The organism is Acinetobacter sp. WU_MDCI_Abxb74 (genome assembly GCF_025513915.1).
Taxonomy (GTDB): Bacteria; Pseudomonadota; Gammaproteobacteria; order Pseudomonadales; family Moraxellaceae; genus Acinetobacter; species Acinetobacter calcoaceticus_C.
In genome coordinates this window covers 1-230686 of sequence record NZ_JAHPRP010000003.1, presented here as the reverse complement: position 1 = coordinate 230686, position 230686 = coordinate 1, and the positions used below count along the sequence as shown (strand labels likewise).

Here is a 230686-nt window from a genome sequence, read left to right as displayed (position 1 = left end):
ATGACCTTGGAAATGACTGGAAGCTTAATGCGGGTGTGCAATATTTAAATGGCAAATTGCATGGCTATGCCGTAGAAGCAAATGGCATTCAAAATGACGGCGAAACTATAGGCCGCAATTACAATTACCGTGAATTAAAGTGGCAAGATACCGATGCACAAATTAACCTAACAGGTAATTTCCAGCTTTTAGGTTTAGCACATACCTTGGTGAGTGGACTCGAATACGAAAACTATGATTACAAGTCATATATTATTCGTTCAAGTGGAGATATCGGCAGTTACCCTATTAATATTTATAGTCCAGTTTTAGGACAACCTTTACCTGAACTTAATAGCGTGGCTACACATGACCGTGAAAATTTAAAAACAACTGCCCTTTTTGTACAAGACCAAATCGATTTAAATGAACGTTTAAGCGCGCTATTAGGTTTACGTTTTGAACACTATGAACATGACTATAAAGATTTTCGACCAGATAAACCAAATTGGAACATGAGTCATAATGCCTTTATTCCTCGTTTAGGGTTAGTTTTTAAAGCCCGTGATGATCTTTCCATCTACAGTAATGCTGCAAAATCTTTTAAACCAAACACTGGCGCTAGTCATAGTGGCGAAGGCTTTGATCCAGAAGAAGGCATGGCTTATGAGCTAGGGTTTAAATGGCTAGCTCTCGACAATATGTTGTCGATTGACTCTGCTATTTTTTATGCAGAAAAAGAAAATGTCTTAACGGATGATCCTTTATACCCAAATCAAAATAAAAAAGTTGCTGCTGGTGAAGTTCGCAGCCAAGGTATTGAATTAAATATTGCAGGGCAAATTACGCCTGCTTGGAAAATTATTGGTGGATATGCATATACAGATGCTGAAGTGACTAAAGACAACACTTTGCAAAAAGGAACGTCTTTAGCCAATATTCCAAAGAACAGTTTTAACCTGTTAAATATTTATGAGTTTCAGGATGGTCCTTTACAAGGTTTAGGTCTAGGGGTTAATCAAAAATATATTGATAAGCGTGCAGGCCAAACAGCAAATAGTACCTACACCATGAAAGGTTATGCAGTTACCGACTTAGTTTCTTACTATCAAGCAACACCAAAACTTCGTCTTAACTTAGATCTGAAAAATATTTTCGATAGAACTTATGATGAAAGTGCCTTTAATTTATATGCATACCCAGGCGAACCACGTACTGTTCAGTTTGGTATGAGCTATACGTTCTAAAATAAATGCACCATTTCAGTTATTGAAATGGCGCATCAGATTTATGCAGATTTACGTGAATTCACGCGACCTTTTACCACAGCTGTAATATTGCCTTTGGCATAATTTAAAAAGACGACTAGTGGTGAAAGTTTCGGATTTGGCTTTTTGCCTTTACCAATGGTTTTAAATTGAGCGGCATACCAAATAATTTCCATGATTGCCATTTTATCGACAAAAGGTAGACCTGTCTTAATAGGTTTTACTGCATAGCGTACGTCCTGCCCTGCAATTAAACGGTCTGTTAAATCAGTCTCAACTGCAAGCGGACGCGCAATACCAATAAAATCACAAGCCCCACTTGCAAGTGCTGCATTCATTCCTTCTACAGTACGAAAACCACCTGTCACCATGAGTTTACATTTAACGTGTTGGCGGATCTTTTCAGCAAAATCTAAGAAATAAGCTTCACGCGCAATCGTACTTGTCTTGCGCTTGTCAGCTTTAGCCCCTGCCATTGCAGGTGCTTCATAGGTGCCACCTGAAATCTCAATTAAATCAATGCCAGCATCATCAACTGCTTTAAACACTGAAATTACATCTTCTTCGCTAATTCCACCACGTTGGAAATCGGCAGAATTCAGTTTGACTGAAATGATAAAATTCTCGGAAGTTGCTTCCCGAACAGCCTTATAAACTTCTAATAAAAAGCGGGTACGGTTTTCAACTGAACCACCCCACTGGTCGGTACGCTTATTCGTTAAAGGTGATAAGAACTGGCTAATCAAATAACCATGCGCACCGTGTAATTGCACTCCTTCAAAACCTGCTTTTTCACAAATACGAGCAGCGGTTGCAAATCGATTAATGATATCTAGAATTTCATCATGAGTTAATTCACGTGGCGTTCCAAACATAGTCGCTAAAGCTGGGCTAAATGGTACTGCTGACGGCGCAACAGTTTCTTTATTTAATCCTTTTGGACACTGACGCCCTGGGTGGGACAATTGAATCAATTGCACCATTCCATATTTTTTACCTAATGCTGCCCACCCTTTTAAGCGCTCTAAATCACGTTCGGTTTCAATAACAACAACACCGGGTTCATTTTTTGCGGCTACATTGACCATGACGTTGCCTGTGATTGCACAGCCAAGCCCACCTTTTGCCCACGCCCCATATAAGCCTAAATGCAAGTCATTTGGTTGACCTTCATAATTTGCAAGCGCCTCACTCATTGCACCTTTAATAATTCGGTTTTTGAATGTGGTATTGCGAATTGTGATGGGTTGGGCAATCTGGTTCATGGTTAACCTCTTTTTTAGTTTTTTAGAGCAATTGCTCTAATTTAGACGAGTTATAGGGCATGTCAAGTTATAATTGATAGCTGACAATAGCATATGTCAATTTCAAAAAACATAAAAATATGCAACTTTTTGCATAAAATGCATAAATAAAATATTCCATTTAAAAACAATAATTTAATATTTTATTTTAAAAGCTTGCTTTAATTAATTGTCTTGTATATTCAGTCTTAGGCTTAGAAAACAACAGTTCTGTTTCCTGATATTCAACAACTTGTGCACGGCGCAACACCATAACTTTATGGCACAACGATTTGACTATATTTAGATCATGACTAATAAAGATATAGCTCAAATGTTCAGTTTTCTGTAATTGTCGTAAAAGTTTAATGATGGCTTTTTGCGTGGTTCGATCTAATGCAGAAGTGGGCTCATCCAAAATTAAAAGTTTCGGTTGAACGACTAAAGCTCTTGCCAAAGCAACCCGTTGACGTTGTCCTCCAGAGAGTTCGTGTGGGTAACGATGTTGAAAATCTTCAGGCAGTTCAACCCTCTTGAGAACAGATTTAACTTGTTCTTGAATTTGACTGTTTAATACTTCTTTTACTTTTAAACCTTCAGCAATAATCTGCCCAACCGTCATTCGAGGGTTCAAACTACCAAACGGATCTTGGAATACAAGTTGAAAATCAGATCTCGCCAAACGTAAAGCTTTGGGAGCCAACTGATTCAAATCTTGTCCTAAAAAATTAATCCGCCCTTCACTTTTAATGAGCCGCACTAAAGCCAGAGCCAAAGATGACTTTCCAGCGCCACTTTCCCCAACGACTCCAAGTGATTCACCTTGAGCAAGATCGAAGCTCAAACCTTCTATTGCAGTCACATAGCCCTGAACGCGATTAAAAATACCTTTTCTAATTGGAAATTGCACGCTAAGCTGTTGAACAGACAAAACATTCTTTTCTATTTCAAGAAGTTCTGCATTGCCAAAATCATGTTCTAATAATTGCTGTGTATAAGCGGTTTTAGGATTTGCAAAAATCTGGCTAAGCTCACCTTGCTCTACAACACACCCACTTTGCAATACAACCAGTTCATCGGCATATTGACGTACCAAATTTAGGTCATGGCTAATTAAAATAAGTGCCATTCCATATTTTGCTTGTAAAGATTTTAATAATTCTAAAATCTGGATCTGTAAAATGACATCAAGTGCTGTAGTCGGCTCATCAGCAATTAAAATTTTGGGTTGCAGTGCCAATGTCATGGCAATCATGACACGTTGCCTTTGACCACCAGAAAGCTCATGCGGATAGCGTTTTAAAATCTGTTCTGACTCACTTATTCCAACATCTGTGAGTAACTCAATGACTTGTTGTCGAACATTCTTTTTAGTCAAACCTAATAAAAAAAGGTTTTCCCCTACAATTTTTTCAACCCGATGTAGCGGATTTAACGCAGTAGCAGGCTCTTGAAAAATCATGGCGATTTGTCGACCACGCACATTAGATTGAGCTTTTTCATCTAGCTCAAGCATATTTTGGGAACCAATCCAAACGTGACCTGTTATTTCTAATTTCTCTTGTAGTAGCCCCATGATTGCTAAACAGCTAAGTGATTTACCTGAGCCACTTTCCCCAACAATAGCCAGTGTTTCCCCTTCACTAAGCTGCAAATTAAGGTCTTCTAACAAAATCTTTTGATCTAGCGTTTGAATAGAAAGATGTTCTACTTTTAATAACGTTGGAGCTGTATTTAAATTATTTTCTTGGGTCAAAAGCATCACGGGCAGCCTCCCCAATATAAATTAAAAGTGAAAGAACAATAGCCAAACTAAAAAAACCTGAAATCGCTAGCCATGGTGCATCTAAATTATTTTTACCTTGGAGCAACAACTCCCCTAACGATGCTGCATCGGGTGGTAAGCCATAGCCTAAAAAATCAAGAGCAGTTAAAGCGCTAATATTAGTGGTTAAAATAAATGGTAATTGGGACAAGCTCGAACTGATTGCATTCGGCAAAATATGCTTAAAAATAATAACGCGGTCAGTCACTCCTAACACTTGAGCGGCGCGAACATAATCAAGCTGACGAGCTTTCAAAAACTCTGCTCTGACAATCCCCACTAAAACTGTCCAGCCAAAAAATAACATAATGAAAAATAGCCAATATACATTGGGTACAAACATGCTGACCAAAATCATGACCATAAATAGCATGGGTAAGCCATTCCAGACTTCAACCAAACGTTGTCCCAATAAATCTACCCAACCGCCATAGTAACCTTGAATGGCACCCACAGTAATGCCAAATAAAGCAGAACAAAAAGTTAAGGCCAAACCAAAAAGCAAAGATACCCTTAAACCATAAAGAATACGGGCAAAAACATCTCTTCCCTGATCATCAGTTCCTAACCAGTTTTGCTTGGTAGGTGGTGACGGTACAGGAACTGCCAAGTCTAAATTGGGAGTTTGATATGAAAATTTAATAAGTGGCCAGACTGCCCATCCTTGAGCATGAATAAGTTCTTGCACAGCTGGATCTTTATAATCAGCCTCTGTTTCAAACACGCCACCAAACGTCGTTTCTGGATATGTCTTAAACACGGGTAAATAATAGGAATCTTCATACTTCACAAGTAAGGGCTTATCGTTAGCAATCAGCTCCGCAGCTAATGACAAAATCAGAATTAGACTAAATAAAATAAAGCTGGCCCAACCTAATTTATGTTGTCTAAAACGTTGTAACCGTGTGCGCACAATCAAAGACATTATTTGCCTCCTTGTGCGTCAAAGTGAATTCGAGGATCAATCCATTGGTACAGCACATCACAAATGAGACGTAAAATTAGACTAAATAAAGTAAAGAAAAATAAGACACCAAAAATAACAGGATAATCCCGCTGGACAATTGCTTCAAAGCCTAATAATCCGACACCATCTAAATGAAAAATAATTTCTACAAACAGGTTACCCACAAAGAAAATACCCGCTAACACCTCTGGTAACCCTGCGAGCACGACTAAAATAGCATTACGAAATACGTGTCTATATAAGACTTGTTGACCATTTAACCCTTTTGCATAAGCAGCTAAAACGTAGGGTTTATTTAATTCTTCTAAAAATGAATATTTAGTTAAATACGTTAAACTGGCAAAACCACCTAATACCATCGTAATAAGTGGCAAAGTCATATGCCATAAATAGTCGGTAACTTTGCCCCAAAGACTGAGTTGATGAAAATTATCTGAAACAAGATTTTGTAATGGAAACCATTGAAAATAAGAGCCGCCTGCAAAAAAAACAATCAACAAAATGGCAAATACAAAACTGGGTACAGCATATCCCACCACAAGAACTAAAGAAGTTGAGCGATCAAACCATGAACCTTGTTGTCTTGCCTTCTTAATACCAAGCGGAATCGAAATTAAATAAATCAGAAAAGTACTTATCAGCCCCAGCGAAATAGAAACAGGCATTTTGTCCCACAACAATTGCACGACTGGTTTATCTTTAAAAAAACTTTGTCCAAAATCTAAAGTTAAATAGCCTTTTAACATGAGAAAAAACCGTTCAGGAGCAGAACGGTCAAAGCCATACTGCGCCTTAATTTGCTCAACCATTTCAGGGCTTAAACCTTGAGCACCTTGATAATAGGTCTCTGTACTTAAGGCACGCCCGATTCCCAAATCGCTTTGTGCCTGATATATTGCTTGCTCAACTGGTCCACCCGGTGCAATTTGCACAACCACAAAGTTAATCAATAAAATGACAAATAACGTAGGAATAATTAAAAGAAGTCGCTTGAGAATATATGAGCCCATATAACAGGATTTCCTTTATGGCAGGTGCTTTTTATTGTTGATGTAAATATTTAGCAACTTTTTTGGCTTTGTTTGCATCACTCCACCAATAATCTATTCCAGACGAAAGTGCTGGTTTAGTTTTAGGTTGTTGATACATATTCCAATAAGCATACCAGTTTTCACCTTTACCATAGGTCGGAATTTGATAATAACCAGCCCTCAGCAATCGATCGAGAATACGAGTATAAATAATCTGTTGTTCACGATTTTTACTGGCAACGAGTTTAGAAATAACTTGATCTATTACCAGATTACGAATACCCGCATAATTGTAATTTCCATCTTGAGCTGCGGCGATGCTCCCCCAAAACTGAGTTTGTTCATTACCCGGATTAAGAGATTGCGGCAGATTCATGGTGGTCATATCAAAATCATAACGGCGGGTGCGCTCTAAATATTGCGGAGCGTCGACTTGACGTAAATTAACTTGAACACCGAGTTTTTTAAGATTACGAATAAAAGGTAAAAGTGTTCGTTGTTTACCATCTTGCTGAATTAAAAACTCAAGCTGAACTTTTTTTCCTTCTGGCGTAAATAATTGCCCTTCTTTAACTTTATAGCCAGCCTGTATAAGTAATTGCCGTGCTGTTAACAAATTCTGACGGTTGAACCCACTCGCATCCGACACTGGATATTTCCAGTCGGCTAAAACACCTTGTTGTATGAGTGGAGATAACTTAGGCAATAACGGTTTTAACAACTCTAATTCAGTTTTTGAAGGTCGACCCGTTGCTGCTAATTCACTATTTGCAAAATAACTTTGAAGGCGTTGATATTGACCATAAAACAAAGCTTTATTCTGCCATTCAAAATCATAGGCGTAAGTTAAGGCTTGTCTAAAACGAATATCATTTAAAGGTCTTCGTCGTGTGTTAAAAACATAACTTTCAGTGGCAATCGGGTTGTGGTGACGAAACTTATATTGAGCAACCAGTCCTGCTTTTACGGCTGGAAAACGATAATCTGTTACCCATTTTTTAGGGTTAGTTTCTTCATGCAAAGTGTATTGCCCAGATTTGAATCCTTCAAAAGCAATATCCCAATTTCGATAATAAACATATTTTAATCGGTCAAAATTATAACGCCCTTTATTAATAGGCAAATCTTTTGCCCAATAATTTGGGTTCCTTTTATAGAGAATACTTCTACCTGCATCAACTCGTTCAACCACATAAGGTCCCGAGCCAACAATTGGTTGTAGAGTAATTCGGCTAAAATCTCTTTGTTGCCAATCTGCTTTTGAATAAATCGGCAAGGTTGCCAAAATGAATGGCATTTTAGAGTTGTGCGTAGACTTAAAACTGAACTTTACTTGATGGGCATTTATTACTTCTGTTTTTGCCAAATCAGCAAGGTACATCTGCAAACCTAAATTGGACTTACTCTGATATGCATCAAAGCTAAATTTAACATCTGCCGCAGTGACTGGCTGTCCATTACTAAAACGCGCCTTAGGATTTAAATAGAAAGTAACAGACTGCGTTTTTTCTGGATCATAAGTAACTTTCTCTGCCAAAAGAGGGTATAAAACCCCGACCTCATCTAGCGACTGGGTCATTAAAGTATCAAAAAGATAATTAACGCCTTCTGTCGCATTCCCCTTTCCATTCATACTATTGAGGTTATCAAAAGTTCCTTGAGCTGCCTGACTTAACAGGCCACCTTTAGGGGCATTGGGGTTTGCATAAGGCATAGCCATCATTCTTAAATATTTAGGCTTGGAATGAATCGCTATATATGCGGTGGTTTGCTGTGCAGAAAAAACAGCATGAGAAACGACACTGAGCCCGACTAGCAGGCTCAGTTGAAAGTATGATTTATACATAAGTTGCTAATTATTTTATAAATTAGGCACTTTAATGACGTCGCCAATGCGAAGCTGAGTAGAAGGTGTCAAATCATTCAGCTCAGCCAAAAAATTGGTTTCTAAACCATATTTGCTGGCAAGGCCAATTAACGTATCACCACGCTTCACTTTGTATTCCACAACAGTTTTTGGAATCACAATACTTTGACCGCGCTGTAAATTAGCACTCGCCTTTAATGCATTCATTTCAGCAAGTTCACGCACTGAAATGCCTGCACGGCTCGCAATACTATTTAAAGACTCACCAGATTTAACAGTATATCTTTCAGTGTTTTTACCAGCCGCAACTGTTTTAGTTGACGACTTAGTATCAACTTTCGCTGTTTCAACTGTAGCCAAATCACCTGTTAGCTTTAAACGTTGCCCTACACGAACACTACTGTTACGCGAAAGACCATTTAATGCGGCAAGGTAGTCCAACTGCAAGTGGTGACGGTTAGCAATATTACCTAAGCTATCACCAGATTTGACTGTATAGGTCTCTGGTATTTCTTCTTTCGTATTTTTAGAAGGTTTACTTGATGCTTCTTCAACCGTACCTGTGAGTTTTAAACGTTGACCAGCACGTAAACCAGCACTACGAGACAAACCATTTAAGTCAGCCAAATAGCCTGTTTGCAAGTTATATTTACTCGCAATCGCATTTAGGCTGTCCCCAGACTGTACAACGTATTGTTCCGGTACCCTTAGACCAGCAGGCACTTTTAAAGTTTGCCCAAGCTGTACATAACTACTCGTTTTTAAGTTATTTAACTCGGCTAACTCAGCTAGGCTAATTTTTGATTTAGTTGCAATACTCGATAAAGTATCACCACGCTGTACTTTATAGCCTTCTGTTTTATAAGAAACACTTAGCGTCGCTTTCTCAGATTTATTAGACGTCTTAGTTTCAGCAACTTCATCTACCGAAATATCTTGTGTAGGCACATTAATTTTTTGGCCTACCATCAAGTTACTGCCCGCAGTTAAACCTGGAGTTAATTCAGCAAGTTCCTGATTAGAGAGCGCATAACGATCTGCAATCAATTTAAGGTATTCACCACGCTTCACAGTATAGCTTTTAGTTGCAATGCGTCGTGCAGCCTGAACTGCTTTCGGCTCCGCTTTCGCAGTTGAGCGGCTATTCTTCGGCTCTTTCAACTGTAGCTTTTGCCCAACAAATAGGCCATCGCTCACTGATAAATCGTTATATTCAGCCAATTGTTTGACTGACAAATTAAACTGATTAGCAACACCACTTAAGCTGTCGTTAGCCTCCACTACATATACATCTGGTTTAGCCGTACTTTTCGAAGTACTTTGAGTTTCTTGTGGTTTCGCATCATAGAGATAAAGACTAGTTCCTACAAACAAAGTCTTTTCTGGATCAATCTGGTTCCACTTAGCCACATCACGCCAGTTCACACCATTCTTCATGGCAATCACGGCTAAAGTATCACCTGGCTGAATTGTATAAGTACTACGCTTACCTTTAGGCTGTACAACTACAACATCAGTATCAGTTTTGATATAAGGCTTATCTTTATTACGTTGCCCATCTTCAGAGCTAGCTACAGTCGCATCTTCAGCTAAAGTTTTTGGATAAGCAAAACCTCTACTTACCTCTTTACCTTGTTGCTCTGCAACTGACTGGCTCGTCTGAATTGCGGTTAACCTAATTTTGCCATCATAAGGATCGACAATTTCAGTTCCTTGCGGCGCAATTGCTTTTAATTCAGCAACGACTTGATCTTTCTCTGCTTGAGTTGCTTGCGGTTGTAAAGCTTGATCTACAGTTTCTTTTGCGCCTTCAGCACGAACTGCAGCTAAAATCTTTTCACGTTCAGAAGCCGAAATTGGTGGCTCCATTTTAACAGGCTGCTTAATATTAGCTGCATTAGTGACAGCTACAGGGATACGCGGCGCACTCGGTACATCTGCCGATGCGGCAAAGGCAGCCAACGCATCTGAACCACGTGGTGTAGATTTTGAAGTCGTTGAACTATTCTTCACAGGTGAAGACGGTTTAACTGGCTGAACTTGCGTTGTAGGAGTTGTTTTTGTTGTTACTGTAGTCGAAGGGCTAACCGTAGGTGTAGACGGCGAAGTTACATTTGCCCACCAACCTGAGCCACCACCCGTTTTTTTCCCTTTTAATTTATTATCAATTGAAGGACTTAAATCTGCTGGAAGCAAAATACGCATTGGACTTGCAGGGTCCACTGCTTCACCACGATATCCTGGGTTTAATGCATAAAGTTCTGAACGGCTTAATCCTGCTACAGAAGCAATTTCATTTAAAGTTAAAGGCGCAGATAAAGTCACTTCACGGAAATGGGGTCTATTTGCAATAGGCGGTAGTTCTACACCATAAGCTTTTGGATTTTTAATAATTTGAGCAACAGCTAAGAAACGTGGAACATAGTTCATCGTTTCTTGAGGTAATTTTAGTGACCAATAGTCAGTTGGTAAACCCGCAGCTCGGTTACGGTTAATCGCCTGTTGAATACGTCCCGGGCCAGCATTATAGGCAGCCAAAGCAAGTTCCCAAGAACCGAATTGATTATAGAGGCTTCCTAAAAATTCATAAGCTGCACGAGTCGACTCAACCACATCGCGGCGCCCATCATACATACCTGTTTGCTTTAAGCCATAAATACGACCAGTACTTGGAATAAATTGCCATAGCCCTGCTGCTGCTGCACTACTTGTTGCAGCTGGGTCATAAGAACTTTCAATTACGGGTAATAACGCAAGTTCAGTTGGCAGTCCACGGCGCTCAGCTTCTTTCACCGTATGGTACAAATAACGACTGGCACGAGCACTCAAGCGATCGAGGTAAGGCTGACGAGAAATAAACCAGCTACGCTGAGCTTCAATACGTGAATCCCAATGATTCAAGTCCATTTTGAAACCAACAGACATACGCTTCCAGACATCACCGTGCTTTAAAATAAGCAGACGATCACCTTCTACAGCACGCATATCAGTTGCTGAAAGTAGGTCTTCTAAAGAGTCAAGACTACTTGCATCTAAATAACCTGCACCACTGACCTGTTTCGATTTAGAGGTTTTTGCAGATTGCGGAGTCGATGAACAGCCTGTTGTAATACCCAACGCAGCTAAAGCAGAGCTAAGTACGGTAATTTTGAACAATGATGCCGCAGATGGCTGCCACACAAATGTGGTTGGTTTATACATAAAAACTTCCAAACAACTCGCGTAATATTTTTTGGGGGTCTGCCGACAAACCCTAGGTCTTCGATGCCATTGTAGTAAAGCGTGCAAGATAGACAAGGCAATAAGTTAATGTCATTTGCATGGAAATGTTACAAGAAATTAAAAAAACCTTGCTTTGTTACGATGGAACCGAACTTTTTGCGTATACAATACACCATATTCAGTTCTTTTTCTTTTAGTTTAGGTTTCGATTTATGTCTCAAACAATCACACTGTATGTTGATGGTGCATGTCGCGGCAATCCGGGTTTAGGTGGTTGGGGCGCATATGTCATTACCGAGCAGGGTGAACATAAATTATTTGGCGGTGAACCGGATACAACCAATAACCGCATGGAGCTCACTGCTGCGATTGAAGGCGTTGCATTTTGCCCAACCGATGCTCATTTAATTATCTGGACAGATTCAAATTATGTGAAGCAAGGGATTACTGAATGGATTCATGGCTGGAAAAAGAAAAACTGGAAGGATGTAAAAAATCCTGACCTTTGGCAAAAATTAGATGCTGTCTGTGCAGGTCGAAATATTGAGTGGCATTGGATTAAAGGCCATGCTGGACATGCTGGCAACGAAATGGCCGATGAGCTTGCAAATATCGGAGCTGATCAAACTGCACTGCAAAAAAAAACAGTTCAAGCGACGGCCCTACAAGATATAAAAAAGCCTGAACAGGATTGGTTACTTGATGACCCCTTTGGGTTTGATATGACAGAAGTAACCGAAGAAGATAATATTGATCTTGAACAGCCTGAAGAAGTTGAGATGATTATTGTGGACGAAAAAGTTATTGAAGTTGAACCTACTGAGTCAGAAAGTAAGCAACCAATTAGTAATATTCATCCTCAAGTTGTTGTGACCGAAGCCAAACTAAAATTACAAGGGCCTCGACAACTGATTCTTGATACAGAAACCACTGGTTTTTATTTTCAAGATGGTGACCGCATTATTGAAGTGGGCGCCATTGAAATGATTAACCGGAAGCTCACCGGTAGCTCGATTCATATTTATATTAACCCGCAAAAACCAGTGGGTGACTCAGAAAATATCCATGGTATTAGTGATAATTTCTTAAAAGATAAACCGCTCTATGCAGAGATTGCCGATACGCTTTTTGATTATCTAAAAGGCGCAGAGATTATTGCCCATAACGCAACCTTCGATATGAACTTCCTTGATATGGAGTTTAGACGCGCAGGCCTTCCCGCGCTTTCTGAAGTATGTGAGGTAACAGATACGTTAGCCTTAGCAAAAAGCAAACATCCTGGACAAAAAAACTCGCTTGACGCCCTTGTCAGACGTTATGAAATTCCAGCACGTGACCGTACTTTCCACGGTGCATTACTCGATGCTGAAATTCTTTCAGATGTTTACCTAGCAATGACAGGTGGGCAGGTTTCTTTTGATATAGATGCCTTATCTCAAAGTGAAAATAGCCTGAACACAGCAAATAAAACCAGAGTTCAAATTGAACTACCCGTTATTCTTCCTTCCGAAGAAGAGCTAAATACACATGAGACTTGGGTCAAAGAATTTGAGAAAAAACATGGAGAACCTTGCCTTTTTGCAAAATAAATTTTTGATTCTTTAGCGTTTTTAGCTTTTCCCCTTTGTAAGTTAAGTTATATTAGTCACATAGATTTTTAGCTCAAATTACCGAGCACTACGAATATAACAATTGATTTTTTTGCAAAGGGGAACGTTTATGTCTGAGCATACTTCGATTCATTTCGATCCAACAGCTTTACTCATCATTAAACATGAAATTGATCGTTCAATAAAACTGGTTGAAGGCGCAGTAAGTACTTTAATTGAGGAACAAACACTCCCTTTTGGCATTGATGATGCATTAGAACAATTTAAGCAATGCACTCAAGTCCTCCGTTTAATTGATATCCACTATCTTGCAAAAATCACTCAATATTCAACTGAGCTGATGCAAAAGATTATTGCCAAGCCAACGCAAATTAACACCAATGATGTGGTTGCGCTGAGTGAAGGCACGACCATGGTAAAACGATATATTGATTTTATCTGTCTGCGTGAATTACAAGTCCCTCAGTTTCTTCTTAATACTTTAAACAATTTAGAATTAGCTTTAAATAAGCCCCTGACATCTTCAGGACAAGCAATTGTTCCATTAATTGCAAATACTTCTCTTGAACTTCCTTTACCAGAAGTATTCATTAATGAAACAACTCAGTTTATTCATCAACTTTATAAGCTATCTCTACATCAATTTTTAAACAAGACAGAAGCTAATCATAATTTTCAAGCTTTTAAACTGATTGGTACTTATTTGGTTAGCATGGCAAACCATCAGCTAAGCCAACAATATTGGCAACTCGTAAATTATGCTTTCGACCATATTGATAACCTGCTTTTAAATGATTCACGCCTACGTGTACTCATTAATATTGAAAGTTATATTGGTCAGTTCTTAGCAAGTCCTGAAACTTTTAAGCCGGATTTGGCTGCACTTGCAGATATTTTAAGTATTGTTATCGCTCAAGAAGATGAAGTTGCGCACCATATTCGCAGCCAACTCCATATCGGTAAAGAAATACCTACAGACACTCAATTGCTCGTTTTAAGCCGTCATCTTTATGGGCCTGACTTTGACACCATGCACACAGTCAGCCAATTAATATTGAGCGAAATGAACAAAGTGCGTAATGATATTGAATATAACTATCAAAATATGTCGCCTGAAAAAGCACAGCAATTACAAACGAGTCTTTTGCAATTAGCCTATACATTTAAACTGCTTAATCTTGATGAAGCTGCATCTGAACTTTCTCAACAAGCGAGCAGTTTAAGTCAGCTCAATATATTAAGTAATGAAAACTATGCTCAGCAGCTTATGGACAGCATTTTGTCGGCCATGAACTCAATTGGTATTTTGGTACGCCAATATACATCTAGTCGTTTACAGCTTAATGTGAACAATACAAATATTTCTTTAGATCGCCTTGATGAGGCACATCAAGCCTTACTCACAGAGACAAAAAATTTAATTGATTTTATTTGTCAGAGCCTTACGTTGTATGCAAATGATCCTACACAAAATATTGAAGCAATTGCAGGTTCATTAAAAGAGCTGGCGGGTGCAGCAGAATTTCTCGGAAGTACAATTCAACAAGAGGCTTTACTTCAAACTGCTCAATTTGTTCAACAGCAACTTGAACAAAACCAGCCTTTTAATACAAACCAAATTCACTGTATTTTTAACGTATTAGCAGGCCTTGACATGTTGGTTGACAATTTAAAAAATAAACAACCTGTTCTACAATCCATGTTTAATGTAGCATTGTCGAGTAGTCAACAACTTCAAAAAAAGGCAGCTTAATGTCTGAATTATCACTTGCTTATATTTTCCATCATCAACAATTACTGGTTGATCAAAACCTTCAACTACCCAAAGTCGAAAAGTTAGCAAGTGATTTACTTTTCACTCATGATGAGCAGGTCATTGCACGTGACTTACTTGCTGAGGAACCTATCCCTGAAGGCTTACAATTAGTTCCAATTCGCCAACTCATTACAAGTTGGTCGAAAGAACAGTTTTTGCAAGCAAGCCGAGCTGTTCAGTTACTTGAATGGCGACGCAATCATAAGTTTTGTAGTCACTGCGGACACCCGACAGAAGTTCATCCAACTGAATACGCAATGGTATGCCCTTCTTGTCGCTATCACCAATATCCTCGCGTAAACCCGTGCATTATTACCGTCATTACTCGAGGTGATGATGAAATCTTACTGGCAAAGTCAGTCCACAATAAAACCAACATGTATGGTTTGATTGCAGGCTTTGTTGAAGTGGGTGAAACTCTAGAGGAAGCAGTACAACGCGAAGCTTTTGAAGAAGTAGGCCTACGACTCAAAAATGTTCAATATATGTCAAGTCAACCTTGGCCTTTCCCAAGTAACCTTATGGTTGCGTTTAGAGCAGAATATGAGTCTGGTGAAATTAAGCTGCAAGAAGAAGAAATTGCAGATGCACAATTCTTCAAAATTGATCAATTACCTGAAATTCCATTTAAAGGTAGTATTGCTCATTCAATGATTATGCAGATTACCCAAGCTGGGTAATCTGTTGTGTTTTAAGCGATACTCTCGTTTAAAACACTTCCTCAAGAAAATGCAAAATAGTTCTTTTAGTCCTGAAATAATGACTAATGAAACTAGAAAGGCTGGCCAAAATTGTAATATGGCCAGTTTTAGGAATCACGGCAATATGGCTGTGATTTCCACTTTGCCTTAAAGCGCGATCCAAATCCAAAGTATTTTCTTTACCGACAAGCTGATCATTTTCAGCCATGAGTAAGTAATGTTTAATACTATTTTGATTGACGAAATAATATGGCATCACTTCTTGATAAGAAATACTTTGGTCAAAAGCATCTTCGGCCATCGGATCGCCCTTATAGTCAAAATGATATGGGCCAGCTAAACCAAAAATCGCTTTAATATTGCCCAAACATTGAATAGTGTTTGGTTTTGGGTGATAAACAGCAGACATCACATTAAATGCCCCTGCTGAGTGTCCCATAAGTACAATATTTTCTGTAGAAATTTCCAGTTTTCCTTGGTTTTGATGCAAATAATTCAATGCCTGAGTCAGGTCATCAACAAAACTTGGGAAAATATTTTTAGGTGCTAACTGGTAGTTAATAACAGCAACGTCATAGCCTTCTTTGGCAAATGTCTCACCAATAAAAAGATAATCTCGTTTGTTACCATGCTGCCAAGCTCCACCATGCACAAAAACAATGAGAGGTTGATGAGTTAGCTTTTTAACAGATCGGTAAATATCCAAACGGTGGCGAGGCTTTAGACCATAACGAATATTTGGAACCTGTTCAAAACCATCTTTTGGCGTAAAACGGTTTAAAGCAAAACTCCCCAAATCATACAGGCGGAACTCTTTATAAAGACTTCGCGCCTGTTCAATTCTGCTTTGCAGTTGTTCAATCAGATTCATATATTACTGTGCAGTCGAAGCAGGAGCTGTTTGGTCAGGATCAATTGCAACAGGTGTTTGAACTGTTGGCTGAGCAATGACGTTATTAATAATCGGTGTAGTCGTTGTGCTACCCGCACTCGCTGCTGGTGCAGGCGCCAAATCAATATTATCAATTAAAGTGACAATTTTGGTGACGTTACCGACGTTTTGTAAGACGCTATTTAAATCATTAATTTCAGCTGTATTTAAACGCCCCATTACATAAAGCACGCCGTCTTCGGTATGTACCAGAACCTTACTATCAGAAACCACAGGTGCCTTCATTAAAAGGGCACGCGTATTTGCTGTTACACCTGCATCTTGCATGATGGTGTTATAGCTGACTTTGTTACCCACCGTAATATAGTTATGTACAGCTTTCACATCACTCATGGCTTTAAGATTATCTTCTGCCAATTGTTTTAAGTACGGGTCTGGAACTTGGCCAGTTAATAAAACTGTACTATGGAAGCTTTCGATATTAATACGCGACTGCTTGAAACGTTGATCAAGTTTATAAATATTGATATTTGCTGTACGTTTAATTGAAGAGTCAATGAATACTTGGCCTAGACTACGGACACCACTATCTGTGCCCACTGGAGCTGTGCCTGTTCCACCAGAAATAAAACTTGCGCAACCTGATAAACTTGCGACACAAAGCATTGTTACAGCAATACGTTTTAACACTCCACCAGACTCCTATCAATTTCTTGGCTTGATCATAAAGCATCAGACTTAAATTTGCTCAAAAGAGTAATGAACTCTTAATCCAAAGTAAATGCATTTTCGATCCATTGCAGATCATAATGGAATTTTGAAAAGTCATGCTGTACTGTTTTTGCAATTTTCTGTGGAAAATCAAAACAAATCACATCAAAACGACAATAAAAATCCTGATAAGATGGATAGCGCTGTAAAAAACGCATCGCAGTTTTGATAATTTTCTTCTGTTTTGTCCACGTTACCATTTCACAAGCCTGCCCATAATTTCCTATAGTGCGTGCTTTTACTTCAACAAAAACTAACTCTTGCCCTCTTTTGACGATTAAATCAACTTCGCCACGGCGTGAATGGTAATTACTTGTGACCCACACATAGTTTTGTGCTTGTAAAAGGTTCAAAGCCGTTTGCTCTGCCCACTTCCCCAATTGCTGTGCTAATAACATTTTTATTTTCCCCAATTAAAAAGCATCTCTACATGTCTTTATACGTAACTTATTTTCTTAAATTCATTCGCCCTATCAAATCTGAATTGAACAAATGAAAATCAGATCACCTTCGAAAAGCTCAAGCTGGCAGACATTGTTCACGCCCAAATCATAATTTCGGGTAAACTACCCCATTAAAATTGTTTATCTGTACGGAGTAAAACCAAATGAGTGCTCAGTTATTTGTTGTAGCCACCCCAATCGGGCACTTAGATGATATGACTTTCCGTGCAATTGATATTTTAAAATCAGTTTCTATTGTAGCTGCCGAAGATACTCGCCAATCTGCACAATTATTTAAACACTATAATATATCGACTCAACTTACTGCATGTCATGATCACAATGAAAGTAATAAAATTGAGCAGTTAGTTCAAAAACTACTTGCCGGCGATAGCGTTGCGTTAATTAGTGATGCAGGTACACCGCTCATTAGTGATCCAGGGTTTAAATTAGTCCGTGCTGCTCAAGAGCATGGCATTAGAGTCGTTCCTGTACCAGGTGCATGTGCTGCGATTGCTGCTTTAAGTGCGGTAGGTTTACCGAGTGATCGTTTTAGCTTTGAAGGCTTTTTGCCATCTAGAGCTTCGCAACGTATTTCTCAATTAGAAAAACTTAAAAACGAAACCCAAACCTTAATTTTCTATGAAGCACCCCATCGTATTTTAGAGTCTGTTAAAGATATGGCTCAGGTATTTGGTGAAGACCGTCCTGTAGGGTTTGCACGTGAAATTACTAAAACCTTTGAAACCATCAAAAAAATGACGTTAAAAGATTTGGTCAGCTTCATTGAAAATGACCATAACCAAGAAAAAGGTGAAATTGTAGTGGTTGTGGGTGGTGCAGCTGCAAAAACAGATCTAGAGCAAGAAAAACTAGATGAGCTTTTAAAGCGCTTACTTCAAGACTTATCTGTTAAAGCAGCATCTCAACTTGCTGCCGATTTAACAGGCATTAAGAAAAAAATCGCTTATCAACGCGCGCTTGAATTAACTCAAGCTTAGTTAAAAATTAAGCATGGTGATGACGAATAGTCTGTGTCATCACCATGCCAAAATTTTGCATAATAATATTAAAGATAAAAACAACTTCAAAACTGGAATAAACTTTATGGCTTTTAAAAATACCTAAACGCTATCTCAATATGTGTTTTGCTGACTCCACAATAGTCTCCGTCAGTGCATCTAACTGTCTAGACTGCCTTTTCCAATGGTGCCAATATAACGGGATGTCGAGCTCAGCTTCGGGTATAACATCCAGTAAAGTTCCATTGGTTAATAAAGATTGCACCTGAAGCTCAGGTACCATGCCATATCCCAAACCCAATTGAATCGCTTTTACAAAGGCATCTGTAGCAGGAATAAAACTGTAAGGATAACTCTGCAAGGACAATCCATAATATTTCAGTAATACCTCTGAATGCATAAGGTCTTTATGGTTAAAAATGACTGCAGGTGCATTTCTTAAAGTTTCTCGGTTTACGCCATGTTTAAACCAGTCGGCAGCAAATTCGGCCGAAGCCAACATTTTATAACGCATTTTCCCCAGCGGTTGAGCTAAACAGCCTGACATGACCTGCTCTTCTGCCGAGATACAGGCGTTGACTTGTCCAGTTTCTAATAAAGTATGAGTATGAGATTGATCATCAATTTTTAGTTCTAAGACTATTTTTTCTTTAAAAAGCGTTTGCTGGATGCTAGGTAAAAGCCAAGTGGCTAACGAATCTGCATTTGAAGCCAGAGCAATTTTATAAAATTCCGATTCAGATGATTTACCCATCAAACCTTGTAATAAGTTTTGCTCCATTAATCGTGTATGACGTAAATGCTGTAGTAGCGTTTGCCCAGCTTGTGTGAGTACACATGGACGACCACGTATAATTAAAATTTGGCCTAAATACTTTTCTAAGGCCTGCACACGTAAGGATACTGCCGAGGGCGTAATATATAAATGCTCTCCTGCCGCATCAAAACTTCCTGCTTCTGCTACTGCAAGAAAGGCTTCACATTGTTTGCTATCTAACATATCAAACCTAAATATTTTTTAGCCAAACCTAAATATTCTTAATTTTACTTATTTCTTAATAAAAAGTCAGATAATTCCTACATCTGATTTTTTCACCTTATTGTTATGTTCTCTCTTAGTATATTTTTTAAAGGTTTCGGTATTGGTAGCGGACTTATTGTAGCAATTGGAGCTCAAAATGCTTTTGTTTTAAAACAAGGCCTTAAACAGCAATATGTATTTTGGTTATGTTTAATCTGTGCGCTCTCCGACTCGATTCTAATCGCTTTTGGTGTATTAGGTTTTGCCGAAATCATGACCGCATCACCGATCTTAATTACGGTCGCTAAATATTTAGGGGCAACGTTCTTATTGGTTTACGGCGCGAAAGCATTCTACGCGGCCTTTAAGTCCACCCAAAGCATGGAGCTTGGTAGCGGTCAAAAACAGACTCTAACTCAAGCACTAGTGACCTGTCTTGCCTTTACTTGGCTCAACCCACATGTCTATTTAGATACCATTGTTCTGATTGGTTCAGTGGCAACCCAGCTAGAAGACAAAATTAGTTTTGCTTTGGGCAGCATTGTAGCCTCGTGGATTTTCTTTTTCAGTTTGGGCTATGGTGCAAGATTATTAAAACCGTTATTTACCAATCCAAAAGCTTGGAAGGTTTTAGACTTTATTATTGGTTGCGTTATGTGGAGTATCGCAATATCACTACTCATCTAGTTCATTTAAAACAGCAAAAAGTACCATGTTTGAATGGTACTTTTATGCACTCAAAACTATGCTTCTGAGCCCAACACCAGTTTTGACTGTTTTCTTTCTTGCTGTGACTGTTTTATAACAGCATAGCCAGAAGATACGCCCAAGTACGCAATGACAAAGGCAACAAATAAATCAGGAAATACACTACCTGTTCCAAATACTCCAACCGCCGCTAGAATTACCGCAACATTGGCAATAGAGTCGTTTCTGCTGCACAACCAGACAGAACGCATATTGGCATCTCCATCACGGAATGCGTAAAGCATAAGCGCGACAGAAACGTTAGCAACTAAAGCCATCACGCCAATTGCGCCCATCACCATAGCTTCGGGTGGAACACCATGAAAATATGACCAGACCACTTTTCCAATGACAAAAATACCAAAAGCTGCCATCGTTATTCCTTTCACTAATGCCGCCGTTGCACGCCAATATAAGCTCATCGAAAGAACGACTAACGATAACGCATAGTTCGCTGCATCTCCGGCAAAATCTAATGCATCTGCCCACAGTGAAACTGATTGGGCTTTATAACCCCCAAAAATTTCTACCACAAACATCAATGCATTAATGACAAGTGCAATCCATAACGCTTTTCTAAATCGTGGACTCACTTTCTTTGAAGGAGAACATGTCGAAGCACAACCACATCCAGCCATTTTATTTCCTCAAGAACTCTTTTATAGTGATTAGAAACCCTTGAGTAGCTCCAGAGTCAAGCCTTATGAATCTTTCTATTGGTCAATTATCAAAAAAAGCGGATGTTCCAATTGATACGATCCGTTATTACGAAAAAGTAGGTGTACTTGATCGTATCCAACGTTCAGAAAATAATTATCGTGTTTATACTGAGCAAACACTGGGTGACCTATTGTTTATTAAGCATTGCCGCGAACTCGATATTTCACTCAGTGATATTAAAACGTTAAAAGAAATGAAAACTCAGCCTAAACAGGCATGTACAAAAATTGATAACTTAGTAGATAAATACTTAAATGAAGTATCAGAAAAAATTGAACGATTATTGCTTTTAAAGGAATCTTTAATTGATTTAAAACAGCACTGCTCTACCAATCGAACAGTAGATGAATGTGGGATTTTAAAAGAACTGCAAAGCTCTCTTTAAATCTATTTTGATAAATTCATACAAATAAAAAAGCACCACTCATGTGATGCTTTTTAAGATTAATGGTCGCTATGTTCATCTGGGGGAACTTCGGTAATTCTCCCACCCCGAGCTAAAAATGCGGCGATTTCATCTTCCAGCGCTTGGCGCTGTTTCTGTTTAGCAGTTACAGTCAGCGTTTCTGCCTCAGCAAGATCAGTATCACTCATACTGCCTGCTTCTTCATCAGCCGCACCGCTTTCAGCTGCTTTCGCTTCATCTTCATCTACAGCAGAATCTTCTGCATCTTCATAATCATTGATATCTGACATTTCACACTCCCCAGAATGATTTTATTGCATCATTGCTATGGTCCCAAGACCTCAGAAATTTAGCAACCTCTTTGCATTTAGCAAAGAGCCAATTTGGTCAATTACGTATCTTTTATAACCAAATTGGTAATGATATATAAATGATTGTTCAAAAATTATCTACTGGCATTTAATTCGCTCAGTAGAGTATAGGCCCAGTAAATATTTTAATGCCTATAGCGGGTACTTTGTAAAGCCCCTAAACCATTTGCTTGTTGCATAAATCGCTCTTTTAAAGCAGGAGTCTGCTCAACCTGCTTAAGCCCCATATTGCGAGCCCAAACTATTGGAAATAATTCACTACTTTCAAGCCAACCAATTGCCGACATGCTATGCATCATTGCATCATTCTGACCTTTACGGCGATGCTCATAACGCATTAAAGTTTGTTCATGAGCCCATGCACCACGGTTTAAATCGTGAAGCAACACATCACACAGCACTGCTGCATCCAGACAGCCGATATTTACCCCTTGTCCAGCAAGTGGGTGAATCACATGTGCAGCATCACCAATCAAAGCTAAGCCTGCTTTTACATATTGTTTTGCAGCACGAGCTTTCAGCGGAAATTGTGCTCTAGAACGAACTTCTAACACCTCACCCAACATGTGTTGACTTTCTTGAGTTAAAAGCTGCATAAAATCGGTATCGTTTAAAGCTGAATATTCATCGGCATAATCATCTGGTAGTGTCCAGACAATTGATTGCCAGTAGCCGTTTTCAGTTTCTTCAAGACTTGCCATAGGTAAGTATGCCAAAGGTCCTGTAGGTAAGAAAATTTGACGGGCAACATAATGATGAGGTTTTGCAGTTCTAATGGCACAGCTAATCGCTGCTTGTTTGTAATCCAGTACATCGAGGTCAATAAAAGCCTGTTCACGAACAAATGAATTAGCACCATCTGCACCAATAAGCAGTTTAGTTTTAAGCGTAGTACCATCTGCCAATTGAATATGCCAACATCCAACACCCTGCTCAATACGAGTAACACGAACTTGGGTACGGTAATCTGTTAATTGCTCTAACATTTTTTGTTGAATGGCAACATTTAATACACTCGGCTCTACCATAGAACCCAAGGCTTGCTCAGGCATCGGTCTTTGTTGCGACTCTTGGCCAAAATTAATTTCACCATAGCCATTAAGATTCCAGACTTGCATGCCTGTATAAGGCATTTGGCGCGCAAGATCATCCCAAACATTTACCGTTTTAAGCAAATGAATGGTCGCTTGGCTAAGCGCCAAAACACGTGGATTCATCACACTTAATGTTTTCTCAACATCAAGTACAGGAGCCGCATCAAGCACTGTGGGTTGTACGCCACCTTGCGCAAGTAATAAAGCAGTTAAACCACCAACCAATCCACCACCAACAATGACGACATCCAACACTTCACTCATGCTTTTAACCCCATTGCATAGTTAGCCACCAATGGTTTTACACCCGGAATGACATCAAATGCAATTAATCCTGTATTACGAATTAATTTTAATAATGGATTTTGGTTACTAAAACCACGAACGACTGTGTCACAGAACTTAATTACTCGCTGCTGATCTGATAATCGAGCTTGTTCATAAGCAAGTAAGTTATCAGGGGCACCTAGATCATCAGAACTGGTTAACTGATTCACTAAATAACGCACTAAAACATCTGCATCACGTAGGCATAAATTAAAACCTTGTCCTGCAACCGGATGAATTGTATGTGCTGCATTCCCCATTAAAATAACGCGGCCAACAGCTTGTTTATGGGCAAGCACTTGTGAAAGTGGATAACTAAAACGCTTACCCGTTTTTTCAAATTTACCCGCTCGATCACCGTAGGTTTGTTGCAAAGCACTTAAAAAGTGTTGGTCATTTTCTTCACCTAGCCATTCATTTTCGGTACCTTTTTTCACAGGCCATACGACCGAGCGGCGGTACTCACCAGGCAAAGGCAATAAGGCTAAAGGGCCTAAAGCACTAAACCGTTCAAAACCTACCTGCTCATGCGGTTTTGATGTCTGAACCGTAGTGACAATTGCAACCTGATCATAATCATGGACATCCACACCAACGCCAATTGCCTGACGACAAAAAGAATCGCGTCCATCAGCCGCAATTAATAATTTTGACTCAAGTTTTAAGGTTTCTTCACCACGTTGAGCTTCAATATGCACTTGTTCAGCATCTTGAGTTAAAGCCGTAACTTGTACGCCATCAATCAGCTCAATCAAAGGTTGTTGACGCACTTGAGTTAACAGAACACGACCAAGCCAAGCATTTTCAATCACTTGCCCAAAGCTTTCAACTTTTTCTTGCTCTGCGATTAAACGTGCTTTACCAAAACTGCCTTGCTCAGTAATGTGAACTTGTAAAATTGGAGTAGCATGTTGCTGTAATGCATCCCACAACCCTAGCTTCTGATAAATCTGTACGCTACGACGTGATAAAGCCGTATTACGTGCATCAAAACTCGAATGGTAAGGGGCAACATTTTGATCATCATAGTTTGGGTATTTCACAGCTTCTAATAGCTTTACCGCAATATTGGCCTTCGCCAGCATGAGCGAAAGGCTCAAACCAACCATACCCCCACCTACAATAATCACTTGTTGTTGCATCGAGTTTTGCTCCTTGGGCGAATACGTTTAATTATGCTTTAGCTTGCGCCATTAAATGTTCAATATCTGCAATATCTTTAACTACATTAGCAGTTAAAACTCGTGGCCCTTTCGATGTTGCGACCACATCATCTTCAATACGAATACCGATACCACGCCATTTTTCATCTACAGTTTCATCATCTGGCGCAATGTATAAACCAGGTTCCACTGTAATAACCATACCCTCTTCGTATTGACGCCAGTCTTCACCTTTTTTGTAAGATCCAACATCGTGTACATCCATACCTAACCAATGTCCTGTGCCATGCATATAAAACTGACGGTATGCTTCGGTTTGGATAAGTTCGTTAACTTCGCCTTTGAGCAAACCTAAATTAACTAAGCCTTCAGTTAAAATTTTGACTGCAACTTCATGAGGTTCACGGTAAGAATTACCAATACGAACTGCGTCAATGGCCGCATATTGGGAAGCCAATACAACTTCATATAATGCTTTTTGCTCAGCACTAAATTTACCATTTACTGGAAAAGTACGGGTAATATCCGAAGCATAGAATTCATATTCACATGCAGCATCAATCAAGACTAAATCACCATTTTTTAATGGCTTATTATTTTCAACATAGTGCAAAACACAAGCATTCGCACCACCGCCTACAATACTGTTATAAGACGGGACACAACCATTTTTCCCAAAAATATAATTGAGTTCAGCTTCAAGAGCATATTCCATCATTTCTGGGTGTACCGTTTGCATCGCACGAGTATGTGCCTCGGCACTAATGTTTGCAGCAATTTGCATTAGCTCAAGTTCTTGTGGTGACTTGACCAAACGCATTTCATCAACAATACGGTCGAGCTGGAGCAATTGAGCTGGAGCACTCTCATGTCGGTGTTCGTCATCTGCTTTTTTAATCCACTGACTCACCCGCGCATCAAACGCAGCATTGTGCCCAATTCGATAATAAAGACGCTCTTTATTTAATAATTTTTCAATAATCTCTTCATCAAGCAAATCAATTACATATGCTTCATCAGCATCATAGTCTTCAACTACACCATCAACTCCAGCACGAAAACCATTCCAGATTTCCATCTCACGATTGCGTTCACGGCAAAAAAGACTATAGCTATAATCATCGTCCTCGAAAGTTTCAATGACAGCAACCGCCTCAGGCTCAGCAAAGCCCGTCAAATAGAAAAAACTACTATCGGCGCGGAATTTATAATCCGCATCACGATTACGGTACATTTCCTCACGCGTTGCAATAATTGCAATACTGTTTGGACCCATTTTTTCTGCCAGACGGTCTCTACGATGTCGAAAATCAGCTTGAGGCAATTTCATAATGATCTACTTGATTTAGAATTTTAAAGTTAAAAAATAAAATACAACCAATAACACATCGCCTCAATTAACTTGGGCGATGTGGAGTAAACATTTCTACAATAGTTTGTTCTGTATCTACAGCAGCAGATTTAATTTTTGCATGAAAGTTTTTCAATAAAGAACTTTCAGATACAGTGATTTTTTTTCTACCAATAGACAAGCTTACAGGTATTAAGCGTACAAATTCATACAATTCTTCGTAACTGCTTTCACCTTCCTCATCATTATCAGAGTCTTCAAATTCAACTGCTGCAATATCTTGAAGGTTCTCAATCAACTCACGTTCATCATCACGAATATGACCCGATGCCAACCCAAAACCTAATACAACACCTGCACACCAATCTGATAAAGCTTGCACACGCTCTTGAAGTGGGTGCTCATCATCAGGAAGCATCGGTAAGTAATCTAATTCATCATCAGATATAGCGTGAACGACATCTTCTGCTTCATCAGTTAAAAGTACTAAAGCATCTTCACTTAACGCTGGCACATTAAGGGTTGTTAAAATTTGTGACCATTCTTCACGCGTTGGCGCTTCTGTCACACAAACAATACCTGTTAACAAACCATGTAACTCACTAGGGCTTGAAATTTCTTCAATTCCTTCAAAATGAGCGTTCCAATCTGTCCAGCCTGAAATATCGTCTTGCATTCGTTTATCCAATCTCTATACTTTGTATATATTACCTTTGATTGCAATTCTGTGCGACCTCGTTATGTTAGAACAATTACAGCGGCTACAAGCGCATATTAGCGTATTAAAAACACGCTTACATCATTTAGAGAGTGAACATGCGACACTCTCAGAAGCTAAAGAACTGGCTGAAACAGAGCATCACGCACAAGTTGTGCAAAAAAATAGTATTATCACTAAAAAACAAGAGGAAATTGAGTCGGTAACTGAGCAACTATCTCAGTTAAAAGGTCAATTTCAGCAGTTGAATCAGGATGCTAACACACTTGCTGAACGTTATAGCCGACTAGAAAAAAGCACGACTGATTTAAAAAATCGTTTTCAAGAAATTCTTGCCGAACGCAATGAATTACGTGTTGCAAAAGAAAAGTTACAAGCCCACCAGCGTCAAACCCAACAGGAGCTTCATGATTTACAACAAGATCGTGATCGTTTGTTACAAAAAAATGAGCTTGCTAAATCAAAAGTTGAAGCCATTATTCAACGCTTAGGAATTTTAGGTACTGCCCAAGATCAGCATACTCAAGAAATTCAGCAACTTGCCCATCCAAACGCTGAAACTGGTGAGGAGACCCAATCATGAGTGAACAAGTCATGGTAGAGCTTAGGCTGATTGAGCAGACCTTTAGACTCGCGACTACTTTAGATAAAAAAGATGAACTTGAACGTGCAGCAGAACTTCTCAATGAGAAATTTAATGAAATGCGCCGTAGTGCTCCACGTGTTGAGCACAATAAACTGGTCATTATGGTTGCTCTACAATTGACTCAAGAAGTACTAAGCCTTAATAAGTCTTTGCAAGAATACACTCACTGTGAACGTTTACTGCAAACGATATTGGATGATGTTGAACAAATTGTTTAATAAACTATCCATAAGAAAACGCCTTGCTCTATGAATAATAGATGCAAGGCGTTTTTTATTGAGGCTATCTAGCACATTGAAATTTAATTTATGCTTGTGAGTGTACAAAGCTTCATCAAACGCAAACTAAGTTTACAGTTCCAGAGGTTTAGGTGATTGCCAACAGGGTCAGATCGGTTATACTTAACTTGTCTCTGGGATGTTCGCCAGCGGGTCTATTCCCCTGCCGATACTTAAACTTATGGATGTGTTCTGTATATTTAGAGTGTATGCCTACCTTCGTGTAGGAAACCCAGCAAGTATACGTCGCGTCCACCTTGAACTCATCGGGTTCAGGGTAACGACACATGCAGCGGCATCTTCGGAGCATTTAGTTTTAACTTTAAGAAAAATTCAAAATATTTATTTTAATTTAGCTTTTCATACAGACCTTTCAGTCTAAAATTTTCTTTTTAAACATTAAATTGCAGCTTATATATTTAATTTATTCAACTCTCTCTAATTTTATTTTTATTAAGACACTCTTCATACCAACCTGTTTGAAAATCTTCTATTGCTTTTCTTTTAAAGAAATCTGTTCTAAATACTTTGACAGAGTAAGCTGAATTAATTAAATCTTGATAAAGTTGTTTTGCTTTTGGATCTTCGAGACCATTCGCTATCTGTTGTAAGTCTTGAGATGGAACTTTTTGTTGACGTGCCTCCATCACAGTATAAGCAACTTCTTTCACCACATTACAAATCTCGGGATCACTTACGTTTTCGTTGGCGTGACAACTTAAAGACAAAAAACCAAGAAGAAACAATTTAAACTTCATGACCCTACCTTATTTTTTATAGTTTAAAACTAATGACAGAATTTAATTATTAAAAAAGAAATAGAAATTTCTAACTATTTCTTTTTAAAAGATCACGCTGGATTAATTACGTAAAAATAAATAATAAGCCCACCTAATATGGTTGAAGCAATTGTTAAGTATGTACCGACTGTATTAAAACTCTGTAAGAATTTCAAGATTTCCATATCTAGAACCCCCTAAATTAGCGACTATAAAGACAAAATGAAATTTATCACAACTTAATAATGCCAATCAATTCACATTTGTCGGATTTTTTGAGACTTAAAACATCAATTGGCTTATTGATTACAACTAATCGCAAAGGCTTCTTTGTAGTAGTCAGTTGCACTCTTCAAATCTGACAACAATTTTTCTTCGGTATAAGGTTTGGGTGAAATTTTTATTAATGCGGGCATATATTGGGTTTTATAAACTTCCGGATAATCATGGCACAAGATTTTGACTTTAACCTCTTGTGGTGTTTTCGGATTATCTAATTGATCTAGAAATTCTCCGATTTTACGGTCAGACTCTTCAAATTGAGCTTTATAGTCAACTTCAGCAGCTTCAGGCTCTGCTTGTTTTGTGCACCCACCAAGTAGCAATACGGCGCTTATTGTAATGGTTAAAATTTTTAACTTCATAGGCTTAACAATTTCATATTCATCTTTTTAAATATTCTTAACTCATTAAATGTAAATAAATACTGGTAATACGTAAAGAAATAGAATGTTTTATCGTTAAAAGAAGATCTATTACCTCTGTTTAAGGCAATTAACCAAATAAATTTAATGTTATCTTCCAATTACTCTTCTATTTCCATAAAGCTATAAAAAAATAGGTATAATTTTGCACGACTGATCTCAAATCTTTGTTAAATTTACATATGAATGAACTTAGTTTTATTAGAAAAAATTTAAGATCTAAAAGACGCTCTTTAACTCTCTTTGAGCAAAAACAAGCTCAGCTTAATGTTCTCCATCATTTAAATACACTTGCTATTTTTCATACATCAAAAAAAATTGGTTTATATTTACATGCCTTTGGAGAAATCCATACCGACCTTCTCATAAAGTTATGTTTTCAAAAAAATAAACAAGTTTATTTACCTATGATTTGCTCTATGAATCAACGTTTAGTTTGGGTAAAAATATCTAGAAACCAATATTTAAATCGACGTTTTTCTCATCATCCATTGGGCATGAAAGAACCCATGACAACTCGAGGAGAACATGTATCAAAAATTGATTTACTGTTGATGCCACTTTTAGCTTGTGATCAATACGGTACGCGTATTGGTATGGGAGGCGGCTATTATGACCGCACATTGGCAAGTGCAAAACATAAGCCTTATCGTTTGGGTGTAGCCCATCAATTTCAATTTATTGAGCATACTTTAAAACGTCAAAGTTGGGATCAACCCTTAGATGGCTTACTAACTCCACAAAACTTTTATTATTTTAAAAGATGACTTTTATATAAAAATAATAAAATTTATTATGAGTGTTATTTTATTTTTACACTCTATTAAAAGCATAAAAGCAACCACCCTAAGGATAGTTGCTTTTACGTGACAGACCGTTTACCAAGTAATGTTAACACGCTTATTTAATGCTCAACATTAAATAAGTTTTGCATTATTGTTAACCATATACTGCTTATAAATGGCATAAGAAAATGATTATTTTCTACCCAAACGCCTTTTTTCTTATATGAATATTTTATAATTATTAAGCTAAATTACTTATCCTTTCTACAAAATTTTATTCTTCTTAAGAATTAATCCATTGATTCATAATATTTTAATAAAAAAGTTGACCAAATTAGTCATTTTTTCCACATTTTCTATTGAAAGGCCCTTGTAATTTTTGAAATACACATCACTATAAAAACATGGCAACCTCGTTGTCACTCATTAGGAGTGCCCATGTCTGAACTTATTATGAATGAAAAAACTGACTTAGAGCCTCAGGTTCCAAGTGTATTACCACTTTTAGCGTTACGCGATGTAGTGGTCTATCCACACATGCAAATTGCGTTATTCGTGGGTCGTGAAAAATCGATCAATGCAGTTGATGTGGCTCGTAACAGTGACAATTTAGTATTTGTAGTTGCGCAAAAAGATTCGCTTACAGAAGATATTGATCACGATAACCTTTATCAGTACGGAACTGTCGCTAAGATTGTTCAGGTCGTAAATCATGAAAATGATGAAAACTGTATCAAAGTACTGATTGAAGGGTTACAGCGCTCTAAGCTTGAAAAAATTATCGATGAAGATAGCCATTTGACTGCTGAACATAGCTTAAGTCCAATGACAATTGACGTAGATAAAGCTACCCAAGAAACTCGTTTACAAGAGTTACGTACTTTATTTGCTCAATATGCTGAAGCAAAATTACGTAATGCACGTGAACTGGTTGCAGCTGCTAATAAAATTGAAGACTTACTACAACTTATGTTCTTCGTGGCAACACGTGTGCCTCTAAATATTGAAATTAAACAGAAGTTTTTAGAGTACGATGAGTTTGAAGCACATTTGCAAGAGCTTATGAGTTACTTGGTGAATCAATCTGCTGAACAGCAAATTGAACAAACTTTGCATGACAGCGTAAAACGCCAAATGGAAAAAAACCAACGTGAATACTTTCTAAATGAAAAAATGAAAGTCATTCAACGTGAACTTTCTGACATGAATGGCGGTGCAGAAGATGACGTTGCTGAAATAGAAAAACGTCTTGCTGAAGCTGATTTACCTGAACACGTACGTAAAAAAGCTGAAGCTGAGTTCCGTAAGCTTAAAGCAATGCAACCTGCATCTAGTGAAGCGGCTGTTGTACGTAACTATCTAGAAGTAATTTTAGATACGCCATGGAACAAAGCGAGCAAAGTCAGCATTAACCTTGCTAAAGCTCAGGAAATTCTTGATACAGATCATTACGGCTTAGATGACGTTAAAGATCGTATTGTTGAATACTTAGCTGTTCAGTCACGCGTTAAAAAACTCAAAGGCCCGATTCTATGTTTAGTAGGTCCTCCTGGTGTAGGTAAAACTTCACTTGGTGAATCAGTTGCAAAAGCAACAGGTCGTGAGTTTGTTCGTATGGCACTCGGTGGCGTACGTGACGAAGCTGAAATTCGTGGTCACCGTCGTACTTATATTGGTGCGATGCCAGGTAAAATCGTACAGTCTTTAACAAAAGTTGGTGTGAAGAACCCTCTGTTCTTACTCGACGAAATTGACAAGATGGCACAAGACTACCGTGGTGATCCAGCTTCTGCATTGCTTGAAGTGCTTGATCCATCACAAAACAGTAAATTCAACGATCACTATTTAGATCTTGATCTTGACCTGTCTGAAGTGATGTTCATTTGTACTGCAAACAGTATGAATATTCCTGAAGCATTGCTTGACCGTATGGAAGTTATTCGTCTACCAGGTTATACCGAAGATGAAAAAGTGAACATTGCTGAACGTTACCTTGTTCCAAAAGCGATTAAGAACAACGGTCTACGTCCAAAAGAGTTAACAATTCATGAAGAAGCAATTCGTGATATTGTTCAGCGCTATACACGTGAAGCTGGTGTACGTAGTTTAGAACGTGAAGTGTCTAAAATTGCGCGTAAAGTGGTAAAAGAAGCCGTAAGTAAAAAGTCTAAAAACTTACAGCTTGATGTTACCTCTACCAATCTTCCAGAATACTTAGGTCCACATAAGTTTGACTTTGGTATTGCAGAAGATGAAGCGCAAGTAGGACGCGTAAATGGTCTAGCTTGGACATCTGTAGGTGGTGAGTTACTTACCATTGAAGTTGCAGCTGTAAAAGGTAAAGGTAAATTCATTACTACCGGTTCACTCGGTGATGTCATGAAAGAGTCTATTACTACAGCAATGACTTTAGTACGTACACGTGCCGATGAGCTAGGTATTGAAGCTTCTCGTTTTGAAGAAACTGATGTACACGTTCATTTACCAGAAGGTGCAACACCAAAAGATGGTCCATCTGCTGGTTTAGCGTTAACCACTGCCCTTGTATCAGCATTTACAGGTATTGCGATTCGTCCAGATATTGCAATGACTGGTGAAACAAGTTTAGGTGGTCGTGCAATGCGTATTGGTGGCTTAAAAGAAAAACTTCTTGCAGCACACCGCGGTGGAATCAAACTTGTATTTATTCCACAAGATAACGTTCGTGATTTGGCAGAAATTCCAGCCAATGTTAAAGAAGGTTTAGAAATCAAAGCTGTAAAAAGTATTGATGACATCTTGCCTTTAGCATTAGTGTCAATGCCAAAACCTTTACCAAAAACACCGATTGTAAAACCGGTGGAAGGTTCAAAAGCAGCACGTCACTAATTAAAATGTGAAAAAAGAGAGCTTCGGCTCTCTTTTTTTTGTTACACAATTTGATTGAAAAATATCCAACCATCCTCATAATAGGTATTAAGAGTATTTAATTAAATTAAGTATTCTTCGTTATCTATTCTTTTATAGATAGCCTTGCTTTTATTCTCTATGATCATCTGAACTCCAGACAGATGATCATTTGATCGCAGTCCAACATCGTTTTTTGGACTGCGTTTTTTATGCCTATTTACTACCACGAACTTATCTTTTCCTCAGGTATAATGCCCAAGCTGTTTTGAATGAATAGATAATATGAAAATTCGTATTCTGACCATTGGTCAAAAAATGCCTGCTTGGGTTCTCACTGGTTTTGAAGATTATTTCAAACGCATCCAACCTTTTGTGCAAACTCAAGTCATTGAACTTCCTATGGCCAAACGTGGTAAGAATGATTCAGAAGCAGATATTTTAAAATATTGCCAAATTGAAGGCGAAAGTATTCTAAATGCGTTAAAACCGAATGAAACTTTAATTGCTCTAGAAGTAGGTGGTCGAGAACTTAGTACAGAAAAGCTGGCTGACACCATGAAACAATGGATGCTTGAAGGCAATGATGTAGTACTCGCAATTGGTGGCCCAGATGGCCTGTCAGATCAAGTACGCAAAGCTGCTGCATGGCATTGGTCACTCTCAAAACTAACCATGCCTCACCCTTTGGTACGTGTATTATTAATTGAGCAACTTTATCGGGCGATGACTATTAATCATAATCACCCCTATCACCGTGCATAAAAACAACAACCGTTTCATTTTAGGAACAATCCGTTGAAATCAGGATACTTTTAACATGCTCTGATTTTGGCATAATGACTATTATTCTGCTTTTCAACTCAGGTGTAATGCAATGGAACTACAAACCCTTCCTGGACTGTTTATTTCACATGGTTCACCCATGCTTGCACTTGACCCAGAACAGGTAGGGCCTGCTCTACATCGTTTAGGTACAAATCTTCCCACACCAAAAGCAATCATTGTGATGTCTGCACATTGGGAGAGTAAAGCACTTGAAGTGTGTATTTCGACTCGTCCCGAAACATGGCATGACTTCCGCGGTTTTCCTAAAGAGCTATACGAAATTCGCTACAGCGCACCGGGGCAGCCAGAGCTCGCCGAAGAAATTTTAAAACTATTGGCAGATGCTCATTTTGTTGCACATGCGAATAGTACTCGTCCTCGTGACCATGGCGTATGGATGCCTCTATTACATATGTATCCTGACGCAGATATTCCTGTGGTCGAAATTTCTTTGCCAACAAATTTAAGCGCACAAGAAATTTATCGTATAGGACAGACTCTCGCGCCTTTACGCGACAAACAAATTTTACTCATTGGTTCAGGTAGCATTACCCATAATCTTGCAGAGTTATCTTGGCAAGGAGACAACTCTAAAGTTCCTGAATGGGCTTCAACTTTTAGAAATGCTGTCGTTAATAAACTTACACATCAAAATTATGATGGCGTACTCGAATGGCAGTCATTGCCTTATGTAAAACGTAATCACCCAACCCTTGAACATTTTGCACCTTTGTTTTTTGCTATGGGTACAGGTAATCGCTTTACGATTGTTCACAGCAGCTTCACAATGGGCTCACTAGGCATGGATATCTATCGTTTTGATTAATTATTAGCAAATACCCCGTTTTTCGGGGTATACCATTATTTTTGTTGAAAATTAGAATAACTTACAAACTTATACATTTTAAAAACCGAAACAATCAAATGTTTACATTTTCTTTTTTTAAGAATGTTTTAAGCTTACTGCTGTTGTTTTTTTACTTGAAGTTTTTAAATGAAAATTAAATATTTAATTCTTGCGTTATTACCTTTTTCTTTGATGGCGTGTCAAACAGTTACAAATACTCCAGCTCCGATTGTATCTGAGCAACAACAAAACCTTGCAACCACTTTAGGTGAATATGCTTGGACTTATCAAAATGTAAAAGCTTCTAAACCCCTTATTCTTAACTTTAATGCAAACGGTCAACTAAATATTAATACAGGTTGTAACGGTCAGGGTGGTACTTGGAAGGTTGAAGGTAACCAACTTGTTACCTCTAGTCTTGTTTCAACTATGATGGCTTGCCAAGATGACTTGATGAAGCAAGAGCAACTCTCTACTAGCCTCTTTAGTGAAGCAAAATTACCAATCGAAATTAGCAACAATAATGGTCAGGTGATTTTAAGCGTGACAGATAAAACTGGTCAAAAGCACATTTTCCAAGGTCAAAAAGCAGTTAATACTCAAGCTTTAACAGATTATTCTTGGTCTTATCAGCCTGAAAATACAAAAAAACCAATCGTTCTTAACTTTACCAATGACCGTTTATCTATCGCAACAGGTTGTAACCGCCAAGGAACAACTTGGAAAGTTGAAAACAATACGATTGTAACGGCTGACGTAATGTCAACTATGATGGCTTGTGAACCTGCTTTAATGAAACAGGAACAATTCTCTAGCAGCCTCTTCCAAAAACGTGCGATTCCATTTGAACTCAATACAACAAATGTTGATCAACCAACATTAACTGTTGTTGATGCGCAAGGTCAAAAATATACTTTCACAGGTAAAATGACACCTGAAGCAAAATATCAATCTGAAGGGAAAACTGTTTTCCTAGAAGTTGCTCCACAAACTAAATCATGTACTGGTGTAGCACCACAAACATGTATGCAAGTTCGTGAAATTAAATATGATGACAAAGGTGTTAAAACTTACGCTGACAAAAACTGGTCATTATATTATGGTCAAATTGAAGGTTTTGAACATAATCCAGACCAACGCGTAATTTTACGTGTAAAACGTTTTGAAGTGAAAAACCCAGCAGCAGACCAATCTAGCCTAGCAGATGTGTTGGATATGGTTGTAGAGCAAGAGTTAGTTAAAAAACCTAAAAAATAAGTTTTTAGACTAAAAAAATCCGATGCTTATGCATCGGATTTTTTATTTCTATTCTTAGAAAATACCTTGAGCAAGCATTGCATCAGCTACTTTTACAAAGCCTGCAATATTGGCACCATCAACATAGTTAACTGTACCGTCTTCTTTGGTACCGTATCTTACGCAATTGGCATGAATGTCTTTCATAATTGCATGTAGACGCTCATCGACCTCAGCATGTGTCCAGCTTAAACGAATTGCATTTTGAGACATTTCTAAACCAGACGTTGCTACACCACCCGCATTTGATGCTTTTCCTGGTGCATACAAAATTTTAGCTTCAATAAAGTGTTCAACAGCTTCAAGTGTAGATGGCATATTAGCACCTTCAGCGACACAAATTACGCCATTTGCAATAAGCGTTTTAGCATCTTCACCTGTTAATTCATTTTGCGTAGCACATGGTAAAGCAATATCAACAGGAATATGCCAAGGCGTTTTTCCTTCAAAATATTCAAAACCATGTTTAGAAGCAAACTCAGAAATACGGCCACGTTTAATGTTTTTAAGATTCATGACTTCAGTAAGCAATTCATCTGTAAAACCATTTTTTACATAAACTGTTCCGTTAGAGTCAGACAAAGTAACAACTTTTGCCCCTAAGAACATAGCCTTCTCTGCCGCATATTGCGCAACATTACCCGAACCAGAAACAGAGACTGTTTTGCCAACGAAAGACTGCCCACGTGCTTTTAGCATTTCTTCTGCAAAATAAACCGTACCATAGCCAGTTGCTTCTGGGCGCATTAAGCTACCACCAAATGAAATTCCCTTACCAGTAAAGACACAAGCGGTGTCATTACTTAGCTTTTTCATCATGCCTGCCATGTAACCGACTTCACGCGCACCGACGCCAATATCCCCTGCTGGAATATCAGTATTCGGTCCTAAATGACGGTATAGCTCAATCATTAATGCCTGACAGAATCGCATAATTTCAGCATCAGATTTACCTTTAGGATCGAAATCTGAACCACCTTTCCCCCCACCCATTGGTAAGGTTGTAAGTGAGTTTTTAAAAGTCTGCTCAAAACCTAAAAACTTTAAAATTGATAGATTGACCGATGGATGGAAACGCATTCCACCTTTGAATGGACCAATTGCTGAATTGTATTGAACACGGAAAGCTCTGTTAACTTGAGTCTGACCTTGATCATTCATCCATGAAACACGAAATTGAATAACTCGCTCTGGTTCAACAAGACGCTCTAACAATCCCTGCTCTGCATACTCTGGATTTTTTTCAATAAATGGCCACAAACTCGTCATAACTTCTTCGACAGCTTGCAAAAATTCAGGTTGATGCGGATCACGCGCTTGCACGTAATTCAGGAATTCATTCAGATTGTTGTATTTCAATGCACGGTCCTCAGCATAGTCATGAATTAAATTGGTGCAATACATTATTAAATGCATCATTTAGCAGCAAAATATTAAATCTCTTTCCATCAATTTTAACAATAGTTATTTTAAATTATTTTATTTAGCTTAATTATCAAAAACTTATTCTTAGGAAAACTACTCAAAGATAAGAAATAGTAATTTAACTCTTCACTTTTATTGATCTATTATTGTGCAATATTAGCTACATTTTAGGTCAATTAAAAACCCGATAAATTCGTTAAAATCCATTGACCTTACTTAGGTTTTTCTTCATTATCGCATCGTTTTAACCGAGCTATTTGCCCACTATGAATTCATCTATTTCTCTCATACGCGAGATTGATGCGTTATTACCACAAACACAATGTGGTCTATGTGGACATCGTGATGGATGTCTACCCTACGCAAAGTCGATTGCTGAAGGTGAAGAAGCAAATAAATGTGTTCCAGGTGGACAACCTGTTGCTGATGCACTCGCAAATCTACTCAATCGTCCTCTATTAACCGCTGAAACTAGCGTATGGCCTGTACAAACGGATGGTCGTCCACAGCGAATGAAAGCGATTATTCGTGAGGATGAATGTATTGGCTGCACCAAATGTATTAGTGCTTGCCCTGTAGATGCTATTATTGGCAGTGGTAAGCTCATGCATACCATTTTGACCGACTTATGCACGGGTTGTGAGTTATGCATTCCACCTTGTCCAGTAGACTGCATTGATCTGGTTGAAGACACACAAGCCTTACCCAATGAACAACAGCGTGCCGCAGAACAAAATGATTTAAGGCAACGCTACTACTCACATATTCAACGTGAAGAAAAGCGTCGCAGTCACCGTAAAGGGCCTGTGATACGTGCTGAAATTGATACTCAACTGTTTGCGCAGTTTTCTCAGGCACATGATGAACTACCTTCTATTGAACTCATCGAAAAACCCAAAGAAGCTGTGTTAACTGATGCGAAAACTACAATTGAGTTAGCCAAAATCCGCACCCAAATTAAGAAACTGGAAAAACAGCTCGATGTGCGTGAAGACGCAAAAAAACGTCTTCAACTCGAAGAACTACAACAGCAACTCATGCAATTACAGGAGGTCTGAATGGCTGTCAAAAATATGACGAAAAAGCAGATTCAAATTTTCTTTGAACGCCTTCGCGAACAACGGCCGTCTCCTCAAACCGAGTTAAAATACTCATCCTCTTTTGAGTTACTCATTGCAGTTATGTTGTCAGCTCAAGCCACCGACGTAAGTGTGAATAAGGCAACTGATAAACTTTACCCAGTGGCGAACACGGCTGAGAAAATCTATAACTTGGGCGTAGATGGCTTAAAGGAATATATTAAAACAATTGGTCTTTATAACGCTAAAGCCGAAAATGTCATTAAGACCTGTAAGATTTTAATGGAACAATTTAACGGTGAAGTTCCAAGCAACAGAAAAGACTTAGAGGCCTTGCCAGGTGTGGGGCGTAAAACCGCAAATGTTGTTTTAAATACAGCTTTCGGACAACCGACTATGGCCGTCGATACGCATATTTTTCGAGTTGGAAATCGAACTGGCTTAGCCGTAGGTAAAAATGTACTTGAAGTTGAGCACCGTCTAATTAAGGTCATTCCTAAAGAATTTATTTTAGATTCACATCACTGGCTCATATTACACGGCCGTTATTGTTGTATAGCTCGTAAACCTAAATGTTCTGAATGTGTGGTTGCTGATGTTTGTAATTGGCCTGACCGTTTTGAATTTGGCGCGCAAAAACAAATTGCCATTAAAAATATTGAAACTTAAAAGTATGGTTGGGTATGTTACCTATACCCAATCAATCTTACTTTAGACGCTTTTTCTGATTACGCTCTTCTTTCGCTTGTTTTTGTACCTGCCTAAGCATTTTATAGCTCTGATAACCCAAAAATATGACGAGTGCCAGACTTAGCAATACCACCAAAATCAATATGATTTTCATATTGTTCTCCTGCACTGAATGAAAGAAAAGAGCCCTCATAATGAGAGCTCCTTGTCACAAATAATATTTTAATTATTTGTCTAAAATGTTAAATAAATCTTTTTGCACATCTTCAATTGTACGTAAACCATCAAGCTTGTCATAAGTCGGGGCATTCTCACCAGATGCAGCACGGCTTTGATAGAAACCAACCAATTGTTCAGTCTCTGTATGATAAGACGCTAAACGTTTACGAATCGTTTCTTCTTGATCATCTGGACGTTGAACAAGGTCTTCACCAGTTTCATCATCTTTACCTTCCACTTTAGGTGGATTGTAAACTGTATGGTAAACACGGCCAGAAGCTGGATGCTGACGACGACCAGAAAGACGTTGTACGATTTCTTCATCAGGAACATCAATTTCAATCACGTGATCAATGCTAATCCCTTCTTTTTCCAAAGCTTCAGCTTGTGGAATAGTACGTGGGAAACCATCGAAAATGCAGCCATTTGCACAGTCAGGTTGAGCAATACGTTCTTTTACTAAACCGATAATAAGTTCATCTGAAACCAAACCACCAGATTCCATTACACTTTTAGCTTTTAGACCTAATTCAGTACCTTCACGAATTGCAGCACGGAGCATATCACCGGTTGAAATTTGTGGGACATTGTAGCGCTTACAGATCAACTGAGCCTGAGTCCCTTTGCCTGCCCCAGGTGGTCCGAGTAAGATAATGCGCATAAAAAACATCCTCATTTAAAACAATGAATGTGAAGCCTGGCAGAAAAAGTCTCGTTAATCTTCAATAGATTCTGCCCGACGTCGAATTATAAGAAAGCCACAAACAAATGTATTGTACCAGCAATAAATCCGGTTACCCCACCTAATACAATAAGAATCCACTCATCCTCCTGAAATGCAGGACGCAATAAATTCTGAAACTCTTTTGGTGTCAGTTCGCGAATACGCTCTTTAAACATTTGAAAAATCTTCTGTGCCCGGCTTGCGTTTAGTGCAGGGTCACATACGGGTCCCATCGTAATTTCAATTGAACGATCAATCAAGTCCGTCTTTAATCTTGCGTACTCTCTTGGCCCTAAAGAAAGCTGTAAAGATGTACGAACTAACGGTGTTTCCATAATTTCGTTAATATGACGCTTCACAATGCGGCGCGTCTTGTCTTTACGCGGCCCATACATCATTTCAGTCATAATTGATTTTAACGTAATCAGATCTTCAGTTACTACGCTTGAAAACACATCAGAAACTTCTTCTTGACGCTTCATAAAAGCACCTTGGACATTATAAGTCCCAATTCGAAGTACTGGTACAATCCAAGGGAACTTACGATCTTTTGTTAACCTAAAAATCTGTGGGTAACGAATATAATGTGGTTCAAGAGGGTTAAACACCATCCAGATTGCAATCCAGTTCGTTAAAAAACCCCAAATCGCAGCCCAAAACGGGACTGTCCAGTGCCAAGGTACGACAAACCAGACAATCATTTGGAAAATACCAAAGAACATTCCAATTAAAGCACTAATATGCCAAATAAAGTTGATTTCTTTTTGTCCAACCTTTAAGAACATGCGTACCATCAAACGGCGGTCACCTTCCATCTGAGTCACGACCATTTCACGCATATTAACCAGTGACTCGACGTTCATGGTCAGCTCAGTCACTAATTCTCTTAATACACCTGGTAATTGTTTATGTGCCTGAGCATAAATACGGCGTTTAATCGAATAAGGTAAGTTTTCCCAAAGCACAGCATTACGATCAATCATGACTTCATCAATCAGATGCTCAAGTTCAAACCCAACCTGCTCACCAATAATGCGTGCCATATCTTCAGGATCCATTGCTTCTAAAAATTCACGCAATGAACCTAATTTAGATAAAGTATTGTCGGTAATAATGCCCGAGATACGCCCGGCTTTACGTGGCACAATGCCTTGCCAACCGACTGGTAATGGACCTAAGTGGAAACCCCAAAATTTGATTGGGTAGAACACCATTTTTAAAGCCATCCATACGTGTGCCCATGTGACAAAGGCAGTAACTGGAATAATACTTAAAACGGCCCAAAAATCAGGTCTGTGTAAAAAGGTCTGCCACAATCCACTGACGTACTCTAACATGTAAGACTCTCGTATTTATTTGTGCTCTGCTTATGGCGAGTTAACGATAAACTGCTTTGTTTTATAAACCAAAACTTAGAGAATAAGAAAATTGAATTTGTGGTTTAGTATCTGCGGCAACATTCCCATTTTGGTCAGTCAACTTTTCCGCTGCACCAATACCCACACTAAAAGTACTAATTCTTTCTGAATTCAACAATACATATGCTAAATCGACACCAGCGCCTAAACGGGATTTATAATCTCCATCGACCTCTTTACTATCGAGATGCCCAGCATAAAAACCGATATAGTAACCATTTTTATCTGTGCCGGTAAGATAATAAGGATATCGAAACCCGACTTGGCCACCAGCAGTTTTGTCACCATTCAAAAAAGCGCCAACTTTTGCATAGGCAATACCATAAGGGTTTACCCATTCGCCGTTTAGATGTAATAGTTTTTGTGTAAAACCTGCGCCCACATTCCACGTAGATGCTGTATGTCCTGCTAATTTTGCTTCTGGAAGAAACGAATAGTCTTGAGCATGAGCCCAACTACTTACCGTCAAAACTGCAAGTAAGGGATAAATTTTTCTCATTATTTTCTCCATTTTCCCTAATCGTATTGTGAGAACAACCCTATTCTATTGAATGAGAGACTTTAACAGAATTATTTTGCTTCTTATATACAAGTATCTACAATTTTATTGTCTGCAAAGTCAAAACGTATCTTATTAAAAGGCAATGAAACTTTGAAAATTATGCAATATTTTAAGCGCTCTTGCGTTAGAATAAGCAGCTATTTTTCTACCCTATGTCATTAAGTCGATCCTTATGAAGCAGCACTTTCCTTTAAAAGATATCCAGCAAGAAAAGCGCATTTATCGAGGACGAATCTTTTTTGCCGTAGGTCTGGTTATCATTTGCTTATTAGTATTGATTAGCCGATACGCTTACCTACAAATTTTTCACTACGACGAATTCTCTACCGCATCTGACAAAAACCGAATTCGTTTGCAGCCACTTCCACCTGCTCGTGGTTATATCTATGACCGAAATGGTGTGTTACTTGCAGATAATTATCCTGTTTTTACAGCAACTTTAAGTAAAACAGATGTAGAAGATGCCGACCATGTTGTTGAGCAGCTACAGCCTATTTTAGATCTAACACAAGAAGATATTGATCGTTTCAAAAGTCGTATAAAAACTGCTCGAAAAACTGAACGTGTCGCAATTAAACTTAATCTAACCGAAGCCAATATTGCCAAGTTCAGTGAAGCTAAATATAAATTTCCCGGCGTAAGAATCGAAACACAAATGACCCGTTATTATCCGCATGGTGAGTTATTTGCTCATGTGATTGGTTATGTAGGGCGTATTAACGATAAAGAATTAAAAAGTATTGATAAAGATTTATATGCTGGAACCAACCTGATTGGAAAGATTGGCGTTGAAAAAAGCTATGAAGATTTGCTACACGGAACACCAGGTTATGAGTCTGTTGAAGCAGATGCCCACAGTAACATCTTGCGCCATTTAGGCCGTAAAGACCCTACGCGCGGGAATGACCTCTATTTATCTTTAGATTATGGTTTACAAGCAGTTGCGTCTCAACAGCTCGCAGGTCGTCGTGGTGCGATTGTCGCCATTGACCCTCGTACTGGCGAAATTTTGGCTTTAGTATCCAGTCCAAGTTTCAACCCTAATTTATTTGTGACTGGTATTAACCATAAAGATTATAGTTCTTTACGTGATAGTTTAGATCAACCGCTTTATAACCGTGCTGTACAAGGTGCATATCCACCCGGTTCTACCATTAAACCAATGGAAGCGATGGGGGGTTTACACTACGGTATTGTAAACTGGTCAACAGCAATTTCTGACCCAGGTTACTTCCATTTACCCGGAGATTCTCATAAATTCCGCGACTGGAAAAAATCTGGTCATGGCATCGTGAACATGCATAAAGCCATTATTATGTCATGTGATACCTATTTTTATATTCTTGCCCATCAAATGGGTATTGATCAAATGAACCAATGGATGCGTCAATTTGGGTTCGGTCAAAAAACAGGTGTTGATTTACCAAGTGAAAGTGAAGGTCTTTATCCAAATCCTGAATGGAAAATGCGTACTCGCAAAGCCAAATGGATGAAGGGTGAAACTATTTCTGTAAGTATTGGTCAAGGTGCGTTTACAGCTACCCCTTTACAACTTGCTATGGCGACTGCAATTACAGCCAATCATGGTTCTCATGTCACACCTCACGTTTTACGTTCAACTCATGGTGCAAAACCATTTACCGTTCGTAATGCGCCTGATGGCAAAATCAATTTCAACGGAACGGATGAAGACTGGATTCAAATGCGCGATGCCATGGTTGATGTAATTCAATCAGGTACTGGCCGAGGCATTCGTACACCTCTCTATCAAATTGCAGGAAAGACAGGAACTGCGCAGGTTAAAAGTATTGCACAGGGTAAACGTTACAATGAATCAGCCCTAAGCGAACGCCAACTTGACCATGGTTTATTCGTTGGCTTTGCACCAGCTGACAAACCAGAAATTGCGATTGCCGTGATTTGGGAAAATGGTCGTCATGGTGGTTCTGCAGCCCAACTTGCAAAACCTATTTTTGATTATTGGTTATTAACTCGTAAGAAAAATCCGATTCGACCAGCAAATCATCAAGTTAATGGCGGATTGATGACCGCAGGAATTAAGCCAGGTGAACTCTCAAACGGCGGGGAAAGCTCTAGCCCAGCACCAGCCACCTCAACCGCGCCTGCAGTATCAACACCACAAGCTACACCAGCTCGCTCTGCAACGAATGAGGTTGAGGATTAATGAAAAATCAATTACGTATTATTGGTGGCGAATGGAAAAGAAGAGTACTTCCATTTGCCAGCATTGATGGATTACGCCCAACGCCGGACCGTGTACGAGAGACTCTATTTAATTGGCTCATGTGGGATATTCAAAATACCCAAGTTCTTGATGTCTGCACAGGTTCAGGTGCTTTAGCTTTTGAAGCTCTGTCACGTGGTGCCGCTTCTGTTTATATGATTGAACCTGATAAAACTCAAGCACGTTTTTTAAAAGATAATATTCAATTATTAAAAGCTCAGAACTGTCATTTAATCAATGCAACTGCACAACAAGCTTTACCCCGCTTAAAAGAGCAATTTGATGTTGTCTTTTTAGATCCACCTTATAGTCTTAATTTATGGCAAGAGCTTGCCGAATTAGCAGACCCTCTCATTAAAACCAATGGTTATATTTATGTTGAAGCTGACCGTGATTTGTCCCAACTTCAACTTCCTACTACTTGGCAACAAGTCAAAACAACCAAAGCCGGTACAGTTCACTCAGGTCTTTATCAGAAAGTAGCTAAATAAAAAGGTAGCCTAAAGCTACCTTTTACCTATGAAGTTATAACTAACTCAATCCAATAACAGCAACAATTGCCGCACAAGCACCTACAATTTTTTTGCCATAGGGCACATATCGTGTAAGCACAGCACCCAATGCTAGTCCACCACAGTAAATTAAAGCCATAGCTGTGACCATACCTGCAACCAAAGCAATAATATGCCCTGCATGCGATAATTCGACGCCATGAGCCATACCATGAAAACTTGCAAGCAAAGCAGCGGCGATAGGTAAAACACGATTTGATTTTGTCCATAGCGCAATTGCTGTCACAACTAAAGAAGCAACAATCCCATATTCAGCAACATTTGCAGGTACTAAACCTTGAGCACCGATTAAAAAGCCTACAATTAGGGTAACACTCAAAGTAATGATACCCGCAATTTTCCATTGTTTAGCTGCTGACCAGAGTAAAACGCCAAAAGCTAAGGCCATGACTAAATGATCTAAACCAGTAAATGGATGAATAAAGCCTGCCATAAAACCCGAATGTGCATGGTCATGCCCCGGGTGTGCCATTGCAAGTGTAGGTAACAATGCAAGGAGCCCTATGCCCCATTTTTTAATGAAGTCCATAATCTCTCCTTAAGCTTTAAACAGCCCTTGTTTCTCAATAAATTGAATGATTTCTTCAAGACCATCTTGTGTTTTCATATTTGAAAATAAGAATGGTTTTTCTCCGCGCATGCGCTTTGCGTCTTGATCCATCACATCAAGGTTTGCACCGACCATTGGCGCAAGGTCAGTTTTATTAATAATCAGTAAATCTGACTTGGTAATGCCTGGGCCACCTTTACGAGGGATTTTTTCTCCACCCGCTACATCAATTACATATAGCGTTAAATCAGAAAGTTCCGGACTAAATGTAGCAGCCAAATTATCACCACCACTTTCAATAATAATGAGCTCCAAGCCTTCAAACTTTTCACATAAATCATCAATTGCAGCCAAATTAATTGAAGCATCTTCACGAATTGCAGTATGTGGACACCCACCTGTTTCGACACCAACAATACGATCTGGTGACATGGCCTCATGACGAGTTAAAAAATTGGAATCTTCTTTGGTATAAATATCATTCGTCACTACAGCCATATTGTATTTATTACGCAAAGCAAGGCATAAATTGAGCGTAAGTGCAGTTTTACCCGAACCTACCGGACCACCAATTCCGACCCTTAATGGACTACGTTCTGTCATGATTTTTATCCTTTTATTTCCTAAAATTAAGATCTAAATAACCGTGAATATTGTGTTTCATGTTGCATACTCAACATGGCGTAACGAGGTAAAGCACTACTCAATTGCTCATCTTTAAGTTTTAAGGCTTTCTCTATCGCCTGTGGTACCAAACCATGCAAATGCCATAAAATTCTTTGTCCAGCCATTTGCCCTAAAGGTACGGTTTTTACCGCAGCCAAAACCTGATTTTCTAGAACAGTAAAAGTGTAGGCTGTAAGCACATCAGCGTCTTTAAGCTCAAGTCGACCACAGAGCTGTGCATAGACAGGCACAAAACCAAACTGCTTTTTAACATCAACAGGTTTTTTTAAAACATCTCTAATCCACGCATTTAAAGAAAATGCCAACTGCTGAGACTCTGCCAAAAGCTCTTTACTTTCTCGGCTTGCTCTATATAAATTTGCCCAAACCAAAAATTGATCTTGATCATCATGATGCTGCATGAGACGTTTCAGTACTGGTAACTCAAACCGCACTAACAGCATTTCAAGCACTTCTTCGAAATAAGAAATTGCCGAAGCTTCATCGTGTATTAAGCCAATATCAATGGCTGTTTCTACACCTTGTGAATAACAATATGCTCCGACTGGTAATGCCGTAGAAGACAGTGTCAGTAACTGAAGTAATTGCGCTGCGTTATGAATGGACATGGTGCAAAGCTTTGATTGGGCTTAAGCGGTGGTCATGGCTATGCTGCGCATAAGCACCACTTTCAGGCTCAAATGGATGATCAGTTTCTGAAACTGTAAGCCCTAGCCCTTCTACCATTTCTGCAAGAACATGATCAGGTTCAAAATATAAAGCAGTAGGCGTCAGCATTAATGGCACATGTCTGTTACCGAGGTGATAGGCTGCTTTAAGCAAATCAAAATCGTTTGCAGCAATCACTTGCATTAAACGTTCAGGTTTAGCATCAACACGTAATATGTCGCCATCATTCGTCGCAATATATGAGCCACTCCGCAAAATGCCTGTACGCGGTAGATCAGCGCCCACATCTATGCCATTGGCTAAAGTCGCTCGAAATCGTGATTTTTGACGTGTATCAAAAGTGAGTTCAACCGTTTCAAATGTCTGATCAGGAGAAATGTGTTCAAGACGTTGGGTATAAATTTTCATGTAGCTTCTCTCTCCTTTATTTATTTTTTGCATTGCCATCTACATATAAGCGGATGGGAAATATCTTCATAAAATTAACTAAAACAAAAAATAACGCTGAGCCATTGGTAACACTTCAGCTGGTTCACAGGTTAATAGCTCTCCGTCTGCCCTCACTTCATAGGTTTCAGGATGAACCTGCATGACTGGACAATAAGTATTGTGTTTCATATCAGCTTTCGTAATTGCACGCGTATTTTTACAAGGGCTAATCAACTTTTTTAGATTTAGCTTTTCAGCAACTTTTTCATCAATCGCAGCTTGAGATAAAAAGGTAATACAAGTGTTATGCACACCACGCGGATAAGCGCCAAACATTGGACGGTAATGCACTGGTTGAGGTGTCGGAATTGAAGCGTTAATGTCGCCCATCGGTGCTGCTGCAATCATACCGCCTTTAATAATCATGGATGGTTTCACGCCAAAAAAGGCTGGCTTCCACAACACTAAATCAGCTAGTTTTCCAACTTCAATCGAGCCAATTTCATGACTTAAGCCATGCGTAATTGCTGGGTTAATTGTATATTTGGCAATGTAGCGTTTAACGCGATTGTTATCATGAAACTCGTTATCGCCCTCTAAAGGACCACGTTGAATTTTCATTTTATGAGCAGTTTGCCAAGTACGTAAAATCACTTCCCCCACGCGACCCATCGCCTGAGAGTCAGATGACATCATGGCAATTGCGCCTAAGTCTTGCAGAATATCTTCAGCTGCAATCGTTTCACGACGAATACGACTTTCTGCAAAAGCGATATCTTCAGCAATTGCTGGGTCTAAATGGTGGCATACCATGAGCATATCTAAATGTTCATCAATGGTATTAATCGTATAAGGTCGTGTTGGATTGGTCGAAGACGGTAAAACATTACTCTGTCCAATCGCTTTTAAAATGTCTGGCGCATGTCCACCACCCGCACCTTCAGTATGGTAGGTATGAATCGTGCGATTTTTAAATGCAGCTAAAGTCTCTTCCAAAAAACCGCTTTCATTTAAAGTATCTGTATGAATCGCCACCTGCACATCAAACTCATCCGCCACGCTTAAGCAGTTATCAATGGCTGCTGGTGTTGAACCCCAGTCCTCATGTAACTTGAGCCCAATCACTCCAGCTTTAATTTGCTCTCGAATTGGATCTGGTAAACTTAAATTACCTTTACCTAACAGACCAATATTCATAGGCAAATCGTCAATGGCCTGTAACATGGTAGCAATGTGCCAAGGTCCCGGAGTCACTGTCGTTGCAGAAGTTCCCGCCGCAGGTCCTGTGCCACCGCCAACCATTGTCGTTGTACCAGACATAAGCGCAGTTTCAACTTGTTGAGGACAAATCCAGTGAATGTGAGTATCAATACCACCTGCTGTTAAAATCTGCCCCTCACCCGCAATAACTTCTGTTGCTGCGCCTAAAGGAATCGTAATGTCGGGTTGAATATCAGGGTTTCCAGCTTTGCCTATTTTCCAGATTCGACCATTCTTTAAGCCCACATCAGCTTTAACAATTCCCCACCAATCCACAATTAAAGCATTGGTAATGACCGTGTCTGCGACTTGATCGGCCAAAAGTTGTGACTGCCCCATCCCATCACGGATGACTTTTCCGCCACCAAATTTAACTTCTTCACCGTATGTCGTTAAATCTTGCTCAACTTCAATAAAGAGCTCTGTATCAGCCAAGCGAATACGATCACCCACTGTTGGACCAAACATCTCAGCATATGCACGACGTGACATTTTCATAACTTAATACTCATCTCTTTCATTATCGTTGTTATGTCTAATCCAACTTACCCATGACTCGGCCTGCAAAGCCATATACTTCTCGCTTACCCGCTAAAGCAACAAGTTCAATTTCACGACTTTGTCCCGGTTCAAAACGTATCGCTGTACCTGCCGCAATATTTAACCGAAAGCCTTTCGCTGTTTCACGATCAAACTGTAGTGCATCATTCGCTTCATAAAAATGAAAATGTGAACCCACTTGAATAGGCCTGTCACCAATATTCGCAACCACCACTTTTAAGGTTTCCCGTCTAACATTGAGTTCAATATCTGTATCTGGAGTAATGATTTCGCCCGGAATCATATGCCTCTCCTTTTTATATTTATAAAATCGGTTGATGAACCGTGACTAACTTAGAACCATCAGGAAAGGTTGCTTCGACCTGAACTTCTGCAATCATTTCAGATACTCCGTCCATGACATCTTCGCGCTTTAATAAAGTTGTACCGTAATGCATTAAGTCACTGACCGTCATACCGTCCCGCGCACCTTCAAGTAAAGCTGCTGAAATAAAAGCAATAGCTTCCGGATAATTCAGTTTTAAACCCCGAGCTTTACGGCGCTCAGCGACGAGTCCTGCTGTAAAAATGAGTAACTTATCTTTTTCTGTTGGATTGAGTTCCATATCTCTTTCCTAAATAGCATTTATATTCTTTAAGCAAAATACGTGCTCAAAAATAGCTTACTTGTTTTAAATGCTTTTTAAATACGCAATTTAACGTAACTTAGGTTTTCCAAATTCTTGGAAACTCCTCTTCCAAATCAAGCCAGTAACGTCTTAATCTTGCTCGTATAGCTGCAAATGCGTCATGACAATTTCGGACATCATTTCCCAAAAAACGAGCAGAAACCACATCATCCAATAAAGTTAATGTGACAGGTGCTTGCATGCGCATCATCAATTCTCGAATGAGTTCTAACTGTTGTTCTAAATAAAATGATGAACGATATTTTTCGGGAGCGACTGCCCAAAAGCTTCCCATTACTGCTTGATTGTTCATACCTAAACATGAACTAAGCCAACGGTCTTCTCCTTCAAAACACAATGTATCTGCAACCAACAATTTGTGTTCTCGCCACAATTTAAACTGGTTGTGATAACTACCCTGAACAAAGCGCTCAGCACGTGCCTGCCGCCCAAGTACCAACATATCCCACCCAATAAAACTTGCAGCATGATCAAGATGAATATGAGTTTCTGAATGCGCTAAAGCACCATCAAACAGCATCGTTTCTTGTGGAACCCACTCTAAAATAGACTGATCTTTCACATGTAAATGGATATGCTGAAAAGCTTGCTTTCCATTGGTTTTGTACCATTTGCCCGCTCCAGGAGTAGTTACTACTGCATGAGCTTGATCTTTGGTTTCAATTTCAAAAGTAAGATGATCTCCTCCTGCAATTCCTGCGGGTGGATGAACAATAATGGCATGACACACACCTGTTCTTTCAGGCCAGAGCATTTTTTGCACCCTAACAGGGCCATGATGTTTTCGATGACTCATTATGGTGCGTGAATTTTCAAAACAAAAACCGAGCTCAAGTTGTGCATACCAAAATGGTGCTGAAGAATTTTTTGGAAATGGTTGTGCCTGATTCATTCTGGTTCATATGTTCAAAATAAGTGCTTAAACTTATAAGCAAAATACGCACCAAATATAAAAATAAGCCGACTGATAAAATTAGATACAATTTTTCGATTTTAATGAGCTAAAAAATCATCAATGTCTAACATAAAAGCACAGTAACTTATGGAATTGTTTATACAATAGCGCCCATCGTTGCTTCCATACTTGCTCTCCATGAAACTTTTTTTCGTGTTAACCCCACTTGTCTTTTTAACTGGGTGTATTTTTGGCCAATCTAGTGAAGTCAAACGTGCAGAAAAGCTCCTGCACAATTTCGAATGTAAAAATGTTGAGACGAGTCAACTTGCAACAAGCTCGATTAATTCTTATTACCAGCAATCTCTAGCAGTAAGCAAAGAAAAAGCAACTTCATACGTAGAGAGCTACAAAAATGGTGAAGAATTATTCGATATGCCACTGGATGAAGTTCTAAAACAACAATACCAACTTTATAAAGCAGCGTGCGATTCCTTAGGTGGAGTTTCTTCGCAACCGTAATTCATAAGGTATTCATTAAATCATTTTAGTGAATACCTCCTTCTTATTTTCGTTTTAATAATTATTCAAAATTTACTCACTTTACCTTTTGTTAAAATTAAATTACATACTTAAACTTTTATTAAGCTCTCATATTTCATAGCCTATTTATTGATTTTTTATTTATTTTCCGAGGTTTAGATCATCATGAAAAAAACATTATTATCAGTTGCACTTGTAAGTACCCTTCTTGTTGCTTGTAGCAAAAATGAAAATAAAGCCGACACGACAACACAAGCCTCTGCTCCGGCACAAACTACTGACGCCAACAACAATGCAGTAGATACCACACATACAGCTGAAAATTCACTAGATTGGGATGGTACATATAAAGGTACTCTTCCATGCGCAGACTGTGAAGGCATCAAAACTGAATTAGAACTGAAAGATGATAAAACCTACGAGCTAACCGAAACCTACATTGGTAAAGGTGACACAAACCCGTTTGAAACCCATGGTACATTTACTTTTGACAAAGATAATACTTCTGTCATTACCTTAGATGATAAATCACAAAACCGTAAATTCTTTATTGGCGAAAATACCGCAACTGCTTTAGATATGGAAGGTAAAAAAGTTGAAGGTTCTTTAGCTGAACACTATGTATTGAAAAAATAATTTTTTTAATGATAAAAAAACCCGCTCATCTGAGCGGGTTTTCTTTTGAAATCAATTCTTAGTGTGCTGCGAATTGGTTCATTGTGTTTTTAGCATCATCATGTGCTTTAAGTGCGTTGTCACCAGAGAAGATTTCTTTATGATCATCACCGATATCAGAACCCGCCATTGCTTGGTGTTTCACACAAGCGATGCCACCACGGATTTCTTTACGTTGTACGCCAGCAACATAAGCCAACATACCTTCAGAACCGAAGTAACCTTGTGCAAGCTCATGTGTAGAAAGAGCAGCAGTGTGGTAAGTCGGAAGTGTAATCAAGTGATGGAACACACCCGCTTCACGAGAAGCATCTGCTTGGAATGTACGAATCTTGTCATCAGCATCAGCAGCTAATTCAGTAGCATCATACTCAGCGCTCATTAATTTGGCACGGTCATAAGCAGAAACGTCTTTTCCTTCAGCAACCCAACGGTCATAAGCTTGTTGACGGAAGTTTAAAGTCCAGTTAAATGATGGGCTGTTGTTGTAAACAAGCTTCGCATTTGGAACAACTTCTTTAACCCGGTTAACCATGTGAGCGATTTCTTCTACGTTTGGAGTCGCAGTTTCGATCCAAAGAAGGTCAGCACCATTTTGAAGGCTAGATACACAGTCAAGTACAACACGGTCAATTTGAGTGTCAGCACGGAACTGATATAAACCAGAAGGTAAACGCTTAGGACGGTGTAATTTACCATCACGTTTGATCAAGATTTCGTCTTCTTGAGCATCAGCAATATCAATTTCAACAGTGTCTAAGAAACCGATGTATTGAGAAGCAATGTCACCTGGCTCTTTAACCACTGGGATTTTTTGAGTCAAGTCAGCGCCTTCAGAGTCAGTACGCGCAACGATAACACCGTCATCAAGACCCATTTCTAAGAATGCATAACGTAATGCATGGATTTTAGAGATGAAATCTTCATGTGGAACAGTTACTTTACCAGCTTGGTGACCACATTGTTTAGCATCAGATACTTGGTTTTCGATTTGAAGCGCACATGCACCAGCTTCAATCATTTTACGAGCAAGTAAGTAAGTCGCTTCTTCGTTACCGAAACCAGCATCGATGTCAGCAATAATTGGCACAATGTGAGTTTGGAAACCGTCGATTTGAGCAGTGATTTCAGCAGCTTTAGCAGTATCACCAGCTTCGTTTGCTTTTTTAAGCGCACGGAATAAATCGTTTAATTCTTTTGCGTCAGCTTGACGTAAGAAAGTATAGATTTCTTCGATTAATGCAGGTACTGAAGTTTTTTCGTGCATAGATTGGTCAGGAAGTGGACCAAACTCTGAACGAAGAGCAGCAACCATCCAACCAGAAAGGTAGATATAGCGACGCTCAGTAGTACCGAAGTATTTTTTGTTCGCAATCATTTTTTGTTGTGCGATAAAACCGTGCCAGCAACCTAATGATTGAGTGTATTTGCTAGAGTCAGCATCATAAGCAGCCATATCACGACGCATAATCGCAGCTGTATATTTAGCAATGTCTAAACCAGTTTTGAATTGGTTTTGCATTTGCATACGTGCAGCATCTTCTGGGCTAATATCGCGCCAAGTGCTACCGAATTTTGCTTTTAGTTCGCGGATTGCATCAATCGCTGTTTGATATGTAGTCATGATATTGTCCTGTATTCATTTTAGGATTTCATCGATTAAAGCCTAGAGTCATGTACTTAAATTTCTTATGACACCAGCTGCTTCTTCATGAACACAGCTTAGACTTAGCCAATCAATTAATCCAATATCCTTTATTAATCTTCAGTATTTATTTAAAAAATGTACCGATAAATCGATATTATAGATAAAACAAAAAACCTTAACACTTTGTTTATAAAAATAAAATTATTCTAAAGGAGTATAGAGTTTTATTCTAAAAACTTAGTAAGTCTTATTTTTATACAATTTATGAAGTTTTTTCCACCCATTTTTAACCTTAAAAGTCAATTGTAAATTAGGCTATTTTTGCCAATGTAAAAAGTCAATTTCCATGCTAGAAAGTAATAAGTTATATATAAATATATTCTATTTGTCACCTTCATACTTAAAAATGTAGCAAAGATAATAAAATCGAGCCTTTGAAGTACTTTTTACCCCTACTTAATTCCTACAAAAAATGTCGTTTTTCTCATCATTTTTTCACACAATAGTTATTAGATATGGCATAATTTGAAACAATTTCAGGGTTTTATTTTCGGTATTTTTTTTATGAATCTGGAGCGAGTAGATCTTAATCTATTAATATATCTTGATGTACTTCTTCGTGAAAAAAATGTTACACGCGCAGCCGAACAACTTGGGGTAACTCAGCCTGCCATGAGTAATATTTTACGTCGCTTACGTAATTTATTTAATGACCCTCTTCTTATCCGTTCTTCTGAAGGGATGACTCCAACAGAACGTGCTCTTGAATTACAACCTCGTATTCGTGATGCGCTTGCTGATCTCTCCATGATTTTGGAACCCCGTACCGAATTCCGCCCTTATACAAGTAATCGTGTTTTCCGCATTATGACATCGGACTATGCCGAGGCAACTTTAGTTCCTCGTCTTGTTAAAGCGCTCCGCTCTGAAGCTCCAAACGTTGTTCTTGATTTTCTTACACCAAGTGATGTGTCTTATAGAGACATGGAACAAGGTAAAGTTGATCTCGCAATTAATAGATTTAATGAAATACCGCAAAGTTTCCATCAGGTTTTAGTTTGGCGTGATAGTTTCAGTTGTATTCTTAACGACAAACACCCTGCTGTAACTCATTTAAATTTAAAAAGCTATTTAGATGCACAACATATCTGGGTTTCTAAAACAGGTATGGGTGTCGGTTTTGGCGTAAACCCTGATAAACAAGGTGGTTTAGGCTGGATTGATCAGGCATTAGAACGTATTGGTCAACGTCGTAAAATTTCTGTATTTACTCGTCACTACCAAATGCCAGCGTTACTTGCTCAAAACGTAGACCTTATTGCCACATTACCAACACGAATGGCACGCCTACAAACACAGAATCCCAAACTACTTATAAAGGATCCTCCTTTTTATATTCCAGAGTTCGAACTCAAAATGGCTTGGTGTCCATTGTTACATCATCACCCTGCTCATCGCTGGCTGCGCCAACTTATCTTATTTGTTGCTCGTCAAATGATTGAAGAGGAAAACCGTGAATTTCTAACCAATAATTCACAATTTTCTCACTATTAAATAAATTTTAATTTAATTGTCGATTTCAGGCGCTGAGCAATCAATCTGATTACCTCAGCGCTTTTTTATGTTAAAACAATAGTCATAATAATGATGAATCTCAGGTGATTTGTGAGTCTCTTTCAAAATATCATTATCATCGTACTGCTCATTATCGGAGCGGGCTTTTTATCTTTAACTGAAATTGCACTCGCTGGTGCCAGAAAAGTTAAGCTAAAAATTCTAGCCGAAGCGGGTGAAGAACGCGCTCAACAAGTACTAGATTTACAAGAACAATCTGCTGACTTTTTTGCAGCCTCTCAAATTGGCCTAAATGCAGTTGCGATTTTAGGCGGTATTTTGGGTGAAGCTGCTTTTCGTCCTTATTTCGTGACTTTAGTTGACCGTTTCTACGCAGGTCCCTGGACACAAACGATTGGTTTTGCCCTATCCTTTACTTTAGTGACATCACTCTTTATTTTATTTGCCGATCTTATGCCAAAACGTTTGGCTATGATTGCACCCGAAAAAATTGCAATTAGTGTTATTAACCCAATTCAGGTTTTTATTAAGGTTTGTAAACCTTTAGCTTGGGGAATTAACGCAATTGCCAATCTGTTATTCCGTTTATTTAAAGTGAATACAACGCGAGAAGACAACATTACTTTTGATGATATTTCAGCAGTAATGGATGCAGGTGCGCAGGCAGGTGTACTTCAAAAACAAGAACATCACTTTATCGAAAATGTTTTTGAATTAGAAGAACGCAACGTACCTTCCAGTATGACAACACGTGAAAATGTTGTTTATTTCACCTTAAATGAACATGAAGATAGCATTCGCCAAAAATTAGCAGAGTACCCTTATTCAAAATTTTTGGTATGTAATGAAAATATCGATCAGGTCATTGGTTACGTCGACGCCAAAGACTTCCTTGTTCGTATTTTAAATAATCAATCTCCAACGCAATTGAATGAAACAACCATTCGTACGGTCTTGATGATTCCTGACACTTTAACCCTATCAGAATTACTTGATCGTTTCCGCTCTACCAAAGAAAAGTTTGCGGTTGTTATAAATGAATATGCGCTTGTCGTGGGGGTTATTACCTTAAGCGATATTATGATTACGGTTATGGGCGATTGGGTAACCCCAATTGAGGAAGATCAGCAAATCATTAAACGTGATAATAATTCATGGTTAATTGATGGCAGCACACCAATTGACGACTTAAGACACGCACTTGAAATTGATGAAATGCCTGATGAAGAAAATTATGAAACATTAGCAGGCTTCATGATGTACCGTCTACGCAAAATTCCACGTCCAGCAGATTTTGTGGAATTCGGTGGATACAAGTTTGAAGTAGTCGATGTCGATAATTTTAAAATTGACCAACTCCTTGTAACTCGAATTTTAGAACAAAGTGAAGTACATTCATCAATTGATGAAAACTAATTTATATTAATTTAAATACCTCACAATTTTATGTGGGGTATTTTTCAACCTAAATAAATTTTTCATATATATATAATAATTATTTTAGATTCATAAATTCAATTTGCTCTTTTAATCTAAAAATAATATTATTTAAATTATCAATTATATTAAATCTTAAATACTGAAAAATAATAGAATAGTCTATATATCTTAATTAACATAAAGCGATTAGATCCCCATTTACATTATCATCAAACTTTTGTAACCTAGCCCAAAGTCAGTCTTTAAATGGTTCTTCTTCTCATTTCACCCATCAAAACATGTATAACTAAAAAAAATATCATATAATTTTTATTTTTATAAAGCCTTTATAATCTATTATTATGAATTACATTTATTATATGCTTACTATAATCCAAATATATATGTTCAGTATTTCTTCAAAATATACCTTTCCAACTGAATATATATTAACCAAATAAACTAAATATATTATTTGTCTTTTTGATAAAAATTAATAAGAATAACCAAGGTCAGAGTTTTGAATAAACTTGTTCAGTAAAACTATAGGCAAAGGATTGATTGTATGCTGACATTACTTGGTGTTGGCATGATTTTGTGCTTCATGTATTTAATCATGTCCAAACGTTTAAGCCCTATTATTGCTTTAATTCTCATCCCATTTATTTTTTCTCTTATTGCTTGGGGCCTAGGTCACTACTTTGAAAGTTTGAGTCACATTGAACTCAAAGGTCTCAGTGAGATGATGCTAGAAGGCATCAAAAAATTAGCGCCAACTGGCGTAATGCTTTTATTCGCAATTTTATATTTTGCCTTAATGATCGATGCAGGTCTTTTCGATCCACCAGTTAAATGGATTTTGAAAAAGGTTAAAGGTGATCCTTTAAAAATCACAATGGGAACCGTGTTTTTAACCACAATGGTTTCTTTAGACGGTGATGGCTCAACAACGTATATGATTTGTGTGGCTGCAATGTTGCCACTTTATCAACGCTTAGGAATGAATACACTCATCATGACTGCACTTATGCTGTTATGTAGTGGTGTAATGAACCTAACACCATGGGGCGGCCCTACAGCTCGTGCTGCAAGTGCACTACAAATTGACCCAAGCCACATTTTCGTACCAATGATTATCCCTATGGTCATTAGTATTGGTTGGTTATTTTTCTTGGCGTACCTATACGGTCGTTATGAGCAAAAACGTTTAGGTGTTATTGAGCTTGAAACTCACCATGGCGACAATATTACCGTATCGAAAGATCCTGAAGCGACTCGTCCACATTTACGCAAAGTAAATATGGTGCTTACCATCATTCTTATGATTGCTTTGATTAAAGGCATTTTGCCTATGTCTGTGTTGTTCATGATAGCGTTCTGTATCGCAATGCTTATTAACTACCCTGACGTTGATATGCAGAAAAAGCGCATTGCAATGCATGCAGATAGTGTCTTAGCTGTTGTGGGCTTAATTTTTGCAGCAGGTATTTTCACAGGAATTTTATCTGGTACAGGTATGGTTGAGGCGATGTCTAAAGAGTTCGTCGCAATGATTCCTCCAAGCATGGGTCCATATCTTGCACCAATCACAGCTTTAGTCAGTATGCCTTTGACTTTCTTTATGTCTAATGATGCATTCTTCTATGGTGTTTTACCTGTTCTTGCCGAAGCTGCTTCACATTATGGTATTAGTGCAGAAGAAATTGCCCGTGCCTCGATTATTGGTCAACCAGTCCATTTACTATCACCTCTTGTACCATCAACCTATTTGTTATGTGGTCTTGCTAAAGTCGATTTTGCAGATCACCAAAAGTTCACTTTAAAGTGGGCATTTATTACTTGTATGGTTCTTATGGGTACAGCGCTAGTTATTGGTGTTTTCCCTTTGTTCCATTCACTTACATAAATTATCAGCAATAAAAAAAAGCCCCAAATGGGGCTTTTTTTTATTGCTCTACATATTCAATTAAGTGATCTAACACAATGTGAAAATGCAATGTAATGTCTTCTTCTAAAATTTTATAGGCATTATCAAACTGAACCATTGGCCAACCTTCTTTCCAAAATGGAAAAATATTGTGTAGGCTCTCAGTCACGATCGCATCTTCACGACTAATCGCTTGAGCAACTTGAGCTAAAACCTGAGCGGTTTCTGCCCCATCCATAGCTAAATAATCAAGACCACGTGCTTTAAAAATACGGATACGGTCTTTTTTATAACGAATCTTTTTCGCCTGACCTGAATTCAAGCCTAATGCCAGCGTAGCCGCTTCTACAAACTTTTCTTCAAAGTTTGCACTCAATGCAACTAAAGCCTGTTTATGTGCTTCTTGACGCCCAGCTTTCCCCCCATTACGGATAATCTCATTTGCTTCCGTATCTAGCTTATCTTTTTTCATAGACTGTAAAATGTCTAAAATTTCGATATCGCTTAGAGATTCAGGAGATTGCTCAAACATAGGAGTCCTTATACATACAACTAAAGGCATATTCTCTCATAAAAGCACTACTAAAGCAGAGTAAAATTTTAAATAGCCTATTATCTTGACTATTTTTATAGTCCTAACTTCATAGACTACACTCATAAAATCAAATAATTCTTTGGTTATAATTTTAATTATTTGCCAAATTAATTTTACCCTGATAATATTATTTTACCCAGATAAAAATATACGTCTAAAATGAATACTAAAATCACCTATACTGCTTTCACTGGAAGCACGCTTATTGCGAGTGACTCCCTAGTTGAACTTGCAAAAAAACTTAAAAATCTTCCGAAACCAACGGAAAATATTCTGATTTTTAATGATCAAACAGGTCAACAAATTGATCTTGATCTTTCTGGTACGGAAAAAGAATTTCAACAACGTTATGCTGAACCGGAAGAAATTAAAAAAGTTGGACGACCTAAACTCGGAGTAATTTCTCGTGAAATCACTTTACAGAAAAAACATTGGGATTGGTTAGATCAACAAAGTGCGAGTGCATCAGCAATAATTCGTAAGTTAATTGATAAAGAGTTAAATAACCCAAATTCTGAAGGTAATATTATGCTCGCTAAACAAGCCATCGACCGTTTTATGTCTTCCATGTTGGGTAATATGCCAAATTACGAAGAAGCAACACGCGCCTTATATCAAGGCGATCGAGATATATTTTTAAAGATGATTCAGAGCTATCCTAAAGATTTAAGAGAATATTTAACTTTAAAAACTCAAAGTATTTTCTAAACCCAATAAAAAAACCCGCTTACGCGGGTTTTTTCAAAATCAATCCAGCCTATTAAAGACGGACTAATTCCACAACTTTTTCAGCTGCCTCTTCAACGGTTTCAGCAGTAACTTCTGTATCTGTGCCTTCCACAGCCGTAGTGATAACCACAACACCTGTCTCACGCAATAAAGTAATTTGCTCAGCAGTTAAGTTGGCTTTTGCAATCGCAACTACACCTTGTTGGATCAATAAACTTTCTAAAACTTGAGCTTTCTCGATTAACTGTGCAGAAATCCCAATCACCGCAGGCTTTTGACCCAAACGTGCAGCACGATCTTCAGCAGTTACAGGGTTGCTATGTGCAGCCCACTCTACCGCAGACTCAACCATACCCGCACCAACCGTTACATTGCTTAAACGATCAATGAAAATAAATGAACCTGTGTATCGTGAATCTTGATATTGATCAAACACGACTGGCGCATCAAACTCAACAACAACGTCTGCAATTGCATTTAATTCAAGCTCTTCCACCTGAGTATGCTCAAGCGTATTCACATTCACACGATAGTGAATGTTAGTCACTTTTGCAGGAACAGTCTGTGTACCAATCTTAACGTTGTACAACTTGCCCTTCACAAGTGGGTGTTCATTCATCCACACCACTGAAGCACGAACACTGCGTGAAATTAATGGCTGTTCACCTGCACGTACTAATACATTGCCGCGGCTAATATCAATTTCATCATTCAACGTTAATGTAACCGCCTGACCCGCAACAGCTTGATCTAGATTTCCATCAAATGTTACGATTTCTTTAACTGTTGAGCGCTTACCTGATGGTAATGCAACAATTTCATCACCAACATTGATTTTACCTAAAGCAACAGTACCAGCGAAACCACGGAAATCCAGGTTTGGACGGTTCACATATTGAACAGGGAAACGAAATTCGCGTTTGTTTGATTCACGACTAATTTCAACTGACTCAAGAATGCTCATCAAGGTTTGACCCTTGTACCAAGCTGTATGCTCAGAAGCATTTACCACGTTATCGCCATTTAAAGCAGAAATCGGTACAAACTGAATATTGGCTGGATGACGATCACCTAATTGGTTCACAAAATTATCATATTCAACCTGAATTTCGTTAAAACGCCCTTCAGAGAACTCAACTAAATCCATTTTATTAATGGCAACAACAATATTTTTAATACCAAGTAAACTTGCAATAAAAGTATGACGACGAGTTTGAGTTTGTACACCATAACGCGCATCGATCAAGATAATTGCAAGATCAGCGGTTGACGCACCTGTTGCCATGTTACGGGTATATTGTTCATGCCCAGGTGTATCAGCAATAATAAACTTACGCTTTTCTGTTGAAAAATAGCGGTAAGCCACATCAATGGTAATACCTTGCTCACGCTCGGCTTGTAAACCATCTACAAGTAACGCCAAGTCTGGTGCATCACCGGTAGTTCCTACTTTTTTACTATCACGCGTTACAGCTTGCAATTGATCTTCATAAATCAATTTTGAGTCGTAGAGTAAACGTCCAATTAAAGTACTTTTACCATCATCTACGTTACCGCAAGTCAAAAAGCGCAATAGGTCTTTTTGTTCATGTTGCTTCAAATAGGCCAAGATATCTTGACTGATTAATTCTGATTGATGAGACATTGCTCAAACTCCACAAATTTAGAAATTGTCTTAGAAATAGCCTTCTTGCTTTTTCTTTTCCATTGAGCCCGCTTCATCATGGTCAATCATACGACCTTGACGCTCAGAACTCGTGGCTAAAAGCATTTCTTGGATAATTTCAGGTAACGTATCTGCTTCAGACTCAACTGCACCAGTTAATGGATAACAGCCAAGCGTACGGAAACGTACAGACTTCATCTGTGGAACTTCACCCTCTTTTAAACGCATACGCTCATCATCAACCATGATTAACGTACCGCTACGCTCTACTACCGGACGAACAGCAGAGAAATAAAGAGGGACAATTTGAATATTTTCTAAATAGATATATTGCCAGATATCCAACTCAGTCCAGTTAGATAATGGGAATACACGAATACTTTCACCCTTATTCACTTTACCGTTGTAAAGATTCCAAAGTTCAGGACGCTGATTTTTCGGATCCCAACGATGCTTACTATCACGGAATGAATAAACACGCTCTTTCGCACGTGATTTTTCTTCATCACGGCGTGCGCCACCAAAAGCAGCATCAAATTGATATTTATCCAAAGCCTGTTTCAAAGCTTGGGTTTTCATAATATCTGTATATTTTGAGCTACCATGATCGAATGGATTGATTCCAGCTTCGCGACCTTCTTTGTTCTGATGAACGATTAAATCAAAGCCATGCGTTTTTGCCATGTTATCGCGAAATGAAATCATCTCTTTAAATTTCCACCCAGTATCTACATGTAATAATGGGAATGGAAGTTTAGCTGGATAAAATGCTTTTAACGCAAGATGAAGCATTACCGCCGAGTCTTTACCAATTGAGTAAAGCATTACCGGATTTTCAAATTCAGCAGCCACTTCACGAATAATATGAATGCTTTCAGCTTCAAGTTGCTTGAGATGTGTGAGTCTTGATTCAGTCATGAACACGTCCTTCTCTATCCATTTTGCCCATAAAATCTAGAAGTGGTATTAAACCGCCACCTAGAAGACCATGTGGAGGAACGAGTGCCATAACAACTCCAATTTTTTCGTAATAGATAATCCAACCACAAGCCTTTATATGGCTTATAGCATTAGTTATGCATTATAGTGATTTAAAACCGATTTCTTTTGCTTGTTTTTTCATATTGATATTCGATTTCATCATATACATGTAATATGCTGATTCACTTGCATAACTTGGCAATCGTAGCTTGTATAGCCAACTTAAGCAAATCATGATCTACTCTTTAGATTTCTCTAAAAACCATAAAAAAAGAGAAGCCTTAATAGCTTCTCTTTTGTAAAACATAATCTAATCTTAGAAACCGAACATTTTACGTTCTAATGGAATTTCAATTCCAATAGATGCGCCTGCATCATTACCTTCTAGATCTGAATCACTTACCCAGCCATTAATTTTTAATGGAAGATCAGGCTTGATGAAATGTGTCCAAGTTAAATCAAGGGCTTTAATTTCATCGTCTTTAGGGAATGCTTTATTAATTGCCCGGTCAGATTGGTTAACCTTAACCACCATTGCTCGACCACTCAAACGGTTCATGACATCAAAGCGGATATCACCACCCACTGAATACATTTGCCCATCACCACCCATCGCGTGGCCTAATGGGTAACCATGCTGGTAATAGCCATCTTTATAAGTTGAATGAGCATAAGAGATACCTCTTACATCACCATTAGTACGTGTATCTGCCCATTCTGCATAAAGTTGATAAGGCAAGTTATTGTAGCTAGATGAATAGTCCACACCTGCTAAGTACATTTTCTTAGAAGGCAAACCGCCCGCCTCATCTTCACCTACATATTGTCCATATATACTGACTGGAACTTGGAATAGCGGTTGTAGTAATAAGCGACCATCAAAGCCAGCAATTTGGTTTGATGGATCTGCTTCACCAGTTCCACCATTATCTTTATTGCCGACAAATGCATCCCATAAAGAACTAAAGCTTTCAGGACGTCCATCCCCACCCCATTGAATAGCACGCGATGCGCCTAACTCAATATATGGCAACGGTTGTGCAGTTACACGCAAGCCAATTAATTTAGCATCAGGGACTGCTTTATAGTCATCTAATTGACCAGCAAAAGCTTGATATTGCCAAGGCCCAATCCAAGATAACCATTTTGTATCAAAAGCATTTTGTACAGCACGTTGTGCCGTTACACCATAAACCGGACGGCTAGCATCACCACGAATTAAACTACCATCATGGCCAGGACCCCACCATGTTGGAATTTGACCTGCAACTACCCACTGATTCCAAAGTTTACCAGCAACATATGAGCCTTCAACATTCACATCTTGTCCATTATCAATTTCTGGATCTTTTTCTGCATTTACTCGGATTTTTGCATCCCAGTTTTCACCACCTGCATTAAACTCTAAAGAACCTTGATATTGAGCTTTTTGGTTATCACCGAATGCTTGAGGAACATTTTTAGAATCAGTCTCAGCAAAAGCGCCTACTTTAACTGTATTGTTATCTGCTTTTAATGCATTAAGAACGGAATTAATAACTTTTTGTTGAGCTGGATGAGACACTTCTGCCCGAGAGAGTGCTCGATGAATTTCATCACCACTTAACGGCCAAGTTGAAGTGCTAATATTGATAACACCTTGTTGATTCAACCAATTTAAGTCTGTACGTAAGTCCTCATTATTTAGCACTAAACCTTGTGCAAAAATAGTGGATGAAGCAGTTGCCAATATTGCAATCGAAAGTGTTTTTCTTAGAAACATGCCAGCCAATTCTCAAAGTTATTTATGAGCAACACCTTAAATTTTTTATCTCAACTTTGCAATTGTTAAACTGTGCAATTACATTTTTTAACGCTATCTTAAGATTAGTGTAGATAGGTAAGTTTTTGAGATATAAAGGTAATAAAAAAGGCAGTATAAATACTGCCTTTTTGCCTTTAGAGAAGATTAACCTTCTTTACGGCGCATGTGAGGGAATAAAATTACATCACGAATACTTGGTGCATCGGCAAATAACATAACTAAACGGTCAATACCGATACCTTCACCAGCTGTAGGTGGCAAGCCATACTCAAGCGCTTCAACGAACTCTGCATCGTAATGCATTGCTTCATCATCACCAGCATCTTTCTCTGCAACTTGGGCTTGGAAACGTTCAGCCTGATCAATTGGATCGTTTAACTCGCTGAAACCATTTGCCAATTCACGACCACCGATGAAAAACTCAAAACGGTCGGTAACATGTGGATTGTCATCATTACGTCGAGCAAGTGGAGATGTTTCAGCTGGGTATTCAGTAATAAATGTTGGCTGACGAAGTTTAGTTTCAACAGTCTCTTCAAATACGATAGTTTGAAGCTTACCTAAACCAAAACCAGGCTTAACTTGTTCTTTTAATTCTTCACGAATAAATTGAGCAAGGAACTCACGATCGCCCACATTTTCTGGCGTAAACTGTGGGTTATTCTCTAAGATCGCATCAAACATAGAGATTTTTTTGTATGGCCCTTTGAAGCTAAATACTTCACCTTGGTAAGGCACATCAGTTGTACCTAAAATATCCAAGGCCAACTTTTCAATCATATTTTCAGTTAATGCCATCAAGTCTTTATAATCAGCGTAGGCTTGATAAAACTCGATCATCGTAAATTCAGGGTTATGACGTGTTGAAACACCTTCGTTACGGAAGTTACGGTTAATTTCAAACACACGCTCAAAACCACCAACAACCAAACGCTTTAAGTACAGCTCAGGTGCAATACGCAAGAATAATGGCATATCCAAAGCATTGTGATGTGTTTCAAACGGACGTGCAGATGCGCCACCCGGAATCACATGCATCATTGGCGTTTCAACTTCCATGAAACGTTCATTGTTTAAAAATGCTCGAATACCTGCAACAACTTTAGCGCGGATTTCAAAAGTTTTACGTGTTTCTTCATTCACAATTAAGTCAAGGTAACGTTTACGGTACTTAACTTCTGTGTCATTTAAGCCATGGAATTTATCTGGTAACGGGCGAAGCGATTTCGTTAAAAGCTCAAAGCCTTCAAGATGAACATATAAATCACCTTTTCCTGAACGTCCGATATAACCTTCAGCAGCAATAATGTCACCAAGATCTAGACCTTTAATGGTCTCAAGAATATCTTTTGGTAAACCTTTACGGTCAACATATAACTGAATACGACCTGTCATATCTTGAATAACCATGAAAGAACCACGGTTTAACATGACACGACCAGCAATTTTTACATAGACATGCTCAGCGCTTTCAATTTGTTCTTTCGACTGATCTTTAAATTGTTCTTGTAGATCAGCAGCGTAATGTTCACGCTTAAACGTATTCGGCCAAGGACTCTTTCCAGTTTCCTTCGCAACATCTTGGATTTGCTTTAATTTGGCATGACGCTGTGCAATTAAATCGTTTTCGGAAATAGTTGGTTCAGAAGTCGATTGAGCGTTTTGTTGCGTCATCTCTGCCTCGATTAAGTAAAAATTAAGTGCTATATCTTAACAGATTGCGGGAGTTTTTCGAATGATTTCAATCAAACAAAAATGAAAAAAGACAATTTTATAGAACCAAACACTACTTTTTAAAGGCAAAATGACTTAGACCAATCGCTAAGATCATTTTTTAAAGCATTTAGTAAAATATAAAAAAATCCAAATAACCTCGATATTCAAAAGGCCCTATTTGCCTTTTATTTTATCAATGAGATTGTGTAGTAAATAATGAAAATTCTATTTTTACATGGCTTGGATTCTTCTCGTGAGTCGACAAAGTTCCATGCCATTTTACATCCTGAAAAATTTTGTATTGACGTCGATTATCGTAACTTAAGTTATGCATCTGTTGAGTACTTCTACCATCAGGTTATTCAGACGATCAAACCAGATCTGTTGGTGGGCCATAGCATTGGAGGCTATTGGGCGCTAAAAACTGCTGCTCAACATAAATTAGCTGTTATTGTGGCGAATCCAAGTCTTACACCTAATTTTCGGGAGGACTACCCTCAACTTTCTGAAGAAGAACTCATTCTCTCTAATCCTAAAATGGCCTATTTAGAATTAGGAGATGAGCAACTTGATATGTATCAGGTTCAAGAAAAACTTGCTCCTTATATGAATATTGAAACTTTTGAAGGTGGGCATCATCGCTTGGCCTATCCTTCGCGAATTAATGATCTGATTATAAAAATTTATAAAAAATATTTGGCTTAGACTTACTATAGTTTGATTATATAAAACTGGTGTATATGTGAGTAAAAGAAGCTCTATTTTGCTTCTGCCATTTTTTTAACCACATCAAAACCCTGAACAAAGCCACTTTTCAACATGCCCATATATTCAGGTAAGGTGGCCACTTCAACTTTTAGAGCGGTTATATTATCTTTTTGGGTTAGAAAATATTTTTCTAAGGAACCACTCCACCCTTTAACCTCTTCACTTTCTAAATCCTCCTTACCCTCCTTAATCATTCCTAAATGTTTAAAAATCAATATTTCCGGTTTTTGCATTTGTTCAATCGTAGAAACCATTCCATTGCCTTCACCGTCAAGAAAATAAGTTTTACCACCAATTTTCCAGTCGGTACGCATGGTGGAATCCGGTGCAAAGAATTTCGTCCAAGCGTTATATGTCTCGCTATTCCAAAGTATGTCCCATACTTTTTCTATAGACGCCTCAATTTCCACTTCATATACTAAATTTTCCATATTTCACTTCCCTGATTTATACCGTCTTAATGACAGCAAATTTTAATTTTCGGTTTTAATAATGACATTCTGTCACATCATAGTTTGTTGTTATTTAGCTTTCGTATGAAATGAATCTTTAAATTATGAGGTGCTCTTTATTTCAAGATACTTTCACAAATAAAATTAATTATAAGAATGCATTAGTTATTATTCGTTTATGGCGAAGTTTTGCCTAAATAACCAGTTATTTGTCCTAACCTGCCATTCATCTTTACTTACGAATGATTAAACTCCGTTATTTACTTTACTTTGAATGTAGAACTGCGTAAAAATTTGATATCCGATCAAAGGCACATTGGTTATTATTGACCGGATCGTAGTTACATTATTAATAGATGGAATAGTTTTACTGAAAGGCAGCTTTGAGCAAACTTATCAGTGCGGAGAGTCTCATGAAAAAATATCAATGTATCGTTTGTGGATGGATTTATGACGAAGCGGAAGGTTGGCCACAAGACGGCATTGCAGCTGGAACAAAATGGGAAGACATTCCAGATGACTGGACTTGCCCTGATTGCGGCGTTTCAAAAGCTGACTTCGAAATGATCGAAATCTAAGAACGTAAAGTAAAAAGGCCATGATCGACATGGTCTTTTTTACGAATATTACCCATCACCGTATTAAATAAATAATTCTAACTCTGGAGAAAAAAATGCATCCTATCGTCATTATCGGATCAGGCATGGCGGGTTATACCTTAGCACGTGAGTTTCGTAAGCTTAGCCCAGAGCAAGAACTTGTGATGATTTGTGCGGATGATGCAGTGAACTATGCAAAGCCAACATTATCAAATGCATTTGCAGGTAAAAAAGCACCAGAACAGATTCCATTAGGTGATGCTGCTAAAATGGGTACTCAACTCAATATGCGTATTGAGCCTTTTACTTTTGTAAAAGAGATTTTAGCTGAACGCCATGAGCTTGTTCTAGAGAAGGATGGTGTAACGTCGACGCAACCCTACTCAAAACTGATTTTAGCCGTGGGTGCTAACCCAATTCGCCTTGCAATTGCAGGTGATGGTAGCGATGACATTCATGTCGTGAACTCACTGATTGATTACCGCACTTTCCGTGAAAATCTAGCTCAACGTAAAGACAAACGTGTAGTTATTTTGGGCGCCGGTTTAATTGGTTGTGAATTTGCCAATGACTTACTTCATAGTGAATATGACATCACTGTAATTGATTTGGCTCCTCAACCATTGGGTCGTTTACTTCCAGCACATATTGCTTCTGCATTCCAACAGAACCTTGAGGAAGCTGGAGTAAAATTCGCTTTAGGAACCACGGTTGAGAAAGTCAGCAAAGTTAATAATGGCGAAGATTATGCGATAACCCTCGCAAACGGACAAACATTGGTTGCTGACCTTGTTCTTTCTGCAATTGGCTTACAACCAAATATTTCACTTGCTAAAAGTGCAGATATTCAAACCAGCCGTGGCATTATTACCAATGGTTTACTGGAAACAAATCAAGCAGACATCTATGCAATTGGGGATTGCGCAGAAGTAAACGGTACCTTACTTCCATATGTTATGCCGATTATGCAACAGGCTCGTGCCCTCGCAAAAACACTCAGTGGACAACAAACTACCGTTCATTACCCTGCTATGCCCGTTGCAGTAAAAACTCCAGCGGCTCCGCTTACAGTATTGCCTGCTCCAGTTGATGTAGAAGTGAACTGGGAAACAGAAGAGTTCGACGATGGTATGCTTGCCAAAGCAATTGACAATGAAGGAACATTGCGTGGTTTTGTATTGCTAGGTGCAACCGCAGGTAAACAACGCTTAGCTTTAACAAAGCTTGTTCCAGATCTTATTCCAGCCCAAGCATAAGGTTTGTATCAGGAATACTCACTTAGAGAGTATTCCTTTAAGGAATGAATAACATGAATAGCGCTTTACAGTTTAACATTTCACCGTACACATCTTTCATGCAAGAAACCAAAGTCAACTTAGGCAATGGAATTGAATTACATGTAGAAGTGGGCGGAAAACCAGAACATCCAACCATTTTGCTGATTATGGGTCTTGGTGCCCAAATGATTTTTTGGCCAGATTTCTTCTGTAAATCGCTGATTGATCAAGGATTTCGTGTTATTCGTTTTGATAACCGTGATATTGGCCTTTCTTCAAAAGTACGTCATGAGGGTAAACGGTTAAATACTGTCAAATTGATGGGCCGTTTTGCACTAGGGCTAACTAATCAGGGTGCGCCTTATACTCTGCATGATATGGCAGATGATGTATCTATGCTCATTGACCGTTTAGGCGTGAACAAAACGCATGTGATTGGTGCATCAATGGGCGGGATGATTGCTCAAATTCTTGCAGCAAAATATCCAGAAAAGGTTGAAAAATTAGGGCTTATGTTTACAAGTAATAATCAGCCTTTTTTACCCCCTCCTTTTCCTAAGCAACTTTTGAGTTTAATTGGTAAACCTGAGTCCCGTGATGAAGAAGGTATTGTTAATCATAGTTTAAAACTATTTCAATTGATCGGTTCACCTGGTTATCTCAACCAGATTGAAGCAATACAAACCGCACGTAAGCTTTATCAACGTAGCTATTATCCTGCTGGTGTACTTCAGCAGTTTTTAGCAATATTATGTACAGGCTCCTTACTTCAACTGGACCGTAAAATTAAGCAACCTGCTTTAGTCTTACATGGCTCTCGCGATCGTTTACTTCCACCTAGCCACGGTAAGGCTGTAGCAAAAGCAATTCCCGGTGCTAAGTTTGAATTAATTGATGGAATGGGGCATGATATCCCTGCACATTTTATTCCACAGCTTAGCGGTTTATTTGCGCATCATTTTAAATCATCAGACTAGGACACTATGGCTGCATTACCCTCACTAAGACAGCTATCATATTTAGTTACGTTGTCGGAAACTTTGCATTTTACTGAAGCAGCACGCCGCTCTTTTGTCACTCAATCGACGTTATCAGGCGGCATTATGGAGCTTGAACGTTTATTAGGTGGCGTTCTAGTAGAACGTGATCGTCAGAATGTGCGTTTAACACCTTTAGGTGAACAAGTCGTTGCTCGCGCCCGTGTACTACTAGCAGATGCTCAAGATTTAATGCGTTTGAGCCGTGAAATGAGTGAACCGTTAACGGGTGATTTGCATTTGGGTGTTATCCCAACCATTGCACCTTTTATCCTGACACGGTTACTTAATGAAGTGCATCAACAGTTACCTAAAATTCAGCTGCATTTGCATGAAGCACAAAGTGAAAAAATTGTAGAGCGCCTAGAACACGGTAATCTAGACATGATCGTTCTTGCTCTACCATTTGACACGAGAGGTCTAAAAACCGCTGAAATTTCGAAAGAAAATTTGTACCTTGTATGTAGTAAGCAAGATACGAATGCTCTTCAAGCAAACTCTCTAGATGATCTTGATTTATCAAGATTAATTTTGCTTGAAGAAGGCCACTGTTTACGTGACCACGTTTTAAGTGCATGCCCTATCGGTGAGCGTAAAAACGATAACCGCTTAAAAGCAAGCTCTTTACCAACATTAGTTGAAATGGTTTCTTCTGATTTAGGCTTTACGCTTTTACCAGAAATTGCAATTGAAAATAGTATGATCAAGTTTAATGATCAGATTACTGCAAAACCAATTGAAGATGCACCGAGCCGTACCTTAGCACTAGTGACTCGTAAGAGTACGCCATTGCAAAGTGAGTTCGATGTCTTACTGCAAATTATGCAGAAAATCACGATAAGATTACATGAATAAAAAAAGGAGTCTTCGGACTCCTTTTTATTTTATTGAGGGGTTAAAGAAGCCCACTTAAACACCCAAGCGGATTGCATATTCAAACTATTATCAGCAATAATTTTTTCTCTAATAATTTGTGCAATGGCATAGTCATTTGCAGGGTCTACCATAACTCGTATTCCTTTAGTCGTTGCACTGGTTACAACTTTGTACCCTTTCGCCTCTAACTGCGACTGAACCGTACTTGCCTTACTTTGATTAGTGGCTAATGCAACTTGTACCATCCATTTCTTTTCACCATTTTCCAAAATTTCTTTAGCGACAGCGGCATCAAGTTGCTTTTTACCGTCAAATTTTTTCTTTTCTTCTATTTTCTTAGTGGGAACATCTTCAATTTTCTTTTGGGCTAAAAACTCATCTTGTTTTGGTTTTCTTTTTTGGATGAGTATTTTTTTATTTTTCTCGGCATTTTTGTTAGCTTTAACATTAGAAGAATTTACAAAATAAGGATATATCGCTTGGTCATCAAACCTTTGAAATACGATGATATCCCCATAACACTTCTGATCTGCATAGGCGGTCACTGGTATTATCCCCAAAAGTATTTTAATAAGTAAACTTCTAATAAAGCATTGCATCTTATTCATTTACCAAAGTTAAGTATATTTAATGCGGCGTATTAAAGTAGATTTCTTGTGATTTGTATATTTTTAAAATTCAATGTTTTATGTAAAAAATCACATATTTTCAAAACATATTGCAGTGCTTCAAATTATTATCGTTTATCCAGCAACCATTTAGAAAAACTAACTAAATTACTTTGAATTTCAAATAATTAAAAAAGCCGACAAAATGTCGGCTTTTATTTAATCTTGTGAGTTCATTATTTAATAATTTCCAATAATGCCCTTTGAGCATTATGCAATTTTTCACCCTCTGCTGGCTCAGCACGAATCCAAGTACCATCACCTTGTAACAGCCATGCCTGTTGATTATCTTGTAAGTAGTTCACTAATCCTTGTTGATAAATACGTTTTTTCAACGCAGGGTCTTCAACAGGGAAACACGCTTCAACACGATTAAATAAATTACGGTCCATCCAGTCTGCACTTGAACAGTAAATACGTGCATCACCATTATTACTAAAATAATAAACGCGAGTATGCTCAAGGAAACGTCCTACAATTGAACGCACTCGAATATTTTCTGATAAGTTAGGCAAACCCGGACGTAAACAGCAAATCGAACGGATAATCAGGTCAATCTGAACACCCGCTTGAGAAGCTTCGTACAATTTATTGATTAACTGGACTTCGGTTAATGCATTTACTTTAACAATGATTTGAGCTTTACGTCCTGCTTTAGCATTCGCAATTTCTTCATCAATAAAGTTAATGAGCTGAGCATGCAAGGTAAATGGTGCATGTAATAGCTTTTTCAATTTCGCCATTTTGCCCATACCGGTCAATTCTTGGAATATACGGTGTACGTCTTCACACAGATCTTTATCCGTAGTCATGAGACCATAATCCGTATAAATTCGGGCATTCATCGCATGGTAGTTACCTGTTCCTAAATGAACGTAACGCACCAGTTTATTATTTTCACGACGTACCACCAAGATCATTTTGGCGTGAGTTTTATAACCGACTATGCCGTAAACAACGACTGCCCCAGCCTCTTGTAAAACGTTTGCTACTTCAATATTTGATTCTTCATCAAAGCGAGCACGTAATTCAATAACTGCAATAACTTCTTTTCCGTTACGCGCCGCTTCAGCCAAAATTTGCACAATTTCAGAATCAGCACCACTACGATATAACGTCTGCTTAATTGCTAATACTTGCGGATCACGTGCAGACTCGCGTAGCAATTGAATAACCGGCGCAAAAGATTCAAACGGATGATGCAGTAAAATATCCTGTTTTTGCATTGCCGAGAAAATACTCTCGGTCTTTTTAAATACTTTAGGCACAATTGGGGTATGCGAGTCATAACGTAAATGAGGACGCTTAAAATTTGAAACCAGACGAGCTAAGTTTACCGGACCATCAACTTTATATAATTGCTCATCGGTTAAATCGAACTCTTCAAGTAAGTACTCATAAATGTGCTGTGGACAGTTATGGGTCACTTCCAAGCGAACCGCACGACCGAAACGACGAGAACTTAATTCACCTTTTAATGCTTTAGCTAGGTCTTCAACATCTTCATTCAATGCCAAGTCTGCATTACGTGTAACACGGAATTGGTAACATCCAGTTGCTGTCATTCCCGGGAATAAATCAGACACATGCTCATGGATAATTGCCGATAACATCACGTGATGTTCTTTACCGCCCGTTAATTCATCAGGTAGTCGTACAACACGAGGTAATGAGCGTGGTGCAGGCACAACAGCTAAATCGATTTGACGGCCAAAAGCATCTTTACCTTCAAGGGTAATAATGAAATTCAGGCTTTTATTAACAAGTCGAGGAAATGGATGTGCTGGATCTAAGCTAATTGGTGTTAGTACAGGTGCAACTTGTTCCTGAAAATATTTTTTTACCCAAGCAGACTGGGCTGGAGTTAGCTCACCACGACGTAAGAAGCAAATATCTTCTTCACGTAGCTTAGGTAAGATTTGCTCATTTAAAATACGATATTGACGCTCAATCGCTGCATGAGCAGTTTCAGATATTTTTTGTAAAACCTGTCTAGGAGTAAGGCCATCAGGGCTACGACTTTCATTGCCTAGAGAAAATTGCTCCATTACTCCTGCAACACGAATTTCAAAGAACTCATCGAGATTACGTGAAAAAATGAGCAAGAAATTCATTCGTTCAAGCAATGGATGTAAAGGGTCTACCGCTTGTTCCAATACACGTAAATGGAAGTCAAGAATAGACAATTCACGATTGATATAACGGTCATTATAACTATATTCTATTGGGGTCGTTGCTGTAATCGCTGTATTCATGTCTAACTCTATTCTCTATCCAGCCAAATCTCTATGAACCAGTATGCTGCAAAAATATGACAATTTGGTAAAAACTAAAAAATTAACACATCTTTAAAACAGCATTATTCAGGAATTTGGGTGCCATTCATATAACGTAAAATAACGCGTTTTCTATATTGTAGTTTATGATCATTGCGGTGATCTTGATAATATTTCGGATCAGGCAATAATGCAGCTAAAAAAGCAGCTTGTTCGCGCGTTAAGCTTTTAGCACTTTTCCCATAATAATATTGAGCGGCTGCTTCAATACCATACCGATTTTTACCGAATTCAACTGAGTTCATATACACTTCAAGAATTCGACGTTTTGACCACATCCGCTCCATCATCCAAGTCGCGACTGTTTCTTGGCCTTTACGAATAAATGAACGTTTATTGTATAAAAACAAGTTCTTTGCAAGCTGTTGAGACACGGTAGAACCGCCAGCAACAATCTCACCCTTTTCATTATTTCGCTCAAGAGCAAAACGAATACCCTGCCAGTCAAAACCATGGTGATGAATAAACTTTGCGTCTTCGCCCGCTAAAATCGCATGTTTGAAATTGTCGCTAATATCATCATAGTCGCGCCATTCATGAATGATCGGCTCTGATGTATCAGACCAATAATCAATTCGCATGAACATGGTCGTATCCACTTCATGTGTCCGCCACCAGACCAAACTCGAAAAAATCCAAAGTTGAATAAGGAGAATCGCCCCAATAAAAATTAACAACACGCGAACAATAAAAGCTTTCATGTTCGTCCTGATCTCCTGTATTCAACTTTTTTCATGTTAAGCTGTAAAGCATGTTCATATATAACAAAAGCATAGCATGACTCAATATCAGCCTCCGCACATTAATCGTAAACTCAATGTACAAAATTGGTGGCTGACCGCCCTACTCATCGCAATCAATGTAGGTTTGTTTGTCTGGCAAATTGCGACTGGTGTCGATATTAGTGACCCAGCCATGAAAGATGCCATTCATTGGGGGGCTGATTTTACACCACTTACTTTTTCTGGGCAGCCCGAACGTTTATTTACCAGCATGTTTTTTCATTTTGGTTTAGTTCATCTCATGCTTAACATGTGGGCCCTCTATATTTTCGGTAATGTTGCTGAGTCACTATTTGGCCGCTTCTATTTTATTGGGATATACTTACTCGCTGGCTTATTCGGTAGCCTTTTAAGTAGTTATATGACCATTCAAAATGGACATGAATTACTACAACATTTTGACCAAAGCTTACTTCCTCATGTCAGTGCAGGCGCATCTGGTGCTGTGATGGGTTTAGGTGCTGCGTTAACAGTTCTTTCTTTATTTCCCCCTCTGCCTCATCAAGCCTACATACTTGATAAAAAAGCATTATTAATGATTATGGCAATCAACCTTATTTTTGGTTTTGTCGCAACTGGCATTAATAATGCCGCGCATATTGGCGGCATGGTTATTGGAGGATTTCTTGCACTGATGTGGTACTTAAGCTATGTCAGCAAGTTTAAAAACACACTCAAAATTTTAGGTCTTTTAGGTGCGGTTTTAATTACAGGTGGTTTTTATATGTACTGTGTACAACTCAATTCACCTTTACTTCCGTTATGGCATGAAATCATCATCCAAAACCCCGGCATTATTCCTTAAGTTACAGCTGGTTTAATTCTCTTAAGCTTTGTAAAGGTGGTAAGTTGCAAAGATAACCGAGTCGATAACGACCAATCAAAGCACAGACCAGCATCATGCCAAGCGGTAAAATTAGCCATATTTCGAAATGCCACTGTATTGCCATATTCATTTTATAGCTTGCAATAGCACTAATTACTTCTGCGAAACAGCAGGCAACTATGCCTGCTAACAATCCTAAAAACCCTATCTCAAAACTAAGCATTTGCTTCATTTTGTTTTTTGACAAACCAAATGAACGTAATAAAGCAACTTCACGGCGTCGCTCATCCATTAATAGATTTAAACATGCAACAAGAACTAATACGCCTGAAAACCCAACTAATGCTGCCAGTACAGTCACAATTTTGACCAAAACATTCATTAAGCGTTTTACTTCATCTAAAATTCGATCAACATCAATAAATACCGTATTCGAAAACTGCTGAATGATATTAATCATTTTTGGTTGATCTAGCTTAGGTACATAAAAGCTACCCAAGTAACTTCCAGCATTTTCATCTAACGTTTTAGGTGAAAAAATAAAGAAAAAGTTAGGGCTAAAACTTTCCCACTCTACACTTCGGAAGTTAATAACTTTGGCCTGTAAAGTGCCTTCCGGCAGACTAAAGCTAAGCTCATCCCCGATTTGAATGCCTAGGCTTTCAGCCGTTTTGCTTTCAACAGAAACTTGCCCCACTCCATTAAACTGAGTTTGACCTTTTGTAATGGCATTGTCATTCGGCAATTGATTCGATTGCGTTAAATTTAACTCACGACGTAAAGAATTATTTTGTTTTATAGCTTCTTCCGAAAAAGGTACATCATTCTTTGCCAATAATCGGCCACGGATATTTGGATATAACTGCGTGCTTTGCCAACCATTTTGTTTCAACTGTTGTTCAAAATCTTTTAAGTCGAATGGCGGTAACCCATAAACAAACTGATTAGGTGTTCCTTCTGGAAGTTGTTGCTGCCAACGCTGTAATAAATCTGTTCTTAATACACTTAACACTGTAATGAGGCTTAATCCTAAAGCCAGAGCAGTAATTTGTAATGCACTTTGAGACGGAGAGCGAATATAAAAAGACAACCGATTTTTCATCTTTTTTAAGCTATGAAGCAATAACCAAACAGCGGTGTAAAGAAAAATACAAAGAACGATAATAGCAACCAAAACCAGAATGCTGAGCATTAAGTTTTCGCTCAACACCAAACTAAAAACAATCAGGCTGCTAATACCGGCAAAAAACATAAAGAATAATGATTTTCGAGATTTTGCCTGTTCACGAATAACCCGAATAGGCGGTGTATTTAAAAGCTCCCAAATACTTGGCAAAATAAAACCGAGCAGCACAATCACACTCGTAAAAATAGCGATTGGTAAAGGTCCAAGTAAAAGCGGTATTAGCGAAAAACTTAATTCCAGCTGAGGAATGAGTTGTAACATCAGTTGGAGCAGGCCATACCCCATGACTAAACCTAATAGACTACCCATCACAATCGAAATCGCACTAACAATAGACAGTAGTCCAATATATGCCCACAAGATTTGGAACTTACTTGCTCCTAAACATCTGAGAAGCGCAATGTGATCTTGGTTTTGTTGAACATATCGTTGACTCGTTAAAGCGATGGCAATACCACACAATAAAATTGTTAAAATATTGGCCAGTTGCAAAAAGATATCTAAGTTTTCAAGTGGGCGTAATAATCTACTATTTGATTCACTTGCATCACGTAAACGCAAGCCTGCCGTTTCATCTAATTCTTTATTTGTAGTTTGATGCTGCTGTTTAAACTGCTTAGAGAAAGCTTGAACCTGTTCAGAACTACCTGCCATTAATAAGCGGTAATCAATTCTGCTTCCTGTCTGAATTGCATGAGTTTTAGCAATATCAGCTTGATGAATAATAACCGTGGGAGAAAAGCCAGAGAAACCTAACTCCTGATTTGAATCACGCACAATCACGCCACTAAAACGGAAGGTGCCATCCGCAATAGAAACAGCATCACCAAGTTTTACTTTAAGTAAATCAGCAGCCCTTTGACTTAGCCAGACTTCACCAGATTGAATTGCTTGCGTCTTTGGCTCAATTTCTAACTGTCCTCTTAATGGAAATAAAGGCTCTATTGCTTTTACATTGACCATAACAAACTGATCTTGGGTATGAGCCATAGAACTAAATAGAGTGACCTTAGTTTGCTTTAAGCCAAGCTGCTCTGCCCTTTTTTTCCAAGACTGTTCAATAGGTTCATTATTTGATAAAACTAAATCAGCACCCAACATTTGCGAAGCTTGCAAACTGACAGCGTTTTTAACTTGGTCATTGCTAAATTTCAGAGCGGTTGTTGCACTGATCGCAAGCGATAGAGCAATTATGAGCAGATATAATCCACCTGTGCGGAAACTTTGTAGTAAAAGTGGTTTTAGAAGATTGCGCATCATTTAACCACCCTGTACTGTCTTTAGTCGGCCGTCGTCTAATTCAACATGACGCTGACAAAGGGTTGCTAGATTACGGTCATGGGTCACCAAAATCAGAGTCGTACCTAACTCTCGATTTAAATCAAAAAGTAGACTCTCAATTTCTTGTGCTGTCTGACCATCTAGGTTTCCAGTCGGTTCATCAGCAAAAATAATTTGTGGTTCTGCAATCAGTGCTCGTGCAATTGCAACACGTTGCTGTTCTCCTCCAGATAAGACTTTAGGTGTTTGTTCAACCTGACGACTAAGTCCCACTCGATGTAACCAATCTAAAGCTTTTTTCTCTGCGGTTTTATAATCGAAATCTTTACGTAACCTTAGGGGCAACATCACATTTTCAAGCGCACTCAACTGAGGTAAAAGTTGAAAAGACTGAAATACAAAACCAATATGTTGCATTCTAATTTGAGCGCGTTGTTCTTCTGTTAGCTGATGAACAGCTTGACCGCACAACCAAACTTCACCTTCAGACGGTTGATCTAAAGTCGCCAAAATTCCCAGCAAGGTCGATTTACCTGAGCCAGAACGCCCCGTAATTGCTACCTGTTCCCCTTCAAAAATCTCTAAATCGATCTCTTTTAAAATCGTAAACTGATTTTGGTTAATCTGAATAGTTTGTGTAACTTGATGGGCAGCAATGATGGGTTGTGGCATGATGTAAAAAGTCCTATGTATTCAGAATCAGAGTCGAAGTACAAATGTATAAATCTTTTTTGATTGGTTCTAAAAGCATCATGCTCATCTCGTTGAGTATGTTACCTATGCTTGTATCGGCGAAAACTATTTTAATTTTAGGAGATAGTATTAGTGCCGGTTACGGAATTGATCCCAAACAAGGTTGGGTACAATTGCTGCAAAAACGTTTAGACCAACAGTATCCCAAACAGCACAAAGTGGTCAATGCAAGTGTTAGTGGAGAAACAACCAGCGGCGCTTTAGCCAGATTACCTAAGTTATTGCAGACCTATAAGCCTAATGTGGTCGTGATTGAATTAGGTGGGAATGATGGTTTACGTGGGCAACCCCCTCAAATGATTCAACAAAATCTGTCTCAACTGGTTCAATTAAGCCAAAAACAAAAAGCTAAAGTTATTGTTTTTGGTATGAAAATCCCGCCAAATTATGGAACTGCGTATAGCAAAGCTTTTGAAAATAATTATAAAGTTGTCAGCCAAAAATATCAGGTGAAATTACTGCCATTTTTCCTAAATGGTGTCGCAGGTCAAAAACAGCTTATGCAAAATGACTTGATTCACCCAAATGCACAAGCACAATCAAAACTAGTTAATTTGGCTTATCCATACATAAAAGGTGCCCTATAGGCACCTTTTAGTTTTAAGAATTATTGCTAATATGATTAGAAATCAAAAAAAGTAACTTCGCCAGTTTCTAGCGAATATTCAGCACCAACAACAATTAATTTACCTTGTGCAATTAAATTTTCTAGCACAGCCGAACCATGACGTAATTGATTTACTGAAGCAAAAACGTTTGAACGTACTGCATGGCATGAAAGTTTTTTCAAATCATTTTTTAGATCAGTTTGCATCAAAATTTCAACTGAAGGTCGAACACGGTTCACAATCGACATTAAGTTTGCAGAGGGTGGTTGATCAGGATTCATCAACGTATCAATTGTTGCTTGAATCGCGCCACAATGACTATGTCCTAATACCACAACAACTGGGCAGTCATAACGCTCTGCTGCGAATTCAACACTACCTACTTGTGAAGGTGCAACGACGTTACCCGCAACACGAATTACGAATAAGTCACCAAGACCTTGGTCAAATACCATTTCTGCTGGTACACGAGAATCAGAACAACCTAATACAATCGCAAACGGATTTTGATCCTTTGCCATTTCAGCCCGTTCATGATGCGATAAGGTTTTTGCAAGGGAAGTATTTCCATTTACAAATCGTTGATTACCAGCTCTCAGACGATCTAAAACTTCTTGCGCAGTAGGCATTTTATATTTCCATTGTTTTTTCAAGGTTGGAAATCATTTTAATGTGTCAAATTTTGAATGTCACTGACAAAAAATTAAATCCTTTTCCATGAAAAATTTTAAAAATACGTCCTCTACTTGAATAGAGAATTTACTGCACATTTGCTACTGTTTAGCGAAAAAATAGACATACTTTGGTTCTCGGATTGACTATAATTTTTGTCCTTTTGATCATTGGGCAAATGACTCATTGGCAAAGTTTTTCAATAATTTTCAAACTCGCTTATGCCTCAAGGATGAAATCTTATGACAACGCTGTTTGTATCAACCAAAACTACCCTAAAAAAAACAGCTATGGCACTTGCCTTGGCCTGTAGCCTTACAACAATAACAGGTGTTTTTCAGACGCAAGCAGCTGATACGATAGATATAAACTTTCAGAATATTTTACAACAAGAGCGCAGTTGGGCAGGTTTACAAAGTAAAAGTTTAAAAGTTGGTGATATAACTTGGTCATATAGTGAAGGTGGGTCTGCCACTAAACCCACTTTACTCCTTATTCATGGATTAGGAGGGAGTCGTGATAACTGGAACCGTGTCTCTCGTTATCTGACAGCAAATTACCATGTCATTATTCCTGATTTACCTGGCAGTGGTGAAACCTTAGTTACACAAGACTTTGATTATTCAGTGCCTAATCTTGCCGAAAAATTACGTCGTTTTGTTGAAGCTGCAAATTTAAAAGGCCCTCTTCATATTGCTGGCCACTCACTTGGCGGTTCAATTGCCTTACTCTATGCTGGACAATATCCATTTGAAACCAAAAGCCTATTCTTAGTTGATAGTGGCGGTATTTTCCGTTCAGCAAATACAATTTATCTAAAAGATCCTGCTTACCTAAAACAACTTTTAGTATCTAAAAAGGGTGACTTTAACTATTTATTAAAGCAAACCATGTTTAATCCTCCGTTTATTCCAAAAGAATTTTTAGAAGCTCAAGAAAAGCTGATGATTAATCAGGCACCTCAAACTCAAAAACTGGTTGATCAACTTATTGCACTCAATAAAGTCTACACGCCTGATTCATTTGCAGTTCTCACCAAGACAATCGATGCACCGACACTAATTTTATGGGGTAAGCAAGATAAGATTATTAATGTCGAAGTCGCAAGTGAACTAAAACGACTTTTAAAAAATGCCCAGCCTCCAGTTATTTTAGAAAATGTCGGCCATATGCCGATTTTGGAAGCTGAGCAGTTGGTTATTCAACAATATGTACCGTTTTTACTTAAAGTAGAAACAAATCAGTCTTTAAGAACGACTACACCTTAAATAAAACTTCGGACTTGTGAGACCTTATGTCTACCCAACCGCTTATAGAAAAACTCATTGAAGCTCATCTTGATTTTTTAGATGAAGAATTCGCTCAGCCCCATGTTATCCAACAAGAATTTGAGCAATTTTATCATTGGTTGGGTAGTCGGCAACTACAACACCTCTGGACCTTTGAACAAATTCAGCAGCTGATTCAAAAGCAGATTTTAGACACCCCTGCTTCTGATTCCCTGCTTGAACAAATTGCAGAACATATCCGCTTTGCATTGATTCACCCAACCAATGACACTACAACAATTGAAGATGTTATTCCTGTTTTAACAATTGACGGAATTGCGCAATACGTTGCAAGTAAAGAACAGCATCGTAAAAAAATCATTAAAACGATTGTGAATAATCCTGCATTTTCAGCACTTTTGACTCAACTGATTCAACAAACAATGCATGACTATTTAGATGAGTCGATGTCAAAACGTGTGCCGGGCGTAGGGCGCTTTATGAAAATGGGGAAATCTGTTCTGGAAACAGTGACTGATTCAAATCTAGACGACACGATTAATCATTATTTGCAAAAGAATATTTTAAAGCTCAGCCAAATGAGTGAGCGTGTTTTAAACCAACATTTTGACAATGATAAGCTCTACCATTTTCAAGCAAATGTTTGGCATAAAGTTAAAACCATGCCGCTTTCTGTTTTAAAAAATTATGTAGAAGTTCAGGATTTATCAAAAACTGTGGGTTTAGGACATGAGATTTGGGATCACATTCGCCAAACTTCTTATTTGAAACAACAAGTACATGATGGTATTTACACGTGGTATGTGCGTAATCAGGAACATAATTTTGACTTGTTACTTCGTGATCTGAATATAGATGAAAGCTTAATTCAACATGAACTGACTCAGTTACTTGTTCCCGTATTACAGCAATTAGTTGCAACAGGGCATTTAAGACGACGTGCTCGTGTTTACCTAGAGAAATTTTATTATTCTGAAAAAGCATTAGATATTTTAAATAACAAAGGCGCTTAAAGCGCCTTTGTTATTACTATGGATTAAAATGAATATTTTAGAGAAGCGTAATAAGCACGACCTGGCTCATTGTAAGTTTGGCTAATCGAATTACTGTCTCTTAAAATTTGTTTATCAAATAAGTTGCTTACACCAATACGGGTACTAATATTGTCTGAAATTTTATAACCCATATTAATTCCAGCGGTACTATAGCTTTTTACAGTGCTTGGCTTAATCGCAGAATTTGATCCACCTGAACCAATGCCAGATTCGATTCTATTTTCGGCAAACTGACGTGATTTTTGACGGCCATATTGAGTGAAAACAAAATTCACATCTAACTGATCTGTAATGTCGTAATCAAAGATTGAGTTAATTGTATAGTTTGGAACCAAAGATAATGGATTACCCGTTTGCTTATCTTTCGAGTCCATCATATAGGTAAAGTTATTGGTCCAACGAATATCGCCAAAGTCTAGTCCCAAACTTCCTTCAAAACCTTGAATTAATGCTTTAGGCGTATTTTCCCATCGTAAGATATTCCACTTGGTATTGGTCACAGCTCCTGTATTTGCATTGGTGCTTGAGCCATCGACTGTTCCAACAACATTCGTTCCTGCCACAATCTTATCTTTATAGTCATTACGGAACCAAGTTAAGCTTGCATTCACAATATCTTTTTGGAACTGGATGCCTAATTCTTTGTTTACCGAAGTTTCAGGTTTTAAATCACCATTACCTTGTAATAAACAACGCGAATCAATATTGGCTGGACAACCATTGCCGTTTGTACTGAGTAAGTACCCTTCGGCATTTTGATACATATTCGGTGCTTTATAAGCTTTAGCTACTCCACCTTTTAAAGTGAAATAATCATTAAGTCTTTGAGTAATGTTTAAGCTTGGGCTCCAGTTAGAACCAGATTTACTATGGTCGTCGAAACGCAAACCTAACACGGCATCAGTGCTGTCGGTGAGTTTCAAGTTATCTTCGATATATGCAGAAGCAATACGTGATTCCATTTTACTGCGATTGCCTTTAGCTAATTGATCGCCATAACCTGAACCGCTGCTATCTGTACCCTGATTTGTCGAAACATTATCTTTAAATCTGTCTTCAACCCATTCAGTACCGAGTGTTAATACGTGTGGTACATAATACTCAAGCGGAATATTGGCTTCACCATTCAACCGAAGAGTTTCTAATCTTGAAGTGGCTTTATCATCCAGATTATTAATTTTTCCTTCTGTGCTGCCGCCAAGACCTTCAGGAAGACGTTTATTATGAGTCTTATCATATTGAGCAACTAACTTGCTCTTACCCCAAGACCAGTCCCCTTCATGGGTTAATGCATAGCTATCGCGGTACATCGTATTGGTTTCTTTACCAATAAGTTCCGAGAGAATTGCATCTGCTTCAGCATTTGCATTTAACTGAGAATCGCCAGAATAAATATTACCTTGCTTGCTAGATGAAACATCAAGTAAGACGGTTTGCTGATCTGTTGCTTGCCATGCTAAGCGTCCCGAAATATCTTTATTTTTAACGCCTTCACGCCCAGCGGCTGTACTTCCAATTGATTTATTAATATCAACATCATCAGATTCTGTTTTATTGTAATTACCATATAGACGGTATGATAGAACATCTTTAATCAGTGGCCCACTTACATTAAAACCAACACGATTTGATGAACCTTCTTTAGAATCTTCGGGTTGTGATGTATAAAATTCTACCGAGCCATGGGTTTCGTTAGTGACTTTTTTAGTAATGATATTGACTACACCACCTGCCGCACCCGAACCATATCGAGCTGCCGCTGGTCCACGTAAAACTTCAATAGATTCGATTGCTTCTGCTGGAACCCAGTTTGAATCACCCCGTGTATCACGCTCTCCTTTCCAACCATAACGAACTGAATTACGAGAGTTAATCGGTTTTCCATCCACTAAAATGAGCGTATTTTCAGGACCCATTCCACGAATATCAATTTGTCTATTATTACCACGCTGCCCCGTTGCGCTATTGCCTGTTAAATTGACACCCGGCATACGACGCACATAATCAGAAATATCATTACGAACTGGTAGTTTTTCTAAATCTTCTTGGGTGATCACTGATACACCGAGCGATTGCTTTACTTGCTCTTCAGCCGTTACAAAAATTGTTTCCAATTTCACAGGTTCAGCAGGCTTTTCTAATGCTTGTTCAGCTTGTTCTTGCTCATTTTTTGCAGCATAAGCCATAGACATCATACTTGCCAGTACTGAAACAGAAAGTACTGACTGGATAATACGCTTCGACATAAGTATTCCCAATATATTGATTTATTAAACATCTCTCATTTTAAGTTCCGCATTGTAACAAATCTAAATAAAATTACAAATGATATTGATAATAATTATCATTATTTATATTGAATAATAAAAAAGCCTCAAATCGAGGCCTTTTTATTTCACTTTTCAAATAATTTGATTATTTGAAATAAGCACCTTCAGCTTGGGTATGGTCAGTTTCATCAACCACACGTTGTAGCTCAGGAATGTTCTCTTTCAAAGTCGTTTCTACACCTTGTTTTAAGGTAACGTCAATTGCAGAACATCCTTGGCAACCACCACCAAATTTCAAGACAGCTGTTAAACCATGTTCTGGATTATCTTGTACTTCTACCAAGCTACAATTTCCGCCATGCCCTGCAAGACCCGGATTAATTTCTGCTTGAAGAATGTAAGTAATACGCTCTTCAATTGACGCATCTGGACCAACTCGTGGAACTTTAGAGTTTGGAGCACGGAAAGTTAACTGACCACCAAAACGGTCCTTGTTATAATCAATTACAGCATCTAAAAGGTAAGGAATAGATGGTGCATCAATATATGCAGGGAAATCAGGATAATCCTGTTTATAATCCGTCGGGATCACTTCTTCTGGTGCACTATATGCCATACAGCATTCTGCACGTGGCGTACCCGGATGTTCAACAAAAACTCGAACGCCAATTCCCGGAGTATTTTGTTTCGACAATAAATCGTGCAAATACTCTTGTGCAGATGGTGTAATCAAAAGGTTTGGAATTTCTTCTGCAACAGCAGTGTTGGTGTTCTCAGTCGACATAACAATATTCCTCAAGCTGATGCCTTTATATTAACTGAAGATGAGGTAGATTGAAAAAAAATCAACTAAATTTGTCGGATTTATACACAACAGGGTTTCAACTTAAGTTTTTAATGGCATTATTGGGCTCAGTATTGATCATTTTTTAAATATTTCTTATGTTGCATTTGCCGTTTAACCATACCATTACCCTTATTATTATTACGGTCATTGTCTCTTTACTTGCTTTTAGCAACCAAAATGTGATGAATCGACTTATCTTTTGGCCACCAGCAATGCAGCGAGGTCAATTTGATCGTTTCATTACCCATGGCTTTATTCATGCAGATGGAACCCATCTACTTTTTAACATGATCACCCTGTTTTTCTTTGGCAGCATTATTGAAAGTTTTTACCGCCAATATTTTTATGACATGGGTTTTGTATTGTTTTACTTAGGTGCTTTGATCTTTGCGATTTTACCTAGCTATTTACAACATAGAAATGATACAAACTGGGCAAGTCTAGGCGCCTCTGGTGCTGTTTCCGCTGTTTTATTTGCCTATATTTTATTCCAGCCATGGAAACTGATTTTTGTATTCTTCATTCCCGTTCCTGCGATTATTTTTGCTGTTTTATATGTAGTGTACAGTATTTGGGCGGGCAAACGTGGCAATAGTCATATCAATCATAGTGCTCACTTGTGGGGTGCAGCTTACGGGGTCCTTGTAACCATTTTGATCGAACCTAAAGTGATTCCACATTTCTTAGATCAACTGACTCGTATTCCGTTCTAAGTCAAGCATTCAAAAAAAGCCCGTAATGGGCTTTTCTTTTTTTCTCATTTATTTATCACCATAAATTCTCAGTCTTTTTTCTGATTTTCTTTGATCTTTTCCTTGTTTTGATTGCAAAAACCATCTGATTAAACTCATGCCAATTCTTTTAATAATTCAGATGATACAATGAAGTACAAAGCAATTTTATCTAGCCTTTCCATTGCCTTATTTAGCTTATCTTTGGCTGGGTGTAATGACAACGATTCACAAGAAACTGGTGTAAGTAAGCCACAACAGCCCAATATATTATTTATTATGGCCGATGACTTAGGCTATTCAGATTTAGGAGCTTTTGGCGGGGAAATTCATACACCAAATATTGATAGCCTATCTCAAGAAGGCCGTCTTTTAACTGATTATCATACTGCCCCAACATGCTCACCAACACGTTCTCAACTCATTTCTGGTACTGATCACCATTTGGCTGGTATTGGTGCAATGGCTGAGCTCACGCCAGAACATTTGAAGGGACAGCCAGGCTACGAAGGGTATTTAAACGAACGTTCATTATCGATTGCACAAGTGCTGAAAGATAATGGCTATCGTACTTATATCAGTGGTAAATGGCATTTAGGGTTAACCCCTGAAACCAATGCACATGCGAAAGGTTTTGACCATTCATTTACATTATTACAAGGTCTAGATCACCACTTTAAGCAAGCGCCAAGTGCCTTTAAGCGAAATTCAACATATACAGAAGATGGGCAAATTGTTCCTGTTTCGGCATTGCCTGATGACTTTTTTTCGACTAACTATTTTACCGATAAATTACTTAGCTATTTAGACTCTGGTAAAAGTAGTGGAAAACCCTTCTTTGCCTATGCAGCCTATACCGCACCTCATTGGCCAATTCAGGCACCTGCTGAGTATCGCGAACGTTATCGCGGAGTTTACGATGTTGGTTACGATGCAATTCGTAATGCGCGTATCGCACGCCAAAAACAGCTTGGCATTATTCCTGCAAATTTTGATGCAGCAGAACCAATTTCCACTCAAAACACCCCACAAAAATATGGAAAATGGAATGAATTAACAGCCGAGCAAAAAGCACTTGAAGCCCGAAAAATGGAAATCTATGCAGGTATGGTAGAAAATCTAGATGCCAACGTGGGCCGGATTATTCAATACCTAAAACAAAATAATCTTTATGACAATACCTTAATTTTCTTTGTTTCAGACAATGGTGCAGAAGGTTTTGTACGTGGAGGATACGGCAGTGAATCTGGCTTTGATAACTCTGTAGCAAATGTAGGTACGCCGACTTCGTATCACTATATTGGACCACGTTGGGCTGAGGTTAGTGCTGCGCCATTCCATTTATGGAAAGATACAGCCGGTGAAGGTGCAACTACTGCTCCTGCTATTGTGAAATTACCAAATCAGAAAAAAGCAGAAGAAACGAATCATAGCTTTGCATCCGTGCTCGATGTTTTCCCAACTTTACTAGAATATGCTCATATTCCAGTACCTCAAGGCCAATATAATGGCCGTACTATTAATACGCCATCAGGGATTTCATGGAAGCCTTTGCTTGAAAATAAAACAACTACGATTCGCCCCGAAAATTTTAGTTTTGCCGATGAGTTACATGGCAGTAAATATGCAAAACAAGGCGAGTGGAAAATTGCACTTCAAGGGCGCCCTGAATTAGGTACAGGAACTTGGGAGTTATACAACATTAAAACAGACCGAGGTGAAAGACAGAACGTTGCTCAGATTTACCCAGCTAAAGTCCAAGAACTTTTATCGGTCTATCAAAAATATACTGAAAAGAATGGTGTGCAGGAATATAACGCTAAATGAGATTAAAACCATTTTTAGTTACCACCATCAGCCTGTCTTTTATGGCGGGCTGTAGCCAACCTTCACAAGTTTCTGAACCTGTATCATCGTCTCAGAAACAAACTTCTTTAGCTGACTTAGCTTCTATTGAAAAGTGTAAAAATTACACAGGACTACCTCAAAGTTGGCTGAAGAAACCCACTGCTGGAATGGTTTTAATTGCCGATGGGAATTTTAATTTTGGTTCTGAGAAAGCCTATCCCGATGAACTTAATTTTGGAAAAAAGCAAAGGGAAGTTAAAGGCTTCTGGATTGACCAGACTGAAGTCACCGTTGCTCAGTTTACAAGTTTCGTAAAAGCAACGGGCTATATCACCGATGCCGAAAAACAAAAGCAGGCCGCAGTTTTTTCACCAGACCCTGATCATCCACAGCAATGGTGGCAGCTAAAGTCAGGTTATACATGGAAAACTCCAAACGGGAGTAATGGTGCCGTAGCAAACCCTAATGAACCTGTGCGATATGTGAGTAAAAATGATGCTGAACACTATGCAGTTTGGCTTGGACATGATTTACCAACAGAACTAGAATGGGAATACTCAGCTAAAGCAAATTCTCAAACTGATACACCATTACATCAAGCCCCTACCGATGAACACCAACATCCACAAGCAAATTACTGGCAAGGTGAATTCCCTTTTCAAAACCTAAATCAAGATCATTTTAAAGATGTTGCGCCTGTTGGATGCTTTGCACCAAATAATTTTAAGCTATTTGATATGATTGGAAATGTGTGGGAATGGACCTCATCTCCCTATCAAGGTGCTCATGACCAACATATGGGGAATTATGCTGATTTAAGACAACAACAGATCTCAAGTACTCAATATGTAATTAAAGGCGGATCTTTTCTTTGCGCACAAAATTATTGTTCACGTTACCGAAGCAGTAGCCGCTATCCGCAAGACTTTGATTTAGCAGCAACTCATGTTGGTTTTCGAACAATTTTACGATCTCCTTAATTTCTTCTTAATTCCACTAATTAAAGATATTTTTTAACCAAAATTAGGTCGAAAAATAATCAAAATATTTCTATAGTATAAAAGAGAATGATAAAAAAGTGAGAACATGATGAAAAAACTACTTCTTTGCGCGGCAGCCATTTTCACAATGTCACTGTCAGCCTGTGCCGTTCACACCCCAGATGGCAGTATTGTAATTGACCCAGATTCACCTTACTACGGACAACCTGGAGGCTTTTGCCCACCAGGACAAGCGAAAAAAGGACGTTGTTAGTTATTGCCTCTTCCAAAGCAATTTTAAAGTTGCTTTGGAAAAGTAGATTTTAATAAAAGTGATGAATTGAATACTTCAGCGGAGGGCTTCAGCCCAAAAATAGTTGGGATGAAACTAGAAATTATGGTGTATAAAAAACACCATATCCCCAAGATTTTTAAAAGACAATCTTATGTTGCCTTCTATCTAGTTTCACCCCAATTCTTTCTTATCTCATTCGACTCTTTTTATTTATTAATAAAAAAGTCTATTTCTTGCTCATCTTTGTATCTATTCATTGATACATTTTGAATATTTTACCTACAGGTTAAATCTGTAAGATTCGCTTAATACAAAATAAACATTTGTGTAACGTAAGTCTATAAAAATGTTCTAAAAATGTGAAAAAAAATGAAGCTAAAATGAGATGGATTTATCATAATAAAACCCTATTTCTAGTTACATCACAAAAACAATCAATTTTATTTTGTCAGTTATTGCCACCCGTTTCCTTTGGCTGGCATAGATAATGTATACATCTGTATATTAACCCAGTCGTATAACGAGATATTTTATGTCCAGCACAAGTCAAGTCGAAGGTCTACAATTTCCAGTACACGCCTCAACAAAAAAACAAAGTACATCTCTTACAGGCCAAGAGATTTTGTCAGAGGCTTTATCTGTCGTAGATAATAAAACTGCGCAACAAGTGCTGAATGAAAAAAACTGGCGAAAAAACTACCCTATATATTTTAAAGCACTTGTTAAACAAGGGATCTCTAATAGTAGCAACCCCATTACTATTGCTAAGCAAGGTTTGCATAAGGCTCACCATATTTTTGACTTTTATCGTGATAGTAAACACTACCTTTTAAAAGATGCGGTTCATATTGCTTCATCTACGCCTCTTCATACAGTAAAACTTAAAGGTGAAAGTGAAGCAGCACCAGAATGGTATGTTCCTTATAAAGGACAAAAACTCAGTGGACAAAGCTTGCTCGACCAAATTCAGCGTTGGGAAAATGCAGGTATTATGGAATCGAGCCATGCACAGGCTTTACGTGAAGCCATAGCCCACCCAGAATGGTTTGATTTATCTGACCGTACTATGGTGCTGTTTGGTGCAGCTTCAGAAGCAGGTCCCCTACCTTGGTTAGCCAAATGGAAAGCGAATATAGTTGCTGTCGACTTACCAAACTCACGTGTCTGGGGTAAAATTTTAAATACGATTCAACAAGGAAACGCAACTCTCATTGCACCATGTGTTGAACCAGTTGATTCATCAGCAAAAGTTTCTGAACTAAAAGATAAATTGGGTGCAAATTTACTAACTCAATTACCAGAAATTGCGCAGTGGTTAGTTCAGTTTCCACAAAAATTAGATTTAGCTGCAATTGCGTATTTAGATGGTGAAAAGCATGTCCGTGTTTCCATGGCAATGGATAGCATCATGCAATTTGTAAGTGAACATAAGCCAGATACAAGCCTTATGTTTATGTGTACGCCAACCGATGTTTATGCGGTTCCTAAAGAAGTTGCCAAAGCAGCTCAACAAAAATTTAAATCACGTACAAAAATACAAAAAATGGCGGTGAAAGGTGTTTCCGCTCTTTCGCTCAATCGTTTTTTTCAAGCGCCATATCAAGACTTAATTGCTTGTGAAAATGGAAAAACTTATGGCATTGCCGACTGTCTAGTTGTTGAGCAAGGGCCAAATTATGCCTTGGCAAAACGCATTCAACAATGGCGTGCTATTTTGGCCCGCCATCAGGGACAACAGGTAAGTATTAATATTGCGCCATCTACAACGACTCACTCTGTGACTAAAAATCCATTGTTAAAAGCTGCTTTTAATGGTGCAGAGCTTTTTGATGTAGAAGCATTTAGCCCTGAAACGACCAATGCCATTATGGCGGCAATCTGGATTCATGACTTAAGAAATGAGTCTTCTGTAGCAAATCCTGAAACTGAGCTTGACCATCCGCTTGAGCTCATGATGGAAGGTGCCAACCACGGCGGATTGTGGCGTGTTGCTTATTTAGCAAGAACTGCCCTGCCTTTTGCTGCAATCTATGGCTTTGCAACCGAAAAACTACCTTTTGGGAAATCATCTAAAAAATAATGATATTAAAGCCCAATTCTAGAATTGGGCTTTTTTCTGTGTTTATCTATTTATTTTGAAAGTGTGATAGATATTTCTGCATTTCATCAGGTGGCACCATACCGCCTCCTGTCGCCCATATCACATGGGTTGCCTGTTGTAGTTTCTCAGCTGATAGTTGATGTAAAGCCAAATAATCAGGACTCGTCTGGACATAGTATGGCCCCATCATTCCTGCCACCGCAGAAGGCTCAAGTTGAATATTTTCGGTTTGATTTAAAAGTGCAATGAGCTCATATAAACGTTCATCATCAATGGTGTAGTAGCCATCAATTAACTGCTGCATAGCACGTCCCACAAAACCTGAAGCACGGCCTACTGCGAGCCCATCTGCGGCAGTTACGTTATCCAGTCCAATATCATTCACTGAAATCTGATCATGCAAACCTGTATGGACACCCAGTAACATACATGGCGAATGGGTGGGTTCAGCAAAAATGCAGTGAACATGCTCACCAAAAGCAAGTTTCAACCCAAAACTCACACCACCAGGGCCACCACCAACGCCACACGGCAAATAAACAAATAATGGGTGTTCAGCATCGACTGTAATCTGTTTTTGCTCAAATTGCTGTTTTAGGCGTATTCCTGCAACTGCATAACCTAAAAATAATGTTGTTGAGTTTTCATCATCAATAAAAAAGCAGTGCGGATCTTGCTCTGCTGCTTTTCTTCCCTCTTCAACAGCGACTCCATAGTCACTAGCATATTCCACAACATTAACGCCCAGTGAACGTAGTTTATCTTTCTTCCACTGCCTCGCATCGGCAGACATATGAACAGTTACTCTAAAGCCCAGTTTGGCACTCATGATACCAATCGAAAGCCCTAAATTTCCTGTAGAACCTACCGCAACTTGGTACTTAGAGAAAAACGTTCGAAATGAATCTTGATCTAACTTACTATAATCGTCTTCCAACTTGAGAAGTCCAGCCTCAATTGCCAACTTTTCCGCATGAGCCAAGACTTCATAAATACCACCACGTGCTTTGATTGAACCAGAAATAGGTAAATGGCTATCTTTTTTCAGCCAGAATGTTCCACTCAACTGCACTTGTTTTGTTGAAGATAGTGCTTGCTGCATATGGGCAATTTCAACGATCTCTGATTCAATTTTTCCATGTTGTGCTCGAGTTTCAGGAAAAACCTTTGCTAAGTACGGTGCAAAGCGCTCTAATCTGGCTTCTGCTTCACTTACGTCCTCTGCTGTGAGCCCAACTTTTTCTAAAGCTTCTTTTAAAGGATAGCAATGTGGTGTAAACCAAAATATCTCTTGATAATTCTGCAATTTTTCAATAAGTGGGAATTGTTGTTTTAGCTGATCTATTTGAATCGCATCCATAATCTATCCTGATATCAAAGCTTTAAGCCTAGCCTCTAAAGCTGCTTGATGCTCTATAATGACTTGTTAATTTATAGTTGAATGTACATGAAAATAGACTGAACATTAAAAAGAAACAAATAAAAAAGCCACTGTGAACAGTGGCCTTAATTTTTTAAATGCTTTTATACAAACTGTAAGAATAACCAGTACAAACCGCCTGACAAACAGATTGTTGCAGGAAGTGTAAATACCCATGCAGATAAAATTGTTTTAACTGTATTGAAGTTTAAGCCTGATCTATTCGCTACCATGGTACCTGCCACAGCACTGTTTAAAACGTGTGTTGTTGAAACTGGCATACCTAAACCGTCAGCAGCTGCAATCGTACTCATTGCTACAAGCTCAGCAGACATCCCCTGACCATAAGTCATATGATGTTTACCAATACGCTCACCTACAGTCACAACAATACGTTTCCAGCCAACCATGGTGCCTAAGCCAAGTGCCAAAGCAACTGCTACTTTTACCCAAGTCGGAATATATTGTAAGAATGAATCTAGGCTGCTACGGTATGCTTTCACAAGTTTTTCTTGTGACTGGTCCATTTTCGGTAGTGCATTCGCTTTATCCAGACGTTTAAACGAAGTGGTGCTTAAATACATGTCATTACGAATTTCACTAATTGCAGCTTCTGGAATATCTTTTAAGTTGTTATAGCTAGAAACACGCTCACCCAAATGATCAGTCATGCTTGCCAATGCAGGCATTACTTCCGGAGTTTGCTGTTTAGTTTGAATATATTTAGTCAAAATAACACGTGCTTTTTCATCGGTTAATTCTGGCTGATTTTGATTCAAAAATACGGCAGTTTGAGAAGAAAGCTGATGGAATGATTGAACTTGTTGTGTATCAAGGTTTTTATTTAATGAATAAGCCAAAGGCACCAGACCAACCAAAATCAGCATGATGAGACCCATACCTTTTTGACCGTCATTAGAACCATGTGCAAAACTTACACCTGTACAGGTAAAAATCAAGATTGCACGAATGATTGCTGGTGGTGGTTTATTCCCTTCAGGTGGCTGGAATAATTCTAATTGGCGTTTAAAAATAGTTTTAACCAACAAGAATACAATCGCTGCAAAAGCAAAACCAATTAAAGGTGAAAGCAATAATGCTTTACCAACTTTAATCACCTGATCCATATCAACACCACTGGTTGTTACGCCAGTCGATGCACTCAATAGATGGTTCATAATGCCCACACCCAAGATTGAACCAATCAAGGTATGAGAACTAGAAGCAGGAATACCCAAGAACCAAGTACCAAGGTTCCAAAGAATTGCAGCAATGAGAAGCGCAAAAACCATTGCGAAACCTGCACCGCTACCCATGTTCATAATCAATTCAACAGGCAACAATGCAATAATGCCGTAAGCGACTGCGCCGCTTGCAACCATTACCCCAAGAAAATTACAAAAACCTGCCCACATGACTGCAACTGGTGCAGGTAAAGCATTGGTGTAAATCACTGTTGCTACTGCATTTGCAGTATCGTGGAAGCCATTTACGAACTCAAAGCCTAATGCAATCAAGAGTGCTGTAGATAAAAGAATAACCGAATAAAGACTCAAAGGCGGTACGTGTGCTAAATCAGCACTCACCTGAAATCCAATATAAATAAGCGTTGCAACAATAATCGTCAGAAACACCGGCATAAAAAACTTAGGTGTCGGGACATGTACATTCGTCGATTTGACTTGCAGGTTTGCCGCAAGTTTTGAATCCGAAACAGGGGGTAGATTAGAATTCATGCAGACGGTAAGAGGATAGAAAAATCCTCTGTATTCTTAAATTAAATTATGACAATTATATGACAAAGCGGCGCCTGATGAAGTCAATTTTTCATATTTTGACCTCATTTGATGCACCTTTCCTCAATGCAATTTATTTTTTTATTAAAATACAATAATTTAAATCAATTTATATCTTCCTTATTTATGATTATTTTTAAAGCAAAAATATCTAAAAAATTACCTGTATGATTATTTTTTAAACAGCTTAATTGTCATAAAATGGAATATTGAAGATGAAATATTTCAATATCATGATCATTTTATGAATATTTGATGAAAAAACGCCCTATTTTTTATCCGGACACACTTTTTTTAACGAGTAATTTACGGTGAATGGTGGGTCGTCATAGATCATCATTTGTGCTGCTATTCTGTTACAATAGCGCCGCATTTTTAAATTCGTATATATAAAGGTCAGGGTTTTCTATGTCTACGCTTGCCACCCTAAAAGCGCTTCTTGCTAAACGTATTTTGATTATTGATGGCGCAATGGGAACGATGATTCAGCGCCATAAATTAGAAGAAGCTGACTATCGTGGTGAGCGTTTTGCCGATTGGGCACATGACTTAAAAGGTAACAATGACCTGCTTGTTTTGACACAACCTCAAATTATTCAAGGCATTCATGAAGCTTACCTTGATGCTGGGGCAGACATTATTGAAACCAACAGCTTTAACGGCACACGTGTTTCTATGTCGGACTACCACATGGAAGATCTGGTTCCTGAAATTAACCGTGAAGCAGCACGTTTAGCAAAAGCAGCTTGTGAAAAATATTCAACGCCAGACAAACCTCGTTTTGTAGCAGGCGTACTTGGTCCCACATCGCGTACCTGTTCAATTTCACCGAATGTAAATGATCCGGCATTTCGTAATATTAGTTTTGATGCGCTAAAAGAAAATTATATTGAAGCGACTCATGCACTGATTGAAGGTGGTGCAGATATTCTTCTGATCGAAACTGTTTTTGATACTTTAAACTGTAAAGCTGCCATATTTGCGGTTAAAGAAGTGTTTAAGCAAATTGGTCGTGAATTACCGCTCATGATTTCAGGGACCATTACCGATGCATCTGGTCGTACCTTAACAGGTCAAACTGCCGAAGCTTTCTGGAACTCTGTACGTCATGGTGACTTACTCTCTATTGGTTTTAACTGTGCCCTTGGTGCAGATGCCATGCGTCCTCACGTTAAAACTATTTCTGATGTCGCAGATACCTTTGTTTCAGCGCATCCAAATGCAGGCTTACCAAATGCGTTTGGTGAATATGACGAGACTCCTGAACAAACAGCTGCCTTCTTAAAAGAGTTTGCAGAAAGTGGTCTCATTAACATTACGGGTGGATGCTGTGGTACGACTCCAGACCATATTCGTGCCATTTATAATGCAGTCAAAGACATTGCACCTCGCCAAATTCCAGAAACTGTGCCTGCTTGTCGTTTAAGTGGTTTAGAACCTTTTAATATTTATGACGACTCACTTTTTGTAAACGTGGGTGAACGTACGAACGTTACAGGTTCAAAAAAATTCTTACGTTTAATTCGCGAAGAAAACTTTGCCGAAGCTTTAGAAGTTGCACAACAACAAGTGGAAGCTGGTGCCCAAATTATTGACATTAACATGGATGAAGGGATGCTCGATTCGCAAAATGCGATGGTGCATTTCTTAAACCTTGTAGCATCTGAACCTGACATTTCACGTGTGCCAATCATGATTGACTCATCGAAATGGGAAATCATTGAAGCAGGTCTAAAATGTGTACAAGGCAAACCCGTTGTTAACTCGATTTCCTTAAAAGAAGGTTATGACGAGTTTGTCGAAAAGGCTCGCCTCTGCCGTCAATATGGTGCTGCGGTTATTGTTATGGCCTTTGATGAAGCGGGTCAGGCCGATACCGCTGCACGTAAGCGTGAAATCTGTAAACGCTCATATGACATTTTGGTCAATGAAGTCGGTTACCCTGCTGAAGATATTATTTTTGACCCGAACGTGTTTGCGGTTGCAACAGGAATTGAAGAACACAACAACTATGCTGTGGACTTTATTGAAGCAACTGGCTGGATTAAGCAGAACTTGCCACATGCCATGATTTCAGGTGGTGTATCAAACGTATCATTCTCGTTCCGTGGGAATGAACCTGTTCGTGAAGCGATTCACTCTGTGTTCTTATACCATGCCATTAAACAAGGCATGACCATGGGGATTGTAAATGCCGGTCAAATGGCAATTTATGATGATATTCCTAAAGAACTCAAAGCTGCGGTTGAAGATGTTGTTTTAAACCAGAACCAAGGTGAGACTGGTCAGGCAGCTACAGAGAAATTACTCGAAGTCGCTGAAAAATATCGCGGACAAGGCGGTGCACAACGTGAAGCTGAAAACCTCGAATGGCGGAATGAGCCAGTTGAGAAACGCCTTGAATATGCGTTAGTGAAAGGTATTACTACCTACATCGACCAAGATACTGAAGAAGCACGTTTAAAAGCTAAACGCCCATTAGATGTGATTGAAGGCGCTTTGATGGACGGTATGAACGTGGTCGGTGACTTGTTCGGTTCAGGCAAAATGTTCTTACCACAGGTTGTGAAATCTGCACGTGTCATGAAGCAAGCTGTGGCTTGGCTCAATCCGTACATTGAAGCTGAAAAAACAGGCAGCCAGTCTAAAGGTAAAGTCCTGATGGCAACTGTTAAGGGCGATGTACACGATATTGGTAAAAATATTGTGGGTGTTGTACTCGGCTGTAATGGTTACGACATTGTTGACCTTGGTGTGATGGTACCTTGTGAGAAAATCTTACAAACTGCGATTGATGAAAAATGTGACATTATCGGTTTGTCGGGATTGATTACCCCATCTTTGGATGAAATGGTTTTTGTTGCTAAAGAAATGCAACGTAAAGGTTTTAATATTCCTTTATTGATTGGTGGTGCTACGACATCGAAAGCACACACAGCAGTAAAAATTGATCCTCAGTACCATAACGATGCGGTGATTTATGTTGCAGATGCTTCACGTGCTGTGGGTGTTGCAACTACCCTGCTTTCAAAAGAAATGCGTGGGAAATTCATTGAAGAGCACCGTGCTGAATATGTCAAAATTCGTGAGCGCTTAGCCAACAAACAACCTAAAGCTGCAAAATTAACCTATGCAGAATCCGTTAAAAACGGCTTTAAAATTGATGAAAGTTATGTTCCTGCAAAACCAAACCTTTTGGGAACTCAAGTCTTAACAAACTACCCGCTTGAAACATTGGTTGAATATTTTGACTGGACGCCATTCTTCATTTCTTGGAGCTTGGCAGGTAAATACCCTAAAATTTTACAAGATGAAGTGGTTGGCGAAGCTGCAACAGATTTGTACAACCAAGCACAAGCAATGTTGAAAGATATTATCGACAACAAACTTTTTGATGCCCGTGCTGTATTTGGTATGTTCCCTGCTCAGCGCACTGACGCTGACACAGTGAGCGTATTTGATGAAGTTGGTCAAAATGTTACGCATACATTTGAGCATTTACGTCAACAATCAGACAAAGTAACAGGTAAACCGAACTTGTCTTTGGCCGATTACATTCGTACTGACCGTGAGCAACAGGACTACTTGGGCGGATTCACTGTATCGATTTTTGGTGCAGAAGAATTAGCAAATGAGTACAAAGCCAAAGGCGATGACTACTCTGCAATTTTAGTTCAGTCGTTGGCTGACCGTTTTGCAGAAGCTTTTGCAGAACATTTGCATGAACGCATTCGTAAAGAGTTCTGGGGCTATAAAGCAGATGAACAGCTCAGCAATGAAGAACTGATTAAAGAGAAATATGTCGGTATTCGCCCTGCACCGGGCTACCCTGCTTGTCCAGAGCACTCTGAAAAAGCGGTGTTGTTTGACTGGTTAGGTTCTACAGATAAAATCGGCACTAAACTGACTGAACACTTTGCAATGATGCCGCCATCTTCAGTAAGTGGTTTCTACTATTCGCACCCTCAAAGTGAATATTTTAACGTGGGTAAAATCTCTCAAGACCAACTTGAAGATTATGCAAAACGTAAAGGTTGGACACTCGATGAAGCGAAGCGTTGGTTAGGGCCGAATTTAGATGATTCGATTGTCTGATTTAGAGTCCTTTTAATCTCCTCTACCCCCCTCTTTAAAAATAGAAAATAGAGAGATGTCATGTGAGTAAATGAAATACATGACATCTCCTCTCTTTGAAAAAGGAAGGTTGAGAAGGATTAAATTGATATTCAAATAAAAAATATATAATTTATCTATTAAATATTTTTAGAAAACTTTCAAATGGCAATAATTAAAAAATTTGAGTTAGCAAGCTTAGAATCTATTTGTAATATTTTAGGTAATACAGAAAATGGATTAACAGGTAGTCAGATATCTAAATATTTATCCGAATGCGATATCTATGACCCCCAACTTAATTCCACCAAACGGAAAAAATTGTATGATGCTCTAGAACAGAAACAAAATAATGATAGATGTTCAAATAATATAATCAGCTTTATTCAACATGTAATGAAACCATCAAGACACTTTGATAACCAAGAATGGTTTCTAGATATGCGTAAAAAGTTAAATTTTGTACTTTCATTTGAAGGTTTAGAATTAGAAGAAACAGGATTAATAAGACAAATAAAAGCTACAACCACCCTATCTGAAGCAGAAGCGCGAGCACAGCAATTAAGAAAAACTCTTATGGATAGAAAAATTCATAATGATGTTCTTCATTTTTGTAAGGCTGAATTATTAGTTGATAATTATTTCCATGCCGTTTTTGAAGCTACAAAAAGTATTGCAGAGAAAATTAGAATGAAAACAAATTTGACATCTGATGGAGCCGAGTTAATAGATCAAGCATTTTCCTTCAAAGGTAAAATTCCTTATTTAGCGTTAAGTTATTTAAAAACTGAAAATGATGAAAGCGAGCAAAAAGGTTTTATGAATTTATTAAAAGGAGTTTTTGGTACTTTTAGGAATACTACTGCTCATGCTCCTAAGATTACATGGAATATTAACGAACAAGATGCTTTGGACATTTTATCAACTATTTCATTAATTCATAGAAAACTAGATAAAGCACTTGAGCCTAAAAAAATGTACGAAGGAAAATGATAATGCTGCCCAACCTCATACTCAATAACTAAGCTTATTACGGAACAATAGAAATTATAATAAAGTTAGGAGTTAGCCTTTGTCGACAAAACTTTAATCCTAAAATTTGCTTACGGCATAATGTTTGCCATAGCTACTGTTCTGTATCGGTCATATTGTTACGTAAATCACGCGATGGAAGTTTTAGGCTATTGTTATAAGGCTGCATCTCTACTCTCTTATTTTTAAATATTCTTTTAAGAGTCTTGGCATAATATCTGCCAGAGAATAACAATGTACGAAACATCATTATAAACACAACTCAACTCTTTTTAGGCGTAATCTTTAGCTCAGTTGGACTCGGCTATTTTCTCTATGGAAAAAAGCAAAAAATGACTGTGCCTTTTACTGTTGGTTTAGCTCTAATGATTTTTCCTTATTTTATTGAAAGTAATGTCTTACTCAGTGGCATTGGTACTTTGCTATCCGTTATTCCCTATTTTTTACGTTTTTAAAGTTATTTCTTAAATGATTTGAATTTCCTCAACTCTTAAGTGATGCATCATCTCTCGAATGAATATAAAGTAGATAAAAATATAAGCTGATTTGCTGCCACTCGGTTTGTGTAGTAGCTCAAACGCTCAATAAAGTCATTTAACCTAGCAATTTTAGATTAAACAATCCGTAAATAAAAAAATCCCCCAACTTTTAAGATTGAGAGATTTCAAAGAATCTATTTCAATACTACTTATATCAAGCAGACATTACTTCTACTTCAAATGTGACTTAATCTTCTCTTTAACTGCTTCTGTTGAAATACCATATCGATCATGCAAAGTTGGTAATGCTCCTGCATCTAAAAATGCATCTGGCAAACCAATCATATCAAAACGAGGGTGTTGCCCATTTCTTAAAAGCAATGACCCAATTGCTTCCCCTAATCCACCAATCACAGAATGGTTTTCGGCAGTTAAAACAGGTCGTCCGCCTTTTGCGACTTCATCCAAAATAGTTTGTTCATCTAAAGGTTTAATTGTAGGTACATGCAGCACTGAAACCTCAATGCCCTCTTTTTCAAGCTCTTCCGCTGCCTCAAGCGCACGCATGGTCAATAAACCAGTGGAAATGATGAGTAAGTCTTTACCTGGCTTAATCACCTGTGCCTTACCCAATTTAAACTGGTAATTGTATTTATCGAGTACTAATGGAACCTGCCCACGCAATAGACGCATATATACGGGGCCATTATGAGCGGCAATCTGAGGAATCGCTTGTTCGATTTCCAAGGCATCACATGGGTCAATGACCATCAAGTTCGGCATTGCACGGAAAATCGCAATATCATCGGTTGCCTGATGGCTTGGACCATAACCGGTGGTTAAACCTGGAAGTGCCGCCACAATTTTGACATTCAGGTTATCTTCCGCAATCGCCATACAAATAAAGTCATAGGCACGGCGTGATGCAAACACGGCATAGGTTGTAGCAAAAGGAACAAATCCTTCACGAGCAAGTCCTGCTGCTGCGCTCATCAAAAGTTGTTCTGCCATGCCCATTTGGAAAAATTTGTCTGGGTTTTCTTTGGCAAAAATATGCAGGTCAGTGTATTTGGATAAATCTGCTGACAAACCTACGATATCGTCACGCTCTTTTGCCAAGGCATTGAGTGCATGACCAAATGGTGCGGGTTTAGTCGGTTGACCCTCAGCAGCAATGGAAGCAATCATTGCCGAAGTGGTTAGTTTTTTCTTAGGAGGATTGGCTAACTGGCTCATGATGTATTCCTTACTGTCCGTAGTGGGTCAAAATATTTAAAGCGTCATCCCATTCATGTTCATCAACACGAATGAAGTGTGTTTTTTCGCGGCTTTCCAAGAACGACACGCCTTTGCCCATTTTGGTGTCACAAATAATGACTCGCGGGCATGCTCCTTCATGGTTTCGTGCTTGATCGAATGCCTCAAGTAAAGCTTCTATGTCATTGCCATCTACGCGTTGGGTGTACCAACCAAACGACTGCCAACGGTCTACAATGGGTTCAAAAGCCAAAATTTCGCTTGAATGCCCATCTGCCTGTTGGTTATTTACATCAATAATGGCTATTAGGTTATCTAGCTTCCAATGAGAGGCAGACATCACCGCTTCCCATGTTGAGCCTTCATTTAGCTCTCCATCGGACAGTAAGTTATAGACAAAAGCATCCGACTTTTTCTGTTTCAGCCCTAAACACGCACCGACTGCAATTCCAAGACCGTGACCTAATGAACCACCTGTAATTTCCATGCCCGGTGTGTAAGAAGCCATGCCCGACATCGGTAAACGGCTGTCATCTGCTCCATAGGTTTCAAGTTCTTCAAGCGGAATAATGTTTGCTTCAATTAAGGCTGCATAAAGTGCAATTGCATAGTGCCCAATAGACAAATAAAAACGGTCACGGCCTTCCCACTCTGGGTTTTCTGGCTGATATTTCATGGCATGAAAATAAGATACGGCCAGTAGATCTGCGGCACCTAGAGCTTGTCCCACATAGCCTTGACCTTGTACTTTCCCCATACGTAAAGCATGTTGGCGAATGTGGTAGGCACGTTGTTGCAACTCGGCAAGTTGGCCTGATTTATCAATATTTAACATTGTCATTTACTATTCCTTATTAACGATTGACCAGTTTTGCCGGAACGCGCAGAACCAAGCTGGCACCGAAAATTAATACTGCTGTGATTAAGAACATGCCAATTGCATTTGAACCTGTATTTGTGGTGACCCAACCGATTAAATAAGGTGAACAGAATCCGGCAAGGTTGGCGAAGCTATTGACGGCTGCAATACCTGCCGCTGCCGAAACACCACCCAAAAAGTTGGTTGGTAACATCCAGAATAAAGAAGATGCAGTGAGCACACCTGAGGCTGCAATGCAAAGGCAAATTAAAGAAAGTGTCAGATTTGAAGCGAGCAAAGTCGCAAGGGTGAGTGCGATTGCACCCGCACACATTGGGATAATTAAGTGCCAACGGCGTTCTTGGAAATGGTCGCCACTACGCCCTGCCAAAAGCATAACTACAATGGCGCACATATAAGGAAGACTCGTAAGTAGCCCAATATGCCAGTTATCACTGATGCCTGAGTTACGAATGAGAGTGGGTAGCCAAAAGGTAATGGCGTATTGGCCCATCACGACACAAAAGTAAATGCCTGCAAGTAACCATAAACGTTTATCCGCGACAAACTCTTTAACGCTACCGTGACCTTCTTTGTGCTGGTTATCTTGAGCAAGCTCTTGCTTCACCAAGTTTTTCTCATCTTGAGTTAACCAGTTGGCGTCTTGAACAGAGTCTTTTAAAACAGCAAGTACGAGCAAACCAACGACAACCGTAGGAATCGCTTCAATTAAAAACATCCACTGCCAGCCAAACCAGCCATGCACACCGCTCATTCGGTCCATGATTAGGCCCGAAAGTGGCCCACCAATCATTCCCGAGATTGGAATCGCGATAAACCAAAGTACGGTCATGCGTGCCCGACGATAAGACGGGAACCAGTAAGTGAGGTAAAGTAACAAGCCCGGAGCCAAACCTGCTTCAGCAACACCCAGTAAAAAACGTAAGGTGTAAAATTGCCATTCAGTTTGAACAAAAGCAAAACAACCTGACAAAATACCCCATGTAATCATGATGCGGGCAATCCAGCGTCTTGCACCTACCTTGTGGAGTACGATGTTACTTGGCACTTCGCAAAGGAAATAACCAATAAAGAAAATCCCTGCACCCAATCCATATACAGCTTCACTAAACTGTAAATCGCTCATCATCTGGAGCTTGGCAAAACCAACATTGACTCGATCTAAATAGGCACAAAAATAACAAAGCATTAAAAATGGCATAAGCCGAAATGCAATTTTTCGATACGCTGACTTACGAAGTGCCGTATCTACTTCAGATGAAAATACTGTATCCATCATGCGAATCCCTTTACATTTGGCCACAGTATCCTCTTGTGACCATCATTCTATTTTTAGTTTTTAAATGACAAGCTTTAATGAATCAGCATGCCACCATTTACATCAAGTGTTACACCCGTTAAGTACGCTGACAGATCACTTGCCAAAAATAATGCTGCATTTGCAACGTCTTGTGCTTTACCTAAACGACCGAGTGGAATACCCGCAAGAATGTCATGACGGCGGTCATCATTCATTAAACCACCAGTAATATCGGTTTGGATCAGGCCCGGAGTAAGTGAATTTACACGAATCTGATCGCCACCAAATTCACGAGCCATCGCTTTTGCCAAACCTAAAACCCCTGCTTTTGCAGCGCTATAATGCGGCCCGCCAAAAATACCACCACCGCGTTGTGCTGAAACAGAAGATAGGCACACAATGCTTCCGCCACCATTTGCTTTCATTGATGGAATAACAGCTTGCGACACAATAAGTGTTCCGCGTAGGCTGACATCTAAAATACGGTCATAATCATTGCGTTGAATATCAAGTGTTTTTACAGGCTGGGTAATGCCGGCATTATTAATTAAAATATCAATCTGTCCGTAGTGCTGTAGCGCTTGTTCAACAGCTTCTTTAACCTGCTCTTCATTTGCAACGTTTGCAACAAGACCTAAATGTCCTTCACCAAGTGCCTTTGCAGCGTTTTGGCTTTGAGCAAGATCTAAATCAACAATAATGACTTTGGCACCTTGTTGTGCAAAGATTTCTGCGGTTGCTCGCCCAATTCCACGTTCTGATGCTGCACCAGTAATTAATGCCACTTTTCCTTGTAGTAACATGTTGAATCCTCTTTTACGCTTTATTTCCTGAGTTCGGACCTAGATTCTCTTTTTTCAGGAGTTCCAGCAATCATCTCGAATTCAACTAGGCATGAAAAAAATTCATGCCTATGCTATTTTGAAATGAGTTTTAGGGATAAAAACGGTTTATTTCATGGATAGTAGTGAAAACAATTTCAATCAGATGCCCTCAATTAAAACACTACAGGCTTTTGAACAAACTGCCCGTTTTGGCAATGTTGCTAAGGCAGCGGAGCATTTGAATCTCACTCCTTCAGCAGTCAGTCACCAAATTGCCAAACTAGAAGAAATGATTGGGCAGAGTTTATTTATTCGTGGTGCCCGTGGTGTGACGCTTACCCCGTCAGGTGAACGCTATTTTCAGGATGTCACCACCATTTTGCATAACCTGATGTTAGCCACTGAAAAAGCCGCTGATAAAAGTCCTAAAGACAGTTTATATATTCATTCATCCCCAAGTTTTGGTTTGCTTTGGCTACTGCCACGCCTCGAATCATTTAAAGAAAAGTTCCCGATGATTCAGGTCAACCTGTCGTGTTCTTATGAAAACTTGCACTTTACTCGTGACAAGATCGACATTGATATTCGCCATGGTCTACCTAACTGGACGGGTGTGGAAATCAGGACAATTCGTAATGAAAAGCTAGAAGTACTTGCATCTCCTAAGCTACTTGAACGTAGCCCAGTACATAAACCTCAAGATTTATTAAAAAAAGAACTGATTTTATCGCGCTCAACCTTAGTCACTTGGCCTCAGTGGTTTGCACATCAGGGCTTAAGCATTCCTGAGTTTCCCTATACTTTGAGTTTTGACCGCTCTTACATGTCACTTGAGGCAGCAACACACGGACTAGGTTTTGTTTTAGAAAGTAATTTACTTACTCAAAATTATGTAGAGTCTGGAAAGTTGGTTAGAGTTTTTGCAGATGAGCTATCGATTCCTATTTCTGCTCATCATTTGGTTTATCCACGGACCCATCAGTTTATTCCTAAAATTGAGCTGTTTTTAAACTGGATTTATGATGAGTTGGTAGATTGAAAAAGTGATTTCTTAGTGGCTGAGACTCTATAATTTCTTCAATAAAGTAAATCATCTTTTCAATAGTAAGCTCATCAATAACACCATGGTTAATAATTTTTGACTCAACAAAACCCAAGCCCTGTTCAAGTTGGATGTGTTGGTTGTTTAGGTCAAATGACAGGCTATTGAGACCAAATGAAAATTTTAAAACTGAGTTGGGATGAGTCATAAAAATGGCTTGCTGTTGAAGTTTGCTAAAAAAGTTACTTTATTTATAGCCTTAAATTGTGTTGGTTGTGGAATATTTAGCATTAACTACTCGATTATTATTAACACTATATATAATAAAAACCTCTTTAAAAAGATGAAAAATCAATCTTATATTCATCAATATCCAACCATTACAAAATAGAGTATAAACATGAAAAAATTAGTAGTTTTAAGTTTCACGATCTGTAGCTTTGCGCAACTTACAAATGCAGCAACATTAAATGTAAAACCATATGGTACGACTCAAGACGGTCGAAAAGTTGATCTATACACCATGAGCAATAACAAAGGTGTCTCTGTATCTTTTATTAGTTTTGGTGGTGTAATTACACAGATTTTGACGCCCGATGCACAAGGTAAAAAAAACAATATCGTTTTGGGGTTTGATAATCTAAAAGGCTATGAAGTCACTGATACCAAGGAAGGCATTCATTTTGGAGGATTGATTGGACGTTATGCCAACCGTATTGGCAATGCTAAATTTAGCTTAGATGGAAAAACGTATAATCTTGAAAAAAATAATGGCCCGAACTCATTACATAGCGGCAATCCTGGTTTTGATAAACGTGTTTGGCAAGTTAAGCCCCTCGTTTCTAAAGGTGAAACCGTCAAAGCTTCTCTTAAGTTAACCAGTCCAAATGGTGATCAAGGTTTTCCTGGGAAATTAGATGTGGAGGTGATATACAGTCTTTCAGATCAAAATGAATTCCAGATTGAATATAAGGCCAAAACTGATCAACCTACAGTCGTCAATCTCACCAACCACAGTTATTTCAACTTGTCAGGTGCTGGGAACAACCCTTATGGCGTACTCGATCATGTGGTACAGCTCAATGCAGACCGTATATTAGTAACCGATCAAAATTCTTTACCAACAGGTGAAATTGCTTCAGTTGCAGGTACACCTTTTGATTTTCGGACTCCTAAAGCAATTGTAAAAGATATTCGAGCGAATAATCAGCAATTGGCGTATGGATATGGCTATGATCAAACTTGGGTAATTAATCAAAAGTCTCAAGGGAAATTAAATCTTGCGGCTGTTGTGGTTGACCCAAAATCTAAACGGGCAATGCAAGTCTTCACCACAGAACCAAGCGTTCAAATGTATACGGCCAATCATTTATTAGGAAATATTGCTGGCGCAAATGGCGTACTTTATCGACAAGCAGATGCGCTAGCATTAGAAACACAGCATTTTCCAGACAGCCCCAATCAACCAACCTTTCCTTCTACACGTTTAAACCCAAATCAAACTTATAACGGTGTCACCCTATTTAAATTTGGCATTCAAAAATAGTCTTTTCAATTAGAACTATATTTATCTAAAAAAGACTCTCAGCTTAATATGACTGAGAGTCTTTTCATTTATTTAACTTTTGTGTTTGGTAAAAATGCGGTTGCAAAACCAAGTAATGGCAACAATGAACATAAACCAAATACCCACTCAATGCCGTTAATATCAGCTAAATGCCCTAACCCCGCTGCGGCAATACCACTTACCCCAAACATCAGGCCGAACATTAGACCTGCAATCATGCCCACACGGCCCGGAACAGCTTCTTGTGCGTAAACCACCATGGCTGCAAAGGCAGATGACAATATCAAACCTGCAATGATCGAAAAAACGGTTGTCCAAAATAAGTTTGCATAAGGCATCATTAATGCAAACGGCGCCATACCTACAAATGAAACCCAGATAACCGCTTTACGGCCAATTTTGTCACCAATTGGACCACCCGCAAATGTTCCTAAAGCAACAGCAGCCAAGAAAGCAAACAAGTGCAATTGTGCCGTTTGAATGCTGATATGGAACTTTTGAATCAAGTAAAATGTAAAGTAATTACTAATGCTGGCAATGTAGGTGAATTTGGCAAACATCAACACACTAATGGTGCTCAAAGCAATAATGAGCTTACGACCATGCAATTTACTATGTGCTTGAGTCACCCGTGTTGCCACCTGACTTTTAGCATGACCAATCGTCCAGCGGCTTACACCAAATAAAACCCAAATGGCTAAAAGTGCAAATATAACTAAACCTGCAACTGCATGCTGTCCAAACGGTACAATCAGCAAAGCAGCTAACAATGGGCCAATAGCAGTGCCTGTATTTCCACCCACCTGAAAAGTCGATTGAGCCGTACCAAAACGCCCACCAGATGCCATTCGAGCCACCCGTGAAGCTTCAGGGTGAAAAGTTGCAGACCCTACCCCAATCAGCGCAGATGCACATAACAGCACAGTAAAGCTTGGTGAAAATGCCAATAAGATAATGCCGCAGAATGTAACCATCATTCCGAGTGGCAGAAGATACGGTTTTGGATGTTTATCGGTATAAAGTCCAATCCAAGGCTGTAGCAGTGAACCTGTAATTTGGTATACAAATGAAATCAGGCCAACTTGAGCAAAACTCAGTGAAAAGTTTGCTTTTAGCATTGGATAGATGGCTGGTAAGACTGCCTGAATCAAATCATTCAGTAAATGTGCAACCGCCACGGCGCCTACAATTTTAATAATCATTCCTTGAGGCTGATCATTAGCAACGGTATTGGCAATACCATCTTTCAATTGTATTGAAGACGTCATACCTGAAAAACTCCAATATTTTTAAGTAAGGTGCTTATTGTAAATTGTCGCTTATAAAGTTATCTTCCAATAATCATCGTATAAGTGACAATTTTTAGGATAGATTATGTCCGATTCTCTTATTCAGTCTGATTTGTCTGAACTTGTGATTGGACTATCTTCCGAGCATGCCTACCGAGAAATCACGCCGACTCATACGCATGCACGTGCTCAGTTTTTATATGCGTCCACTGGAAATATTCAGGTTTTTACACCTAATAATGTCTGGATTGTGCCACCCATGTGTGCGTTATGGATTCCTGCCCATGTCGAGCATAGTGTGATTTCACTGAGTCACGTGAAGTTAAATACTGCTTTGGTTGAAATAAATGCAGCTGCTTTGATGGGACAACATTGCTTTATTATTCGGGTGAGCAACCTTTTGCATGAGCTTTTGATTCGTTTAAACGAAATTGAACGCGAAAACTCACCAAATATTACGACCTCTCAAGAGCTTTCTCGTTCTTTGCAAATTCTAATTTTTGAAGAAATTCATCGAGCCAATTTATTGCCTATCCAGATTCCATGGCCAAAAGACAAACGATTATTAAAAATTTGCCAAGCCTTATTACACGCGCCTAATCACTCAAAAGATTTAACAGATTGGGCGGATGATATTGGCACGAGTTCGAGAACTTTAATGCGCATGTTTCAAAAAGAAACCGGGTTGTCTTATCGAGCATGGGTACAGCAAATGCATATTGCACTTGCCTTGAGTAAAATCGCGAATGGTGAATCTATTGCTCAAATTTCCGAGTCACTGGGGTACAACAACCCCAGTGCTTTTAGTACGATGTTTAAACGACATTTAGGAAAAACACCTCAGCAATTTAGAAGTGTTGCGATGTCGTTATAAGTCTTTTTTTTTGAGCGTATTTCATGCTTTTCGAGCAAATCGTCAAAATCATGATAGACGTGCAATTCTCGATCCTTATCGGTTCTCGCATGATCTAATCGTTGTTCAGGATCAACCAAAACGAGTGTATGACCATCATCAATCAGACGATCTACACCTTCTAAGAACATACGTTTACCCACCTCATGGATCAGTGAAATCTGGGTCAAATCAATTACGATTGTGCTTTGGTCAGTCGTCTCGTCTTGTAAAATACGCAATAACATTTCAGCTTCGGTAAATTTCAATACGCCTCGAAGCACATACACACTCAATGATGCATCTTTCCCTGTACGATAATGGCTCTGTACAATGGTTTGTGCAGAAGGTGTACCTTCCATGAGGTGCAATCCCATGTCACGAGATAGGCGCTCTAAAATATCGATACCACGTATACTATGACCATGCTCATCTAGTCGAGGAGAAAAAGCAGCAATACTGACTTGACCTGGCAACACACCCAAAATACCGCCAGCTACACCACTTTTAGCTGGAATACCTACCGTCGAAAGCCAGTCACCTGCGGCATCATACATACCACAGCTCATCATTACACTGAGTACTTGTCTCACTACAGATCGGTTCAACAGACGCTTTCCAGTTTTAGGGTCAACCCCACCATTGGCAAGTACACTGCCCATACGTACAAGATCTTTAACCGTCACCAAAATCGCACATTGGCGAATATAACCATTCACAATATCGACAGGGTCAGTTTCTAAAATACCCACAGTTCGCAACATATAACCGATTGAAAGATTACGATAGGCTGTTTTGACTTCCGAATCGTAAACAGACTCATCAAAACTTAATTCACGTCCTGCAAGCTCGCTCATAAAACGGCGTAGAATTTCTGCACTATGTAGACCATGTTTGACCTGAATCAATGAATGTACAGTAATTGCGCCAGAGTTGATCATCGGGTTTTTCGGACGACCATCTTTACCCAATGAAATTTCATTGAAGGCTTCCCCAGAAGGTTCTACCCCGACTTTATCAAGTACCGCATCAATGCCAAGCTGTTGCATAACATAGGCATAGACAAAAGGCTTAGAAATCGACTGAATGGTGAATTCGGTATCATCATCGCCAATCGAATAAATTTCACCATCTACAGTAGACATGGCTAAAGCCAATCGGTCTGGATTTGCATTTGCCAACTCTGGAATATAGTCAGCTAGATGCCCGCTATTATCTACCTCACAGGCTTCTATCACATTTGCCAAATAATCTGGGAGAGGGGTTTTCATGGTGAGTAACCTTAAATGAGGAGATTTACACTTTCGAGCATTTTTTCAGCACAACCAGCTGATAATATTAAAATTATACTTTTTGAATGAATTAAAAATCACGATATAAGTATTGTAATTCCGATGCCTGATTTATTTCAAGCTCATTATACCTTTTTCAAAACTTTAAATAGAGGATTAGATTATTCTTTCTACAAATAACACTCCATTTAAATGATCGACTTCATGTTGAACAATACGAGCAGGAAAACCGTGAAAAATTGTCTCTACCACGTCACCTTCTAGTGTTAAGTATTTAACCTTGACCATTTCTGCACGTTCAACTTGTCCACGTTCATCTGGCACACTTAAACAGCCCTCTTCGCCCAAGCAAGTTTCACTCGAAAACTCCAAAATCTCTGGATTTACCATCACGACTGCATCCATTTCAGGTGCATCTGGATAACGTGGATTTGGTCGAGACGCCACAATAATGACTCGTTTAGAGATGTAAACTTGCGGTGCAGCAATGCCTACACCATTACGTTCAAGCATAGTGGCATGCATAGCGGCTGCAAGCTCATAAAGCCAATCACTGTTCAACTCAATTGATGAGACAGGTGCAGCAATCAGTTTTAAAATGTCTTCACCTTGCTTGGCAACTGGTAAAATCACGCTCATCCCTTGGCCTCTAATCAAATTAGGTTTTACTTATTTTATTGTGTCGCTGAACGACTCAAAAGAAAAGCGATTCCTTCATCAGTTTTTGTTTCATCTAAAGCAATTTTTTGTTTTAAACAATTTTTATTCTTCATGGATCACAGTTTATCTATGGATCGATCATACAAAATATCCTCCATTTACTTTTAATTCACTTTTCCATTAATATCCAAACTTCGATTACAACAATTAAGTAAAAAAATGGATCAAGAATTAACCTTGCAGGATGCGAACTATCTGAACAAAGAAGATAAAAGAACTCTCGCCCTTTCTTCGCTGGGCGGTGCTTTAGAGTTTTACGATTTTGTGATTTATGTGTTCTACGCCAAAATCATTTCCGACTTATTTTTCCCAAGCACACTCAGTCCGTTTTGGGCCATGCTGAATACTTACGGTATTTTTGCAGCAGGTTACTTTTTCAGACCGCTAGGTGGAGTCGTCATGGCTCACTTTGGTGATCTGGTCGGGCGTAAAAAACTATTCTCGCTTTCTATTTTGCTGATGGCTCTGCCTACCCTGTTTATCGGGATTTTGCCCACTTTTGAAAATATTGGTTATTTGGCACCGCTGCTTTTATTGCTCATGCGTGTTGTGCAAGGTATTGCGATTGGTGGTGAAATTCCGGCTGCATGGACATTTGTGTCTGAACACGTACCTGAAAGAAAAATTGGACTGGCAAACGGTTTACTGACCGCTGGTCTTTCTTTAGGAATTTTGTTGGGTGCACTGATGTCGCTATGGATCTCGCTTAATTTTAGTGAGGGGCAAATCCATGACTGGGCTTGGCGTATACCATTTATTGCAGGCGGTATTTTTGGCCTAGTCGCACTTTATTTACGGACCTATTTAAAAGAAACACCCGTGTTTAAAGCCATGCAGGCACGTAAAGAAATCTCCAAAGAAATGCCAGTGAAGCAAGTGTTAACAACTCATAAAACAGCCGTTGTTATTGGCATGTTATTTACATGGTTTTTAACAGGTTGCGTGGTAGTGGTGATTTTAGCCATGCCAAATTTATTAATTGGTTCATTTGGTTTTGAACGTGCACAAACTTTTGAAATGCAAAGTGCAGCCATTGTCATGCAAATGGTCGGCTGTATTTTGGCAGGTTATTTTGCTGATCGTTTTGGCTGTGGCAGAGTCATGATGGTAGGTGCTCTTGCTGTGGCACTTACAGCAGCATTTTTTTATAACAGTTTAGGTCACGCCGCACATTCAACCATTTTTGGTTTATATATGTTGTTGGGTCTATGCTCAGGTACTGTCGGCATGGTTTCGAGCAGCATGGTCAAAATGTTCCCCGCGCCTGTTCGCTTCTCGGGCATTTCATTTTCTTATAATTTGTCTTATGCAATTGTGGGGGGTATGACACTGCCTTTAGTTCATTGGCTCAGTCAATATAGTGATATTGGTGCGATGTATTATATTTTCGCGCTGACTATTTTAGCCTTTGTAACCGCTTTTGTATTTTGGAATAAGTTTGAGAAATCCAGATATTAAAAGTGTTCATTCATTAAATAAAAAACCACGGCAGCTGCGTGGTTTTTTATTGCCGTTCACTTTAGAAAGTAAATCCGATATTAAAGTTCAAACGGTACAGCCACTTATCACTATTTGGTGAGCTGGCAGAGGTATAACCCGTTGAGTTGGTTGCCCCACCAATAATATTTGAGTTTTTACCCCACGTATAATCTGCCCAAACCATAAATGGCGATGCAATAAACATCATGCCTGTAGTGTTCATTTGCGAATCTGACCAATCATCACGTTTTTTATCGAGATAGCTATAGTCATTATAAAACTTAATAGCTTTTAGCTTGCCCATATTGGTCACAGGCAAAGTATAGGCAAGATTTAAACTAGCAATCGTCCCTTCCGAAGCAATGAAATAGGCAGGTGTGAAACCATTATTGCCCATTAAAGTCATGTCACTATTTACACCGTCCGGGTTTTTAGCATCATATTGATAGTGAATGACTGAGCTTTGTAAATTAAAGCGTTTGTAGTTGTTGTCAGTATGCAAACCGACTGCATAATACTTGCCATCTTTATCGGTCATTTTATTATGTAACTGGGCAATTGCACCAGACACACCAACCTCTTGTTTACCAAAGTCAGTTTCTAACTTACGTACAATGCGAGTATTAAACTGATGGCGCTTTTCATTCTGGTAGGCTTTTTGAGATGGAAATGCATTTTCTTCCAAATCATCGTAAGTTGCACTTTCAGGCGAATAACGCAAATTGGTCTCTAGCATTTGCGGGTAATAACCGAGTTTTACATCCCAATCTTTGTCGTGATAATTCCAGTTAATCCCCGGTGCAATATTATTGCCATAGCCTAAAAAGAACGGAATATGATAAGTCCAGCCATTTTGTGGATATGGATAAATCGTAAAAGGTTTATAGACCAAGCCTGCTTCAATGCTATTGTTGGCATCTAAGTTATAGCCGACATATGCTTTTTCAATAGACGTTTTCTGTTGGTCCTGAAATAGATAGCTGGCATTGATATAAGCATCATCAAACTTGCCTTTTAGGTCGACCCTAAAAATATCAAAATAGAGCTTACCAAAACCACGGTTTGGCCCTTCCCAATCTTCATAACGCTGATTTAACCGAACCACCCCACCTAACTTTAACGAGTCGGTACCATCATCACTTTTCCATTCAAGTAATGAATCTTTTGCAAATGCACTTACACTCATCCCCATGGTTAGTGGTGCAATGAATGCCATGATCAATGAAGTCTTTTTCATCTCTACATCCTTGATTGAGTTCCAGCGTCCTGCTGGAACTTTATTTGTTTTACCTGTAAAACTTAGTTTTTATTGTTTTTTAGATAAAAAAATATATCTAAAAAAAGGATGGCTTAGCAGCTCCCATCGCATATGTACTAAACCATCCAAACTGGTTAATACAGTTTCTTTTGCGGTGGACCCGCAAAGTTTAATGGGCCAATCGAGTTCATATCGAGCTCAATCACGGTCGGTCCTTCGAATGCAACCGCCTCTTGAATAACAGTTTTAAATTCATCTGCACTACCGACTTTCCAGCTCTTAACACCCATAGATTCGCCAAGAAGTTTGTAGTCTGGTGTATGCAATTCATTGAAATACTGACGACCACCAAAGTAGTTATTTTGAATGCCACGCATTACGCCATAACCACCGTCATTCATAATCATTAAGACCATGTTGGTGTTTTCTTGCACCATGGTTGCAATTTCGCCAATGCCAAGCATTAAGCCACCATCTCCGACCAAACCAATCACTTTTTTATCAGGATTGGCAACCGAAGCACCGATTGCAGTTGCAAGACCTAAACCAATTGCACCAGCGAGTGAGTGAATATTTTGGTTCGGTGCTTGTACAGGGAATAAGCGGCTGCCCCATGTACTACCTGACATGGTGATGTCACGTACAAAAATGCCATCTTGAGGTAAAGCTGCACGCAAGTGATCACAAATTAAAGCGTATTGGTCGATTTGCTTACGCAACGCATCAATCGCAGCCTGTTTTGCAGCAACTACAGCCGCATCGTAATCGGCATCAACTTTTGAAGTACCTTGAAGCTGTTCCAACACACGTGTTAAGACATCTTTGGCATCGCCACAAATGAAGTTGCGAATTTTGTAATTACGTTGCTGAGCCACTGGATTGGCATCAACCTGAATAATGTTTTCAGGGAATTCAACCGAATAAGTTTTGGTTTCATTACTACGTAAACGAGAACCTACCACAACCATTAAGTCAGCATCTTTTAATAACTGCTCAACCGCTGCCGAGTTATGGAATGCACCTAAACTACGTGGATGATCATCTGCCAATACGCCACGACCGTGTGTAGATGACACAACTGGAATACCTAAATCTGCAATTGCTTTGACTTCGGCAACGCTATTTAAAGTTCCACCGCCAATCCAGAAAATTGGGCGTTTTGCTTTTTTGATTTCACTCAAAAGAAGATCAATTTCAGCTTGATCCGCTTGTGGTAATTGCAATGCTTTGACTGGTCCAAGGTTAAGTGGCAAATCAATTTCTGCCGCTTGTACGTCAATTGGCAACTCAACACTTACCGGCCCCATTGGAACTGTTGTTGCTACACGGATGGCTTCACGAATTATACCAATTGCATTGTCAGGACTGGTAATGCGAAATGCTGCTTTGCTTGATGCACGTAAAAACGTAAGTTGATCTTTAGTTTCGTGGATGAAGCTTGCATCGCGGTCAAGATATTCGCGCTCAACCTGACCTGTTAAATGTAATACAGGACTAGCTGCATTCATTGCTTCAATGAGTGAACCCACTGCATTACCTGCCCCAGCACCAGTACTGGTCAGTGCTACACCCAAGCCTTTAAAGCGTGAATGAGCATCTGCCATAGTTACTGCACCCGCTTCACCACGCGCAGCAACAAAGCGCATTTTTTCACGGCGCCCTACTGCGTCAGCAATAGGTAAATTGTGGATGGAAATAACACCATAAATACTCTCAACTTGGTGCGCTTCTAAAACTCTTGCGATTGCTTCGCCTACATTTACACGTTCAGTCATGTCTGTTCCTCAAAATTTGTTTTCAGTCCTTGAATCTATTAGTCGCACCAAGGGTTAGGCTGTTCATTCAGCCCCATATAAATACTCTTTTGCTGCATGTACGATAAAATGCCCAAACGGCCTTTTTCGCGCCCAATCCCACTGTCTTTAAAGCCACCAAACGGCGCACTAATCGAGAACTTTTTGTAAGTATTAATCCATACTGTTCCGACTTCTAACACACGTGCAATACGCCAAGCTTTACGATAGCTTTCAGTCCAAATGCCTGCTGCAAGACCAAAACAACTATCATTGGCCTGAGCAATCAAATCTTGTTCGTTGTCATATTTCATGACGACTAAAACAGGGCCAAAAATTTCTTCCTGACAGGTTTGGGCACTATTACTTAAACCCGTAATAATGGTGGGTAAGTAATAACTGCCTTTGGCATAGTCACCAGTTGTTAATGCTTCGCCACCCACCAAAACTTGACCACCTTCGCTTTTAGCAAGCTGCACATAGCGATCAACCGACTGCAAATGTTTGTCATTTACGAGTGGCCCTAAATGCACACCAGCCTGTTCAGGGTGGCCCACGCGTAAGCCTTTGGTAATTTCAACCAGACGCGTTAAAAACTGATCATAAAGACTGCTATGAATAAACAAGCGAGAACCCGCGATACACGCTTGACCTGCCGAGCTAAAAATTCCGTACGCGACACCTTTGGCAGCCAGTTCTACATCGGCATCCGGTAAAACGATTGTTGGTGATTTTCCACCTAGCTCAAGCGAAGTGGTAATGAGTTTGTCCGCTGCAATATGAGCCAAATGACGACCCGTGGTTGTTCCTCCCGTAAAAGAGATTTTACGAACCAACGGATGTTGAGCAATTGCATCACCAACGACAGAACCACGACCAACTAGCACACTGAGTAAGCCTTTAGGTAAACCTGCTTCTTCAAAAATTTTGGCAAGTTCTAAAGCAATGAGTGATGTTGCTTCTGCTGGCTTTAGCACCACGGCATTTCCTGCTGCTAAAGCTGGAGCAAGCTTTTGAACTTCACTTGCAATTGGAGAGTTCCAAGGCGTAATTGCTGCCACAACACCTACAGGTTCATGCACGCTCATGGTCATAAAGTCTGGAGCGCGTTGAGTGGTTAACTCATCATTCAGCGTTTCACATGCTGCTGCAACATAACGTGCAGTTGCCGCAGCACTCATCACCAAACCACGAGTTTCAGTTAAAGGCTTACCGTTATCGCGTGTTTGAAGTTTTGCCAATTCATCTACACGTGCTTCAATAATGTCTGCAACTTTGTAAAGAATACGTGCGCGCTCATGCGGTAAACTGTTTCTCCAGCTGGGTTGACGCCAAGCCTGATCAGCCTTTTCAATCGCTTCGTTCACATCTTCAAGTGTTGCAGTCGAAATTTCTGCATTGACAGACTGATCTGCCGGAAACAGGCTTTGGATGACCGCACCGCGGCCCAAACGCCATTCACCTGCAATATAAATTTCCTTTGCCATGGTCAAATCCTTCTTAAATCTGTATTGCTTCGACACTGTTGCGACAAGCACGAATCACGCTAAGCGCAGCCAAAGTTGATGTTTTCGGGTTACTTGCTAACGGCACGCCAACCAGTTCAATGGTCATTTGCCCAAAGCCGCCTTCTGCCACAATGGTGTGTTTGTTTTTGTTGATGGTTGGATCAACTGTTAACTCGACCATGGTTTCATCCATTCCAAGCCCAGCAAGCGCAATCGTTGCAGCGACGTTGGCATTTGCTGGGAACTTCATCGCAGCTTCACGAGCAGTTCCAGTGAAAAAAACCGTAGCTTCAGACACATGATCTAAATCGACCAATTGTTCTGCATAACTCCCCTTCCAGCTTTTTGGACTTTTACAGCCTTTGTAAGTGACTTTTTGCAAACCACCTTCTTTGGCTGCTGAAATACCGTCAATGCCAGCAATGGCACCTGCGAGTAAATGCAGATGGGCATTATTTTCTTCAGCGGTTTGTTTGAGCTGAATTAGAAAATCGCTATCAGCTAAAGTTCCAACCGAAATCAGTCCTATGGTCCAACCTTTCGCTAAAACCTTTTGAGCATGCTCTTTCACTGCTGCTTGACCTGCCACCTCAATGACATAGTCTGGCGCACCATCACATTGCTCAATATCTGAAATCACCTGAATCTCTGAAGACACTTGTGATTGAACTTTTTCAACGCTACGAGACGGTACGACAATCCATTTCAGTTGCAAATCTTGAGGCAAATGTGCATGCACTTCTGCTGCCATTGCGCCAAAACCAATCATCATCAACTTTTTCATGACAGCACCTGATATTTATAAATGTTTATTAAAACCACCTGAGACATCGAGTGCCGCACCTGTGGTGTACGATGCCAATGGCGATGCCAAGAAAACTAAAGCACGAGCAGGTTCTTCAGGACGACCTAGACGTTGCATTGGAATACCGCGGTTTTTAGCAATATTGCCTGTCCATTCTTCCCATGACTGGTTTAAGTCTGAGCGAGTTTCATAACGGCGTTTCCACTGTGCAGATTCAACCATCCCAAGCAAAATCGAGTTCACACGAACACCATACTGAGTAAACTCATGAGCCAAAGAATGCGTCAGATTCAACAACGCCGCTCGTGCTGATGAAGTCGCAATCATGTGTGGCTCTGGTTGTAACGCTAATAAAGAGTTCACATTGGTAATCGAAGCATTTGCCGACTGTTTTAAATCTTCAAGAAAAGCCCGAACCGGATGCAACACACTGAAATATTTCAGCTCAATTTCTTTCATCCAGTCTTCATCTTGCGTATTTTCAAAATTTGAAACACGGCCTTGTCCAGCATTGTTAATCAGCATATCAACATTGCCCAAATTGAGTTTTACGTCTTTGGCAAATTGTTGAACTTCTTCTTTTTTCAACACATTACAGGCTTTGGTAAAAATATTGGCATGCGGATATTTTTCTAAAATATAGTGCTTAGAAGCATTTAAACGCTCTTCATCACGACCACACCAAGCTACTTTTGCACCCTCTGCAACCAGTATTTCAACAGCAGCCAGCCCAATCCCAGAGGAGCCACCCGTAACAACTGCAACTTTTCCTTCAACTTGGAAGCTCATAATCCTTAATCTCTCTTACGATTGTTCCTGAATCGTCAACATAATTTGGTTAAATGCTTGCGGTTGGTCGACATAACTTAAATGTCCTGCATCTTGGATGATGTAGTGCTGTTCCAACTGCAATTCCTGAGCAAGCTCTTGTATACCTAACGCAGGAGTGATTTGATCTTGCTGCCCTGCAATTACTGTGCATGGGACTTTTAAATCTGTTAAATAATGACGTATTTCGTCATAGGCAAGTAAGTACGATGCATGTGTAAAACCCTTTAAGGTCAACTGCTGCATCACCTCTGAAACTAAAGCTAAGGCTTGTGGCTCTTGTTTATAAATCAAATGAGGCCCACGGCTTTCAGCCATCCCTTTAGCGCCTAACTCTTTCAACATTTTTGGTCTTTTTTCAAAAACCTGAATTTGTGTTTGTTCATCTTGACGTTGGTAGCCTTGAGCCAAATTGGCGATCACCAAATGCTCTACTCGCTCTGGGTAAAGTGCAGCAAATGCACTCGCCTGTAAGGCACCTAGTGAGTGGCCAACAACAATGGCTTTTTCAATTTTTAAAACTTCAAATAGCGCTGCCAAACGCTTTGCATAATCTGTGGCATTTGGTTGGTCAGTTAAAAGTTCATCTGATTTGCCATAGCCTGGTGCGTCCCAGGCAATGACATGAAAATGATGAGACAGCACTTCAAGTTGGTTCACCCATGAAGCAGAACCTGAACTAATGCCATGTAACAGCACGAGGTATTCGCCCTGACCGGCTTCTCGATATGCTTGTTGCTGGCCTTGTACAGTCACCGTTTTAACTGGAAATTCTGCTAACTTTTCAATGAGTGTCATCATTTTCATTCCTTTCCCTTAACTCACATCATCAAGCGCTTAACGTTTGATTTGAGACAATGGATGCTCTGGTGGATAGTTTGGAATTGTTGGTTTACCTGTTCCTAACATTACGCACATCAAGGCATCATCTTGACCTGGGTTAAATAAACCACGGTATATTCCCGGTGGAATTGAAATCAGGTCACGCTCTTTTAAACGGGTTTGAAATTTTTCACCGTTGTGTTCAATAAATAGGTCAATCTCACCGCGGAGCATAAAGAAGACTTCTTCAACATCATGATGAATGTGCAAAGGACCTTCACACTGAGGCGGCAGTACCATTGTTGAAAAAGTAAAGTTCTCTGCTGGTACAGTGTTGCTGTCATCTGCAACTCCTGTCGCCCCCGTACCCATGTAACGCATTTGCGCACGGCGATATTTAGGGTCGTAATCGGCTTGGAACTTCAAAGCTTCAAAGTCATATTTACGAGTGTCAAAGCGAGCAATACGAGTGTTTAACCAATCTTCTAAAGAAGCACCTTCCGGTTGTGTCCACGATTCGAATTGTTGTGTAGTCATTTTTAAACTCCTATACAGTGAATTAATAACGTTTTAATAAAGGAACCAAGAACAATGACCCGATGACAGCGACAGCAGCCAAGAAGGTAATTCCCAGATTAAAACTATGTGTTTGCATCACGATGTAACCGATCAGTACAGGCGCAATTGCACTAGCAAAATTGCCTAGACCATTAAATATTCCACCTGCGGTCGCCCCTACATTTGAGGTCGTTACTTTTGCAAGCAGAGCAAATACAGCGGCCACTCCAAAACCCCAAGCCATCGCACTTAAAGACATCGCTGCAATAATCAATAATGGCTCGGTCATGATGACCATCACATACATGAAAATGCCTGCTAGTAATAAACCGCTAAAGACTTGAATTGCGCGGCGGCCCAACTTGTCAGATAAAAATGCGCCGATCACTTCGCCAATTAACATGGCAATGAATGGAAAGCTTGAATACATTCCAAACTCTTTGAGGTTGAAGCCTTTGTCTTGCATTAAGTAAGAAGGAACCCAGCTATTTAAGCCCCATAAATAAGTCATCAATGCAATGTTAAAGAGACAAACCAGCCAGAATGCTCTATTGCTCAAAAGTACCTTGGTATTGGCAATATGGCCTTTGAAATTGGTACGTTTGCTCTCGCCTTCAATTTCGACGGTTTTCTTAAGTTGCAAATTACGCAAACCGAAAACAATGCTGAAAATAGCGATTAGCGTTAACCCAGCCATCACAAAAAAAGTGGTGTGCCAGTCGTGGTGTGCTAAAACATTTGCAGTGATTGGGAACCCAAGGAATGCACCAATTGGTGTTCCAAGTAAGAACATGGTTGAAGCACGTGCCTGCTGACGGTCTGTGTAAGTCTGTTTAACAATGGTATAAGCCAAGGCAAATAACGGACCCTCTGCTAAACCGAGAAGTACACGTAAAATCAACATGCCCGAATAACTGGTGGTGAACCCCATGCAAAACATGAGTAAGCCCCATGAAGTTACACTCCAAAACAGCATTTTCTTTGGGTTAAAAATGTCACCCAAAAAGCTTAGAAAGACTGATGAAAAACCATAAGCAAGTAAGAAACTTGTCATGAGCCATCCCAGTTTGGCCTTATCTTCATCAATTCCCATTGCACTTTGAAAGTGAGGATCTGAAAATAAAACCGCAATACTAATCTTGTCGAAAAATGCCAGTACCACGCACACCATAAGGACAAAAGCAGGTACCCAATGCTTCAATCCACTTTTTTCTTCATTACTCATGTGTCATTCCTTCGATTTGGTAATGAGAACCAGATTTAATGTTTACGGTTTTAACTTCATGACATTAAATTCAGAATCTGCTAACAGTTTTGGTTCTAAAACGGTGTTGGCTTGCATCCAACGTTTTGCCAGTTTGACCAATTTAGAATCATTAATGGCAATCATGTTGAGCAAACGATTTTCATGGTCTAGATATAAATAACTCACCTGATCTTCACCACCTTGGCGAATCACTAACTCTTTCGTTTTTTCAGGTTGATACGTACCTAATATCTGAATATTAAAGTGGTATTGATCAGACCAGAGCCAAGGAATATCACTATATTCAGTTTCAATACCCAGCATCGACTTTGCTGCGGCAATTGCCTGATTTTGTGCATTTGCCCAAGACTGAATGCAATAACCCAAAGCTGGGTGAATCGCGACATCGCCCGCGGCATAAATGTTTTGATCGGAAGTTTGTCCAAAGCAGTTCACCACAATGCCATCTTTCACATCGAGGCCCGCATGAACACCGAGCTCTTTAGCAATCTCGGCACCCGCACCCACCACCACACAGTCAAATAACTGACTATTTTGTGGATGGTTCACCACTTCAACTTTCTGGCGAGGTGCTTCAACCAAATGCAGGCTTTTGCTATCTAAATGAATTTTTGTACCTTGGGTTTCATGCATATTTTTTAAAAATGCAGAGACTTCCGGACTCACGCTTCTTGCACATAAACGGTCGCCATATTCAAAAATATGAACGTCTTTACCTTGTTTACGCGCAGTTGCGGCAATTTCTAAACCAATCCAGCCACCGCCAATTACAGCAACATTCTTTGCAGTCTTTAAAATTTCGGCCAAGCGTTCACAGTCATGCACGTTACGTAAAGTCACCACATTTGGAATGAACTGCCATGTATTGACTGGTACACGAGCACGGCTTCCAGTTGCAATCAGTAATTTGTCATATGGCAAAACCTGACCACTTTCTAGATGAACCTGTTTTTGTTCACGGTCCACTTTTGTTGCGATTTCTGGTTTATGCCATTGAACGTTAAACTCTTGAACCTGCTCATTAGAAAATAGATTCAAACTTTCATAAGTTGCTTCTTTTGAAAGTACTTGCTTAGACAGTGGCGGACGCTCATAAAACACTTGATCTTCATTTGAGACCACATGAATTTCACCCACATAACCATTTTGGCGTAGTGTGCTTACTGCCCAACCCGCTGCCTGTCCGGCACCTACAATTACGATCTTTTCCATAGCCATCTTCCTTGTTCAGCAATACCTGTTAAACAGGCTTCACCTGACGGCGGGTTGTGTCATCAAGACCACCCTCAATCGCCCACTCGGTGAAAAGCTCTAGACGATGTTCTTCTACACGTGGCTGCCATTCTTCGGTCAAATAATCATCGTTGGTGTAATATTCAAATGCACCGCCCAATGGCGAGTTGACGTACCAGAAATATGCAGAAGAAATTGGGTGACGTCCCGGTCCAATAAAGGTTGACCATTCCGAACGATTCATATTTAAACCGCCCCCAATCACCTCGTGAATATCACGTACGACAAAAGCAACATGATTTAGACCAGCAGGTTTATTTGGAACACTGAGCAAGAATAAATCATGGTGATAACCTTTACCGCGGCAACGTAAAAATGCACCACGATTTTTGTAGGCATCAGACAAATGAAATCCTACTTTTTCAATATAGAAATTTTCAGTTGCTGCTAAATCTGGTGTGAAGAACACGACATGTCCAATCGCAACAGGTTGACCTTTTTCATAGACAGGACTTGCCGCATTGACACGTTGAATATTGCCGTATTGGTTAATGCCTTCCGTTTTAAGTTCTTGAACATCTTTCACAAAACTTTGTTCAAAACGAATGTTCATGCCATTAGGGTCAATACATTGCACCGTGTTTTCTGAACGCGCAAAACCATTTACATCAGCTAAACGACCAGCCAAGTCTTCAAGGTCTTGAGCATGATCAACACCCCAAGTGACTTCACGTAAAGTTGAACCTTGTTCAATGGCAGCTGGCAAGCGTTCATCATCACAATTAAATAGATAAATCTTGCTGCCGTTTTGAGTCTGATATAAATCAGTGCCTTCAATATCAGAAGCACTTTGGCTTAAACCAAAATCTGCCAAAAACTTGTTTGAAGCGGCTCTATCTTCAACTCCAAACTTTAAAATCTCGATCCCTGTAATCATTTGACTACTCCTTAGTTAAAGACAAAACCGCCATTGACCGGAATATTTTGACCTGTCACAAAAGAGGACAAATCCGACAGTAGATACAATGCTGTTCCATTTAAATCTTGTGGAAGTTGCTGACGTTGAATCGCTCTTCCGTTGACATATAAATCGTGACGTTCCTGCGGTACATATTCAGTTGCTTCAACCAAAGTCAGACCCGGAGACAACGTGTTGACGCAGATATTGAACTGCCCCAACTCTCTTGCCATGGAACGTGTCATGGCAAAGATTGCACCTTTACTTGCCACATAAGCCATTAGGTTCGGTGCACCCCATAAAGCAGTATCTGATGCAACATTCACAATCTTGCCAGCAGCCGACTGCTTTAAATGTAGAACGCATGCCTTACTGATCAGCCATGTGCCTTTTACATTAATATTCATGACTCGATCCCAAAGTTCAGGATCATAATCAATCATATTTTTTCCACCGACATTGGTTGCAAGCGCCGCACAGTTCACAAGGCCATCTAGCCCTTTTAACAGCTCAATACTTTTTGCTACCGCATTTTCAATCGAGGTCGCATCGGCAAGGTCAACGGTGACTGCATGAACTTGAAGCCCTTGTTTCTGTAACTCTTGTGCTTCTTGTTGAACGAGCTCAGACAAAATATCTGCCATGACAACCTCAGCACCAGCTTCAGCAATCGCTTGAGCGAAATCTCGCCCTAAACCACGCGCAGCACCAGTCACTAAAACTTTTTTGCCTTGCAGCAACGCTACATTAGCCATGAGCTTCTTCCTGCATCTCAATACGGTTTGATGCATTTAGCGCAGCAATTTTCTTTAATTGCTTTTCAGCTTCTTTCTTCATTAAACGGCGTAAACGAGCAAGGCCAACATCATGTTGATATAAGAATTCTCTTTCACGCGCATTTGGTGCAAGGTTTTCTAAAATAATGCGGTCTTGTTCCAACACATCCCAATGCAACTGTTCTAAGTGATTGCGATATAAGAAACGCCATACATTACGTTGCCAGCCACTTACTTTACGGCAGCGCCAGAAAAATACGCGAGTATTGTTAGCATCAATTGGTGTTGCATAACCCACGATCCAGAATTCACCACCCGGACCAAATTGTTTACGGTACGGAATTGAAAGACGTAACCAGCTTGCACCTGTCGAACCGTATTCAACCCAGTCAAAGTTCACACCAGTTTGGCCTTCTTTTTCAAAAACAAAGCCATTATCGGTCGTACGGTGCTTCATCTCTGCGGTACGCTCACCATCTGCCATCGAGTGCGATGTCGCGTGTAAATAGGTCCCGTGCATTGGGTCCATCACGTTATCAATCGCATATTGATGGTTTACTTTCCAGTCGGCTTGGCAAAGGAACGCACTCCACTCTTCGCTTGCAAGTTGTTCAGGGAACTCAAGCAGTTTTGGCTGTTCATTTGCATCGATACCAAACCAAATAAAAATTGCGCCATGCTGTTCACTAACTGGATAGCTTTTTAGGCATTTTGTTCCTGTCATCGGGCATTCGTGAACGGCTGGTACATCTGCAACCACACCATCAGCACGAACTTCAACACCGTGATACCAACAAGCAACTCGATCACCTAAGTTCCAGCCTAATGAAAGACGAGCACCACGGTGCGGACAGCGGTCTTCAAGTGCGTGTACCTGACCTTCGGCATCACGCCAAACCACAATGTTTTCACCCAAACGGGTAATTCCGACCGGATTGGCAGCCACTTCCCAACTTGCTAAAACCGGATGCCATTGATCACGTAAACCGAGTTCTAAATATTCTTCAGCGCTTTGTGAAGCTGATACGATTGCGTTCATTTTATTCTTCCTTGAATTAATAACCTAAACGTTGCATTTCTTCTGTAAAGCTCGCAGAAGTCCATTCATCACCAGATTCACAACGGAAACCCTGCTGATTAAGTGCAGAAACAACGTCATCTAATGCTGTTGCGCCCGCAGAAAATGCCTGAATCAAGTTCTTTACAAAGTCTTGTTCGTAGACGGTTGGTTCTTTATAACGTGTTTGCCAAACCAACAATTCTGGTTGACCAGGAATTTGAATATTGTTGATACCTGCATCGGTTGCCGGCGTTGCATGAATCCAGCTTGCCAACTTTTCATTAAATGTCTTCATTGTTCTGCTTCCTTGTACATGTGAGGACTAGAGTTGAATTTGAATATCCTGCCCTTCAACACGAACTGGGTACGTGCATAGGTTTCTACACCCAGGCCCACTTTTTAGCTCACCTGTCTGAATGTCAAAAATTGCTTCGTGCAATGGACATTCAACAGTTTGATCTTCGATAAATCCTTCGGTTAATAAGGCATATGCATGAGGGCAAACATTTTCAATCGCAAAGTAATTTTCATCGACGAAAAATACGCCAATTTTCTTCCCTTCAATTTCGATGGCTTTCGGCTCATCTTCGCTAACGTCACCCTGCTGACAAATTGAGATCCAACTCATACCTTGCGTCCTCATTTTGTTTTATATACAAAACATAATTTGATTTTCAAAACATGGGTTAAGCATAATACCCTTGATCATTTTTTGTCAAAGTAAAAATAGATAGATAATTCATCATCTTAATAAAATTTAAATATTTTGTTACGTTTCAAACAGGAAACAAAGTTTTAAATATAAAAATTGTTTTATGTATTTTTAACAATTACAATAGTTCTAAAATAAAGCAGCATGCCCCAAATTGAACCTTGTTTTATTTATAGGAAAAAGACACGAATGAGCCTAACAATTGAAGAAGATTCACAAGAATCAGAAACAACAAAAAATGATGATCGATATTTAGTACCCGGACTTGTTCGAGGTTTAGCCATCTTGCAAGCTTTTAATCAACAAGCACAAGAAATGACAATTACTGAAATTGCTGAAATTTTAGAAGTGAACCGTTCTAGTGCATTTCGTCTGATCTATACACTCGAATCTTGTGGCTATTTAAGAAAAGCCTCTCAAAAAACTTATGCACTCGATTCAAAAGTAATGGAGCTAGGTTTTAACAGTTTATCTAAACTTTCATTACTTGATTTATCGACACCTTTAATGAAAGAACTACGTGACCAAACTAAATTGGCTGTTCATCTTTCTATTTTAGAAGGCACTCACATTGTCTTTGTAAATAATATTCAGTCTATGGGTACCTTCACCAGTAACATTAGCTTAGGTACGCGTTGGCCTGCCCATGCAACCGTGATTGGTCAAATGTTATTGTCAGATTTACCGGAAACTGAAGTACGACAGCGTTATCGTAATTTTAACGACTGGGATAGCTTCTCTGAACTTACTCCGACTAACTTAAAAACGTTATTGCAAAGACTGGTTTATGTGAAAACACAAAAAACCATGGTGAGTTGGGGTCATTATAATCACGATATGGCAGCCTGCGCGGCACCTATTTTTAAACAGTCAAATGGCAAAATGGTGGCTGTTATTTCAGTGAGTTGCCCAATTACCACCTATGATGAAAGAACCTTCAAAGAAGATATCGCAAGTTTAGTTGTGGAAACAGCAAATAAAATTTCAAAATTTATTTATTAAAAAGGCGTTTTAAAATCGCCTTTTTCTTTTCAAAAAATCATTCAAACAAGTGTAGTGATCACATTACCTTGTTGATTTTTAAAACTGAACTTAGTTTTATCGGTTACATCAATCTGTAAGTATTGAGATTTAAAGGCAATAACAGCATAAAACTCTTCTGCGCCATCATCTAGTCCTGTGGCTGAAACTGTTGTACCTTTCGGGAACTCATTTAACCAAGCTGCTTTATAAAAATCGGACACAGAATCAAATTCACCATAGTTTTGTGGCTCTGCCATTATTTTTGCGGCTGCCTCGTCAAACTGCTGACACTTATAATCATCTAAACTCAATAACATTGAAATTCCCATTTTGTCTTCTCATGAAGTCGGTCGTATTATTGAGTAATAGTTGCTTGTTTTCTTTTCACCTTTTCCCATTGATACCAACCATAAGCAGCCATTAAAACAAACGCTGCATATAATCCAGCAGTTAAAAATAAATCTTTATAGATAAACATGCCTACATAAATAATATCGACAAAGACCCAAAGTACCCATGTTGCAATATGCTTGCGACTAGTCCAATAGGTTGCGAGTAAACTAAACGCTGCTAACTGCGAATCGAGCATTGGCACCGCTGCATCGGTAAAGTTTTTGAGAATCAATCCAAAAAGTAAGCCACCCACCGCTGCAATAATCATTTGAAAAATTACTTTTTGAACTGCAATTGGTTCAATCCGAATGTCATGATCTTGCTGCTTTCCCTTAAACCAGTAGTAAAAACCATAAAAATTTACGACCATGAAAAAGAACTGCAAAATCGTTTCACCATAAAGCTTAAATTCGTAAAATAAATATGCATATAAAACAAAGGCAAAGAAATTAAACAGCCAACACCACATGTTCCTAATAACAGTTAATCCAACTCCAATTAGGCTAATCAAGACTGCAAAAATTTCTAAAGGTGACATAAGAACAGCTTCTTATAGAGATCAATTCGACGAGGTATTATGAGAAAAATATCAAGTTAAGCAAACTGCTAATTTGAAATCAAAAAATCTGTGGTTCGTGCTTGAATATAATTTGTACTTTTCTATTTCTGTGTTATAAAAATATCATCTATATTTTAATATACTTATCATGTTTTTATCTAAAGCCCATTTATGTCTGGTTCATCAATTATATGCCTTAGAGGTCAATGTCTCTATGGCCGATTGGCGACGTCCTTATTTTGGACAATCTGGCGCTTTGGATGAGAAAATCAAGATATTCCATTTGTAATATACCCCCTGATTTTCATAACAAGCCGCCATAAAACGCGGCTTTTTTTATGCCTTTTAAAACACAAAAACCAAACTTTCTGGAGCTTTATATGAAGCCATTATTTGAACAACAGAGTATTTCTACCACGCAGACTCAGCCGGCTGTAGCACCCTCTTTAACTCCAACTCGCCTCGCTACAGCCGGCCAATTTATTGCTGTCGTCATGATTTGGTCGCTTACCCCACTCGCAGCCGTCTGGACAGTACAAGAAATTCATTGGGCATGGGGATTATTTATTCGATTCAGTTTGGCGATTCCAATAGCCTTACTCTGTCTACGATTTTTTCGTTTAAAACTGATCTTTAGTAAAAAAGCTGTTTTAAGTTATTGTGCCGGAGCTATTGGCTTATTTGGGTCTATGGCCTTTTGCTACATGGGTGCAGATAAAGTCCCCTCTGCCATTATTTCAATTATTTACGGGACTTCTCCGTTAGTGTCCGGACTCATCAGCTCTTTTTTATTAGGACGTGAACGTTTTTCGGCATGGCAGTGGCTTGGGCTGGGTATAGCGCTTGTCGGGATGAGCTTTACTTTAGGACTATCTTCATCAGGTTTTCAGCTCAACCGCACCGGTATTATATTAGAACTGATTGCGATGCTGTTTTATGTATTGTCGACTTTTGCCGTAAAATCTGTCGGAGCATATATTCCGCCCATTACACAAATGACAGGTGCCACCCTTGTTTCATGGGTAGGTTATGTATGTCTATTACCTTTCTTTTGGTCACATCTTCCAACTGAATTCCCAAGCCTGAAAATTTCAATAGCAGTCTTTTATAGTGCAGTCTTTTCATCTGTGCTTGCCATGATTTTTTATTATCAACTCATTAAGGTACTACAACCGACCACTGTGTTGCTCATTACCATTATTACCCCTGTTCTCGCTACATTTTGGGGAACATGGTTCAACCATGAACAGCTCAGCTCACACCTTATTTTAGGTTTAACCCTGTTATGCCTAGGACTAGTTATGTATTCACGTCGTCCAACATAATGTTTGATAACCTGATTGGGACCACTCATCAGGTTATTCTACCCCCTCATATTTATATTAATCTTAAGAATAAAAGTTTAGTTTTATTTTAATCTCTCCTTCTATTTCTGTTTACGAAGTAGTCTATAAATTGTATTTGACAGTTTTCTAACGAACGTTTAAAAACTTATTAAAGACAAATAAAGGACATCACGATATGTCAAATCAAGAAGGAAAAGTTAGCCGTGAAACCCGCGGACATATTTTTTTAATTGGGCTGGATCGGGCAGCAAAACGTAATGCTTTTGACAGCCACATGATTAAAGATTTATCACAAGCACTCACTGAATATGAAAATAATGATGAGCTGCGCTGTGCAGTAATATTTGCCCATGGTGACCATTTTACGGCTGGATTAGACCTCGTAGAGTTACAACCTAAACTTGCTACTGGTGTTTTTGATTTTAGTGATGAAGAAGTTAATCCTTGGGGCACAGTTGGACGAAAACTGAGTAAACCGTTGATTGTTGCGGTACAAGGTTATTGCTACACCGCAGGCATTGAACTCTTTCTAAATGCAGACATTGCTTTAGCAAGTGAAAATACTCAGTTTGCACAAATGGAAGTCCAACGTGGCATCTTACCTTTTGGTGGGGCAACAGCACGCTTTACTCAAGCTGCGGGTTGGGCCAAAGCCATGCGCTACTTGCTTACGGGTGACCCTTTTGATGCAAAAGCCGCCTTGGATATGAACCTAATTACAGAAATTTGTCCTGAAGGTACTGAACTCAACCGTGCAATAGAGCTCGCTGAACATATTGCTCAAGCGGCTCCACTCGCGGTAAAAGCTACCCTAGCTTCAGCACGTGAAGCCATTAATGAAGGTTATCAAGCTGCATTTAGCCAGTTACAAAATCATCTTCATCCCTTATTAAAAACTGAAGACGTACAAGAAGGAGTTTTTTCAATGTTGCAAAAAAGACCTCCTGTTTTTAAAGGTAAATAAAGCTTAATCCAAGCTAGAAAAATAAAGAGAAAAGCAATGCAATTAGCAACTCAAACGAACGAACAGCTTAGCCAAAATGTACAATTTTCAGCTTTAGATGGCTATCAACTCAAGGGCACTCGTTACTTTACGACGTCACCAGCTAAGGCCAACATTGTCGTTGCCGGAGCTACTGGCGTACCACACGAGTTTTACCGTCGCTTTGCTGAATATATGACGCAATATGGTTATCAAGTATTCACCTTCGATTATCGAGGTGTGGGGAAATCGAGTCCCAAATCTTTAAAAGGCTTTGATATGTCTTACCTCGACTGGGGCAAACTCGACTTAGCAGGCGCTATTGAATATTTATCACAAGAACCTCTACCTCTTTTAATGGTGGGTCATTCTTACGGCGGGCATGCATTAGGGCTATTACCTAATCATGATAAATTATTGGCCTGCTACACCTTTGGCACTGGGGCTGGCTGGCATGGCTATATGCCACTCAAAGAACGTTTTAAAGTTCAAGTGGTCTGGAATATTGTGTTTCCACCTATCGTCGCTGTGACAGGTTATTTGCCTTGGAGCAAATTTAATATGGGTTCTGACTTACCTCTAAATGTTTATAAACAGTGGCGAAAGTGGTGTAAAAATCCTAAGTATTTTTTTGCTGACCCAGAACAGCAACATTTAATTGAACAATATGCCTCAGTTAAAACACCAATTTATGCAACCTCTGCCCTTGATGATGACTGGGCTTTGCCAGCTTCTTGCCGCGCATTTATGCAATATTATCGACAAGCTCCGGTCACCTACATTAGCCTTCAACCTCAAGATGTTTCAATGAAAACCATTGGGCACATGGGCTACTTTAAAAAAGATGCTGAACAGATCTGGAGTAAAGTCCGCACCACTTTTGATGATTTGGTAAAAGCCTGATTTATGTTTTGGATAATTTAAGATGAGACCGCCGAAACTTGCGAAAGAAGAATTGCTCAAGCACTGTGCTTTGCAGTTTAAAACCTATGGTTACGCAGGCACCAGTATGGACATGCTGGCAAAGGCCTGTGGCCTGACTAAAGCTTCTTTTTATTATTATTATCCAAACAAAGAAGCACTATTGCTTGAAGTGCTAAATGGCACTCATCAATATTTAATCCATTCTTTATTTCAAAGCACAGCAAATTCTGACTGCTCTGCAATTGAACGGTTTGAGCAAATGCATGAGCGTGCTATTCATTTTTTTACACAAGGTGTTAACGGCTGCTTAATAGGTATCATTTCTATGGAAGCAGCATATGGCTCACCTAAAATTTTAGCCAAAATACGCAGCATTTTTCAGGACTGGCAACTTGCAATTCAGTCTATTTTTGCAAAGTGCATTGCTCAAGATCAAGCAGAGATTTTAGCAAAACAAAGTATTGCTGATTATGAAGGTGCGATCTTGATGTACCGTGTCACCCATGATGAGTTTTATATTAATCAAGTCAAACAACGTATTCTTGGATTTCTCAGTTCATAAAAATAAAGCCCACTTAAAGTGGGCTTTATTTGATTAATAAGGCTTATTCAACTCGAATAATCTTACCTTCATCATTATGATGAACTACGGTAATTTTTTGGCTACGCCCCTGCTCGATTTCAAGCTCTGGTAAATCGAAGTAGCGAGCATAATCATCAGTCTGTTTCATTTTAAGCGCACTACCACCGACACGGCGCTCCGGTAGTACATGGCTCCACAACAATAAGCAAATTGCACAAGCAATTAATGCTGTAAGACCATGCTCAATTCCTACACCAAAGGCACTAAATAAACGGTGTACCAAATGAGTTTTTTGTAGTTCAACCAATAGCCATACAAACACGAACGGACGCCACAACAACAACCAAACCGCCCACATCATGGCTGTGCTTGTTGTAGAAGCATAGCGTTTATGCCATGGTAATTGACGGCGTAAATCAATAATCAACGAATCTGTCTTCATTTCTCTCTTTACCTAACGGAGTGCTGCGGTTTTTCCCCAGACATCAACACAGCACGATCTTTAAAATCTCATGACTTTTGCATTTCATCTAGCGAATGCCCCGATCCGGGCTCACCCAACGTGCTCGTTTCTCATCCCCACGCCGTAAGACTCTTGGAAATGCTACAATGGTTGCCGAAACCGTAATTAACCAAAAGACCAATGGATACCAGATCATCCAGAAATAGTTTTTTCCTAGGTTTGGTTCATAACGACTATCCATCCATTTGCTTAAAGCAAACTGAATTAGACAGGTTGCCCCCAATAAAATACCGCTACCATACGGTAAAAATGGAGAGCTCACAACGGCTAGTGCTGGTACGGGTAAAATAAAATGTGCCAACCACAATATAGCCATCGCTAGCATTAAATATGACCAGACTAAAGTTAAGCAAAGCTCAAACATTAAAGGCCATAAAAAATTCAATTTTGGTTTGGTGAACACATCAATATTTTTAATTAATACTTGTGCGCCACCCATTGCCCAACGTAAACGTTGTTTCCACAACCCATTTAAGGTTTCAGGCATTAAAATCCAGACCAAGGCATTCGGTTCAAACTCAATATCCCAACCTGCACGCTGTAATTTCCAAGTGATATCAATATCTTCAGTCAACATATTAGGTGACCAATAGTCGACTTGGTGAACGGCGCTTTTACGAAAAGCCGTAATTACACCTGACACGGTAAACAAGCGACCAAAAGTACGTTGTGCACGTTTAATCATACCTACAATCGAAGAAAACTCACCGACCTGAATACGCCCTAATAAAGTTGAGCGAGTGCGGATACGTGGGTTTCCAGTAACCGCAGCAACAGTCGGATTTTTAAGAAAATGACGAATCATCCACTTTGCTGCATGTGGATCAAGTAAAGCATCACCGTCAATACCAATTAAAAATTCGGCATCGGTCATTAAGCTTCCGGCTTGTAACCCCATGGCTTTACCTTGGTTTTGAGCCAAATGAACAACACGTAATTTTTCATGTTGTTCTGCTAAACGGTCAAGTACTTCACCTGTATTATCGGAGCTACCATCATTAATCGCGATGACTTCAAAATGAGGATAGTCTAGTTTTAAAGCATGGCTAATGGTTTCTTCTGCATTATCCCCTTCATTAAAACAAGGAACTAATACAGCGACTTTTGGATAACTTTCTAATGGAGCTGGTTGATCATAAGCTGGAGCCTGACGTTCTTTCCAATAGAAAATGATCGCACCCATCATCCATAAATACGACATGAATAATGGATAATAAAAAACGAATTTTAAGGCATGCGACCATATCGCAGCAAAGATTGTCATGTTTCAGCCCCGACTACGGCACAAGACGAGATGATTTTTCAGCAAATGCTTTATGCATCACGTCAACATCTGGATGATCTTTGATTGGATCATCTGGATAATATCCGACATGCATTACACCTTGCTGATAAAGAGAATGAATTGTTGCTGCCATTTCAGCTGAAGGTACCTTTTCGTTTTTACGCCAGTCGGTTGCCTGTAATTCAAAAACGGTTTTCTTGATGCCATTCGGGTATTGTTTTACCCGATCAACCATATCTTTATAGAATTGATCAGCATTATCGACCTGCTCCATATAAGGCATTGCCATAATAGCTGTAAAATCATAACGCTTTAATGACTCTTCAAGCGACTGTGAGTACCAGTTTTCAGCATATGGTTTTAAAGCCACTTGCGCATATAAATTACGTGCAGTCAGCAAGAATGGCTCATATTGTCGAACATCTTCAACCAACTCCATAGCGAAATCATCAAGGTATCTGGTCTTAAACGCTGTCCATTTTTGCAAGTCTTGATCATTTTCACGGATTTTTGCCAAATCTGTTGGCAAACCTTGCTTCGCATAGGCTTTTAAAGCATCAGGACTTGCATCTTCATAATCAGATAATGTCACATCATCATGGAACAAGATGCCATTAAACGGCGTTGATTTTGCCAAATCTTGATAAATTTCACGAATTGTTTGGCGGGCTTCTGGCGAGAAAGGACTCAAACGGATATAGCCCATGTTCAGGTGTTCACCTGCTTTCTCCTGCTGAGTCACCACCAAGTCTTTAGAAACAGGATCAGTCTTTGGTAATTCCCATGCCAATAATGGCATCCATGCATAAATACGACTTACAGGTGTGCGTGTCTGGATTTGCCACGCCACACGGTTAAACAAGTCTGCACGCATTGGAATATGGCGGTTTGGGAAATAAACCATATCAGCAGAACCATTCGCATCGGGATCTGAAAATGCCTGTAAATAAACGGTATTTACACCCATTCCATTAATTCGATCTAACAAGTGTCCTAAATTACGCTCTTGTTGTTTCGGGTCCGGATCATAAATATAGTCCAGATCGATATGCATGATTTTTTGAGGACGATTATTATCTGTCAGATTTAATTCACGACTTTTAATTTCCTGAGATAAATCATCAGTTGTCATTCCACCTTCGACCAAAATACGGCTCATATTTTGTAAAGACTGTTTAGCATGATCTGCCCCATCATCAAGTGTAATGGTCACTGGCATGCCTAATTTTTTCGCAATTTGGACAGTTTGCATATTATAGCGACCATATGGCCATACCATAATACGAGGCGAACGTAAGCCATGGGCTTTAAGTAATTCATTATTCTTTTTCAGGTCATTATAAATACGAGCCTGATATTGTTCGTCGTTTTCGTAGCTTTGAGTTTTAATATCGTAAAAACGTGTGGTTGCCGCAGGTTCTGAATTACCTTGAGGGTTGCCCGTAATACCGCGGTGCAAATGATAGCTATGGCTCGCAATTTCAACCAGACCACTGTCTTGCATCTCTTTTAGCTCATTCCAGCTCAAGATTTTATCACGTGAAATTTCTTCACCAGAAAAATCAACCTTCTGACCGGATTTTGGCTCTAGCCATGAACCGACCACTGCTAAAACAACAGGAATCTTTTTAGCTTTAATTACAGGGTATGCATTTTGATAAAAAGATTGATATCCGTCATCTACCGTCAATAATACTGGCTTAGTCGGCAGTCGATATTTACCTTGATGTGCACGGATTAACTGATCAACAGTAATAAAATGGAAGCCATTCTTTTGTAACCATTCAACATGCTGAGTAAATTGTTGAGTCGTTACCGCATAATCAGGAATCATTGCATTTTTTGTATCAGTAATTTCATGATACCCAATGACCGTAAGTGTTGAAGCATCGAGTTTTTGTGGTTTAGCCAATGCCATACCTGACATGCCAGCAAGGGCCAATCCAAGCGTAAGATTCAACAAAGGAGATGCAAAGCGGATAATCATGAAATAGCGTCTCAATATAGATGACTGATGTGAAGTTTGATCCGATGGACTTTGGATTTATCTAAGCCGACCTTAAGATCAAAACTATTTATAAAAAAACAGTTTTTCAGATGCCATTTATAATCAAATAAACTGAAAGTAATCTTAAATATTCAAAAAGCTAAAATATAAATTATGAATGTATTTATATTTAAAGCTCATATAAACAAGAAAGCCCCCTAAAGGGCTTCAAATTTTTCACTAGTCCCGGGTTTTAACATCAAACAATTCAATTTCAAAAATCAAATTAGAATTGGCTGGAATAATCTTACCCATTTTACGCTCACCATATGCTAAATGAGCAGGTACGATTAATTTACGTTTACCGCCAACTTTCATTCCCATGATACCTTGGTCCCAGCCTTTAATGACACGACCTGTACCAATCACACACTCAAAGTAATTACCGCGATCAATTGAAGAGTCGAATTTGGTACCATCTTCTAACCAACCTGTATAGTGAGTGGTAATTAAAGCGCCTTTAACAGCTTCTTTGCCTTCACCTATCTTTAAGTCGATAATTTCTAATTCATTTGACATGGTTTACCCCTTGAATCGAATTTCTAAATAGCAACTGGTGCCTAGTGTACCAATTGAATCTGTCGAATTTGTTGCGCTTTTCTATTTTACTGTAACTGGGTCCACACCACATTGGCTTGCCCCTTATCACCTAAAAGGGTCCACTCTGTGTCCATAACATTTAACTGTAGTTGCATGGTACGTTCACATAGTTTTTCTAGCTCTACTGTGCTCGCGGGCGCAAGCTGCCAGACTTGAACATTACTTAACGTTTTAATTTTGCTATTTCTCTTCCACCACTCTTCGACTTGTGTGCCATAGACAACAATTACAACTTTTTTACAACGCGCACTGGCTTTTTTGACTTTATCTTCTGAAGGTAAACCCACTTCAATCCATGTTTCTAGCTGACCTGTTAAATCCTTTTGCCATAGCGCAGGCTCATCAGTTTCAAAAAGGTCTTTCGTAAACTCAAGTTCATCACTTGCAAAACGGGCAAAAGCCATTAAACGAACCATTAATCGTTCTATAGTTTCAGAAGGATGCAAAGCGAGTGTAAGTTGATAATCACCGTAAATATGGTCATCCATATTGGCAATATTCAAATCTGCTTTATAAATTGTTGCTTTAAGCGCCATGGTTAAAATGTCCCAAAATTTGGCGCTAAGGATACTCGATTTTAGCTAAAAAATTATAAAAAAACTGAGTAATGCGAAAACATAGCAATATGAAATTTGCATATTCCTCCAAAACGCTCCACTTAATTTTAGAGTTGGCTGGCTTTTTGCTTAAAAGAGATATTCTCCTCTTCCTAAAATTGATGACTTATGTGGCAAAAGCTCAAGCGTAGTTTATTTTTACAGGTTCTTTGTGCTCTCTTTCTTGGAGTTGCAGTTGGAGCTGGTTTTCATGATTTCTCCCTATCTTTAAAGCCATTGGGTGACGGTTTTATCTCTTTAATTAAAATGCTGATTGCACCAATTGTGTTTTGTGTCGTTGTACTTGGTATTTATGGTGCAAATGATATTAAAAAAATGGGCAAAGTCGGTGCAAAAACCATTCTCTATTTTGAAGTGGTCACAAGTTTCGCTTTAGTTTTAGGCATTATTGTGGCCTATGTATTTAAACCTGGCGTCGGCATGAATATCGATATCAGCCATTTAGATGCAAAAGATTTAAGCACCTATACCGAACGTGCCCATGAAATGCACACCGGTTCTGATTTCATACTGAACATTATTCCAAAAACATTTACTGGTGCTTTTGCTAACGGCGATATTCTACAAGTTTTACTGATTGCCATTTTATTTGGCGTTTCCCTACTCTTAATTCCAAAACATTTGGCAGAACTGGTACGACAAGCTCTTGAGGCTTTCTCTGAAGTCTTCTTTAAAATTATGGGGCTGATTATTCGTTTAGCGCCTATTGGTGTGTTCGGTTCAGTGGCCTATACCACTGCTAAATTCGGTTTAGACTCACTCTTACAACTGGGCTATTTGGTTTTACTGTTTTATGCGACCTGCATTTTATTTGTTGTGGTTGTTTTAGGTGCAATTTTAAAACTTACAGGTCTCAACATTTTTAAATTCGTGGCTTATTTTAAAGATGAGTTAGCCATTGTTTTGGGTACCGCCTCTTCTGATTCTGTTTTACCCCAAATTATGAAAAAGCTCAGAAATCTGGGAATTAAAGATTCAACCGTAGGGCTGGTCATTCCAACTGGTTATTCTTTTAATCTGGATGGATTTTCAATTTACTTAACTCTAGGTGTTATTTTTATTGCACAGGCCTGCAATATTGATTTATCTATGCATGACTTACTGGCTATTTTACTGGTTTCTCTCATCACGTCTAAAGGCGCTCATGGAATTCCTGGTTCAGCATTAGTTATTCTTGCAGCCACGCTTTCAGTGATTCCAAGCCTTCCTGCGATTGGTTTAGTACTTTTACTTTCAGTAGACTGGTTTATTGGAATTATCCGTGCCTGTACCAACTTAATTGGCAATTGTGTCGCGACCGTAGTGATTGCTCACTGGGAAAAAGATATTGACCATGCTCAAGCAAAGGCTGTGTTAAATACAAAACCTTAAAGCTGCCCCCGTCAGAGAACATTGATTTATTAGTTCTCAATGTTCTCTATTCTTGAATCTGACAAGCCAGTAAAGCCGTTTCAAAAGCTAACCAATCGTGTTCTTGCTGGCTAATTATTTCAATTCGGTTATCAATTCCCTCTTCACCAGACTTATAATTAAACTGATCAGGATTAAAATTAAATGTTTTCCATCCTTGATCCGTATTAAAAATTCCCTTAATACGTAGCCAATCTTGCTGTGCACACAATAAATCTAGCAAAGCATAAAATTCAAATTTCCACCGTTTAGGCAACTTCCAACCCGCCACGATATAACCTTGTGCCGACTCTACATAATGGTAAGGTAACTGCTGAATTTCTTTAGTCACTTCAGCTTCAGTCATTTGCTTTTGAAGTTTAAGTAAAGGTTGTATGGATCTCTCGGTTAAACGGGCGGCTACATCAATTTCATTTAATGCTAACTGACCATATTGCGTCTTAATCCATTCTTGTTGATAGGGTTGATACTCTTCTTTTAGTGACTCAAGTGTCTGCTCGTCTTCAAAAGTCATGATATCGGTATGTGACACCACTACTATCTGGGCCGCTTTTAACTGGTCTTCATAAAGATTTTGTTTGACCCAGTTTGTATCATGCAAGCGGCTACCATCGACTACAGTCACCAAAGCACGCATTGCCAAACTACTTTGCCAATGCGGCTCAGTCAGTTGGTCAAATAATTGAGAAGGATGCCCAAGACCAGTCGGCTCAATAAAAAGACGGTCTGGCTTTTGCTCACTCAACAGGCGAGCTAAAGCAATGTGCATAGGCAATTGACTGCTACAACATAAACAACCGCCTAATAACTCTTTTACCGCGTAACCTTGTTCTTGAGGTAATAGTTGTTGATCTACTCCAATTTGCCCAAACTCGTTCATTAAGACAGCCCATACCTCATCTTTAGGCTTCTGACTTAATAAATGCTGCAATAACGTAGTTTTCCCTGCCCCCAAAAAACCAGAAATAATATGGGTAGGAACAGTTTTCTGGGCAATAAATTTCACAAGTCACTCAAATTAAAACGGTCTCAGACATTTTAGGTATATCACTATTTTTTGTCATGTAAATGATTTTTAAATTTGGTCTATGGTTTTTAATTTCTAATTAACAAACCAAAAGTGAGACTCACATCTCACTTATAATCTAAAATAGCTTTAATCTCCCCATAACCAACGGAATATTCTATTTAAGCGTATTCACAATTCATGCCAGAGTGTTAGTTTTAGGTAACAAACCTGATTCTTTTTCAATCAAGAAGAAATATTTTTTCACATTTTAAGGGGTATTTAAGGGCCTTAGCGTTACAGATTCCGCACATAAATGGCCCATATATTTTTTATTGTTAAGATAGGCGTAATAGATTGTTAAGTTAATTGATGTAATCCTAAGCTGGGCTTAGCATGTGTCCTAGCTTAGTCATTCAGCCATACATATTCCATGTGTAGGTTTAAATGATTAGGTTTGATTTATTTTTTTAATGAATTTAAGGATGCCCTAACATGAAATTAGCTAAGACTTTACTTGCAACTACTCTAGCTTTAACTGCTGCTTCAACTTTTGCTGCTTCTAAACATGATCAAGTTCATGCTCCTGCTGAAGAGAAAGTTGTTGTTTCAACTCAAGAACAAGCAAACACTGCAAATGCTGCATCTGATGCTGTAGGTTCTGCTTCTGAAGCTGCTCCTGCTACTCGTTAATTATCTCTGCACTCTCCTCCAAGCTCAGAGATAATTTTACTGGAAAGAAAAAAGGAATTTGAATTTCAGTAAAGAAAAAGGATCGAACCATGCTGCGGTTCGATCCTTTTTTAATTCAGTTTTTTTTAAGAAGATTTTTTATACATACTACAAGATGGGTTGTGATTTTCTTGTAGACGTAAAACCTTGCGGTGTTCTGCTGCTTCAAAACGACAGCGTTTCCACTCAGTCTCAAGTTTTAAAGTAGGCACTTCACAAGGCTTACCCTGTTCATCAACAGCCACCATGGTGAAATAACAGCTATTGGTATGGCGCACTGTACGCTTCTGGATATTTTGGGCTTCAACACGGATACCCACTTCCATTGAAGTACGGCCAACATGATTCACACTTGCCAAAAAAGTTACCAGTTCACCCACATAAATCGGTTCTTTAAAATTCACCTTATCTACAGACAATGTTACGACATAGCTGCCTGAATAACGGCTAGCGCACGCGTAAGCGACTTGGTCTAGTAGTTTTAGAATCGTACCACCATGAACATTACCTGAAAAATTTGCCATATCAGGCGTCATTAAAACTGACATCGTCAATTCTGACTGATCATCAGTCACTGTGGTCATTTCATCTAATGTAGGCATAGCTCAACTCTGGTCTCAAACAAGCTCAGTAAATATTATGGTTGATAATTCACAAAAAAAACATGATTAAATCCAGAACATGGCATTGTATTTTCTAATATCTGTCATTGTTTTTTGAAATTAGATTTTTTAAAAATATTATTTTTTAGAAATTTTATAATAAATATGAAAGTATTATAGAAAAATACTATGCCATTTTATTCAACTCTCAATGGCATAGCAGGCTTTTGCAATTAAGTTGTTATACCTTATTAATTACACCAGTCACGCCATTAATAATCATATCAATAGCGATCGTACCAATTAATAAAGCAGATAAACGTCCCACAATATCAAAATAACGGTCAATATGTTTGGCATGTCTATAACGTAAATGATCATGTGAAAATTTCATCAAAATCAAAATGCTGCACGTTAAAAACATGGTAAAAGCAATGACCAGTGCCGCAGCACCAATTGACATTTCCATTCCCGTGACTACAGCAGCACTAATGGTTCCAGGGCCAACCATGAAAGGCATGGCAATGGTGCCTGCCAGATGTTCTGGCGCACCCCGCATTTCACCGATGGTATCCGCACCCTGAAACACATAGCGATAGCCAATCACTAGAAAAATCAACCCACCAAAAATCTGGAAGGCTTCAAAACGTACATTCAGATATTTACTAAAAATTGCTTCACCGCCCCATGCAAATAGCATAAATACAATGTAAGCAATTACACTTCCCTGAATCAGTGCTTTATTAAACACCCTTGTTTCTGAATGGCGGATCAGACCAATCATATAAATGCTCATCAAAAATGGATTGAGCAAAGAGAAAAATAAAACAAAAGAATGCAGATATGGAGACGCCATGCATATTCCCCTTAAGCTTGTGGATCTGGGAACAACGGTCGGTTCCCCGGGCTAATACGATTAATATGTAGAAACGTCATATGTCTTTCATATTTATCTAAAATATCATTAATGACTTGCTCTTTACCGTAACCCACTAGATCGTTATCTTGAGAACCATCATAAAGATAGGTTTCTAATCGATAATAGAATTGTTTACCTCGTTTCACACGTTGACTGAAAATCGGTGCGCTATAACGCACAGGCCAGATCTGGTAAACGAAGTTTTGCTCTTCTTCTAAATGAATAGTGAAGTCTAGATGATAAAGCGTATCTTCATCTTCGAGCAGCGTTTGCTGCACATCCACGTTCATTCCTTGCTTGATGAGCTCATCAGCAACGGCCTGAACTGCTGGTCGGCAGACAGTGTCTAACATGCGCAGAGTTTCAGTGGTTCCCGGATGATGCATCACACGGGTTAAACGCTGTTTCCAATTCAAAATATCAACGTTACCGACCACAGGAGCTGCATTCATACTTCGGCTAGCCTGTCTGTAATCTTCAAGTCTTAAGGACTTATAAAGCCCTGCCATGACAAGGAACATCACGAAACTAAACGGCAATCCCATAATAATGGTCGCATTTTGTAAAGCCGTAATTCCGTTGGTCATCAGCATCGCTAGCGTGAGTAAACCAATGGCAATTGCCCAGAACACACTCAGCCAACGCGGAGCATCATTATCAATATGCGTTAACTTAGTGGTGAAATTACCTAAAACCAGCGCGCCCGAATCGGCAGAAGTCACATAGAACAAAAGCCCTGTTACGGTGGCAATTGAAGCAATAAACGTAAAGCCCGGATATTGTGCTAACAAATCATAAAAACCATGAGCCGGATTCGCCAACACAGTAGCAGCTAAGGTTTGGTTCCCTTCAAAAATAACGCTGTGCAATGCACTATTACCAAAAATAGATAACCACGTTATTGTAAATAGAAGCGGAATAATTAAAGTACCGGATACAAACTCACGAATGGTACGCCCTCTTGAGATACGAGCTAGAAAAAGCCCTACGAACGGCGACCATGCAATCCACCACGCCCAGAAGAACAAGGTCCAGCTACTCATCCACTCTTTAGGCTGTTCAAACGCAAAACTTTGTAAGGCCAAAGATGGGAATCGACTTAAGTAATCACCAACATTTTGAACAAGGGCATTGAGTAAAAACTCAGTATTTCCCAAGAACAAAATAAACAGCAATAGCCCGATCGAAACATAAATATTAATTTCAGATAAAATCCGCAGGCCTTTATTAACGCCTGATGTCACCGAAATAATACTGATTCCAACTGCAATGGCAATCAGGGCAAACTGCATCCAGATGTTCTCTGGTAGCCCTAATAATACATGTAGCCCATAATTCAGCTGTACCACCCCAATCCCACAGGTTGTTGCAATACCAAAAATTGTCCCGATAACGGCAGCCGTATCAACACTATGCCCGATCACACCATTAATTCTTTTACCAAAAATTGGGTAGAGTGCAGAACGAATAGTAAGCGGCAAATTATAACGATAGCTAAAATATCCCAATGACATGCCAATCAAGGCATACATACACCAACCCGTTAAACCATAGTGGAACAATGTCCAGACCATACTTTGACGAGCGGCTTCGTAAGTCTGAGCTGCACCTACTGGCGGTTGCATATAATGAGATAAAGGTTCGGCGACCGAGAAGAACATTAAATCGATACCAATACCAGCCGAAAACAGCATGGCAGACCAACTAAGTAAACTAAACTCAGGCTTTGAATGCTTAGGTCCTAGCTTAATATTGCCATATCTTGAACAGGCAATAAAAATCACAAACGCCATGTAAAGTGTTGCGGCAAGCAGGTAATACCAACCAAAGGTCGAAGTTACCCACTGAAGTACTGTATTCATTACCCGATTTGAAAAATCATTGAACAAAAACGTGACGAGAGAAAAAATTAAAATAAGTACAGCTGAAAAATAAAAAACCACACGGTTGAGCGGGTCTTTTTTAGATTTAGATAATGTTAAATCATCAACTGCTCTTGGATTATCTGTTGCCATACAATCCTCAAGGAATAAAAAATAAAAACAAAATGTTTAACTTCGTCTTTTCACTATTCAAAATAATGAAAAGACGATATTTAAACGCAAAAATAATATATAGATGTGATCGATGGAGGTTATAAAACCTCGGTCACTTTATTCTGGTCACAATTCGATGAGACAGAAATGTCTTTTGAAACAGCCAACTGCTTTTTCACTAATTGAGGGTCAAAATCATCTTCCTTTAACGCTTTGGCTAAGCCAAACATATAAAGCAAAATAATGACTGAAAATGGTAAACCACATAACACCACAGCGCTTTGCATGGAGTTAAAACTACCGGCCAGTAACAAGCCAATACTTACAATTGTAATTACCACAGACCAAAAGACGCGTAACCAAATTGGCGAATCACTATCATTTGTGCCCCCTTTTGAGGACAAGTTAGCGATCATTAGTGTACCAGACCCAACTGGTGTCAAAAATAAAACGAAACAAATTACAACAACAATGCCAGCAACATAAGGATTAAATGGCAGATATTCGAGTAATTTAAATAATGATAATGCTGGGTCACTTAAAACCATATCACCCAAAACTTTCTGTTTTTGATTCAAGATTAAGTAAATTGCAGTATTGCCAAAAGCTGAAATCCAAGCCAGTGTAAAACCTAATGGAATCAGGCAGACACCCAAAACAACTTCACGAATTGTGCGTCCTTTTGAAATACGGGCAATAAACATACCCACAAAAGGTGCCCAAGCAATCCACCATGCCCAATAAAATACGGTCCACGAACCTAACCAACCACTTGCCTTCTGATTGTATAAATACATATCGAAGCTTTTACCAATAAAATTGTTTAGATAATCACCGACATTTTGCACAAGACCATTTAATAAATGATTTGTAGGGCCCGTTAAAAATACAAATAAAAGTAAGGCATAGAGCAGACGTAAATTAATACGAGATAACCATGCCAGACCTTTTTCAATACCAACCACTGTCGTTATTGTGGCAACGAACATCATGACCAGAACAACGGTAATTAAGGTCGCAGAGTTATCAGGAATTTGAGGAAGTAAATAGCAAATACCAGATACGAGTACCAAAGCCCCAATACCTAAATTGGTCACTAAGGAAATAACTGTTGCTAAAATTCCAAAGCCATCAACGAAATCCCCCACCAAGCCATGAACACGTTCCCCAAAAATTGGGTAAAGTGCCGAACGTAATGCCAGTGGCAAATTTTTTCTAAAAGCGAAGTAACCTAAAGTGACTCCAAGCAATGCATAGAGTACCCAACCATGAATTCCCCAGTGTAAAAAGCTATAGGTCATGGCATTTCGGGCAGCTTGAATGGTTCCAGCTTCGCCTTCTGGTGGGCGTAAGAAATGATCAACAGGTTCGGCAACACCATAGTAAAGTAGCGCAATACCAATCCCTGCCGAAAACAGCATTGAAGTCCATGCCAGATAACCAAACTCAGGTTTGTCGTCGTCTTTTCCTAACGGAATCTGGCCGACTTTTGAAAAAGCGAGCCAAGCCACAAAACCGAGGCACAGCACAATCACCAGCATGTAATACCACCCAAAAAAGTGATTTACCTGCTCTTGTATATGGGTTAACCAGAACTGGCTCTTTTCAGGAAACAGCACAAAAAGTAGGCCAAAAATGCCAATACTGATGGCTGAACTCCAAAATACAAAACGATTTAACCGAATATGGTCTGAAGAATATCTATCACTTTTCAACACCATCTTATTGCTCCTTGCAATCGGTGTATTTTCTCAAAATAACGTGATAAGTACTGTACTTATGCGCATCATCCTATCCTTAAGAATCTTTGATTTTACCTCTTTATTTTCAGAGCTAATCTTCAAAAATTCATTGATTTTTACATATCATACTTGTTATTGATTGAACGTTCAATCAATAACAAGTATGATAAAAAAAGTGCTATGATGCTCTGCAAGTTAACATGCTGAATTTAAAGCACCGCTAAAAGTGCTGATGTGGAAAATCATGACAAAACGCAGAGTAAAACCAGAGCACGTGCGACGTGAAGAAATCATGAACGCTGCACTCGACGTAATTTATGAAGTGGGGTTATCCAATACCACCATTGCACAAATTGCAAAAAAAGCCGAGTTGTCGACTGGCATTGTCAGCCATTATTTTGGTGACAAACAAGGGTTGATAAACACCTGTATGCAAGAAATGCTGAATGTTCTGCGTCATAAAACTGAACAGTACAGAGCAGAAGCAGATACGCATCCAGAGAGCCAGATTAAGGCCATTATCGACTCTAACTTTGACATTAGTCAGGTCAATGAAAAAGCAATGCGGGTCTGGTTAGATTTTTGGTCAGCAAGTTTGCATGTACCAGACTTGAGCCGTTTGCAAAAGATTAATGATCAACGCCTATATTCCAACTTGAAGTTTTATTTTCTCAAGTTAATGGATGAAAAACAGGCCGGTGTTGCCGCCCGAGGTTTGGCAGCATTGATTGATGGATTATGGCTACGCGGCAGTTTAAGCCGTCACAACGAATTTGACAGCGAACTTGCCCGTTCCATTGCTTACGATTATGTACAAACGCAATTGCAATTTGCGAACAAGCCTTTGCAGGAGAGACAAAATGAGTGATGTACAAGTTCAACAACTGTATATCCATGGACGCTACGTTAAAGCAACCAGTGGTAAAACATTTAATAGTATTAACCCTGCCAACGGCGAAACAATCGCGACTCTTCAACAAGCTTCTGAGCAAGATATAGAAGCTGCTGTGCAAAGTGCACAACAAGGTCAAAAAATCTGGGCAGCCATGACCGCCATGGAACGCTCACGTATTTTACGCCGTGCAGTCGACATTTTACGTGAACGTAATGATGAGCTTGCCCGTCTTGAAACACTAGACACAGGTAAAGCTTTTAGCGAAACATCTACCGTCGACATTGTGACTGGTGCAGATGTATTAGAATATTACGCAGGGCTTGCAATAGCCATTCAAGGTGAACAAGTTCCGCTTCGCGAATCAAGTTTCTTTTATACACGCCGTGAACCTTTAGGCGTGGTTGCAGGTATTGGTGCCTGGAATTATCCAATTCAAATCGCTTTATGGAAATCTGCCCCTGCCCTTGCTGCCGGCAATGCCATGATTTTCAAACCAAGTGAAACGACTCCTCTTACTGCATTTAAACTTGCAGAAATCTATACAGAAGCTGGCTTACCAGATGGCGTATTTAACGTCGTTCAAGGGCCAGGCCGTGAAATTGGTCAGTGGCTCACTGAACATCCTGTGATTGAGAAAATCTCATTTACAGGTGGCGTTGAAACTGGCAAAAAAGTCATGGCAAGTGCTGCTGGTTCTACGCTTAAAGAAGTGACGATGGAACTTGGCGGTAAGTCTCCACTGATTATTTGTGAAGATGCCGACCTTAACCGTGCAGCTGACATTGCTGTCATGGCGAACTTCTTTAGTTCAGGCCAAGTTTGTACCAATGGTACGCGTGTTTTTGTTCCGAAATCACTTTTAGCCGATTTTGAAAAAGCCGTTGTAGAGCGTGTAAAACGTATTCGCATTGGTGACCCAATGGCTGAAGAAACCAACTTCGGTCCACTCACCAGCTTCCCTCACATGGAAAAAGTGCTGTCTTTCATTGAGTCAGGCAAACAACAAGGCGCTAAAGTTTTAATTGGTGGTGACCGCGCAACAGAGGGTGACCTTGCTAAAGGCGCTTATGTACTACCGACTGTATTTAGTGACTGCAACGACCAGATGGCCATTGTTCAAGAAGAAATTTTTGGACCAGTCATGAGCATCTTAAGCTACGAGACTGAAGAAGAAGTGATTCGTCGTGCTAACGACACCACCTTTGGTTTAGCTGCTGGCGTTGTCACTCAAGACATTAGCCGCGCTCATCGCATTATTCACAAAATTGAAGCTGGTATTTGCTGGATTAACACTTGGGGTGAATCGCCTGCCGAGATGCCAGTGGGTGGCTACAAACAATCTGGTGTAGGCCGAGAAAATGGTCTAACCACGCTTGGGCACTATACCCGTATCAAATCTATTCAAGTTGAACTCGGCGACTATCAAAGCATTTTTTAATGCATCAATTGCCTTAAACACTTCAACCTAAATCACATATGCAGAGCAATCTTTATAGATTGCTCAGGCAAACTGTTAGTAAAAAAAGGATAGTTATGAATATTAAAGAATATGATTACATTATCATTGGCGCAGGATCTGCCGGAAATGTACTTGCTGCGCGTCTTACTGAAGACAAAGATACCACCGTTTTATTATTAGAAGCTGGTGGCCCAGATTATCGTTTGGATTTTCGTACACAAATGCCGGCAGCTTTGGCCTACCCTCTTCAAGGCCGTCGCTATAACTGGGCTTATTTAACTGACCCTGAACCACACATGAACAACCGTCGTATGGAATGTGGTAGAGGTAAAGGTTTAGGTGGCTCATCTTTAATTAATGGCATGTGCTATATCCGCGGTAATGCAATGGATTTAGAACAATGGGCAACCCATAAAGGCCTAGAAAACTGGTCTTATGCCGATTGTTTGCCATACTACAGAAAAGCCGAAACTCGTGATATTGGCGAAAATGACTACCATGGTGGCAATGGCCCTGTATCAGTTGCTACACCAAAAAATGGCAATAATGTCTTGTTCCATGCCATGGTTGAAGCTGGCGTACAAGCAGGTTACCCGCGTACCGATGACTTAAATGGTTACCAACAAGAAGGCTTTGGTCCAATGGACCGCACGGTAACACCTAAAGGTCGCCGCTCAAGTACCGCACGTGGTTATCTGGATATGGCAAAAGGTCGTCCTAACCTCACCATTCTGACTCATGCAACCACCAATAAAATCTTGTTTAACCAAAAACAAGCTGTTGGTGTTGAGTACATTATTGGGGCTGATCAAAACAACTTACAACGTGCTTTGGTTAAACGCGAAGTCTTACTGTGCGCGGGTGCAATTGCTTCTCCACAAATTTTACAGCGCTCAGGTGTAGGTCAAAGTACCTTCTTAAAATCAATGGATATTGATGTCGTTCATGATTTACCGGGTGTAGGTGAAAACCTACAAGACCATTTAGAAATGTACTTGCAATATAAATGTAAGCAACCCGTTTCTTTATACCCTGCCTTGAAATGGTATAACCAACCTGCAATTGGTGCCGAGTGGTTATTTAACGGTACAGGTGTTGGCGCAAGTAACCAATTTGAAGCAGGCGGATTTATTCGTAGTTCAGATGAGTTCAAATGGCCAAACATTCAGTACCATTTCTTGCCAGTTGCTATTAACTACAACGGTAGTAATGCAGTGAAAGAGCATGGTTTTCAGGCACACGTTGGTTCAATGCGCTCGCCTTCACGTGGCCGTATTAGACTTAAATCAAAAGATCCGTTTGAACATCCAAGTATCTTGTTCAACTATATGTCGAGTGAACAAGACTGGCGTGAGTTCCGTGATGCGATTCGTATCACTCGTGAAATTATGCAGCAACCTGCTCTTGATCCATATCGCGGTGAAGAAATTAGTCCGGGTAAACATCTTCAAAGTGATGCAGAGCTGGATGACTTTGTTCGTAACCATGCCGAAACAGCTTACCACCCTTCTTGTAGCTGTAAGATGGGTGAAGATGAAATGGCTGTCGTGGATGGTCAAGGCCGAGTCCATGGTATGCAAAGCTTACGTGTGGTTGATGCCTCAATCATGCCGCTGATTATTACCGGTAACTTAAATGCAACGACGATTATGATTGCCGAGAAAATTGCAGACCAAATTCGTGGGCGTGAAGCGTTACCACGTTCAACTGCACCGTTCTATGTAGCGTCATAAAACATCAAAGGGTATATTTCTTATGCAGAGATATACCCTTATTTTATTATCACCAGATGGTCATTAATAAGAACTTTGTATTAGTCCAATCTAGAAAACTAACGACAAATAATAACTTTACTCACTTTTTCTTATTATGTATTTCTTCAACTGGTTCACCTTTAATCAATCTATAATTATATTTTTAAATTCAACAACATAATCATAAAAATCAACTTAAAACCGCATATTAAAAACTTAAAATGATTAAATATAAATCACATTTATGAGTTTGATGGGTCCCATTTATTATAAAAATTGTCTTGTCAATGCAAAATTAGTCTAAAATATAGAGTGTTTGCGATAATCCCAAGTAATTTTATTTTTTTATAAGTTCTCAAATTTTGAGAATTTACTTTCGCATTTATATCCATTTTGTCTGGATACGCTGTCTAGGTTTCCTCACACCTTAAGTGACTCAAATAACTTATTTTAAGGTCCCCCTTACATGAAAAAGTTTTTGAAATACCTTCTGGTATTAATCATTCTTATTTTAATTGCAGGAATTGTTTTCTTGTTTAGACCGACTGCGTCAAAACAAGTAGAAACTGCAAAAGATGACCCAGTTGTTGATGCTGTTCTTGTTGGCGGCGGCATCATGAGTGCCACTCTTGGTACTTATCTCACCGAGCTTGAACCGAACTGGCAAATTCGTATGTATGAACGTCTTGACCAAGTTGCTCAAGAAAGTTCAAACGGCTTTAACAATGCCGGAACAGGCCATTCTGGCTTTATGGAAATGAACTATACCGAAGAAAAAAACGGTAAGATGGAAATTGTCAAAGCTGAAAAAGTTGCTTCTCAATTTGAAGTCGCTAAACAGTTTTGGTCATATCAGGTAAAACAAGGCGTTTTAGCTGATCCAAAATCATTCATTAACCCAGTTCCGCACATTGCTTTCGTTTGGGGCGATAACGTTCAATTCTTAGAAAAACGTTATGCTGCCATGATTCAAAGCCCGTTGTTCAAAGGCATGAAATTTACTGAAGATCCAGCTGTAATTAAACAATGGGCACCTTTAGTAATGAACGATCGAGACCCTAGCCAAAAAGTTGCAGCGACCCGTATGGATGTTGGCTCTGACGTAAACTATGGTTCTATCACTAAACAATTGGTGAATCGTTTAGATCAAAACCCAAATTTCAAATTACAGACTTCAACCGAAGTGTCTGGCATCAGCCAAAATGATGACAAAACTTGGACTGTGTCTTTCAAAAATTTGAAAACTGGTAAAGTAGATCACGTTAAAACACGTTTTGTATTTATTGGTGCAGGTGGTGCAGCAGTTAAATTATTGCAACTTACTGGTTTACCAGAAGCGAAACAATATGCAGGCTTCCCTGTCGGTGGTGAGTTCTTAATTACTGACAACCCAAAAATTACTGCAGAACACACAGCAAAAGTTTATGGCCGTGCTGAATTAGGTGCGCCTCCAATGTCTGTGCCGCATATTGATACGCGTTATATCGACGGTAAAAAATATGTATTGTTTGGACCATTTGCAACGTATTCAAACAAGTTCCTGAAAAATGGTTCTCAGATGGACTTGCTTGCATCAACGAACAAAAACAACGTTTTACCAATGACCACTGTTGGTTTGGAAAACCTTGATCTTGTTAAGTACTTGGTGAGCCAAGTGATGATGTCAGACAAAGACCGTCTAAATGAACTTCGTAAATACTACCCAGATGCGAAAGCTGAAGACTGGCGTTTAAGCCAAGGTGGTCAACGTGTTCAGATCATCAAAAAAGAACCGGGTAAACCAGCTACACTTCAATTCGGTACAGAAATCTTTGCATCTAAAGATGGTGCTGTAACTGCGTTGTTAGGTGCGTCTCCGGGTGCTTCGACTTCTCCATACATCATGCTCAACTTGCTTGAAAAAGCTTTCCCTGAGCAAACTGAAGGTAAATGGAATCAGAAGCTTCATGAAATTGTTGTTTCGTATAAACAAGACCTAAGCAAAGACCCTGTATTACTCGACAAAGTTCGTCAATACACAAGTTCTACACTTGGCTTGAACTATACATCTCCGTTCAAAGCTGCAAACGATGAAACTGCTGCTGCTCCTGTTGCAAAAGCAAACTAAGTTTGATGATGTATAAGTAAAATTCCAAAAGGATGAATTTCGATTCGTCCTTTTGTTTTTTAGACTTCAGTTGAGATATTTAGAATAGCTATGACGCCTTTAAACTCATCATCCCGCCTCTTTTCATTTTGTTTTAAGCTCGTGCTTATTTTGCTACTGGCTTATCTTTGGTTAAGCGGTTTTTATATGTGGATGATTGGTGGTACAGCCATTTACATAAGCTCAGCCATGTTGCTCGCAATGACCGCTTATGTCTTTAAGCTCGGCAAATATCAGAAATTATTTTCAATTTTAAATCTACTGTTAAGTGCTGCTGCGTTATATTTCAGTACTGCTCATTTATTTTTCTCTTCTGTTCAATTCTTTATATTTTTACCTGCCCTATTTTTTGTACTGTTAGCTTTTGCTCGCCTAGAAAAAGTTCGTGACTTATCTAAAGTTTTAATATTCATGAGCTTATTGATTTGGTCAGGCATACATTTCAGTCAACTTGAGCAACTTAAAGCCTATTATAAAACCCAGCACACTGGGGAGAGTTGGCAACAATATGGCGCACTTTAAGCTTATTTTTTAGGCTATAGCCCTATATAAATAAGTTTTCTTTTTCACATAAAGTTCATCAGTAAAACTGAACATCATCTACAGAATTTCTTTTAAGAAAAAATATTCATAACAATCTAATTTATTTAGAAATATATCGAGCATATTAGCGATTGAACATGTTTCATGTACCCGCTAGATTAGCTGAATTATTTTTCTCCCTTTGTTTTGTAATTTATGAAAATTTTAGATGGCGGTTTAGGCCGTGAACTTGCTCGTCGTGGTGCCCCATTTCGTCAACCAGAATGGTCTGCACTCGCACTCATTGAAGCGCCTGAAACAGTAAAAGAAGTGCATCTTGATTTTATCAACGCTGGTTCAGAAGTTATTACCACCAATAACTACGCTGTTGTGCCATTTCACATCGGGCAAGAACGCTTTGAAACTGATGGTGTTCGTTTAATTCAAGTTGCGATCGAACAAGCAAAAAATGCAGTTAAAGAAAGCGGCAAAAATGTCAAAATTGCAGGCTGCTTACCACCTTTATTTGGTTCTTACCGTGCAGATCTGTTTCAACCTGAGCAGGCTAAAAACCTTGCTGAACCCATCATTAATACATTGGCACCAGAGGTGGATTTCTGGTTAGCAGAAACTCAATCGTGCTTAAAAGAAGTCGAAACGGTGCATGCGTTATTACCAAAAGATGGTAAGGACTATTGGGTATCGTTTACGCTTCAAGACGAAATTAAACAAGAGCAAGCGCTACTTCGTTCAGGCGAAAACATGCAACAAGTGGCTGAGTTTATAAAACAGTCAAATGCTAACGCGGTTTTGTTTAACTGCTGTCAGCCTGAAGTGATCTTGCAAGCCATTAATGAAATTAAAGGTCTCATTCCAGAGTCTGTACAGATTGGTGCCTATGCCAATGCGTTTCCACCACAAGATGACAACGCAACTGCAAACGATGGTCTTGATGAAGTTCGTAAAGATCTTGATGCTCCAGCTTATCTTAGTTTTGCCAAGCAGTGGCAGCAAGCAGGCGCAAGTTTAGTGGGTGGTTGCTGCGGTATTGGCCCAGAACACATTGCTGAACTTTCTCAATTTTTTAAAGAATAAATACCATGTCTGCTGCCAAAATCGGATTATTGTCTCTTACAGCGCTGGTCTTTAGTTCTATGGTGGGGTCAGGCGTATTTAGCCTTCCCCAAAATATGGCTCAAGTCGCTAACGGCTCTGCCCTTCTTGTTGCATGGCTCATTACCGGAGTCGGCATTATTTTCTTAGCGCTCACGCTATTACATTTAACTCGCCAACGCCCAGATTTAGACGGCGGTATTTATAACTATGCGCGTGAAGGTTTTGGTGAGCTGATCGGGTTTTGCTCGGCTTGGGGCTATTGGTTATGTACCACAATTGGTATTGTTGGTTATGTGGTGATTGCCTTTTCGGGCGTTGGTATGTTTACCGACAGCAAAGACCATATTATTTTTGGTGAAGGTAATACGCTCTACGCACTGATTGGTTCAAGCATTTTTGTATGGCTGGTGCATTGGTTGGTCAGTCGAGGCATTAAAGAAGCGGCTATTGTGAATTTACTGGCGACCATTGCCAAAATTATTCCAATGGTGGTGTTTATATTCTTCACTTTTATTGCCTTTAAGTTTGACCTGTTCAAACTCAACTTAAATGACTTTACTTTAAAAGTTCCACTTTGGCAGCAAGTAAAAGACCTGATGCTGATTACCCTTTGGGTCTTTACCGGCATTGAAGGTGCTGTGGTTTTATCATCGCGTGCAAAAAACCGTTATGACATTGGTAAAGCCACTATTTTAGGCGTGCTACTGGCGTTAAGTTTTTACGTGATGGTCACCGTTTTGGCTTATGGTGTAGTGAGTCGTGAAGCACTTGCAGGCATGCATAACCCATCAATGGCAACCATTTTACAGCAGCTCATCGGTTTGCCGGGCACTATCGTTATTACCATCGGCCTTATTATTTCAGTTTCTTCGTCTTATTTAAGCTGGACTTTATTTGCAACTGAAATTCCATATTTAGCTGCAAAAAATGGCGCATTCCCGAAATTATTTTTAAAGAATAATCAGAATAATGTGCCGATTTCATCACTTTGGCTCACCACTCTGGTCGTGCAAGGTGCATTAATTGCGGTGTATTTTTTCAATAAAAACTACACCCAGCTTTTACTGATTTCTTCGGTAATGATTTTGCTGCCTTATTTTCTGGTGTCTGCTTTTTATCTTAAAGAATCGATTCGTCACAAACGCACGCCACATATTGCCATTGCAAGCGTCGCTTCAATCTATGCGCTCTGGTTGCTCTATGCAGCAGGATTAGATTTATTGCTCTTGTCTGTGGTGTTGTATTTAGTCGGCTTGGTTATTTTTTCAATCAGCTACTTTGAGCACAAAAAATCGCTTAAACAAAACGAGCTAAATTAATTATTTCAACCACTGTTGACCCATTTCAACAGTGGTTTTCTAAAAATAAATCGCTCTATTTTAAAGGCTGCGACTGCATTAAATGCAATCGTAAAATACGACGTAATTCTAAAATCGCCTCTGGCGTTGTTTGAATAGAATGCCCACCTTTAATCATCAGCTCCGATTGCTCACCTTCTAGATGTGAACTTTGGTAAGGCACTATCCCATCACTGCTTTTTAACTTATCTTTTGTACCATCCACGTTACCCATAATCGAGTGATAGACCACGTTAGAGGATGGCTGAATGGCCTGCGTAAGCTGCATAAAGTTTGAAGAACGACTTAAATTACTCGCCCCATTTTCAATTAAGCCTTTTCTGAGTTTCGTATTTTTCTCATCTCTCATTTCAACCGCAATAAAAAAGTCAGCAGGTAAGCGAATAACACGGCGTGCAATTTGGGTAAACCATCGGTCTGCGTAGTCGGTACCATGATGCGGCGACGAAACAAAAACCACGCGTTTAAAATATGGAAGCGCTTTGAACTGAAAACGCTCTTTAATCACTGGATTTTCTTTTAAACGATTTAACTGCGCGTCATTCATTTTTTGCATGGCTAAATCGGAAACATCAGCATTACTGACCAATAAACGGCTAATCACACCGCCCATACTATGCCCGACCAATACTGCATCGTGTGCAGCATAGCTATCTTTAGCAATGTTTTGAAAAGCCTGATTCAGTAAAGAATAAATCTGAAAACGACTTTCAAAAATGGGCATATTGGTTGAATAGAACACTTGCCAAACTTGGTAATTTTGTCTTAATTCGGCATCGCCCATAATGTCATTGGTCAGACTCACCCAAGCTTCTGGGCTACTTGCTAAGCCATGAACAAACACAATGATTTTCTTATTGGGGTTAAAAGGTTCCAGCATATATAAATGCGGCATGATTAAATTGGTTTCTTTATTAATTAAAGACCAATAACCCGCTGCACCTAAATTATATTTTGACAGCCAAAGCCCATAGGGCGCCGAATAGTTGGCAGTGAGCGGATAGTCCACACCTTCAACCTTTACACGGCTTTGTCTGTATGGATCGAACATCGCGATTTCTAACTCTGCCCCAGCAATCACCTGATCGGCTGTGGCCTTTTGTTTAGGATAGGCAATGGCAGTGACCGGAAAGAACCGAGGCAAATGAATATTAGGATTAGTTTGATGAGCATAAAAAGCATCGGGGTCTAAAATGAAACCATGATTTACATCATTTTCTTTACGCCCGACAATAAACTCTGCCCCTAAGCCATCCTTACGGTTAACGGTATTAAAACCAGAAAAGTTCATGTTATAGCTGGAACGAAAAGTATCGACTTCAATCTTTTGTACATCTACCGCATGATCAAAATTGACATGATATTGATGCCCATCTGCTTTCAGTAGAGACGGAAAATAATGCGTATTTAAATGATCAAAATACGTGGTCATGAGCTTCGACAAAGCAACGTTATAAAAAATACGCACCTGATTTTGCCGATGGTCAAATACTCGATCGAACGGAGACTCTTCAGAGTCAAATAAATAGACATAACTATAGCGCAAGCTTTTATCGAACAAAGCTAGTTCATGCTCAACGCAATTTTTACTTTTATTAATGACATTACACTGACTGCTACGCCCAACATCTAAAGCTTTTGCTAAATAAATTTCGCTCAGTGCAGCATAACGTTCTTCTCGGCTCGTATTTTCGGAGAGACTCTGAATTTTATTTAAACAATCATCAAAATTTTGCAGGCAAGACTTTTCATCTTTTTTGACCAAATACAGTAAGTTTTGGGTTTGATGACTTAAAGTGTTGTCGGTCAGAATACTTTCATTCTTACTTTTTAAAGCATTGCTTAAATTACTTTCTTTTAAATGAATGACCTGACAACCGCTGAGCAGTCCCATTATTGTTATCATTAAATAATGGCAAGACTTTGTCATTATGCATTCCCTTAGCGAAGGTATTTCCCCATCAGGTCATTATGCCTGCAAAGTCATAGCTGAACAATTTGAATACGCATTTTTAGTCGGCAAACTGAAGCCCATAAAAAAAGCCCGAACTCAATTTAATTCGGGCCAATTCATCCACTACCTTAATTAAGCTTGGTTAAACTTTTGCTGCGAAGCTAAATAAGAAAAATATAAAATGGGTAAAATAAACGGCGCTACGCTCCAGAAATCAAAATAGACATACAAAATTGCTCCCAAGAAGGCGCCAATCACAAACCCGACAACAATACTGGCACTTTTAAGAAAACTTGCCCGATTGGCTGCATTATTGTTTTTCAGCAAGTTAGCAATATCAATACCGAGCTGCGTGGTATTGCCGGTCATCATGGTGCTTGGGCTAATATTTTTAATGAGTGTTTTGCTTGAAGTATTACGAATAGCTAAGGCAATTAAACCCAGCCCACCTGTTAGTGCAACCGTAATTGCATCGGCATTTTTAAACGGTTCGAAGTAAAGTCCTGCAACCATAAAAGCACACAGAAAGATGGCTTCAAATAAAAATAAATAAGACAGCGTTTTATGCTTCACCTGACTACGGTCAATTAGCAGCTTGGTAATCACAACTGTCAAAATAAATAGTGGAATAGCAGCAAGCTTAATCCATAAACCTGCACCGCCTTTAACCATCGCAGCCCCCGCCAACACCAAGTTTCCAGTCACATGTGCGGTAAAAAAGCCAAACAAAGCAATAAAACCAATGGTATCAATTGCCCCACCAACCATGGTCAATAAAACAGGGTCCCGACATATTGCCCATGTACTTTCTGTCTCTTTTTTAATTGGGATATCTGGCATATGACGTGTCCTATGAAAGTAAAATTTTAAAGTGATCGAATTGTTTAAAAATAATTTTAAAATTAAAAATGAATAAAATTAAAACGTTTATGAAAGCAAAAAATGATGTAAAAAAATAGGGTGTGTAATGTCGTAACACTGTCTCTAAAATAGCAACAATCAAAATTGTCTATTTTAAGGACAATAAAACAGTGATCATCTTCAAATCAATTTGACCTCTAAAACAGTTCTAACTATGATGAAGCCGCAAGTTGATATCAACTGATTTTGAACCTGAAAAAGTTATGCCAAAATATGGATAATGAAAAACAACAATCATGAGTAGATATATGTCACTTTATAATTATTCAGTTTTTCTAGGCGGATTATTATTTGTATCCGTTGCTTTCGCTGGTCAAAAAAATAATGCTCAACGTGATTTTTATTTAAAATGTATGGCAGCGGGCCATAGCCGTGCAAGTTGTACGTGCATTTATCATCGTTTAGAACGTCAATATTCACCTAAACTGATGCTTAAACTCGGAAGTTTAAGTTTACAAAGCCCTGAAGTACCACGTGATTTTATAAAAACCATGAAGCGTACTATGCAACAGTGCAAATCTTAAATCTTCAATTTTTTAACCACATCCAAATTAATACCCCAGCCATACATAAAATTGCCGGATAGACAAACCACGGATGTGGAATAGTCCAAATCATAAAAATAGCCGCCAAACTCATACTGAATGTCGAGATATATTTTGCCTTTTTAGGAATACGCCGATGTTCTTGCCACTCGCGAATGAGTGGACCAATATAACGATGATTTCGAAACCATTGATGAAGTTTTTCAGAGCCTCGAGCCGCAAAGAAAACAGCCAAAATTATAAAATCAACGGTAGGTAAACCCGGAATAAAAACACCCAATATGCCAAGTGCAATACACAACCAAGCCAAACCAATAAACACCCAACGCGCCCAAACAGAACGGGCAAGCTTACTGACTGGTTGAGCGGGTGCTAACGACTGCTCATGTTTTACGATCACATTTACTTGATTGAGTTTGTCCATATCGGGTTTTCCCTTTATCCACTTTTTATTATTTCAATTCATCAAGCTGATCAAGCGCCTGACCAAAATATCCAAAGGCATCTAAAGCACCTTGTACAACACGATCTTGCTGGGTCCGGTCGAAACCCGTTTCGTCGAGTGCTTGCACAAAACGTTTCCAGACTTTAGCGCGCCCTTCGGGATAGGCTGCTAAATTACGCGCAGCAAACGTTTCCGAAAACCCTAGATGTTTTTGGGCCTCTTTAAATAAAAATGCAGCCCCTAAGGTTGAACCTTCAGACACATAAATCCAGCCTAAAGCTTCGGGTAGCTGTACGTTTTCACTGTGTAATTGCTGTCCGTTAGGTTGAATACCTAAATCATTTAAATCGGCAAGTGCTTGTTTTGAGCGGCCGCGAATATCGAGGTCCGGAATCAGTCCTGCCACGCCCTCTTTTTCAAAAAGATGTTCAATTTCGCGCTGAAAGTAATATTGAGACAACGTAAATTGTGCGTATTTTTCTTTACTTGAAAACACCTTTGCTTGCGACATTAATTGATGCATACGTTCATGTTCAGCAGCGGTTTCTTGTTTCAAACGTAAAGACAAGCTGTTACTAATGATTTGTTCTGTAGATGAGTTCATCATCTTTCTCCTGCAAAATGGATATGGCTCATCGGTTAACGGCCCCGATTGAGTTTGAGTTGGACTGGAAAATCCACAACAATGGTCACGGCCCGACCATTAATTTTGTGGGGTTTAAATCTGGATTTACGTACAGCTTGCATGACCCGTTCATCAAGGCTTTGAATGCCTGAACTTTGACGTACCTGTATGTCAATCGGTTTACCTTTTTCATTAATACGAATACGCACCTCAACCAAACGATTTTGTTGTTTTAACTCGCGGTCATCATAGTCAAGCCCGCCAAAACTCAGCACATCCACACTACTCACCTGAACAACGTCATCCTGTTCAACTTGAGTACTAGGTGCTTTTGAATATTCTTGCTGCGTTGCTGGTGTTTTGACACCGCCACTTTTGGTTATGCTGCTGATGTTTTGTGGCAGGTGCTCACTTTTCGTTTGTGCAATGTCTGTCGAACTCAATTGTTTGTCTGTATGGGCCGCCAGCCTTTCTGCACTCTGCGCTGGTTGGAGTGAAGCTAAACTGTTTAAATTTGCTTTTGATTGTGCTTCCTGTTTGTCACTTAAATTATTTTGCACCACCTCTTTAGAAGCAGTTTTTGACGCTAATGTTTGAACATTTTTAGGCGAGTTTTTTGATTCTTCAGGTATAGAAGATACCGAACTGCTTAACGTAGATTTAGGCGTTAAACTTTTTTCGATAGGCTTACTTTCAGTCTGGTCATTTGATGGCTTTTTAGCAGGTGCCAGCGACACAAAACTTACTTTTAAGGCATCTACTTTTGGCGATGCCTTGAAAGTGTAAGGTTCAATTAAATGGCTCAGCATCCAAACAGCAAACACATGCAGACCAATCACAACAGCTACGGTTAAGCACTTATAAAAATGCTTCGGCCATTGTGTTAAAGGCAGTTTGACCATTGGCTCATGTGTAGGGAATAAAGATTTTGATTTCATGACTTATTCCCTAAAAACGATGCTCAAGCTTGAGGCTAATGTTGTGTTTATCGTAGGAATACAACCAATCGACATTGCTTTTATTTTGGTTATAGCGATAGGTTAAATTAGGCGTCATGCCATAAAACTCAAAGCGCGGCATTTGCACAACAAAGGTATAGTTCTGTTCGAAATCATGACGACGAGCCAAATAACCTACAGCGTATTTATCAAACTGACGCCAACGGTAAGAACTCAATAAAGTAGTGTTAAAACCAGCACTCCAATTTTTGGTTATACCTAACCGCACACCTTGCTGTTCATAGGCAGCTACATATTTTTCTTGTGCAGAATGATCGACTACATCTAAACCACCAAAAACAGTCCACTGATCTGGAAAAATCTTCCAGAAGGTGGCAAAAGCTGAATTTTCTATACCACCAAAGCTTTTATATTTCTGATAATTTAAATCTTTTCTTTCAGCTTCAAGCTTAAAGGCTGTATCGGCCGAGATAAAATGCATCCATTCGGCACGTGCTCCCCACGCACTGTAAAGACCATCGTTATCATAACGTTTATGTTCAAAAAGCGGACTCACCCCAATTTGATTTTTTAAGTCAAAGTAGCTGTAGCCTGCATTAATGTTAATGCTAGATTCATTAAATGCCGCGTGGTCGTTATAGGACTGTCCAAAAGCCAGCGCACGTAAAGCCACGCCATGATGGCCTTTAATCGCATAGCGTTTTATAAGACTGGCTTCGTAATCCAAACCCGTTGCTGACTCAGCTTTTTGCTTTTTACTAGTAATTTGCTGCCCTCCAGTAATATTACCGTTCTTATCTGTCTGATAAAACATCAAAGTTTTAGTCTGTTTAGATGCACTATTTAAATTACTGACATAGGTATAACCCGCTGAAACCGAGCCTTGCCAAGAGTCTCGTTTTTTTAATGCCTGAACAAAAGTATTTACTGTTGTTAAAACTCCAGACGGGATTACAGCAGGGTCGCTTTGTTTAAGTTTGTCTTGAATGGAAATAAAAAGGCGTGCTGCTTCCTTATTCTTCTGTTGTTCAAACAGCACGCGCGCTAACTCAAGTTCACAAATTAAATTATGAGGTTGTTGTTTTAGGCTGCTTTGAAATTTTTGTTCAGCCAATTTCAGTTGACCCTGAGAACGTGCAACTGCCCCTTCGGCAAAGTCGGTTAAAGCCCGATCGTAGCCAGCATATTTCTTATAATGTTCTAAATAAACCGTGGCTTTGAGCCACTGTTTTTGCATGACTGCCAAATATAATGCCTTGGCAAGATCATTCTGGTTTTGCTCAACACTATATTCTTGTCCATTAATTTGAAGTTTAGGTAATTGCTCGGTGCTACGAATGGTTCCCTGCTCGTGAAACTGTCGCTGTTCTTGTAAAAGTGTTTGGTCCAAGCTTTGATTGAGACGAAGCTGTGTGTCTTCGTCGGCATATAAAAATGGACAACTCAACAATGTCAGACAGCACAAAAGCGTTCGTTTCATAAAACAATAAACCTGAAGCAACCAAGCAAAAGCCCAAAAACAAAAGGAATCTACGTGTGTAGATTCCTTTTGCATTCATTAATTTTTAGCACCGCCAAATGCAGTGTTGTAAGACACGTTATCAAACTGGGCAATACCCGCTAAAGCCGAAGCATTTGCACCGAAGAATTGACCTTGAACCACACCAGAGTTGTCGACACCAGCCGTACCGTTAGCCGTTGCCAAACCTGCAAAGGCAGCAGTACCCGGGTTAAATGCCACACCATCTAGACTTAAAGATGAAACAGCCGTACCTGTTCCTGTAAGCGTCCCTTCAAGTGTGCCCGCGCCATAGTTTGCCGTGAACGTACCACTTAACAGATTGCTTGCAGAGCCATTAATACCTGCAACGGTATAGGTCGCAGTACCCGCGGTTGGAACCGTGGTATTGGTGTTATCACCCGCGTAGTAAACAGTATGGCTCGCGCTTGCCGGCGTGTCGCCCGCTTTCCACCATTCACCAAAATAGACTTCCTGTGTGCCCACCTGACCAAAGTTAAAATTACCTAATGCACTGTGTGAAGGTGGCATTGCAGACACTGGAATATGCGAAATATTAAAGGTTTTGCTGCCAACCGTTACATTGGTGTTGCTCGTTCCCTGAGCAGCAAAAGCCTGAGCCAAACCTTTTAACGAATTAAAACCTGTAAAAGCGTTATATGGCGCACCCGCAGCTTGAACCGATACCGCTGCTACACCACCCGGATGGCTTGCATTGGCAGCAGCACCGATTTTGATGTTACTTTCATTACTCGAAATACCATCAATACCTGCATAAGCAAATGCAGTTGAACAAGCAACAAGACCCAAGAACAATTGAGAGATTTTCATTTGTTGTTACTCCATTTTTTTAAAACTAAGTTATTGTTTAATTTAAAATAACGTTTTCGCTATTTTTAGTTTATTGAGTAGGCCCAGTTGCAAACCTACTCGGGCTTTTTTGTAAATAATAATCATTCAATTTTATTATTTACCGTTACCTGACTCCCCTTTTATGTATGTGTAGAGGGAATCAAATTCTGTTTAAAATTTGGTGGTCCAACTGATTTTCATTGTTCGGCCAGGTGCGGCCATGGCACTACGGGTTAAAGGATCGATATAAAACTGGTTAGAAAGATTACTGCCGACAAATTCAACCGTGTTGTAGTCATCGACCTGATAACGCGCATAGGCATCAAAAATCCACGTGTCATCCCATGCCAAAGGCACATTGAGGTAATAGCCTTTATTGACGCTAGCATCATTGTTTTTGCGTAGTGGGCTTTCATAAGCTTTATAGAATGTTGCACGTGCACCGAGCTCTAACTTTTCATCAAAAAAGCGTGCGCCCAGCAAACCGTGAAAACTCAGTTCAGGTGTAGCCATTGTCACTAAGTAGCCATTTGGGAAACCGTCATCGACACAACGCTGATAGGGTTCACGAAACTCAAGGCCCTGCTCGGTTTGAACCGTACCGCCTAAAATCATTTTGTTAATGGCACTATTGGTGTCACACACTTCATTTTTTAAGTTATAGGCCACGCTCAAGTCTGTGAAAAAACCGCCATTATCAAAACGGCTTTGTAGCTCTAAACCTGATAGTTTTTGCTCATCCATATTGGTAAAAATAAGGTTTTGATCACGCTCAATCACATTTTTGGTTTTGTTGTAGTAATAGGCGAGCTTAATATCGGCATTGCGTGCTGTACTGAACCAATCGCGCATGTCATAGACATAACCCACTTCGTAGTTAAAAGCGTGTTCAGGTTTGATTGCTTGATAGGGCAACATGGCAGAAAAACCGACAGTGCTTTCAAACAAACTTGGTAAGCGATATTCCTCTGCATAGCGCGCATAGATTCTGCTGTTTGGCGTGAGGTGAATTGAGGCACCTAACTGCGGTGCCCAGCCACTATCTTTAACTTTGTCGGCAGACTCAACAGGAACTTGGTCTATCACTGACATAAAGTTCCCGCCAGTTACTACGTACTTTTGTCCAGAGGCATTGAGCTGGTTTAAAGGATTATCGGCAAGCGACAATTGCCCATTAGCATCTGCTTTCCAGCTCAGCGTATTTTTCTGTGACCAGATCATGTTATACAAAGTGCTCTCTGATGCAGGCACAGTGTCGAGCTGCCCATCCCAATCAGGATTTTTTGTGGCATAGCGCTGTTTTAAAACATTGATTAAACGCTGCTGAGTCGAGGTGTAACTCTCGGGCATGGTCTGATATTCAAAGGTATATTCTTTAAGCTTCGCTTTTTTGGTAAATAGCGGATTTAAATTTGGGTCAATCTCGCTCTGCAAAGATTTATTTAAAAAGTCATCAACAGCCCAATATGAACGATAACGCATGCCTGCATCAAAACTTAACCAAGACAACGGTCGATAATTAAAGTTAAAGTCGAACGTTTTTTCCTCACGGCGCCCTGCTCGTGGCAGTGCCTGATAGAGCGAATAACTTGGGCCAAATTCGCCATATATATCGTCAGACGTCAGTTTTTCTTTTAAGAAACTTCCACCGAGCGTCAAATCAAGCTGGTCAAGCAAACGGGTTTTATTACTGACCGTAATGCCTTTACGCGTATTGTCAGAATGGCTTATCGCCGTGTTAATAATGGTGTTATCTCGAAAATCTATTGTGGTTGGCCACCCACCACGTGTGTAGGTTTGGCTTTCGGTGTCGGTTTGCCAAATGTTGGCATAGAAATCAATCCAGCGATTATTCTCAGGCTTAAACTTATATTCAAGGCTATAAGCTTTAGAGTGAATATTGCTTAAAGGCCACTGCGGAACACCCAAGTCAGGTGTAATGCCCCACACAATCCGAGACGGCATAATTTCACCAAAAATGTTTTTGGTATCTCGGTAGGTCAGTTTAAGAGTCTGATCATCTGTTGGACGATAGGTCCCTTTTAATAACCATGACTCCATATGACTTGAGGTATTAGGAACTTCATCGCCCGGTTGATAGGCATAGGCAAAGTAAGGAATAAAGTCGAGGCTACTGTCTGGTGTCGCTCGTTTATAGTAGCCCGCGCCATGTGTGCCCGAAAAATAATTGCCGCGCTCACGTACTGCATAAACTGCCAGTAAATCGAATTTATCTTGCTTAGTTGCAATTGCCAGTCGGCCCGCCAAGTCGTCGCCCGAAAAATTAGAGTTATCACTTCTGGTACGATTCTTTTTATAAATATCAGGGTCGTATTTCGCCCCATTCATGTCAATCCAAGGCGTTGTGTCATCGTAGTTTTGGCCTACTTTACTCATGTCTGGCAAAGACGGATCGATTGAGTTGGTTGAGCCTTCTACTTTTAACTCGGCACCAAAAGACTTACCCGGACGAACAATGTCATCGGCTTCTAGCGTTTTAACCACCACACCACCGCCAACAGAAGTTGTGGTATTGCGCTCTAAAGATGGGCCTTTAATGACTTCAATACCCGCAATGAGATTGGGGTCGATATAGTTGCGGTTGTTTACCCCGTTGTAGCCGCGCCACACGGCAATCGACTGTTCAGTACCATCAATGGTTAAAGGCACACGGCCAACGCCCTGCACACCACGTACACTTGGGTCGAGTGCCCCACTATTACGGGCATCGCCGCTATAGACTCCCACCATGCCTTGTAAAATATCAGCTGGGTTGGTTCCTTTAAAGCGCTCGACATAGTCTTTGCCCGCATAGACCGAAGAACGGTTTGCGTCATAAACTTTGTTATAGCTTTCTGTGTCTCGGTCTTCTTTGCCATACACCACAATTGGCGTGAGTCGTACCGATGCATCTTCTTCAATTACAGCACCACTTGACGGCAGGCTAGCGGCCTCAACTTTAGATGAAGTGACCTGTGGTGTAGGTTTTTTACTGAGTGTGTAGCCCTGCCCAACTTTTACAGCACTAAAATCGGTTACTTTTAAAAGCTGCTCAAAACCTTGTTCGACGGCAAAGCTGCCTTTTAAGCCAAGACTATGCAGCCCTTGAAGTTGCTGGGCATCCATTGCAATTGAAGTACCCGATTGTTCGGCAAACTGGTTGAGTACGTTAGCAAGGCGACCGGCAGGAATGTTATAGCTTTTAACTCCGGCTGTTTCTGCATAGGCCTGCTGCATAGAGAGTGTAACTAACCCACCCATCGACACAGCATGTATGGCAAACGCCAGTGTCGAGAATCGAAAAATCGATCGATTCCGCTTTTGCCCCGTTCCCACTTTTTTCATTTGCCCGCCCCAGTAAATAGTAATAAGAATCATTCAATACAACAAATTAAAATGATCCATATTTATTGCTTCTACTTACTATGACGAACGACTTTTAAAAAAGTGGAACCTAAAATTGAAAATAAACTTAATTTTTTATTATTTTAAAGAAATCATGACCACAAATGGCGTGATTTGCTTAATTTTCAGATCTGGAAAAACCGTAGCTAAAAGCTTAAGCGATTCTGTGGTTTGGTCTAAAGGCAATACAGCATTGACCCGCACATGTTGCAGTGCCGCATCATTAAAAATAATTTTGCCTTTGTAGTTGCGGTCTAGCTCTTGTAGCACTTGATTCAGCGGCAGGTTTTCTACCATAAGATGATGCTTTTGCCATTTTTGTTGTTCGTTATAAATATTGAGTGCAGGAAGTCTTTGCACGCCGTTTTGGTCCATTTTAATGGCTTGCCCCGCCTCGACAATAGCCTGACGCGTCGCATGCAATTGGGTCTTTTTAACCTGTGTGGCTTCTACTTTTACCTTTGAGTGGACCATTTTGAGTTCGGTTGCCGAAGGTTCATAACTGACGCTAAAAGCTGTGCCGAGTGCCTGAATTTGTCCATGACTGGTTTTGACCAAAAACGGTCTGGTCTTATCTTTGGCAACATCAACATAAATTTGACCTTGCACCAACTCAACCACTCGCTGGTTGGTTTTAAAATCAAGATTGACCGCGCTTTTGCCACGTAAAATTAAACGTGAACCATCTGGTAAGGTTTGCGTAGTCCACTGTCCCGATTGCCCTTGAATGTCGGCAGTAACATAGGCCACTGTGGTGTCGGTTAAATAAAATAACGCCCCACTCATGGCAACAAACACGACGGCAAAAGCTGTTCCAGCACGTAAATGTTTATAGGCTTTGCCTGAGTTTAGACCAGCTTTAAGAGCGACTTTAGTAACTTTTTTATGTCCGCTGGTTTGAGAAAGTTTTTGAATTGAACCAATACACTGTTCAATATCAGCAGCCACTTGGCGATGTTGCTCACTGTTTTTTTTCCACTCTTCAAATTTTTGTTTGGCGGTTTTTCGCAAGCTTTCATCATCCGAACTCAGTTGAACAATCCAATGCGCGGCTTCTTCAACCAGTTGGTGATGTTTGCTTTTATCCATGGCCATTTAAATGCAAGCGTCCATGTCTTGTCGATTTTGGTAGCATTGAATTAAACAGCTCGCCAAATATTTTTGAATCATTTTGGTCGATACATTTAATTGTGAGGCAATTTCTTTATGAGTATAGCCTTCGAGGTAATGCAAAATAAAGGCTTGCTGTGCTTTTTCAGATACACCTTCGAGTGCTTTGCAAAGCTGGTTAATTGCTTGAATAATTTGCATCTGGTCTTCGGGCGAAGCCACCGCTTCAAGCATATATTCCATTTGACTCAAGCCATCTAAATAGGCCTGTTCAATGCGTTTACGGCGCACTTGGTCAATGAGTAGGTTTTTAGCAATCGACGTTAAATAGGCGCGTGGTTCCTTAATGCCAAATAACTCGTCTCTGGTTTGTAGCAGTTTAATAAATGTGTCCTGAACCAGATCTGCAGCCTGATCAGTATTACCTAATTTTTGTCTCAACCATTGGTGAAGCCAGCTTTGGTGACTTCTATATAACTGATCTACAAGCAAAGAAGTTTTGTTCACAGCAATTGGACTCAAAACAAGGAACCCACAAATGATAATAATTATCATTTAAACAAGTCAAGCAATAATTCAAGTAAAACTTAAATCACTGTTTAATAAATTGAATTAATTGCTCCCTTACTTTGCTGCACTTCTCTTAAAGCAAATGAGCCAAATTTTTAATTTCTTCCATGACCGCCTTACAAGCAGGCGTTAAATAGCCATGCTTAGAAATAGACAAAGAAATATAACGCTTTAACTCGGGACTCATAATTTTTGCCGCTTGAATTGAGGTGTATTGGCTGGCCTTTTTTAAAGCTTGCGGCCCAAGCATGGTGTAAATGCCAGATTCGGAAACCAAATGGGTTTGTAAACTAATCGAGTCAGCTTCAAACACAATATTCAGCTCTACCCCATTTTCATAGGCCATGTGGTCTAAAAAGTTTCGCCAGTTACTTGGCCTGCAAAACGTGACCAGCGGCAACTGATTTATTGCTTTAAAGCCGACTTCATTTGCCTGAGTGAGCGTGTCTCCTTCACAGCCCACCAAATAGGTATCGGCTTCGGTAAGATAGACATCGCCGTGCTTAGGTGTCGGGTTAAACCGATAGAGTATGGCTAAATCGACGCTGCCATCTTCAAGCCATTTTTCTAAATGCACCCCTTGCCCTTCACGCACCGACAGTTTAATTAAGGGATATTTTTGTTGAAGCACTTTGTACAAAGTCGATAACAACGGATGTGCAGTAGACGGCAAACTGGCAATGCGAACCGTCCCGATCGGTGTATCGGTCGAGTGCAAAATTTCATTATTAAGTTGGTCGGTCACGTTTAGCCATGAACGAATTTTAGGAAGTAAATGCTGGCCTAAATCGGTCAGCTCGACGCCGCGTCCAGTTCGGTTAAATAAACGACCACCACATTGGGCTTCAAGCTCGTTCATTTGCCGACTGATTTGCGGTTGGTTGGTGTTATGCAGCATGGCGACTTTGCTTAAACTACCGAGTTCCACCGCGTCTAAAAATATTTTCCATAAATCATAATTCATCGATTCTTCCTAAATCGTAAACTAGCACTTTTGAGCTATACATTTTCAGTATAACTGAAATTCAAGAATTGGTAATTCCTACATAGCTCGTCTATTTCTATACTCCAATCATGTTCTCTACAACACGATTTAAGTCAGATTAAGAACCAGAGAATATTTAATTACACTGTATAGGAAGTACGATTATGAGTTTAGATTTACGTGGATTAACCCCAGCACCTGTGACTCCTTTTACCCGTGACGGACAAGTAGACCATGATGCAATTCAACGTTTAGGTTCATGGTTAGGCAGTATTGATGGTGTGAAAGGCTTGGTTGTTCTTGGGCATGCAGGTGAAGGAACATTCTTATCGCAAAAAGAACAAATGCAAGTCATCGAAAGCTTTGTTAAATCGGTAGATGACAAAATTCCGGTAATTGCAGGGATTACGCTCGAAGGTACTTCGGTTGCAGCAGAAGAAGCAAAACGTGCAGTCAGTGCGGGTGCTTCGGCAGGTTTAATTTATCCTTCACATGGCTGGTTGCGTTTTGGCTATCAAAAAGGCGCACCACAAGACCGCTATAAAGCGATTTATGAAGAAAGTGGTTTGCCATCTATTTTATTCCAATATCCAGATGCCACTAAGGCCACTTACGACCTAGACACTCTACTCGATATTTCTGCACAGCCAGGCGTGTTTGCCATGAAAAATGGTGTGCGTAACATGCGCCGTTGGGATGTTGAAATTCCAATTATTCGCCGTGAACGTCCAGACTTACAGATTTTGACGTGCCACGATGAATATTTGCTTCACACCATGTTTGATGTAGATGGTGCTTTGGTGGGCTATGGCAACATTGCCCCTGAACTTTTAATTGAAATGATTAAAGCAGGCAAAGCCAAAGATTACGCTAAAGCTCGTGCACTTCACGACCAACTTTTACCAGTGACGCGCAATGTCTATCACCGCGGTTCACACATGGAAGGCACGGTAGCACTTAAACATGCACTGGTTGCTCGCGGAATTTTGGACCATGCCACTGTGCGTTCGCCCTTGCTTCCACTGGCAGATGGGGCTGAGCAAGAAATTCATGATGCGATGCGTCAAGCCGGAATTGGCAAGGTCGATTTAACCCAAGCCGTTGCTTAAATTCTATTCGGGCTAGCATGTACGCTAGCCTTTTTTTCCTGTACGCTGCCTGAGGCCAAACATCGGGCATGTCACTTAAAAATAATAATAAAAAGCATGCAAACTGTGGTGAACAGGTAGTGCCAAATAGAACAAAAAAACTACGAGGAATGTAGTCATAAGGAGATAGAAGATGACAAATCTAGCGGATGTAGAACCAATTAGTCATCATCAAAAAAATGCGGAAATTATTGCAAGACTCGAACGGCTTCCAGTCACCGGTCGATTGCAATTTATGCGAATTACCATTGGTATAGCGACCTTTTTTGACGCCTATACCGTTCTTGCGATTGCCTTTGCTTTACCCCAACTCATTACCGAATGGCATCTTACCCCTGCCTATGTCGGTGCAATCATTGCCGCGGGCTATGTCGGACAACTGGTTGGTGCTATATTTTTTGGTTCACTTGCCGAAAAAGTCGGTCGCTTAAAAGTACTGTCTTTTACCATTTTACTGTTTGTGGCAATGGACATTTCTTGTCTGTTTGCTTGGAGCGGAATGTCTCTGTTAATTTTCCGTTTCTTACAAGGCATAGGAACAGGTGGCGAAGTACCTGTTGCGAGTGCCTATATTAATGAGTTTATTGGTGCAGAAAAGCGCGGGAAGTTTTTCTTGCTCTATGAAGTTTTATTCCCGATGGGCCTTATGTTTGCAGGCATGGCAGCATTTTTCCTGATGCCAATTTATGGCTGGAAAGTCATGTTTATTGTGGGCTTAGTTCCATCTTTACTGGTGATTCCTTTACGGTTTTTCTTGCCTGAGTCGCCACGTTGGCTTGCCTCAAAAGGTCGTTTTAAAGAAGCCGATAAAGTTGTCAAAAGTTTTGAAGACGGTGCTATCAAAAGCGGTAAAACTTTGCCTGAACCTGTGGTTAAAGACATTAACCCGCAAGGCATGGCAAAAACCGACTGGCGTGAGCTATTCCAAGGCATTTACCGCAAACGTACCTTTACCCTGTGGGGCATGTGGTTTTGCGTCTATATGATTAACAATGCCATGGTGACTTGGCTGCCAACGCTTTACAAACAACACTTTGGTCTGTCGCTTCAAACCAGTTTAGGTTATGGCTGGATTACTTCGGGCGTAGGTGTGATTGCCTCTATTATCTGTGCGTTAATGATTGATAAAGTCGGCCGCCGTCCTTGGTATAGTGCAGCATTTTTCTTGGCAATCATTCCACTCATGAGCCTCTCGATTTTAGGTGCAAAATCGGCGATGGAAGTGGTGATTTTAGCAACGCTGAGCTATGCCATTTTGCAGACCATTTCATTCTCTTTATACCTTTACGCTGCCGAACTTTACCCAACTCGCCTACGTGCTATGGGCATTGGCTTTAGTACCGCTTGGTTACGTGCTGGTTCTGCAATTGGTCCTGTTATGGTGGGTCTGGTGGTTGGTGGCTACGGCATTCAATATGTGTTTAGTGTGCTGGCGGTTGTGGCGCTCATTGGTGGCCTTGTAACCTTCTTGTTTGCCATTGAAACCAAGGGCCAAGTGCTCGAAAAACTCTCTCCTTAATTCATCCATTTCATAAAAAGCTTGCCTAACCTCAGCGTTAGGCAAAGGGCTTATTCATGCTTAAAAAAGGAATTTAAAATGAATAAATATTTGCTATGGGGCTGTATTGGTTTAGGCAGTGTGAGCAACGCTTATGCAGAACTTCCTCAAGAATTTGGCAAGTTAGAATTAAAACTCAACACCCGTTACTGGAACGATGAAGGCACTGCCCACCCTACACTTGCCAACCCTTCGCCTTCGTCGAGTGAATATGAACAAAGTGCGTTAGGGCTTGAGTTAAATTATCAGTCACCTTACCTGTGGGACTGGCTTGGGGTAGATGGCTCACTCTATGCAGTCACCAAGTTGTTTGACTCTGGTAAACCGAGCGCTCAGCTTTTAGAGGTCGAAAATAACGGCAAGCTCGATCAAAACTTTGCGACTTTGGGGCAGCTCTACATTAAGGCAAAACTGGGTGATAAAGGTGAAATTAAATTAGGCCGCCAGTTGCAAGACTCGCTGTTACTCAAAAGCACCAATAACCGCGCGGTGCCCGACGCCTTTTCGGGTGCAAGTGGACAGTTTCAACTGAATGATCAGCTACAGACTTACATCGCTTACTATGACCGCTGGAAACCGCGCAGCATGGACTCTTTTGAAAAACTGGTGACTGAAAATGACGAGCGAATTGATTATGTCGGTTTGCTCGGTGCCAAATATCAGTACAAAAACTGGAGCTTGAATGCTGAGTATTTAAATAGCAAAGATTATTTAAAAAAGTACGGGGCGATTGCTGAATATAAATTGCCGATGCATGGCCTTGTGTGGACATTTAACACAGGGGCTTTTTTCTCGCGTGATAATGGCAAGCTGTTTAAATGCGGTGCCGAAACCGAGCTGGACTGTGTCAAAGGCCAAGACATTAACAACCGTGGGAATGGTTATTTTGTAGATGTAAATGTGGCCAAGAATAATATTGAAGGCGGCATTGCCGTTTCAAAGTTTGATGGTTTTTGGATTGAAGATAACTTTGCCGTGCACTCCGACCGCAACTCGGTTTTGACGCAAGACCACGGCACCAACCCGTTTCCAACCTCTGCGACCATTGGCCCAGACTTTACCAATAACGATGAAACCACCGTTTCCCTTCGGCTGAAATATAACTGGAAAGACTATGTAAAAGGTTTAAAAACCGAAGCGAAGTATATTTATGGCTTTGGCGCTCACCAAAGTAACATCAGTAGTGATATTGAAGGTAAAGAGCGTTACTTTGACTTTACAGTGAGTTATGCCTTGCCGTGGGTGAAAAACTTAGATGTGCGTTATTCATTTTTGCATTATGAGTCAAAGTTTGAAAATGCAAACCTAGGTGAAAAAATAAATGGTATGACCCGTAAAGATTGGGACCAGCACCGTGTATTTATTAATTACCGTTATACATTTTAAGAACAGGCTAAGCGTTTAGTTTAGCTTTATTATCTTTATTAATTTACCGATTTAAATAGATAAACTTTTGAGTTTAATTAAAATATAAATTTATATTTAAAATTTTTATAATATTTTATTTAAATTGAATTGACCTGTTAAAAACTTATGATTATTATGGTCTCGCTGGCCTACATTGCCAGTCGGTTTTGACAGACCGAGTATACAGCGTATCAGGTACATTCTCTCCTGAGTATGAGACTTGTGCGCAACCCGCACTCCCCCTTACCGTTGAGGTAGGACGGGAGGGGGACGCGCTTGCGCGTGCTGGCTTGTATGCCCAGTCTGTCAACCCTCTTCCGTTCTACCACCATAATCAATTGACGGTGATCTTTGGTGGTAGAGCTCCATAAATTCTAGGAGTTGACCATGCCATTTTTTATATTAATCCCCTATCCTCTCTCGTAATTTTATTTATTTAAAATTTAGGCTTTCTCTCACCTAAAATATTTTAAATTTATAAATAATTTTATTTTAAAATTTTAATCATTTTATTTTCCTGTACTACAGGCGGGTTAACTATTCCCTTTTTAAATGATTTTAATACTTTAAATATAAGCGGCTTATTTTTTATAAATAACGTAGTGAAAATTATCACGAGAATAATATGAAACTTTATAAACCTATTTTGGCTTTAAGCCTTTTAATAGGCGATTACGGTGTTTCTGGTTGCGACATTCACACTCAGCAGGATTTTGAAGAAATTTGTCTGTCTGGTGGGCACACCCAAGCCAGTTGCGACTGTATTTACCAAGGGCTTGAACAAGTGTATTCACATAAGCTCATGCAACGTCTAGAACATGTCAGTTTGCAAAGTCCTGCTCTCCCACAGGACTTTGCCCCTACTTTTTTTAGTGTGATGCGGCGGTGCGATAAAGAAGACATGGGCTAAGCATTTGGCTTAGCTCCCTTATCTCTGTGTCGCAATGGTGGATTACTTTAAATCAGCGCAAAAAATTAAAGTTCTGTTGTGGCACGGGGGCCTTTTAACTAATTTAGTCTGAATCAGAATGAAATGCTTATAGTTCTAAGCCTAAAACTCTTTATCTTTAAAATTTTATTGATTAACAATAGAATCTGACCCTTTTACGATACTTTAGATATCCATACAAGAATAAAGAAAGTGTTCCTAAAATCATATAACGATTTACTATTTTCCCTTGTATTTTATCGTAGAAGTTAATAATAAATTGATCTAGAAAGGGAGTCATATATGATACGACTCTACTCTCAAAATAGTGGCCCAAATGATGATTGAGCCACGCCAAAATAACGAGACTAAATAGAAAAAACATACAAGGAAATATCCAGACTTTAGGATAACGTTCTATTACTATTAAAAATGTATAGAACTCTCCTTGTATCCAATTCCACATTATAACGTCCCCTTATTTAATAACGCCTTGTTGTAAACTATATTTCCATGACATTCTGAAAGCAGCATCCTTTGAGTAGTGTTTATACATATCCATATCAATTTTTCTCTGACGGAGCATAACTTCATTCATGATCTTATCAAAAGCTAAATCTTTGGTATGTGGATCAGGATTATTCAGATACTTACTTTCAAAATCAGCATGTTCTTTGATCTGTTTCAAAATATTTACAAATTTAACTTTTTGCTCTTCGGGTGTTGCGGCCCACCCCCCAAACCAGCGTTGATTAAAAGTTTTAATAATTTCATCTAGTGGGTCTTCTTCATTTTCCCCACCATGGGCACCACGTGGATTTGGATTAATTGGATCTAAGACTGTTTCTCTTGGATCTAATTCAATCTGATGATTTAGCTTTACACGTTGTAGACCATACGAGTTTAAATCAACTGAGTTCAGTAATTCATCTAATGCATCGGCTTCTGGATCTTCAATTTTAAGTTTTGGTATAAGGAACTTAAGAAACCAATAAAGCTTTTCCCAAGCAGGTACTTCGTAAGACAAAATAGCCGCCATCTGTCCATAAACTTTTACAAACTGCTTTGCTTTAATTTTAATGTCTGCTTTTGCATCAGAGCTTAGTTCCAATTCATTATCAAAACGATCTACTGCTTTATCAATAATAGGGCTGAGTTTTTCTGCATCTTCTGAATTGAAAAATCTTATAGCAAAATCTTCAACCTCTGAAATTTCATAGATACCAACATCGTCTAATTCGCTCTTAAGTTCATTAAGAACATTAATATCTGTTGCTTTCGATAATGTGGTCGAAGTATAAAAACTATCAAATGATTGTTTAATATCATCTATTTCATTGAAGAAATCTAAGACAAATAGATCTTCTGTCCGCTTGCCTAATTTGGGTGCTGCTCGATTTAAACGTGATAATGCTTGAACACAGAGTACATCTGTAAGTTTCTTATCGACATACATCGTGCAAAGCTTTGGTTGGTCAAAACCTGTTAAGTATTTATTGGCAACAATTAATAATCGATATTGATCTTCATTGACTCCACTTGGTTTCTTATCTCCAACATAGCCTTTATCGAACATATCTTTAGTATCGTTTTCTGAAAAACCATTAAGGATTGCTTCAGTATATTCAATACCATCAACTTTCTTCTCACCAGAGAAAGCGATTATTGCTTTAAATGGATAACCAGCTTGTTCCAATATTTTATCGATTGCTCGGTAGTATCTAATCGCTGACTCAATATTTTGAGTTACAACCATGCCTTTGGCTTTAGCTTTCAGTTTTTTAGTATTTACTACATGCTTTATGAAATGATCAAGTATGATTTCAGCTTTAACATCAATGGTCTGCTGAGTTTTCTCTACATAACTTCTTAAAGTTTTTTGAGCTTTTTTAGTATCGAATAATGGATTCTCTAGAATTGATTTCTCGATTTCATAAAAGCTCTTATAGGTCGTATAATTCGACAATACATCTAGGATAAATCCTTCCTCGATAGCCTGCTTCATCGAATAGAGATCAAACGGTTTAAAAGAACCATCTGCCTGTTTTTCTCCAAACTTTTCTAATGTCGTATTTTTTGGTGTTGCAGTAAAAGCAAAATATGAAGCATTTCCTTTCATTTTACGCGCTAAAATTGCATTCAAAATTTTATCTTGAGCATCTATATCATCAGGGTCTTCATTCGCTTTACCCATGACCTCATTCATTTTGTCATGAGCAACGCCAGATTGGGAACTATGAGCTTCATCAATAATGACTGCAAAATGCTTATCACTTAAATCCGCTATTCCATCAATAATGAAAGGGAATTTTTGAATTGTTGTGATGATGATTTTTTTACCATTCTCTAAAGCCGATTTAAGTTCTGAGGACTTATGGGCATGCGCCATAATATTCTTGACCTCAGAGAACTCTTTAATATTATCTTTTAGCTGTTTGTCCAAAATACGGCGATCTGTAACAACAATCACTGAATCAAATAATGGATGTTCAATTCCTCGGTTTCCTGGAACTAATTCATTTACTGGATAAGCTTCTATCAACTGAAATGCTGCCCACGTAATCGAGTTTGATTTACCCGAACCTGCTGAATGTTGAATTAAATAGGTTTTCCCTACACCATTCGTTGAAACATGGTCGATAAGACGACGTACGACACTGAGTTGATGATAGCGTGGAAAATATAAGTTTCTTTTTTCTAAAATTGTTTTTTCGTCGCCATCAAGTCGAACGAAGTGTTGAATAATATTGGCTAAGCTATCTTTTGAGAGAAGATCTTTCCACAGATAAGCTGTTTTATGGCCATTTACATTTGGCGGATTTCCTGCACCGGCATTATGCCCTTTGTTGAAAGGTAAAAAAAATGTATCTGCGCGCGCAAGTTTAGTTGTCATATAGATTTCATCGGTATCTACAGCCATATGCACGATACAACGCGCAAAGCTCAGTAATGGCTGTGTGATATCACGATCTTGTTTATATTGCTTTTGCCCATGGTAACGTGCATTTTGCCCCGTCCATTCATTTTTTAGCTCAAAGGTAATAATTGGAATACCATTAATAAATACCACCATATCAATTTCTTGTAGGGGATTCGCTTTTGAATAACGTAATTGGCGAGTCACACTAAAAATATTTTGCTTAAATTTATCTTTAATCTTTTGTGAACTGCTCGCCAACGGCGCTGGATACATCAACTGAAAATGCACTTGATCGACAGCGAGACCTTTTTTAAGTAGATGAATCACCCCATGCTTTCGGATCATTCGATCAAAGCGTTCGTAGATTTTTCTTTGCCAATCGTGTGGGTTAAATTTCTGAATTTTCGCCAGTTCATCTGCCTGTGTGTGCTCTAGAAACTGCCAGAAATATTGGATATCTAAGGCGTAAAGCATATCGAAATTCGAAGGTAAACCTGATACAAAGCCATGATGAGGTAAATCAATATCGGTTAAACCTGCTTTGACATTCTCGAGGCATGTTCCTGTCAATGCTTTTTCAATTGCCATTTCCAAAGCACGTTCATTGGTTAAACTGACCATTATTTATCACCCTCAATACCACAATAATGTATTTTTAACAGCTCAAGCATTCGATCTTAATACATTTGAATAACTTGCTTATTTAAATTTTTACTTTCTGATTTTTTAAAGTATCAAACAAATATTTGAGCTTTAAAGAGTCATACGATGACATTCCCAATCCTAATTTTTTCATCTTTGCTATAAATATTGCCGATCCTATGTAAGCTTTTGAAGCAAATTTTACATTTTCATCAGAATATTTTATTCATCCAAATTTCTAAATTATTGATACCAACTTAGCAAAAGCTAAGTTGGCAATTCGGTCATCAATTGCTATTTTTTAAATTATTCATAGCATTTCGTACTTCTGTTTTTCCCACTATAATGTGCTTCGTGACATTTGAATAAAGCTTTTCAAAATTTGTAAGCTCTATATCTAGAGTATGGATCAATTTATGGATTGACTGCTCTTCAATATCCCTTAATGAAATTAAATTATGAAAAGTAAATATATTTAAATCCAAAAGCTTAGATTGATTTTTGATAAGGTGCAAATACCATGCTTTAGGATAAGTTAAATGATATTTAAGGTTAATTTTTTCAGCAATAATACCCACTTCTACTGGTTTATTGTAATGATTCAAAATGCCTAAAATTTCTGATAATAATTCCTGAACATTAATGTTCTTAAAAGCATTCTGCGCTAAAGCATATTCCTGAGCCGAAATTCGAACAACTTTACCCATATCTATGAGTTGATTTAGATAAAATGAAGCATGATTTTCTGACCCACTTCTAATCTGTTTTGCTAAGGAATTACGAGTAACAGGCTTATTTGTACTTTCCATTAAGTTTAAGATCGTTTGTAGTTGCCCTTGTGGTTTCACACCTGCTTGCAGGCTTACTGTATCTGCGCCCGATTTTCCATTAAAGTAAATTCCATAATCCTCTCCAAAGTTACGAATGAGATGACGCACTGTAAAATAGTCATATTGTTGAAGAACATCACTCACTTCATAAATTTGCATACGTAAATTTGCTGTATTAAGATTTAGATTATGCTCTAATATATTTCTAACTTCTTCAAAAACTTTAGGATATGAGCTTTCAGGTATCGGGAAATACTTTATATGTGAGTAACCGCCACGGTCACTTTGGAATAGATAATTCTTTTCTACAGCATCATTAATAGCATGATCTTGGCGTTCCTGAGGAAAGATACTAGTGCATATTTTTAATTCATCTGCTTTTTGATGAATTTCCCTAAAGTTCTGACTTTCATTAAAATGTAAAGCGGCTTGAACGACTGCAGGCATTTTTGATAATGAATTTGGATATATAACTTCCTCATTATTATTTTTTTCAAACCTTAAATTACCAGTGTCTACATTATTGTAGATAGCATTTTGTGCAACTCGTTCTGTACATCCTATACTCTCCTGAATCAAAGCTATAGCTTCGCTCATTTGTAGAGGTAATTTATTTCTTAAACACCATTCTTCAATCAGATCCTTAATATTCATTTCTGGGAAAATAACCTTAGATAGATCATTTTTTTGGAATGCACATAATAAATCTAAAAATGCTAAAAAATGTTTAATATCACTGAATTTTTCTGAAAGTAAAGGATAGAGAAGATCCATTCGACTTGTTGCATGCTGATTTAAGTTCTCCCAAATGATTGATATTGAGACTCTCATACGTTTACGTAGATCAATTAATGCATCTCTTTCGATTTGACGAATCCGTTCTCGGGTCACGGGTACAGCTAATGTTTCACCAATTTCTTCTAGCGTCATAGGGTTAGACTGATATAATCCAAATCTTTTCTTTAAGATCTCAACTTCTCTAGAATTACCAAATTTTATAAAGCTTTCTAAGTCTTCTGAAATATAACGATCCAATTCAAAAGTAGATAATGAGTCTTGTTCATCTACCTTAAAATAACCACTCTCATAAGCTTGCTGTTTCATATCTCTAGTTTTATCAAAACCATCAAGCAACTGATATAAATAGGTAATAATGCTATATTTAATAGTATCCCCAGGCTCTCCATCAACTTTCTTAGGGATAGGATGATGAGGTAGTTCGTTTAATATAAAACTTAAATTTACATTATCTTGATCAATATTCAGCCAAACACTTGCTTTTTCCATAAATTTGATTTGTGTAGGTGATAGCTTAGCAAGGTTAAGCTTTAAACCACCTAAAATTAAATCATTTTTATAAGATGCGTTTAGTTCTTTGACCTCAAGAATCTTTCGTAATTTAGCCTCAATTTTTTCTCGACGATTAATACAGAATGTCTCAAATTGGTTCAGGTCAGTTGATAAATCATCAATGAGCTGGCTAGACATATACATTTTTTTTGAAGATTCATCTTCGAAGTAATTATCTAACCAAGCGGCAGGTTGTGTCGCCTTTTTATCGATATTCACTGAGCCAGGAATAAGTTGTAAGTTGGCAACATTGTTGGCTAATCTCTGAAGCTTATCTGTTCCATCATTCTGAATATTAAGCCGTTTCATTTTTGCAGTAGTAAAAATACTTTTTGGATAAATATGATCAATATGCGTTTCCATCAGTCTTGAATCAGGAAACACTAAAAGAAGCAATGCTTTAATTTCATTATCTTTACCATATCGAAGATCACATAATTTTTTAACATCCTCTTCGGTAAATGCTAAAGACTTATCTTTATCAGCCATTGCCTGTTTTATGTTTTCAACAGAGTAAATAGATAAATCTTCTTGTATCGCCTTACGAATATGCACCAATAGACTTTCAAGATTACTTGTCCAAGTACCTTTTTTTAGCAGGCTCATAAGAAGCCAGTTTTTCATTGCTGTTTTATCGCTAGAGCTAATTTTGTATTTAGCATCATTCTGAGATGATAATATCTTCCTGAATACGTAATAAACTATTGGTAAAATAGCTACATCATTAGTCAAAAGCTGATTATCCACACCAAACTCTTTTAACATTTGAGTGGTAGTCAAAAAAGATTCTTTTACTTCCTCCCAATGTTCTTCCATGAAGACAATGTTATCTTTACTGAAGTTTGATAACTTAAAACTAAGGTTGCCTACTTCTCCCAACATAAGCCCTGCACGTAAAATCAAATCTTTTTCGAATTTAAAGCCCGAATCTTCACGAATACTTTCTAATAGCTCATTGATTTCCTCACGAGCATTTAATTTTGTCCACTGTGTAACAGTAAAAGATAATAATAAATCTGAATATGATAATGGCGTCCCACCACTATTCATTCGAATAAAAATACTCAGTACTTTCTCAATATTTTGTTCCTTTTCCGTATAAGCAGATAAAGAATTTTCATTATTTATATAAGTACTTAACTTACTGAGTGTTTTACGACAATCTGCGACTAAAGACTTTCTATTATCTTCGTTGAGTTGTGGAAAACTTGATGACAAATATATTGCGATATCTGTATTTATTTCAATTAAGTATTCTGTGGATGCCCCAAATTCATTGCCATCTAATAACTTCCCTACCCGTACCCAATAGTTTTCTAAATCTTTTAAACTTGCCTGTTCATCAGTCAAAAATTTAAAATCATAAACCGTATTGTTATCAGTATTCGGTAATCCAAATACATTAAAATAGAGATATGTTTCTTTTCCAAATCTATTAGTATAAGAACCTCTTAAACCAATATTGAGTGATGTGATACGTTGTTGTCCATCCAAAACAGCGATATGTTGCTCTTGTGGAATCTTATCGTAATACTCACAATATTGGTTATTCTTCTCATCATAGTTCATCATAAATTTATAAAATTTATATTTATTAATATTTTGCTTTTCTATATTCCAAAATAAGAATGTACCAAATGGATAACCCTGCATAATTGAATCAAATAATTGGCAAATTTGATCTGGCTTCCAAACGAATTCACGTTGAATCGCTGGCAGAATATATTTATCCCCTTGAACTTTTAGTAATAGCTCATTAATACTACCAATTTGTTGGTACATTTCCTACCCTCTACAGTTACTTCAAAATCAATTCTTTTATTTTATAAGACATTGATATAAATTATTTTTTAATTACTTGACAAACATCTTTCATATACAGCTTAAATGTATGTTCAAGCTTCTGTACATGCTCCAAATGCCAAGCGGCATAGTCTTGTCATAACTCCTGATTGTGCCTCTCTATCAGCAGTTCTTTGCCCAATGCTTCAGGATGGCTGACTAACCATTCTTGTAAGTCATAACGCTCAGTAAGCTGTTGTTCGCTGAGTTTTGTTCCGTCTAATGGTTTAAGTTTTTTGTTGGTTGTGTCTACTGTATATAAGCTCATATTCCCCCCGAAATACTAAAAAAAACTAGCCAACCAAAGTTCGCTAGATTTATTTTTTTAAGCCACTTTAATTTTGCCTGTCACAGCATCATTAATGAGTGTAGTTTTATATTCTTTTAGCTTTTCGATTTGATTCGCTAAATTTTCAACCGCAAGCTCTATTTTTGAGGTCTGATTTTTAATATCTGCAATAATCTCTTTTTGTTCATCTAAACATGGAAAACCAAGTTTCATATTAAAGAACATATGTCCGTAAAAACGTAATCTTGATGAATGAAGACCAGTAGAGACACGATTATAATATTCGATATATTTTGTCGTCTTTAGCAGATACTCAAGATATTCTGAATTAAATGTATTAGCCACTTTTTGTCTATATACACCATATGAAGGACTTACAATACCATCATAATAAGACACACCTAATGCCCCCATCCATGCCCACATGATATTCATAACTAAATCATGTTTTTTACAAACTTTAGAACCTGTATAATCTTCTGCCATGAACATCAAAACATTTTTTTCAGATCTAGGTGTAACACCTGTCAGATGAGAAACAGATAATAACTCTTCATTTCCTGAAGTAGATCTTTCCTCTACTTCTGTAAATAAGTACTTCGCTCTTGCAATATTCCAATGCTCAGGAATTTCACCAATCCACTCCACGCCCGAATCTTTCATCGGTACATTTGGATCTAAACCTTGAGTCACTGCTTTTTGAATCACAATTTGCTTACGTTCATTAAGTAAAGCAATTTGCTGTTCTTTAATGGCAATGGCTTGGTCGATTTCTGCAGTTTTTTGATCTAATAAATTTGAGATTTTAACTTGTTCAGAATAATTCGGAATGAATGTTTTAAACTCCCCAAATATATCTTTACCAATAGTATTTCTCAGACCTTTATAAAGTGGCTTAAGTCTTTTACCAGTATCAAGATTAAAATAAAAATAATATAAAAATTTAGGACAAAACTTTTCAGCATTTACTTGATAAACAGTATACGCTCCTGTAATCATTCCATCGAATGTCGATAAACCTACAGTTCTTGGAGTTTCCTCTACGTCGAAATGACAAAATATAAAATTACCTGATTTTACTTCTTGATATGTATCAAATTCAGCAGGAAATTTACCTTCAGGGTTTTCCATATCCCGTTTGATAACACCATTTAAAGTTAGTGATAAAAGTTCATATTCTTTCGATCTTTTTCCAACTAAATTTTTCTTCAATTTGAAAATATATTTATTTGGTAGTAAATTCCAACTCTCAGGGAGCTGACCTAACCACTCCACACCCGAATCTTTATAAGCATCATACTTTTCAAACATCATGCTTCTCCTTAAAGACCCAAAATCTTTGCAATTAGACCATCGGCTTGCTTCTCAAGACTTAAAATATCCTGAGCCACATCTTCTAAAGCACGTAAAGGCTTACGCTGGTAGAAATACTTATTAAAGCTCACCTCATAACCAATTTTCACAGAATCCAGATTAATCCACGCTTCAGCCACATGTGGTTTCACTTCATCTAAGAAATATTGATGAATCTGCTGTTTTAACGGTACAGATTCACTATCACGCAAATCGCTATTGCTTTCATAGGTGATGAACTCACCTTTTTTTGCTATTGCATAATAGCCAAAGTCCGCTAAATCGACTTCTGTACAACCTAAGTATTCAAGTAATTCAGTCAACTCAGCTTCATTAAACTTCACGACTTTTTTCACCACTTTTTCTGCGCTTTCGTCATACCAACTCACCGCATTTAAAATGTTGTTCTTTTCAGAGTTAGACAGCTTAATCTTTAAGCCTTTGATCGCTTCATCGACTTTCTTTTTAAACACGTTAAAGTCAGAAAACTCGTCTGTACCAACCAGTTGCATGATACTTAATGCATTGTCAAATGCTGTTTTTAAAGCATTCCAATGCTTCACATCAAACAGTTTGGCTTGTGCTTTATTGTTCAGCGTAATCTCTTGAACTTCACACCATGCCAATACATCTTTTTTTACAGCATCGAGCTTCGCTTCAGTATAGATGTCATCACCATAGGTGCTATACATATACTCCATAGGTTCAAGCAAAGACTTATCAAAACGTAGGCCTTGCAAACACTCTGCACTAAACTGTGCTTTACGGCGGTCTGGACGCTCAATATTGACTTTGTAATAACCAAAGTCTTGGTTATCAAAAACTTTACTCGCAATACCTAGCGGTTCATGCTGTTTATCAAACTGTCGGTCAACATCTTGTCCTGCAAGGTAAGTTTTTATAATTTCAGCAATATGCTCAGATGCAAATTCACAGTTCTTATTACCTAAGTTTTTACGCAATTTACGGAACATTAAACTTGCATCAATAAGTTGTACTTTACCTTTGCGATGCTTAGGTTTGTTATTTGATAACAGCCAAATATAGGTTGTAATACCTGTGTTATAGAACAAGTTATTCGGTAGTTGCACAATTGCATTCAGCAAATCGTTTTCAATGATATAGCGACGGATATTACTTTCCCCTCCACCAGCATCACCCGTAAATAAACTTGAACCATTATGAACTGAGGCAATACGGCTACCAATGCCATTATGCTCAGGCGATTTCATCTTATTGACCATTTCCATAAGAAACAAAAGCTGTCCATCGCTTGAACGTGGCGTCGCATCGCAAGTTTCTTCATTGCTCCAATAGTCTTTGAGCTTCACCACAAAGCGCGGATCAACCACATCCGAGCCATCTTTAATATATTTTTGCTCAGATGCCCAACTCTTACCATATGGTGGGTTAGAAAGCATGAAGTCAAACTTAGTACCAACAAATTCATCTGTGGTTAGCGTTGAACCAACACGAATGTTTTCTGGGTTATTACCCTTGATCATCATGTCTGACTTACAGATCGCATAAGTCTCATCGTTGATTTCTTTACCATACAAAAGTACGTCACGGGTGCCATTTTCTACAGCGTAACGTTCATCAATAAAATTTTGCGCTTCAGTCAGCATCCCACCCGAACCACAAGCTGGATCATATACTGTGATTGTTAAAGGTAATTTGTCTTGGATCGGGTCAAAGACAAGGTGCGTCATTAACTCAATCACTTCACGTGGAGTAAAGTGCTCACCTGCCTCTTCGTTATTTTCTTCGTTAAACTTACGGATCAATTCTTCAAAGACATAACCCATACCTAAGTTAGTCAATGCAGGCAAACGATAACCATCAGGGTCTACAACATCTTTGGGTGTTAAATTAATATATAGTGATAAAAATTTTTCAACTACATCCATCAATACATTTTTATGTGACATATGACGGATTTGTGCGTACAAGTTAAAGCACTGAATAATTTCTTTAACGTTGGCGCTAAAACCTTCTAAATATTCTTCAAAGTTTGCCAATAAAATTTGTGAATTATTGGATGCGGCCTTATGTAATGAGCGTAATGTCCACTTTGACGTATTATAAAAAATGTAGCCTGAAGCCTCTTTAAGTGGTTCATCATCAAACTCAGTAAGTTCCATTTCAACTTGTTGATAACGCACTTCTTCCAATACAGCATCTTTAGTGGATTCTAATAAGGTATCTAGTCGTCGCAAAACCACCATTGGTAAAATTACGTCACGATATTTTCCTCGTACATACACATCTCGAAGACAATCATCAGCGATTGACCAGATAAATGAAACTAATTTGTTATGTACTGAATGATCCATGAGAACCTAAATAAAGCATTAATTTTTAATGCCCGTATTTAACACTATTTTTACGCTCTTATGCAGTATATGTATTACATTCTTAAGGTTCAAACGCCAGTTGATGTCGCAGATAAATTTAAGAAAAGTGCTATTTTAGAACTAAAATTTAATGTCTCATTCTTTTGTAGTTTTATAAAGAAATGAAGCGCAGATTTGATAATACAGCCAATAAAAAACCCCGAAACTTTCGTTTCAGGGCTTTTCACGAATTTTGGTGGAGATGGCGGGAGTTGAACCCGCGTCCGCCAGCATTACGCTCGAGAATACTACATGCTTAGATATCGTCTATTGTTTTAACACCTTGTGACCCGACGAACAGGGTACAAGTTGCGATCCTCTAAGTTTGGTATAAAGCCCCGAGGCTTGACTCTATACGGACTTGTGTGCGTGCGCTACGGTCGGGTTCCTAAACCACAAGTATTCTAGGAAGCGGACAAACTGCCCTTAGGCAGCTAGAGCGTAAGTTTCGTCGTTTGCGACTAAAATATGCAAATTTGATTTACGAGAGAAAATGCGCTCTCGGCATGCATCTATGAGTTTCATCACCAGCGTCGAAGCCAATAACATCCCCATGAATGTATGAGCATCATAGCATAACTAAAATAAAATACTGTGCATTTTATCAACAGTCCGCTACTGATGAACATATTTACATAATGGAGAGCCTTTTGTTTTTTTCAAGGGTCACATAAAAAAGCTGCCAAAAATGACAGCTTTTTTTAAAGTGTGGTCTATAAAGCACCATTGCCTAACACAATACCTTCACGGCGTGGGTCAACCCCACCTGCGTATTTACTTTGATTATTAAAATTTACTTTCATAATCGTAGAAATACCGCTGGTTTGCGCAGTGTTGGCAACGCCATGCCCTTTTGCTTTTAAGCCTTCGATCAAATCAAGCAAAGAAAGCTGCACATTCGAGCTATCTACATTGGTGTTTTTGCTATTGGTCGCGCCAAAGTTTACAAGCGAAGTGGCCTGCTGTGCATTTAAGTTCCAGTCCAGCGCCCCTACTAAAGTTTTAACCACATATTGAATGATGGTACCGCCACCTGGTGAACCTGTTGCCATATAAAACTCATCTGGCGTGGTGCCTTTAAACACTAAGGTTGGCGCCATGGTACTTCGTGGGCGTTTGCCACCTTCCACACGGTTAGCAACCAGCGCTCCAGTACTATCAAGCGGGTTAGCGCTAAAGTCAGTTAACTGGTTCGACAGCAAGAAACCATCCACCATGTGGAATGAACCCATGCTCGATTCAACAGTCGATGTCATTGAAACCACATTGCCATAGGCATCTACAATTGTGAACTGAGTTGTTCCATGTTCAACAGTGGTGTCGACACCCGAAGCTGGATTGAAATTACCCGCTGGTGCAACGCCCATACTTTGGTTCGGGTTAATCAATGCTGCACGTTGTTTTAAATAATTTTTATCAATAAAGCTTGCAATACCCTGTGCTGGTAAAGCAACAAAGTCAGTATCTGCCACATATTTATCGCGGTCGGCGTAGGCCAAACGCTCTGCCTCAGACACTAAATGCACGCCCATTACATCCGGTACACCACCTTCATTTTCAGGGTTTTTAGGTGGATAGAGCGACATATCAAAGTTTTCTAAAATACCTAACGTTTGCGCAACCGCAATTCCTCCCGAAGATGGAGGTGGCATGGTACACACATAGTAACGGTCACGGTACGTCGTACAAATCGGGTCGCGTTTTTTAACCTGATAGTTCGATAAATCCTGCAAGGTCATCAAACTTGGGGTAATTGGAGTTCGTGCTGGGTCATCCCCTAACGTCTGTCCTGCTTTCGCCACAATCGCTTGGGCAATTGGTCCCGTGTGCAGCGCATTTGCGCCTTGCGTGGCAAGTGCTTCTAGGGTTTTTGCATAGGCTTTATTAGTCATAGTCTCACCCACTTTACGAGGTGAACCATCTGGGTAGAAATAGGTTGCCATTGCATTTGCATCAAGCGCTAAGCTGTTTGCATTGCTTGCAATTGCATCTGCCAAACGCCCCGGAATACGGAAACCGTTGTCAGCCAAACCAATCGCTTCACCAAAAAGCTGGTTCCACTTAAGCTTGCCATGTTCTTGTTGTGCTTGCTCAAGCAAACGCATCACACCCGGCACACCAATCGAGCGACCACTACGGCGAGCACTTGGTACAGGTGCTGGTGAATTTGGGTCATATATATCTTGGCGAATTAAATAATATTCGTTAGCTGCGGCTGGTGCGGTTTCACGACCATCATAAGCAGTGACTTTTTTGGTTTTTGCGTCGTAATACATCATAAAACCACTACCCACAATCGTGCTCGATTGTGGTTCGACCAAACCGAGCACCGCTTGTACCGCAACGGCGGCATCGACTGCACTACCGCCTGCTCTTAAAACATCACAGCCTGCTTTTACCGCAAGTGGTGTGTTTGCCACCACCATATATTTATCTGCGTATTTAACCGTGTTACCAAGTCTATAACCCGATGCACCCTCCGGTGCTGCTGGGTCACCATTTTGATTTGACCCGACCACCACGCTTGAACCGTCTTGTGCCAATTTGCTACAACTGGTCGGGTCATTATCTACAATTAAATTGGGTGGGGTTGTATTTGAATCCTCCTTGGGCTGATCTGACGAGGAGTCATCTCCACATCCTTGTAATAAACCGACTGCTAATAAACTACTGAACAAAAATGAATATCTTTTATTCACGTGATAACTCCAATATATACGCCTGCCTATCCATGCAATTGCCATGCAAGCTTCTTTGTTTTCAGGTATTAAGTTTTTTTAATCTTTGATAAAAATAAGGTTTTATAATATTGAATGTTTAAGGGCATTTTATTCTGTGCCCTGTCTTATGCCTCCTTGCTTGATATCACACTCTTTTATAACTGATTTGCCCGATTCTGGCATGCTTTATTTCGCTAAATACAGGCAAAATCTGTCATTTATAGACTCGCTCTATTTTTTAGTGGACCTAAAAAAAGCACCTCCGAAGAGATGCTTTTGATGTTTAGTGAGAAGGCATTCCGCCAACGTCTCCTTTGGGTTTTGGACACAGCCAAATGACCAGCCCCGCAAAAACAAACACCATCGCAAACAGCAAAAACACATGGTTTGCCGACATGGTAATTGCTTCTTTATCGACTAGGTTTGAAATGATTCCTAAAGTCGAGTCAGCCGTAAACCCATTTTGCGCAAGGTTATTTTGAACTTCGGCAGTATTTAGGTTCGACACCATTTCACTACGTGCAACTTTGGCATGGTCATCCCAAACGGTGACTGCAATTGAAGCACCAATCGCCCCTGCCATGGTTCTTAAAAAGTTCATTAAGCCCGCGGCAGATGCAATTTCTTGCTGCAACACAGAACCCAGTGCAATGTTCGACAGTGGAATAAAGAAGAACGGCACAGCAAAACCTTGCAGGATTTGCGGCCAAGCCAGTGCCATAAAGTCGGCATCTGTGGTCCAGAATGCCCGCATTAAGGTCACCGCACCCAGCAAAATCAGGCCAAAGCTTGCAAGCGCACGTGGGTCATGTTTGGTCGAAAGCTTTGCCACAATCGGTGACATGGTCAAACTACCAAAGCCCATGGTTGCAGTTAAATAGCCAGCCCATGTGGCGGTGTAGGAAAGGTTCATTTGCAGCCACTGCGGAATCAGTACAATACTGCCAAAGAACGCTCCAAAGCCGAGCGACAAGGCCAATACCGAAATTGCAAAGCCCCTATGCCTGAATACCTTCACATCCACGACGGGGTGCTTGTCGGTCAACTCCCATATGAGGAACACCACAAAGCCAATGGCGGCAGTTAAAGCGAGTAGCACAATGCTGGTACTGTTAAACCAGTCGCGTTCGTGCCCCAAATCGAGCATGAGCTGTAGTGCACCAATCCAGAGTATTAACAGACCTAAACCTACGGTGTCGATTCTTAAAGAAATGGTTTCTGTTTCGGCTGGTTTGAGCAAACGGATTGCCGCTAAAACACAAATAATGCCGACCGGAATGTTAATAAAGAAAATCCAGTGCCAAGACAGGTTGTCACTAATCAGACCACCCAAAATTGGTCCTAAAATTGGTCCAACCACTGTGGTCATTGCCCATAGGCCCATCGCCTGCGCATGTTTTTCTTTAGGGAAAATACGCATGAGCAAAGTTTGGCTGAGTGGCATAAGTGGGCCACCGCATAGACCTTGTCCAATACGGAAAAACACCAGCATGCCTAACGAGTTTGCTAAGCCGCACAAAAAAGAAAAAATGGTAAAACCAATCAGGCCAAAAATAAAAACCCGAACAGTTCCAAAGCGGCCCGCAAGCCAACCTGTTAAGGGTACACAAATCGCTTCTGCAACTGCATACGAGGTAACGACCCACGTCCCTTGTGTACTTGAAACAGCAAGGTTACCGGTAATGTGTGGTACAGATACGTTGGCAATGGTCGTATCGAGCACGACCATAAAGTTCGACAAGGCAATAACAAACGCTGCCAGTAATAAACGGCCACCGCTTAGTTCGGCAAAAGGTGTTTGCGTTTTCATAAGCGTTTACTTCGCAGATAAGTCGACTTTTGCTTCCATCGACAAGCCAACACGCAATGGGTGTTCAGCAAGTTCTTTCGGGTCAAGTGCAATACGAACCGGTAAGCGTTGAACCACTTTAATCCAGTTACCTGTTGCGTTTTGAGCCGGAATTAAGGCAAAGGCAGAGCCTGTACCACCAGAGAAGCCCATCACTTTGCCGTGATATTCAACATCATCACCATATAAATCTGAAGTAAGTGTGACGATTTGACCCGGACGGACTTTTTTCAACTGACTTTCTTTAAAGTTCGCATCTACATATAAATCGTTCAGCGGCACAATCATCATCATGCTGGTGCCGGGTGCAACACGTTGCCCGACTTGAATATTACGACGAGCCACTACGCCATCAACTGGCGCACGAATTACGGTACGTTCCAAATCAAGCTGAGCTTGTTCAACATGTGCTTGTGCAACTTGTACATCGGGGGTAGAAACTTCATTTACACCTTGAATTAAAGCTTCATTTGCAGCTAAGGTGCTTTCGGCAGCTTTACGGCTTGAAGACGCTTGTGCCAAACCTGCTTTGGCAAGCTCTAGCCCAGCTTTGGCTGTTTCAACTGCACTTTGTGCTTTCGTGAGTTCTTCTTTAGAAACTGCACCAGACGCGGCAAGTTGCGCACGGCGGTTCAGCTCTAAAGCAGCTCTGTCGTAGTCAGCCTGTGCTTGAGCAACTTGCGCTTTAGCACTGTTAATTTCGTCGGCACGCACCACAACTTGAGAGTTTAAAGAACTACTGTTTGCCGCAGTTTGTTTGTATTGGCGTTTTGCTTTGGCGAGCTCTGCCTCAGCTTGCGCCAGTGCAATTTTGGCATCACGATCATCAATACGAACCAGCACGTCACCACGATGTACTGTTTGGGTATCTTTTACCACAACCTGAGCGACCTGCCCGCTTACCATTGAAGTGATTTGAGCCGTTTCTGCACCGACATAGGCATTATCCGTACTCACGGAATGATTTAAAAATAATGCCCAGATTGCATATAAAATAGCGGCGATCAATAAAATCAGCGCAAAAAAACCAAGAAATTTTTTGCGCTTGTTTTGATTGTTGTCATCCGAGGCAGATGTGGTTGGCAGTGTTTCTTCTACATTGCTTTGTGCATCAGTCATGGTATGTTCCTAAAGATGGGTTGGCTTTGCCATCAATCTCGCACTACATCCTGTTATAGATTTTTATTTTTCTATAAACAAGACATACCGCATTGTCAAAAGGAGCTAATTTTAACGCTAAAACCTCATGATATGAGAATAAAAAATTATAACTAATGCGTTCGTTCTAATTAAATTAATGTTTATCTCAAAGTTTTTATCAAATATTCTTTTTTTTAATTAATAAAAAAAGCGCACATGGCGCTTATAGAAGTAAAAAATAATGAATTAATAGGCGTATGAAGCAATACCCGCAGCAATTGCTTTGCCTTCATCATTAACCATTGTCATGCGCATGGTACAGCCCTTACGGCCTAAACGCAGAACTTCGGCACGTGCAATAAAATATTTACCACGCCCCGGCGCCAAATAATCTACACGCATGTCGACTGTTGCCAAGCGGGTTACCTGTTTAATGGTTTCAGTCAAAGTTTCCGGCGTTGAACGGCGATATAGATGTTCCATTGCCACAATACCGCCAATGCTATCGAGCAAGGTTGCCGCGACCCCACCATGCAAAATCTGAAATGCCAGATTGCCAATCAGGTCGGGTTGCATCTCGATATAGCCTTCAATCTGCCCATCCACCACACGCATAATCATTCCACTATGCTTAAAAAAAGGAGAGCTATTAAACGCTTTACATAATTGCTTAAGAACTACATTTAGGTCAGTTTTTGCACCTAAATGAATACTCCCAGTCCAATTTTTCTTTTCATCACTCATACGTTGCCTAAATTTAAAAGCATGATAAACACCCATAATTTTGTACAAATCCAACATTATGGGGCTACAATACAGCAGTCGGTTGACAGTAATGGAATATCCGCCAACCTAATCCTAGTGTAATACCGAACATCGAGATTGTTATGACTTATACGTTCAATCGTCCTGCATTTCCAGCCACTCGCATGCGTCGTATCCGTAAAAATGATCAGTTGCGTGCGATGGTTAGCGAAACACAGCTCACCACAAATCATTTGATTTATCCAGTATTTGTATTACCGGGACAAAATCAGACTCAAGATATTCCAAGTATGCCAAACATTCAGCGTTTATCGGCAGATTTATTACTGAAAAAAGCTGAAAGACTTCTGGAATTGGGCGTATCAAAACTGGCTCTATTTCCCGTCACACCTCAAGAAGATAAAAGCCTAACCGCAGAAGCTGCATGGCATGAAGATGGTTTAGTCCAAACCACGTGCCGTCTGCTTAAAAAAGAATTACCAGAAATGGTGTTAATTACTGATGGTGCCCTCGACCCGTACACCACGCATGGTCAAGACGGCATTATTGATGACACTGGCTATGTGCTGAATGACGAGACCGTAGAATGCTTGATTAAACAAGCTTTAAGTCATGCGGAAGCAGGTGCCGAAGTGATTGCACCAAGTGACATGATGGATGGTCGTATTGGCGCTATCCGTCAGGCTTTAGAAGCCAATGGTCACATCTATACCAACATCATGGCCTACTCTGCAAAATATGCATCTAGCTTTTATGGTCCATTCCGTGATGCTGTTGGCTCTGCATCCAACCTTAAAGGTGGTAATAAATATAACTACCAGATGGACTTTGCCAACCGCGCCGAAGCACTACATGAAATCGCGCTTGATATTCAAGAAGGTGCTGACATGGTGATTGTAAAACCGGGCATGCCATATCTGGACGTGGTACGTGAAGTGAAAGATACCTTTGGTGTTCCGACATTCATTTATCAAGTCAGTGGTGAATACGCGATGTTAGCGGGCGCAATTCAAAATGGCTGGTTATCAGACTCAGTGATTTTAGAATCACTCATGTGCTGCCGCCGTGCAGGTGCAGATGGGATCTGGACCTACTTTGCAGAAACTGCTGCTCAAAAACTCAAGGAAATGAACTAAGTTCGCAGAGAAAGGATAACACTGCATGCATATTGCAATCATTGGCGCGGGCATTAGTGGATTGATGTCTGCGCTGGAGTTGGTTGAACAAGGCTGTACCGTCAGCATTTTCGATCAACAACAAGCAGGACAAGCAGCCTCTTGGGCTGGCGGAGGAATTCTTTCTCCGATGTACCCTTGGCGCTATGTGCATGCAGTGAACCAACTCGCTCAATTTGGTAAAGCGTCTTATCAAGCATGGAACCAAAAACTCTCCCCTGTTACAGGGATTGATTTTGAAATTCATGACACAGGCATGTTGATTTTTGATGAAGAAGATTTTGACATCGGACTTTCCTACGCAAATCAACATCAACAACCCATGCAACGCTGTGAATATTTACAGCGAGATGCCCTAGAGCAAGTTAATCCACATATTTCCGCTCAGTTTCAACAAGCCATTTATTTCCCTGAACTGTCCAATATTCGCAACCCGCGTGTATTACAATCACTCATTGTCTATTTAAAACAACATCCAAATGTTGAGTTTTTTGAACACTCTGCTGTCAAAAAATTGATTCAACATGGCGATGTTATACAAGCCTTACAAACCGAAGATGGTCGCAAACATACAGCAGATCATTTTGTAATAACTTCGGGTGCTTGGAGCCATTACTGGAACTCACAATTACAACTCGAAATTCCAGTCGAACCTGTTCAAGGGCAAATGCTGTTATTTAAAACACCTGCGAACTGGTTACCCACCATGTGTATGAATCGGGTGATGTATTTGATTCCACGTATGGACGGTCATATCGTGTGTGGTTCAAGCATGGCACATCGTGGTTTCGACACTTCCACCGACGAAACAACCCAGCACAATATTTTAGAAGCGTGTCTGGACATGGTGCCTGAACTGGCGGATTTCCCGATTGTAAAACGCTGGGCAGGTCTCAGACCAAGTTCACCAAATGGTGTTCCATACATTGGCAAAATGCCTGAAATGGACAACCTATGGGCAAACTTTGGTCACTTTAGAAATGGGTTATGCATGGGCGCAGGCTCTGCACAATTGCTTCGTCAGCTTATGCTGAATCAACCTACCTTAGTTGATGCTAAAGCATATTCCCCAGAGCGCTTACAAAATAAAATCTTAGCCTGACGCGAGTACATTCTCTAAAGCCATTTTTAACTGAGGATAAGCAAACTCAAATCCTTCAGCTTGTAAGGCAGCGGGTTTGACGTATTGACCATTTAAGATCAATTGCGATTGCTCCCCCAACAAACAGCGGAAAACTGTACTGGGTGCTGACAACAGTGGTTTCTTATTGAGTACCGCAGCAGCTTGTTCAACAAATACCTTCTGGGTCACATTTTCTGGCGCTACTACATTATGAATTTGGGCAGATTGAGGATGTTTAAATATAAACTCGATGGCACTTAAAACATCTTCAATGTGTACCCAAACTACCGGCTGACGACCATGACCAATTTGACCAACTAAATTGAGTCGAATAGGAAGCAACATTTTAGGCAAGATACCACCGCCTTGCCCAAACACCACACCTAAGCGAATAATTTTAGTATTTTGTTGAGTATCTGCTAAAGCTGCGCGCTCCCATTCTTGGCAAAGCTGAGACATAAAAATAGGCTGTGGTGAACTTTGTTCGGTGCACACCTCTGCCCACTTTTCTTCAACATCTATACCGTAATAGCCAATCGCTGAGCCAGACACAATCACTTCTGGAAAAATTTCAGACTGCTTTAGCCATGCATATAACTTTCGTGTCGTGTTTACTCGGCTTTCAATTAATTGTTTTTTACGAGATTCGGTCCAGCGTTTTTCACCAATATTTGCACCTGCCAAATTCACCACATAGTCAATTTGACGTGTCGCAATATCTTTAAACGTTTGCACCCACTGCAACGCAGGATGGTCAGATTCCTTCCCAGCCTGCCGCGTAACAGCAATCACGTTATAATTTTTTTGCAGCAGGAACTTAATTAAATACGTTCCAATAAAGCCACTGGCACCAGTGATTAATACACTCTTATTCATATTTCCTCCAAAACCGAGGACACAAGTTTTAGTTAATTATATAAGAATCATTTATATTTAATCGTAGCGGTTTCTGTAGTGATCTATTACACATTAAACATTTTGCTTGCCATTCGCTGTGCCTGTTTTCCATAAAACCAATAGGTAATTAAATAAAGTGGGATCGCTAACATTAAAAGCATAATGAGCATAATGCTTAAAAACTGAGGCTGTTTTAAATAAAGCATAAAGTTTTGCAAAATCTCTGGGTCTTTTCTTGCAAATAAAAACAAGCCAAATAAAACACCACACAAGTTATAGCCCCAAAAAATCAGGGTAAAACCTAAAGTAAATTTCTTTTTTTCTTGTGCAGTCGGTGCACGGCGTTCTTTCTTTAAAAATTTAAACAGGACAAAAATCATTGCGCCTAAATATGGAACGGCTGTTAAAATACCACCTATACTCGCTGGTAATAGTGCTGCAACTACACCTACAATTAAGGTGAGTCCTATACATAAAGCAAAAAACCAGAGAAAGTAAGAGCGTAATTTGGTCATCTTTTTGCCTAATTTATGGGTTCAAAAATTAATTATAAATTTTTTTCGATTTTTTTTCATTTTTCTGTCAACCAATTCTAATCTCTTGACGTTATATAGGGTAATAAGGTCGCAGCAACCGAATACTTCCTTTGCACGGCATCCGCAAAATTGTTTCGGTGACCTTTCATTACGACTCTTTCTTACCTTCAGATTTGGTTTTGTTAGCAGCCTGAACCCTTGATGAAGTTTTTGACCGACGATTCTCTCATCACTCGAATCGTCGGTTTTTATTTTCTGGTACTTTCATTTATTTTACGCTCTGCATACACAATAAGTCTTTCTTGGTGATAAGCGCTATGCGTATACTTTTTACACCATAAAAATATGATTTAAATAATATGAACAGCATTGCCTATTTTGAAATTCAGTCTTCAAACCCAGCCCGAGATGCAGAGTTTTATCATATTGTATTTGGGTGGCAATTTAAATTAGATGAAAATTTACCCATTGAATATTACCGTATAGAAACACCCTCAATTATGGGTGGTCTCTTAAAACGTCCAGCACAAACTCCTCCAATGGAATATGGCACCAATGCATTTACCTGCTCCATTCAGGTCGAAAATTTTGATGAAGTTGCTGCAAAAATTTTAGCGCAAGGTGGTATTGTCGCAATGGATAAATTCGCCATTCCCGGTCGTGCTTGGCATGGTTACTTTGTCGATTTAGACCACAACGTTTTTGGTATTTTCCAAGTCGATGAAAATGCTGCTTAAAAATCTTATTTAACAAATTTATTTATTTTCTAATCTATAGCCACCGCCTTTTTATCGGTGGCTATTTACTATTTATTCTTCGGCAAAGCTAAAACTGGCTTCACAAGTAATTGGAAAATTAACCGAGTTGGCAATCATACATTCGTGATGCGCCTCTTCATGCAATTTTGCTGCAAGCGCTTGGTCAGCACCTTTTTCTAAAACAACCGCTGGCTTTAAAATAATTTGGGTAAAGTGACCACGTTTGACTGGATCAGCATCCTCCATAAATCCAAGTGCATGGTCGACATAACTCAGCACATGAATATGATTGACTGCGCATAGGTGTAAATACCACAGCTTATGACAAGCTGAAGCAGAAGCCACAAGTAAATCTTCTGGGTTCCATCTGGTCATATCACCTAAATAAGCTGGGTCAGATGAACCTTGAATGGTGGTCTTTTGCGGATGTTGAATACTAAAGTCCCGTTTATATGAGCGATAAGATGAAGTCCCTGTTCCTGTGTTGCCTTCCCATTGTATTTTTACTTCGTACTCATGAATGGTCATTTTTGTCTCAAAGTTATTTATTTGAGTTGATATTAACAAAACAAAAATTGGAATAATAAAATTAATTTAGATTGAATTTGAGGCTTAAATATCGAACGCTTTAAAATGTCTTGATAAAATCTCTCGCCAATTTATGCTAACGTATCTGTGTTTATTTTGGCTTGATGTCTGTTTCTATGTCCGTACATTTTCTACATACTTCTGACTGGCATTTGGGGCAGTTTTTTTATAATCATTCACGACACTACGAACACCAACAATTTTTAAGGTGGTTACTCACTCAAATCCAAGAAAAACAACCGCATGCCCTGCTCATTGCCGGTGATATTTTTGATGTGATTAATCCGGGTTCACAAGCACAAAAACAACTCTATCAATTTTTAGCAGATGCACATCGCCTTGCACCACACATGCAAACCCTCATGATTGCGGGTAATCATGACTCAGGCTACCGTATTGAACAAGTCGAACCTTTATTAGAAAAATACAATGCAAAAACCGTGGGCGTTGTTCGCTGGAATGAAGATAAAACTCTAGATCTCGATCGTCTGCTTTTACCTATTTATAATCAAAATCAAGATATTGTGGCGTGGTGCCTTGCCCTACCTTTTTTACGCTCTGCTGAAATTACGGGCTTTAATGAACATACCACCAACAGCAAAAATGCAATTGCCTATTTGCATGAGCAACTGATTGCCGAAGCAAAACGTCGTAAAACACCAGAGCAAGCGCTGATTTTGATGTCGCATGCTCATATGCAAGGTGGAGAAACATCCGACTCTGAGCGCCCAATTATTATTGGTAATGAAGAGGCACTTTCAACGACTTTGTTTGAAGATGCAATTGATTATGTGGCTTTAGGACATTTGCATAAACCACAAAAAGTAGGTCAGCCGCACATTCGTTATAGCGGCTCACCTATTCCACTTTCTTTTAGTGAAATTAACTATAAACACCAAGTGGTTGAAGTCAACATTGACCCTGCTCAAGAGATAGACAACCGTTTGCAATTTGAAGCCGTAGAAATTCCACGTTGTATTCAGTTACATCGCATTCGTGGTGAGTTAAACGAAGTGCTGCAACAACTCAAAGCTTTGCCAAACGGTGTTATTGAAAATATTGACCACCGTGAATATGTCGATATTGAATATTATAGTTTAACGCCACCACAGCCTAATTTACGCCAACAGTTTGAAGCCGCATTGCCACCTGACCGCTATCGTTTAGTGCGTATTTCACGTCAATATGTGAGCCAAGATGCTTCGGACACCGATACCACTCAGCACATTGCACTTGAACCACCTACACCAGAAAAACTCTTTCAAAATATTTGGGAAAAACAAGGTTATAGCGCAGATGATGTAGTCTTAAAAGATTTTCTGAGTCTGGTACAAGAAGCACAAAAAAATCTTGAAAATGATTCAAGCCATTAAGGACATGCCATGAAAATTTTATCTATTCGTATAAAAAATCTGGCATCTCTTTCTGATGAACACTTTATTGATTTTGAAAGCGCGCCTCTAGCTCACGCAGGCTTAATTGCCATTGTCGGGAAAACTGGTGCTGGTAAATCAACCATTTTAGATGCCATGTGCCTTGCCCTGTTTAATCGGGTCCCTCGCCTTAAAGACAGCGATGGTAAATTAAAAGATGTTGATGGTTCCGAGTTACTCACCAATTCACCTTTGACTGTATTACGCCGTGGTACGGGACATGGTTTTGCTGAACTTTGTTTTATTGCTCAAGATCAAAAACGCTATTTGGCACGCTGGGAAATTAAGCGAGCACGTGAAAATCCGAATGGTAAATTACAAAGCGTGCAACGCCACTTAAAATGCCTGACCGATGGTGTAGTACTTGCTGACAAAGCCAAAGCAGTGGATGAAAAAGTTAAACAAATTACCCAGCTTTCATTTGAACAATTTACTCGTGCTGTGTTACTCGCCCAGTCAGAAGTCACGGCGTTTTTAAAAGCAAGAGATAGCGAACGCGGTGAATTACTTGAATATCTAACAAACTCCAGCATTTTTGCCAAAATTGGTGAACTGGCTTTTCGTAAAACAGCAGATATTGCTAAACAGCGTAAACAGCTTGAAGAATTTTTAGGCCACATTGAAATTTTGTCTGATGAAGAGATTGCTACCTTTACCGAGCAATATCAGCAAGCTGAACAAAATCATCAACAGTTAGAACAACAAAAAAATGTTTTAGATAAACAACAACAATGGTTTGAGCGTAAAGCGAAACTTGAGCAAGAAGTTCAAGCTAAACAGCAACAGTTTCAAAATCAGCAAAACCATCATCAACAACTTGCGGGTGAACGTGAGCAATTAAAACGGCTGGAAGTTTTCTCTGAAATACGATCACAGGTCTTTCAGCAGACTCAAAATTTACAAACCCTACAACACCTTGAACCGCAAATTCAGCAAGCTCAAATTAAGTTTAATGATTTGGCTCAAATTTTTGAAAATGGACAAAAACAATATCAATCAGCAGAACAAGAACTTAAACAAACACTAGACTTTGAACAACAGCATCAACAGGCATTAAATCAAGTTCGGCAGTCCATTCAAGAACGTTCATTTATTGCCGATGAATATAAAAAGTGCAAAGAAAAAAGAAATGCGCTAGAACAAAAACTGAATCCCTTGCAACAACAGCAAAACACGGTTCAACAACACATTGCACAGCTTCAACAAAGCCAAACTCTTCTCCAACAGCAGCTTACCCAGACTCAGCAATACGCCGTATTAGACAAAGGCCTTTCAGCACATTTGCATCAACTTGGGCAATTTATTCAAAACTATGAAGTCATTGAACAACAGCTTGGAAACCCTACTCTTGCTCGTCAAAAGCTATTAGAAACTAAAAGTGAACTTGAACAATTGACGGTTTCTGTGGGCACAGTTGAACAAATTGAGTCAAAACTTGAACAACAGCGTAAAGATAAAGAACAAAAACTTGCTCAAATTACTCAGCTAGATCTTATTCAACAGAAAATTAAAATTTATCATGAGCTATATGCTGAGCTTCAGCAGTTCACCGAAAAACATACTCAAACTTCAGCTCAAGAACAACAGCTTAAAACCGTTTGCCAATTGGCTGAGCAAGATTACCAAACAGCAAAAACTGAACGTGAAAAATTACAACAAATGTTGCAACAGCAGCGTTTATTACATACAGAAAATATTGAACAGTTACGGGCCAATCTTAAAGAAGATGAAGCTTGTTTAGTCTGTGGCAGCACGCATCATCCCTATCGTAGTGATGACAGCGCAGTTTCTAAGGCTTTGTTCGATCTGCAACAGCAACAAGAACAGCAGGCTGTGGCACTAGAGCAAACTCAATTTAATGCATGGCAAAGCCAACAACAAACACTCACTCAATGTCGTGCCGAGCTTGAACAAGTTCAGAAATATCTAGCTCAACTTCAAGCAAAACAGACGAGTTTACAGCAAGATCTTGTTCAGCAATTAAGTCTCAACCAATTCCACATTGATCTTGCTCAACCTCCAGAACAAATCTTACAAACACTTAGCGAGCTTAGACAAGCCGCACAAACTGCGGTTAGTTCATTTGACTCAGAAAACTTGCGTTTAACCCAAGCGGTTAAGCAGTACAATCAATTGGTTCAATATATTCAGCGTAACGAAAGCCTGCTCAATACAGCCCAGCAATGGCAACAGCAAGTTCAACATATTGTGCAGTGCTTGTCTGAAACCGAACAGCACGCATGGCAGCAATCGAGTAGCCAAACTGCTAAGCAGACTTGGTCTATTCTTGATGCACGTGCTAAGCAACTTGAACAACAAGAACAGCTTTCACAGCGTTTTGAACAGCAGCAACAAGAACTAAAAATGCTAGCTGCCAACCTTGAGCAAATGACCAAGCAAATTAATGAGATCGATCAAAATCTCAAAGATATTACACTCAAGGGCCAACAAAATAATGAAAAAGCGGTGTCACTCATTCAACAAATGACAGGCCTTTCAGACATTAAACCTCATGAATGGTTAATTGAGCACGATGCCAAACGCCAGCAGCAACAAACTGCTTATCACGAAGCTAAACAACGTTTCGAACAAACCAGACAGCACTTTGAGCAGCAAAAACAAGCGATAGATCAACTTAAACATCAACATCAACACACCGAGCAACATCAACAGCAGATTAATACGCAAATTGAAGACTGGTTAAAAGCCCATGCTGATTTTCAAGCATCTGATCTTACGGGGCTCATACAGATTAATTCAGCCCAAGAGCAAGACATTCGTAACCGTCTTAATCAAGCAGAACGCCTATTAAGTGAAACCTCTTCTGCACTCAAAACCATGCAAGAGCAGCTCACCGAACATTTGCAAACGCAACCGGATATTGAACATGAAAAACTTTTGGATCTTATTCAGGAAAATATTGCAAAGCTCAAAACCCAACTCGAAATGCGTGACCAGCTTAAGCTTAAACTCGAAGTACATCAGCAGAACTTAGCCAAACAACAGAAATACGCTCAGCAAATTCAAAATATTCAACAAGAAGAACATCGCTGGAGTAAAATTTCAGGTCTGATTGGTGATGCAAAAGGCAAAGAATTCCGTGACTATGCCCAGCAATATCATTTAGATATTTTAGTGGAACATGCTAACCAGCAACTAGCGATGCTTTCTCAACGCTATACATTAAAACGACTTGACCAATCTTTAAGTCTCGCCATTATCGACCACGATATGGACGGTGAAATGCGTTCTGTTTCATCTTTATCAGGCGGTGAATCATTCTTAACTGCCCTCGCCTTATCTTTAGCCATTGCCAATATGGCCTCAGGTTCAATGAAAATTGAATCTCTGTTTATTGATGAAGGTTTCGGCACTTTAGATGCATCTTCTTTGCACATGGTGATGAATGCTTTAGATCAATTACAAAATCAGGGCCGCCAAGTCATTCTCATTTCACACATTCAAGAAATGCATGAGCGTATTCCTGTACAAATTCAGGTGAAACCACTTGGCGCTGGCGCAAGTACGATTGAAGTCGTAGGTTAAAACTAAAAAGCCCCGACATCCTGTCGGGGCTTTTTTAGAATCTGTGTTGGTATAACTCCTGTCGTACCTGCTGCATCCATTCATCACTGTTTATTGTTATTCTTAGAAACATCCTGTTCCCTGATAAATTCATAATAAGTGAAAACCACTTTCCGCCATAGCCGCAAAAGGCCGCAATGAACGTACGAAATAGCGTACATCATCCTTTTTGCGAATAGTCTCTAGCACCAAATAAAGCAGTTCCCACACGGACCATAGTTGAACCTGCAGCAATTGCAGCATCTAAATCACTCGACATTCCCATACTCAAAGTATCCCAGTCTTCAGGGTGAGCATGTTTTTCTCTCACCGCCTCAAACAAGGCTTTAGCATCTGTAAAAGCAGCAGTATTGTCTGGTGCTGGAATCACCATCAAACCACGTAGTTTGATTTTTGGTAATTGGCTAATTTGAGCAACTAACTCGGCAACTTCATTTGGTGAGCAGCCATCTTTACTGTCTTGCCCATCAATATTCACTTGCAAACAAATATTAAGTTCCATTTGACCGTCACCACGTTGATTAGACAGTCGCTCTGCAATAATCAACCGATCTACCCCATGTACCCAATCAAACTTTTCAGCCAAATTTTTAGTCTTGTTCCGTTGAACATGACCAATAAAGTGCCATTCAATTTCTAAATCTTGTAAAGCTTCAATTTTTTCCAAAGCTTCCTGTAAATAGTTTTCGCCAAATGCACTTTGCCCTGCTGCATACATTTCACGCAAACTTTCACTTGGATGTGTTTTCGATACGGCTAAAAGTTGCACAATTTCAGGCGCACGTTGAGCATGTTCACAAGCACGTCGGATTTGCTGTAATACGTGCTGTCGCGCATCTTGCAGGTAATTCATTGACAAGGTTCTCATTTTCAAAAAACTTTTTTGCTTTTCACCTAAAGCGAAGTGTTGGTAAGCCTCGGTGAAAGCCGTATATTATTCTACAAAATAATGACATATTTTGATTTAATTGGGGAAATTATGGATATTACAGAGCTACTCGCTTTCTCTGTGAAAAACGGCGCGTCCGATTTACATTTGTCTGCTGGTATGCCACCAATGATTCGCGTGGATGGAGAAGTCCGCCGCATTAACCTTCCAGCTCTAGACCATAAAGATGTTCACCGTCTGGTCTATGACATCATGAATGATAAACAACGCCGTGACTATGAAGAAAAGCTCGAAACAGACTTTTCTTTTGAAGTTCCAAATGTTGCGCGTTTTCGTGTCAATGCATTTAACCAAAACCGTGGTGCAGGAGCCGTTTTTCGGACCATTCCATCAAAAGTACTCACTATGGAAGATTTAGGCTTAGGGCAAATCTTTAAAGATATTTGTGATTACCCACGTGGCATTGTGTTAGTTACAGGGCCAACAGGTTCAGGTAAATCAACTACGCTTGCAGCGATGATGGACTATATCAATGAAAATCGTTATGACCATATTTTAACGGTTGAAGACCCAATCGAATTTGTCCATCAGTCTAAAAAATGTCTGATTAACCAACGTGAAGTACACCGCGACACGCATGGCTTTAACGAAGCACTACGCTCAGCACTGCGTGAAGACCCAGATATTATTCTGGTCGGTGAGATGCGTGACCTTGAAACCATTCGTTTAGCACTTACCGCTGCTGAAACTGGTCACTTGGTGTTTGGTACGCTCCATACGACTTCTGCTGCAAAAACCATTGACCGTGTGATTGATGTATTCCCTGCCGAAGAAAAAGACATGGTTCGTGCCATGTTGTCAGAATCTTTACAGGCTGTTATTTCTCAAACTCTCCTTAAAAAGAATGGCGGCGGACGTGTCGCAGCACATGAAATCATGATTGGTATTCCTGCCATTCGTAACTTAATTCGTGAAAACAAAGTTGCCCAAATGTATTCATCAATTCAGACGGGTGCTAATCATGGCATGACCACGCTCGACCAAAGCTTAAAAGGGTTGGTATCTCGTGGTGTGATTAGTCCACAAACTGCACGTACTGCTGCAAAACAGCCTGAATCATTCCTATAAAAATAATTAGAGAATAAATATGGATTTTAACGACCTACTCAACCTCATGGTTGAAAAAAAATCATCCGATCTTTTTATTACAGATGGTGTTGCGCCATCTATGAAAATTAACGGGCAAATTGTTCCAATTTCAAAAAATAGTCTTTCAGGAGACATTATTGGTCAGCTCTTACATTCCATCATGAGTGAAAAACAGCGCAAAGAATTTGCAGACACTCATGAATGTAACTTTGCCATTATGAATCGTGATAAAACGGCCCGCTTTCGTGTGAGCGCTTTTCAGCAGCGTGACATGCCAGGCATGGTACTACGTCGAATTGAAACTAAAATTCCTTCAATTGATGACTTGCAGTTACCGCCCGTTCTTAAAGATTTATCAATGACCAAACGCGGCATCATTATTTTTGTTGGTGCAACAGGTACTGGTAAATCGACGTCTTTGGCTTCAATGATCAGTTATCGTAATCACAATACTAAAGGTCATATCATTACCATTGAAGACCCAATCGAGTTTATTCACGAACATGCAGGCTGCATCATTACTCAACGTGAAGTCGGTATTGATACAGACTCATTTGAAATTGCCTTAAAGAATACTTTGCGTCAAGCACCAGATGTCATTTTAATTGGTGAGATTCGCTCTCGTGAAGTCATGGACTACGCGATTGGCTTCGCTGAAACAGGCCATCTTGTGTTAGCCACGATGCACGCCAACAACGCCAACCAAGCACTCGACCGTATTATTCACTTCTTTGAAAGTGACCGCCACAGTCAGCTTTACATGGACTTATCGCTTAACTTAAAGGCCATGATTGCGCAGCAACTTATTCCAACACCAGATGGCAATTCTCGCCGCGCTGCAATTGAAATTTTAATTAACTCGCCATTAATTTCAGACTATATTCGTAAAGGCGAAATTCATGAAATTAAAGACTTAATGAAGCGTTCGCGTGAACTCGGTATGCAAACCTTTGACCAAGCCCTATTTGACCTCTATAAAGCAGGCCAAATTACCTACAAAGATGCGTTAAAACATGCCGACTCACCTAACGATTTACGTTTGACGATTAAGCTTGCCGAAGAAGGACCTGATCAAATTTCAGGCACAAATCAGCATTTAACCTTCGACAAACAATAATTTCCTCATAAAAAAAGGAAGGTTAAACGTAACCTTCCTTTTTTATTTGTTTTCTTTGTGTGAAAACGATTATTTCTTGCGCAACACTTCCTGACACTCAGGTTCGTTACAGTAACCGTAGAGATTTAATGAGTGACCCGTTAAGGTAAACCCATGTTGGTCTGCTACAGCATGCTGTTCCTTCTCGATAACATCATTAGTAAATTCAATAACTTTGTTGCAATTATAGCAAACTAAATGATCATGATGATCTTCTTGCATAATTTCGAAAACAGAATGATTATTTTCGAAATGATGGCGCTGAATGATACCCGCAGCTTCAAATTGTGTTAACACACGGTAAACTGTCGCAAGACCGACATCTTCCCCTTGTTCTAACAAAGTCTTGTAAATATCTTCAGCACTAAGATGATGTTGCTTTGAATTTTCTAATAATTCCAAAATCTTAATTCGTGGAAGGGTAACTTTAAGTCCAGCTTTGCGCAAATCTTGATTGGAAATAGGCATGAAAAAAGGTCTCTCAACAAATCTCAAGTTGGAATAGGCAATAGAATTTAGATGAAGTATGATCTATCCTTTGATCAAATGCATCATAATTTATTGGGATAGTGTAGCAAAATGCAAAAACTCGTGCTGACGTTATTAGTCACTTCACTCCTTGCTGGTTGTTCAATCTTTGGTGTATATAAGGTTGATATTCCTCAAGGGACTCCTTTGACCAAAGCTCAGGCCTCTCAAGTACAAGTCGGCATGAATTTCCAGCAAGTGCGTTTTTTGCTTGGTAGTCCAACTGTGACTGATCCCCTCAATCCTCAACGCTGGGACTACATTTACAACTATATCCCAGGAACTTATGCTAAAAAGGCAAAAATCCCCGCAGCACATGGTCAGCACTTAAAAATTTACTTTGATGGCACTGGTACAGTAACTAAAATTGAAGGTTTAGAAACTATTCCAGAATCGCAACCAGGTTTACCTGCTTCTAAAGAAGCGATTTTAACTGCCCCACCACTATAATCGTTTTTTCTAATAAAAATAAACCCCTCAAGTGAAATACTTCGAGGGGTTTTATTTATGGGACTTATTACTTTAAGCGATTACTTTTAATATATCGTCCCACAGGATTCTTCTCGGCGCGGTTACGGCGTATATCTTTAGGGTTAATAGTTAAAGGTCGATAGACCTCTACCCGATCACCTGCTTGCAAAATCGCATGTGCCTCAACTTTTGCACCAAAGATGCCAAGTTGTAATGGCTCAGGCAAACTCACCTGTGTCTGCAACCCGCTTGCCTCAACCGCTTGTAATGCAGTCATACCAGCTTCAAATGGAATAGCAACTAAAAACTGTTGCTCTGGGGCTGCAAAAGCAACCCACACTTGCTGAGCTTTTTCCATCAGATCATTTGTCCAATGACCGAAATCATGGCAATGACAATTGAAAGCGGTAATACAATACGCACTGCAATACGCCACAAGTTATAGAACAACTCATTGCTAAAATTCATCGATTTACGCAAGTGGCTAATTTTCATAATCCAACCAGCAAAAATTGCATAGATGAGGCAAATGAGTAATCCCCAAAGCATCAAAATCAACGTAAAGATGCCATGAAGTTCAGGCACAGCCCAAACCGCAATTGCCAAAATAATGACAACCCATTGTAAAATGTACATCAATTGACGTTGAGCAAGCTGTTCTTTAGCAAGTTGAATAAACAAAGCTGTTGTCATTACTGCAGTAAAAATCCAGGTAAAAACAGGAAGCTGTGCTTGAAGAGAAAAGAAACCAAATGCAACGACGGCAATTAACTGAGCCAACCAGATTGGAAGTGCAGTTCTTGTGGCGCCTTCTTGAGAGTGAATTACAGACAAGCTATTTTGCCAGTAAAGTCCCAAGCCTAAACCACTCGCAACAAGTGCAAGTACAGTCGCATTACCCCATTCTTTAAATTCAACATTCGTCCAATGCCAAGGCTGTAAAGTCGTTCCCATTGTATTAGCTAAAACAAGAGAAGTGATTACACCGACTGTCATTAGCACAATTAAAATCTGACGCGGAATAAAAGATAAAATTAAAGCCGCAACAGCAAGGCCAGCAAAAACAATTTGCCCAGAAACGCTATTATTGAGCTGAGCTGTCAGTAAATTGCCCGCAGTACTCAGTACACTTCCTGCTAAAAATGGAATAAAAATAACTGCAAGCCAGCCAGCCAAACGCCATTTTGGTGAACTATCTGCTTCACGAGTTAAACTTGATAAAGCATTTAAGGCAGTAGTCTTCGACCGTTTTGCTAAGGCAATTTCTAAATAACAAACTGGCAAAGCCAATAACAGCATTGTGCCTAACCACAATAACCAGAAATCGATTTGACGATCAATCTGAATTCCCATAGCGGGTGCCAATGTCGCCATAATGATGAAAGATAAGCAAAACGCCATCAGGGGCGATAACCATCGTGACATAGGTATGTCCTGCATTATGCATTCCTTGAAAAAGACTATAGATATTTTGCCCGTCTCATGCGTGAAAATCAAAGTTTGCTCAATAAAAAAAAGCAAACCACCGAAACGATAGTTTGCTGCGCTAACTGAAATTACGAGTTGTTTTTATTAGAAGTTATGAGAAAAACCGGGCAAACCAGTTTTTCCCTTTCTTCTTTTCTTTTTCTCTAATAATTCCCATCATATTTTCTTTTACTGCCCCCACATAATCAGCATCATCATGTTGAATATGATTAATTAACCACTTTGCTAAAATTTCTTGTAGCTCTTTTTCAACAGTATGTCCCATTTCAAAACGATCACGATATAACTCTATTTTTTTAATAAATAAATCATGAACACGTTTATGTGGTACACGATATTTATAATCAGCTTCCTCTTGCAAACTTTCTTCAAAAGTAAAATGTGATTGCGTATAATCAATAATGTTGTCTAAAACGTCTTTAATACGACGTCTATGTTCATCATCTTTTACATCATCAATTTCATTAATATAATCAAGTATTCGTTTATGTTGCTCATCAATAACCTCGATACCCGTATTATATTCTGAAGCCCATTTCATTTTCATACATCTCCCCAATGATGCTCAATGACTATTGCATAAACCTCATGATATATTTAAAGAATATAAATAAAAACAAAGCTATTTTGTCGGCTTTATCATATAAAAATTATATTTAAACCAAGTTATTGTTTTTATTTATTTTTATAAAAATTAACCAACCAAAATAATAAAGTATTTTTTAAACAAAATACCTTATTATTAAATGATTAATATATATAAATATTCTTATTTATATATTTTAAATATACTTTATATTAATACTGATCTGCACGAGTAACCCGCTTAAGTTCTGGATTTTCCTGCTCGCGTTTTAATCTTTCTACATGAGTAATTGCTTTTTTAATTGGTTTTCCATGTTGAAATAAAATCATTTCACCAGGTTGATAAGCTGTCCATTTTTCATTATGGGTTAAAGGTTCTGTTGTTATAACTGCCACTCGATCTTCAGGTGTAGTGACCTGACTAAAATCAACCTCAACATCTAGATCAATTAAATGAGCCTGATTAAATGGATATTCTCGAACCAACCAATGTAATTTAGTAATCGCATAACTAAATAATGCCTGACCATTCGATAAGCAATAATTAAATGTGCCGTATTCAGCAATTTGTGGAGAAATTTTTTCTAATACTTCAAATATTTGTTCAAGACTTGGTTCTTCATAGCCAAAAGCTTCAACCAGTTGATCAAGCAAATAACAAAATGCACGTTCACTGTCCGTATTACCCACAGGTGTAAAACGTCCACTTAGCGGTGGGTTAAAATCATGTAAATCACCATTATGGGCAAAAATCCACTGACGACCCCACAACTCTCTAATAAAGGGATGAGAGTTTTCTAAAGTGATTTTACCTTGAGTTGCTTTGCGGATATGCGCGATCACGTTACGCGATTTAATAGGATAATTACGGATAAGATCGGCAATTGGAGATTCAACTGCCGACTGATTATCGACAAATAGTCGGCAAGCTTTGTCTTCGAAAAATGCAATACCAAATCCATCACTATGATCTGAGGTAATTCCTGCACGCTGTGAAAAACCACGGAAAGAAAAAGTGATATCCGTTGGTGTTGCACAATTCATTCCTAATAGCTGGCACATATCGCTTTTTAAACTACTTTTAATTACCCCATATGCTCTATTGTGCATGAGAGTAAAATTGCTTGCAAATCTCAATATGTGCTGGCTATTAGAAAATAGGACATATTATTAACGCTGCCCCATTTTATTCATGACAAATGAAGTCGCCACTTTATTCACTTCCAGAAATACAAAATAATCTAGACAGTTAAACTCTTCATCAAAAAATGCCTGTTTCGATAATTTTGACTGCATGCTCAAATACATTTGGAACAATTTTGGCATACGCTCATCTTGTGGAAAACTGAACTCAGGATATTCAGGTTCATAGATTTTTTTCGAGCAAATATCAATGGTTTTGCTTTCAGATAATTGCTGAATTTGGCGGTGCGTGTAGTAAGCTCTAGCCAAATTATCTTGCAGATGAATACTGACACAGCCCATCAAATATTTAGCGCGCATTGACCATAATACTTTCGGTGCAAGGTTCAGCCACAGCATCGACAATGCTTTACCATTACGAAAGCGAGGATGGACACAGGTACGCCCTATTTCTAATATATTAGGAAGGTGCGATAACTGAGGAACAATATCAAACTCATGGGCGCTGTAGCTTTGTGCTATTTCATGGCCTTGAAATAATTTAAGGCGAGTATACGCTACAATTTCTCCAGTCCACTTTTCACGTAAGACTGCATGCTCACAACCAAAATCATAAATATCTTGGTCTAAGTTATCTTCAAAATGAATTCCAAATTGTTGGCTAAATTGTTGTGCACGAAATCGTTGTACATCTTGTAATTCTTTTAAATTATCAACCCATTCAAAACGAAATTGTGTCTGATTTATAGCTTTTTGACGATTTAAAGGTAAAGTCCAGGTTTGGCGATATTGATTAAATTTTTCCAGCATAATGAACGCTCCTAGTGACACCCCTTACACTAGTCAAAGCTCATGACAAAAAAATGACCAAATTAAAATAGTATAAAAAAAGACCACCTAGGGTGATCTTTTTATTGAGAATAACGGTTTTATTAAGCGGTTTTTGCGCGATTAGAAATAAGCGTTCCAACCCCATGATCAGTAAAAATTTCAAGCAGTGTTGCATGTGGTACGCGACCATCTACAATGTGTGCACTGACGACGCCACCTTTAACAGCATCAAGTGCACAACCTACTTTAGGAATCATTCCACCATAGATCACGCCTGTTTCAATGAGACGATCAACTTCTTGCGTAGTTAGGCCAGTTAACAGATTTTTATTTTCATCCAGCACGCCACTAATGTTTGTGAGCAAGATTAATTTTTCAGCACCTAATGCTTCTGCCACCTTACCTGCCACTAAATCGGCATTAATATTATAAGTATTGCCTTCTTCATCTACGCCTAATGGCGCAATAACTGGAATAAAGTCACTTTGGGTAAACATTTCAAGCACATCAGTTTTAACGCCAGTTACTTCACCAACCATACCTAAATCAATATGTTTGATAGAACCGTCTTCTTCTTGCTTTTCCATAAGCAATTTACGAGCACGAAGTAAATTACCGTCTTTACCTGTTAAACCAATTGCACGACCACCATGTTTATTAATCAGGTTAACAATTGATTTATTTACGCTACCACCTAATACCATTTCAACCACTTCCATGGTTGCAGCATCAGTTACACGCATACCGTCAATACGATCAGATTCACGTCCTAACTGCTTTAAAAATGAGTCTACTTGTGGCCCACCACCGTGAACAACAATCGGATTTAACCCTACAGTTTTAAGTAAAACGATGTCTCGGGCAAATGAACTTTCTAACTCTGGATCAGTCATCGCGTTGCCACCGTATTTCACCACCAGCGTTTTACCAGTAAAACGTTGAATATACGGCAAAGCTTCAATCAAGATTTTTGCTTTGTCGACACCGATATGCTGATGTTGGGGCATTACGCCTCTCCTTACTTAAGCCTCTGAAAGTTCTTGTGCAATTTGCGGATAGTGCTCTTGCAACATATCTACAAATTTTTGCTGGATTTCCTTTAATCGTAAAGGATTATCTGCGTCAAATCTTACTGTAAAATATTCACCAGTATTTGATGCTCGAATAATGCCAAAACCATCATCAAAATCAAGACGTACGCCATCGATTTTACTGATTCGAGCACCTAAACGATGACTTAAAATTTCAATATCTTGTAATACATACTTTGGATCGGACTGATAAGTACCAATATAGGTATCTTCTGTACAACATCTTTCTGGATAAGGAGCAAATAATTCGGAAATTGTTGTAGCATCAGATTGGGTAAAATACTCCATTACACGTAATGCAGCATATAAACCATCGTCGTAGCCAAAACCACGCCCATCATTAAAAACGTAGTGACCTGCATATTCACCACCAAAAATGGCGCGTCCATTCGACTGAGATAAATAAGCCCGTAAGAAACTACTTCCCGTACGGATCATTTTTGCTTTTCCGCCGAGTTGTTCGACCGTTTTTTGAACCATGCGTGAACATTTTACATCAAAAACAATTTCTTGCTCGGGATGTTGCTCTAAACACATTTGTGCAAAAAGTGACAGTAAACGATCTGCCGTAAGAATTTGGGCTTTTTCATCGACTAAAACGACACGATCACCATCGCCATCCAGAGCAATGCCTATATCTGCCTGCTGCTCAATGACTGCTTTTCGCAAATCACTTAAATGTGCTGCATGTGAAGGGTCTGGTGCATGGTCTGGAAACTCTCCATTTGGATTGGTTCGTAAGGCAATGACCTCACATCCCATCTTTTCCAATATTAATTTTGAGCAGTGTCCAGCAGAGCCATGTAAACCATCTAAAACGACTTTTAAAGGACGTTTTAACTGAATATCTTTAAAAATAGCTTGCTGGTATTTTTGGCAAAACTCAGCTTTAAATTGAGGTCGTGTTAACTCAAGCACAGAAATGGCATGGACTGGTACATAAGTTTGAGCTTCTTCACCAACCTGCTGAATCATTTCCGGAGACGGCGGTTCACCTTTTAAAATCCACTTAATACCATTATCCGATTTTGGATTATGACTTGCGGTCACCATAATGCCATTGCCACCAAAATCTCTTGCAATGTAATACATCATTGGCGATGAACAACAACCAATGTTGGTAACATTTAAACCTTGTTCTATTAAAATTTCTTCAATTAAGTGTGCATAGGCCGGACTTGTGAGACGGGCATCATAGCCAATCACTAATTGAGTTTGTTTTGCTTGTTTGTATTGTTGTGCCAATCCGTAGGCAATTGAACGGACAACGTCCGCAGTTAGGTAAGAAAGTTTGCCTCTAATATCGTAAGCACGAAAAATACTTTTTGGAAATGAGTGTCTTACATTCATAGCGTATCTTCTATTTAAAGATCAATTCGATCTATCGCAAAAACATAGATTATTCAAAATTTTTGAAGGGTTTGTTTGCTAAAAAAGTTAAAAAAATATGAGTAAGGCGTGTTGTAATATAATCCTTTGTAACATTCAAGATGTAAAAAGAAACGCCTGTTCAACAGGCGTTTGATTTTCGTTAATATTTTTAAAAAACTTATTGTTTACCTGTGTGACCAAAGCCACCAGCGCCACGCAAAGTTTCTTCAAATTCTTCTACTTGCTCAAATTCAGCCTGCACTACTGGCACTAAAACATACTGTGCCAAGCGTTCACCTGGTTCTAAACGGAAAGTTGTTTGACCACGGTTCCAAACTGAAACCATCAATTCACCTTGATAATCCGAATCAATCAAACCAACTAAATTGCCAAGCACGATACCGTGTTTATGGCCTAAACCTGAACGCGGTAAAATTAAACCAGCAAAATTTACATCATGAATATAAATTGCCATACCTGTTTTCACTAAAACAGTTTGACCTGGTTCAATATCAATTGCTTCATCGACGCAGGCACGTAAATCTAAACCAGCTGAGCCTGCTGTTGCATATGAAGGTAAAGGCCATTCTTTACCTAAACGCGGATCGAGCAATTTCACTTGAACTTTCATGGGATTTCCTAAAAATTAAAAAAATTAACGCTTTAATAAAGCTTTCAAATTTGCCAGATATTGTTGAGCCTGCTCTTTAGGATCAACATTTGCTGCAATTTTCTTTTTGCGCCCTAACCATTCGAGCTCATCTTGTGGAAGTTCATCAAGAAAGCGGCTTGGGGTCATCTGTTTCATCTGTCCACCGTTTTTACGCTGCTCAGCTAAAGTCAACGTTAAACCTTGGCGGGCACGGGTAATTCCCACGTACATGAGACGGCGTTCTTCCTCAATGGTTTCTGCTGCAATTGAGTTTTTATGAGGCAATAGTTCTTCCTCTAATCCCATAATGTACACATATGGGAATTCCAAACCTTTTGCCGCATGCAGAGTAAGTAAGTTAACTTTGTCTGTATCTTCTTCTTCCTGCTGCTGTTCTAACAGATCTAGTAGCACCAGTTTTCGAATGACACTTTCAATGTTCTTTTCATCAACATCTTCTGCACGATTAATCAGGTTTTGAATACTGGTAAATAAGTTCTCGATATTGTCGAGTTTACTTTTCTCTTGTGCAGGTGTTGCAGACTGTTCACGAACGTAATCGATATAGCCCGCTTCGTTCATCATCTGACGAACTTTAGGAACAGGCTCATCATCCTCTATCAATTCACGAGTAAATGTCGCGATAAAGTCAGCAAACTCATGAAGTTGAGTTTCTGCTTTTTTAGGAAGCACCATGCTTAACCGTTGGTCAGCAGAAGCACCTAATAAAGACAAATTATTTTCTTGTGAGAATAAACCTAACTTCTCAAGAGTAACTGGCCCGATTGCACGTTTAGGCGTATTAATAATACGCAAGAAAGCACTGTCATCTTCTGGGTTAATAATAAGACGCAAATAACTCATCACGTCTTTAATTTCTGCACGCGCGAAGAACGAAGTACCACCAGACAATTTATATGGGATTTGCATTTGACGAAGCTGTGTTTCTAATACACGAGCCTGAAAGTTACCGCGATATAAAACTGCATAATCTTTCCAGTTTTTTCCGTTCATAAGCTTGTGGGTCAATAAGTCTTTTACCACGCGCTCTGCTTCATCATCATCATTACGACAAGTAATAATTCTGATGACTTCACCATGCCCTTTATCACTCCACAATTTCTTATCAAAAATATGCGGGTTATTTTGAATGACACAGTTCGCTGCTTTTAAAATACGGCTGGTTGAACGATAGTTCTGTTCAAGTTTAATAATATGTAAATTTGGGAAGTCCTGTTTCAGCAAAGCCATATTTTCAGGCTTGGCTCCACGCCATGCGTAGATTGACTGGTCATCGTCACCTACTGCGGTAAACTGCCCCATCACCCCAACTAAGAGTTTGACTAAAATATACTGGGCGGTGTTGGTATCCTGATATTCATCGACCAATAAATAACGAACACGGTTTTGCCATTTATCACGCACTTCTGCATTTTCTTGCAATAAGCGTGTTGGCATAACAATTAAGTCATCAAAATCAACAGCGTTGTAAGCACGTAAATTACGTTCATAAAGTTGGTAAAGATGGGCAAACTGTACATCTTCAGGTGTTTCACAAGTCGAATGTGCTTGCTCTGGCACGATCAGATCGTTTTTCCAATCTGAAATTTTCTTCATTGCTTTAGCAATTAATTCTTTACTTTCTGCACCCGACAAATTGTCGCGATGCATCAAATCCATCAAAATACGTTTACAGTCATCTGCATCTAAAATCGAAAAATTAGCTTTTAAAGGTAAATTTTTAAGTTCTAAACGTAAAAGGTTTAAACCAAAAGTATGGAAAGTAGAGACTGATAAACCTTTTGATTCTTCACGTGATAAAAGCTTGGACACACGCTCTTTCATTTCACGTGCAGCTTTGTTTGTAAATGTCATCGCTGTTATACGATGCGCCGGAATACGGCATTGCTGCACCAAATAAGCAATTTTACGGGTAATTACAGATGTTTTGCCTGAACCAGCGCCAGCAAGCACCAATAAAGGGCCCTGAGTATATTTCATGGCTTCTTCTTGCTTGTTGTTCAATTGACTGGCAGATGACATCGTGGTTTACCTCTTAATTTTTCGAGCATGATTATAGTCATCTCTGTTTTAGAAACCCAATAGTAAATCTACGGATATGTATAAATGATGTCTAATAATACAATTTCTACGCCGCAGTTTGTCGTGGTTATTTATTATTCACAGTCATAAAAAAACCACCCGAAGGTGGTTTTTAATACAATAATTTAAATTTTATTGTTTTGCATAGATGCTGATTTCTACACGGCGGTTTTGTTCACGGCCAGATGCAGTTGAGTTATCTGCGATCGGGTTAGAAGAACCATAACCTTGTGCATCGATACGGCTAGATGAAAGGCCTTTACCAGCTAAATAGTTTTTAACTGATTGTGCACGTGATTGAGATAACGGAATGTTGATTGAGTCATTACCAGTGTTATCTGTATAACCAGTGACTAAAATAGCGCTCTTGTTATCTTCAGCCAATGTTTGAGCTACTTTGTCTAAAGTTGCATAGAAGTTTGGCTTGATATTTGATTTGTTTGTATCAAAAGTAATGCTACCAGGCATGATCAATTGAACAGAACCATCTGGATTACGGCCAACGTCTACACCAGTACCCGCCATTTGTTGACGTAATTTTTTCTCTTTCTGGTCAAGGTATACACCACCAGCAGCACCAAGAACTGCACCAATTGCTGCAGCACGGTTGTTTTGACGGCTAGAGTTTGCACTTGATTTAGAAATACCATAACCAGCTGCTGCGCCAATTAAAGTACCTAATGCGGCTTTATCGTATTCAACGCCACCAAGATTATTACCAGTTGTTTGACAACCAGATAATACTACTGCTGCCCCTACCACTGTCGAAATAACTAATGCACGCATTGCATGCCTCCTCACTTTGTGTGTTTTGTTGTCTGAATGAATAATGAAACAAAAAGGAAGTATAAAACATTGATATTTTGTTAATAATAAACAGTTTAGTTACTTTTTTGTAATATTTTGATGCACTTTAAGATGCAACCTCATCACAATTTCTTCATTGTTGTCTAAGATATCGTTGTATTTCATATTATGACAGTTATAGTTGAACAACTTTTCTATGGATTTTAGACATTCGGGGCCCTTCATATGTCAACTGCATCCAATAAGCAATCTACGCTAAAAAAAATTACACGTGGACTCACTGTAGGTACAGTCATTACAGGAAGTACGTTTTTTCATGGTCCACCTGTTCTTGCACTAGGACTGACCAAGCTTTTAAAAAAATCATCAAAAATAGATGAAACCAATATTCAAATTACAAATAGCTGGTTAGGGGTAAATAATTGGTTAATTGACCATGTTTTACCAAATCTAAAATGGGATATTACGATTGATGAGGGGCTTGACCTAAATATGCAAGGTCGTTATCTCATGACGTGTAATCATCAAAGTTGGGTCGATACGACGGTGAATCAATATTTTGGTTTAACCCGTATGCCACTCACCCGCTTTTTTACCAAATGGGAACTCATCTTTATTCCTTTCGTTGGACAAGCATTTAAAATTCTAGGCTTCCCAATGATGAAGCGTCACAGCAAAGAACAGGTTGCAAAGAATCCTGAGCTCAAAGACCGTGACATGATGGAAGCACGTAAAGCCTGCGAGCAGCTTTTAAGCCAGCCTTTTACCTTATTAAATTATTTAGAAGGTACTCGTTTTACTCAAGAAAAACATGACCAGCAAAAATCACCCTATAAGCATTTGCTTAAACCCAAAGCAGGCGGTTTAGCGCTTGCCTTGAATATTTTGGGTGACAAAATTGATGCCTTAGTGGATATGACAATTGTCTACCCGAATGGCGTACCTGGGTATAGTGATTTCTGGCTAGGCGATGTTTCAAAAATTGCGGTAAATTTGCGTAAAATTGAAATTCCAGACTGGGTTCTGGGCGGAAATTATGAAGACGATGCGGTTTATCGTGAACGTTTCCAGCAATGGGTCCATGAAATCTGGACCAACAAAGATCAACTTATTGAGCAAATGAAATCTCAATATACCTCTATGAATATTTAAGAAAGCATCCGTTATTATGCAAAACAGCGCTGGGAAAAAAACGAAATATCATCATGTAGATCCAGATAGTCTTTCATTTAGACTATTTTTAATCTACGACATCTTTATGGTGTTTATTATCATCTTCAACCTGTTCTGTCTTGCTACAAATTTCTTTTTAATGAGCAGCATTGGGGCATGGTTCTTTGAACATATTCATTTGCCCCAAGTGCTGAGCTTTTACCGTAGTACACTGCATCCATGGGTAATCACATCAGAAGCATGGTTTATTGGTTTCTTAATTATTGAGCTACTTGTCCGCTGGGGCATTGCCATTATTTATAATCATCATAAACGCTGGTTCTTTTTTCCTTTTATTCACTGGTATGAAATTTTAGCCATTATTCCTCAGCTCCGCTTTTTACGTCTATTCCGAGCTGGAATTATTGCTTATCGTTTACATGAGCTGGGTTATCCGGTTGTTCCAGAAAGCTGGCGAAAGACTGGCTTATTTTACTATCGCGTCGTGATGGAAGAATTATCTGATCGTGTCGTTATTACCGTGCTTGATGGTATTAGATATGAACTTGAAACCAGTTCCAGCCATAAACAAATTATTCACGATTTGGTTAATCATCATCGTGAGCAATTTACTGTCGCCCTAACAACATTATTACAAGAGTCTTTAGCCACTGCGTTAAAAGAACAAAAACCAGCAATTAGCAAAGGCGTTGGGAAAATTGTAGATCAGGCCATAGTAGACACACCTGAACTCACTCAATTATTACGTTTAATTCCTTTAGTCGGCGGTCGCATTGAACAACAAATTCAAAGTATTGGCCAAAGATTAGGTGAAAATATTAGTGCAGGTTTAATTGATCCTTTAATTGAAGGCTCGCCAAACCATCCTAATGCAACCTATCAATTGATTTCTAAAAAAGTGAGTGAAATAAATATTAATAATCGTCAGCTTGAGCAATTGGTTGAATCTGTCGTGTTCGAAACACTCGAGTCTGTACGAAAACAAGTCAAGGTCAAACAATGGCAACAAACGCTTGCGGAGTATGATCGAATCAAAGAATAAGCATTTACTTAATTTTTTATGAATCTCGCTAGAGAATTGGCACAAATTGTTCTAGCATTTGCCCTATTTACAATAAACTTAGCGCTATTACAGCTCGTTTAACGCCTTGAAGGAAGACTTATGGCTGATATACGGATTACCGGCAGAATGGTTAACTTTAGCAGGATAACCTTCGATACCAATGATCATGATGTGATCCGCCAGCAATTATCAAATATATTAAATGAAGGTTCCTATAATGGAACTTTAGTGATTATTGACAGTACAGTTGAGCAAGAATTAATTGCATTAATTCAACTTCTGGTGAGCTTAGGTCTACAGCCTATGGCGGTAATTGACGGTATTTTAGGAGATGAAGCTCGCGCTATTCAATTCCCTGTTTTACCGGCAGATCAACCATTACAGCGTATTAAAGCCACAACCGAACAAGTGGCGATTGTAGAAAAACCTGCTACCGCTCCTGCCTCGTCTTCAGCAGAAACAAAAAAACCACTAAACAAGATAGCGGTTGCTCATATTACCTCTTATCATGATGAAATTTTGCGAACGGGCCAATCCCTCGTACAAGATAACGGCGATATTATTTTAAAAGCTGGGATGAATAGTGGTTCTGAAGTGATTGCATCAGGAAATATACATATTTATGGCACAGTTCGTGGTAGAGTCATTGCTGGTGCGGGCGGGCACGCAGCTGCACGCATTTTTTGCCAATCTTTAGAGGCTGAGCTCGTTTCCATTGCCGGAACGTATTGTGTCGCAGATGATATCCCTAAACATGTGGTAAAAAAGCCAGTACATATTTATTTAAATGAAAAGCAAGAGCTTGAATTTGAAGCGATTGAACTTTAGTTTATTAAGCAAATCACCAAAAAACAGCCCTTTTAAGGGTGTATGACCATAATAGGAGTGGATTCGGTGGCCAAAATTGTTGTCGTAACATCAGGCAAAGGTGGTGTAGGTAAAACTACAACGAGCGCATCTTTTGCAACAGGTTTAGCCCTTCGTGGTCATAAAACTGTTGTGATTGATTTTGATGTAGGCTTACGTAACCTTGATTTGATTATGGGTTGTGAGCGTCGTGTTGTTTATGATTTTGTCAATGTTATTAACAATGAAGCACGTCTGCAGCAAGCCCTTATTCGCGATAAAGATATCGAAAACCTTTATATTTTACCGGCTTCACAAACACGTGATAAAGATGCGTTGAGCGACGAAGGTGTTGCTCGTGTTATTGATGAGCTATCTCAAGAATTTGATTACGTTATTTGTGACTCACCTGCTGGTATTGAGCGTGGTGCGATTTTAGCCATGTATCATGCAGATGAAGCAATCATTGTAACAAACCCTGAAATCTCTTCAGTACGTGACTCTGACCGCATTATTGGTATGTTAGATAGCAAAACCAAAAAAGTTGAACAAAACGAAGGACGTATACGTAAACATTTATGTATTACTCGTTTTAACCCTGAACGTGCAGACCGTCAGGAAATGCTAACAATTGATGATATTTCTAAAGATATTTTACGCGTACCGACATTAGGTGTTATTCCAGAGTGTCCAAGTGTATTGCAAGCATCAAACGAGGGTAAGCCAGTAATTCTATATTCAGAAACTAAAGCTGGTCAGGGTTATGATGATTTGGTTGCACGCTTTCTTGGCGAAGACCGTCCTTATCGACACATCACAGCTCAACCTAAAGGCTGGTTAGCACGACTATTTGGAGCATAGTTATGGCAGGATTCTGGAGTAAATTATTTAGCAGTGACGAGAAGCCATCAAGTGCTCAAACTGCTAAAGATCGTTTAAAAGTTATTGTTGCTTCTGAACAAGGTTTAGGCCGTCGTTTAAGCCAAGACAAGATTGATCAGATGAAAAAAGAAATCATGCAAGTGGTCAGTCGTTATGTAAGTGGTGTAGGTGAACAGCATATCCAAATGCAGGTTCGCTCTGAAGCAAATATCGAAATGTTAGAAATGAATATCAATTTACCTGAAGAACGATAATTCTATTTCTGACTATTCAATAAAACAGAATCAAGGCAAAATAACGCAAGTTATTTTGCCTTTTTTAAAACTGAGGAGATTGTCATGGCATTATCACAGCCAGCAACTTTCAATGAAGAATGGTCCGATGAGCGTGTTTTTGCCTACCTCAACCAACTTCCGCCAACGGGTGTGAACGCAGATTTTCATGTGCTCTACCATGCATTCAAACATATGCGTCCAACAGACTATGAACGTCTTTTGACTCAATTTATTGCGGACGGACGCGATATTAATGCCAAAGACCCTGAAGGCCAACGCATCCATGATGTGATTGCCAAATTTCCGCGTCAATCGGCACCCTTTTTAGAGGTTCTAGCAAAGTTTGCTTAAAAATAAAAAGCCTCTTCAAGAGGCTTTTTTCTTATCTAAATTTATCGATTGCCAATCAGGAAAATACCAAACACAGTGAAAATACCACCTGAAATACCATCAATCCATTTTGAAAAATTACGATAAGCTGATCTAAAACTCGGTAACGAAAAAATAAAAGTCACAAAGCAGAACCATAAAATCGTTTCAACGGTAACAATAATAAAGAGTAGCCAATGAACCTGATCAAGTTGAGGATTGGCTAAAAATAAAGAGAAAACACTACCAAAATAAATAACAGCTTTAGGATTTGATAAATTCGTTATAAGACCCTTCATAAAAAATAAGTAAGATGCTTTTGGTAGCTCTACAGCAACATTATCCTCTTGCTGATTTTTTGAAAATGCTGAACGTAACATCTGATAGCCCAGCCAGCATAGGTATAAGCCACCTGCAATCAGCAAACCTTGCTTTAACCATGCCATTTTTTCAAAAATAAGATTTAATCCCATCAATGCTAAACACGCCCAGAACATAACGCCTGCTGTTATACCAGCAACCACGAGCATGGCTTCTTTACGTGATCTGCTAATCGCTGTTTGAGATACTAGAAAAAAATCAGGGCCAGGAGTAATCAGCGCACAAAAATGAATAAAAGCTAGAGTAATGAGAGCCAAGAACATGTTTTCTCCTAATCTGTTTCATTGTTATTTATTTAGGAAAAATACATTAGCATTTTTTACTATACGATAAAACATCTAAGCTATTTAAAGGGAGTATTCATTTTATTTCACTCATAAAAAAGCCTCCGAAGAGGCTTTTTAGCTATTTCATATTAAACCAATATATCTCGCTTACCATTCGGTCCCATTGCGCTCACAATGCCGTTCTCTTCCATTTGGTCGATGATACGGGCAGCACGGTTATAGCCAAGGCTAAATTTACGCTGTAACGATGAGGTAGAAGCCTTACGTGTTTCTAAGACAAATGAAACACATTGATCATATAAAGCATCACGGTCAGAACCACCGTCACCCTCTTCGAAACCACGTGAAGTCGATTCTTCGTCAAATGGTGTCAAGATTTCATCAACATAATCCGGTTCACCACGTTCACGCCATGCATCACAAATACGGTTTACTTCATCATCACTAATGAAGGCACCATGCACACGCTCAGGTTCGATTTTACCAGGCCCCAAGAACAACATATCACCATGACCGAGCAGATCTTCTGCACCACCAGCATCCAAAATAGTACGCGAGTCAATTTTACTGTTTACACGCAATGCTACACGCGTTGGAATATTGGCTTTAATCAAACCCGTGATCACATCAACAGACGGACGTTGAGTTGCAAGTAATAGATGAATTCCCGCAGCACGAGATTTTTGCGCTAAACGTGTAATCATTTCCTCTGCTTTTTTACCGACCTGCATAATCATGTCGGCAAACTCATCTGCCACAATCACAATAGATGGTAACGGTGTTAAACGAGGCGCGCGCTCTTGTGTCGCAGAGTCACTTGGTTTCCAAGTTGGATCAATGAGATCTTCCCCATTCGCAATTGCTTCTTCAACTTTACGGTTGTAGTCGCTTAATTTACGAATTTTCAAGAATGACATCAGTTTATAGCGACGTTCCATTTCATTCACACACCAGTTCAACGCGCTTACTGCATCTTTCATGTCAGTAACAACTGGAGTTAATAAATGCGGAATATCATTATAGTTTGCAAGTTCAAGCTGTTTTGGATCGATTAAAATCAAACGTAACTGATCAGGTGTGTATTTGAGCAACATCGATAAAATCATCGAGTTTACCGCAACCGATTTACCCGAACCTGTCGTACCAGCAACCAACATATGTGGCGCTTTTGCTAAATCAGTTAATACCGGATTACCTGAAATATCTTTACCCATTGCCATACTGATTAATGCGCTTGGGTCTCGATATGTTGGCGTTTCTAATAGTTCAATCAAACGCACCATTTCACGGGCACTGTTTGGAACCTCAATACCAATATATGGTTTACCCGGAATAACCTCTACCACACGTACAGAAGCCATCGACATTGAGCGCGCTAAGTCACGCGAGATATTCGTTACTTTAGATGCTTTAACACCTGGTGCCAAATCTAACTCAAAACGGGTTACTACTGGCCCCGGTTGAGCTTCAACCACTTGAGCTTTAACATTAAATTCTTGTAACTTAATTTCAAGCAATTCAGATAAGCGCGAAAGCTGCTCTTCAGTAAAGTTAACTTTCTTATTCGGATCAACCTTATCAAGCAGCTCAAGGCCAGGTAATGTTGGTAAATCTAAACGCTTCTTAGCAACTTGCATTGAACGAGACATTGGTCGGCCTGATGCATCTGTTAATGGCGCATCTAAATCGAAATCGTCTTCATCAATATCAGGATTGTCCTGTGGTTTCCCAGCAGTTTCTTGCCAAGCTTCAATAAACTCTTCTTTTGAAAGCTTATCAGCTTGAATTGTCGTTTGAATAGGCGCTTTTACAAAAGCTGAAGATTGAGCGTAACTACTTGCTCTTAAAGGTTGAGCTGGAGCAACATCCTCATCTATTAATAAATCATCAAAATCTTCAAAGACTTGTTCATTTGCTAAATTTTTAGGTGCTTGATTTACATTCGATAAAGGTGAAGAAGTTTCTTTCGCAATATTTACCGATTGTGAAATAGGTTCTGCAACTACATGCTGTTCTTGAACAAATGGCGTATGCACATCTGTTGCAGTTTTGCTGTTTGGAACCGCAGCAAGCAATTCATCAAAAATCTCATCATCATTCCAATCAAGGCTATGTAAGTCTTGTTCAGGTGTAGGTTGAGTTTGAGAAATAGTTTGCTGGAATTGCTCATGGGCAGGAACTTGTTCTGTTGAGTCATCAGCTGCTCTTAAAAGCGCATCAATTTCTTGCTTATGGCTCGCATCATCACGTTGTAAAGCACGCCATACCTCACCAGTAGCCACTAAACGTTGAGTATCTTTTTCAAGCTTATGAGCTTGCTCAAGCGTATGCTCAAAGTTTTGAGTATTTGTAACTGGTGTATCTGCTACAGGTTCAGGTCGGCTCTGCTCTTTCGCTAGCACATCTGCAAACAGACGCTCAGCAATGGCATCATGTCGTGTTGCTGCAGGTTGTGATTGAGTGCTTTCAGATTGGACTGAAGCTACTTTCTCACTTGAAGCATTTTTCTCTGCATTTTGTGCAACTTTAACTGCCGCTGCTTTGTTAGCAGGCTGAGTTGTTAAATCATAATCCGATTCGTTCGGTGATACATTTTTATAAAACAAATCTTGTAAATAACTTGGTGTCGCTTTGAGCGTAACCCATGTTTTGCTCCATTGCACCCCAAATGCAAGAGTAAACAAGACCACTCCGAAAACCAGTAAAAATAAAGTCGCGCCGTAAATTGTCAGCAATTGAGATAGGCTCTGACCTAACTCATAACCAATAATTCCCCCAGCCGCATTATCTAAAGTATCTGCCGGTAGATTCCAATGTAAATAAAGCAGACTAGACACAACCAGAATTAAAAAGAATTGTGCAGCATAACGAAATGGGCGGTTTAAAAAACTACGTGGCCACCACACCTGAATTGCTTCAATAAAAAGGAAAATTGGAATAAGCAAACTTGCCCATCCTAAAAAACCAAACAGCAAATCTGCAATCCATGCACCAGCAATACCACTTGCATTGGATACTTGCTGAGTATCACTGGAAATATGCATCCAGCCCGGGTCAAATGGTGTATATGTTACTGTGGCCAGAAACATATAAATGCCAAAAGAAACCAAGAATAATGTCATCAATAAGCGCTGTGCATAAACACTCGACACCGCAGTCATATACTGTCCTGTAACCCATTTAATTATTGGTTTAGAGATGTGAAGAACTACATTTAGATCTTCAACGAATGAACTTTATATTATGCACCTGTTCTTACAAAAAAGGTGCATGATTCTTTACAGTTGTTGTTAACATGAGGCACTTCTATATTGTTATATAACTTAATTCGATTGACCTGATCAATATTATCCACATTGATTTCACGCTATTGATCGTCAAATTCACGTATAATTTTCAAAATTCTCGAAATAAATAAGGATACCCTCAATGAGTGTTCGTCATTCTCGGTTAATTATTCTCGGTTCTGGTCCTGCGGGCTATAGTGCAGCTGTCTATGCAGCGCGTGCAAACCTTAAACCTACTTTAATTGCAGGTTTACAACTAGGTGGGCAGCTTACAACAACAACCGAAGTTGACAACTGGCCGGGCGATCCTGAAGGTTTAACAGGTCCTGCATTAATGGATCGTATGCAAGCACATGCTGAACGCTTTGGTACAGAACTCGTCTATGACCATATTAACGAAGTGGACTTAAATGTACGTCCTTTTGTTCTTAAAGGTGACATGGAAGAGTACACATGTGATGCTTTGATTATTGCAACTGGTGCTACAGCTCAGTACCTTGGCCTAGAGTCTGAACAGAAATTTATGGGCCAAGGCGTAAGTGCCTGTGCAACATGTGACGGTTTCTTCTACAAAAATCAAAAAGTAATGGTTGTAGGTGGTGGTAACACTGCTGTTGAAGAAGCGCTTTATTTATCAAATATTGCTGCACATGTAACGCTAGTACACCGCCGTGATAGCTTACGTTCTGAAAAGATTTTGCAAGATCATTTATTTGCCAAAGAAAAAGAAGGCAAAATCAGCATTATCTGGAATCATGAAGTTGAAGAAGTATTGGGTGACAATACTGGTGTAACAAGTGTTCGCCTAAAATCAACTCAAGATGAAACTAAGCAAGACGTAGAAGTTCATGGTCTATTCGTTGCGATTGGTCACAAACCGAACACTGCAATGTTTGATGGTCAATTAAACTTACGTGATGGCTATATTCAAGTACAAAGCGGCACTTCAGGTAATGCAACAGCGACTTCTGTAGCTGGTGTTTTTGCTGCTGGTGACGTAGCTGACAGTATTTATCGTCAAGCCATTACTTCTGCTGGGTCAGGTTGTATGGCTGCACTTGATGCTGAAAAATATTTAGATAATCTCGGTTAATTCAATTAACACAAAAGACATTCAATGCACTATTGAATGTCTTTTTTAATAGTGTTTTATTTCATCAAATTTTCAAAATGATCCAAATGCGTAAAACGTCCTGACCTCGACTGATATTGGTCAATCTGAGGAACTAACCGTTGAAAGTGCTCAGACTGAACATGTCGATCTAATGCGGCTCGATCTACCCATTCTTCAATAAAAACAAAATGTCCTAAATTTTTTATATCATGATATAAATCGTACGCAATACATCCTTCTTCACATCTCGTTTTTTCAACGAGTTCTTGGTAAAGCGGTAAAACAAAATCAATTTTTTTAATATCAATAAAATCTTCTGCAATAAGTTTTAGCATTACGCAAACCTTTCCATTCGTTCATTCATGCTAAAGATGAACAATAAAAATTGTCAATGAAGCTCAGTTACGTTAATTTTGAATTATTCCATTTCATTTTATTTTCTATGCAAAAACTTCCACTCTCTCAATTCATTTTCCCTGACCCTATTGAAGCAGATCCGGATGGTCATGGTCTCATTTGTATTGGTGCTGATCTCTCCCCTTCTACTCTCTATGAAGCGTACACCCATGGACTATTTCCTTGGTTCAATGAAGATGAGCCCATTTGTTGGTGGAGCCCTGAACCGCGTTGTGTCATTTACCCTCAAAATTACAAGCCGAGCAAGTCACTACTTAGAAACATGAAAAAATATGACTATGCGATTACGGTTAATCACGCCTTTGAACAAGTTATTCGTTCATGTTCTCTACCAAGAACTTATGCAGATGAAACATGGATTAGCGAAGATATTATTCAGGGCTACTGCGAGATGTTTAATGCGGGCTATGGATATAGTGTGGAAGTTTGGGAACAAGACAAACTTGTGGGAGGTTTATACGGCATTACCATTGGCAAAGGTTGCTTTGGCGAATCAATGTTTAGTAATGAAACCGATGTTTCAAAAATGGCTTTTTACACATTAATGCTGATTGGACAAGAAAATCAACTTCCTTGGGTAGACTGTCAACTCGTCAACAGTCACCTAATTAGTCTGGGAGCTTGTACACTTTCTCGTCAAGACTACTTAAAATCGTTACAAGATGTAATTATTCACCCTTCTATCAATTGGAAAAAGTATCAAGAAGGTGTATTTTCAAGTAAAACAATAGCATTAGATGCAAAATTAATGGAATGATAACAGGAGGGACCAATCATGAAATCATATCACCCGAAGTCCCTTTTAAATGATTTGCAGTATTATATTACTCCACCTCATGATTGCAGCTATTTAGAAAATAAATCGGCGCGCATGGTATTTTTAGACCCTATTCATCGAATTGATGTGGTCACTCTTTCAGAACTTTCTCGTTTAGGATTTCGTCGTAGCGGTGACTTCGTTTATCGCCCTGAATGCCATTTATGTAGACAATGTTTGTCTTGTCGTGTTCCAGTTGCCGATTTCCAAATGAATGGCATGCAAAAAAAAGCATGGAAACGAAATCAAGATCTGACCATGACTGTTTTGCCTACTCAGCAAGCAGCACAAATTCATTATGATTTATATGAACGCTATATTAATGAACGCCACGCCGATGGTGATATGTTTCCGCCTAGCTTAGATCAGTTTGAAAAGTTTTTAGTACATAGTTGTACAGATAGCTTTTTTCTTGAGCTTTGGAAAGATAACCGCTTAATCAGCGTATCTACCTGCGATCTCATGGATGATGGGTTATCTGCGGTCTATACTTTCTTCGACCCAGATGAGCATCGTAGATCACTTGGTGTGTACTCTATTCTTAACCAAATCGAATATGTTAAATCACTTGGTTTAGAATATCTTTATTTAGGCTACTGGGTGCCACACTCAGCCAAAATGAATTATAAATCGCAATATACCCCTTTAGAACTTTTACTAGATGGACAATGGCGCCGTTTAAACAGATCCTTATCACCAGAAGAAATTCAACAGTTAGGTACGTCGCTTATGACAACATTACCTTCTGAATGGAATAATTTAATTATTAAATAATTTTGATCTTGCCTTCTTATGAAAAGCAATTAGATCAAAATTTAGAATAAAGATGCAAAATCATCAGTACAGGTTTTTACCATAATAACCGCATGTTCCCGCCCACCTTCTGGAGTAGGATAATAATTGCGACGAAGATCGATTTGGTGAAAACCTGCTTTTTCATATAAACCAATAGCGGCTTTATTACTTTCACGAACTTCTAAAAATATTTGTACTGGCTGATTTTTTAACTGATCTATTGATGCATTTAATAATTCATATCCTAAGCCCTGACCTTGCATCTTAGGATCAACTGCCATGAGCAATAAATTTGCTTCATCTAACACTGGCTGTAAAATACAGAATCCAACCACTCTATTTTGTGATTCAATGACTGTACATTGATAAGAATTCAAAGATTCTACAAATTGCTGTCTTGACCATGGATGTGTTTGCACTGATTTTTCGATTTGTACAACAATATCAACATCAGTGTTTTGCATAATACGAATCATGGGTTCCAGCACAATCAAAGTTCTAAAGTAATGCGTATTATAAAAACTTCACAAGAAAAAACGAGTAAAAAAAAGGACAATTAAATTGTCCTTTTTTACTATTCTTTTTAGAGGCCTAATTTTTCACGCCAAGTTGCCAGCAATGCTGTAGTGTCAGAATCATTTGGATGAAATTTTGGTCTTAAGAAATCAAGTAACTCTGGAATTTGACGTGTCATAAAACCTTTACGACCATACATAAACTTAAGCATGTACTTCGTATCTTTCCATGTTAATTTACCATCAGTTTTTAATAACTTAGCAGTAAAATGTGTCTGAGTTGCAAAAATTAATGCCATTGCAATGATTAAAGCTGTTGAACGCATAAAATAAGCTTTCGGCCCTTTTCCATACATGCTTGTATATACATCAAATGCCACAGCTTTATGCTCATTTTCTTCTACAGCATGCCACATCCACAAATGATACATCGTGTCGTCTTGGAACATGGCCTGAATTTCAGGATTCTGTAAAAGTTCAGCTGCAATCGTAGAAGTGAAATGCTCTAAAGCACACGTTCCAGTTAAATCAATCATTTCTTTGGTATAACCAAAAGGTTTCATTAATTTAGTGACAACAGCAGTACCCATTTTAATCACTGTACCTGTCTGCTTTTCCATATGACGAACATCATATCCATAAGCCTGTGCTGAGGCATTAAAGGCAAGATGTTCTTTAGAATGCATCGCTTCCTGACCAATAAAAGCGCTAATCTCTTTTTGAAGATCAGAATCGGCAAGTTTCGGATCATTTCGAACAGCACGTGTACTATTCACAAAGAACTGCTCGCCTTCTGGAAAAAGGGCCGATAATGCTGTCATAAAATGAGTTAATCCTGCATCATAATTCGCCCAATAGCGTGGGACCTGAGTAAATTCAAAGTCCATACGACGCACAGGAAAACTAGCACCAGCACGATTAGAAATATTTACCTTAGCATTCATCTCAGACTCCTTTTAAGTGAATAGCTAATTCACATATAACTTTATTTATTTTCTTAATATTTATAATCATACGTCTTTCAATGGGCCAAATAAGTGCAGATGAGGACAGAGAAATATCAGATGAGGTCATTAATACCCCTATAAAGGTGCATTTTTGTACTTAAAAAGAAAAAAGGGCTACTAATGAGCCCTTTTAAACCAACAGAGATTTAAATTACAAACCTAATTTTGCTTTCCATGTTTTCAACAGACCTACTGTATCCAAATGATTTGGATGGAAACCAGGCTTAAAGTAAGCTAGCATTTCTTTAGCCATGCCAGTAATGATACCTTTCGATGGGCTATATGCGTATTTATAAATCACAGATAGCTCATCCAGATTTAATTTTTTATCTTGTTTTAATAAACGAAGTACAAAAGAAGACTGAATCAAGAAAATTAAAGTCATCGCAAATACTAGAGAACTCGTACGTAATGCGTAAGCTTTTACACCTTTACCAAATACACCTTCATAGACGTCAAAAGCTACGGCTTTATGCTCATTTTCTTCGATAGCATGCCAATACCACATGGTTGACATGGTTTCGTCTGTCATCAACTCTTGAATATGCGTATTGACTAATAACTGTGAAGCAATCGTAGCGGTAAAATGTTCGAGTGCTGTTGTAGCTGTTAGGTCAACCATGTCTTTGGTCATACCGAAAGGTTTGACAATTTTTACAAAAGTTTTAATTGCTGTTTGAATCGCTGTGTCAGTAAACTTCTCTAATGCTTCCACATCGTGGCCAAACTTTTGAGCAGAGGCATTAAAATTTACATGCTCTTGAGTATGCATTGCTTCTTGCCCAATAAAAGCACTAATCTCTTTCTGAAGCGTTTCATCATCTTTAATAGAAGGGTGATAACGTACTGCACGTACACTATCTATAAAGAATTTCTCACCAGCCGGAAACAAAGCTGACAGTGCTGTCATAAAGTGGGTTAGTCCAGCAGAACCATTCATCCAATATTCTGGTACATCATTAAAGTCAAAATTCATACGACGTACAGGAAAGCTCGCCCCTGCACGATTAGTAATATTCACTTTAGCATTCATACCCAAAGCTCCTTATAAGTAACCCAAGTTACTCAAACTTTATTGTTCGTTTTCTTGATTCTTATCATACAAATTTAATAAAAAGGATTAAGGGGAAATAAGGACATTGAAATATCAGTTAAGGCCAGCTTTTATAGGGATTGTTAGACAATTAAATATAAAAAAAGCGCTCTAAAAAGAGCGCTTTTTTTCACTGAAAGTGATTATGCAGTTACTTTCGCAACAACACCAGCACCTACAGTACGACCACCTTCACGAATCGCAAAACGCAGACCAGGGTCCATTGCGATCGGGTGGATTAATTCTACTGACATTTCAACGTTGTCACCTGGCATAACCATTTCAAC

205 protein-coding genes, 2 other RNA genes and 5 pseudogenes (1 of these 212 cut by a window edge) are annotated in these 230686 nt (G+C 39.2%); 83 read left to right on the top strand and 129 right to left on the bottom strand.

The annotated features are described in order from the left end of the window. A protein-coding gene (locus KTH84_RS08790) for a TonB-dependent siderophore receptor (RefSeq protein WP_262472885.1) crosses the window boundary here: on the top strand, positions 1-1226 show its 3' portion. The gene continues 895 nt to the left of window position 1, outside the view; the window shows 1226 of its 2121 coding nt (coding positions 896-2121); its start codon lies off the left edge, out of view; its stop codon occupies positions 1224-1226. Between the two features lie 41 nt (positions 1227-1267). On the opposite strand, the gene KTH84_RS08785 is transcribed toward KTH84_RS08790, so the two are convergent. From KTH84_RS08785 to KTH84_RS08760, 6 genes are all read right to left on the bottom strand, one after another. Continuing rightward, positions 1268-2512, bottom strand: a complete 1245-nt coding sequence (locus tag KTH84_RS08785) for an NADH:flavin oxidoreductase/NADH oxidase family protein (protein ID WP_262472884.1) — start codon at positions 2510-2512, stop codon at positions 1268-1270. Between the two features lie 187 nt (positions 2513-2699). Continuing rightward, positions 2700-4295 (bottom strand): ABC transporter ATP-binding protein, encoded by a 1596-nt coding sequence (locus tag KTH84_RS08780; protein ID WP_262472883.1) that lies wholly within the window; start codon positions 4293-4295, stop codon positions 2700-2702. After that, positions 4270-5280 (bottom strand): ABC transporter permease, encoded by a 1011-nt coding sequence (locus KTH84_RS08775; RefSeq protein ID WP_262472882.1) that lies wholly within the window; start codon positions 5278-5280, stop codon positions 4270-4272. The genes KTH84_RS08780 and KTH84_RS08775 overlap by 26 nt, the downstream gene beginning before the upstream one ends. Next, positions 5280-6332 carry a microcin C ABC transporter permease YejB gene (locus KTH84_RS08770; RefSeq protein WP_262472881.1) on the bottom strand — a complete coding sequence of 351 codons (1053 nt, stop codon included), beginning with the start codon at positions 6330-6332 and terminating at the stop codon, positions 5280-5282. The genes KTH84_RS08775 and KTH84_RS08770 overlap by 1 nt, the downstream gene beginning before the upstream one ends. A 31-nt stretch (positions 6333-6363) precedes the next feature. Beyond that, on the bottom strand, positions 6364-8199 hold the full coding sequence (locus KTH84_RS08765) for an extracellular solute-binding protein (protein WP_262472880.1): 1836 nt from the start codon (positions 8197-8199) through the stop codon (positions 6364-6366). A 15-nt stretch (positions 8200-8214) separates the two neighbouring features. Further along, on the bottom strand, positions 8215-11421 hold the full coding sequence (locus KTH84_RS08760; protein WP_262472879.1) for a LysM peptidoglycan-binding domain-containing protein: 3207 nt from the start codon (positions 11419-11421) through the stop codon (positions 8215-8217). Positions 11422-11654: 233 nt separating this feature from the next. Here KTH84_RS08760 and dnaQ point away from each other — a divergent pair, with 233 nt between their 5' ends. From dnaQ to nudC, 3 genes are all read left to right on the top strand, one after another. Continuing rightward, entirely contained in the window at positions 11655-13031 is a 1377-nt protein-coding gene (dnaQ, locus tag KTH84_RS08755; RefSeq protein WP_262472878.1) for a DNA polymerase III subunit epsilon, read from the top strand. A 130-nt stretch (positions 13032-13161) separates the two neighbouring features. Then, a complete protein-coding gene (locus tag KTH84_RS08750) occupies positions 13162-14805 on the top strand; it encodes a chemotaxis protein (protein ID WP_262472877.1) in 1644 nt (547 codons plus the stop codon). Continuing rightward, on the top strand, positions 14805-15548 hold the full coding sequence (gene nudC, locus KTH84_RS08745; RefSeq protein ID WP_005303431.1) for an NAD(+) diphosphatase: 744 nt from the start codon (positions 14805-14807) through the stop codon (positions 15546-15548). Before KTH84_RS08750 ends, nudC begins: the two co-directional genes overlap by 1 nt. Positions 15549-15576: 28 nt before the next feature. Here the strand turns inward: nudC and KTH84_RS08740 are convergent, their stop codons facing one another. From KTH84_RS08740 to KTH84_RS08730, 3 genes are all read right to left on the bottom strand, one after another. Next, positions 15577-16440 carry an alpha/beta hydrolase gene (locus KTH84_RS08740; RefSeq protein WP_202742796.1) on the bottom strand — a complete coding sequence of 288 codons (864 nt, stop codon included), beginning with the start codon at positions 16438-16440 and terminating at the stop codon, positions 15577-15579. Between the two features lie 3 nt (positions 16441-16443). After that, the gene (locus KTH84_RS08735; RefSeq protein ID WP_042898263.1) at positions 16444-17151 is read right to left on the bottom strand and encodes a BON domain-containing protein; all 708 of its coding nucleotides are present in this window, start codon (positions 17149-17151) and stop codon (positions 16444-16446) included. Between the two features lie 77 nt (positions 17152-17228). Continuing rightward, positions 17229-17630, bottom strand: a complete 402-nt coding sequence (locus KTH84_RS08730; RefSeq protein ID WP_003652834.1) for a YraN family protein — start codon at positions 17628-17630, stop codon at positions 17229-17231. Between the two features lie 209 nt (positions 17631-17839). Here KTH84_RS08730 and rsmI point away from each other — a divergent pair, with 209 nt between their 5' ends. Beyond that, positions 17840-18676 (top strand): 16S rRNA (cytidine(1402)-2'-O)-methyltransferase, encoded by an 837-nt coding sequence (gene rsmI / locus KTH84_RS08725; protein WP_133974677.1) that lies wholly within the window; start codon positions 17840-17842, stop codon positions 18674-18676. Positions 18677-18806: 130 nt separating this feature from the next. Here the strand turns inward: rsmI and KTH84_RS08720 are convergent, their stop codons facing one another. Then, positions 18807-19697, bottom strand: coding sequence for a LysR family transcriptional regulator ArgP (locus KTH84_RS08720; RefSeq protein ID WP_262472876.1), 891 nt, complete (start codon positions 19695-19697; stop codon positions 18807-18809). Between the two features lie 105 nt (positions 19698-19802). Between KTH84_RS08720 and KTH84_RS08715 the strand changes: the two genes are divergently transcribed. Beyond that, a complete protein-coding gene (locus KTH84_RS08715; protein ID WP_133974681.1) occupies positions 19803-20405 on the top strand; it encodes a LysE/ArgO family amino acid transporter in 603 nt (200 codons plus the stop codon). 56 nt (positions 20406-20461) lie between these two features. Here the strand turns inward: KTH84_RS08715 and KTH84_RS08710 are convergent, their stop codons facing one another. Next, positions 20462-21103, bottom strand: coding sequence for a cation transporter (locus KTH84_RS08710; RefSeq protein ID WP_133974683.1), 642 nt, complete (start codon positions 21101-21103; stop codon positions 20462-20464). A gap of 65 nt (positions 21104-21168) precedes the next feature. Between KTH84_RS08710 and KTH84_RS08705 the strand changes: the two genes are divergently transcribed. After that, the gene (locus KTH84_RS08705; RefSeq protein WP_133974685.1) at positions 21169-21570 is read left to right on the top strand and encodes a MerR family transcriptional regulator; all 402 of its coding nucleotides are present in this window, start codon (positions 21169-21171) and stop codon (positions 21568-21570) included. Between the two features lie 59 nt (positions 21571-21629). Here KTH84_RS08705 and KTH84_RS08700 read toward each other — a convergent pair whose 3' ends face one another. From KTH84_RS08700 to KTH84_RS08680, 5 genes are all read right to left on the bottom strand, one after another. After that, positions 21630-21881 (bottom strand): hypothetical protein, encoded by a 252-nt coding sequence (locus KTH84_RS08700; protein WP_003652849.1) that lies wholly within the window; start codon positions 21879-21881, stop codon positions 21630-21632. Positions 21882-22087: 206 nt separating this feature from the next. Next, positions 22088-23320, bottom strand: a complete 1233-nt coding sequence (locus tag KTH84_RS08695) for an FAD-dependent monooxygenase (RefSeq protein ID WP_262472875.1) — start codon at positions 23318-23320, stop codon at positions 22088-22090. Continuing rightward, positions 23317-24525, bottom strand: a complete 1209-nt coding sequence (ubiH, locus tag KTH84_RS08690; RefSeq protein ID WP_133974690.1) for a 2-octaprenyl-6-methoxyphenyl hydroxylase — start codon at positions 24523-24525, stop codon at positions 23317-23319. Before ubiH ends, KTH84_RS08695 begins: the two co-directional genes overlap by 4 nt. Before the next feature lie 31 nt (positions 24526-24556). Then, positions 24557-25876 carry a Xaa-Pro aminopeptidase gene (gene pepP / locus KTH84_RS08685; protein WP_262472874.1) on the bottom strand — a complete coding sequence of 440 codons (1320 nt, stop codon included), beginning with the start codon at positions 25874-25876 and terminating at the stop codon, positions 24557-24559. A gap of 67 nt (positions 25877-25943) precedes the next feature. Continuing rightward, entirely contained in the window at positions 25944-26573 is a 630-nt protein-coding gene (locus KTH84_RS08680) for a UPF0149 family protein (RefSeq protein ID WP_133974694.1), read from the bottom strand. A gap of 64 nt (positions 26574-26637) precedes the next feature. Between KTH84_RS08680 and KTH84_RS08675 the strand changes: the two genes are divergently transcribed. The 3 genes from KTH84_RS08675 (at position 26638) to ssrS (ending at position 27851) form a co-directional block, all read left to right on the top strand. Next, positions 26638-27198, top strand: a complete 561-nt coding sequence (locus tag KTH84_RS08675) for a hypothetical protein (protein WP_133974696.1) — start codon at positions 26638-26640, stop codon at positions 27196-27198. Beyond that, positions 27195-27479, top strand: coding sequence for a cell division protein ZapA (locus KTH84_RS08670; protein WP_003652859.1), 285 nt, complete (start codon positions 27195-27197; stop codon positions 27477-27479). Before KTH84_RS08675 ends, KTH84_RS08670 begins: the two co-directional genes overlap by 4 nt. A gap of 188 nt (positions 27480-27667) precedes the next feature. Beyond that, positions 27668-27851, top strand: a non-coding RNA gene (gene ssrS, locus KTH84_RS08665) — 6S RNA. A gap of 116 nt (positions 27852-27967) precedes the next feature. On the opposite strand, the gene KTH84_RS08660 is transcribed toward ssrS, so the two are convergent. From KTH84_RS08660 to KTH84_RS08650, 3 genes are all read right to left on the bottom strand, one after another. Further along, positions 27968-28297 (bottom strand): hypothetical protein, encoded by a 330-nt coding sequence (locus tag KTH84_RS08660; RefSeq protein ID WP_262472873.1) that lies wholly within the window; start codon positions 28295-28297, stop codon positions 27968-27970. Between the two features lie 92 nt (positions 28298-28389). After that, positions 28390-28503: a hypothetical protein gene (locus KTH84_RS08655; RefSeq protein ID WP_262472872.1), complete on the bottom strand. Its 114-nt coding sequence runs from the start codon at positions 28501-28503 to the stop codon at positions 28390-28392. A gap of 114 nt (positions 28504-28617) precedes the next feature. Beyond that, the gene (locus tag KTH84_RS08650; protein ID WP_262472871.1) at positions 28618-28962 is read right to left on the bottom strand and encodes a hypothetical protein; all 345 of its coding nucleotides are present in this window, start codon (positions 28960-28962) and stop codon (positions 28618-28620) included. A 242-nt stretch (positions 28963-29204) separates the two neighbouring features. Here KTH84_RS08650 and KTH84_RS08645 point away from each other — a divergent pair, with 242 nt between their 5' ends. The 5 genes from KTH84_RS08645 to KTH84_RS08625 all read left to right on the top strand — a co-directional run bounded on the left by KTH84_RS08645 (position 29205) and on the right by KTH84_RS08625 (position 35625). Then, positions 29205-29789, top strand: a complete 585-nt coding sequence (locus tag KTH84_RS08645; RefSeq protein WP_262472906.1) for a 5-formyltetrahydrofolate cyclo-ligase — start codon at positions 29205-29207, stop codon at positions 29787-29789. Between the two features lie 456 nt (positions 29790-30245). Further along, the gene (gene lon / locus KTH84_RS08640) at positions 30246-32675 is read left to right on the top strand and encodes an endopeptidase La (protein WP_133974795.1); all 2430 of its coding nucleotides are present in this window, start codon (positions 30246-30248) and stop codon (positions 32673-32675) included. Positions 32676-32978: 303 nt separating this feature from the next. Further along, positions 32979-33458 carry a 23S rRNA (pseudouridine(1915)-N(3))-methyltransferase RlmH gene (gene rlmH / locus KTH84_RS08635; protein ID WP_003652981.1) on the top strand — a complete coding sequence of 160 codons (480 nt, stop codon included), beginning with the start codon at positions 32979-32981 and terminating at the stop codon, positions 33456-33458. Positions 33459-33570: 112 nt separating this feature from the next. Next, complete coding sequence (locus KTH84_RS08630) at positions 33571-34347, top strand: DODA-type extradiol aromatic ring-opening family dioxygenase (protein ID WP_262472870.1); 777 nt, start codon at positions 33571-33573, stop codon at positions 34345-34347. Positions 34348-34515: 168 nt separating this feature from the next. Beyond that, positions 34516-35625: an META and DUF4377 domain-containing protein gene (locus KTH84_RS08625; RefSeq protein WP_262472869.1), complete on the top strand. Its 1110-nt coding sequence runs from the start codon at positions 34516-34518 to the stop codon at positions 35623-35625. 54 nt (positions 35626-35679) lie between these two features. On the opposite strand, the gene gdhA is transcribed toward KTH84_RS08625, so the two are convergent. After that, positions 35680-37083 carry an NADP-specific glutamate dehydrogenase gene (gdhA, locus tag KTH84_RS08620; protein ID WP_262472868.1) on the bottom strand — a complete coding sequence of 468 codons (1404 nt, stop codon included), beginning with the start codon at positions 37081-37083 and terminating at the stop codon, positions 35680-35682. Between the two features lie 272 nt (positions 37084-37355). Between gdhA and KTH84_RS08615 the strand changes: the two genes are divergently transcribed. Together KTH84_RS08615 and nth are read left to right on the top strand one after the other, a co-directional pair. Then, positions 37356-38147 (top strand): RnfABCDGE type electron transport complex subunit B, encoded by a 792-nt coding sequence (locus KTH84_RS08615; RefSeq protein WP_262472867.1) that lies wholly within the window; start codon positions 37356-37358, stop codon positions 38145-38147. Then, complete coding sequence (gene nth, locus KTH84_RS08610; protein WP_262472866.1) at positions 38148-38837, top strand: endonuclease III; 690 nt, start codon at positions 38148-38150, stop codon at positions 38835-38837. 37 nt (positions 38838-38874) lie between these two features. Here nth and KTH84_RS19060 read toward each other — a convergent pair whose 3' ends face one another. From KTH84_RS19060 to KTH84_RS08590, 4 genes are all read right to left on the bottom strand, one after another. Then, the gene (locus tag KTH84_RS19060) at positions 38875-39012 is read right to left on the bottom strand and encodes a hypothetical protein (protein ID WP_162234628.1); all 138 of its coding nucleotides are present in this window, start codon (positions 39010-39012) and stop codon (positions 38875-38877) included. 72 nt (positions 39013-39084) lie between these two features. Next, positions 39085-39738 (bottom strand): adenylate kinase, encoded by a 654-nt coding sequence (adk, locus tag KTH84_RS08600; protein WP_016138896.1) that lies wholly within the window; start codon positions 39736-39738, stop codon positions 39085-39087. Between the two features lie 86 nt (positions 39739-39824). Then, positions 39825-41138 (bottom strand): hypothetical protein, encoded by a 1314-nt coding sequence (locus KTH84_RS08595; protein WP_133974805.1) that lies wholly within the window; start codon positions 41136-41138, stop codon positions 39825-39827. 61 nt (positions 41139-41199) lie between these two features. After that, a complete protein-coding gene (locus tag KTH84_RS08590; RefSeq protein WP_005042185.1) occupies positions 41200-41718 on the bottom strand; it encodes a hypothetical protein in 519 nt (172 codons plus the stop codon). 235 nt (positions 41719-41953) lie between these two features. Here KTH84_RS08590 and mrdA point away from each other — a divergent pair, with 235 nt between their 5' ends. Both mrdA and rsmD read left to right on the top strand, forming a co-directional pair. Next, positions 41954-43966: a penicillin-binding protein 2 gene (mrdA, locus tag KTH84_RS08585; RefSeq protein ID WP_262472865.1), complete on the top strand. Its 2013-nt coding sequence runs from the start codon at positions 41954-41956 to the stop codon at positions 43964-43966. Next, positions 43966-44517 carry a 16S rRNA (guanine(966)-N(2))-methyltransferase RsmD gene (rsmD, locus tag KTH84_RS08580; protein WP_042898243.1) on the top strand — a complete coding sequence of 184 codons (552 nt, stop codon included), beginning with the start codon at positions 43966-43968 and terminating at the stop codon, positions 44515-44517. The genes mrdA and rsmD overlap by 1 nt, the downstream gene beginning before the upstream one ends. 40 nt (positions 44518-44557) lie before the next feature. Here the strand turns inward: rsmD and KTH84_RS08575 are convergent, their stop codons facing one another. From KTH84_RS08575 to KTH84_RS08540, 8 genes are all read right to left on the bottom strand, one after another. Beyond that, positions 44558-45127, bottom strand: coding sequence for a HupE/UreJ family protein (locus KTH84_RS08575; protein WP_202742781.1), 570 nt, complete (start codon positions 45125-45127; stop codon positions 44558-44560). Between the two features lie 9 nt (positions 45128-45136). After that, a complete protein-coding gene (ureG, locus tag KTH84_RS08570; protein ID WP_133974813.1) occupies positions 45137-45751 on the bottom strand; it encodes an urease accessory protein UreG in 615 nt (204 codons plus the stop codon). Positions 45752-45777: 26 nt separating this feature from the next. Next, a complete protein-coding gene (locus tag KTH84_RS08565) occupies positions 45778-46443 on the bottom strand; it encodes an urease accessory protein UreF (RefSeq protein ID WP_262472864.1) in 666 nt (221 codons plus the stop codon). Next, positions 46430-46912, bottom strand: a complete 483-nt coding sequence (gene ureE / locus KTH84_RS08560; protein WP_042898240.1) for an urease accessory protein UreE — start codon at positions 46910-46912, stop codon at positions 46430-46432. The genes KTH84_RS08565 and ureE overlap by 14 nt, the downstream gene beginning before the upstream one ends. A 78-nt stretch (positions 46913-46990) precedes the next feature. Continuing rightward, on the bottom strand, positions 46991-48691 hold the full coding sequence (gene ureC, locus KTH84_RS08555) for an urease subunit alpha (protein WP_202742777.1): 1701 nt from the start codon (positions 48689-48691) through the stop codon (positions 46991-46993). Positions 48692-48728: 37 nt separating this feature from the next. Further along, complete coding sequence (locus KTH84_RS08550; protein WP_262472863.1) at positions 48729-49037, bottom strand: urease subunit beta; 309 nt, start codon at positions 49035-49037, stop codon at positions 48729-48731. 19 nt (positions 49038-49056) lie between these two features. After that, complete coding sequence (gene ureA, locus KTH84_RS08545; RefSeq protein ID WP_042898237.1) at positions 49057-49359, bottom strand: urease subunit gamma; 303 nt, start codon at positions 49357-49359, stop codon at positions 49057-49059. Between the two features lie 100 nt (positions 49360-49459). Continuing rightward, on the bottom strand, positions 49460-50335 hold the full coding sequence (locus KTH84_RS08540) for an urease accessory protein UreD (protein WP_262472862.1): 876 nt from the start codon (positions 50333-50335) through the stop codon (positions 49460-49462). 201 nt (positions 50336-50536) lie between these two features. Between KTH84_RS08540 and KTH84_RS08535 the strand changes: the two genes are divergently transcribed. Then, on the top strand, positions 50537-50860 hold the full coding sequence (locus KTH84_RS08535; RefSeq protein WP_075431296.1) for a hypothetical protein: 324 nt from the start codon (positions 50537-50539) through the stop codon (positions 50858-50860). A gap of 186 nt (positions 50861-51046) precedes the next feature. Continuing rightward, positions 51047-51517 carry a copper resistance protein NlpE gene (locus KTH84_RS08530; protein WP_202742775.1) on the top strand — a complete coding sequence of 157 codons (471 nt, stop codon included), beginning with the start codon at positions 51047-51049 and terminating at the stop codon, positions 51515-51517. Positions 51518-51575: 58 nt separating this feature from the next. On the opposite strand, the gene KTH84_RS08525 is transcribed toward KTH84_RS08530, so the two are convergent. After that, entirely contained in the window at positions 51576-53180 is a 1605-nt protein-coding gene (locus tag KTH84_RS08525; RefSeq protein ID WP_202742774.1) for an isocitrate lyase, read from the bottom strand. A 588-nt stretch (positions 53181-53768) separates the two neighbouring features. On the opposite strand from KTH84_RS08525, the gene KTH84_RS08520 reads away from it, so the two are divergent. The 3 genes from KTH84_RS08520 to KTH84_RS08510 all read left to right on the top strand — a co-directional run bounded on the left by KTH84_RS08520 (position 53769) and on the right by KTH84_RS08510 (position 58104). Continuing rightward, a complete protein-coding gene (locus KTH84_RS08520) occupies positions 53769-54758 on the top strand; it encodes a LysR family transcriptional regulator (protein WP_133974827.1) in 990 nt (329 codons plus the stop codon). Positions 54759-54869: 111 nt separating this feature from the next. Next, complete coding sequence (locus KTH84_RS08515; protein WP_003653027.1) at positions 54870-56195, top strand: hemolysin family protein; 1326 nt, start codon at positions 54870-54872, stop codon at positions 56193-56195. 568 nt (positions 56196-56763) lie between these two features. Continuing rightward, a complete protein-coding gene (locus tag KTH84_RS08510) occupies positions 56764-58104 on the top strand; it encodes a CitMHS family transporter (RefSeq protein ID WP_262472861.1) in 1341 nt (446 codons plus the stop codon). Between the two features lie 40 nt (positions 58105-58144). Here KTH84_RS08510 and KTH84_RS08505 read toward each other — a convergent pair whose 3' ends face one another. Then, a complete protein-coding gene (locus tag KTH84_RS08505) occupies positions 58145-58657 on the bottom strand; it encodes a hypothetical protein (protein ID WP_202742773.1) in 513 nt (170 codons plus the stop codon). Positions 58658-58879: 222 nt separating this feature from the next. On the opposite strand from KTH84_RS08505, the gene KTH84_RS08500 reads away from it, so the two are divergent. Next, positions 58880-59428 carry a DUF2239 family protein gene (locus KTH84_RS08500; RefSeq protein WP_262472860.1) on the top strand — a complete coding sequence of 183 codons (549 nt, stop codon included), beginning with the start codon at positions 58880-58882 and terminating at the stop codon, positions 59426-59428. Between the two features lie 52 nt (positions 59429-59480). Here KTH84_RS08500 and cysN read toward each other — a convergent pair whose 3' ends face one another. From cysN to lysS, 5 genes and pseudogenes are all read right to left on the bottom strand, one after another. After that, entirely contained in the window at positions 59481-61094 is a 1614-nt protein-coding gene (gene cysN / locus KTH84_RS08495) for a sulfate adenylyltransferase subunit CysN (protein ID WP_262472859.1), read from the bottom strand. Between the two features lie 30 nt (positions 61095-61124). Then, positions 61125-62033, bottom strand: a complete 909-nt coding sequence (cysD, locus tag KTH84_RS08490; RefSeq protein ID WP_004641806.1) for a sulfate adenylyltransferase subunit CysD — start codon at positions 62031-62033, stop codon at positions 61125-61127. Further along, positions 62026-62158, bottom strand: a pseudogene (locus KTH84_RS08485) (hypothetical protein). The gene cysD and the pseudogene KTH84_RS08485 overlap by 8 nt, the downstream one beginning before the upstream one ends. A gap of 254 nt (positions 62159-62412) precedes the next feature. Further along, positions 62413-63858, bottom strand: a complete 1446-nt coding sequence (locus KTH84_RS08480; protein ID WP_262472858.1) for a capsule assembly Wzi family protein — start codon at positions 63856-63858, stop codon at positions 62413-62415. Positions 63859-64044: 186 nt separating this feature from the next. After that, positions 64045-65574 carry a lysine--tRNA ligase gene (lysS, locus tag KTH84_RS08475; protein WP_004641802.1) on the bottom strand — a complete coding sequence of 510 codons (1530 nt, stop codon included), beginning with the start codon at positions 65572-65574 and terminating at the stop codon, positions 64045-64047. Between the two features lie 258 nt (positions 65575-65832). Here lysS and KTH84_RS08470 point away from each other — a divergent pair, with 258 nt between their 5' ends. After that, a complete protein-coding gene (locus KTH84_RS08470; protein ID WP_133974839.1) occupies positions 65833-66321 on the top strand; it encodes a YqiA/YcfP family alpha/beta fold hydrolase in 489 nt (162 codons plus the stop codon). 53 nt (positions 66322-66374) lie between these two features. Here KTH84_RS08470 and KTH84_RS08465 read toward each other — a convergent pair whose 3' ends face one another. Next, positions 66375-66815: an SRPBCC family protein gene (locus tag KTH84_RS08465; protein WP_262472857.1), complete on the bottom strand. Its 441-nt coding sequence runs from the start codon at positions 66813-66815 to the stop codon at positions 66375-66377. A 434-nt stretch (positions 66816-67249) separates the two neighbouring features. Here KTH84_RS08465 and rubA point away from each other — a divergent pair, with 434 nt between their 5' ends. The 4 genes from rubA to oxyR all read left to right on the top strand — a co-directional run bounded on the left by rubA (position 67250) and on the right by oxyR (position 70604). Continuing rightward, entirely contained in the window at positions 67250-67414 is a 165-nt protein-coding gene (gene rubA / locus KTH84_RS08460) for a rubredoxin RubA (RefSeq protein ID WP_000760495.1), read from the top strand. Positions 67415-67509: 95 nt separating this feature from the next. Then, on the top strand, positions 67510-68691 hold the full coding sequence (rubB, locus tag KTH84_RS08455) for a rubredoxin reductase RubB (protein ID WP_262472856.1): 1182 nt from the start codon (positions 67510-67512) through the stop codon (positions 68689-68691). Positions 68692-68744: 53 nt separating this feature from the next. Then, complete coding sequence (estB, locus tag KTH84_RS08450) at positions 68745-69689, top strand: esterase EstB (protein WP_262472855.1); 945 nt, start codon at positions 68745-68747, stop codon at positions 69687-69689. Between the two features lie 6 nt (positions 69690-69695). After that, positions 69696-70604, top strand: coding sequence for a LysR family transcriptional regulator OxyR (gene oxyR, locus KTH84_RS08445; protein WP_042898222.1), 909 nt, complete (start codon positions 69696-69698; stop codon positions 70602-70604). A gap of 29 nt (positions 70605-70633) precedes the next feature. Here oxyR and KTH84_RS08440 read toward each other — a convergent pair whose 3' ends face one another. Then, entirely contained in the window at positions 70634-71224 is a 591-nt protein-coding gene (locus KTH84_RS08440; RefSeq protein ID WP_262472905.1) for an SPOR domain-containing protein, read from the bottom strand. A gap of 57 nt (positions 71225-71281) precedes the next feature. Here KTH84_RS08440 and KTH84_RS08435 point away from each other — a divergent pair, with 57 nt between their 5' ends. Next, entirely contained in the window at positions 71282-71410 is a 129-nt protein-coding gene (locus KTH84_RS08435; RefSeq protein WP_081399186.1) for a hypothetical protein, read from the top strand. Positions 71411-71469: 59 nt separating this feature from the next. Here KTH84_RS08435 and ppk1 read toward each other — a convergent pair whose 3' ends face one another. Together ppk1 and mtgA are read right to left on the bottom strand one after the other, a co-directional pair. Then, entirely contained in the window at positions 71470-73548 is a 2079-nt protein-coding gene (ppk1, locus tag KTH84_RS08430) for a polyphosphate kinase 1 (RefSeq protein ID WP_075431292.1), read from the bottom strand. Positions 73549-73652: 104 nt separating this feature from the next. Beyond that, positions 73653-74330 (bottom strand): monofunctional biosynthetic peptidoglycan transglycosylase, encoded by a 678-nt coding sequence (gene mtgA, locus KTH84_RS08425; protein ID WP_133974845.1) that lies wholly within the window; start codon positions 74328-74330, stop codon positions 73653-73655. A 76-nt stretch (positions 74331-74406) separates the two neighbouring features. Here mtgA and KTH84_RS08420 point away from each other — a divergent pair, with 76 nt between their 5' ends. After that, entirely contained in the window at positions 74407-75216 is an 810-nt protein-coding gene (locus KTH84_RS08420) for a rhomboid family intramembrane serine protease (protein WP_262472854.1), read from the top strand. 1 nt (position 75217) lies between these two features. On the opposite strand, the gene KTH84_RS08415 is transcribed toward KTH84_RS08420, so the two are convergent. Next, on the bottom strand, positions 75218-77680 hold the full coding sequence (locus tag KTH84_RS08415; RefSeq protein WP_262472904.1) for an ABC transporter permease: 2463 nt from the start codon (positions 77678-77680) through the stop codon (positions 75218-75220). A 3-nt stretch (positions 77681-77683) separates the two neighbouring features. Beyond that, positions 77684-78376: an ABC transporter ATP-binding protein gene (locus tag KTH84_RS08410; RefSeq protein ID WP_133974848.1), complete on the bottom strand. Its 693-nt coding sequence runs from the start codon at positions 78374-78376 to the stop codon at positions 77684-77686. 44 nt (positions 78377-78420) lie between these two features. Between KTH84_RS08410 and KTH84_RS08405 the strand changes: the two genes are divergently transcribed. Beyond that, entirely contained in the window at positions 78421-79044 is a 624-nt protein-coding gene (locus tag KTH84_RS08405; protein WP_133974850.1) for an arylesterase, read from the top strand. A 35-nt stretch (positions 79045-79079) separates the two neighbouring features. Here KTH84_RS08405 and KTH84_RS08400 read toward each other — a convergent pair whose 3' ends face one another. Next, positions 79080-79694, bottom strand: coding sequence for a carbonic anhydrase (locus tag KTH84_RS08400; protein ID WP_075431290.1), 615 nt, complete (start codon positions 79692-79694; stop codon positions 79080-79082). A 285-nt stretch (positions 79695-79979) separates the two neighbouring features. On the opposite strand from KTH84_RS08400, the gene KTH84_RS08395 reads away from it, so the two are divergent. Both KTH84_RS08395 and KTH84_RS08390 read left to right on the top strand, forming a co-directional pair. Beyond that, positions 79980-81005: an alpha/beta fold hydrolase gene (locus KTH84_RS08395; protein WP_262472853.1), complete on the top strand. Its 1026-nt coding sequence runs from the start codon at positions 79980-79982 to the stop codon at positions 81003-81005. Positions 81006-81031: 26 nt separating this feature from the next. Continuing rightward, a complete protein-coding gene (locus tag KTH84_RS08390; RefSeq protein WP_171459071.1) occupies positions 81032-82039 on the top strand; it encodes a hypothetical protein in 1008 nt (335 codons plus the stop codon). A 23-nt stretch (positions 82040-82062) separates the two neighbouring features. On the opposite strand, the gene KTH84_RS08385 is transcribed toward KTH84_RS08390, so the two are convergent. Both KTH84_RS08385 and nfuA read right to left on the bottom strand, forming a co-directional pair. Further along, on the bottom strand, positions 82063-84327 hold the full coding sequence (locus tag KTH84_RS08385; protein WP_262472852.1) for a TonB-dependent siderophore receptor: 2265 nt from the start codon (positions 84325-84327) through the stop codon (positions 82063-82065). Positions 84328-84496: 169 nt separating this feature from the next. Further along, positions 84497-85135, bottom strand: coding sequence for a Fe-S biogenesis protein NfuA (gene nfuA / locus KTH84_RS08380; RefSeq protein ID WP_133974854.1), 639 nt, complete (start codon positions 85133-85135; stop codon positions 84497-84499). 158 nt (positions 85136-85293) lie between these two features. Here nfuA and KTH84_RS08375 point away from each other — a divergent pair, with 158 nt between their 5' ends. The 5 genes from KTH84_RS08375 to KTH84_RS08355 all read left to right on the top strand — a co-directional run bounded on the left by KTH84_RS08375 (position 85294) and on the right by KTH84_RS08355 (position 91132). Further along, positions 85294-85911: a rhomboid family intramembrane serine protease gene (locus tag KTH84_RS08375; protein ID WP_262472851.1), complete on the top strand. Its 618-nt coding sequence runs from the start codon at positions 85294-85296 to the stop codon at positions 85909-85911. A gap of 168 nt (positions 85912-86079) precedes the next feature. Further along, the gene (locus KTH84_RS08370) at positions 86080-87756 is read left to right on the top strand and encodes an arylsulfatase (RefSeq protein WP_262472850.1); all 1677 of its coding nucleotides are present in this window, start codon (positions 86080-86082) and stop codon (positions 87754-87756) included. Then, positions 87753-88757, top strand: a complete 1005-nt coding sequence (locus KTH84_RS08365; protein ID WP_262472849.1) for a formylglycine-generating enzyme family protein — start codon at positions 87753-87755, stop codon at positions 88755-88757. Before KTH84_RS08370 ends, KTH84_RS08365 begins: the two co-directional genes overlap by 4 nt. A 109-nt stretch (positions 88758-88866) precedes the next feature. Further along, complete coding sequence (locus KTH84_RS08360) at positions 88867-89031, top strand: hypothetical protein (protein WP_202742934.1); 165 nt, start codon at positions 88867-88869, stop codon at positions 89029-89031. A gap of 553 nt (positions 89032-89584) precedes the next feature. Then, positions 89585-91132 (top strand): hypothetical protein, encoded by a 1548-nt coding sequence (locus tag KTH84_RS08355; RefSeq protein WP_262472848.1) that lies wholly within the window; start codon positions 89585-89587, stop codon positions 91130-91132. 46 nt (positions 91133-91178) lie between these two features. On the opposite strand, the gene KTH84_RS08350 is transcribed toward KTH84_RS08355, so the two are convergent. Both KTH84_RS08350 and KTH84_RS08345 read right to left on the bottom strand, forming a co-directional pair. After that, entirely contained in the window at positions 91179-92513 is a 1335-nt protein-coding gene (locus tag KTH84_RS08350) for a D-serine ammonia-lyase (protein ID WP_262472847.1), read from the bottom strand. Between the two features lie 164 nt (positions 92514-92677). Next, the gene (locus KTH84_RS08345) at positions 92678-94309 is read right to left on the bottom strand and encodes an inorganic phosphate transporter (protein ID WP_133974859.1); all 1632 of its coding nucleotides are present in this window, start codon (positions 94307-94309) and stop codon (positions 92678-92680) included. A gap of 468 nt (positions 94310-94777) precedes the next feature. Between KTH84_RS08345 and metH the strand changes: the two genes are divergently transcribed. Further along, positions 94778-98464: a methionine synthase gene (gene metH / locus KTH84_RS08340; protein WP_262472846.1), complete on the top strand. Its 3687-nt coding sequence runs from the start codon at positions 94778-94780 to the stop codon at positions 98462-98464. A gap of 183 nt (positions 98465-98647) precedes the next feature. Beyond that, positions 98648-99475, top strand: a complete 828-nt coding sequence (locus KTH84_RS08335; protein ID WP_262472845.1) for a TIGR02391 family protein — start codon at positions 98648-98650, stop codon at positions 99473-99475. On the opposite strand, the pseudogene KTH84_RS08330 reads toward KTH84_RS08335, so the two are convergent. Then, positions 99475-99683: pseudogene (locus KTH84_RS08330) on the bottom strand (DUF559 domain-containing protein); the annotation flags it as partial. The gene KTH84_RS08335 and the pseudogene KTH84_RS08330 sit on opposite strands and share 1 nt — an antisense overlap. A gap of 82 nt (positions 99684-99765) precedes the next feature. Between KTH84_RS08330 and KTH84_RS08325 the strand changes: the two are divergent. Further along, positions 99766-99969, top strand: a complete 204-nt coding sequence (locus KTH84_RS08325; RefSeq protein WP_262472903.1) for an amino acid transport protein — start codon at positions 99766-99768, stop codon at positions 99967-99969. 9 nt (positions 99970-99978) lie between these two features. Here KTH84_RS08325 and KTH84_RS08320 read toward each other — a convergent pair. From KTH84_RS08320 to KTH84_RS08300, 5 genes and pseudogenes are all read right to left on the bottom strand, one after another. Beyond that, a pseudogene (locus tag KTH84_RS08320) lies at positions 99979-100109 on the bottom strand (hypothetical protein); the annotation flags it as partial. A 115-nt stretch (positions 100110-100224) separates the two neighbouring features. Next, a complete protein-coding gene (locus KTH84_RS08315) occupies positions 100225-101229 on the bottom strand; it encodes a transketolase family protein (RefSeq protein WP_262472844.1) in 1005 nt (334 codons plus the stop codon). A 10-nt stretch (positions 101230-101239) separates the two neighbouring features. Continuing rightward, complete coding sequence (locus tag KTH84_RS08310) at positions 101240-102085, bottom strand: transketolase (RefSeq protein WP_262472902.1); 846 nt, start codon at positions 102083-102085, stop codon at positions 101240-101242. A 19-nt stretch (positions 102086-102104) separates the two neighbouring features. Beyond that, on the bottom strand, positions 102105-103406 hold the full coding sequence (locus KTH84_RS08305; protein WP_262472843.1) for an MFS transporter: 1302 nt from the start codon (positions 103404-103406) through the stop codon (positions 102105-102107). 77 nt (positions 103407-103483) lie between these two features. Further along, positions 103484-104233 carry an SDR family NAD(P)-dependent oxidoreductase gene (locus KTH84_RS08300; protein ID WP_262472842.1) on the bottom strand — a complete coding sequence of 250 codons (750 nt, stop codon included), beginning with the start codon at positions 104231-104233 and terminating at the stop codon, positions 103484-103486. Between the two features lie 184 nt (positions 104234-104417). On the opposite strand from KTH84_RS08300, the gene KTH84_RS08295 reads away from it, so the two are divergent. Continuing rightward, positions 104418-105293 (top strand): LysR substrate-binding domain-containing protein, encoded by an 876-nt coding sequence (locus KTH84_RS08295; RefSeq protein ID WP_262472901.1) that lies wholly within the window; start codon positions 104418-104420, stop codon positions 105291-105293. A gap of 7 nt (positions 105294-105300) precedes the next feature. On the opposite strand, the pseudogene KTH84_RS08290 reads toward KTH84_RS08295, so the two are convergent. Next, positions 105301-105504 (bottom strand): annotated as a pseudogene (locus KTH84_RS08290) (hypothetical protein); the annotation flags it as partial. Positions 105505-105696: 192 nt separating this feature from the next. Between KTH84_RS08290 and KTH84_RS08285 the strand changes: the two are divergent. Further along, positions 105697-106842 (top strand): aldose epimerase family protein, encoded by a 1146-nt coding sequence (locus KTH84_RS08285; protein ID WP_262472841.1) that lies wholly within the window; start codon positions 105697-105699, stop codon positions 106840-106842. Between the two features lie 68 nt (positions 106843-106910). On the opposite strand, the gene KTH84_RS08280 is transcribed toward KTH84_RS08285, so the two are convergent. Then, the gene (locus KTH84_RS08280) at positions 106911-108131 is read right to left on the bottom strand and encodes an MFS transporter (protein WP_133974876.1); all 1221 of its coding nucleotides are present in this window, start codon (positions 108129-108131) and stop codon (positions 106911-106913) included. A gap of 106 nt (positions 108132-108237) precedes the next feature. Between KTH84_RS08280 and KTH84_RS08275 the strand changes: the two genes are divergently transcribed. Further along, positions 108238-109026, top strand: a complete 789-nt coding sequence (locus KTH84_RS08275; RefSeq protein WP_262472840.1) for an AraC family transcriptional regulator — start codon at positions 108238-108240, stop codon at positions 109024-109026. Here KTH84_RS08275 and KTH84_RS08270 read toward each other — a convergent pair. Continuing rightward, positions 108993-110315, bottom strand: coding sequence for a glutaminase (locus tag KTH84_RS08270; protein ID WP_202742751.1), 1323 nt, complete (start codon positions 110313-110315; stop codon positions 108993-108995). The genes KTH84_RS08275 and KTH84_RS08270 overlap by 34 nt on opposite strands. A gap of 177 nt (positions 110316-110492) precedes the next feature. Continuing rightward, a complete protein-coding gene (gene def, locus KTH84_RS08265; RefSeq protein WP_262472839.1) occupies positions 110493-110975 on the bottom strand; it encodes a peptide deformylase in 483 nt (160 codons plus the stop codon). Between the two features lie 240 nt (positions 110976-111215). Between def and KTH84_RS08260 the strand changes: the two genes are divergently transcribed. Beyond that, complete coding sequence (locus KTH84_RS08260) at positions 111216-112514, top strand: MFS transporter (protein WP_262472838.1); 1299 nt, start codon at positions 111216-111218, stop codon at positions 112512-112514. Between the two features lie 61 nt (positions 112515-112575). Here KTH84_RS08260 and KTH84_RS08255 read toward each other — a convergent pair whose 3' ends face one another. The 14 genes from KTH84_RS08255 to KTH84_RS08190 form a co-directional block, all read right to left on the bottom strand. Beyond that, positions 112576-113772, bottom strand: coding sequence for a hypothetical protein (locus tag KTH84_RS08255; RefSeq protein ID WP_042898194.1), 1197 nt, complete (start codon positions 113770-113772; stop codon positions 112576-112578). A gap of 155 nt (positions 113773-113927) precedes the next feature. Then, the gene (locus KTH84_RS08250) at positions 113928-115568 is read right to left on the bottom strand and encodes a thiamine pyrophosphate-binding protein (RefSeq protein ID WP_133974885.1); all 1641 of its coding nucleotides are present in this window, start codon (positions 115566-115568) and stop codon (positions 113928-113930) included. A gap of 38 nt (positions 115569-115606) precedes the next feature. Continuing rightward, positions 115607-117073, bottom strand: a complete 1467-nt coding sequence (locus tag KTH84_RS08245; RefSeq protein WP_262472837.1) for an aldehyde dehydrogenase — start codon at positions 117071-117073, stop codon at positions 115607-115609. Positions 117074-117086: 13 nt separating this feature from the next. Continuing rightward, positions 117087-117878 carry an aspartate dehydrogenase gene (locus KTH84_RS08240; protein ID WP_017391722.1) on the bottom strand — a complete coding sequence of 264 codons (792 nt, stop codon included), beginning with the start codon at positions 117876-117878 and terminating at the stop codon, positions 117087-117089. Positions 117879-117893: 15 nt separating this feature from the next. Beyond that, the gene (locus tag KTH84_RS08235) at positions 117894-118688 is read right to left on the bottom strand and encodes an SDR family oxidoreductase (protein ID WP_262472836.1); all 795 of its coding nucleotides are present in this window, start codon (positions 118686-118688) and stop codon (positions 117894-117896) included. Positions 118689-118703: 15 nt separating this feature from the next. After that, the gene (locus KTH84_RS08230) at positions 118704-119528 is read right to left on the bottom strand and encodes an alpha/beta fold hydrolase (RefSeq protein ID WP_262472835.1); all 825 of its coding nucleotides are present in this window, start codon (positions 119526-119528) and stop codon (positions 118704-118706) included. Between the two features lie 36 nt (positions 119529-119564). Next, positions 119565-120086 carry a cupin domain-containing protein gene (locus KTH84_RS08225; RefSeq protein ID WP_042898189.1) on the bottom strand — a complete coding sequence of 174 codons (522 nt, stop codon included), beginning with the start codon at positions 120084-120086 and terminating at the stop codon, positions 119565-119567. A 22-nt stretch (positions 120087-120108) separates the two neighbouring features. Next, the gene (locus KTH84_RS08220; protein ID WP_042898188.1) at positions 120109-121332 is read right to left on the bottom strand and encodes an MFS transporter; all 1224 of its coding nucleotides are present in this window, start codon (positions 121330-121332) and stop codon (positions 120109-120111) included. A 42-nt stretch (positions 121333-121374) separates the two neighbouring features. Continuing rightward, a complete protein-coding gene (locus tag KTH84_RS08215; protein WP_262472834.1) occupies positions 121375-122586 on the bottom strand; it encodes an NAD(P)/FAD-dependent oxidoreductase in 1212 nt (403 codons plus the stop codon). A gap of 28 nt (positions 122587-122614) precedes the next feature. After that, positions 122615-123544 (bottom strand): VOC family protein, encoded by a 930-nt coding sequence (locus KTH84_RS08210; RefSeq protein ID WP_262472833.1) that lies wholly within the window; start codon positions 123542-123544, stop codon positions 122615-122617. A gap of 11 nt (positions 123545-123555) precedes the next feature. Continuing rightward, the gene (locus tag KTH84_RS08205) at positions 123556-124320 is read right to left on the bottom strand and encodes an SDR family oxidoreductase (protein WP_262472832.1); all 765 of its coding nucleotides are present in this window, start codon (positions 124318-124320) and stop codon (positions 123556-123558) included. Continuing rightward, entirely contained in the window at positions 124313-125380 is a 1068-nt protein-coding gene (locus tag KTH84_RS08200; RefSeq protein ID WP_262472831.1) for an aromatic ring-hydroxylating oxygenase subunit alpha, read from the bottom strand. The genes KTH84_RS08205 and KTH84_RS08200 overlap by 8 nt, the downstream gene beginning before the upstream one ends. Positions 125381-125396: 16 nt before the next feature. Then, complete coding sequence (locus KTH84_RS08195; RefSeq protein ID WP_042898183.1) at positions 125397-125696, bottom strand: recombinase-like helix-turn-helix domain-containing protein; 300 nt, start codon at positions 125694-125696, stop codon at positions 125397-125399. Positions 125697-125723: 27 nt separating this feature from the next. Continuing rightward, complete coding sequence (locus tag KTH84_RS08190) at positions 125724-126029, bottom strand: non-heme iron oxygenase ferredoxin subunit (protein WP_003653126.1); 306 nt, start codon at positions 126027-126029, stop codon at positions 125724-125726. A gap of 273 nt (positions 126030-126302) precedes the next feature. On the opposite strand from KTH84_RS08190, the gene KTH84_RS08185 reads away from it, so the two are divergent. Then, a complete protein-coding gene (locus KTH84_RS08185) occupies positions 126303-127115 on the top strand; it encodes an IclR family transcriptional regulator (RefSeq protein ID WP_042898182.1) in 813 nt (270 codons plus the stop codon). Positions 127116-127156: 41 nt separating this feature from the next. Here the strand turns inward: KTH84_RS08185 and KTH84_RS08180 are convergent, their stop codons facing one another. Together KTH84_RS08180 and pnuC are read right to left on the bottom strand one after the other, a co-directional pair. Further along, positions 127157-127453 carry a hypothetical protein gene (locus KTH84_RS08180; protein ID WP_133974907.1) on the bottom strand — a complete coding sequence of 99 codons (297 nt, stop codon included), beginning with the start codon at positions 127451-127453 and terminating at the stop codon, positions 127157-127159. Positions 127454-127491: 38 nt separating this feature from the next. Further along, entirely contained in the window at positions 127492-128067 is a 576-nt protein-coding gene (gene pnuC, locus KTH84_RS08175) for a nicotinamide riboside transporter PnuC (RefSeq protein ID WP_262472830.1), read from the bottom strand. Positions 128068-128468: 401 nt separating this feature from the next. On the opposite strand from pnuC, the gene KTH84_RS08170 reads away from it, so the two are divergent. The 4 genes from KTH84_RS08170 (at position 128469) to KTH84_RS08155 (ending at position 131902) form a co-directional block, all read left to right on the top strand. Beyond that, the gene (locus KTH84_RS08170) at positions 128469-129413 is read left to right on the top strand and encodes a DMT family transporter (RefSeq protein WP_262472829.1); all 945 of its coding nucleotides are present in this window, start codon (positions 128469-128471) and stop codon (positions 129411-129413) included. A gap of 196 nt (positions 129414-129609) precedes the next feature. After that, the gene (locus KTH84_RS08165) at positions 129610-130398 is read left to right on the top strand and encodes a crotonase/enoyl-CoA hydratase family protein (protein ID WP_262472828.1); all 789 of its coding nucleotides are present in this window, start codon (positions 129610-129612) and stop codon (positions 130396-130398) included. A 21-nt stretch (positions 130399-130419) separates the two neighbouring features. Then, positions 130420-131319, top strand: a complete 900-nt coding sequence (locus KTH84_RS08160) for an alpha/beta fold hydrolase (protein WP_262472900.1) — start codon at positions 130420-130422, stop codon at positions 131317-131319. 22 nt (positions 131320-131341) lie between these two features. Further along, complete coding sequence (locus KTH84_RS08155; RefSeq protein WP_262472827.1) at positions 131342-131902, top strand: TetR/AcrR family transcriptional regulator; 561 nt, start codon at positions 131342-131344, stop codon at positions 131900-131902. A gap of 43 nt (positions 131903-131945) precedes the next feature. Here the strand turns inward: KTH84_RS08155 and pgaD are convergent, their stop codons facing one another. From pgaD to KTH84_RS08130, 5 genes are all read right to left on the bottom strand, one after another. Next, positions 131946-132365 (bottom strand): poly-beta-1,6-N-acetyl-D-glucosamine biosynthesis protein PgaD, encoded by a 420-nt coding sequence (gene pgaD / locus KTH84_RS08150; protein WP_202742733.1) that lies wholly within the window; start codon positions 132363-132365, stop codon positions 131946-131948. 88 nt (positions 132366-132453) lie between these two features. Further along, on the bottom strand, positions 132454-133710 hold the full coding sequence (gene pgaC, locus KTH84_RS08145; RefSeq protein ID WP_262472826.1) for a poly-beta-1,6-N-acetyl-D-glucosamine synthase: 1257 nt from the start codon (positions 133708-133710) through the stop codon (positions 132454-132456). Positions 133711-133723: 13 nt separating this feature from the next. Beyond that, positions 133724-135718: a poly-beta-1,6-N-acetyl-D-glucosamine N-deacetylase PgaB gene (gene pgaB, locus KTH84_RS08140; RefSeq protein ID WP_262472825.1), complete on the bottom strand. Its 1995-nt coding sequence runs from the start codon at positions 135716-135718 to the stop codon at positions 133724-133726. 240 nt (positions 135719-135958) lie between these two features. Further along, positions 135959-136297, bottom strand: a complete 339-nt coding sequence (locus KTH84_RS08135) for an FKBP-type peptidyl-prolyl cis-trans isomerase (RefSeq protein WP_004641710.1) — start codon at positions 136295-136297, stop codon at positions 135959-135961. A gap of 86 nt (positions 136298-136383) precedes the next feature. After that, complete coding sequence (locus KTH84_RS08130; protein WP_133974921.1) at positions 136384-136914, bottom strand: YaeQ family protein; 531 nt, start codon at positions 136912-136914, stop codon at positions 136384-136386. Between the two features lie 189 nt (positions 136915-137103). Between KTH84_RS08130 and dctA the strand changes: the two genes are divergently transcribed. Next, positions 137104-138366, top strand: coding sequence for a C4-dicarboxylate transporter DctA (gene dctA, locus KTH84_RS08125; protein WP_262472824.1), 1263 nt, complete (start codon positions 137104-137106; stop codon positions 138364-138366). Between the two features lie 46 nt (positions 138367-138412). Here dctA and KTH84_RS08120 read toward each other — a convergent pair whose 3' ends face one another. Further along, entirely contained in the window at positions 138413-139411 is a 999-nt protein-coding gene (locus KTH84_RS08120; protein WP_262472823.1) for a CobW family GTP-binding protein, read from the bottom strand. 495 nt (positions 139412-139906) lie between these two features. On the opposite strand from KTH84_RS08120, the gene KTH84_RS08115 reads away from it, so the two are divergent. Continuing rightward, positions 139907-140104 (top strand): hypothetical protein, encoded by a 198-nt coding sequence (locus KTH84_RS08115; RefSeq protein ID WP_042898166.1) that lies wholly within the window; start codon positions 139907-139909, stop codon positions 140102-140104. Between the two features lie 125 nt (positions 140105-140229). On the opposite strand, the gene KTH84_RS08110 is transcribed toward KTH84_RS08115, so the two are convergent. The 4 genes from KTH84_RS08110 to KTH84_RS08095 form a co-directional block, all read right to left on the bottom strand. Beyond that, positions 140230-140745: an acyl-CoA thioesterase gene (locus tag KTH84_RS08110; RefSeq protein ID WP_042898165.1), complete on the bottom strand. Its 516-nt coding sequence runs from the start codon at positions 140743-140745 to the stop codon at positions 140230-140232. Between the two features lie 241 nt (positions 140746-140986). Then, positions 140987-141601: a MarC family protein gene (locus KTH84_RS08105; protein ID WP_042898164.1), complete on the bottom strand. Its 615-nt coding sequence runs from the start codon at positions 141599-141601 to the stop codon at positions 140987-140989. A gap of 11 nt (positions 141602-141612) precedes the next feature. Further along, entirely contained in the window at positions 141613-143679 is a 2067-nt protein-coding gene (locus KTH84_RS08100) for a choline transporter (RefSeq protein ID WP_262472822.1), read from the bottom strand. 119 nt (positions 143680-143798) lie between these two features. Next, a complete protein-coding gene (locus tag KTH84_RS08095) occupies positions 143799-145421 on the bottom strand; it encodes a BCCT family transporter (RefSeq protein ID WP_262472821.1) in 1623 nt (540 codons plus the stop codon). A gap of 265 nt (positions 145422-145686) precedes the next feature. On the opposite strand from KTH84_RS08095, the gene betI reads away from it, so the two are divergent. The 7 genes from betI to KTH84_RS08060 all read left to right on the top strand — a co-directional run bounded on the left by betI (position 145687) and on the right by KTH84_RS08060 (position 154653). Beyond that, positions 145687-146310 carry a transcriptional regulator BetI gene (betI, locus tag KTH84_RS08090; protein ID WP_075431283.1) on the top strand — a complete coding sequence of 208 codons (624 nt, stop codon included), beginning with the start codon at positions 145687-145689 and terminating at the stop codon, positions 146308-146310. Further along, positions 146303-147775 carry a betaine-aldehyde dehydrogenase gene (gene betB / locus KTH84_RS08085; RefSeq protein WP_262472820.1) on the top strand — a complete coding sequence of 491 codons (1473 nt, stop codon included), beginning with the start codon at positions 146303-146305 and terminating at the stop codon, positions 147773-147775. Before betI ends, betB begins: the two co-directional genes overlap by 8 nt. Positions 147776-147870: 95 nt before the next feature. Next, on the top strand, positions 147871-149529 hold the full coding sequence (betA, locus tag KTH84_RS08080; protein WP_262472819.1) for a choline dehydrogenase: 1659 nt from the start codon (positions 147871-147873) through the stop codon (positions 149527-149529). Between the two features lie 487 nt (positions 149530-150016). Then, complete coding sequence (gene mqo, locus KTH84_RS08075; protein ID WP_262472818.1) at positions 150017-151657, top strand: malate dehydrogenase (quinone); 1641 nt, start codon at positions 150017-150019, stop codon at positions 151655-151657. 90 nt (positions 151658-151747) lie between these two features. After that, positions 151748-152218 (top strand): hypothetical protein, encoded by a 471-nt coding sequence (locus KTH84_RS08070; protein ID WP_202742724.1) that lies wholly within the window; start codon positions 151748-151750, stop codon positions 152216-152218. A 216-nt stretch (positions 152219-152434) separates the two neighbouring features. Continuing rightward, entirely contained in the window at positions 152435-153313 is an 879-nt protein-coding gene (locus tag KTH84_RS08065; protein WP_262472817.1) for a homocysteine S-methyltransferase family protein, read from the top strand. A 5-nt stretch (positions 153314-153318) separates the two neighbouring features. Next, positions 153319-154653: a basic amino acid/polyamine antiporter gene (locus KTH84_RS08060; protein WP_262472816.1), complete on the top strand. Its 1335-nt coding sequence runs from the start codon at positions 153319-153321 to the stop codon at positions 154651-154653. Positions 154654-154708: 55 nt separating this feature from the next. Here the strand turns inward: KTH84_RS08060 and KTH84_RS08055 are convergent, their stop codons facing one another. Both KTH84_RS08055 and KTH84_RS08050 read right to left on the bottom strand, forming a co-directional pair. Then, entirely contained in the window at positions 154709-156622 is a 1914-nt protein-coding gene (locus KTH84_RS08055) for an esterase/lipase family protein (protein WP_262472815.1), read from the bottom strand. A 156-nt stretch (positions 156623-156778) separates the two neighbouring features. After that, entirely contained in the window at positions 156779-157486 is a 708-nt protein-coding gene (locus tag KTH84_RS08050) for a YoaK family protein (protein ID WP_133974950.1), read from the bottom strand. 329 nt (positions 157487-157815) lie between these two features. Here KTH84_RS08050 and KTH84_RS08045 point away from each other — a divergent pair, with 329 nt between their 5' ends. Next, positions 157816-158091, top strand: coding sequence for a hypothetical protein (locus KTH84_RS08045; RefSeq protein ID WP_262472814.1), 276 nt, complete (start codon positions 157816-157818; stop codon positions 158089-158091). 4 nt (positions 158092-158095) lie between these two features. Here the strand turns inward: KTH84_RS08045 and KTH84_RS08040 are convergent, their stop codons facing one another. The 9 genes from KTH84_RS08040 to KTH84_RS08000 all read right to left on the bottom strand — a co-directional run bounded on the left by KTH84_RS08040 (position 158096) and on the right by KTH84_RS08000 (position 168561). Further along, positions 158096-158536, bottom strand: coding sequence for a YbaN family protein (locus KTH84_RS08040; protein ID WP_133974954.1), 441 nt, complete (start codon positions 158534-158536; stop codon positions 158096-158098). A 28-nt stretch (positions 158537-158564) separates the two neighbouring features. Further along, the gene (locus KTH84_RS08035; RefSeq protein WP_133974956.1) at positions 158565-159164 is read right to left on the bottom strand and encodes a biliverdin-producing heme oxygenase; all 600 of its coding nucleotides are present in this window, start codon (positions 159162-159164) and stop codon (positions 158565-158567) included. Positions 159165-159196: 32 nt separating this feature from the next. Next, the gene (locus KTH84_RS08030) at positions 159197-160120 is read right to left on the bottom strand and encodes an energy transducer TonB (RefSeq protein WP_262472813.1); all 924 of its coding nucleotides are present in this window, start codon (positions 160118-160120) and stop codon (positions 159197-159199) included. Between the two features lie 10 nt (positions 160121-160130). Next, positions 160131-161597: a porin family protein gene (locus KTH84_RS08025; protein WP_262472899.1), complete on the bottom strand. Its 1467-nt coding sequence runs from the start codon at positions 161595-161597 to the stop codon at positions 160131-160133. 102 nt (positions 161598-161699) lie between these two features. Further along, positions 161700-162491: a Slam-dependent surface lipoprotein gene (locus KTH84_RS08020; RefSeq protein ID WP_004641693.1), complete on the bottom strand. Its 792-nt coding sequence runs from the start codon at positions 162489-162491 to the stop codon at positions 161700-161702. Positions 162492-162683: 192 nt separating this feature from the next. After that, complete coding sequence (locus tag KTH84_RS08015) at positions 162684-165857, bottom strand: TonB-dependent receptor (RefSeq protein ID WP_316249451.1); 3174 nt, start codon at positions 165855-165857, stop codon at positions 162684-162686. Between the two features lie 138 nt (positions 165858-165995). Next, positions 165996-167012 carry a FecR family protein gene (locus KTH84_RS08010; protein WP_262472812.1) on the bottom strand — a complete coding sequence of 339 codons (1017 nt, stop codon included), beginning with the start codon at positions 167010-167012 and terminating at the stop codon, positions 165996-165998. Further along, positions 167013-167534 carry a sigma-70 family RNA polymerase sigma factor gene (locus KTH84_RS08005; RefSeq protein ID WP_127494039.1) on the bottom strand — a complete coding sequence of 174 codons (522 nt, stop codon included), beginning with the start codon at positions 167532-167534 and terminating at the stop codon, positions 167013-167015. It lies immediately after the preceding gene. Positions 167535-167670: 136 nt separating this feature from the next. Further along, a complete protein-coding gene (locus tag KTH84_RS08000; RefSeq protein ID WP_262472811.1) occupies positions 167671-168561 on the bottom strand; it encodes a LysR family transcriptional regulator in 891 nt (296 codons plus the stop codon). 185 nt (positions 168562-168746) lie between these two features. Here KTH84_RS08000 and KTH84_RS07995 point away from each other — a divergent pair, with 185 nt between their 5' ends. The 4 genes from KTH84_RS07995 (at position 168747) to KTH84_RS07980 (ending at position 173605) form a co-directional block, all read left to right on the top strand. Beyond that, the gene (locus KTH84_RS07995) at positions 168747-169691 is read left to right on the top strand and encodes a dihydrodipicolinate synthase family protein (RefSeq protein ID WP_005042407.1); all 945 of its coding nucleotides are present in this window, start codon (positions 168747-168749) and stop codon (positions 169689-169691) included. A gap of 172 nt (positions 169692-169863) precedes the next feature. Next, positions 169864-171249 (top strand): MFS transporter, encoded by a 1386-nt coding sequence (locus KTH84_RS07990; protein ID WP_202742712.1) that lies wholly within the window; start codon positions 169864-169866, stop codon positions 171247-171249. 78 nt (positions 171250-171327) lie between these two features. Then, positions 171328-172674 carry an OprD family porin gene (locus KTH84_RS07985; RefSeq protein WP_262472810.1) on the top strand — a complete coding sequence of 449 codons (1347 nt, stop codon included), beginning with the start codon at positions 171328-171330 and terminating at the stop codon, positions 172672-172674. 646 nt (positions 172675-173320) lie between these two features. Further along, a complete protein-coding gene (locus KTH84_RS07980) occupies positions 173321-173605 on the top strand; it encodes a hypothetical protein (protein ID WP_199990275.1) in 285 nt (94 codons plus the stop codon). A 496-nt stretch (positions 173606-174101) separates the two neighbouring features. Here the strand turns inward: KTH84_RS07980 and KTH84_RS07975 are convergent, their stop codons facing one another. The 10 genes from KTH84_RS07975 to KTH84_RS07930 all read right to left on the bottom strand — a co-directional run bounded on the left by KTH84_RS07975 (position 174102) and on the right by KTH84_RS07930 (position 191698). Continuing rightward, complete coding sequence (locus KTH84_RS07975; protein WP_262472809.1) at positions 174102-177164, bottom strand: type I restriction endonuclease subunit R; 3063 nt, start codon at positions 177162-177164, stop codon at positions 174102-174104. Positions 177165-177472: 308 nt separating this feature from the next. After that, positions 177473-181147 carry a DUF262 domain-containing protein gene (locus tag KTH84_RS07970; RefSeq protein ID WP_262472808.1) on the bottom strand — a complete coding sequence of 1225 codons (3675 nt, stop codon included), beginning with the start codon at positions 181145-181147 and terminating at the stop codon, positions 177473-177475. A gap of 157 nt (positions 181148-181304) precedes the next feature. After that, positions 181305-181475 (bottom strand): hypothetical protein, encoded by a 171-nt coding sequence (locus tag KTH84_RS07965; RefSeq protein ID WP_262472807.1) that lies wholly within the window; start codon positions 181473-181475, stop codon positions 181305-181307. 57 nt (positions 181476-181532) lie between these two features. Beyond that, positions 181533-182807, bottom strand: a complete 1275-nt coding sequence (locus KTH84_RS07960; protein ID WP_262472806.1) for a restriction endonuclease subunit S — start codon at positions 182805-182807, stop codon at positions 181533-181535. Between the two features lie 11 nt (positions 182808-182818). Beyond that, a complete protein-coding gene (locus tag KTH84_RS07955; RefSeq protein ID WP_262472805.1) occupies positions 182819-185185 on the bottom strand; it encodes a class I SAM-dependent DNA methyltransferase in 2367 nt (788 codons plus the stop codon). A gap of 254 nt (positions 185186-185439) precedes the next feature. After that, positions 185440-185798: a transfer-messenger RNA gene (gene ssrA, locus KTH84_RS07950) on the bottom strand. Positions 185799-185958: 160 nt separating this feature from the next. Then, positions 185959-187944: a gamma-glutamyltransferase gene (ggt, locus tag KTH84_RS07945; RefSeq protein WP_262472804.1), complete on the bottom strand. Its 1986-nt coding sequence runs from the start codon at positions 187942-187944 to the stop codon at positions 185959-185961. Positions 187945-188248: 304 nt separating this feature from the next. Next, positions 188249-189775, bottom strand: coding sequence for a DHA2 family efflux MFS transporter permease subunit (locus KTH84_RS07940; RefSeq protein ID WP_133974999.1), 1527 nt, complete (start codon positions 189773-189775; stop codon positions 188249-188251). A gap of 6 nt (positions 189776-189781) precedes the next feature. Then, positions 189782-190933: an EmrA/EmrK family multidrug efflux transporter periplasmic adaptor subunit gene (locus tag KTH84_RS07935; protein ID WP_133975001.1), complete on the bottom strand. Its 1152-nt coding sequence runs from the start codon at positions 190931-190933 to the stop codon at positions 189782-189784. 267 nt (positions 190934-191200) lie between these two features. Beyond that, positions 191201-191698, bottom strand: coding sequence for a thioesterase family protein (locus KTH84_RS07930; protein WP_262472897.1), 498 nt, complete (start codon positions 191696-191698; stop codon positions 191201-191203). Between the two features lie 143 nt (positions 191699-191841). Between KTH84_RS07930 and hemB the strand changes: the two genes are divergently transcribed. After that, positions 191842-192855 (top strand): porphobilinogen synthase, encoded by a 1014-nt coding sequence (hemB, locus tag KTH84_RS07925; protein ID WP_262472803.1) that lies wholly within the window; start codon positions 191842-191844, stop codon positions 192853-192855. Positions 192856-192880: 25 nt separating this feature from the next. After that, positions 192881-193996 (top strand): NAD(P)/FAD-dependent oxidoreductase, encoded by a 1116-nt coding sequence (locus KTH84_RS07920; RefSeq protein WP_262472802.1) that lies wholly within the window; start codon positions 192881-192883, stop codon positions 193994-193996. On the opposite strand, the gene KTH84_RS07915 is transcribed toward KTH84_RS07920, so the two are convergent. After that, on the bottom strand, positions 193988-194893 hold the full coding sequence (locus KTH84_RS07915) for a TIGR01777 family oxidoreductase (protein ID WP_262472801.1): 906 nt from the start codon (positions 194891-194893) through the stop codon (positions 193988-193990). The genes KTH84_RS07920 and KTH84_RS07915 overlap by 9 nt on opposite strands. A gap of 86 nt (positions 194894-194979) precedes the next feature. Then, a complete protein-coding gene (locus KTH84_RS07910) occupies positions 194980-195429 on the bottom strand; it encodes an ABZJ_00895 family protein (RefSeq protein ID WP_262472800.1) in 450 nt (149 codons plus the stop codon). A gap of 380 nt (positions 195430-195809) precedes the next feature. On the opposite strand from KTH84_RS07910, the gene KTH84_RS07905 reads away from it, so the two are divergent. Next, positions 195810-196187: a VOC family protein gene (locus tag KTH84_RS07905; protein WP_133975009.1), complete on the top strand. Its 378-nt coding sequence runs from the start codon at positions 195810-195812 to the stop codon at positions 196185-196187. A 72-nt stretch (positions 196188-196259) separates the two neighbouring features. Here the strand turns inward: KTH84_RS07905 and KTH84_RS07900 are convergent, their stop codons facing one another. Further along, complete coding sequence (locus KTH84_RS07900; protein WP_262472799.1) at positions 196260-196736, bottom strand: OsmC family protein; 477 nt, start codon at positions 196734-196736, stop codon at positions 196260-196262. Between the two features lie 164 nt (positions 196737-196900). Here KTH84_RS07900 and KTH84_RS07895 point away from each other — a divergent pair, with 164 nt between their 5' ends. Together KTH84_RS07895 and KTH84_RS07890 are read left to right on the top strand one after the other, a co-directional pair. After that, complete coding sequence (locus tag KTH84_RS07895) at positions 196901-198169, top strand: exonuclease SbcCD subunit D (protein ID WP_262472798.1); 1269 nt, start codon at positions 196901-196903, stop codon at positions 198167-198169. Between the two features lie 9 nt (positions 198170-198178). Beyond that, positions 198179-201775, top strand: a complete 3597-nt coding sequence (locus KTH84_RS07890; RefSeq protein ID WP_262472797.1) for an AAA family ATPase — start codon at positions 198179-198181, stop codon at positions 201773-201775. Positions 201776-201974: 199 nt separating this feature from the next. Here KTH84_RS07890 and KTH84_RS07885 read toward each other — a convergent pair whose 3' ends face one another. Continuing rightward, the gene (locus KTH84_RS07885; protein WP_262472796.1) at positions 201975-202667 is read right to left on the bottom strand and encodes a YggS family pyridoxal phosphate-dependent enzyme; all 693 of its coding nucleotides are present in this window, start codon (positions 202665-202667) and stop codon (positions 201975-201977) included. 126 nt (positions 202668-202793) lie between these two features. Between KTH84_RS07885 and KTH84_RS07880 the strand changes: the two genes are divergently transcribed. Together KTH84_RS07880 and KTH84_RS07875 are read left to right on the top strand one after the other, a co-directional pair. Then, a complete protein-coding gene (locus KTH84_RS07880) occupies positions 202794-203831 on the top strand; it encodes a type IV pilus twitching motility protein PilT (protein ID WP_003653239.1) in 1038 nt (345 codons plus the stop codon). Between the two features lie 19 nt (positions 203832-203850). Beyond that, positions 203851-204969 carry a PilT/PilU family type 4a pilus ATPase gene (locus KTH84_RS07875; protein ID WP_262472795.1) on the top strand — a complete coding sequence of 373 codons (1119 nt, stop codon included), beginning with the start codon at positions 203851-203853 and terminating at the stop codon, positions 204967-204969. A gap of 69 nt (positions 204970-205038) precedes the next feature. Here the strand turns inward: KTH84_RS07875 and fur are convergent, their stop codons facing one another. Further along, positions 205039-205476 carry a ferric iron uptake transcriptional regulator gene (gene fur, locus KTH84_RS07870; RefSeq protein ID WP_133975025.1) on the bottom strand — a complete coding sequence of 146 codons (438 nt, stop codon included), beginning with the start codon at positions 205474-205476 and terminating at the stop codon, positions 205039-205041. A gap of 111 nt (positions 205477-205587) precedes the next feature. Between fur and KTH84_RS07865 the strand changes: the two genes are divergently transcribed. Further along, the gene (locus tag KTH84_RS07865) at positions 205588-205986 is read left to right on the top strand and encodes an outer membrane protein assembly factor BamE (RefSeq protein ID WP_003653245.1); all 399 of its coding nucleotides are present in this window, start codon (positions 205588-205590) and stop codon (positions 205984-205986) included. 67 nt (positions 205987-206053) lie between these two features. Here KTH84_RS07865 and KTH84_RS07860 read toward each other — a convergent pair whose 3' ends face one another. From KTH84_RS07860 to KTH84_RS07815, 10 genes are all read right to left on the bottom strand, one after another. Then, positions 206054-206365: an RnfH family protein gene (locus KTH84_RS07860; RefSeq protein WP_005048580.1), complete on the bottom strand. Its 312-nt coding sequence runs from the start codon at positions 206363-206365 to the stop codon at positions 206054-206056. Then, on the bottom strand, positions 206365-207432 hold the full coding sequence (locus KTH84_RS07855; protein WP_262472794.1) for a hypothetical protein: 1068 nt from the start codon (positions 207430-207432) through the stop codon (positions 206365-206367). Before KTH84_RS07855 ends, KTH84_RS07860 begins: the two co-directional genes overlap by 1 nt. A 154-nt stretch (positions 207433-207586) precedes the next feature. Further along, positions 207587-208042 carry a bacteriohemerythrin gene (locus KTH84_RS07850; RefSeq protein ID WP_262472793.1) on the bottom strand — a complete coding sequence of 152 codons (456 nt, stop codon included), beginning with the start codon at positions 208040-208042 and terminating at the stop codon, positions 207587-207589. Positions 208043-208293: 251 nt separating this feature from the next. After that, a complete protein-coding gene (locus KTH84_RS07845; RefSeq protein ID WP_262472896.1) occupies positions 208294-209142 on the bottom strand; it encodes a class II glutamine amidotransferase in 849 nt (282 codons plus the stop codon). Positions 209143-209250: 108 nt separating this feature from the next. Then, positions 209251-210033 (bottom strand): GNAT family N-acetyltransferase, encoded by a 783-nt coding sequence (locus KTH84_RS07840; RefSeq protein ID WP_262472792.1) that lies wholly within the window; start codon positions 210031-210033, stop codon positions 209251-209253. A gap of 122 nt (positions 210034-210155) precedes the next feature. Further along, positions 210156-211061 (bottom strand): acetylglutamate kinase, encoded by a 906-nt coding sequence (gene argB / locus KTH84_RS07835; protein WP_003653251.1) that lies wholly within the window; start codon positions 211059-211061, stop codon positions 210156-210158. Positions 211062-211076: 15 nt separating this feature from the next. After that, positions 211077-212495, bottom strand: a complete 1419-nt coding sequence (locus KTH84_RS07830) for a phosphomannomutase/phosphoglucomutase (RefSeq protein WP_262472791.1) — start codon at positions 212493-212495, stop codon at positions 211077-211079. A gap of 199 nt (positions 212496-212694) precedes the next feature. After that, complete coding sequence (dut, locus tag KTH84_RS07825) at positions 212695-213147, bottom strand: dUTP diphosphatase (RefSeq protein WP_003653255.1); 453 nt, start codon at positions 213145-213147, stop codon at positions 212695-212697. 24 nt (positions 213148-213171) lie between these two features. After that, complete coding sequence (locus KTH84_RS07820; RefSeq protein ID WP_042897750.1) at positions 213172-215211, bottom strand: UvrD-helicase domain-containing protein; 2040 nt, start codon at positions 215209-215211, stop codon at positions 213172-213174. Between the two features lie 192 nt (positions 215212-215403). Beyond that, a complete protein-coding gene (locus KTH84_RS07815) occupies positions 215404-216057 on the bottom strand; it encodes an OmpA family protein (RefSeq protein WP_045434762.1) in 654 nt (217 codons plus the stop codon). Between the two features lie 246 nt (positions 216058-216303). On the opposite strand from KTH84_RS07815, the gene KTH84_RS07810 reads away from it, so the two are divergent. The 6 genes from KTH84_RS07810 (at position 216304) to KTH84_RS07785 (ending at position 220668) form a co-directional block, all read left to right on the top strand. After that, positions 216304-217230, top strand: a complete 927-nt coding sequence (locus KTH84_RS07810; protein WP_133975035.1) for an acyltransferase — start codon at positions 216304-216306, stop codon at positions 217228-217230. Between the two features lie 16 nt (positions 217231-217246). Next, positions 217247-218293: a preprotein translocase subunit SecA gene (locus KTH84_RS07805; protein ID WP_133975037.1), complete on the top strand. Its 1047-nt coding sequence runs from the start codon at positions 217247-217249 to the stop codon at positions 218291-218293. A gap of 120 nt (positions 218294-218413) precedes the next feature. Beyond that, positions 218414-219142 carry a septum site-determining protein MinC gene (gene minC / locus KTH84_RS07800; RefSeq protein WP_042897747.1) on the top strand — a complete coding sequence of 243 codons (729 nt, stop codon included), beginning with the start codon at positions 218414-218416 and terminating at the stop codon, positions 219140-219142. Between the two features lie 66 nt (positions 219143-219208). Then, positions 219209-220021: a septum site-determining protein MinD gene (gene minD / locus KTH84_RS07795; RefSeq protein ID WP_004641647.1), complete on the top strand. Its 813-nt coding sequence runs from the start codon at positions 219209-219211 to the stop codon at positions 220019-220021. Positions 220022-220023: 2 nt separating this feature from the next. Next, positions 220024-220296 carry a cell division topological specificity factor MinE gene (gene minE / locus KTH84_RS07790; RefSeq protein WP_003653273.1) on the top strand — a complete coding sequence of 91 codons (273 nt, stop codon included), beginning with the start codon at positions 220024-220026 and terminating at the stop codon, positions 220294-220296. A gap of 84 nt (positions 220297-220380) precedes the next feature. After that, positions 220381-220668, top strand: a complete 288-nt coding sequence (locus KTH84_RS07785; protein WP_005048600.1) for a PA4642 family protein — start codon at positions 220381-220383, stop codon at positions 220666-220668. A gap of 41 nt (positions 220669-220709) precedes the next feature. Here the strand turns inward: KTH84_RS07785 and rhtC are convergent, their stop codons facing one another. Together rhtC and KTH84_RS07775 are read right to left on the bottom strand one after the other, a co-directional pair. Continuing rightward, positions 220710-221330, bottom strand: a complete 621-nt coding sequence (rhtC, locus tag KTH84_RS07780) for a threonine export protein RhtC (RefSeq protein ID WP_262472790.1) — start codon at positions 221328-221330, stop codon at positions 220710-220712. Positions 221331-221482: 152 nt separating this feature from the next. Continuing rightward, positions 221483-224515: a DNA translocase FtsK gene (locus KTH84_RS07775; protein WP_262472789.1), complete on the bottom strand. Its 3033-nt coding sequence runs from the start codon at positions 224513-224515 to the stop codon at positions 221483-221485. 268 nt (positions 224516-224783) lie between these two features. Between KTH84_RS07775 and trxB the strand changes: the two genes are divergently transcribed. Continuing rightward, a complete protein-coding gene (gene trxB / locus KTH84_RS07770; RefSeq protein WP_042897741.1) occupies positions 224784-225734 on the top strand; it encodes a thioredoxin-disulfide reductase in 951 nt (316 codons plus the stop codon). 56 nt (positions 225735-225790) lie between these two features. Here trxB and KTH84_RS07765 read toward each other — a convergent pair whose 3' ends face one another. After that, a complete protein-coding gene (locus KTH84_RS07765) occupies positions 225791-226090 on the bottom strand; it encodes a putative quinol monooxygenase (protein WP_133975043.1) in 300 nt (99 codons plus the stop codon). Between the two features lie 107 nt (positions 226091-226197). Here KTH84_RS07765 and aat point away from each other — a divergent pair, with 107 nt between their 5' ends. Next, the gene (aat, locus tag KTH84_RS07760) at positions 226198-226929 is read left to right on the top strand and encodes a leucyl/phenylalanyl-tRNA--protein transferase (RefSeq protein WP_042897771.1); all 732 of its coding nucleotides are present in this window, start codon (positions 226198-226200) and stop codon (positions 226927-226929) included. An 18-nt stretch (positions 226930-226947) separates the two neighbouring features. After that, on the top strand, positions 226948-227763 hold the full coding sequence (locus KTH84_RS07755) for an arginyltransferase (protein WP_003653280.1): 816 nt from the start codon (positions 226948-226950) through the stop codon (positions 227761-227763). Positions 227764-227804: 41 nt separating this feature from the next. Here KTH84_RS07755 and rimI read toward each other — a convergent pair whose 3' ends face one another. The 4 genes and pseudogenes from rimI to KTH84_RS07735 form a co-directional block, all read right to left on the bottom strand. Further along, positions 227805-228260: a ribosomal protein S18-alanine N-acetyltransferase gene (gene rimI / locus KTH84_RS07750; RefSeq protein ID WP_003653281.1), complete on the bottom strand. Its 456-nt coding sequence runs from the start codon at positions 228258-228260 to the stop codon at positions 227805-227807. A gap of 107 nt (positions 228261-228367) precedes the next feature. Next, complete coding sequence (locus tag KTH84_RS07745) at positions 228368-229243, bottom strand: metal-dependent hydrolase (protein ID WP_042897737.1); 876 nt, start codon at positions 229241-229243, stop codon at positions 228368-228370. A 214-nt stretch (positions 229244-229457) separates the two neighbouring features. After that, the gene (locus KTH84_RS07740; RefSeq protein ID WP_202743894.1) at positions 229458-230339 is read right to left on the bottom strand and encodes a metal-dependent hydrolase; all 882 of its coding nucleotides are present in this window, start codon (positions 230337-230339) and stop codon (positions 229458-229460) included. A gap of 203 nt (positions 230340-230542) precedes the next feature. Continuing rightward, positions 230543-230686, bottom strand: a pseudogene (locus KTH84_RS07735) (elongation factor Tu); the annotation flags it as partial.

Excerpts from the sequence above, each read along its gene's own strand:
- dnaQ (WP_262472878.1), top strand. The coding sequence starts at position 11,655 with ATGTCTCAAACAATCACACTGTATGTTGATGGTGCATGTCGCGGCAAT.
- rubA (WP_000760495.1), top strand. The coding sequence starts at position 67,250 with ATGAAAAAATATCAATGTATCGTTTGTGGATGGATTTATGACGAAGCG.
- KTH84_RS07805 (WP_133975037.1), top strand. The coding sequence starts at position 217,247 with ATGCAAAACAGCGCTGGGAAAAAAACGAAATATCATCATGTAGATCCA.
- KTH84_RS08590 (WP_005042185.1), bottom strand. The coding sequence starts at position 41,718 with ATGAGAAAAATTTATCCCTTACTTGCAGTTTTGACGGTAAGTAGTTGG.
- pgaB (WP_262472825.1), bottom strand. The coding sequence starts at position 135,718 with ATGATTATCCGCTTTGCATCTCCTTTGTTGAATCTTACGCTTGGATTG.
- KTH84_RS08675 (WP_133974696.1), top strand. The coding sequence starts at position 26,638 with ATGTTAGAACAATTACAGCGGCTACAAGCGCATATTAGCGTATTAAAA.
- KTH84_RS07890 (WP_262472797.1), top strand. The coding sequence starts at position 198,179 with ATGAAAATTTTATCTATTCGTATAAAAAATCTGGCATCTCTTTCTGAT.
- dut (WP_003653255.1), bottom strand. The coding sequence starts at position 213,147 with ATGAAAGTTCAAGTGAAATTGCTCGATCCGCGTTTAGGTAAAGAATGG.
- KTH84_RS08050 (WP_133974950.1), bottom strand. The coding sequence starts at position 157,486 with ATGCCAGATATCCCAATTAAAAAAGAGACAGAAAGTACATGGGCAATA.
- ppk1 (WP_075431292.1), bottom strand. The coding sequence starts at position 73,548 with ATGAATACAGCGATTACAGCAACGACCCCAATAGAATATAGTTATAAT.
- adk (WP_016138896.1), bottom strand. The coding sequence starts at position 39,738 with ATGCGCATTATCTTACTCGGACCACCTGGGGCAGGCAAAGGGACTCAG.
- KTH84_RS08155 (WP_262472827.1), top strand. The coding sequence starts at position 131,342 with ATGAGACCGCCGAAACTTGCGAAAGAAGAATTGCTCAAGCACTGTGCT.
- KTH84_RS08180 (WP_133974907.1), bottom strand. The coding sequence starts at position 127,453 with ATGTTATTGAGTTTAGATGATTATAAGTGTCAGCAGTTTGACGAGGCA.
- KTH84_RS07815 (WP_045434762.1), bottom strand. The coding sequence starts at position 216,057 with ATGCGTGCATTAGTTATTTCGACAGTGGTAGGGGCAGCAGTAGTATTA.
- hemB (WP_262472803.1), top strand. The coding sequence starts at position 191,842 with ATGACTTATACGTTCAATCGTCCTGCATTTCCAGCCACTCGCATGCGT.
- KTH84_RS08105 (WP_042898164.1), bottom strand. The coding sequence starts at position 141,601 with ATGGCGTCTCCATATCTGCATTCTTTTGTTTTATTTTTCTCTTTGCTC.
- KTH84_RS08205 (WP_262472832.1), bottom strand. The coding sequence starts at position 124,320 with ATGGCTAATGTAGCGTTGCTGCAAGGCAAAAAAGTTTTAGTGACTGGT.
- KTH84_RS08305 (WP_262472843.1), bottom strand. The coding sequence starts at position 103,406 with ATGGATACAGTATTTTCATCTGAAGTAGATACGGCACTTCGTAAGTCA.
- dctA (WP_262472824.1), top strand. The coding sequence starts at position 137,104 with ATGTGGCAAAAGCTCAAGCGTAGTTTATTTTTACAGGTTCTTTGTGCT.
- KTH84_RS07745 (WP_042897737.1), bottom strand. The coding sequence starts at position 229,243 with ATGAATGCTAAGGTAAATATTTCTAATCGTGCTGGTGCTAGTTTTCCT.
- KTH84_RS07990 (WP_202742712.1), top strand. The coding sequence starts at position 169,864 with ATGACAAATCTAGCGGATGTAGAACCAATTAGTCATCATCAAAAAAAT.
- ureC (WP_202742777.1), bottom strand. The coding sequence starts at position 48,691 with ATGAAAATGTCACGTCGTGCATATGCTGAGATGTTTGGTCCAACAGTG.
- estB (WP_262472855.1), top strand. The coding sequence starts at position 68,745 with ATGAATAGCGCTTTACAGTTTAACATTTCACCGTACACATCTTTCATG.
- KTH84_RS07965 (WP_262472807.1), bottom strand. The coding sequence starts at position 181,475 with ATGAGCTTATATACAGTAGACACAACCAACAAAAAACTTAAACCATTA.
- KTH84_RS08705 (WP_133974685.1), top strand. The coding sequence starts at position 21,169 with ATGAATCTTTCTATTGGTCAATTATCAAAAAAAGCGGATGTTCCAATT.
- KTH84_RS08235 (WP_262472836.1), bottom strand. The coding sequence starts at position 118,688 with ATGAGCTTCCAAGTTGAAGGAAAAGTTGCAGTTGTTACGGGTGGCTCC.
- KTH84_RS08315 (WP_262472844.1), bottom strand. The coding sequence starts at position 101,229 with ATGAGCCAGTTAGCCAATCCTCCTAAGAAAAAACTAACCACTTCGGCA.
- KTH84_RS07765 (WP_133975043.1), bottom strand. The coding sequence starts at position 226,090 with ATGCTAAAACTTATTGCAGAAGATTTTATTGATATTAAAAAAATTGAT.
- KTH84_RS08065 (WP_262472817.1), top strand. The coding sequence starts at position 152,435 with ATGAAAATTTTAGATGGCGGTTTAGGCCGTGAACTTGCTCGTCGTGGT.
- KTH84_RS08045 (WP_262472814.1), top strand. The coding sequence starts at position 157,816 with ATGTCACTTTATAATTATTCAGTTTTTCTAGGCGGATTATTATTTGTA.
- KTH84_RS08680 (WP_133974694.1), bottom strand. The coding sequence starts at position 26,573 with ATGCAAGACGATATTTCAGGCTGGACAGATTGGAACGCTCATTTTGAA.
- KTH84_RS08165 (WP_262472828.1), top strand. The coding sequence starts at position 129,610 with ATGTCAAATCAAGAAGGAAAAGTTAGCCGTGAAACCCGCGGACATATT.
- KTH84_RS07995 (WP_005042407.1), top strand. The coding sequence starts at position 168,747 with ATGAGTTTAGATTTACGTGGATTAACCCCAGCACCTGTGACTCCTTTT.
- KTH84_RS08220 (WP_042898188.1), bottom strand. The coding sequence starts at position 121,332 with ATGAGTAATGAAGAAAAAAGTGGATTGAAGCATTGGGTACCTGCTTTT.
- KTH84_RS08345 (WP_133974859.1), bottom strand. The coding sequence starts at position 94,309 with ATGAATTCTAATCTACCCCCTGTTTCGGATTCAAAACTTGCGGCAAAC.
- KTH84_RS07855 (WP_262472794.1), bottom strand. The coding sequence starts at position 207,432 with ATGTCACGATGGTTATCGCCCCTGATGGCGTTTTGCTTATCTTTCATC.
- KTH84_RS08775 (WP_262472882.1), bottom strand. The coding sequence starts at position 5,280 with ATGTCTTTGATTGTGCGCACACGGTTACAACGTTTTAGACAACATAAA.
- KTH84_RS08390 (WP_171459071.1), top strand. The coding sequence starts at position 81,032 with ATGTCTACCCAACCGCTTATAGAAAAACTCATTGAAGCTCATCTTGAT.
- pgaD (WP_202742733.1), bottom strand. The coding sequence starts at position 132,365 with ATGAAGACAGATTCGTTGATTATTGATTTACGCCGTCAATTACCATGG.
- KTH84_RS08270 (WP_202742751.1), bottom strand. The coding sequence starts at position 110,315 with ATGAAAACCCCTCTCCCAGATTATTTGGCAAATGTGATAGAAGCCTGT.
- KTH84_RS07940 (WP_133974999.1), bottom strand. The coding sequence starts at position 189,775 with ATGAAAACGCAAACACCTTTTGCCGAACTAAGCGGTGGCCGTTTATTA.
- nudC (WP_005303431.1), top strand. The coding sequence starts at position 14,805 with ATGTCTGAATTATCACTTGCTTATATTTTCCATCATCAACAATTACTG.
- KTH84_RS08465 (WP_262472857.1), bottom strand. The coding sequence starts at position 66,815 with ATGGAAAATTTAGTATATGAAGTGGAAATTGAGGCGTCTATAGAAAAA.
- KTH84_RS08395 (WP_262472853.1), top strand. The coding sequence starts at position 79,980 with ATGACAACGCTGTTTGTATCAACCAAAACTACCCTAAAAAAAACAGCT.
- KTH84_RS08355 (WP_262472848.1), top strand. The coding sequence starts at position 89,585 with ATGTCCAGCACAAGTCAAGTCGAAGGTCTACAATTTCCAGTACACGCC.
- rhtC (WP_262472790.1), bottom strand. The coding sequence starts at position 221,330 with ATGTTCTTGGCTCTCATTACTCTAGCTTTTATTCATTTTTGTGCGCTG.
- KTH84_RS08505 (WP_202742773.1), bottom strand. The coding sequence starts at position 58,657 with ATGTTTGAGCAATCTCCTGAATCTCTAAGCGATATCGAAATTTTAGAC.
- fur (WP_133975025.1), bottom strand. The coding sequence starts at position 205,476 with ATGCCTATTTCCAATCAAGATTTGCGCAAAGCTGGACTTAAAGTTACC.
- KTH84_RS08000 (WP_262472811.1), bottom strand. The coding sequence starts at position 168,561 with ATGAATTATGATTTATGGAAAATATTTTTAGACGCGGTGGAACTCGGT.
- KTH84_RS08100 (WP_262472822.1), bottom strand. The coding sequence starts at position 143,679 with ATGGCAACAGATAATCCAAGAGCAGTTGATGATTTAACATTATCTAAA.
- rimI (WP_003653281.1), bottom strand. The coding sequence starts at position 228,260 with ATGATTCGTATTATGCAAAACACTGATGTTGATATTGTTGTACAAATC.
- lon (WP_133974795.1), top strand. The coding sequence starts at position 30,246 with ATGTCTGAACTTATTATGAATGAAAAAACTGACTTAGAGCCTCAGGTT.
- KTH84_RS07930 (WP_262472897.1), bottom strand. The coding sequence starts at position 191,698 with ATGAGTGATGAAAAGAAAAATTGGACTGGGAGTATTCATTTAGGTGCA.
- KTH84_RS08400 (WP_075431290.1), bottom strand. The coding sequence starts at position 79,694 with ATGCCTACTGCGCAAGAAGTTTTAGATCGTCTGAGAGCTGGTAATCAA.
- KTH84_RS07900 (WP_262472799.1), bottom strand. The coding sequence starts at position 196,736 with ATGACCATTCATGAGTACGAAGTAAAAATACAATGGGAAGGCAACACA.
- KTH84_RS08720 (WP_262472876.1), bottom strand. The coding sequence starts at position 19,697 with ATGTTAGATAGCAAACAATGTGAAGCCTTTCTTGCAGTAGCAGAAGCA.
- metH (WP_262472846.1), top strand. The coding sequence starts at position 94,778 with ATGTCTACGCTTGCCACCCTAAAAGCGCTTCTTGCTAAACGTATTTTG.
- KTH84_RS19060 (WP_162234628.1), bottom strand. The coding sequence starts at position 39,012 with ATGAAAATCATATTGATTTTGGTGGTATTGCTAAGTCTGGCACTCGTC.
- KTH84_RS08370 (WP_262472850.1), top strand. The coding sequence starts at position 86,080 with ATGAAGTACAAAGCAATTTTATCTAGCCTTTCCATTGCCTTATTTAGC.
- KTH84_RS08710 (WP_133974683.1), bottom strand. The coding sequence starts at position 21,103 with ATGGCTGGATGTGGTTGTGCTTCGACATGTTCTCCTTCAAAGAAAGTG.
- rsmI (WP_133974677.1), top strand. The coding sequence starts at position 17,840 with ATGAGTGCTCAGTTATTTGTTGTAGCCACCCCAATCGGGCACTTAGAT.
- KTH84_RS08010 (WP_262472812.1), bottom strand. The coding sequence starts at position 167,012 with ATGGCCATGGATAAAAGCAAACATCACCAACTGGTTGAAGAAGCCGCG.
- KTH84_RS08715 (WP_133974681.1), top strand. The coding sequence starts at position 19,803 with ATGTTCTCTCTTAGTATATTTTTTAAAGGTTTCGGTATTGGTAGCGGA.
- KTH84_RS08595 (WP_133974805.1), bottom strand. The coding sequence starts at position 41,138 with ATGTTAGAGTACGTCAGTGGATTGTGGCAGACCTTTTTACACAGACCT.
- lysS (WP_004641802.1), bottom strand. The coding sequence starts at position 65,574 with ATGACGCAACAAAACGCTCAATCGACTTCTGAACCAACTATTTCCGAA.
- KTH84_RS08035 (WP_133974956.1), bottom strand. The coding sequence starts at position 159,164 with ATGATGAACTCATCTACAGAACAAATCATTAGTAACAGCTTGTCTTTA.
- KTH84_RS08060 (WP_262472816.1), top strand. The coding sequence starts at position 153,319 with ATGTCTGCTGCCAAAATCGGATTATTGTCTCTTACAGCGCTGGTCTTT.
- KTH84_RS07960 (WP_262472806.1), bottom strand. The coding sequence starts at position 182,807 with ATGTTTGAAAAGTATGATGCTTATAAAGATTCGGGTGTGGAGTGGTTA.
- KTH84_RS08565 (WP_262472864.1), bottom strand. The coding sequence starts at position 46,443 with ATGTCCATTCATAACGCAGCGCAATTACTTCAGTTACTGACACTGTCT.
- KTH84_RS08055 (WP_262472815.1), bottom strand. The coding sequence starts at position 156,622 with ATGACAAAGTCTTGCCATTATTTAATGATAACAATAATGGGACTGCTC.
- KTH84_RS08245 (WP_262472837.1), bottom strand. The coding sequence starts at position 117,073 with ATGGCAAAGGAAATTTATATTGCAGGTGAATGGCGTTTGGGCCGCGGT.
- KTH84_RS08360 (WP_202742934.1), top strand. The coding sequence starts at position 88,867 with ATGAAAAAACTACTTCTTTGCGCGGCAGCCATTTTCACAATGTCACTG.
- KTH84_RS08650 (WP_262472871.1), bottom strand. The coding sequence starts at position 28,962 with ATGAAGTTAAAAATTTTAACCATTACAATAAGCGCCGTATTGCTACTT.
- KTH84_RS08275 (WP_262472840.1), top strand. The coding sequence starts at position 108,238 with ATGTCCGATTCTCTTATTCAGTCTGATTTGTCTGAACTTGTGATTGGA.
- KTH84_RS08415 (WP_262472904.1), bottom strand. The coding sequence starts at position 77,680 with ATGCGCAATCTTCTAAAACCACTTTTACTACAAAGTTTCCGCACAGGT.
- KTH84_RS08765 (WP_262472880.1), bottom strand. The coding sequence starts at position 8,199 with ATGTATAAATCATACTTTCAACTGAGCCTGCTAGTCGGGCTCAGTGTC.
- KTH84_RS08230 (WP_262472835.1), bottom strand. The coding sequence starts at position 119,528 with ATGATGACACTCATTGAAAAGTTAGCAGAATTTCCAGTTAAAACGGTG.
- KTH84_RS08420 (WP_262472854.1), top strand. The coding sequence starts at position 74,407 with ATGACTCAATATCAGCCTCCGCACATTAATCGTAAACTCAATGTACAA.
- KTH84_RS08760 (WP_262472879.1), bottom strand. The coding sequence starts at position 11,421 with ATGTATAAACCAACCACATTTGTGTGGCAGCCATCTGCGGCATCATTG.
- KTH84_RS08280 (WP_133974876.1), bottom strand. The coding sequence starts at position 108,131 with ATGACGTCTTCAATACAATTGAAAGATGGTATTGCCAATACCGTTGCT.
- KTH84_RS07915 (WP_262472801.1), bottom strand. The coding sequence starts at position 194,893 with ATGAATAAGAGTGTATTAATCACTGGTGCCAGTGGCTTTATTGGAACG.
- KTH84_RS08110 (WP_042898165.1), bottom strand. The coding sequence starts at position 140,745 with ATGCCTACATTAGATGAAATGACCACAGTGACTGATGATCAGTCAGAA.
- oxyR (WP_042898222.1), top strand. The coding sequence starts at position 69,696 with ATGGCTGCATTACCCTCACTAAGACAGCTATCATATTTAGTTACGTTG.
- KTH84_RS07820 (WP_042897750.1), bottom strand. The coding sequence starts at position 215,211 with ATGTCATCTGCCAGTCAATTGAACAACAAGCAAGAAGAAGCCATGAAA.
- KTH84_RS08195 (WP_042898183.1), bottom strand. The coding sequence starts at position 125,696 with ATGAAGACATTTAATGAAAAGTTGGCAAGCTGGATTCATGCAACGCCG.
- mtgA (WP_133974845.1), bottom strand. The coding sequence starts at position 74,330 with ATGAAAGCTTTTATTGTTCGCGTGTTGTTAATTTTTATTGGGGCGATT.
- KTH84_RS08210 (WP_262472833.1), bottom strand. The coding sequence starts at position 123,544 with ATGATTACAGGGATCGAGATTTTAAAGTTTGGAGTTGAAGATAGAGCC.
- KTH84_RS07880 (WP_003653239.1), top strand. The coding sequence starts at position 202,794 with ATGGATATTACAGAGCTACTCGCTTTCTCTGTGAAAAACGGCGCGTCC.
- KTH84_RS08655 (WP_262472872.1), bottom strand. The coding sequence starts at position 28,503 with ATGGAAATCTTGAAATTCTTACAGAGTTTTAATACAGTCGGTACATAC.
- KTH84_RS07875 (WP_262472795.1), top strand. The coding sequence starts at position 203,851 with ATGGATTTTAACGACCTACTCAACCTCATGGTTGAAAAAAAATCATCC.
- KTH84_RS08335 (WP_262472845.1), top strand. The coding sequence starts at position 98,648 with ATGGCAATAATTAAAAAATTTGAGTTAGCAAGCTTAGAATCTATTTGT.
- KTH84_RS08020 (WP_004641693.1), bottom strand. The coding sequence starts at position 162,491 with ATGAAAATCTCTCAATTGTTCTTGGGTCTTGTTGCTTGTTCAACTGCA.
- pepP (WP_262472874.1), bottom strand. The coding sequence starts at position 25,876 with ATGAAATTGCCTCAAGCTGATTTTCGACATCGTAGAGACCGTCTGGCA.
- KTH84_RS08615 (WP_262472867.1), top strand. The coding sequence starts at position 37,356 with ATGAATTCATCTATTTCTCTCATACGCGAGATTGATGCGTTATTACCA.
- KTH84_RS07740 (WP_202743894.1), bottom strand. The coding sequence starts at position 230,339 with ATGAATGCTAAAGTGAATATTACTAATCGTGCAGGGGCGAGCTTTCCT.
- cysD (WP_004641806.1), bottom strand. The coding sequence starts at position 62,033 with ATGACTGAATCAAGACTCACACATCTCAAGCAACTTGAAGCTGAAAGC.
- KTH84_RS08405 (WP_133974850.1), top strand. The coding sequence starts at position 78,421 with ATGTATAAATCTTTTTTGATTGGTTCTAAAAGCATCATGCTCATCTCG.
- minE (WP_003653273.1), top strand. The coding sequence starts at position 220,024 with ATGGCAGGATTCTGGAGTAAATTATTTAGCAGTGACGAGAAGCCATCA.
- nfuA (WP_133974854.1), bottom strand. The coding sequence starts at position 85,135 with ATGTCGACTGAGAACACCAACACTGCTGTTGCAGAAGAAATTCCAAAC.
- KTH84_RS08130 (WP_133974921.1), bottom strand. The coding sequence starts at position 136,914 with ATGGCGCTTAAAGCAACAATTTATAAAGCAGATTTGAATATTGCCAAT.
- betI (WP_075431283.1), top strand. The coding sequence starts at position 145,687 with ATGACAAAACGCAGAGTAAAACCAGAGCACGTGCGACGTGAAGAAATC.
- KTH84_RS07775 (WP_262472789.1), bottom strand. The coding sequence starts at position 224,515 with ATGACTGCGGTGTCGAGTGTTTATGCACAGCGCTTATTGATGACATTA.
- KTH84_RS08525 (WP_202742774.1), bottom strand. The coding sequence starts at position 53,180 with ATGACTACATATCAAACAGCGATTGATGCAATCCGCGAACTAAAAGCA.
- argB (WP_003653251.1), bottom strand. The coding sequence starts at position 211,061 with ATGCCCCAACATCAGCATATCGGTGTCGACAAAGCAAAAATCTTGATT.
- mqo (WP_262472818.1), top strand. The coding sequence starts at position 150,017 with ATGAAAAAGTTTTTGAAATACCTTCTGGTATTAATCATTCTTATTTTA.
- KTH84_RS08185 (WP_042898182.1), top strand. The coding sequence starts at position 126,303 with ATGAGCCTAACAATTGAAGAAGATTCACAAGAATCAGAAACAACAAAA.
- rsmD (WP_042898243.1), top strand. The coding sequence starts at position 43,966 with ATGAAAAATCAATTACGTATTATTGGTGGCGAATGGAAAAGAAGAGTA.
- KTH84_RS07860 (WP_005048580.1), bottom strand. The coding sequence starts at position 206,365 with ATGGAAAAAGCTCAGCAAGTGTGGGTTGCTTTTGCAGCCCCAGAGCAA.
- KTH84_RS07980 (WP_199990275.1), top strand. The coding sequence starts at position 173,321 with ATGAAACTTTATAAACCTATTTTGGCTTTAAGCCTTTTAATAGGCGAT.
- KTH84_RS08385 (WP_262472852.1), bottom strand. The coding sequence starts at position 84,327 with ATGTCGAAGCGTATTATCCAGTCAGTACTTTCTGTTTCAGTACTGGCA.
- cysN (WP_262472859.1), bottom strand. The coding sequence starts at position 61,094 with ATGTCTCATCAATCAGAATTAATCAGTCAAGATATCTTGGCCTATTTG.
- KTH84_RS07905 (WP_133975009.1), top strand. The coding sequence starts at position 195,810 with ATGAACAGCATTGCCTATTTTGAAATTCAGTCTTCAAACCCAGCCCGA.
- KTH84_RS08285 (WP_262472841.1), top strand. The coding sequence starts at position 105,697 with ATGAAAAAATTAGTAGTTTTAAGTTTCACGATCTGTAGCTTTGCGCAA.
- KTH84_RS08040 (WP_133974954.1), bottom strand. The coding sequence starts at position 158,536 with ATGGACAAACTCAATCAAGTAAATGTGATCGTAAAACATGAGCAGTCG.
- KTH84_RS08630 (WP_262472870.1), top strand. The coding sequence starts at position 33,571 with ATGGAACTACAAACCCTTCCTGGACTGTTTATTTCACATGGTTCACCC.
- ureA (WP_042898237.1), bottom strand. The coding sequence starts at position 49,359 with ATGGAACTCAATCCAACAGAAAAAGATAAGTTACTCATTTTTACAGCA.
- KTH84_RS07810 (WP_133975035.1), top strand. The coding sequence starts at position 216,304 with ATGTCAACTGCATCCAATAAGCAATCTACGCTAAAAAAAATTACACGT.
- KTH84_RS08535 (WP_075431296.1), top strand. The coding sequence starts at position 50,537 with ATGAAACTTTTTTTCGTGTTAACCCCACTTGTCTTTTTAACTGGGTGT.
- KTH84_RS07755 (WP_003653280.1), top strand. The coding sequence starts at position 226,948 with ATGAAATCATATCACCCGAAGTCCCTTTTAAATGATTTGCAGTATTAT.
- KTH84_RS08310 (WP_262472902.1), bottom strand. The coding sequence starts at position 102,085 with ATGTTAAATATTGATAAATCAGGCCAACTTGCCGAGTTGCAACAACGT.
- KTH84_RS08300 (WP_262472842.1), bottom strand. The coding sequence starts at position 104,233 with ATGTTACTACAAGGAAAAGTGGCATTAATTACTGGTGCAGCATCAGAA.
- KTH84_RS08700 (WP_003652849.1), bottom strand. The coding sequence starts at position 21,881 with ATGTCAGATATCAATGATTATGAAGATGCAGAAGATTCTGCTGTAGAT.
- KTH84_RS08575 (WP_202742781.1), bottom strand. The coding sequence starts at position 45,127 with ATGGACTTCATTAAAAAATGGGGCATAGGGCTCCTTGCATTGTTACCT.
- ureE (WP_042898240.1), bottom strand. The coding sequence starts at position 46,912 with ATGAAAATTTATACCCAACGTCTTGAACACATTTCTCCTGATCAGACA.
- KTH84_RS08255 (WP_042898194.1), bottom strand. The coding sequence starts at position 113,772 with ATGAAAAAGACTTCATTGATCATGGCATTCATTGCACCACTAACCATG.
- KTH84_RS08015 (WP_316249451.1), bottom strand. The coding sequence starts at position 165,857 with ATGAAAAAAGTGGGAACGGGGCAAAAGCGGAATCGATCGATTTTTCGA.
- pnuC (WP_262472830.1), bottom strand. The coding sequence starts at position 128,067 with ATGTCACCTTTAGAAATTTTTGCAGTCTTGATTAGCCTAATTGGAGTT.
- KTH84_RS08030 (WP_262472813.1), bottom strand. The coding sequence starts at position 160,120 with ATGAAATCAAAATCTTTATTCCCTACACATGAGCCAATGGTCAAACTG.
- KTH84_RS08410 (WP_133974848.1), bottom strand. The coding sequence starts at position 78,376 with ATGCCACAACCCATCATTGCTGCCCATCAAGTTACACAAACTATTCAG.
- pgaC (WP_262472826.1), bottom strand. The coding sequence starts at position 133,710 with ATGACAATCTTTGCTGCGATATGGTCGCATGCCTTAAAATTCGTTTTT.
- KTH84_RS08730 (WP_003652834.1), bottom strand. The coding sequence starts at position 17,630 with ATGTTATTAGCACAGCAATTGGGGAAGTGGGCAGAGCAAACGGCTTTG.
- def (WP_262472839.1), bottom strand. The coding sequence starts at position 110,975 with ATGAGCGTGATTTTACCAGTTGCCAAGCAAGGTGAAGACATTTTAAAA.
- rubB (WP_262472856.1), top strand. The coding sequence starts at position 67,510 with ATGCATCCTATCGTCATTATCGGATCAGGCATGGCGGGTTATACCTTA.
- KTH84_RS08480 (WP_262472858.1), bottom strand. The coding sequence starts at position 63,858 with ATGTTTCTAAGAAAAACACTTTCGATTGCAATATTGGCAACTGCTTCA.
- KTH84_RS08625 (WP_262472869.1), top strand. The coding sequence starts at position 34,516 with ATGAAAATTAAATATTTAATTCTTGCGTTATTACCTTTTTCTTTGATG.
- KTH84_RS07895 (WP_262472798.1), top strand. The coding sequence starts at position 196,901 with ATGTCTGTTTCTATGTCCGTACATTTTCTACATACTTCTGACTGGCAT.
- KTH84_RS07885 (WP_262472796.1), bottom strand. The coding sequence starts at position 202,667 with ATGAATTACCTGCAAGATGCGCGACAGCACGTATTACAGCAAATCCGA.
- KTH84_RS08365 (WP_262472849.1), top strand. The coding sequence starts at position 87,753 with ATGAGATTAAAACCATTTTTAGTTACCACCATCAGCCTGTCTTTTATG.
- KTH84_RS08550 (WP_262472863.1), bottom strand. The coding sequence starts at position 49,037 with ATGATTCCGGGCGAAATCATTACTCCAGATACAGATATTGAACTCAAT.
- KTH84_RS08785 (WP_262472884.1), bottom strand. The coding sequence starts at position 2,512 with ATGAACCAGATTGCCCAACCCATCACAATTCGCAATACCACATTCAAA.
- KTH84_RS08540 (WP_262472862.1), bottom strand. The coding sequence starts at position 50,335 with ATGAATCAGGCACAACCATTTCCAAAAAATTCTTCAGCACCATTTTGG.
- KTH84_RS08250 (WP_133974885.1), bottom strand. The coding sequence starts at position 115,568 with ATGACTGAACGTGTAAATGTAGGCGAAGCAATCGCAAGAGTTTTAGAA.
- KTH84_RS08660 (WP_262472873.1), bottom strand. The coding sequence starts at position 28,297 with ATGAAGTTTAAATTGTTTCTTCTTGGTTTTTTGTCTTTAAGTTGTCAC.
- ubiH (WP_133974690.1), bottom strand. The coding sequence starts at position 24,525 with ATGCAACAACAAGTGATTATTGTAGGTGGGGGTATGGTTGGTTTGAGC.
- KTH84_RS08470 (WP_133974839.1), top strand. The coding sequence starts at position 65,833 with ATGAAAATTCTATTTTTACATGGCTTGGATTCTTCTCGTGAGTCGACA.
- gdhA (WP_262472868.1), bottom strand. The coding sequence starts at position 37,083 with ATGATGCATTTAATAATGTATTGCACCAATTTAATTCATGACTATGCT.
- KTH84_RS07865 (WP_003653245.1), top strand. The coding sequence starts at position 205,588 with ATGCAAAAACTCGTGCTGACGTTATTAGTCACTTCACTCCTTGCTGGT.
- KTH84_RS07850 (WP_262472793.1), bottom strand. The coding sequence starts at position 208,042 with ATGAAAATGAAATGGGCTTCAGAATATAATACGGGTATCGAGGTTATT.
- trxB (WP_042897741.1), top strand. The coding sequence starts at position 224,784 with ATGAGTGTTCGTCATTCTCGGTTAATTATTCTCGGTTCTGGTCCTGCG.
- KTH84_RS08260 (WP_262472838.1), top strand. The coding sequence starts at position 111,216 with ATGGATCAAGAATTAACCTTGCAGGATGCGAACTATCTGAACAAAGAA.
- KTH84_RS07830 (WP_262472791.1), bottom strand. The coding sequence starts at position 212,495 with ATGAATGTAAGACACTCATTTCCAAAAAGTATTTTTCGTGCTTACGAT.
- KTH84_RS08295 (WP_262472901.1), top strand. The coding sequence starts at position 104,418 with ATGCCCTCAATTAAAACACTACAGGCTTTTGAACAAACTGCCCGTTTT.
- KTH84_RS08770 (WP_262472881.1), bottom strand. The coding sequence starts at position 6,332 with ATGGGCTCATATATTCTCAAGCGACTTCTTTTAATTATTCCTACGTTA.
- KTH84_RS08530 (WP_202742775.1), top strand. The coding sequence starts at position 51,047 with ATGAAAAAAACATTATTATCAGTTGCACTTGTAAGTACCCTTCTTGTT.
- mrdA (WP_262472865.1), top strand. The coding sequence starts at position 41,954 with ATGAAGCAGCACTTTCCTTTAAAAGATATCCAGCAAGAAAAGCGCATT.
- KTH84_RS08440 (WP_262472905.1), bottom strand. The coding sequence starts at position 71,224 with ATGCAATGCTTTATTAGAAGTTTACTTATTAAAATACTTTTGGGGATA.
- KTH84_RS08190 (WP_003653126.1), bottom strand. The coding sequence starts at position 126,029 with ATGAGTTGGATCTCAATTTGTCAGCAGGGTGACGTTAGCGAAGATGAG.
- KTH84_RS07845 (WP_262472896.1), bottom strand. The coding sequence starts at position 209,142 with ATGTGCCAGCTATTAGGAATGAATTGTGCAACACCAACGGATATCACT.
- minC (WP_042897747.1), top strand. The coding sequence starts at position 218,414 with ATGGCTGATATACGGATTACCGGCAGAATGGTTAACTTTAGCAGGATA.
- KTH84_RS08170 (WP_262472829.1), top strand. The coding sequence starts at position 128,469 with ATGAAGCCATTATTTGAACAACAGAGTATTTCTACCACGCAGACTCAG.
- KTH84_RS08115 (WP_042898166.1), top strand. The coding sequence starts at position 139,907 with ATGAAATTAGCTAAGACTTTACTTGCAACTACTCTAGCTTTAACTGCT.
- KTH84_RS07985 (WP_262472810.1), top strand. The coding sequence starts at position 171,328 with ATGAATAAATATTTGCTATGGGGCTGTATTGGTTTAGGCAGTGTGAGC.
- ureG (WP_133974813.1), bottom strand. The coding sequence starts at position 45,751 with ATGACAGAACGTAGTCCATTAAGGGTCGGAATTGGTGGTCCGGTAGGT.
- aat (WP_042897771.1), top strand. The coding sequence starts at position 226,198 with ATGCAAAAACTTCCACTCTCTCAATTCATTTTCCCTGACCCTATTGAA.
- KTH84_RS07975 (WP_262472809.1), bottom strand. The coding sequence starts at position 177,164 with ATGGTCAGTTTAACCAATGAACGTGCTTTGGAAATGGCAATTGAAAAA.
- betA (WP_262472819.1), top strand. The coding sequence starts at position 147,871 with ATGAATATTAAAGAATATGATTACATTATCATTGGCGCAGGATCTGCC.
- KTH84_RS08670 (WP_003652859.1), top strand. The coding sequence starts at position 27,195 with ATGAGTGAACAAGTCATGGTAGAGCTTAGGCTGATTGAGCAGACCTTT.
- betB (WP_262472820.1), top strand. The coding sequence starts at position 146,303 with ATGAGTGATGTACAAGTTCAACAACTGTATATCCATGGACGCTACGTT.
- KTH84_RS08500 (WP_262472860.1), top strand. The coding sequence starts at position 58,880 with ATGAATACTAAAATCACCTATACTGCTTTCACTGGAAGCACGCTTATT.
- KTH84_RS08215 (WP_262472834.1), bottom strand. The coding sequence starts at position 122,586 with ATGGAAAAGATCGTAATTGTAGGTGCCGGACAGGCAGCGGGTTGGGCA.
- KTH84_RS08135 (WP_004641710.1), bottom strand. The coding sequence starts at position 136,297 with ATGTCAAATGAATTAGAAATTATCGACTTAAAGATAGGTGAAGGCAAA.
- KTH84_RS07840 (WP_262472792.1), bottom strand. The coding sequence starts at position 210,033 with ATGCTGGAAAAATTTAATCAATATCGCCAAACCTGGACTTTACCTTTA.
- KTH84_RS08240 (WP_017391722.1), bottom strand. The coding sequence starts at position 117,878 with ATGAAAAAGTTGATGATGATTGGTTTTGGCGCAATGGCAGCAGAAGTG.
- KTH84_RS08695 (WP_262472875.1), bottom strand. The coding sequence starts at position 23,320 with ATGAGTGAAGTGTTGGATGTCGTCATTGTTGGTGGTGGATTGGTTGGT.
- KTH84_RS08750 (WP_262472877.1), top strand. The coding sequence starts at position 13,162 with ATGTCTGAGCATACTTCGATTCATTTCGATCCAACAGCTTTACTCATC.
- KTH84_RS07955 (WP_262472805.1), bottom strand. The coding sequence starts at position 185,185 with ATGGATCATTCAGTACATAACAAATTAGTTTCATTTATCTGGTCAATC.
- KTH84_RS08225 (WP_042898189.1), bottom strand. The coding sequence starts at position 120,086 with ATGACTACACAACAATTCGAATCGTGGACACAACCGGAAGGTGCTTCT.
- KTH84_RS07910 (WP_262472800.1), bottom strand. The coding sequence starts at position 195,429 with ATGACCAAATTACGCTCTTACTTTCTCTGGTTTTTTGCTTTATGTATA.
- KTH84_RS08200 (WP_262472831.1), bottom strand. The coding sequence starts at position 125,380 with ATGAACGCAATCGTATCAGCTTCACAAAGCGCTGAAGAATATTTAGAA.
- KTH84_RS07920 (WP_262472802.1), top strand. The coding sequence starts at position 192,881 with ATGCATATTGCAATCATTGGCGCGGGCATTAGTGGATTGATGTCTGCG.
- KTH84_RS08510 (WP_262472861.1), top strand. The coding sequence starts at position 56,764 with ATGCTGACATTACTTGGTGTTGGCATGATTTTGTGCTTCATGTATTTA.
- KTH84_RS08645 (WP_262472906.1), top strand. The coding sequence starts at position 29,205 with ATGAATGAACTTAGTTTTATTAGAAAAAATTTAAGATCTAAAAGACGC.
- KTH84_RS07785 (WP_005048600.1), top strand. The coding sequence starts at position 220,381 with ATGGCATTATCACAGCCAGCAACTTTCAATGAAGAATGGTCCGATGAG.
- KTH84_RS08095 (WP_262472821.1), bottom strand. The coding sequence starts at position 145,421 with ATGGTGTTGAAAAGTGATAGATATTCTTCAGACCATATTCGGTTAAAT.
- KTH84_RS08350 (WP_262472847.1), bottom strand. The coding sequence starts at position 92,513 with ATGGATGCGATTCAAATAGATCAGCTAAAACAACAATTCCCACTTATT.
- KTH84_RS08070 (WP_202742724.1), top strand. The coding sequence starts at position 151,748 with ATGACGCCTTTAAACTCATCATCCCGCCTCTTTTCATTTTGTTTTAAG.
- rlmH (WP_003652981.1), top strand. The coding sequence starts at position 32,979 with ATGAAAATTCGTATTCTGACCATTGGTCAAAAAATGCCTGCTTGGGTT.
- nth (WP_262472866.1), top strand. The coding sequence starts at position 38,148 with ATGGCTGTCAAAAATATGACGAAAAAGCAGATTCAAATTTTCTTTGAA.
- KTH84_RS07970 (WP_262472808.1), bottom strand. The coding sequence starts at position 181,147 with ATGTACCAACAAATTGGTAGTATTAATGAGCTATTACTAAAAGTTCAA.
- KTH84_RS08740 (WP_202742796.1), bottom strand. The coding sequence starts at position 16,440 with ATGAATCTGATTGAACAACTGCAAAGCAGAATTGAACAGGCGCGAAGT.
- KTH84_RS08375 (WP_262472851.1), top strand. The coding sequence starts at position 85,294 with ATGTTGCATTTGCCGTTTAACCATACCATTACCCTTATTATTATTACG.
- KTH84_RS07935 (WP_133975001.1), bottom strand. The coding sequence starts at position 190,933 with ATGACTGATGCACAAAGCAATGTAGAAGAAACACTGCCAACCACATCT.
- KTH84_RS08520 (WP_133974827.1), top strand. The coding sequence starts at position 53,769 with ATGAATCTGGAGCGAGTAGATCTTAATCTATTAATATATCTTGATGTA.